211 protein-coding genes and 4 riboswitches (1 of these 215 running past the window's edge) are annotated in these 226,781 nt (G+C 60.9%); of the genes, 108 read left to right on the forward strand and 103 right to left on the reverse strand.

Annotation, left to right across the window (positions count from 1 at the left end; genetic code table 11):
• The 7 genes from ACRWA7_RS07340 to ACRWA7_RS07370 form a co-directional block, all read left to right on the forward strand.
• A protein-coding gene (locus ACRWA7_RS07340) for a dUTP diphosphatase (RefSeq protein WP_438392093.1) crosses the window boundary here: on the forward strand, window positions 1-472 show its 3' portion. Its footprint begins 185 nt before the window's first position; only the last 472 of its 657 coding nucleotides appear in the window; the start codon falls outside the window, past its left edge; its stop codon occupies window positions 470-472.
• Window positions 473-563: 91 nt separating this feature from the next.
• A complete protein-coding gene (locus tag ACRWA7_RS07345) occupies window positions 564-1,388 on the forward strand; it encodes a phosphoribosyltransferase-like protein (RefSeq protein ID WP_438392094.1) in 825 nt (274 codons plus the stop codon).
• Window positions 1,358-3,274 (forward strand): ORC-CDC6 family AAA ATPase, encoded by a 1,917-nt coding sequence (locus tag ACRWA7_RS07350; RefSeq protein ID WP_438392095.1) that lies wholly within the window; start codon window positions 1,358-1,360, stop codon window positions 3,272-3,274. Before ACRWA7_RS07345 ends, ACRWA7_RS07350 begins: the two co-directional genes overlap by 31 nt.
• The gene (locus tag ACRWA7_RS07355) at window positions 3,267-4,229 is read left to right on the forward strand and encodes a hypothetical protein (protein ID WP_438392096.1); all 963 of its coding nucleotides are present in this window, start codon (window positions 3,267-3,269) and stop codon (window positions 4,227-4,229) included. The genes ACRWA7_RS07350 and ACRWA7_RS07355 overlap by 8 nt, the downstream gene beginning before the upstream one ends.
• Window positions 4,229-5,311: a methyltransferase gene (locus tag ACRWA7_RS07360; RefSeq protein WP_438392097.1), complete on the forward strand. Its 1,083-nt coding sequence runs from the start codon at window positions 4,229-4,231 to the stop codon at window positions 5,309-5,311. The genes ACRWA7_RS07355 and ACRWA7_RS07360 overlap by 1 nt, the downstream gene beginning before the upstream one ends.
• Before the next feature lie 577 nt (window positions 5,312-5,888).
• Window positions 5,889-6,488, forward strand: a complete 600-nt coding sequence (locus tag ACRWA7_RS07365) for a hypothetical protein (RefSeq protein ID WP_438392098.1) — start codon at window positions 5,889-5,891, stop codon at window positions 6,486-6,488.
• A 748-nt stretch (window positions 6,489-7,236) separates the two neighbouring features.
• On the forward strand, window positions 7,237-7,842 hold the full coding sequence (locus tag ACRWA7_RS07370) for a response regulator transcription factor (RefSeq protein WP_438392099.1): 606 nt from the start codon (window positions 7,237-7,239) through the stop codon (window positions 7,840-7,842).
• A 75-nt stretch (window positions 7,843-7,917) separates the two neighbouring features.
• Here the strand turns inward: ACRWA7_RS07370 and ACRWA7_RS07375 are convergent, their stop codons facing one another.
• Together ACRWA7_RS07375 and ACRWA7_RS07380 are read right to left on the reverse strand one after the other, a co-directional pair.
• Window positions 7,918-9,741 carry an ATP-binding cassette domain-containing protein gene (locus ACRWA7_RS07375; protein WP_438392100.1) on the reverse strand — a complete coding sequence of 608 codons (1,824 nt, stop codon included), beginning with the start codon at window positions 9,739-9,741 and terminating at the stop codon, window positions 7,918-7,920.
• On the reverse strand, window positions 9,738-10,613 hold the full coding sequence (locus ACRWA7_RS07380) for an extracellular solute-binding protein (protein ID WP_438392101.1): 876 nt from the start codon (window positions 10,611-10,613) through the stop codon (window positions 9,738-9,740). Before ACRWA7_RS07380 ends, ACRWA7_RS07375 begins: the two co-directional genes overlap by 4 nt.
• Before the next feature lie 291 nt (window positions 10,614-10,904).
• On the opposite strand from ACRWA7_RS07380, the gene ACRWA7_RS07385 reads away from it, so the two are divergent.
• Window positions 10,905-11,333: a TOBE domain-containing protein gene (locus ACRWA7_RS07385; RefSeq protein WP_060818231.1), complete on the forward strand. Its 429-nt coding sequence runs from the start codon at window positions 10,905-10,907 to the stop codon at window positions 11,331-11,333.
• Window positions 11,334-11,361: 28 nt separating this feature from the next.
• Here ACRWA7_RS07385 and ACRWA7_RS07390 read toward each other — a convergent pair whose 3' ends face one another.
• The gene (locus ACRWA7_RS07390; protein ID WP_438392102.1) at window positions 11,362-12,303 is read right to left on the reverse strand and encodes a hypothetical protein; all 942 of its coding nucleotides are present in this window, start codon (window positions 12,301-12,303) and stop codon (window positions 11,362-11,364) included.
• Between the two features lie 196 nt (window positions 12,304-12,499).
• Here ACRWA7_RS07390 and ACRWA7_RS07395 point away from each other — a divergent pair, with 196 nt between their 5' ends.
• A complete protein-coding gene (locus ACRWA7_RS07395; protein ID WP_060818233.1) occupies window positions 12,500-12,988 on the forward strand; it encodes a molybdopterin-dependent oxidoreductase in 489 nt (162 codons plus the stop codon).
• A 74-nt stretch (window positions 12,989-13,062) separates the two neighbouring features.
• Here ACRWA7_RS07395 and ACRWA7_RS07400 read toward each other — a convergent pair whose 3' ends face one another.
• Window positions 13,063-14,238 carry a porin gene (locus ACRWA7_RS07400; protein WP_438392103.1) on the reverse strand — a complete coding sequence of 392 codons (1,176 nt, stop codon included), beginning with the start codon at window positions 14,236-14,238 and terminating at the stop codon, window positions 13,063-13,065.
• Window positions 14,239-14,468: 230 nt separating this feature from the next.
• On the opposite strand from ACRWA7_RS07400, the gene ACRWA7_RS07405 reads away from it, so the two are divergent.
• On the forward strand, window positions 14,469-15,023 hold the full coding sequence (locus tag ACRWA7_RS07405) for a nitrogen fixation protein NifQ (protein WP_438392104.1): 555 nt from the start codon (window positions 14,469-14,471) through the stop codon (window positions 15,021-15,023).
• Window positions 15,024-15,150: 127 nt separating this feature from the next.
• Window positions 15,151-15,474, forward strand: coding sequence for a winged helix-turn-helix domain-containing protein (locus ACRWA7_RS07410; protein ID WP_438392105.1), 324 nt, complete (start codon window positions 15,151-15,153; stop codon window positions 15,472-15,474).
• 6 nt (window positions 15,475-15,480) lie between these two features.
• Here ACRWA7_RS07410 and ACRWA7_RS07415 read toward each other — a convergent pair whose 3' ends face one another.
• The 3 genes from ACRWA7_RS07415 to ACRWA7_RS07425 all read right to left on the reverse strand — a co-directional run bounded on the left by ACRWA7_RS07415 (window position 15,481) and on the right by ACRWA7_RS07425 (window position 18,703).
• Complete coding sequence (locus tag ACRWA7_RS07415; protein ID WP_438392106.1) at window positions 15,481-16,860, reverse strand: DUF2325 domain-containing protein; 1,380 nt, start codon at window positions 16,858-16,860, stop codon at window positions 15,481-15,483.
• A gap of 164 nt (window positions 16,861-17,024) precedes the next feature.
• Window positions 17,025-17,528 (reverse strand): hypothetical protein, encoded by a 504-nt coding sequence (locus tag ACRWA7_RS07420; RefSeq protein WP_438392107.1) that lies wholly within the window; start codon window positions 17,526-17,528, stop codon window positions 17,025-17,027.
• Between the two features lie 269 nt (window positions 17,529-17,797).
• Window positions 17,798-18,703 carry a dihydrodipicolinate synthase family protein gene (locus ACRWA7_RS07425; protein ID WP_438392109.1) on the reverse strand — a complete coding sequence of 302 codons (906 nt, stop codon included), beginning with the start codon at window positions 18,701-18,703 and terminating at the stop codon, window positions 17,798-17,800.
• A 242-nt stretch (window positions 18,704-18,945) separates the two neighbouring features.
• On the opposite strand from ACRWA7_RS07425, the gene ACRWA7_RS07430 reads away from it, so the two are divergent.
• From ACRWA7_RS07430 to ACRWA7_RS07440, 3 genes are all read left to right on the forward strand, one after another.
• The gene (locus ACRWA7_RS07430; RefSeq protein WP_438392110.1) at window positions 18,946-19,908 is read left to right on the forward strand and encodes a 4-hydroxyproline epimerase; all 963 of its coding nucleotides are present in this window, start codon (window positions 18,946-18,948) and stop codon (window positions 19,906-19,908) included.
• Window positions 19,909-20,082: 174 nt separating this feature from the next.
• Window positions 20,083-20,904: a helix-turn-helix domain-containing protein gene (locus tag ACRWA7_RS07435; RefSeq protein ID WP_438392834.1), complete on the forward strand. Its 822-nt coding sequence runs from the start codon at window positions 20,083-20,085 to the stop codon at window positions 20,902-20,904.
• A 374-nt stretch (window positions 20,905-21,278) separates the two neighbouring features.
• Window positions 21,279-21,692: a response regulator gene (locus tag ACRWA7_RS07440; protein ID WP_099050499.1), complete on the forward strand. Its 414-nt coding sequence runs from the start codon at window positions 21,279-21,281 to the stop codon at window positions 21,690-21,692.
• A 46-nt stretch (window positions 21,693-21,738) separates the two neighbouring features.
• Here ACRWA7_RS07440 and ACRWA7_RS07445 read toward each other — a convergent pair whose 3' ends face one another.
• Window positions 21,739-21,909, reverse strand: a complete 171-nt coding sequence (locus tag ACRWA7_RS07445) for a hypothetical protein (RefSeq protein WP_167353910.1) — start codon at window positions 21,907-21,909, stop codon at window positions 21,739-21,741.
• A gap of 192 nt (window positions 21,910-22,101) precedes the next feature.
• On the opposite strand from ACRWA7_RS07445, the gene ACRWA7_RS07450 reads away from it, so the two are divergent.
• From ACRWA7_RS07450 to ACRWA7_RS07465, 4 genes are all read left to right on the forward strand, one after another.
• Complete coding sequence (locus ACRWA7_RS07450; protein ID WP_060818241.1) at window positions 22,102-22,773, forward strand: glutathione S-transferase family protein; 672 nt, start codon at window positions 22,102-22,104, stop codon at window positions 22,771-22,773.
• 155 nt (window positions 22,774-22,928) lie between these two features.
• Window positions 22,929-24,566, forward strand: a complete 1,638-nt coding sequence (locus ACRWA7_RS07455) for an ATP-binding domain-containing protein (RefSeq protein WP_438392111.1) — start codon at window positions 22,929-22,931, stop codon at window positions 24,564-24,566.
• Between the two features lie 5 nt (window positions 24,567-24,571).
• Complete coding sequence (locus tag ACRWA7_RS07460; RefSeq protein WP_060818243.1) at window positions 24,572-25,072, forward strand: molybdopterin-dependent oxidoreductase; 501 nt, start codon at window positions 24,572-24,574, stop codon at window positions 25,070-25,072.
• The gene (locus tag ACRWA7_RS07465; RefSeq protein ID WP_060818244.1) at window positions 25,069-26,877 is read left to right on the forward strand and encodes an ATP-binding response regulator; all 1,809 of its coding nucleotides are present in this window, start codon (window positions 25,069-25,071) and stop codon (window positions 26,875-26,877) included. The genes ACRWA7_RS07460 and ACRWA7_RS07465 overlap by 4 nt, the downstream gene beginning before the upstream one ends.
• Before the next feature lie 26 nt (window positions 26,878-26,903).
• Here the strand turns inward: ACRWA7_RS07465 and ACRWA7_RS07470 are convergent, their stop codons facing one another.
• Window positions 26,904-27,758: a helix-turn-helix domain-containing protein gene (locus ACRWA7_RS07470; protein ID WP_438392112.1), complete on the reverse strand. Its 855-nt coding sequence runs from the start codon at window positions 27,756-27,758 to the stop codon at window positions 26,904-26,906.
• Between the two features lie 442 nt (window positions 27,759-28,200).
• Here ACRWA7_RS07470 and ACRWA7_RS07475 point away from each other — a divergent pair, with 442 nt between their 5' ends.
• Entirely contained in the window at window positions 28,201-28,602 is a 402-nt protein-coding gene (locus ACRWA7_RS07475; RefSeq protein ID WP_244163991.1) for a hypothetical protein, read from the forward strand.
• 23 nt (window positions 28,603-28,625) lie between these two features.
• Here ACRWA7_RS07475 and ACRWA7_RS07480 read toward each other — a convergent pair whose 3' ends face one another.
• The 4 genes from ACRWA7_RS07480 to ACRWA7_RS07495 all read right to left on the reverse strand — a co-directional run bounded on the left by ACRWA7_RS07480 (window position 28,626) and on the right by ACRWA7_RS07495 (window position 31,825).
• Window positions 28,626-29,027: a hypothetical protein gene (locus tag ACRWA7_RS07480; RefSeq protein ID WP_438392113.1), complete on the reverse strand. Its 402-nt coding sequence runs from the start codon at window positions 29,025-29,027 to the stop codon at window positions 28,626-28,628.
• Complete coding sequence (locus tag ACRWA7_RS07485) at window positions 29,024-30,610, reverse strand: FAD-binding protein (RefSeq protein ID WP_438392114.1); 1,587 nt, start codon at window positions 30,608-30,610, stop codon at window positions 29,024-29,026. The genes ACRWA7_RS07480 and ACRWA7_RS07485 overlap by 4 nt, the downstream gene beginning before the upstream one ends.
• A gap of 26 nt (window positions 30,611-30,636) precedes the next feature.
• Window positions 30,637-30,771, reverse strand: a complete 135-nt coding sequence (locus ACRWA7_RS07490) for a hypothetical protein (RefSeq protein WP_438392115.1) — start codon at window positions 30,769-30,771, stop codon at window positions 30,637-30,639.
• Window positions 30,772-30,934: 163 nt separating this feature from the next.
• Window positions 30,935-31,825 carry a LysR family transcriptional regulator gene (locus tag ACRWA7_RS07495; RefSeq protein ID WP_438392116.1) on the reverse strand — a complete coding sequence of 297 codons (891 nt, stop codon included), beginning with the start codon at window positions 31,823-31,825 and terminating at the stop codon, window positions 30,935-30,937.
• A gap of 187 nt (window positions 31,826-32,012) precedes the next feature.
• Between ACRWA7_RS07495 and speB the strand changes: the two genes are divergently transcribed.
• Both speB and ACRWA7_RS07505 read left to right on the forward strand, forming a co-directional pair.
• Window positions 32,013-32,963: an agmatinase gene (gene speB, locus ACRWA7_RS07500; RefSeq protein ID WP_438392117.1), complete on the forward strand. Its 951-nt coding sequence runs from the start codon at window positions 32,013-32,015 to the stop codon at window positions 32,961-32,963.
• A gap of 12 nt (window positions 32,964-32,975) precedes the next feature.
• Window positions 32,976-33,788 (forward strand): class II aldolase/adducin family protein, encoded by an 813-nt coding sequence (locus ACRWA7_RS07505; protein WP_438392118.1) that lies wholly within the window; start codon window positions 32,976-32,978, stop codon window positions 33,786-33,788.
• 38 nt (window positions 33,789-33,826) lie between these two features.
• Here the strand turns inward: ACRWA7_RS07505 and arsC are convergent, their stop codons facing one another.
• Window positions 33,827-34,249, reverse strand: a complete 423-nt coding sequence (gene arsC / locus ACRWA7_RS07510; RefSeq protein ID WP_060818251.1) for an arsenate reductase (glutaredoxin) — start codon at window positions 34,247-34,249, stop codon at window positions 33,827-33,829.
• A gap of 201 nt (window positions 34,250-34,450) precedes the next feature.
• Here arsC and ACRWA7_RS07515 point away from each other — a divergent pair, with 201 nt between their 5' ends.
• Complete coding sequence (locus tag ACRWA7_RS07515) at window positions 34,451-36,166, forward strand: methyl-accepting chemotaxis protein (RefSeq protein ID WP_075643258.1); 1,716 nt, start codon at window positions 34,451-34,453, stop codon at window positions 36,164-36,166.
• On the opposite strand, the gene ACRWA7_RS07520 is transcribed toward ACRWA7_RS07515, so the two are convergent.
• From ACRWA7_RS07520 to dinB, 3 genes are all read right to left on the reverse strand, one after another.
• Window positions 36,163-36,942, reverse strand: a complete 780-nt coding sequence (locus ACRWA7_RS07520) for a hypothetical protein (protein ID WP_438392119.1) — start codon at window positions 36,940-36,942, stop codon at window positions 36,163-36,165. The two genes, ACRWA7_RS07515 and ACRWA7_RS07520, sit on opposite strands and share 4 nt — an antisense overlap.
• A 104-nt stretch (window positions 36,943-37,046) precedes the next feature.
• Window positions 37,047-37,625: an alpha-ketoglutarate-dependent dioxygenase AlkB family protein gene (locus ACRWA7_RS07525; protein ID WP_438392120.1), complete on the reverse strand. Its 579-nt coding sequence runs from the start codon at window positions 37,623-37,625 to the stop codon at window positions 37,047-37,049.
• A 9-nt stretch (window positions 37,626-37,634) separates the two neighbouring features.
• The gene (gene dinB, locus ACRWA7_RS07530) at window positions 37,635-38,789 is read right to left on the reverse strand and encodes a DNA polymerase IV (protein WP_438392121.1); all 1,155 of its coding nucleotides are present in this window, start codon (window positions 38,787-38,789) and stop codon (window positions 37,635-37,637) included.
• Window positions 38,790-38,968: 179 nt separating this feature from the next.
• On the opposite strand from dinB, the gene ACRWA7_RS07535 reads away from it, so the two are divergent.
• A complete protein-coding gene (locus ACRWA7_RS07535; RefSeq protein WP_438392122.1) occupies window positions 38,969-39,430 on the forward strand; it encodes a hypothetical protein in 462 nt (153 codons plus the stop codon).
• On the opposite strand, the gene ACRWA7_RS07540 is transcribed toward ACRWA7_RS07535, so the two are convergent.
• The 3 genes from ACRWA7_RS07540 to ACRWA7_RS07550 form a co-directional block, all read right to left on the reverse strand.
• On the reverse strand, window positions 39,378-41,324 hold the full coding sequence (locus ACRWA7_RS07540) for an SMP-30/gluconolactonase/LRE family protein (protein WP_438392123.1): 1,947 nt from the start codon (window positions 41,322-41,324) through the stop codon (window positions 39,378-39,380). The genes ACRWA7_RS07535 and ACRWA7_RS07540 overlap by 53 nt on opposite strands.
• 321 nt (window positions 41,325-41,645) lie before the next feature.
• A complete protein-coding gene (prpF, locus tag ACRWA7_RS07545; RefSeq protein WP_438392836.1) occupies window positions 41,646-42,782 on the reverse strand; it encodes a 2-methylaconitate cis-trans isomerase PrpF in 1,137 nt (378 codons plus the stop codon).
• 103 nt (window positions 42,783-42,885) lie between these two features.
• Window positions 42,886-43,797 (reverse strand): LysR family transcriptional regulator, encoded by a 912-nt coding sequence (locus ACRWA7_RS07550; protein ID WP_060818258.1) that lies wholly within the window; start codon window positions 43,795-43,797, stop codon window positions 42,886-42,888.
• A gap of 257 nt (window positions 43,798-44,054) precedes the next feature.
• Between ACRWA7_RS07550 and ACRWA7_RS07555 the strand changes: the two genes are divergently transcribed.
• The 3 genes from ACRWA7_RS07555 (at window position 44,055) to amaB (ending at window position 47,981) form a co-directional block, all read left to right on the forward strand.
• Window positions 44,055-45,002 (forward strand): DUF1338 domain-containing protein, encoded by a 948-nt coding sequence (locus ACRWA7_RS07555; protein ID WP_438392838.1) that lies wholly within the window; start codon window positions 44,055-44,057, stop codon window positions 45,000-45,002.
• Window positions 44,999-46,243, forward strand: a complete 1,245-nt coding sequence (locus ACRWA7_RS07560) for a PLP-dependent aminotransferase family protein (protein WP_438392124.1) — start codon at window positions 44,999-45,001, stop codon at window positions 46,241-46,243. The genes ACRWA7_RS07555 and ACRWA7_RS07560 overlap by 4 nt, the downstream gene beginning before the upstream one ends.
• Window positions 46,244-46,466: 223 nt before the next feature.
• Complete coding sequence (gene amaB / locus ACRWA7_RS07565) at window positions 46,467-47,981, forward strand: L-piperidine-6-carboxylate dehydrogenase (RefSeq protein ID WP_438392125.1); 1,515 nt, start codon at window positions 46,467-46,469, stop codon at window positions 47,979-47,981.
• Here amaB and ACRWA7_RS07570 read toward each other — a convergent pair whose 3' ends face one another.
• From ACRWA7_RS07570 to argH, 5 genes are all read right to left on the reverse strand, one after another.
• Window positions 47,982-48,620 (reverse strand): FMN-binding negative transcriptional regulator, encoded by a 639-nt coding sequence (locus tag ACRWA7_RS07570; RefSeq protein WP_438392126.1) that lies wholly within the window; start codon window positions 48,618-48,620, stop codon window positions 47,982-47,984.
• Window positions 48,621-48,763: 143 nt separating this feature from the next.
• Window positions 48,764-49,612, reverse strand: coding sequence for an ABC transporter substrate-binding protein (locus tag ACRWA7_RS07575; protein ID WP_438392127.1), 849 nt, complete (start codon window positions 49,610-49,612; stop codon window positions 48,764-48,766).
• A gap of 64 nt (window positions 49,613-49,676) precedes the next feature.
• Window positions 49,677-50,441: an amino acid ABC transporter ATP-binding protein gene (locus tag ACRWA7_RS07580; protein ID WP_060818263.1), complete on the reverse strand. Its 765-nt coding sequence runs from the start codon at window positions 50,439-50,441 to the stop codon at window positions 49,677-49,679.
• 29 nt (window positions 50,442-50,470) lie between these two features.
• Complete coding sequence (locus ACRWA7_RS07585) at window positions 50,471-51,367, reverse strand: amino acid ABC transporter permease (RefSeq protein ID WP_060818264.1); 897 nt, start codon at window positions 51,365-51,367, stop codon at window positions 50,471-50,473.
• Window positions 51,361-52,794 (reverse strand): argininosuccinate lyase, encoded by a 1,434-nt coding sequence (argH, locus tag ACRWA7_RS07590; protein WP_438392128.1) that lies wholly within the window; start codon window positions 52,792-52,794, stop codon window positions 51,361-51,363. The genes ACRWA7_RS07585 and argH overlap by 7 nt, the downstream gene beginning before the upstream one ends.
• Window positions 52,795-52,931: 137 nt before the next feature.
• On the opposite strand from argH, the gene ACRWA7_RS07595 reads away from it, so the two are divergent.
• From ACRWA7_RS07595 to ACRWA7_RS07645, 11 genes are all read left to right on the forward strand, one after another.
• Window positions 52,932-53,810 (forward strand): LysR substrate-binding domain-containing protein, encoded by an 879-nt coding sequence (locus ACRWA7_RS07595; RefSeq protein ID WP_438392129.1) that lies wholly within the window; start codon window positions 52,932-52,934, stop codon window positions 53,808-53,810.
• 308 nt (window positions 53,811-54,118) lie between these two features.
• Window positions 54,119-57,337, forward strand: a complete 3,219-nt coding sequence (locus ACRWA7_RS07600; protein WP_438392130.1) for an efflux RND transporter permease subunit — start codon at window positions 54,119-54,121, stop codon at window positions 57,335-57,337.
• Between the two features lie 21 nt (window positions 57,338-57,358).
• Window positions 57,359-58,582, forward strand: a complete 1,224-nt coding sequence (locus ACRWA7_RS07605; RefSeq protein ID WP_438392131.1) for an efflux RND transporter periplasmic adaptor subunit — start codon at window positions 57,359-57,361, stop codon at window positions 58,580-58,582.
• Window positions 58,582-60,093, forward strand: a complete 1,512-nt coding sequence (locus tag ACRWA7_RS07610) for an efflux transporter outer membrane subunit (RefSeq protein ID WP_438392840.1) — start codon at window positions 58,582-58,584, stop codon at window positions 60,091-60,093. Before ACRWA7_RS07605 ends, ACRWA7_RS07610 begins: the two co-directional genes overlap by 1 nt.
• A 50-nt stretch (window positions 60,094-60,143) precedes the next feature.
• Window positions 60,144-60,830 (forward strand): heavy metal response regulator transcription factor, encoded by a 687-nt coding sequence (locus ACRWA7_RS07615; protein WP_060818270.1) that lies wholly within the window; start codon window positions 60,144-60,146, stop codon window positions 60,828-60,830.
• Window positions 60,827-62,278, forward strand: coding sequence for a heavy metal sensor histidine kinase (locus tag ACRWA7_RS07620; RefSeq protein WP_438392132.1), 1,452 nt, complete (start codon window positions 60,827-60,829; stop codon window positions 62,276-62,278). The genes ACRWA7_RS07615 and ACRWA7_RS07620 overlap by 4 nt, the downstream gene beginning before the upstream one ends.
• A 166-nt stretch (window positions 62,279-62,444) precedes the next feature.
• Window positions 62,445-62,834, forward strand: coding sequence for a hypothetical protein (locus tag ACRWA7_RS07625; protein ID WP_438392133.1), 390 nt, complete (start codon window positions 62,445-62,447; stop codon window positions 62,832-62,834).
• A gap of 174 nt (window positions 62,835-63,008) precedes the next feature.
• Window positions 63,009-63,761, forward strand: a complete 753-nt coding sequence (locus ACRWA7_RS07630; protein WP_060818271.1) for an SDR family NAD(P)-dependent oxidoreductase — start codon at window positions 63,009-63,011, stop codon at window positions 63,759-63,761.
• 62 nt (window positions 63,762-63,823) lie between these two features.
• Complete coding sequence (locus tag ACRWA7_RS07635) at window positions 63,824-65,143, forward strand: MFS transporter (RefSeq protein WP_438392134.1); 1,320 nt, start codon at window positions 63,824-63,826, stop codon at window positions 65,141-65,143.
• A gap of 27 nt (window positions 65,144-65,170) precedes the next feature.
• Window positions 65,171-66,349, forward strand: coding sequence for an L-rhamnonate dehydratase (gene rhmD, locus ACRWA7_RS07640; RefSeq protein WP_438392135.1), 1,179 nt, complete (start codon window positions 65,171-65,173; stop codon window positions 66,347-66,349).
• 32 nt (window positions 66,350-66,381) lie between these two features.
• Window positions 66,382-67,164 carry an SDR family NAD(P)-dependent oxidoreductase gene (locus ACRWA7_RS07645; RefSeq protein ID WP_438392137.1) on the forward strand — a complete coding sequence of 261 codons (783 nt, stop codon included), beginning with the start codon at window positions 66,382-66,384 and terminating at the stop codon, window positions 67,162-67,164.
• Here ACRWA7_RS07645 and ACRWA7_RS07650 read toward each other — a convergent pair.
• Window positions 67,151-68,101, reverse strand: a complete 951-nt coding sequence (locus tag ACRWA7_RS07650; protein WP_438392138.1) for a LysR family transcriptional regulator — start codon at window positions 68,099-68,101, stop codon at window positions 67,151-67,153. The two genes, ACRWA7_RS07645 and ACRWA7_RS07650, sit on opposite strands and share 14 nt — an antisense overlap.
• Before the next feature lie 162 nt (window positions 68,102-68,263).
• On the opposite strand from ACRWA7_RS07650, the gene ACRWA7_RS07655 reads away from it, so the two are divergent.
• From ACRWA7_RS07655 to rhaS, 6 genes are all read left to right on the forward strand, one after another.
• Window positions 68,264-68,578, forward strand: coding sequence for an L-rhamnose mutarotase (locus tag ACRWA7_RS07655; protein WP_438392139.1), 315 nt, complete (start codon window positions 68,264-68,266; stop codon window positions 68,576-68,578).
• Between the two features lie 43 nt (window positions 68,579-68,621).
• Window positions 68,622-69,512, forward strand: a complete 891-nt coding sequence (locus ACRWA7_RS07660; RefSeq protein WP_438392140.1) for an amidohydrolase family protein — start codon at window positions 68,622-68,624, stop codon at window positions 69,510-69,512.
• Between the two features lie 11 nt (window positions 69,513-69,523).
• Window positions 69,524-71,047 (forward strand): sugar ABC transporter ATP-binding protein, encoded by a 1,524-nt coding sequence (locus ACRWA7_RS07665; protein WP_438392141.1) that lies wholly within the window; start codon window positions 69,524-69,526, stop codon window positions 71,045-71,047.
• The gene (locus ACRWA7_RS07670) at window positions 71,047-72,087 is read left to right on the forward strand and encodes an ABC transporter permease (RefSeq protein WP_438392841.1); all 1,041 of its coding nucleotides are present in this window, start codon (window positions 71,047-71,049) and stop codon (window positions 72,085-72,087) included. The genes ACRWA7_RS07665 and ACRWA7_RS07670 overlap by 1 nt, the downstream gene beginning before the upstream one ends.
• Complete coding sequence (locus ACRWA7_RS07675) at window positions 72,080-73,081, forward strand: ABC transporter permease (protein WP_438392142.1); 1,002 nt, start codon at window positions 72,080-72,082, stop codon at window positions 73,079-73,081. The genes ACRWA7_RS07670 and ACRWA7_RS07675 overlap by 8 nt, the downstream gene beginning before the upstream one ends.
• Before the next feature lie 74 nt (window positions 73,082-73,155).
• On the forward strand, window positions 73,156-74,181 hold the full coding sequence (rhaS, locus tag ACRWA7_RS07680) for a rhamnose ABC transporter substrate-binding protein (protein WP_438392143.1): 1,026 nt from the start codon (window positions 73,156-73,158) through the stop codon (window positions 74,179-74,181).
• A gap of 127 nt (window positions 74,182-74,308) precedes the next feature.
• On the opposite strand, the gene ACRWA7_RS07685 is transcribed toward rhaS, so the two are convergent.
• From ACRWA7_RS07685 to ACRWA7_RS07705, 5 genes are all read right to left on the reverse strand, one after another.
• A complete protein-coding gene (locus ACRWA7_RS07685; protein WP_060818281.1) occupies window positions 74,309-74,623 on the reverse strand; it encodes an H-NS family nucleoid-associated regulatory protein in 315 nt (104 codons plus the stop codon).
• A gap of 410 nt (window positions 74,624-75,033) precedes the next feature.
• Window positions 75,034-75,279: a hypothetical protein gene (locus ACRWA7_RS07690; RefSeq protein WP_060818282.1), complete on the reverse strand. Its 246-nt coding sequence runs from the start codon at window positions 75,277-75,279 to the stop codon at window positions 75,034-75,036.
• 272 nt (window positions 75,280-75,551) lie between these two features.
• Window positions 75,552-76,544, reverse strand: coding sequence for an LLM class flavin-dependent oxidoreductase (locus tag ACRWA7_RS07695; protein WP_438392843.1), 993 nt, complete (start codon window positions 76,542-76,544; stop codon window positions 75,552-75,554).
• Between the two features lie 188 nt (window positions 76,545-76,732).
• Entirely contained in the window at window positions 76,733-77,545 is an 813-nt protein-coding gene (locus ACRWA7_RS07700; RefSeq protein ID WP_438392144.1) for a phosphate/phosphite/phosphonate ABC transporter substrate-binding protein, read from the reverse strand.
• Between the two features lie 31 nt (window positions 77,546-77,576).
• Window positions 77,577-78,593, reverse strand: a complete 1,017-nt coding sequence (locus tag ACRWA7_RS07705) for a fatty acid desaturase (protein WP_438392145.1) — start codon at window positions 78,591-78,593, stop codon at window positions 77,577-77,579.
• Window positions 78,594-78,868: 275 nt separating this feature from the next.
• Here ACRWA7_RS07705 and ACRWA7_RS07710 point away from each other — a divergent pair, with 275 nt between their 5' ends.
• Window positions 78,869-79,726 (forward strand): formate/nitrite transporter family protein, encoded by an 858-nt coding sequence (locus ACRWA7_RS07710; RefSeq protein ID WP_060818430.1) that lies wholly within the window; start codon window positions 78,869-78,871, stop codon window positions 79,724-79,726.
• Window positions 79,727-79,824: 98 nt separating this feature from the next.
• Here ACRWA7_RS07710 and ACRWA7_RS07715 read toward each other — a convergent pair whose 3' ends face one another.
• The 5 genes from ACRWA7_RS07715 to ACRWA7_RS07735 form a co-directional block, all read right to left on the reverse strand.
• Window positions 79,825-80,133: a hypothetical protein gene (locus ACRWA7_RS07715; RefSeq protein ID WP_060818431.1), complete on the reverse strand. Its 309-nt coding sequence runs from the start codon at window positions 80,131-80,133 to the stop codon at window positions 79,825-79,827.
• A 298-nt stretch (window positions 80,134-80,431) separates the two neighbouring features.
• Complete coding sequence (locus ACRWA7_RS07720; RefSeq protein WP_438392146.1) at window positions 80,432-80,710, reverse strand: hypothetical protein; 279 nt, start codon at window positions 80,708-80,710, stop codon at window positions 80,432-80,434.
• Window positions 80,711-80,764: 54 nt separating this feature from the next.
• Window positions 80,765-81,118 carry a hypothetical protein gene (locus tag ACRWA7_RS07725; protein WP_060818287.1) on the reverse strand — a complete coding sequence of 118 codons (354 nt, stop codon included), beginning with the start codon at window positions 81,116-81,118 and terminating at the stop codon, window positions 80,765-80,767.
• Between the two features lie 99 nt (window positions 81,119-81,217).
• Window positions 81,218-82,921: a peptidoglycan D,D-transpeptidase FtsI family protein gene (locus ACRWA7_RS07730; RefSeq protein WP_438392147.1), complete on the reverse strand. Its 1,704-nt coding sequence runs from the start codon at window positions 82,919-82,921 to the stop codon at window positions 81,218-81,220.
• Window positions 82,922-82,946: 25 nt separating this feature from the next.
• Window positions 82,947-83,786, reverse strand: a complete 840-nt coding sequence (locus ACRWA7_RS07735) for an arylamine N-acetyltransferase family protein (protein ID WP_438392148.1) — start codon at window positions 83,784-83,786, stop codon at window positions 82,947-82,949.
• Window positions 83,787-83,990: 204 nt separating this feature from the next.
• On the opposite strand from ACRWA7_RS07735, the gene zwf reads away from it, so the two are divergent.
• Genes zwf through ACRWA7_RS07750 form a run of 3 tightly spaced genes read left to right on the forward strand, consistent with a single transcriptional unit; the run spans window position 83,991 to window position 87,233 of the window.
• Window positions 83,991-85,544, forward strand: a complete 1,554-nt coding sequence (zwf, locus tag ACRWA7_RS07740; RefSeq protein WP_438392149.1) for a glucose-6-phosphate dehydrogenase — start codon at window positions 83,991-83,993, stop codon at window positions 85,542-85,544.
• Window positions 85,545-85,554: 10 nt separating this feature from the next.
• Window positions 85,555-86,358, forward strand: a complete 804-nt coding sequence (locus ACRWA7_RS07745) for an ROK family protein (RefSeq protein ID WP_060818291.1) — start codon at window positions 85,555-85,557, stop codon at window positions 86,356-86,358.
• Window positions 86,355-87,233 (forward strand): HAD family hydrolase, encoded by an 879-nt coding sequence (locus ACRWA7_RS07750; protein ID WP_438392150.1) that lies wholly within the window; start codon window positions 86,355-86,357, stop codon window positions 87,231-87,233. The genes ACRWA7_RS07745 and ACRWA7_RS07750 overlap by 4 nt, the downstream gene beginning before the upstream one ends.
• Before the next feature lie 182 nt (window positions 87,234-87,415).
• Here ACRWA7_RS07750 and infA read toward each other — a convergent pair whose 3' ends face one another.
• The 7 genes from infA to ACRWA7_RS07785 form a co-directional block, all read right to left on the reverse strand.
• Window positions 87,416-87,685: a translation initiation factor IF-1 gene (gene infA, locus ACRWA7_RS07755; RefSeq protein WP_050382773.1), complete on the reverse strand. Its 270-nt coding sequence runs from the start codon at window positions 87,683-87,685 to the stop codon at window positions 87,416-87,418.
• Window positions 87,686-87,785: 100 nt separating this feature from the next.
• A complete protein-coding gene (locus ACRWA7_RS07760) occupies window positions 87,786-88,079 on the reverse strand; it encodes a hypothetical protein (protein ID WP_208603258.1) in 294 nt (97 codons plus the stop codon).
• Between the two features lie 578 nt (window positions 88,080-88,657).
• Complete coding sequence (gene corA, locus ACRWA7_RS07765) at window positions 88,658-89,635, reverse strand: magnesium/cobalt transporter CorA (RefSeq protein ID WP_438392151.1); 978 nt, start codon at window positions 89,633-89,635, stop codon at window positions 88,658-88,660.
• A 191-nt stretch (window positions 89,636-89,826) separates the two neighbouring features.
• The gene (locus ACRWA7_RS07770) at window positions 89,827-90,255 is read right to left on the reverse strand and encodes a bactofilin family protein (protein ID WP_438392152.1); all 429 of its coding nucleotides are present in this window, start codon (window positions 90,253-90,255) and stop codon (window positions 89,827-89,829) included.
• A 93-nt stretch (window positions 90,256-90,348) separates the two neighbouring features.
• Window positions 90,349-90,633, reverse strand: coding sequence for a hypothetical protein (locus tag ACRWA7_RS07775; protein WP_244163993.1), 285 nt, complete (start codon window positions 90,631-90,633; stop codon window positions 90,349-90,351).
• 79 nt (window positions 90,634-90,712) lie between these two features.
• Window positions 90,713-91,801 carry a M23 family metallopeptidase gene (locus tag ACRWA7_RS07780; RefSeq protein WP_438392153.1) on the reverse strand — a complete coding sequence of 363 codons (1,089 nt, stop codon included), beginning with the start codon at window positions 91,799-91,801 and terminating at the stop codon, window positions 90,713-90,715.
• A 217-nt stretch (window positions 91,802-92,018) separates the two neighbouring features.
• Entirely contained in the window at window positions 92,019-92,993 is a 975-nt protein-coding gene (locus ACRWA7_RS07785) for a LysR family transcriptional regulator (protein ID WP_438392154.1), read from the reverse strand.
• A gap of 200 nt (window positions 92,994-93,193) precedes the next feature.
• Between ACRWA7_RS07785 and ACRWA7_RS07790 the strand changes: the two genes are divergently transcribed.
• The 3 genes from ACRWA7_RS07790 to ACRWA7_RS07800 all read left to right on the forward strand — a co-directional run bounded on the left by ACRWA7_RS07790 (window position 93,194) and on the right by ACRWA7_RS07800 (window position 96,278).
• On the forward strand, window positions 93,194-94,735 hold the full coding sequence (locus ACRWA7_RS07790) for a CoA-acylating methylmalonate-semialdehyde dehydrogenase (RefSeq protein ID WP_438392155.1): 1,542 nt from the start codon (window positions 93,194-93,196) through the stop codon (window positions 94,733-94,735).
• Between the two features lie 37 nt (window positions 94,736-94,772).
• Window positions 94,773-95,663, forward strand: a complete 891-nt coding sequence (gene mmsB / locus ACRWA7_RS07795; protein ID WP_438392156.1) for a 3-hydroxyisobutyrate dehydrogenase — start codon at window positions 94,773-94,775, stop codon at window positions 95,661-95,663.
• Between the two features lie 267 nt (window positions 95,664-95,930).
• Window positions 95,931-96,278, forward strand: a complete 348-nt coding sequence (locus ACRWA7_RS07800) for a hypothetical protein (protein ID WP_060818301.1) — start codon at window positions 95,931-95,933, stop codon at window positions 96,276-96,278.
• Window positions 96,279-96,385: 107 nt separating this feature from the next.
• Here the strand turns inward: ACRWA7_RS07800 and ACRWA7_RS07805 are convergent, their stop codons facing one another.
• From ACRWA7_RS07805 to pdxY, 4 genes are all read right to left on the reverse strand, one after another.
• Window positions 96,386-97,822 carry a dihydrolipoyl dehydrogenase gene (locus ACRWA7_RS07805; protein ID WP_438392157.1) on the reverse strand — a complete coding sequence of 479 codons (1,437 nt, stop codon included), beginning with the start codon at window positions 97,820-97,822 and terminating at the stop codon, window positions 96,386-96,388.
• A 16-nt stretch (window positions 97,823-97,838) separates the two neighbouring features.
• Window positions 97,839-99,716, reverse strand: coding sequence for a glycoside hydrolase family 15 protein (locus ACRWA7_RS07810; RefSeq protein WP_438392158.1), 1,878 nt, complete (start codon window positions 99,714-99,716; stop codon window positions 97,839-97,841).
• Window positions 99,709-100,509 carry an SDR family oxidoreductase gene (locus ACRWA7_RS07815; RefSeq protein WP_438392159.1) on the reverse strand — a complete coding sequence of 267 codons (801 nt, stop codon included), beginning with the start codon at window positions 100,507-100,509 and terminating at the stop codon, window positions 99,709-99,711. Before ACRWA7_RS07815 ends, ACRWA7_RS07810 begins: the two co-directional genes overlap by 8 nt.
• A 122-nt stretch (window positions 100,510-100,631) precedes the next feature.
• Window positions 100,632-101,495, reverse strand: coding sequence for a pyridoxal kinase PdxY (pdxY, locus tag ACRWA7_RS07820; protein ID WP_438392160.1), 864 nt, complete (start codon window positions 101,493-101,495; stop codon window positions 100,632-100,634).
• Between the two features lie 490 nt (window positions 101,496-101,985).
• On the opposite strand from pdxY, the gene glgC reads away from it, so the two are divergent.
• Window positions 101,986-103,284, forward strand: coding sequence for a glucose-1-phosphate adenylyltransferase (gene glgC / locus ACRWA7_RS07825; protein ID WP_060818304.1), 1,299 nt, complete (start codon window positions 101,986-101,988; stop codon window positions 103,282-103,284).
• Window positions 103,285-103,371: 87 nt separating this feature from the next.
• Window positions 103,372-104,847, forward strand: a complete 1,476-nt coding sequence (gene glgA, locus ACRWA7_RS07830; RefSeq protein ID WP_438392161.1) for a glycogen synthase GlgA — start codon at window positions 103,372-103,374, stop codon at window positions 104,845-104,847.
• Here glgA and ACRWA7_RS07835 read toward each other — a convergent pair.
• From ACRWA7_RS07835 to ACRWA7_RS07880, 10 genes are all read right to left on the reverse strand, one after another.
• Window positions 104,844-105,503 (reverse strand): response regulator, encoded by a 660-nt coding sequence (locus ACRWA7_RS07835; RefSeq protein WP_060818306.1) that lies wholly within the window; start codon window positions 105,501-105,503, stop codon window positions 104,844-104,846. The two genes, glgA and ACRWA7_RS07835, sit on opposite strands and share 4 nt — an antisense overlap.
• Window positions 105,500-107,446 (reverse strand): type IV pili methyl-accepting chemotaxis transducer N-terminal domain-containing protein, encoded by a 1,947-nt coding sequence (locus ACRWA7_RS07840; RefSeq protein WP_438392162.1) that lies wholly within the window; start codon window positions 107,444-107,446, stop codon window positions 105,500-105,502. The genes ACRWA7_RS07835 and ACRWA7_RS07840 overlap by 4 nt, the downstream gene beginning before the upstream one ends.
• 62 nt (window positions 107,447-107,508) lie before the next feature.
• Window positions 107,509-108,039 (reverse strand): molybdopterin-guanine dinucleotide biosynthesis protein B, encoded by a 531-nt coding sequence (mobB, locus tag ACRWA7_RS07845; protein WP_060818308.1) that lies wholly within the window; start codon window positions 108,037-108,039, stop codon window positions 107,509-107,511.
• A complete protein-coding gene (locus ACRWA7_RS07850; RefSeq protein WP_438392163.1) occupies window positions 108,036-108,785 on the reverse strand; it encodes a peptidylprolyl isomerase in 750 nt (249 codons plus the stop codon). The genes mobB and ACRWA7_RS07850 overlap by 4 nt, the downstream gene beginning before the upstream one ends.
• A gap of 20 nt (window positions 108,786-108,805) precedes the next feature.
• The gene (gene narI, locus ACRWA7_RS07855) at window positions 108,806-109,483 is read right to left on the reverse strand and encodes a respiratory nitrate reductase subunit gamma (protein WP_438392165.1); all 678 of its coding nucleotides are present in this window, start codon (window positions 109,481-109,483) and stop codon (window positions 108,806-108,808) included.
• 18 nt (window positions 109,484-109,501) lie between these two features.
• Window positions 109,502-110,179 (reverse strand): nitrate reductase molybdenum cofactor assembly chaperone, encoded by a 678-nt coding sequence (gene narJ / locus ACRWA7_RS07860; protein WP_438392166.1) that lies wholly within the window; start codon window positions 110,177-110,179, stop codon window positions 109,502-109,504.
• Window positions 110,176-111,729 (reverse strand): nitrate reductase subunit beta, encoded by a 1,554-nt coding sequence (gene narH, locus ACRWA7_RS07865; RefSeq protein ID WP_438392167.1) that lies wholly within the window; start codon window positions 111,727-111,729, stop codon window positions 110,176-110,178. The genes narJ and narH overlap by 4 nt, the downstream gene beginning before the upstream one ends.
• Window positions 111,726-115,466: a nitrate reductase subunit alpha gene (locus ACRWA7_RS07870; RefSeq protein ID WP_438392168.1), complete on the reverse strand. Its 3,741-nt coding sequence runs from the start codon at window positions 115,464-115,466 to the stop codon at window positions 111,726-111,728. The genes narH and ACRWA7_RS07870 overlap by 4 nt, the downstream gene beginning before the upstream one ends.
• 28 nt (window positions 115,467-115,494) lie before the next feature.
• The gene (locus ACRWA7_RS07875) at window positions 115,495-116,880 is read right to left on the reverse strand and encodes a NarK family nitrate/nitrite MFS transporter (RefSeq protein WP_438392169.1); all 1,386 of its coding nucleotides are present in this window, start codon (window positions 116,878-116,880) and stop codon (window positions 115,495-115,497) included.
• Between the two features lie 16 nt (window positions 116,881-116,896).
• The gene (locus ACRWA7_RS07880) at window positions 116,897-118,219 is read right to left on the reverse strand and encodes an MFS transporter (RefSeq protein WP_438392170.1); all 1,323 of its coding nucleotides are present in this window, start codon (window positions 118,217-118,219) and stop codon (window positions 116,897-116,899) included.
• 232 nt (window positions 118,220-118,451) lie between these two features.
• Between ACRWA7_RS07880 and ACRWA7_RS07885 the strand changes: the two genes are divergently transcribed.
• A complete protein-coding gene (locus ACRWA7_RS07885) occupies window positions 118,452-121,001 on the forward strand; it encodes an adenosylcobalamin-dependent ribonucleoside-diphosphate reductase (RefSeq protein WP_438392171.1) in 2,550 nt (849 codons plus the stop codon).
• Window positions 121,002-121,079: 78 nt separating this feature from the next.
• Here ACRWA7_RS07885 and ACRWA7_RS07890 read toward each other — a convergent pair whose 3' ends face one another.
• From ACRWA7_RS07890 to ACRWA7_RS07900, 3 genes are all read right to left on the reverse strand, one after another.
• Complete coding sequence (locus ACRWA7_RS07890; RefSeq protein WP_438392172.1) at window positions 121,080-121,208, reverse strand: hypothetical protein; 129 nt, start codon at window positions 121,206-121,208, stop codon at window positions 121,080-121,082.
• A 25-nt stretch (window positions 121,209-121,233) separates the two neighbouring features.
• Window positions 121,234-121,587, reverse strand: a complete 354-nt coding sequence (locus tag ACRWA7_RS07895; RefSeq protein ID WP_438392173.1) for a DUF4148 domain-containing protein — start codon at window positions 121,585-121,587, stop codon at window positions 121,234-121,236.
• 405 nt (window positions 121,588-121,992) lie between these two features.
• A complete protein-coding gene (locus ACRWA7_RS07900; RefSeq protein ID WP_060818316.1) occupies window positions 121,993-123,003 on the reverse strand; it encodes a LysR family transcriptional regulator in 1,011 nt (336 codons plus the stop codon).
• A 206-nt stretch (window positions 123,004-123,209) separates the two neighbouring features.
• Here ACRWA7_RS07900 and ACRWA7_RS07905 point away from each other — a divergent pair, with 206 nt between their 5' ends.
• The 5 genes from ACRWA7_RS07905 (at window position 123,210) to ACRWA7_RS07925 (ending at window position 130,523) form a co-directional block, all read left to right on the forward strand.
• Window positions 123,210-124,100 (forward strand): alpha/beta hydrolase, encoded by an 891-nt coding sequence (locus ACRWA7_RS07905; protein ID WP_438392174.1) that lies wholly within the window; start codon window positions 123,210-123,212, stop codon window positions 124,098-124,100.
• Window positions 124,101-124,112: 12 nt separating this feature from the next.
• Window positions 124,113-125,297, forward strand: a complete 1,185-nt coding sequence (locus ACRWA7_RS07910) for an efflux RND transporter periplasmic adaptor subunit (protein WP_438392175.1) — start codon at window positions 124,113-124,115, stop codon at window positions 125,295-125,297.
• A 131-nt stretch (window positions 125,298-125,428) separates the two neighbouring features.
• On the forward strand, window positions 125,429-128,623 hold the full coding sequence (locus ACRWA7_RS07915) for an efflux RND transporter permease subunit (protein ID WP_438392176.1): 3,195 nt from the start codon (window positions 125,429-125,431) through the stop codon (window positions 128,621-128,623).
• 11 nt (window positions 128,624-128,634) lie between these two features.
• Complete coding sequence (locus ACRWA7_RS07920; protein WP_438392177.1) at window positions 128,635-130,164, forward strand: efflux transporter outer membrane subunit; 1,530 nt, start codon at window positions 128,635-128,637, stop codon at window positions 130,162-130,164.
• A gap of 125 nt (window positions 130,165-130,289) precedes the next feature.
• Window positions 130,290-130,523, forward strand: coding sequence for a hypothetical protein (locus ACRWA7_RS07925; protein WP_438392178.1), 234 nt, complete (start codon window positions 130,290-130,292; stop codon window positions 130,521-130,523).
• Window positions 130,524-130,559: 36 nt separating this feature from the next.
• Here the strand turns inward: ACRWA7_RS07925 and ppk2 are convergent, their stop codons facing one another.
• Complete coding sequence (ppk2, locus tag ACRWA7_RS07930; protein WP_438392179.1) at window positions 130,560-131,456, reverse strand: polyphosphate kinase 2; 897 nt, start codon at window positions 131,454-131,456, stop codon at window positions 130,560-130,562.
• 248 nt (window positions 131,457-131,704) lie between these two features.
• On the opposite strand from ppk2, the gene ACRWA7_RS07935 reads away from it, so the two are divergent.
• Window positions 131,705-132,031: a hypothetical protein gene (locus ACRWA7_RS07935; protein WP_438392180.1), complete on the forward strand. Its 327-nt coding sequence runs from the start codon at window positions 131,705-131,707 to the stop codon at window positions 132,029-132,031.
• 26 nt (window positions 132,032-132,057) lie between these two features.
• Here the strand turns inward: ACRWA7_RS07935 and ACRWA7_RS07940 are convergent, their stop codons facing one another.
• Window positions 132,058-132,618: a histidine phosphatase family protein gene (locus ACRWA7_RS07940; protein ID WP_438392181.1), complete on the reverse strand. Its 561-nt coding sequence runs from the start codon at window positions 132,616-132,618 to the stop codon at window positions 132,058-132,060.
• 53 nt (window positions 132,619-132,671) lie between these two features.
• Window positions 132,672-132,827, forward strand: a riboswitch (cobalamin riboswitch).
• Window positions 132,828-132,859: 32 nt separating this feature from the next.
• Here ACRWA7_RS07940 and ACRWA7_RS07945 point away from each other — a divergent pair.
• Together ACRWA7_RS07945 and ACRWA7_RS07950 are read left to right on the forward strand one after the other, a co-directional pair.
• Window positions 132,860-133,093 (forward strand): CbtB domain-containing protein, encoded by a 234-nt coding sequence (locus ACRWA7_RS07945; protein WP_438392182.1) that lies wholly within the window; start codon window positions 132,860-132,862, stop codon window positions 133,091-133,093.
• Window positions 133,094-133,101: 8 nt separating this feature from the next.
• Window positions 133,102-133,869 carry a CbtA family protein gene (locus tag ACRWA7_RS07950; RefSeq protein WP_438392183.1) on the forward strand — a complete coding sequence of 256 codons (768 nt, stop codon included), beginning with the start codon at window positions 133,102-133,104 and terminating at the stop codon, window positions 133,867-133,869.
• Window positions 133,870-133,910: 41 nt separating this feature from the next.
• Here ACRWA7_RS07950 and ACRWA7_RS07955 read toward each other — a convergent pair whose 3' ends face one another.
• From ACRWA7_RS07955 to ACRWA7_RS07970, 4 genes are read right to left on the reverse strand one after another with little or no spacing between them, the layout of a single operon-like run.
• Window positions 133,911-134,153, reverse strand: a complete 243-nt coding sequence (locus ACRWA7_RS07955) for a DUF1289 domain-containing protein (RefSeq protein ID WP_438392184.1) — start codon at window positions 134,151-134,153, stop codon at window positions 133,911-133,913.
• Complete coding sequence (locus ACRWA7_RS07960) at window positions 134,150-135,448, reverse strand: cobyrinate a,c-diamide synthase (RefSeq protein WP_438392185.1); 1,299 nt, start codon at window positions 135,446-135,448, stop codon at window positions 134,150-134,152. Before ACRWA7_RS07960 ends, ACRWA7_RS07955 begins: the two co-directional genes overlap by 4 nt.
• Window position 135,449: 1 nt before the next feature.
• Complete coding sequence (gene cobO / locus ACRWA7_RS07965) at window positions 135,450-136,052, reverse strand: cob(I)yrinic acid a,c-diamide adenosyltransferase (protein ID WP_438392186.1); 603 nt, start codon at window positions 136,050-136,052, stop codon at window positions 135,450-135,452.
• 19 nt (window positions 136,053-136,071) lie between these two features.
• Window positions 136,072-136,446: a cobalamin biosynthesis protein gene (locus ACRWA7_RS07970; protein WP_438392187.1), complete on the reverse strand. Its 375-nt coding sequence runs from the start codon at window positions 136,444-136,446 to the stop codon at window positions 136,072-136,074.
• Between the two features lie 136 nt (window positions 136,447-136,582).
• Window positions 136,583-136,869: riboswitch (cobalamin riboswitch) on the reverse strand.
• A gap of 90 nt (window positions 136,870-136,959) precedes the next feature.
• Window positions 136,960-137,231, forward strand: a riboswitch (cobalamin riboswitch).
• Between the two features lie 178 nt (window positions 137,232-137,409).
• Between ACRWA7_RS07970 and cobW the strand changes: the two genes are divergently transcribed.
• From cobW to ACRWA7_RS07990, 4 genes are all read left to right on the forward strand, one after another.
• Complete coding sequence (gene cobW, locus ACRWA7_RS07975) at window positions 137,410-138,498, forward strand: cobalamin biosynthesis protein CobW (protein ID WP_438392188.1); 1,089 nt, start codon at window positions 137,410-137,412, stop codon at window positions 138,496-138,498.
• A 3-nt stretch (window positions 138,499-138,501) separates the two neighbouring features.
• Window positions 138,502-142,275 carry a cobaltochelatase subunit CobN gene (cobN, locus tag ACRWA7_RS07980; protein WP_438392189.1) on the forward strand — a complete coding sequence of 1,258 codons (3,774 nt, stop codon included), beginning with the start codon at window positions 138,502-138,504 and terminating at the stop codon, window positions 142,273-142,275.
• The gene (locus tag ACRWA7_RS07985) at window positions 142,272-143,297 is read left to right on the forward strand and encodes an ATP-binding protein (RefSeq protein ID WP_438392190.1); all 1,026 of its coding nucleotides are present in this window, start codon (window positions 142,272-142,274) and stop codon (window positions 143,295-143,297) included. Before cobN ends, ACRWA7_RS07985 begins: the two co-directional genes overlap by 4 nt.
• 125 nt (window positions 143,298-143,422) lie before the next feature.
• Complete coding sequence (locus tag ACRWA7_RS07990) at window positions 143,423-143,974, forward strand: vWA domain-containing protein (RefSeq protein WP_438392191.1); 552 nt, start codon at window positions 143,423-143,425, stop codon at window positions 143,972-143,974.
• 4 nt (window positions 143,975-143,978) lie between these two features.
• On the opposite strand, the gene cobJ is transcribed toward ACRWA7_RS07990, so the two are convergent.
• From cobJ to cobG, 4 genes are read right to left on the reverse strand one after another with little or no spacing between them, the layout of a single operon-like run.
• Complete coding sequence (gene cobJ, locus ACRWA7_RS07995) at window positions 143,979-145,655, reverse strand: precorrin-3B C(17)-methyltransferase (protein WP_438392192.1); 1,677 nt, start codon at window positions 145,653-145,655, stop codon at window positions 143,979-143,981.
• Complete coding sequence (locus ACRWA7_RS08000; protein WP_438392193.1) at window positions 145,643-146,368, reverse strand: precorrin-2 C(20)-methyltransferase; 726 nt, start codon at window positions 146,366-146,368, stop codon at window positions 145,643-145,645. Before ACRWA7_RS08000 ends, cobJ begins: the two co-directional genes overlap by 13 nt.
• The gene (locus tag ACRWA7_RS08005; protein ID WP_438392194.1) at window positions 146,369-146,995 is read right to left on the reverse strand and encodes a precorrin-8X methylmutase; all 627 of its coding nucleotides are present in this window, start codon (window positions 146,993-146,995) and stop codon (window positions 146,369-146,371) included.
• Entirely contained in the window at window positions 146,988-148,301 is a 1,314-nt protein-coding gene (cobG, locus tag ACRWA7_RS08010; RefSeq protein ID WP_438392195.1) for a precorrin-3B synthase, read from the reverse strand. The genes ACRWA7_RS08005 and cobG overlap by 8 nt, the downstream gene beginning before the upstream one ends.
• Before the next feature lie 109 nt (window positions 148,302-148,410).
• Window positions 148,411-148,587, reverse strand: a riboswitch (cobalamin riboswitch).
• Window positions 148,588-148,680: 93 nt separating this feature from the next.
• On the opposite strand from cobG, the gene cbiE reads away from it, so the two are divergent.
• Genes cbiE through cobM form a run of 4 tightly spaced genes read left to right on the forward strand, consistent with a single transcriptional unit; the run spans window position 148,681 to window position 152,466 of the window.
• Complete coding sequence (cbiE, locus tag ACRWA7_RS08015; protein WP_438392196.1) at window positions 148,681-149,886, forward strand: precorrin-6y C5,15-methyltransferase (decarboxylating) subunit CbiE; 1,206 nt, start codon at window positions 148,681-148,683, stop codon at window positions 149,884-149,886.
• Between the two features lie 24 nt (window positions 149,887-149,910).
• Window positions 149,911-151,008: a cobalt-precorrin-5B (C(1))-methyltransferase gene (locus ACRWA7_RS08020; RefSeq protein ID WP_438392197.1), complete on the forward strand. Its 1,098-nt coding sequence runs from the start codon at window positions 149,911-149,913 to the stop codon at window positions 151,006-151,008.
• The gene (locus ACRWA7_RS08025; protein ID WP_438392198.1) at window positions 151,005-151,727 is read left to right on the forward strand and encodes a cobalt-precorrin-6A reductase; all 723 of its coding nucleotides are present in this window, start codon (window positions 151,005-151,007) and stop codon (window positions 151,725-151,727) included. The genes ACRWA7_RS08020 and ACRWA7_RS08025 overlap by 4 nt, the downstream gene beginning before the upstream one ends.
• A gap of 10 nt (window positions 151,728-151,737) precedes the next feature.
• Window positions 151,738-152,466: a precorrin-4 C(11)-methyltransferase gene (gene cobM, locus ACRWA7_RS08030; protein ID WP_438392199.1), complete on the forward strand. Its 729-nt coding sequence runs from the start codon at window positions 151,738-151,740 to the stop codon at window positions 152,464-152,466.
• A gap of 68 nt (window positions 152,467-152,534) precedes the next feature.
• On the opposite strand, the gene ACRWA7_RS08035 is transcribed toward cobM, so the two are convergent.
• Window positions 152,535-153,272 (reverse strand): TerC family protein, encoded by a 738-nt coding sequence (locus ACRWA7_RS08035; RefSeq protein WP_438392200.1) that lies wholly within the window; start codon window positions 153,270-153,272, stop codon window positions 152,535-152,537.
• A 275-nt stretch (window positions 153,273-153,547) separates the two neighbouring features.
• Between ACRWA7_RS08035 and ACRWA7_RS08040 the strand changes: the two genes are divergently transcribed.
• Window positions 153,548-154,657: an OpgC domain-containing protein gene (locus tag ACRWA7_RS08040; protein WP_438392201.1), complete on the forward strand. Its 1,110-nt coding sequence runs from the start codon at window positions 153,548-153,550 to the stop codon at window positions 154,655-154,657.
• Window positions 154,658-154,848: 191 nt separating this feature from the next.
• On the forward strand, window positions 154,849-155,022 hold the full coding sequence (locus ACRWA7_RS08045; protein WP_159833772.1) for a DUF1328 domain-containing protein: 174 nt from the start codon (window positions 154,849-154,851) through the stop codon (window positions 155,020-155,022).
• 91 nt (window positions 155,023-155,113) lie between these two features.
• On the opposite strand, the gene eutC is transcribed toward ACRWA7_RS08045, so the two are convergent.
• Both eutC and ACRWA7_RS08055 read right to left on the reverse strand, forming a co-directional pair.
• Entirely contained in the window at window positions 155,114-155,908 is a 795-nt protein-coding gene (eutC, locus tag ACRWA7_RS08050; protein ID WP_438392202.1) for an ethanolamine ammonia-lyase subunit EutC, read from the reverse strand.
• Window positions 155,909-157,288: an ethanolamine ammonia-lyase subunit EutB gene (locus ACRWA7_RS08055; RefSeq protein ID WP_438392203.1), complete on the reverse strand. Its 1,380-nt coding sequence runs from the start codon at window positions 157,286-157,288 to the stop codon at window positions 155,909-155,911.
• A 246-nt stretch (window positions 157,289-157,534) separates the two neighbouring features.
• Here ACRWA7_RS08055 and mnmH point away from each other — a divergent pair, with 246 nt between their 5' ends.
• Both mnmH and ACRWA7_RS08065 read left to right on the forward strand, forming a co-directional pair.
• Entirely contained in the window at window positions 157,535-158,620 is a 1,086-nt protein-coding gene (mnmH, locus tag ACRWA7_RS08060) for a tRNA 2-selenouridine(34) synthase MnmH (RefSeq protein ID WP_438392204.1), read from the forward strand.
• Window positions 158,621-158,649: 29 nt separating this feature from the next.
• Window positions 158,650-159,705: a permease gene (locus ACRWA7_RS08065; protein WP_438392205.1), complete on the forward strand. Its 1,056-nt coding sequence runs from the start codon at window positions 158,650-158,652 to the stop codon at window positions 159,703-159,705.
• 85 nt (window positions 159,706-159,790) lie between these two features.
• Here the strand turns inward: ACRWA7_RS08065 and ACRWA7_RS08070 are convergent, their stop codons facing one another.
• The 3 genes from ACRWA7_RS08070 to ACRWA7_RS08080 are packed head-to-tail and all read right to left on the reverse strand — an operon-like array spanning window position 159,791 to window position 162,348.
• Complete coding sequence (locus ACRWA7_RS08070) at window positions 159,791-159,955, reverse strand: hypothetical protein (RefSeq protein ID WP_438392206.1); 165 nt, start codon at window positions 159,953-159,955, stop codon at window positions 159,791-159,793.
• A complete protein-coding gene (gene cydB / locus ACRWA7_RS08075) occupies window positions 159,933-160,934 on the reverse strand; it encodes a cytochrome d ubiquinol oxidase subunit II (RefSeq protein WP_438392207.1) in 1,002 nt (333 codons plus the stop codon). The genes ACRWA7_RS08070 and cydB overlap by 23 nt, the downstream gene beginning before the upstream one ends.
• A gap of 1 nt (window position 160,935) precedes the next feature.
• On the reverse strand, window positions 160,936-162,348 hold the full coding sequence (locus ACRWA7_RS08080) for a cytochrome ubiquinol oxidase subunit I (RefSeq protein ID WP_438392208.1): 1,413 nt from the start codon (window positions 162,346-162,348) through the stop codon (window positions 160,936-160,938).
• A 454-nt stretch (window positions 162,349-162,802) separates the two neighbouring features.
• On the opposite strand from ACRWA7_RS08080, the gene ypfJ reads away from it, so the two are divergent.
• The 3 genes from ypfJ to ACRWA7_RS08095 all read left to right on the forward strand — a co-directional run bounded on the left by ypfJ (window position 162,803) and on the right by ACRWA7_RS08095 (window position 166,031).
• Window positions 162,803-163,711, forward strand: coding sequence for a KPN_02809 family neutral zinc metallopeptidase (ypfJ, locus tag ACRWA7_RS08085; RefSeq protein ID WP_438392713.1), 909 nt, complete (start codon window positions 162,803-162,805; stop codon window positions 163,709-163,711).
• A 287-nt stretch (window positions 163,712-163,998) separates the two neighbouring features.
• On the forward strand, window positions 163,999-165,021 hold the full coding sequence (gene waaC, locus ACRWA7_RS08090; RefSeq protein WP_438392209.1) for a lipopolysaccharide heptosyltransferase I: 1,023 nt from the start codon (window positions 163,999-164,001) through the stop codon (window positions 165,019-165,021).
• A 71-nt stretch (window positions 165,022-165,092) separates the two neighbouring features.
• A complete protein-coding gene (locus tag ACRWA7_RS08095) occupies window positions 165,093-166,031 on the forward strand; it encodes a flagellar brake protein (RefSeq protein WP_438392210.1) in 939 nt (312 codons plus the stop codon).
• 16 nt (window positions 166,032-166,047) lie between these two features.
• Here the strand turns inward: ACRWA7_RS08095 and ACRWA7_RS08100 are convergent, their stop codons facing one another.
• A complete protein-coding gene (locus ACRWA7_RS08100; protein ID WP_438392211.1) occupies window positions 166,048-166,719 on the reverse strand; it encodes a DsbA family oxidoreductase in 672 nt (223 codons plus the stop codon).
• A gap of 259 nt (window positions 166,720-166,978) precedes the next feature.
• On the opposite strand from ACRWA7_RS08100, the gene ACRWA7_RS08105 reads away from it, so the two are divergent.
• The 3 genes from ACRWA7_RS08105 to ACRWA7_RS08115 all read left to right on the forward strand — a co-directional run bounded on the left by ACRWA7_RS08105 (window position 166,979) and on the right by ACRWA7_RS08115 (window position 169,214).
• Window positions 166,979-167,410, forward strand: a complete 432-nt coding sequence (locus ACRWA7_RS08105) for an OsmC family protein (protein WP_438392212.1) — start codon at window positions 166,979-166,981, stop codon at window positions 167,408-167,410.
• Window positions 167,411-167,795: 385 nt separating this feature from the next.
• The gene (locus tag ACRWA7_RS08110; protein ID WP_438392213.1) at window positions 167,796-168,881 is read left to right on the forward strand and encodes a calcium:proton antiporter; all 1,086 of its coding nucleotides are present in this window, start codon (window positions 167,796-167,798) and stop codon (window positions 168,879-168,881) included.
• A 183-nt stretch (window positions 168,882-169,064) separates the two neighbouring features.
• Window positions 169,065-169,214: a hypothetical protein gene (locus tag ACRWA7_RS08115; RefSeq protein WP_438392214.1), complete on the forward strand. Its 150-nt coding sequence runs from the start codon at window positions 169,065-169,067 to the stop codon at window positions 169,212-169,214.
• Window positions 169,215-169,369: 155 nt separating this feature from the next.
• On the opposite strand, the gene ACRWA7_RS08120 is transcribed toward ACRWA7_RS08115, so the two are convergent.
• The 3 genes from ACRWA7_RS08120 to ACRWA7_RS08130 form a co-directional block, all read right to left on the reverse strand.
• Window positions 169,370-170,764, reverse strand: a complete 1,395-nt coding sequence (locus ACRWA7_RS08120) for an NCS2 family permease (RefSeq protein WP_438392215.1) — start codon at window positions 170,762-170,764, stop codon at window positions 169,370-169,372.
• A 301-nt stretch (window positions 170,765-171,065) separates the two neighbouring features.
• On the reverse strand, window positions 171,066-172,793 hold the full coding sequence (gene ggt, locus ACRWA7_RS08125) for a gamma-glutamyltransferase (protein ID WP_438392715.1): 1,728 nt from the start codon (window positions 172,791-172,793) through the stop codon (window positions 171,066-171,068).
• Between the two features lie 136 nt (window positions 172,794-172,929).
• Window positions 172,930-173,853 carry a LysR substrate-binding domain-containing protein gene (locus ACRWA7_RS08130; protein WP_438392216.1) on the reverse strand — a complete coding sequence of 308 codons (924 nt, stop codon included), beginning with the start codon at window positions 173,851-173,853 and terminating at the stop codon, window positions 172,930-172,932.
• 630 nt (window positions 173,854-174,483) lie between these two features.
• On the opposite strand from ACRWA7_RS08130, the gene ACRWA7_RS08135 reads away from it, so the two are divergent.
• The 6 genes from ACRWA7_RS08135 to ACRWA7_RS08160 all read left to right on the forward strand — a co-directional run bounded on the left by ACRWA7_RS08135 (window position 174,484) and on the right by ACRWA7_RS08160 (window position 181,597).
• A complete protein-coding gene (locus tag ACRWA7_RS08135; protein WP_438392716.1) occupies window positions 174,484-176,043 on the forward strand; it encodes an ABC transporter substrate-binding protein in 1,560 nt (519 codons plus the stop codon).
• Window positions 176,044-176,137: 94 nt separating this feature from the next.
• Window positions 176,138-177,058, forward strand: a complete 921-nt coding sequence (locus ACRWA7_RS08140) for an ABC transporter permease subunit (RefSeq protein ID WP_438392217.1) — start codon at window positions 176,138-176,140, stop codon at window positions 177,056-177,058.
• Between the two features lie 29 nt (window positions 177,059-177,087).
• On the forward strand, window positions 177,088-177,990 hold the full coding sequence (locus tag ACRWA7_RS08145; protein WP_438392218.1) for an ABC transporter permease subunit: 903 nt from the start codon (window positions 177,088-177,090) through the stop codon (window positions 177,988-177,990).
• A gap of 2 nt (window positions 177,991-177,992) precedes the next feature.
• Window positions 177,993-178,994: an oligopeptide/dipeptide ABC transporter ATP-binding protein gene (locus tag ACRWA7_RS08150; protein ID WP_438392718.1), complete on the forward strand. Its 1,002-nt coding sequence runs from the start codon at window positions 177,993-177,995 to the stop codon at window positions 178,992-178,994.
• Window positions 178,987-179,970 carry a murein tripeptide/oligopeptide ABC transporter ATP binding protein OppF gene (gene oppF, locus ACRWA7_RS08155; protein WP_438392219.1) on the forward strand — a complete coding sequence of 328 codons (984 nt, stop codon included), beginning with the start codon at window positions 178,987-178,989 and terminating at the stop codon, window positions 179,968-179,970. The genes ACRWA7_RS08150 and oppF overlap by 8 nt, the downstream gene beginning before the upstream one ends.
• A 274-nt stretch (window positions 179,971-180,244) precedes the next feature.
• Window positions 180,245-181,597, forward strand: coding sequence for an OprD family outer membrane porin (locus ACRWA7_RS08160; protein ID WP_438392220.1), 1,353 nt, complete (start codon window positions 180,245-180,247; stop codon window positions 181,595-181,597).
• 71 nt (window positions 181,598-181,668) lie between these two features.
• On the opposite strand, the gene ACRWA7_RS08165 is transcribed toward ACRWA7_RS08160, so the two are convergent.
• From ACRWA7_RS08165 to ACRWA7_RS08185, 5 genes are all read right to left on the reverse strand, one after another.
• Complete coding sequence (locus ACRWA7_RS08165; protein ID WP_438392720.1) at window positions 181,669-182,553, reverse strand: ABC transporter permease; 885 nt, start codon at window positions 182,551-182,553, stop codon at window positions 181,669-181,671.
• Between the two features lie 5 nt (window positions 182,554-182,558).
• Window positions 182,559-183,398 carry an ABC transporter ATP-binding protein gene (locus tag ACRWA7_RS08170; protein ID WP_438392721.1) on the reverse strand — a complete coding sequence of 280 codons (840 nt, stop codon included), beginning with the start codon at window positions 183,396-183,398 and terminating at the stop codon, window positions 182,559-182,561.
• 158 nt (window positions 183,399-183,556) lie between these two features.
• Window positions 183,557-184,591: an ABC transporter substrate-binding protein gene (locus ACRWA7_RS08175; protein WP_438392221.1), complete on the reverse strand. Its 1,035-nt coding sequence runs from the start codon at window positions 184,589-184,591 to the stop codon at window positions 183,557-183,559.
• Window positions 184,592-184,660: 69 nt separating this feature from the next.
• Window positions 184,661-185,533, reverse strand: coding sequence for a TauD/TfdA dioxygenase family protein (locus ACRWA7_RS08180; protein WP_438392222.1), 873 nt, complete (start codon window positions 185,531-185,533; stop codon window positions 184,661-184,663).
• Window positions 185,534-185,703: 170 nt separating this feature from the next.
• Window positions 185,704-186,402, reverse strand: a complete 699-nt coding sequence (locus ACRWA7_RS08185) for an HD domain-containing protein (protein WP_438392223.1) — start codon at window positions 186,400-186,402, stop codon at window positions 185,704-185,706.
• A gap of 218 nt (window positions 186,403-186,620) precedes the next feature.
• Between ACRWA7_RS08185 and ACRWA7_RS08190 the strand changes: the two genes are divergently transcribed.
• Together ACRWA7_RS08190 and ACRWA7_RS08195 are read left to right on the forward strand one after the other, a co-directional pair.
• Window positions 186,621-187,586, forward strand: coding sequence for a GlxA family transcriptional regulator (locus tag ACRWA7_RS08190; RefSeq protein WP_438392224.1), 966 nt, complete (start codon window positions 186,621-186,623; stop codon window positions 187,584-187,586).
• An 83-nt stretch (window positions 187,587-187,669) separates the two neighbouring features.
• Window positions 187,670-188,131, forward strand: a complete 462-nt coding sequence (locus ACRWA7_RS08195) for a hypothetical protein (protein WP_438392226.1) — start codon at window positions 187,670-187,672, stop codon at window positions 188,129-188,131.
• A 9-nt stretch (window positions 188,132-188,140) separates the two neighbouring features.
• On the opposite strand, the gene ACRWA7_RS08200 is transcribed toward ACRWA7_RS08195, so the two are convergent.
• Window positions 188,141-188,437, reverse strand: a complete 297-nt coding sequence (locus ACRWA7_RS08200) for a hypothetical protein (protein WP_438392227.1) — start codon at window positions 188,435-188,437, stop codon at window positions 188,141-188,143.
• A 179-nt stretch (window positions 188,438-188,616) separates the two neighbouring features.
• Between ACRWA7_RS08200 and ACRWA7_RS08205 the strand changes: the two genes are divergently transcribed.
• From ACRWA7_RS08205 to ACRWA7_RS08260, 12 genes are all read left to right on the forward strand, one after another.
• Window positions 188,617-189,018 carry a hypothetical protein gene (locus ACRWA7_RS08205; protein ID WP_438392228.1) on the forward strand — a complete coding sequence of 134 codons (402 nt, stop codon included), beginning with the start codon at window positions 188,617-188,619 and terminating at the stop codon, window positions 189,016-189,018.
• A gap of 117 nt (window positions 189,019-189,135) precedes the next feature.
• The gene (locus tag ACRWA7_RS08210) at window positions 189,136-190,032 is read left to right on the forward strand and encodes a LysR family transcriptional regulator (protein ID WP_438392229.1); all 897 of its coding nucleotides are present in this window, start codon (window positions 189,136-189,138) and stop codon (window positions 190,030-190,032) included.
• Window positions 190,033-190,148: 116 nt separating this feature from the next.
• Window positions 190,149-190,571, forward strand: coding sequence for a MarR family winged helix-turn-helix transcriptional regulator (locus ACRWA7_RS08215; RefSeq protein ID WP_438392230.1), 423 nt, complete (start codon window positions 190,149-190,151; stop codon window positions 190,569-190,571).
• 61 nt (window positions 190,572-190,632) lie between these two features.
• On the forward strand, window positions 190,633-191,733 hold the full coding sequence (locus ACRWA7_RS08220) for an HlyD family secretion protein (RefSeq protein ID WP_438392231.1): 1,101 nt from the start codon (window positions 190,633-190,635) through the stop codon (window positions 191,731-191,733).
• A complete protein-coding gene (locus ACRWA7_RS08225) occupies window positions 191,730-193,301 on the forward strand; it encodes a DHA2 family efflux MFS transporter permease subunit (RefSeq protein WP_438392232.1) in 1,572 nt (523 codons plus the stop codon). The genes ACRWA7_RS08220 and ACRWA7_RS08225 overlap by 4 nt, the downstream gene beginning before the upstream one ends.
• Before the next feature lie 8 nt (window positions 193,302-193,309).
• The gene (locus ACRWA7_RS08230; protein ID WP_438392233.1) at window positions 193,310-194,719 is read left to right on the forward strand and encodes an efflux transporter outer membrane subunit; all 1,410 of its coding nucleotides are present in this window, start codon (window positions 193,310-193,312) and stop codon (window positions 194,717-194,719) included.
• Window positions 194,720-195,173: 454 nt separating this feature from the next.
• Entirely contained in the window at window positions 195,174-195,572 is a 399-nt protein-coding gene (locus ACRWA7_RS08235; protein WP_438392234.1) for a hypothetical protein, read from the forward strand.
• A 90-nt stretch (window positions 195,573-195,662) separates the two neighbouring features.
• Window positions 195,663-195,947, forward strand: coding sequence for a hypothetical protein (locus tag ACRWA7_RS08240; protein WP_438392235.1), 285 nt, complete (start codon window positions 195,663-195,665; stop codon window positions 195,945-195,947).
• Entirely contained in the window at window positions 195,944-196,192 is a 249-nt protein-coding gene (locus ACRWA7_RS08245) for a DUF6723 family protein (RefSeq protein WP_438392236.1), read from the forward strand. The genes ACRWA7_RS08240 and ACRWA7_RS08245 overlap by 4 nt, the downstream gene beginning before the upstream one ends.
• Before the next feature lie 247 nt (window positions 196,193-196,439).
• Entirely contained in the window at window positions 196,440-196,643 is a 204-nt protein-coding gene (locus tag ACRWA7_RS08250) for a cold-shock protein (protein ID WP_056365119.1), read from the forward strand.
• Between the two features lie 413 nt (window positions 196,644-197,056).
• Complete coding sequence (locus tag ACRWA7_RS08255; RefSeq protein ID WP_438392723.1) at window positions 197,057-197,281, forward strand: hypothetical protein; 225 nt, start codon at window positions 197,057-197,059, stop codon at window positions 197,279-197,281.
• 295 nt (window positions 197,282-197,576) lie between these two features.
• On the forward strand, window positions 197,577-199,247 hold the full coding sequence (locus ACRWA7_RS08260) for a methyl-accepting chemotaxis protein (RefSeq protein ID WP_438392237.1): 1,671 nt from the start codon (window positions 197,577-197,579) through the stop codon (window positions 199,245-199,247).
• Window positions 199,248-199,328: 81 nt separating this feature from the next.
• Here the strand turns inward: ACRWA7_RS08260 and ACRWA7_RS08265 are convergent, their stop codons facing one another.
• On the reverse strand, window positions 199,329-199,790 hold the full coding sequence (locus ACRWA7_RS08265) for a response regulator (RefSeq protein WP_060859062.1): 462 nt from the start codon (window positions 199,788-199,790) through the stop codon (window positions 199,329-199,331).
• Between the two features lie 269 nt (window positions 199,791-200,059).
• Here ACRWA7_RS08265 and ACRWA7_RS08270 point away from each other — a divergent pair, with 269 nt between their 5' ends.
• Window positions 200,060-200,758: a response regulator transcription factor gene (locus ACRWA7_RS08270; protein WP_060859079.1), complete on the forward strand. Its 699-nt coding sequence runs from the start codon at window positions 200,060-200,062 to the stop codon at window positions 200,756-200,758.
• Window positions 200,759-200,877: 119 nt separating this feature from the next.
• Here the strand turns inward: ACRWA7_RS08270 and ACRWA7_RS08275 are convergent, their stop codons facing one another.
• On the reverse strand, window positions 200,878-202,920 hold the full coding sequence (locus tag ACRWA7_RS08275) for an ATP-binding response regulator (RefSeq protein WP_438392238.1): 2,043 nt from the start codon (window positions 202,918-202,920) through the stop codon (window positions 200,878-200,880).
• A gap of 327 nt (window positions 202,921-203,247) precedes the next feature.
• Window positions 203,248-203,631, reverse strand: coding sequence for a VOC family protein (locus ACRWA7_RS08280; protein WP_438392239.1), 384 nt, complete (start codon window positions 203,629-203,631; stop codon window positions 203,248-203,250).
• Window positions 203,632-203,749: 118 nt separating this feature from the next.
• On the opposite strand from ACRWA7_RS08280, the gene ACRWA7_RS08285 reads away from it, so the two are divergent.
• Window positions 203,750-204,151, forward strand: coding sequence for a PaaI family thioesterase (locus ACRWA7_RS08285; protein WP_438392240.1), 402 nt, complete (start codon window positions 203,750-203,752; stop codon window positions 204,149-204,151).
• A 52-nt stretch (window positions 204,152-204,203) separates the two neighbouring features.
• Here ACRWA7_RS08285 and ACRWA7_RS08290 read toward each other — a convergent pair whose 3' ends face one another.
• A complete protein-coding gene (locus ACRWA7_RS08290) occupies window positions 204,204-205,340 on the reverse strand; it encodes a glutathione-independent formaldehyde dehydrogenase (RefSeq protein WP_438392241.1) in 1,137 nt (378 codons plus the stop codon).
• A gap of 310 nt (window positions 205,341-205,650) precedes the next feature.
• On the opposite strand from ACRWA7_RS08290, the gene ACRWA7_RS08295 reads away from it, so the two are divergent.
• Complete coding sequence (locus ACRWA7_RS08295) at window positions 205,651-207,006, forward strand: MFS transporter (protein ID WP_438392242.1); 1,356 nt, start codon at window positions 205,651-205,653, stop codon at window positions 207,004-207,006.
• An 11-nt stretch (window positions 207,007-207,017) separates the two neighbouring features.
• On the opposite strand, the gene ACRWA7_RS08300 is transcribed toward ACRWA7_RS08295, so the two are convergent.
• The 9 genes from ACRWA7_RS08300 to ACRWA7_RS08340 form a co-directional block, all read right to left on the reverse strand.
• Window positions 207,018-208,085, reverse strand: coding sequence for a zinc-binding metallopeptidase family protein (locus ACRWA7_RS08300; RefSeq protein ID WP_438392243.1), 1,068 nt, complete (start codon window positions 208,083-208,085; stop codon window positions 207,018-207,020).
• A 145-nt stretch (window positions 208,086-208,230) separates the two neighbouring features.
• On the reverse strand, window positions 208,231-208,815 hold the full coding sequence (locus ACRWA7_RS08305; RefSeq protein WP_438392244.1) for a TetR family transcriptional regulator: 585 nt from the start codon (window positions 208,813-208,815) through the stop codon (window positions 208,231-208,233).
• A gap of 72 nt (window positions 208,816-208,887) precedes the next feature.
• Window positions 208,888-210,369: an efflux transporter outer membrane subunit gene (locus tag ACRWA7_RS08310; protein WP_438392245.1), complete on the reverse strand. Its 1,482-nt coding sequence runs from the start codon at window positions 210,367-210,369 to the stop codon at window positions 208,888-208,890.
• Window positions 210,366-211,364 carry an efflux RND transporter periplasmic adaptor subunit gene (locus ACRWA7_RS08315; protein ID WP_438392246.1) on the reverse strand — a complete coding sequence of 333 codons (999 nt, stop codon included), beginning with the start codon at window positions 211,362-211,364 and terminating at the stop codon, window positions 210,366-210,368. Before ACRWA7_RS08315 ends, ACRWA7_RS08310 begins: the two co-directional genes overlap by 4 nt.
• A complete protein-coding gene (locus ACRWA7_RS08320) occupies window positions 211,361-211,570 on the reverse strand; it encodes a DUF1656 domain-containing protein (RefSeq protein WP_060859072.1) in 210 nt (69 codons plus the stop codon). The genes ACRWA7_RS08315 and ACRWA7_RS08320 overlap by 4 nt, the downstream gene beginning before the upstream one ends.
• 37 nt (window positions 211,571-211,607) lie before the next feature.
• On the reverse strand, window positions 211,608-213,722 hold the full coding sequence (locus tag ACRWA7_RS08325) for an FUSC family protein (RefSeq protein ID WP_438392247.1): 2,115 nt from the start codon (window positions 213,720-213,722) through the stop codon (window positions 211,608-211,610).
• Between the two features lie 6 nt (window positions 213,723-213,728).
• The gene (locus ACRWA7_RS08330) at window positions 213,729-214,238 is read right to left on the reverse strand and encodes a MarR family winged helix-turn-helix transcriptional regulator (RefSeq protein WP_438392248.1); all 510 of its coding nucleotides are present in this window, start codon (window positions 214,236-214,238) and stop codon (window positions 213,729-213,731) included.
• 86 nt (window positions 214,239-214,324) lie between these two features.
• Window positions 214,325-216,040, reverse strand: a complete 1,716-nt coding sequence (locus tag ACRWA7_RS08335) for a cobaltochelatase CobT-related protein (RefSeq protein WP_438392249.1) — start codon at window positions 216,038-216,040, stop codon at window positions 214,325-214,327.
• A 9-nt stretch (window positions 216,041-216,049) separates the two neighbouring features.
• Window positions 216,050-217,261, reverse strand: coding sequence for an AAA family ATPase (locus ACRWA7_RS08340; RefSeq protein WP_438392250.1), 1,212 nt, complete (start codon window positions 217,259-217,261; stop codon window positions 216,050-216,052).
• Between the two features lie 446 nt (window positions 217,262-217,707).
• Here ACRWA7_RS08340 and ltaE point away from each other — a divergent pair, with 446 nt between their 5' ends.
• Entirely contained in the window at window positions 217,708-218,739 is a 1,032-nt protein-coding gene (ltaE, locus tag ACRWA7_RS08345; RefSeq protein WP_438392251.1) for a low-specificity L-threonine aldolase, read from the forward strand.
• Between the two features lie 15 nt (window positions 218,740-218,754).
• On the opposite strand, the gene ACRWA7_RS08350 is transcribed toward ltaE, so the two are convergent.
• Window positions 218,755-219,645, reverse strand: coding sequence for a LysR family transcriptional regulator (locus tag ACRWA7_RS08350; protein ID WP_438392252.1), 891 nt, complete (start codon window positions 219,643-219,645; stop codon window positions 218,755-218,757).
• Between the two features lie 125 nt (window positions 219,646-219,770).
• Here ACRWA7_RS08350 and ACRWA7_RS08355 point away from each other — a divergent pair, with 125 nt between their 5' ends.
• From ACRWA7_RS08355 to ACRWA7_RS08375, 5 genes are all read left to right on the forward strand, one after another.
• Window positions 219,771-220,775 carry an aldo/keto reductase gene (locus ACRWA7_RS08355; protein WP_438392253.1) on the forward strand — a complete coding sequence of 335 codons (1,005 nt, stop codon included), beginning with the start codon at window positions 219,771-219,773 and terminating at the stop codon, window positions 220,773-220,775.
• Between the two features lie 122 nt (window positions 220,776-220,897).
• Window positions 220,898-221,770 (forward strand): oxidoreductase, encoded by an 873-nt coding sequence (locus ACRWA7_RS08360; protein WP_438392254.1) that lies wholly within the window; start codon window positions 220,898-220,900, stop codon window positions 221,768-221,770.
• 22 nt (window positions 221,771-221,792) lie between these two features.
• Window positions 221,793-222,821, forward strand: a complete 1,029-nt coding sequence (locus ACRWA7_RS08365; protein ID WP_438392255.1) for an AraC family transcriptional regulator — start codon at window positions 221,793-221,795, stop codon at window positions 222,819-222,821.
• A 479-nt stretch (window positions 222,822-223,300) separates the two neighbouring features.
• The gene (frc, locus tag ACRWA7_RS08370) at window positions 223,301-224,551 is read left to right on the forward strand and encodes a formyl-CoA transferase (protein WP_060818320.1); all 1,251 of its coding nucleotides are present in this window, start codon (window positions 223,301-223,303) and stop codon (window positions 224,549-224,551) included.
• 72 nt (window positions 224,552-224,623) lie between these two features.
• Complete coding sequence (locus ACRWA7_RS08375; protein ID WP_438392256.1) at window positions 224,624-225,070, forward strand: PAS domain S-box protein; 447 nt, start codon at window positions 224,624-224,626, stop codon at window positions 225,068-225,070.
• A gap of 83 nt (window positions 225,071-225,153) precedes the next feature.
• Here the strand turns inward: ACRWA7_RS08375 and ACRWA7_RS08380 are convergent, their stop codons facing one another.
• The 3 genes from ACRWA7_RS08380 to ACRWA7_RS08390 all read right to left on the reverse strand — a co-directional run bounded on the left by ACRWA7_RS08380 (window position 225,154) and on the right by ACRWA7_RS08390 (window position 226,766).
• A complete protein-coding gene (locus tag ACRWA7_RS08380) occupies window positions 225,154-225,504 on the reverse strand; it encodes a hypothetical protein (protein WP_060818322.1) in 351 nt (116 codons plus the stop codon).
• A gap of 109 nt (window positions 225,505-225,613) precedes the next feature.
• Entirely contained in the window at window positions 225,614-226,534 is a 921-nt protein-coding gene (locus tag ACRWA7_RS08385; protein ID WP_060818436.1) for a LysR family transcriptional regulator, read from the reverse strand.
• Between the two features lie 100 nt (window positions 226,535-226,634).
• Complete coding sequence (locus ACRWA7_RS08390) at window positions 226,635-226,766, reverse strand: hypothetical protein (protein WP_438392257.1); 132 nt, start codon at window positions 226,764-226,766, stop codon at window positions 226,635-226,637.
• Window positions 226,767-226,781 lie beyond the last annotated feature (15 nt).

Here is a 226,781-nt window from a genome sequence, read left to right on the forward strand (position 1 = left end):
GGTTCATCTGGAATTGGTGGACATCCTGCATTTTGGATTAAGCGAACTGCTTCAGTTGCAGGGTTCTGCGCTGTCAGCGGCAACCTGCTCGATTGCGGCGTACGAGGCCTACGCCAATAGCCATCCGATCGCGACCGACGTCGCCACCCGCCTGTCGCTTGTCGAAGCCTTTGCATCCGAGACGCTGAGCAGCCGATCATTTGACCTGCGCACTTTCGGTAAGCTGGCTGTCGCCTTCGAACTCGGAGAACTCAGCCTGTTCGAAAAGTATGCTGGGAAAAATGTCCTGAATACTTTCAGACAGGATCACGGATACAGAGACGGTACGTACCAAAAGATCTGGAGTGGTCGCGAAGACAACGAATGGCTGTCGGAGATTGCGTCGGAAATCCCTAAAGACGCGTCGACCTTCTCTGAGGAACTTTACCGCCGGCTCGCCGGTAAGTACCTGGAGGTGTCGGTTGGCAGATAACGGACTACCGCGAAGTCTGACAGAAAACTGGAGGTTTTTTGTCAACGCGCAGCTTTGGCCCCGAAGTACTCGCTTTGATCCACAGGGTTGGTTGCAAAACTTCACCGCCGAGGAGGTGCCATTCGCTGTCCGGTTGCTTGAGGGCTTTACTTTTTTTTCCGCAGAGCTGGTGGAAGCCATGTTTCTGGGGGCGTTTCAGAATCTTTCGCAGTTGGCCGTGCAGAACAAGGAGAATTACTTCTCGGCGAGCGCTCAATGGTCCAGGTTCATTGATTCTTTGGTTGTTGTGAGGGTTGAAGGGCGTCGAAGCAGCGATGCGGACAGTGGTTACATCTTCACCCGTCACGCGCGGGACCTTCTCGGCATCGGCGAAAGTCAGATACTGTCGCCGGCGCAGGCGTTGGAGCGGTTGCGGCAGTCCCCGAAGGGAAACGTCGTTTTCGTAGACGACTTCGTTGGATCAGGCGAGCAGTTCGAGGACACCTGGGTCAAGGTACATGAGCTTTCGGGCTACAGCCACGCATCGTTCAAGTCGACGGTTGCAGCAATCGGATCTAACACGGTCGGCTTTTATTATTGTCCGCTGATCGCCACGGAGAAAGGGCGCAACCACATCCGGGACGTATGTCCCCTAGTGCGGATTTTTCCGGCACACGTGCTCCCGGAGAGCTACAGTGCGCTATCACCACAGTCGGTCATCTGGCGCGAGGATATGAGGGAAAGTGGGCCGCAATTCATTCAGAGGGTCAGCGACCGGGCCGGCATTCCCGACCTGGATGGTAGGGAAGGATGCTGGCGCGGATACGGGAAGCTTGGCCTCGCGCTGGCCTTCTCTCACGGATGGCCGGATGCGATCCTGCCGATCTTTACCCTGGACGATGGCAAATGGAAGCCGCTTTTAAAGGCGGCGACATGATGAACGACACAGATCAAGACCACGTCAACAACCTGAGCAATCTGCTTGGCCTGTACAAGGCGGAATGGCTGAGCGGCAAGCTCTTTGAGCTGTTCACGGAACCTGGATACTTTTCCGAACTGAAGACGTCCCGGCCATGCGTCCTAATTGGCGGGCGCGGCACGGGAAAGACGACCGTTCTGCAAGGGCTCTCGTATCAGGCACAGTTCGCGTTCGCACACGGGAACAAGGACGTGATCGACCAGTGGAAGTTCTTCGGACTGTATCACCGCGTGAATACAAACCGAGTGACGGCGTTTCGAGGACCAGAGCTTTCGGAAGATCGCTGGCGCGCCTACTTTGCGCATTACGTCAATCTCCTCTTCAGCAGTCAACTGATGGAGTTCGCGAGTTGGTACGAACTTCAGACTGGACGTACATTAGCGGTTTCAAGTGCGGCTCTCGACGGATTCCGCGTTACATTGGGCTTGAAAAGCGAGGGCAGCCTGGCTGATCTTGCTCATGAATTAAGGTTGTTAACCCTGCGATTCGAAGCGTCGATCAACAGTATTGTCGATGCGCCGACACAGTCTTTATCCATGCAGGGTGCCCCAGTAGATGCCCTTTCGCAGGCGCTTTTATCTGCGCCCGAGCTGCAGGGCCGCCAGTTCTTCTTTCTGATTGACGAGTTCGAGAATTTCGAAGATTACCAGCAGCGCGTATTGAATACCATAATCAAGCACGCCCCGACGGCCTACACATTCAAGATTGGCGTACGCGAGCTGGGGTGGCGGGAGCGCGCAACGCTGAACGCTAACGAGCAGCTGACCTCACCTGCTGACTATGCGCGAATCTCCATCGCCGAGCGACTTGATGACGCGCGATTCAAGGTTTTTGCTGAGCAGGTTTTAACGGCTCGCTTCGGGAGTGCAGGGGGCGGTTCGACACCCACGGATCTATCTGTCGGTGAGCTGTTGCCAAGACTGAGCGAGTCAGACGAGGCTGAACTGCTGATCGAGAGAGGGGAGGCGGCGAAAATCAAAGCAAAGATTGAGGCAGCCGCTTCCCCCGACACTCGCGAAGCCGCAGCAAGCCTGCCGCTTACCGTTCAATATTTCCTCTGCTACTGGGCAGAGTCGCACGCTGACACCAATCTGCCAGATGATCTCCGGCTCTGGTTGGAAGGAAGTGCCGCCGTTAAAGCCCGGTTCGATAACCACTTCTATGCCTCTTTGTTCGCCATACGACGGGGAAAGAGAGGTATCCGCAAATACTATTGCGGATGGGATGTTTTCCTTTCGTTATGCGAAGGAAATATCCGCTATCTGCTAGAACTCGTGCACTCTGCGTTGCTAATGCATGTCGAAGCGGGGCGAGACGCTTCCGTACCTATCGACCCTGAAACGCAAACACTGGCTGCACAGGCAGTGGGGCGCAAAAACCTCTCGGAGCTTGAGGGGCTCAGCGTTGATGGCGCGCGATTGACCCGGCTGCTCCTTAGCCTGGGGCGAGTATTCGGAGTGCTCGCGGCTTCGCCAGCGGGGCACACCCCGGAGGCGAACCAATTTCATCTACGTGAAGATGTTAGTCATGATGACACTGACCAGAGAGCCAACGAAGTACTGAAAAACGCGGTTATGCATCTGGCGCTAGTGCGATACGCAGGTAGCAAACTGCTCGACGAGCGTGACACGCGAGCGTACGACTACATGATCCATCCGATCTTCGCTCCGTTTTTTGTGTTCAGTCATCGCAAGAAGCGAAAAATCCAGCTTTCGAGTGTCCAGTTGCTCGATCTGGTTGAGCGCCCGAGAGCAGGAATTGATGCGATCCTGAAGAGCAACAACAGAGCTAACGAGGAGTCGCTCCCCGACCAACTTGAGCTGTTTGGCGAATTCTATGCGTGACATCAGACGCGAACCGATCCTGACCGACACATATGAGACGGTTGCGCAGTTTCGCCCGGCCGAAGGGAGTGCCTACATTTATCGAGTGAGTGGCGAGGATCGGAGCAGCCACACGAGCCAGTGGCGCTCGCAATGTGAAAATGTTCAGTTTATCGAAATAGAATCTGAAACGCCCGCCGGCTTTCGGGTCAAGGGAGACAATACAGAATATTTTCTCCGTGGCGCCGCATCACTCTCATCTCTGATGCAGCCGTTGGGTGCAGGCAGGATTGTTTATATCGATATCACCGGCCTTAGTCATCCAACGTGGGCGGCAATCATCAGAAGCGCAGTCGCGTCGCGAGTAGGGCTCAGGGTCGTCTATGTGGAGCCGAACCGTTACACGCGGAGCGGGGCGCCGCTTGAGGGTCAGATTTACGACTTGAGTTCAAGAATAGCTGGTATTGCGCCGATGCCAGGGTTTGCAACCATTACGGATACGGACGATTCATTGTTCGTTCCACTTTTGGGGTTCGAGGGTGCGCGCTTCCGGCACGTGACTGAACATGTACAACCGACGCAAGGCGGCGTTGTACCAATCATCGGGTTGCCAGGTTTCAAGCCGTGGTACGTCTTCGAGACATATATTGGCAATCGGACTGCCCTGACTGAGACAGACGCATGGCAAAGGGTATTGTATGCACCCGCTAATTGCCCATTCAGTTGCTTTTATCTGCTCCAGCGCCTAGCCGAAATGCATCCCATGGCACTGTTAAAGGTAGCGATGATTGGCACGAAGCCACACGCCCTCGGGGCGGTCATGTTTGCGCTGACTTCTTCTGACCGGATCGAACTCATATACGACAACCCAATCAGGAAGGACGGCCGGACCGATGGATCCGACCGTCTGTTGGTCTACCACGTTGGTGCTATTACTTCCGGCTCAGCGACAGCAAATTCGACTACAACGAACTGATGACAGACAGGTTCTATACGTCTCCCGAGCTGGCGGACACGCTGCTATCGTTCGCTCCGCGCAATCAACCAAAGCTGATAGCAGATTTCGCATGTGGCGAAGGCAGTCTTTTGCTGGCCGCCGAACGCCGCAATCCGGACGCCAGGATGTTGGCGAACGACATATCACGCGGCACGATTTCGAAGGCGAGAAGACAGCGGCCAGAGTGGCAATATTCGTGCACGGACTTTCTTAATCCGATGTCAGTTCGACCATCGGGATTGCGGCACCACCATGGAAAAGTTGACCTTGTAGTAATCAATCCACCCTTTTCGCGAAGAGATCGCAAAACATATTCAGTTGAATTGTCGGGTACGCAATTCAGTGCGACGATAGCCACTGCCTTTCTCGTGAATTGCATCCCCTACCTCTCCGCGGTGGGGGCACTGCTCGCTGTCTTGCCAGACGGATGCCTCGTAAGTACACAAGACAGTGCGGTCTGGGAAGAGTTGCGTCGCTCGTTCAGGATCGAGATCATCAGGGATAATTCCCGCTCGGCATTTGCGCAGGTCCGCGCTCGGACGTGTCTGGTCCGCTTGACGAGAGCCGTTGATCAACTTCCCCAAGAGGCAAACGACGCAGTATCCGGTGCTGTTTCAGTCGTTCGCGGATCTTGCCAGATGCACTCGAGACAGCGATCGCGTGCGCTCGCCGCAGCCGCGCTGGTTCATACGACGCACCTCAAAGGGGGCACGGTGCTGGATTCGGCCGAGAGAGTGAAAGGAAAAGCGATAGAAGGACCAGCCCTACTTTTCCCGCGAGTGGGGCTGGTCACTCCTGACAAGGTTTGCATCCTTGAAGATGGTCGGCGTATTGTGCTCTCCGATTGTGTGCTGGCGGTCCGATGTAAATCGGCATTGGAAGCCAGTACCATGCGGACGCGGATTTTGGACGCCTGGCCCTCGTTCGCGGCAAGCTTCCGGGGGACCGGTGCGCCGTATATCACCGTGGAGAGAGCGTCCAATATCCTGTCGAGCATTCTGACAGAGTCAGCGGTGCAAAACCGGTGTGCCATGGCGACGGTTGAAGCGGGAGCGGATTGATGTCGATCCGCTCGCAAGGCGGTTCCCCAGCGTTGTTTTTCTCTGGCCGGACTCCGCGACCTTTTCGTTTTCCGATCGATCGCGTTGTCACGCCTGGAGATGTCTCCAATAGCCGGAGGGAAGACCTGGCGGCAACGCGGGTAGGACGTGCCTGGGCAGCAATCGGTCCATACCGGCAGTTTCCGCGGGGGCGTGGCGGGAGCGGTGGACGCAAGACGCGCATCTGGCTTGGCGTCGAGCCGTAGCATTGGCACTCGGACCGCTGAGAGGCAAGGACGGCCTTGCGGCTGAGCTTCAGCAGCAGTTACGCTCATATTCCTGGCGGAGATGTTCAGCCGCCGCGAACCATGAGGTTGAGATCACCCTGTCGCCGCGAAACCTCGCGCATCGTTCACGCACCGCCCGCGTCCGCATCCAGGCGCCGAAGCGGGTTCGCCAAGGGCGCTTGCACCCGAAATCTTACCCGCGGGTCCGGTTGAGCCCTCGCACCAACGCCACTAGCGCATTGAGCTTGCCGCCGATCCCGCCGTGCTGGCAAACTGAACGACTACAAAACGATACAAGGGGAAGGCAGGACATGGCAGATCAACAGCGGCACGACGCGGACGCGTTGCTCGAACGTATGAACGTTCCCCGGGACCTTCGCGGGCAGATCACGAACGACATTCTGAAAAACCGCTTGATCGTGCCTATCGAAGAACCGCGTCGGCGCGACCCACCGCCGGGCAGCATGGAAATGCTGGTGGGCTACGATCCGACAGCACGACGCGCCCCGCGCCTGAACTTAACGACGTTGCGCGGTGTGAACGCCTTCGGCCTGATGTCATCGGCGATCGCGGCGTTCACCGGTGCGAGCCTTGGGGAACCGCCTCTGGGCGCCGTTGCGGCCGTCCTGACGCTGATTTCGAACCTGGACGTCAAGACCCGCTTGGACAACCTCACGCCGCGCGAAGCAGCGGTGCTCGTCGTGTCCAACGACCTGAACAACGAACCCGTGCAATGGCCGGATTGGCTCGAACGATCGAACACGCTTTTGCAGCAGTGGCAGGTGACGCCTATGACGACGGAAGATCTTCGCAAAACTGTGGCCCTGCTCGAACGACGTGGATGCCGCGTCATCGACGACGAGGACGGTCTGGTCGTGCGGACGCTTTACATCGCCCTACGCCTGGGATAACGGCCCACGACGCATGTTCGAACGTTATAGGATCAACTTAGGCAAAGCCTCGCTGCTGCTCCATGCGCTCAAAGCACATCCGGACCGTCTGGATCTGCATTCGGAACTACAACGCTTTCTGGTCGAACGGATCGGCAGCGTCGAGCGCGCTAACTGGTCCGTCGGTGTCCACCCAACGTCCCTTCGCCGGGACCGACTGCCCAAAGTTCGGCGGACGCGGTCAAACGCAAGATCGCGGCCTGGGAGGGACTCGTGCGCAACCTGCACCATCTGCTTTCATCTGGCACCGCTTCGGCGACGGCATCGCGGGGATCTATAAAGCTTTTTCGCCCTGAAGCACCTTTATTTGTACACCGTGTCTCGGCGTCGTCACTTCACCTCCAAGCCGTCGTCGGTGGCGAAAGCGTTCCTTGACGCATTGCGCCTGGGTCAGACCGAGGAGGGCAGCTACGTGGTGATCATCGCGCCCCTCGGCAAGGACCAAGGCAACCAACTTGGTTTACCTTCCGTTCCGCTGGGAAACGCGGTCACCGACTACTGTCGTTGAGCCTGTTGGTGCTGAACGGCGCCTTTGAGTGGTACGGTCGGACCCTTGAACGGTCGATGTTCGATAACGCCGTGATGAGCCACCGGCTATTCTGAATCCGCTAGGGAGGCGCGCCATATTGTTCCCGTGCACCCGAAGGTTCGGGGGTATTTTTGGGGGCATCAAAATCTTTATATCTTCTAGAACATTATGAAATATGGCTTGACAGACGGTTTCAGGATTCTCGACTGGCATTGCACGGGCTTGTCCGGCCTGGACTTGCTCAAGTCCATGCGTTCCGGCATTGGCGAACGCGTTCCCGTCATGTTTGCGTCCGCCGACGGTGGCGAGAGCAACATCGTGCGGGCGCTGACCGCCGGCGCCGACGACTTTGTCACGCACCCGGTGCGCAGCGCGGAATTCGGCGCGCGCGTGGAGGCATTGCTGAGGCGTGCTTATCCGGCGAACGCGGCGGCCATCACGGAACTCGGTCCGTACCGGTTCGACTCGCGCCAGCAAAGCGTGACGGTGCGCGGACAACCGGTCCAGTTGAGCGGCACGCAGTTCCGGCTCGCGTTATTGTTCTTTTCGAACATCGGCCGCGTGCTGTCGCGCGATCACATCTTCGCCATGGTCTGGGGGCGCGAGTTCCGCGAAAGCACGCGCACCATCGACAGCCATGTGTCGCGGTTGAGGCTTGCGCTGAGCATAGAGCCGATCAATCATTTTAGATTGCAGCCGGTGTACAAGAGCGGCTATCGCTTGCTGCATCTTTATGGCGATGAACAAGCCACACAACATATGCTGGAAGAGGAAGCTACCGCTTAAGCGGTGTTGCTGGAAATGAGAAAGCCGTCAATTTAACTGACGGCTTTTTTATTGCGCGGGCGCAGCGGATATTTTCTAAACGGACCAGACGGTCAATCGGTTTGTGTCGATGGAAAAGCGGTGTGAAGTACCCATTTTCAGTTGTGGATCATCGGTGGGAATGTCGAACCCAACACCCAGGATCTTCAGTCGTGCGTAGCGCTCGCCGCGACGCAATTCGATCCGCTCCACAACGCCCTCGAACGCGCCGTTTTCCGCGCGGCTGATCGCAAGCGCTGGAACACGCCACATGATTTCGCATCCTGTTGGAATGGCGTGCGCAACGCGCAGACGCAGCGACCCGCCAAGTTCAATTACACCAGGTTCCACGAGCGTGCCTTGCCCGATGTTATGCAAGCCCAGAAGCTCCGCCGCGCGCAGCGTTGCTGGACGCTCGAAGACATCGATGACGCTACCTGCCTGCAGCACGCGGCCATGTTCGATCAACAGGACTTCGTCGGCGAGAAGGGCTGCTTCATCAGGGTCATGCGTGACGATGATCGTGACCGCCGATATTTCCCGCTGCAACTCCCGCAGCGATTGCTGCAGGCGTCGGCGGCGCGGCGTGTCGAGCGCGGCAAAGGGTTCATCGAAGAGCAGGAGCTGGCTATGTTGCGTCAGCGCACGGGCAAGCGCCACGCGCTGTCGCTGACCGAACGAAAGCTCGTGCGGCAAGCGTCCAAGCAAGCTTGAAAGTCCTAGATGATCCACCCATTGCCTGGCGCTGGCGGCATCCGCGTTCAACGGAAACGCGAGTTGCTGCGCCACCGTCATGTGCGGAAAAAGGCCATAGTCCTGCGGCATATAACCGATTTTGCGGGCCTCGGGCGGAAGGTCGTCAAGGGAAGTGCCGCCGATCGACACCATTGCCTGCTGTCCCGTCTCAAGCCCGGCGATCAGGCGCAGCGTCATCGACTTGCCCGAGCCCGAGGTTCCGATGATCGCAAGACGCCGCGTTTGCGGCGCCCAATTGATGTCAAGATCGAAACTGCCCAACCGCTTTTTCAACGCGACGCTCAAGCGGCGGTCGTCTGTATCGATCAAGGTGTGCGCCTGGCGGGTTTCGTCGGCGTCGTCCGCATTGACGCGTTGCACGTTCGACGTGGCGCGCCCGTTGCGGCTATAGATGGAAATCGCCGCGCACACAATGGCAATCGCGAGCGTGGGCAGCAGCAGCGGCATCATGGCGGGCAAGCCCTGTCCGCCAAAGACCACGTACGTATAAACCGGCAACGAATACGGGTGGTACGCAACCATCACGGTCGCCCCGAATTCGCCGAACGCGCGCAGCCACGCAAGCGCGAGACCGGCGCTGATCGCAGGCCACGCGACCGGCAGCGTCACGCGAAAGAAGCGGCTTCCTGCACGATGGCCGAGCGTCGCCGCCACGTCCTCGAACATGGGATCGACGGCGGCGAACGCCGAGCGTGCCGCGATGATGAGAAACGGCGCGGCCACAAACGTCTCGGCCAGCACGATGCCCGCGAACGAGTCGGTCAGCGCGCCGCCGGTCAGTTGTCCGACCCAGCTATAGGGCCCGAGAAGAAACAGCAGCAAGACGCCGCTGGTAAGCGGCGGCAAAGCAAGCGGCAATTGCACGATGAAGCCCAGGAACGCCGCCCGGCGCGACGTGGATCGTGCGAGCAGATAACCGAGCGGTACACCGCCTATCAGGATAACAAGCGACGCGACGCTGGCGCTTCCTGCGGATACCGCGACAGCGGATAACGTCGCGTTCCAGTCGACGCCGTGCCAGTCCGCCGCGCCGACCTGCGGAATGCTGGCCAGAAACGGCGCGCACAAATAGACTGCGAGCAGCGCTGCGAGCCATGACAAAGGGCGCGCCACGGTGTGTTTCATCGAGTGGCGTCGATCACGGCCTGGAGCGACGGCGGCATGGCTTGCGCATTGCCGGTTATGGCGGGCTTGACCACATCCACGCCATGTTCCTTGAGCAGTTCACGTCCTTTCGCGCTCAGCAGGAAGTCGGTGAAACGCGTGGCGCCCGTTGCATTCGGCGCGTCGCTCAGGATGGTCAGCGTGTAGCTTGCCTTCGCCTGCAATTCAGGCGCGGGACGAATGGATGGAATCTTCAGGTCCGAGGTTTCGGTGGAATAGAAGAAGCCGGCGTCGAGTTGTCCGGATTGCAGGCGGCCCACAAGCGTTTCCTCAGGCAGGACCTGATCGGGATTCTCAGCGGCGCCAAGCGTCTTTTCGACGAGATCCGGCTGGTGATAGAGATCGGCCGCCTTCGTCACCATCTCGACCGTGAATGCGCCCTTGGGATCCAGCTTGGGGTCGGTGCGGCCAATCTTGATTCCCTGCTCCTGCAACACCTGGTCCCAACGCTTGGTCTTGAATTCGCCGGCAAACTTGCTGCGCGGGTTATAGCCGATCATCAACGGCGACTCGGCGAAGGTCACGTACCACGCGACATGGTCGCCGTTGGCGGCGCCCATCAAGCCCGTGTTGACCTTCGGGCTTGCGCTGATGAAGACATCGCCGCGACGCAGCTTGCCCTTGATCTCATTGGCGATCTTGTTGGAACCGGCGGCGTAGCCCTGGAAATGCAGCCCGGTTTCCTTCTCGAACGCAGGGCCGACGCTGCGCTCCATCAAGTTGACGAGCGACCCCGCATACAGGACATTCACCACATTGTCGTCCGCTGCCGCGGCGTGCGCGAACAGGGCGGCGGTTGACACTGCAACGGACATCATCACCTTACGGATCATCTGATTCTCCACTTTCTTCTAGGTTGATTGAAGGGTGTCAAGCAGGGCGCTACCTTGCTTGATCGCGCGCATGACAGAGTGCGTGATAAAGGGCGATATATTACGCTGAGACATATGAAATTCGCTAACGCCATCGTCACGGCGCAAGCGCGTTTTACGTGCAAATTGACTCGCGCCAGCCACATCGCCCCGTTAAACTTACGGCTTGCCTGCAGAGGCAACCACAGCACAACGTGCGTCCTTGTGTCGCGCCGTTTATGTCGGCGAGGGACGCCGCAACCGGAGATGAATATGCGTACCAGCGCCCGAAATCAGTTTGTTGGCGAAGTAGTGGATGTAAAACATGGCGCGGTGAACGACGAGATCCTGCTGCGCGCCAAAGACGGCCTGGAGATCGTCTCGGTGATCACGCATGGCAGCGCGACATCGCTTGGACTTGTGGCTGGCAAGGCGGCGTTTGCGCTGGTCAAGGCGTCTTCGGTGATCGTGATGGTCGACGTGGCGAATAGCCAGACGTCCGCGAGAAACAGCTTCGCCGGCACTATCTCGGCCGTGACGCCAGGCGCCGTGAACACCGAAGTCGTGATCACGGTCGCGGGCGGCGCGCAGATCGCGGCGATCGTCACGAACGAGAGCGCTCAACGCCTCGCGCTTGCAACCGGCAAGCTGGCTACGGCGATCTTCAAGGCATCGAGCGTGATCATTGGCGTAGATGACTAAGCGGAATTAATCGGCGGCCGCAAGCGCTTTAGTTCAGGGGAATGATCGCAAGGCTGCCGGCTTCGCCAGCGGCTTTTGCGCGGTCCACCACATAAAGCAGGTGGCGCGTGGGGTCGAGCGCCACGCCGCGCGCATCGGCGAAATCGTTTGCGACCTCGGTCACGGTGCTGTCAGGCGCGATCCGGCATACCGCTGTCACGTTGCATTTTGTGTAGAGCGTTCCGGTTGTATCGATAGCCAACAGATCGGGACCGTTGATCTTGATGACCTGGGTGTGGAGACCGCCCGGCTGTGTGTGATTTAGCAAGCCGGAAAGACTGGTCTTGAGAATCATGTTGTTCGTCTGATCCGAAACAAACACCGCGTCACCCTGCACGACAACGCCCACGGGCTTGGCCAGCCCGGATAACAGGTTGCGTTCGGACGCCGCGTGCGTGGATTCATCATATGTGATCAGACTCATGCCACCTGTTCCCGGCGCGTTGGCATTCTTGACGAACCATGTAGAAAGCAGTTTTCCCGGCCCGATAGCGGCCAGTCCAAGCCTTCGCCGCGCGGGATCCAACCCGGTCAGTGCCGACACGGATTTATCCGCGCCGATTTCAAGCACGGCGCCTGACGTCCCAAACCCGAAGCGTCCGGCCAGTAACGTGCCCTCAGACGAAATGGTTACTTGACTCAAGGCATTCGGTTGCCCCGGGTTTTCCGGAATGACCGCGTACGGTGCAAAGTTCTTGCCATCGGTCGATGCAAGCACGCTGTTGGTTTTGTCGTCGGTGATGAAAATACGGCCATTGACCGGGGCAATGGCAACGCTGTTTGGCCGAGCATCGAGCGCTATCCGTTGAGGAGCGCTGGCGACTTGCGCAGATCCGCAGCCCGCAAGGAATAACGCCGCTGCTGCCGACAAGGCGCAAGAAAAGAGACTCGGGAAACTGACAAAGCGCTTGGGTAAATTTGGAGATGCCATTGTGGTTCTCATTCCGACGGGACCCCTAATATAACGCGTGGTCGCGGGTCCGTTCCCGGACACAAGGCGCATATGCGAGAACCTGTATGGTCAATATGGTCCAGGCAAATGTTGGCGCCGCAGTCTGATGGCGTAATATTCGCGTGGATATAATGCATGTCAGTCGCCTGCAACCGGTCCCTGGAGGGTAAAAAAAATGAGTGATGCCAATGCTCAGGCACTCGTGGTCGAAGACGCCAGGATTGTCATTTCGCTGGAGGGTGATTTCCTGCGTCCCTTGAGCGTCGACCTCGGGGAATTCAGGGACCAGCCTACTGTTGTCTCAGACCCCTTCGACCTTCGCTGCTATACGACCAATCGCTTTATTCGAAGCGTCGATACGTATCGTGGGGTGTTATTAAAGGATCTGATCCTGAAAGCCGGCTTGCGGCCCGAGCCGCCGGGCGAATTCAAGCGGACGGTATTCATGGCAGTGGCGCAGGATGGCTACGTGGTGACTTTCTCGTGGCACGAATTGTTCAATACGCCCGTGGGAGAGCGCGTGATCGTGGCTTACGAATGTGGCGGCCGGACAATTACCAGCGAGGAAGGTGCACCCATATTGTTTTCGGGCGCTGACATTCTTCCTGCTCCGCGTCATGTGAAACGGCTTGCGCGAATCGTAGCCCGTGTTTTGACAGTCTAGGCTACGTAATGAACTTGAGAACAAGCGGAAATTAAGGGCAAGCGCCAGTTGTGGCGCTCGCCTTGAACCATTAATCAGAACTTATGGCGCAAGCCAATACGCACCGCGACCTGATTGTTCGCACCGGTTCCCGAGTTACCGAGGAAACTGGAGCTTGAACCAATTTCTGCCTGCACCGGAACGTTACGGCCGTTGACCGTATTGCTGCCCGACGCCTTCTGATAAACCACAATCCCGTATACGTCGGTACGCTTAGAGAACGCGTAGTCGATCGTGCTGTTGATCTGGTGCCACTTGCCTTCGAAGTTGTCGTCGAGCTTCGAGAACGTATAGCCCAGACCTGCGCTCAATGCCGGCGTAAATGCGTACTTTCCGCCCAGTTCATAGTTGTTCAGCTTCGATTGCGCTCCGGTGATCGGCTCGAAACTGGTGTGCGTCCAGAGACCCCAGACCGTACCGGCGCCAATCATGTATCGTGCGCCAACGCCGAAGGTTTCGAGGTCACGCAAGCCGCCGGTGTTCACGTTCGCGATGCTCACGCTGAACGCAGGTGTCGCGCCGTTCGGGAAGCGGATATTCGTGTACGCCGCGCCAATGCCAAACGGACCTTGCGCATAGTTGACGCCCGCGCTGACCGTGCTCGACGAACCTTGCGTGGTCGTGGTGCCGGCGGTGGTGGTCGGCGAACCTGCGAACGATCCTGCCTGGTTCGAGAAGCCGTACAAGGCGCCGAAGGTCAGGCCAGCGAAATTGGCGCTGCTGAACTTGACCGAGTTGTTGATACGGCTAGACGTGAGCTGGTCCAGGTCGTTGATGTGGTAAGCATAGTTGCCGGCTGGCGTCTGGCCGCCCATTGAATAGCTGCCGCCAAGATAGTCGGTCGAGAACGAATACTGCCGGCCGAGCGTGAACGAGCCCACGTCTTTCTTTGCAATACCTACATAAGCCTGGCGGCCGAACAGCGCACCGCCCTGGCCGAGCGTGCCGTCACCGGAGCTGAAGCCGCTTTCCAAGGTGAAGATGGCTTGCAGGCCGCCACCCAGATCTTCCGCACCGCGCAGGCCCCAGCGGCTGCCTTGAGCGACACCATCGCCATAACGGAACAAATGATCATGTCCCGTCGCCGTCGCAGCATTGCTGACGTAGCTCACGCCCGCGTCGATCAAGCCATATAGCGTCACGCTGCTTTGTGCATGTGCGGCTATCCCGAATGTGCTCAGTACCGCGGCCGCAACAATCTTCTTGTTCATTGTCTTTTCCTGGTTTTGTATTAGGTCGATGCTGCTTAGGTGTGCAGCGATCAGGCTTTCTAGTGCAGGTGTATTTCAATTACGAAATATCGACCGGAATATAGCGATGGGTCAGCAATTGGTAAACGTGATTTTTGAGTTTGTAGGGTTCAAGACACAATCGCTTGACGGCGCGCATGGCGTGGCATACTAGTTGCCCGCGCGGCTTAACTCATGCTTGACGCTCATTAATGGCACCTCTGCATTCAATGCGTACGACTTGCGCCGAATTGCTTGCCGCCTCGGCGAATCCGCATTCTCCAGACACGGTTCTATTTGCAACGCTGCTTGGTGCGCACGAAGAACCGCATTTACTGGGCTTATCGAATGAGCAAAGGTCCTGGCTCTATAGCAGGCATTTCGGCGCAATGACAGCGCCTGCCGCGGATATGCCGATCCACTCCGAAGAACATGCAGCATTCGTCAAAGCGCTTAGCGGTTTTTTGCTAAGTCGAATTGCTGATTCCGCTGATTTAACTGAGGCGCGATGCCTCGTCACGGTCATCGCGCATGCGTGCTTGCGGCCCGATCATTTATGGCGCGATCTGGGATTGAGCGGACGTGATGAAATGACCGCCATGCTGCAACGGTATTTTCCAGTGCTCGTAGCCCGCAATACCGACGGGACACGATGGAAGAAATTTCTCGCGCGAGAACTTGCTTTGTCTTTGGGCGTGCCGCCCCGCCCCGCGCCTGGATGCCCGGGCTGCGAGGATTTTTCATACTGTTTTGGTTCTGGCCCGTAGCACGAACGCTCATGTAGCGGGCCGGTCATGCCTCGCCCTGCCTCGCTCGTGTATGCTTTCGCGCATGGCCAATTCCACGAAAGACCCAACCCGATCCGCGTCCGGTCGACCCGAGGTGCGTTTTCGCATGCGCATTCGCCAGGCGGACGCAGTTGCGATAGGACCGGGAAAAATCGATCTGCTCGAGGCTGTGCGTGAGCATGGCTCCATTTCGGCCGCTGCACGCAGTCTCGGCATGTCTTATCGCCGGGCCTGGCTGCTTATCGATGAATTGAACGGCACGCTGAAGACGCCGGCGACGTCCTCGGAAACCGGCGGGTCGTCGGGTGGTGGGTGCGTGTTGACCCCGGTCGGTGAAAAGATCGTGCGGCTTTATCGCGAGATTGAAGAAGAAGCCGCAAGGAGCTGCTCAACGCAGATTTCCTCGCTGATCCGGATGATGAAGCGCTGACGGACCCTAGCCGTGCTTCAGGCAAAAGCGGGAAGCCGGCGGTTGGGAGGCCGTTTGGAAGTCGTTACGGGAGTCGCTTCGGGAATCCTTTCTGGCGGCGGTTCGCCCCAGGCGCGCCATCAATTCCATAAAACTTGCCACGCTTGCGGTCCGCACCGGATGGTAGTCCACCTGATGGCGATCGCAGACGCGCTTGAGCAGGTTCATGGAATCGTGATCGATGCAATCGACCGGAAATACCACGATATCCGCTCGCGGCAGCGCGGCCGCGAACATGCCCTTTCGGTCTTCTATCCCGCCGTCATGCACGACGAAATCGCCACCCGCCGATTCGACCAGTTGCCTTAGCGCGGCATTCGATCCTGGCCGGCCGCCAACATAAACCACACGCTTGCCTGCCAGATTGTCGAGGTCCGCGCCGCGCGATCCTGCGTCGTCTCCCTGGGCGAGCACGGCGCGCTCCAGTGCGCTGCATTCGGCCTGCACGATGTTGAGCGCCGCAATGGTGTCGTCAAGGCGCGCGCTGAGCGTGCGCGCGTAATTTTGCTCGCTGATCGCCCGTTGTTCCGCGGCTTCGCGCCGGCTCGTGTGGATTGCCAGCTTTTCGTCGCGCGCAACCAGTGCTTCGCGAAGCGCCTGTACTTCGGCTTCCAGACTTCCCTCCGATACATCGGGTGCACGCTGCGCCTTTGCCGACAACTCCGCGAGTTGTTCTGTCAGTTCGCGGATGGTGGCATCGCGCTCGCGGCTCTGTTCGTGCAGCTTGTTTTGCTGGCGCTCGATCTTGTCCTTGAGCGCCGCATTTTCTTCCTCCAGTGCAACCAGCCGGCGAATGTCCGCCCGGTTGGCGGCGCCGACCAGATGCGACAGCATGTGCAAGTCGCCGAACGCGACTTGCCGCACACTCATGATGGCTTGGGGATGCGTCATCAACGCCCAGTAAGCGGGCGGAATGTCGCCGCTCTTGAGCGCTTCTTTCCACAGCGCCAATAACGCTTCGGGACTCTTCGCCACTTCGAAGCGCCGCACTGCGCCCGAATAACGCGTATCGAGTGCTTTCTGCAAGGCCTTCGCGCCCGGACCGCCGTCTATGGCAAGTTCGACCGCCGCGTGATGAATTTCCAGATCGCTTGCGTGCTGCTTGTCGAGATCGGTGAATTTGGGAACGAGCTTCCTCAGTTCGTTCGTGCTAAGGCAAGTTCCGATAATGGAGCAATGCAAATGCGAATCCAGATCGACCAGGCGCGCGCGGCGGTTCGCGCTGCGAAGCTGTGCTTCCGAAGGCGCGCAGCATGCGTCAGCCGACAAGCCTTTGTAAGCGCCTGTACTGCTGCCGGATTCGCTGGAAGGCGTACGAGCAAGGCGGAAAGGGGGAACGGATTGCACATTCACCTCGAATCGATCTGGATTTCAGGCGTCTGGACAAAAATTGACATGATGTCTGTCCAAAGCATGGATATCGAAATATACCATCGAATATAACGGTGCGAATCTGAACGGCCGTGCTGGCGTGACCGTACTGGCAAAAATCAAACGACGCTGGATTGCTGCTAGACAGACGCGCCGCTGTTCACGCGGTCGCGGTAATGCTGCTCGAGCACGTGCTCGACACAAAGGCCGACGAAGGTTGCGTCGAGACGTTGAAAGCTGGCGGCCACGCGCTGCAGGCTTTCGGTCCCGCTTCCCGGCATGATCTGGAAGACCAGGTCGCGTTGCTGTTCAGCCGAGCGCGCCGTTTCTATGGCAAAGCGCAAATCGTCGAGGCGCACAAAGCCGAATGCTTGGGCATGCTCGTAGAGCACCGATAAAAGCTCGCCCAGTGACTGCCCGGTTGTCGCTTCGAGCGAGCGGGCGTCGCCGAGCAAGTCTTCGAGCATCAGTACAAAGCGGGCGACGCTTGCATGAAGGTTCCGGAACGCATCGACAACTTCCCTGATCGCCGCTGTGTGCTCCGGATCGCGCGCAGTATTGAGCGGTGTGATTGCGCCCGACAGACCGTGCGGGATTGATATCGACGCTGCGATGCGAGGTGAGCGTGCCTGTTGCCCGGACATCGGGAACTCCTTGTAGTGCTTTGGATAGCATATGTTTCGTCGAGCCGGAAGAACGATATCCGGCTCGCGAGATAGTACCGTGATATATGGAAGAATATAACGAAAGCGATTTTTATGCCTCGCTTGTTTGTTTCTTGCGGCTTGGGGACGGGGATATCGTTGCTTAAGCCGTCTTCATGATGAAGACGTTTCGAGGTGCGGCGGGCGCAGGGGAAAGTGCGGTGTCTTAATCTAGGAAAAGCGCCGGAAGTTGTCCGGCGCTGCGATGTTTAACAAGCGGGCAAGACCGGGCGTGTCTCGATCGAGCGACGGATCAGCGCTTCGACCTCACGCCGTTCGTCGCCCGCAAGCGGCAAGCGCGGAGGACGGACCGGTTCGGTGCCGAGACCTGCGATTGCTTCCGCCAGCTTGATGTTCTGCACGAGCTTCGTGGAGACATCGAGTGCGAGCATTGGCGCAAACCAACGGTAGATAGTGCGTGCTTCGTCCAGGCGGCCGGCCTTGAGAAGCTTGAAGATGGCTACCGTCTCTTCAGGGAAGGCGCACACGAGTCCGGCAACCCAGCCGTGCGCGCCCATCAGGACGGCTTCCATCGCAAGGTTATCGACGCCGCAAAAGAGGGCATAGCGATCGCCGACTGCGTTGATGAGGTCGGTGAAGCGGCGCACGTCGCCAGCCGACTCCTTGATCGCGACGAACTTCTTTTCGTCGGCGAGTTCGGCGAACATGTCAGGCGTCACGTCCACGCCGTAAGCAAGCGGATTGTTGTAGACCATGATCGGCAGGGGACTGGCGCTTGCGATCACACGATAATGATTCAACGTCTCGCGACGATCCGATATGTAGCGCAAGCCCGGCAAGACCATATACCCGGCTGCGCCATGCTTCACGCCGAGCTCAGCTTGGCGGCATCCGTCGAGCGTGCTGTTCTCGGCGATAGTCAGCAGCACGGGTACCCGTCCCCGTGCTGCATCGACGGCGATATCAAGCACGTCCAGCTTTTCGTCGAGCGACAGCGTGGAGGCTTCCCCAAGCGATCCGCACACGATGATCCCATCCACGCCCGCTGCAATTTGCGCTTCAATGTTCTTCCCAGTCCACGCTTGATCTATGCTGAAATCGGCATTGAACTTCGTTGTTACGGCAGGCATGACGCCTTCCCAGATATGTGCCACGGCAGCGCTCCTGACAATAATGAATTGAAACGAGTCTAAGCATTGCATCAAGGCTCGTCTTGCATCGTGCACGCAGGCAAAGTGCCGATTTCGGCATAATAAAATTCGTTGGCGATCCAATAAAACGCATGCTTCGCAAGGCGCTAAAGAATTCAAGCCAGTCTAATAATTATGCTGAAATCGGCATGGAACGCGCCTAGTGCGACCAAGACGCCGCGCACCCCAATTCCTACGATGACAGCATGAAAACCCTCGAATTCATCGATTCCCATACCGGTGGCGAACCTACGCGCCTGGTCGTATCCGGAGGACCGGAGCTTGGCGCCGGCACGCTGGCCGAGCGCTTCCATACCCTGCGGGAACTACACGACGATTGGCGCACAGGCGTTGTCACGGAGCCGCGCGGTTCCGACGTGTTCGTCGGCGCATTGTTGTGCGAGCCGGATGCTCCCGAGTGCGCGGCAGCGGTCATCTTTTTCAATAACGTCGGTTATCTCGGCATGTGCGGCCATGGGACGATAGGCCTGGTTGTATCGCTCGCATATCTTGGGAAAATTCGGGCTGGATCGCATAGAATCCAGACGCCGGCGGGCGTTGTGGAAGCCACGCTCAATCACGACGGCAGCGTAAGCGTGCGCAATGTCCCCGCGTATAGATTTCACCACGCGCTCACTGTAGATGTTCCGGGTCATGGATCCATAACCGGCGATATTGCATGGGGAGGAAACTGGTTTTTCCTTGCAGCGGACCACGGCCAGGAAATCGCTGCAAGCAACATCGGCAGGCTGACCGTATTTACGAATGCCGTACGCAATGCGCTGCAGGCGCAGAACATTACCGGCGCAAATGGCGCGCTGATCGATCACATCGAACTGTTTGCGGACTCGCCGCGTGAAGGCATCGACAGCCGCAACTTCGTGCTGTGTCCGGGCAGCGCCTACGATCGTTCGCCGTGCGGCACGGGCACGAGCGCAAAAGTCGCGTGTCTGGCGGAAGACGGCAAGCTTGCCGAGGGAGAGATATGGCGGCAGGAAAGCATTATCGGCAGCGTATTCGAAGCGAGTTACCGGCGCACGAACGAGACGAACGACATGGACAAAACGGCGGTGATTCCGGTCATCACGGGCCGCGCGCATATCATGGCGCAAGGCCAGCTGTGTTTCGATGATACCGATCCGTTTGTCCGGGGCATTGCGGCCGCCTGAGGCTACCTGAGCCGCTTGCGGTCAATACCAATTTTGACGCGCGCGAGCCGACTCTATAATCGGTCGCAACGCAGTGTGCTGAAGGCGCCACTCGCGGAAATCGACGACGCCAGCGAGACGCGAATGATCACCACGACAGACCGTCCGGCGCCGCGCGCGCAACAGAACGGGCACATGAGCGGGAGCGGGCAGCCGGGCCTGCATGCCGCGCTGCGGTCTCCCGCGGGCGCGCCCACGCTCGATTCCATGCTGGAGCATTTCAGGCTGCTCGAACCGGTCTTCGACGCGATGCCCGACATCGTGTTCTTCGTGAAAGACAGGGAGGCGCGCTACGCCCTTGTGAACCGTGCGCTCGCTTCGCGCTGTGGCCTGAAAGACAAGTTTGGCTTGTTGGGCAAGACCGCCGAAGAGGTGTTTCCGCAGCGCTTCGGGCGCATCTACACGGCGCAGGACAGGGCGGTCCTGGCGCAGGGCAACGCCATGATCGACCAGCTCGAACTGCATCTCTATCCGGCGCGGCAGCCTGGGTGGTGCATGACATCGAAACAGCCGCTGCATGATGCACATGGCAATGTGGTCGGCCTCGCGGGCATCTCGCGCGACCTGCAAGCGGATGAAAGCACGCACCCCGCATATAGCCGGCTTGCCGCGGTAGTCCAGCATATCCAGTGCAACTTTGTGCAGCCGTTGAACATGCCGCATCTGGCGGCCATGGCGAACATGTCCATTGCGCAACTCGAGCGCTATTTTCACAAGGTGTTTCACCTGACGCCGCGACAGGTGCTGCTCAAGACGAGGCTGGATGCAGCCACGGCGCTGCTCGTCACGCGTGACAAGGTAACGGACGTGGCGGCCTTGTGCGGATACACGGATCACAGCGCATTCACGCGTCAGTTCAAGGCGACTGTGGGTCTCACGCCAACGGAGTATCGCGCGCTGCTTCGCGCACATGGGCCGGTCGGCAAAAGTTCTACATCGGCGCAATCGAATCAATAGGTCTGATTTTTCCCGATGCAAATTGGTGCACCAAAAGTTACCTGCTTGCCCTCGCGCCCCGTACTTCTGAATCTTCGCTGGCGAAAATTGCGCTGGTGAAAACGCTTGTGCAGCAAGCTTTTCGCGGCAGTTGCTCAAGCAATTTCTGTGGTCGGTCTGTTTTTTGCTGTATCGATGCTCGAAAGCAATGAGGCATACTGCGCCCGTTGAAAATCTTGAACCGCGCACCGTTCGACACCGGCGTGCGCGGCTTATAACACGGTGTCGCATGGATCTCGCGCCGTTGTGCTGTGGCAGTCCAATGCCAGCAGTGAGTGAGAAACCGCAGTAGCGACATCGGCACCGGAATCCTGTTTGAGCTGTACGAAAAGATAATGATGAACGAAGTAGCGAGACTGGGGCATGCCCGGATTGTGCTGATTGAGGACGATCTGGAAAGCAGGGAGTCACTGCGTATGTTGCTGGAAGAAGAAGGCGCGGATGTAGTTGCCGTCGCCGATGCCGAAGAGGGCGCGGAGACCGCCATTCGCGTGCTGCCCGATGCAGTGATCTGCGATATCGACCTGCCGGCGATGGATGGCTTCTACCTGATCCAACGTTTGCGGGATCATGAAATACGGGGCAACCTGATTCCATCGGTTGCGATCGCGCTGACCGGCCATGACGGCGAAGAGTACCGGTTGCGAAGTATCGGCGAAGGGTTCCAGCATTTCATGACCAAGCCTGCACATCCCGATGCGCTTGTGACGCTGATTCAGCAATCGCTCAGCGCGCGCGTGTTGTCCTAGCAGCGAATTCTGGCGCGCGACGGGCATTGGCTCACGCGATACGAACCTACGACCGGTCCCGGTTGCGCGCGCGCGTCGCGCCTGTAATGACCGCAATGCCGAGCAGGATCACATCGACGATCAGGATGGTGTGCTGCGTCACGTGCATGGCGACGAGCGCCCACGAAACGCCACCGATCAGGATCAGCCAGCCGGCGAGATAAATTACCAGGGTCATTGAATTGTCCTTTGATTTGCGTGTTGGTATGAATGCTGTAAGCCGGAACTGCGCCCACGCATAAACCGGGCCCAGCCCGGCAACGCACCGTGAAACCGAGGACCGCTCGGTTTGCGTGGCGCCCCGCGCGTGCCGCCGTGTTGTATTCTTTGCGCGTCGCGCCCGGACCTCAACCCTTACGGCCAAGCCTACATGCTTACAGTTCATCACCTCAATAATTCCCGCTCGCAACGCGTGCTCTGGATGCTGGAAGAATTGGGCGTCGAGTACGACATCAAGCGTTATCAACGCGATCCAAAGACCATGCTCGCGCCCCCGGAACTGCGGGCCGTGCATCCGCTTGGCAAGTCCCCTGTCATTACCGACGACGGCCGCACGCTCGCGGAATCGGGCGCCATCCTGGCGTATCTGAACGAGCGTTATGGCGAGGGCCGCTTTGCGCCGCCGCACGGCATCTCGCCCGAGCGGCTGCGCTATGACTACTGGATGCACTACGCCGAAGGTTCTGCCATGCCGCCACTGTTGCTCAAGCTGGTTGCATTGCGCATTGGCAGCGCGCCCATGCCGTTCTTCGTGAAGCCAATAGCGCGCCGGATCGCGCAGACCATGCAGGACAGTTTTATCGATCCGCAGTTGAAGCTGCACTTCGGGTATGTGGAAGGCGAGTTATCGAAGTCCGAATGGTTTGCAGGCGACACGTTCAGCGCCGCCGACGTGCAAATGAGCTTCCCGCTCGAAGCCGCCAGCCAGCGCGCCGGGGCCAAATCCCTGCCGCATGTAGCGGCGTTCCTGCAGCGGATTCATGCACGTCCCGCCTATCAGCGCGCGCTCGAACGCGGCGGCAAATACGACTTCGCGGACTGATACGGCGCACGGTGCGGGGTGCCCGCGCGGCTTGCGTACAATGGCCGCTGATATCCCGACTCCGGCTTGAATCAGGCGGCGCGCGTCACGTGGCAAACGTCCGCCGATGGCCTTGATCAAGCACCCGAACCCCGTATTTAGCGCGAAGGCGAAGCATGGCTCGAATCGTCCCCGACGACTGGAAGAATATGGAAGCGACCGGCGCAGCCGTGCGCGAGCTCGACACGCTCGCGCTGCTTGCCCGGCTTCCCGATGACTACACCGTGTATCACGGCGTGCACTGGACGCGTATCAACGAAGGATTTTCGGTATTCGGCGAAGCGGACTTCGTCGTGGTCGCGCCGTCGGGCCGCGTGCTCGTGATCGAACAAAAAGCCGGGTTCCTGCGCGAGACGCCGGCCGGCCTGATGAAGGTCTACATGCAAAAGGAGCGCAACGTCGCCATTCAATTGGCGCGCACGCTTGAAAACCTGCATCGGCGATTCACGGCGGCGTTTGGCGCCGGCACGTATCGCATCGAGGAATTGCTTTATTGCCCGGACTATACGGTCAAGGATGCATCGATTGCAGGCGTTCCGGAATCGCGGATCGTCGATGCAAGCCGCAAGGCAAAATTGCCGTCAGTCGTCCTCGAGATTCTTCCGCCGGATGAGCCGCGCTTTGAAGCGTCCGCGCGGATTCACCATTTCCTCTCTGACGAACTCGCTCTCACGCCCGATACCAACGCGCTGGTCGGTCAGGCCGACATGCTCGTCACCCGGCTGTCGGGCGGCCTCGCGACATGGGCGCGCCGCCTCGAGTTCGAGCCGTTCAGGTTGCGCGTGATCGGCACGGCCGGCTCGGGCAAGACGCAGCTTGCCGTGCAGGTCATGCGCGACGCGGTAGCGAAAGGCCGCAGCGTGCTCTACGTCTGCTTCAACCGGCCGCTCGCGGATCATATCCGGCTGGTGGCGCCTCCCGAAGCGCGAATTGCAAACTATCACCAACTGAGCGCCGCCGTGACGCGCGACGCGGGTGCGCCGCCCGACTTCAGCCAGCCGAACGTGTTCACCACGCTGGAAGAGCGCTTCGCGAATGTGGATATTGCGGAGCACTGGAAGTTCGACGTGCTGATTGTCGATGAAGGCCAGGATTTTCATGCGGTCTGGGTCGACGCGCTTGCGCGTCTTCTCAAGCCGGACGGCGCGTGGTGGTGGCTCGAAGACCCGATGCAGAATCTCTATTTTCGCGACCCCGTGCCGCTGCCGGGATGGACGACGCTACGCGAGACCACGAATTACCGCAGTCCGCGTGACTTGCTTGCGTACATCCGCCGGATAGTCGGGCGCGAGGTGCGGCTTGACGCAGGCAGTCCGTTCGACGGCTCGGAGGTCAGTTTGTCGACGTATGAAAACGGTCATCCCGACGAAGTGATCGAAGCGACCAAGCGCGCCATCACGCAGGCGCTCGCGCTCGGGTATCGCAAGCAGGATATTGCGGTGCTGTCGTTTCGCGGCAGAGAGGGGTCTGTGCTGACTTCGGTCGAACATCTCGGGCCGCATCGCTTGCGCAGTTTTACCGGGACTTACGATTTGTTCGGGAATCCGGAATATCGTGAAGGCGACGTGCTGCTCGAATCCATCTACAGGTTCAAGGGCCAGTCCGCACCGTGCGTGATCTTTACGGAAGTCGACTTCGACGCCTTCGACGAACAGGTTGCGCGGAAGTTTTTTGTCGGCGCGACGCGCGCGACCATGAAGCTGATCGTGGTGGCGTCCGAACGTGCGGCGCGCGCCTTCGAGGAACAACACTGACGGTAATGAAAAAGTTCGACGTGATCCGTTGCATCTTGTTGCTGCTGGCGCTTGCATGCGCGCCGCTCATGGCGCATGCAGCGCCATTGACGCTGGAAGTCGAGGGGAAGATTGGCCGCACGAATGATCCCGACCATACCGTGTACAGGATCAGCGAGGCCGAGTTCATGAAGTTGCCGATCCACACCATCACGACCTCGACAAGATGGACACCCAAGTCCACGTTTTCAGGTCCCAGGCTCGCCGATATCCTGCAACTCGTGGACGCGCATGCCGAGTGGGTGGAGCTTCGCACGCTCGACGACTACGCTTACACCGTGCGTGTTTCGGAAGCCGAACGCTACGGCGCAATCCTCGCGTACAGCATGAACGGCACGCGTTTGAAGGTCAGCAACTTCGGTCCGTTGTTCCTGATCTACCCACGCGATGCGTACCCGCGCGAACTGACGGGTTCAGTGGCTGACGCGAAGTTCGTATGGCAAATCAAGGCGCTTGTCCTTAAATGATCGGTGCGCCGTTTCGCCGCCTGAAGGTTGCGTTGCTGTTCGCGGCAGCCATTGCACCGCCGCTCGCGGGCGTGGGTTATCTGCTTTACACGGGCTTGCTCGCCAACCAGAGTACGGCGCAACTCGCCTTGCCATACGATGGCTTTTACTGGGACGGCGCGCAATTCCAGATAGCCTATGGCCGCTTTGGCAATCAGGTATTGCTGTTCCGAAGCGGGATTGACGCCAATGTCGATGAGATTCAGCTTCGCTTCGAGATCCTGCAATCGAAGCTTGCCATTGTCACGTCCTCCACGTCGATGCTTGCCGATCGCGAAGCGCTTCGCAACAGGCAGCAGGAAATCCTGCGGCAACTCGACGCCGCGCTTGCATCCATCGAACCGGATATGGATGCATTGAGTACCGACCCGTCACGCACGCTCAGGATCATTGGCGTGTTGCGGCAGAACCAGGATGCCGTGAACGAACTGGCGAACGGACGCCGTGTGGTGGATGTGGCGGAGCGCGACTACATCGTGCGTGATTTCGTTTCCAAGCGCCGTTATCTGTTCGCGGGCGGCATGCTGCTCGCGCTGCTTTCCATGGTCGCCACGGCCATGCTGCTGCTCAACGGGTATCGCCGCTCGCGGCTGATTCATCAGCAACGTGCCGCGCTTGAGGCGCAGCATCAGGCGACGCGTGCCGCACGTGAAGCATCGCAGGCGAAGGACGCGTTTCTCGGCATGATCAGTCATGAACTGCGCACGCCGCTGCACGCCATTGTTTCGTCGGTGGAACTGCTGGAACTGAACCTGCATAGCGAAAGCGACCGCAAGATCATCCAGCGGCTCGAAACCGGCGCGCGCCATCTCGAGGCGCAGATGCGTGACCTCACCGACTTCGCGCGGCTTGGCGCGGGCAAACTGGAATTGCGCCTGACCGTGTTCGATCCAATGGAACTGCTCGATTCCATCGTCGATGCGAACACGCCGGCCGCGAGCGCCAAAGGCCTGGTGCTGCGCGGGCAGTTCGCAGGGGAAGCAGGGCTGATCGAATCGGATCAGCACCGGCTGCGGCAGATCGTGACCAACCTGGTGACGAACGCCATCAAGTACACGGATTCCGGTTCCATCGATGTCCGTTTCGAGCGCACGCTAGAGCGCCTCGACATTTCCGTGGTGGATACGGGCCCTGGCATTGCGCGCGAACAGTTGCCGCTCATCTTCAAGGAATTCACGCAACTGGATTCGTCGACGACCCGCCGTTTCGATGGCGCGGGCATGGGCCTCGCCGTCGTTCGCGGCCTGGTCGAATTGCTGGGCGGCGTGGTGAACGTATCGAGCGACATTGGACAGGGGGCGGCGTTTCGCGTGAGCTTGCCGGCAGCGCCCGTCGCGCATGTGCCCGAACGCGAGCGCGCGCCGGCCGACTTGCCACCGCTAAAAAAGGCGCGCGTGCTGGTGATAGACGACCACAATTCGATTCGCGAGTCGCTCTCGGAAATGCTTGCGCATCTGGGTTATGCAAGCGTGGCGATGAGCGACGTGGACAGCGCGCTCGCGTGGCTGGAGACAAATCAGGTCGACGTGATCCTGGCGGATCTGCACATGCCGGGTAAGGACGGATATTCGTTTGTCAACGAGTACCGGGCGCGGCGCGCTTCCGGCGCGAGTCTGCCGGTCATCGCGGTCAGCGCGTATGCGCCCGATCTCGTGGACCCGAGCGCTGCAATCCTGTTCTTCGATTACCTGCTGAAGCCAGTGCGGTATGAAGTGTTGAAGAGCGCGCTGGCGCGGGCGTTATCGGCGACGCGGCGGATTCATTGAGCGCCGTGCCGCGTCCAGATCAAGCATCACGCTCTCAACAATCGCTTCGAAAGGTCCGCAACGAGAATGGCCATGCGCGCCGGTTTCTCGAAACACGTCACGTTGTAGCGCTGAATTATGTCGCTGATTTCAGATTCGCTGGCCTTGCCGGTGGTCAGTTCGCCCGTCAGCACGAACACGGGTGCATCCGGATTGTCCGAATTGCGCACCGCACGAATCGCTTCCGCCGACGTGTGCGAGCCGAACAGCCAGTCGATGACCACGGCGTCGAAGACTTGCGTTTGCAGTGCTTCGGCAAAACCGTCGAGCCCGTAAAGGGCCACCGCCGCAAAACCGCTGCGCTCAAGATAGTCGTGAAGATTGTCAGCAGAAGTCTGGTCGTCGTCCACGACCGCGATCAGCAGCTTGTCCATGTCCGTGCGGCGCGGCTGGATCTCGATCTTGTGCACGTCATGAGCGGCCTGCAGCAACACGCCTTCGTGCGTGGTCACGAGCCATCGCCCGTTCATGTTCTGCGCGATGAAATCCGGCCGGCTGCCGGGTTCGAGCGCGTCGCCTATCCACGCAACGCACGCAATCTCGGCTGCGCCGAGCTTGAGGACGGCGTCCTGCGCCGTGCCCTCGGTGTCGTCGACGTCGGCATTCTTGGCGTCGAAAAGCTGCAGCGCGGGTTCGTCGAAGGCTTCCGCCACGCGGCGAATCTGCGCGAGCGTCCATGGACTGTTGCCGCGCAGTTTGCGGTGGCCCTGGGAAAAACTCAGGTCGAGAATGCGGCAGAGCTCGGCGGTCTGCTGCCGTTTGCCGATGCCGTGGCGATTCATCAGGTCGCGTACGCGCTGGGCGACGGCGAGGGAATCAGAGGATGAGGTTTCAGTGACCATGCTGCTGCTTACCGGTTAAAGCGCTTGAGGTGTCAAGAGGCTGCGAGGGGGCTATTGTAGGCGCAAGCGCGAGCCTGTTTAAAAAACTCTTGAGCGGATAAATGGGGTAGCCCACATGCTGGCGCGTTTTATTTCGGATGGCGGGAAGGACCTTGAGCCGGGCGGGGGAGCACGCTAAAACATGCAAACGTTGGCGAGGTTTTCGGACTTGCACTTTTGCCGTGCGCCTGGAGCGGTTCCGGTCATGCGGCGCGCCTGGTCGCCCGGGCGTGTGAGCGGCAGGGCACGCATCGTCTCGGCAATAAAACCGGCGTGCATGTACATTCGGAAGCAGCGGCCAAAAACCTTGGTGGCTGCCTAATGCAATGTCGAAAAAACGGGGGCAGGGATGCGCATCACCAAGTCTCTCAGAATGGCGACAAAGTCTGCGACTGCGCTATGCGTGCTGTCAGTACTCTTGCCCACGCTCGCGCATGCCGAGGCGATCGAGGAACAGCTCGACTGCAAATCGTCGGGGCATACGTTTATCAGCGCGCTTCTGGCAAGCGGCGAAATCCAGAGCAAGCCGATGCGCGTCGAGGCCAACTCCGTCAACGCGTTCCGGCCGGCTCACGGCGTCAAGCTCACGGCATACGACTTCAAGGTGTTTGTCGTGCTCGGCTATCAGAAGGACGATCCTCTTTTCGCTCAAGGCAAGGGAACGCCTATCGCGGATTCTGCTTATGGCGTGGTCGTGACAGGACCTTCCGACGACGTCAAGGAACGCGTGCGCCAGTCGGGAAGCAGCGCAATCGTCCGCGAAATAACACCCGTGACGACTGCAATAGTCTGCAAGTCGGAGTGAGGACGGCCCGAGTTCAACCGGTCTCAGGCGGCAGGCGGGTCCAGGCGCCACATGATCAGCGGGCCCACCGCGTGTTGCGTTACCTGCATGCCTACGTCCTGCGCGAAGCGGGCAAGCAGGAACGCATCGGCGTGTTGTGTCAGTCCGGCGAACCCCTGCTGCGGCGAGTCCGGGTTGCGCTTTTGAAGCTGGAACCAGAGTTCGCCGATGTCCCGGCTCAGCGGCACGCTGCGCGCACCTGTTACCCGTGCTCTCAAGGCGAACGCGCGGCTGTCGGCGAGATGTTCATCGAATATGACGATGAGCGGTTGTACGACCGGCTCGTACGGTTGCGACAACGTCAGCGCCCTCGCGGACCATGGCGTTTGCACGCCAGCCGCCGCCAGCGAGCTTGCCGCCAGGAAATCACGCCGCGTGTGTTTCATTGTGCGCGGCCTCCGTTCTTGCCGGGCCAGATTCCCTGTTTCCCCGGAGACAGGACCCCGTTCGGATCGAGCGCATGCTTGATAGTCTCGCTCAGGCGCATCAGCGCATGATTGTTGAAGTCGTACTGCGACGCCGCGAGGTCCATGTATTCCAGATGCGTCCTGTATTGACCATAACCCGCCGCGCCGAAGTCGTTTATCAAGGTTTCGAGCAAGTTGCGCGCGCCAGTGGTTTGCCCGGCGTCGTCGCGATTGAAAATAGCCGCGAAGATGTGATGCATGCTGCGTGCTCCGACGGTGAACCCGCCGTAGTAATCGAAGCCGTATTGCGCCGCCCGGTCCCGCACCATTCGCACCTGCTGCACGGTGTCGTGGCCTACCGGCGGGCACACCGGCGAGAAGTCGATATGCGCGCCCGAGCCGCCGCGCCAGTTGAGCAGGTTGAATGCGTCGAGGTTCGGAATGCCGACCTGGCTGCGGTCCCCGCCGCCTTTCGGTTCGACGCTGGAATCGGTATAGGGCAACTCGATCAGCTGCGCGTCCGCGATGCGTGAAAAACGCTCGTGGATCACATCGCGCCGCGCCTTGACCAGACGCTCGGGACCATACAGGCAAAAGCGCAGGTTCCATCGGCCGATACCGAGCGCCCGCGCCATCTTGTCGATCAGCGCATCCGGCATGGCGCCCGGCCCGTCATACCATTGCTTTCGCGTGGAAACGCCCGCGGCCCAGCGCACGGCGCTTTCGATGACCGCGTTGCTCTGGATGGTTTCGTCGAGTTTGAGCGGGCGCAGTGTTTCCACGATATTTTCCAGATCGGCGTCATGACGGAACATATAGCGGCACAACAGATAGCCTGCCGGACGCGGCATCAGCCACACGCCGATCTTCGTGACGATGCCGAAATTCGATTGCATGAACATGGCGTCATAAGACGGCCCGAAACCGGGTTTGAAGACCTGCCATTCGCGGCTGCCGCTCATTGCGCCCATGCCGGTGCGCACCAGGTCGCCGTTTGCCAGCATCACTTCCATGCCGCATTGCGCCGACGCGTGGTCGCCGTAAGGCGTCGTGCCGAAGCCGCGCTCGAGCGTATTGCCCATCACGCTGCCCCAGCCGGCGGCAGGCGGATCGAGCCAGAGCTTGCTGTCTCTTGCCTTCAGCTCGCGATAAAGATCGTAGTAACTTACGCCCGGTTCGACGAGCGCAAAGCCCAGCGTCTCGTTGATTTCGAGCACGCGGTTCATGCGCTGCATGTCCAGCACGACGCAGCCTTTGAGCCGCGGCGCGGCGCCGCCATAGGCGAAATTGCGTCCGGTCGACACGCTCCACAAAGGCACGCCATACCGGTTCGCCACGTTCAGCACGGCGCGAAGCTGTTCAATGTCCGCCACCAGAACGACAGCCGATGCCTCATGGGCGCGAGTGTCGCCGGGCGGAAAGGGATCGAACGGATCGAGATACGGCTGCGCCGCCCCCTCTCCGGAAAGCACGGCAGCGCGGCCCACGACGGCGGCGAATTCTCCAAGTGCGCGCTGGAAATCGGACTCGGACATTCCCGGCGGACGCGCCGGTCCGCTCATGGCTCCATCAACGTGTTCGACCCGGTTCAATAGCCGCCGCTGCTGCTCGAGCTCGATCCCGAGCCGCCGCCCGTGCCGTCGGTCTGGCATCCGGCGAGCGACATGGCGAGGGAGACGGTCAGGACGGCGAGCAGCATCGAGGCGATGCGTCTGATGTTCATGTGAATTCTCCAAGGGTTGATTAAAACGCGCTGCGTTCCGTGCGCGGCGCTTGAAGTCTTAACGGATGGAGAATTCGATTTATTCCGCGCAGGACTGGAAGAATCGAGCGGCTGGCGAATCGGGAAGCATCCGACGCGTGAGCCGAGTTTGCGGGTCTTGGATCTACCGAGGCAGATAACCCTTGAGCGTTTCGCGGAATTTCTGGATCAGCGGTTCCTTCGAACGCCCGCGCCTGAGGATCAATCCGAATGGCGCCTTGTAGCCAAACGCCGCGGGTTCGAGCGCCCGCAAGCGGCCGTTTTCGACCCAGGCCTGCGCATAATGCTCAGGCAAAAAGCCGATGAACGCGCCGGACAGAATCAGGATCAACTGTCCTTCCATGCTGTCGACCGTCGCCTCGCTGCGCTTGAAGCCGTGGCGTGCAAGCTCGGTCTGGCTCCAGTAAGCGCGGCCGACCATCCGCTGCTGGCTGATGGTTTCGTGCGGGATCTGCTGTTCGTTGAAAAGCGGATGTGTGTTGCTGCAATAGAGCCAATGCTGCTCGCGATAAAGCGCATGGTGAATCAGGCCGTTCATGCGCAGGTGGAACGCGCCGATCGCGAGATCGAGCCGGTTGCCAAGCACACTGAGTTGCAATTCGTAAGGGCTTTGCACATGCAGATGTAAATGCAGCGCGGGATGTTCGCGCGTGAATGCGCCGATTGCTTCGGACAGGGGCAACGCCTTGTCGCTGACGGTCGAATCCAGCACGCCCAACTTGATGCTGCCGCGCAACTCGCCGCGCAAGCCGGCGGCGTAACGCTCAAAACCATCGACTTCGCCCAGCAGCCGCAACGCTTCCTGATGAAACTCCTCGCCCTTGGGCGTCAGGCTGAATCCTCCGCGTCCGCGATGGCACAACACCACGCCGACCAGCGATTCCAGCTGGCTCATATAGGTGCTGATTGCCGATGTGGAGAGATTCAGTTCCTGCTGCGCCGCGGCGAATCCCTGATGCCGCACCACGCAGGCAAAGATGCGCAGCAAGCGTGCTTCAGGCAGAACTGTGGCCACGACGAGCGCTCCGCTAAGACAATAAGAGGTGGACGTGCGCAGCAAGAAACCGTTAAGCAAGAAGGGTTGCGCACCGATACTTTAGAAATACCTGAACTAAATATTTCGTGCCAGCACTTTGTTCGCGTGGCGCATGCCTTCAGAATCGGACGCAGACTATTCGATGAACGAATGCGAGGGATATGCCATGGAAAAGATCTTTCATCAGCCGCTGGGCGGTAACGAGATGCCGCGCTTTGGCGGTATTGCGACCATGCTGCGCTTGCCGCATCTGCAATCGGCCGAAGGACTGGACGCCGCCTTCATAGGCGTGCCGCTCGACATTGGCGCGTCGTTGCGCGCCGGCACACGCTTTGGACCGCGCGGCATTCGCGCGGAGTCGGTGATGATCCGGCCTTACAACATGGCGACGGGCGCGGCGCCCTTCGATTCGCTGTCGGTGGCGGATATTGGCGACGTGCCCATCAACACGTTCAATCTGCTCGACGCGGTGCGGATCATCGAAGAGCATTACAACGTCATTCTCAAGCACGATGTCAAACCGCTCACGCTTGGCGGCGATCACACGATCACGCTGCCGATCCTGCGCGCCCTGCACCGCAAGCACGGCAAGATCGGGCTCGTGCATGTGGACGCCCATGCCGACGTCAATGACCATATGTTCGGCGAGAAGATTGCGCATGGCACGACGTTTCGCCGCGCGGTGGAAGAGGGTTTGCTCGATTGCGAACGCGTGGTGCAGATCGGATTGCGGGCGCAGGGCTATACCGCTGACGATTTCAACTGGAGCCGCAGGCAAGGCTTCCGTGTCGTGCAGGCGGAAGAATGCTGGCATAAATCGCTGGACCCGCTGATGGCCGAAGTGCGGCGCAAGGTGGAAGGCGGCCCGGTGTATCTGAGCTTCGATATCGATGGCATCGATCCCGCGTGGGCACCCGGCACGGGCACGCCGGAAATCGGCGGCCTGACCACCATTCAAGGCATGGAAATCATTCGCGGCTGTCACGGGCTGGACCTGATCGGATGCGATCTGGTGGAAGTGTCGCCGCCTTACGATACGACCGGCAATACGTCGTTGCTTGGCGCCAATCTGCTGTACGAAATGCTGTGCGTGCTGCCGGGCGTCATACGGCGTTAAGCTCGCGTTTCGATGCCCCAAAAAAAGGACCTCACGATGCAGCCCGTCCCGACCTCTCTTTCCGCCGCCGAGCAAAAAGTTCGCGAGGACCTTGCCGCGCTGTATCGGCTGGTGGCGCACTTTCGCATGACCGACATGATCGACACGCACATCACCGCGCGCTTGCCCGTCATGCCCGGCAAGTCCGATGAAAAACCTGCGTTCCTGATCAACCGCTACGGCGTGCTGTTCCATGAAATGCGGGCGTCGGATCTGGTGAAGATCGATTATCAGGGCAAGGTTATCGATGACCGAGCGCGCGACATGCCGGAGCTTTTCCGGGTCAACGCGGCGGGATTCACCATTCACTCGGCGGTGCACATGGCGCGTCACGATCTGGCGTTTGTCGTGCACACGCATACGGCGGCGGGCACGGCCGTATCCGCGCAAGAGCACGGGCTCTTGCCCATCAGCCAGCATGCGCTGAAGTTCTACGGCAAGCTCGGTTACCACGACTACGAAGGCATCGCGCTCGATCTTGGCGAACGGGATCGTCTTGTAGCAGACCTGGGTCCGCATAAGGCGATGATCCTGCGCAACCATGGTCTGCTCGCGGGCGGCGCGACGGCCGCACACGCGTTCCATGAAATCTACTTTCTCGAGCGCGCGTGTCAGGCACAAGTGCAGGCCATGGCAGGCGGCGCGCAATTGCGTTTTCCGCCCGAACATGTGCGCGAGCTCACGGCGCGCCAGTTCGAATCCGAAGGGTCGGACGGCATCACGGAACTTGCATGGCAGGCGGCGCTGCGTCTTATCGCCGATACACAACCCGACTACCGTTCCTGACAACCGCCGCGAGATTCGCGTGACCTGGCTCGCGGTTATCAGCGAACCCTGTTGCCCTTTTCATCGATGATCCGTTCGCCGTCTTCCTTGGCGAACGGACCTTGCTGGGCGACCGAAAGAATCTCCAGCAGTTTTTCCGATGGCCGGCATAGCCGCGTGCCTTCCGGCGTCACCACGAACGGACGATTGATCAGAATGGGATGCGCGAGCATGGCGTCGAGCAATTGCTCGTCGGCAAGCGTTGCATCGGCGAGTTCGAGTTGCACGAACACCGCCTCCTTTTCACGAAGCGCGTCGCGAACGCCAAGCCCCGCGTCCTGAATCAACTTGATCAGTGTGCCGCGATCCGGCGGCGTCTTCAGATATTCGATTATGTTCGGCTCAATACCGGCGTTGCGAATCAGCGCGAGCGTATTGCGCGACGTTCCGCATGACGGGTTGTGGTAAATCGTGACGTCCATGGGTGTGTCTCCGGTATTGCCAGTAATAAAAATGAAAGCATGTGCATTGACGCTGCATACCACGATGCTATGACAATTTGCTCAAGTGAGAGGGGCGATTGCCGTTAAAGCATATGGGCCGACAACCTTATCCGGCTCCGGTTTGCGCGTTGCCATCCACATGCGCCGCCGCTTGAATAACGGTGTTGAGACAAGTGAGACATGAACATACTTTCTACGATCAAGGGGCGCCTCGGGATCGCCATGGCCTTTCTGGGCGTGTTGCTGGTGATAATCGGCGGCCTGGGCCTGTGGGGCATGAACCGCGGCAACGAGACCACGCGCGGCCTTTTCACCAACGAAATGCCCAGCGCGGTAGCGGCCGGCAATGCGGAGATGTTCACGGCGCGCGAGCGGCTGAGTTTCGACCGCGCGGCCTTGCTGGTTGGCAAGCCGGCTGCGGCGGAGACGGCGATCGGACGCGGCGCATTGATGCGCGATCGTGCGAACAAGGAATGGGCGCGTTACGCCGCGCTGCCGCAGGGACCCGGCGAGCACGAGATGGCTGAGGCGTTCCAGGCGAAGCGGCTCGAACTTCAAAAAATGCTCGACGATGGTTATGCGAACGTGCGCGCGAACGACGCCGAAAAGATCGTTGCATCGGCGGAAGCCATGCAGGTCAAGTTCAACGAAATGGCGGCCATTGGCGAGTCGCTGCGCAAGTACCAGTTCGATTCTGCGAAGAGCGACTTCGAACTCTCGCAGCAGAAGTTCAGCGAATTCCAGACCATCAGCGTGGTGGCGATCATTATCGGGCTGATTGCGGCAGCGTTTTCGTGGCTGTCGTTGCGCCGCGCCATCGGACGTCCGCTTGACGAAGCGCTCGCTCAATTCGACGCTATCGCTTCCGGCGACCTGCGCCGCGAACTGGTCGTGACATCGCGTGACGAGATGGGCCAGTTGCTCACCGGCCTGGCGAAGATGCAGGCAAGCCTGATCGATACCGTGCGCACGGTGCGCTCGGGCAGCGAGTCGATTGCGTCGGCGACCAAGCAGATCGCGGCGGGCAATATCGATCTGTCGTCGCGCACGGAAGAGCAGGCGTCGGCGCTGCAGCAAACCGCGTCGAGCATGGACGAACTGACGGGGACGGTGAAGCAGAACGCGGAGAATGCGCGTCAGGCAAGTTCGCTCGCCGCGAATGCGTCGGAGATTGCGAACAAGGGCAGCACGGTGGTCTCGCAAGTCGTGGATACCATGGGCGACATCAACCAGAGTTCCACGAAGATCGCGGACATTATCACGATCATCGAAGGCATTGCGTTCCAGACCAACATCCTGGCGTTGAACGCAGCCGTGGAAGCCGCGCGGGCCGGCGAGCAGGGCCGGGGCTTCGCGGTCGTGGCCGCCGAGGTTCGCAGCCTGGCGCAGCGCTCGTCCGGGGCCGCCAAGGAGATCAAGGAACTGATCAACACGTCGGTGGCGCGCGTGCAGACGGGTACAACGCTGGTGGGCGACGCCGGCCGCACGATGTCCGAAATCATCGGCGCCGTGCAGCGTGTGACCGACATCATGGGCGAGATAGCAGCGGCATCGCACGAGCAAAGCAGCGGGATTGAGCAAGTCGCGCTGGCCGTGACGCAGATGGACGAAGTGACGCAGCAAAACGCGGCGCTGGTGGAAGAGGCGGCTGCTGCCGCGCAGTCGCTGGAAGATCAGGCGGGCGCGTTGAAAGCGGCGGTGGCGGTATTTCAGTTGAACGATGGTGGTGCGGAATTTGTGAAGCCCGCGGCGAAACCCGCTCGTGCAGCGGCGCTCGCGCAGACGACCCGCGCGGTTGCAAGCGAACGGCTTGCCCGGTTGAAAACGCCGCTCGTGGGCGTCGAGAAGGCGAAGCCCGTCGCATTGGCAGGCGCCGCCGACTGGGAAGCGTTTTAACGGGCAGGGCGCTGGTTGCGCTGCGCGCCTGAGCGCGCCGCTGCTGCAACAATGTTCAGCGGCGTTTCCCGGCACGCGTTGTCCCACACGTTCAGATATCGGAGCGACGCCATCTCCGGCTGAAGGTGCAGATGCTCGAACCAGCGCTTCACGAGCTTTTCTTTATCGTTGAGAACCGGCGCTAGCGCATCCGCGAAACACGCGGCCGCTTCCCTGAAGCCGAGGCGGTCGAGCACTGTCACCGCTTCGCGCCGCGTCGCGCTGTCCGGCAGAACATGTTCAATGAACGCCCAGTTCACCAGCGCGCCTGGTCGGCAATCGGCTTCGTGCGATGCAGTGACGGCGAGCGTGCCCCAAACCTGTCTTATCGCGCGCTCCCAATGTGCCAGGCGTTCAGGACGCCGACACAATTCTTCAGGCACGATCACGAGATGCTCCATGCAGTTGTCGTGATACGTCACGGCTGAACTCACGCACGGATTCCATCGTACGTACGCTTTGTTGTCGACCAGAAGCGGGATTCCTTCAAGCAGGAAGCGGCGCACGTGAAACAGTTCGTGCAGCACGGAGCCATCCGGAAACCAGTCCGGGTCCGGGATGACAATGCGCGCGCCCGATTGATCCACTTCGCACTCCAGTCCGCCGGGTTCGTCGGCGGCGCGGCGTGGCAAGTGCTGGCTCACCTTCACAATGATCTCGAAGCCAAGCGCGTATTCAAGGTCTTCGGCCAGCGCGCGAACATCGGGGGCGAGACGGTTCAGATACGCTTTCTGCATGAGAATTGGGCCCGGTGCGTCGAGTGTTGTCTGGGCAGGCACCCGGAATGGACGCTGTAGAGACTGTACGCCCACGCGCGCCGTTTGAGCAGCCGTTGCGGCGCTCAGGTGCTCATGCAGCGAAACGCCAGGCTGATGCGCGGACCTGCGACTTCCGCCATCTTCGGGATGCCGTGATTGTGCGTGAATTGCGATGCATGACTCATCGCGACGACGCTGCCTGCGTGCAGATCCACATTGAGCGTGCGCCCTTTGCCCGATTTTGCGCGGACCGTCATGCGGCGCGTTGCGCCCAGCGAAAGAATGGCGATGGGCGCTTTCGGCACAAGTTCCTGGGTGTGATCGTTATGCGGCGCGACGCTGTCATTGCCATCGCGATACAGGTTCAGTCCCACGCTGTTGAACGCCGCGCCGGTCGCCACGCTGACCGCAGCCGCCGCCTCTTGCAGTGGCTCGGGCAAGTCCGCGGCTCCGAGCGAAAAATGCGCCGTCAGGCGTGGTACATCGACTTCGCGCTCGTACATCATGCGGCGCTGGTTGCTCCAGATCACGCCGCCGAGCACTTGCTCGAACCACGCTTGCGCCGTGGCGGCCGGGACCACATCCGGGAGATAGCGGATCCCGCACTCGGCGTCAGTGATGAGATCGAGCGGCGCGGGATCGAACAGATCGCTTTGATACACGATGTTTCCTCAATCGGCGGCGAACGGCAGTTCGCCTTGAACGGGCGCCGGCCCGGCGATATACGACCCCGCCGGCACCAGCGCCGTCACGCGCACGCCCAGGAGCCGCAGGCGCCGGTCGAGCGGCACGCGCCGCAGGCATTCGGTGGCGGCGCGGCGGATTTCGGTGGCGTCGGCCGTGGGCGCGGGCACAGTCAGGTCGCGCGTGACCGTGCTGAAGTCGTTGTAGCGCAGCTTGATCCCGACCGTGCGCCCTTCGTAGCCCTTGCGCCGCAAGTCGTCCGCAACGCGCGTGCACAAATCCGTGAAAGCCGCCGATAACGCGCTGCGATCCTGGCGCGGATGCAGGTCGCGCTCGAACGTGGTTTCGCGGCTCATTGACTTCGGCTCGGAACTGACCACGACGGGCCGCTCGTCGGCACCTTGCGCCACTTCCACGAGCCACGCCGAATAGCTGCGCCCGAACGTTGCCTGAAGCAGTTGCGGATCGGCGCGCGCGAGATCGCCGACGGTTTCTATGCCTATAGCCGCCAGCTTTTCGGTCGCCTTCGGCCCGATGCCGTTGACCTTGCGCACCGCCAGCGGCCAGATCCGCAGCGGGATGTCGGCGGCGGTGAGAATGGTCAGGCCATCCGGCTTGTCCAGTTCGGAGCCGATTTTCGCCAGCAGCTTGTTCGGTGCGACGCTGATCGAACACGACAGGGCGGTCGCGTCGCGCACGGCCTGCTTGATGCGTGTGGCGATCTCCGCCGGATCTCCCGGCAGGGCGGTGAGATCGATATAAATCTCGTCGATACCGCGGTTCTCGATTTGCGTGGTGAACGTGGCGACGGCCGCCTTGAAAAGCCGCGAATAATGCCGATACGAGTCGAAATCGGTGGGCAGCAGGATGGCGTCCGGCGCGAGTTGCGCCGCTTTCATCATGCCCATGGCCGAGAACACGCCGAGCGCGCGCGCTTCGTAGGTCGAGGTCGTCACCACGCCCCGGCCGGCGTAATTGCGCAGCCTGACGAAACGGCGGGAGCCGTCGGGCAGGGTTTCGGGCGTGGCGTTCTTTCCGCCGCCGATTACCACGGGCTGGCCACGCAGTTCGGGATAGCGCAGGAGTTCGACCGACGCATAGAACGCGTCCATGTCGAGATGCGCAATACGGCGCGTGGTCATGGCGGCGCCCCGCGTGCACCGATTTTTCCGCCAGGATCGGACATGGCATCAATAACTGTATGGATGTACAGTATTTTACATCGAAAACTGGATTGCGCTAATCAGGCTGCAATGGCGTACCAATTGGCGCGGGTTTTGCGCCATGATCGTTCAACTCTCACACCTGTAGCGAGGCAAGCATGGTCGACACGTGGCTCTTCCAGATCAGGATCACCGCCTCACCCGAACTGGCCGGAACCGTGCGCGACGATCCGCAGCGCATGCCGCCGGAACTGGACGAGGTGCTGCTGCGGCATGGCGCCACCCTTGTATGCCAGTTCGATGCATTTGCCGGCTATGTGGCCGAGGCGGAAAAATCGGGCGCCGATAAATATCCGCTGTACCAATGGACGCGGGACACGATTGAGAATCCCGAGAAAAAAGCCAGATATCTGCGCTCGTTCACGGCGTACGTCAACGGTGAGGATGTCTATGCCAGGGACATTGCAGACACGCTGCAATCGGAATTGTCGGCGCTCGCGGGCACGGTTGGCATAGAGCGCGTCGTCAAGTTCGACACCAATCCGGCGAACAATCCGCAGCCGCCCGCTACCGTTGAGCCGCATTCGCCGCGGCCCCCGGCGTCCATCGATAAACAATGATGCTCGACTCGTTGTAGTTATCCTTGGTGACGACGTACTCGCCGGTCGAGCGCAGATACGCGCGCAAGCCATACATGGAATCCACGTCGTTGCCCACGTCCACATTCCCGGGATTGCTGTTGGTGAACGTGATGTCGAGGCTGCCCGTCGCGAGATTGAATGCGTCGATGTTCGGCGCCGTGTGCACATATCCGACGAACAGATAATTGCCTGCGGCGGCGATCGATTTCGGATTGGCGCTCGTGAGATTGATCACCGGATTCGGCGCTGTTTGATTGCCCGCGCGCCAGCCGTGATACACCTCGACGCGCGTTCCTATGGACGTCCAGTCCGTGCTGCCGATAATGCCTTGCGCGAGGATCATGGTGTCGCTGCCAGCAAGATAGATGATCCGCGTCAGAGGCAGGATGGACCTCGGCGTGGCGTACGCGAAGCCGGGACCCCACGAGGGTTTGCCGTTGGCGTCGAATCCGGTCAGCGGATAGTAGTAAATGCGGTTTGTCCTGTCCGGACCCGCCCAGATGTTCGCGTTGCTGTCGAGGGAGAATCCGCCCGTGATCAGCGTGCTCGTGTTGAACAGCGCGCCCGGCAGTGATCCGTCCGGAATCGCGATGTAACCGTTGGCCGTATTGAAGTGATAGAAATTGAACACGCCCGGGTTCTGGCCGGCCGCGACCATCACGCGGTTCGCGCCGACCGTGGCGACTTGCGCGAAGTGCTGGCCGCGTTGGGTATCGTTGATGTCGATTCGCGGATCGGACGGAAAGTCGAACGGATTCACCGTGTTCGCAACGAACGTGCCCCCGGCAGTGCCGGTATAGACGTTGAAGCCGCCATAGAAGTACGCGCCGTCCGTGCCCGGGTCTGGCTCGCCGTTGCCTTCGAAGTTGAGCGACTGAAGTCTCCATCGAAGGATGCTTGAAGTGTCGTAGACGTAGATGTCTGTGTTGCCGTTGCGTGCGAGGTCCCAGGTACCGCCCCAGGGATTGCTGAGCACGTAGAGATTGCCGGCCGCGTCCTTGCCGATACCCACCACGCGCGTGAAACGCCGGTCGCCGACCTGCCCCTTGATGCCCGACGTGGTGTCGAGATAACCGCCCTGAATGCCGAACGTGCCGACCTGGGCGGGTGCGCCCGCGGTCTGGTAGAGCTTGATGTTCATGTCGGGCCCTTGATCGCCGACCATGAGCTGCCCGTTGGTGGCATCGAAAAACAATGCGGACGGACGCGATGTAGCGGGCATCTGGATTGTGTTCAACGCAGCGCCGTCCGGACTGAATTCCACGATGGCGCCCGCATCTTTCTGCGCGACCCAGAGGTTGCCGGCGTTATCGAGGGCGAGCGCGCCGGGGCCTGTCACGTTGATGTCGCGTTGCCAGACGCCGTCGGTCGTGAAGACGCGCACACGATTTCCCGGAAAGTCGCTCGCGTAGAGCAGGGAACCGGCGGTGGCGAGTCCGGTGATGACATCGGCGCGCGTTTCGGTCGTGGTCGCGCTGACGGCGATTACAAAATCGCGGGTCTTGGTGGCGCGGTTGTATCGGCCCACGAGTCCGCTGCCCTTGTTCCTGTCGTATTGCATGGCGGCGAAGATCGAGGTTGCATTGCCCGTAATGGCGCTGCCCTGGAACTCGTTGTGAATGCCGATGGAACCCGCGCTCTTGCGGTTCTGGTAGATCGCGATTCCGCCTTCGTTTTCATCCCAGAGCGACGCCGTGTAGATGACGCCTTCGGGCGCTATCCACATCGAGCGGGCGCCGTTGCCCACGTAAGTGGAACTCGTTCCATACGTGTTTGCCAGCCAGTCCGTGGTGTATTGCGCCTGAATGGGACTTGCAATCGCAGCAAACAGCGCACTGGCTGCAAACAGATTGCGGATGCGTTTAATGACCATGAGCGATGTTCTCCGGGACGTGTCGGGTGGCGGGGGCTAAAGGCGCGTAGTGCGCCCGGGTGCCTTGGGCGGCGTCTGGCGAAGGCGTTGTGATCAAGGCGAGTGATGCAGAAACCGCGATCACGCTATGGCTGATCGTACGGGGAAAATATTGGAAAGCGCCGCGGATAAAAATCAAAAATAAATGGCGCGCTTTTATTTGAGGCTATCGGCGCAAGGGAATACAGGAAATCTTTCCATTTGCAGAGCCGATGCAGGTAATTAGGTAACACTTATCAGGTAATACTTAGTCAACCTAATTGCGATCGTATGACTGGATGCTTACGAAGCAAACACCGTTGCCGGTACGAACACAAAGCCTTCCATCAATCGGCGCGCGCTTCGGCTCATGATGGCTTTTGTCACGACCCAGTCATTGTTTATCTGCACGGTTTCAGCGCCGACCGCAAGGCTGCCCGACGGATGCCCAAAGCGAATCGCACCTTTTGAATCTGGCACGAGCCGGTTGACCAGCGTACCGGGGATCGCAGCCGCGACCGCTATGGCGACTGCGCCCGTTCCGGTCATTGCGTGGTGAAGCTTGCCCATCGAAAAAATGCGCGCGTTGATATCGAGCGTTGCGGCTTTGACCTGCTTGCCGCTCGACGCCACGTAATCGCTCGGCTTGGCAACGAACGCGAGCTTGGGCGTATGCGGCCTCGACTGCGTGGCTTCGTCAGGCGTTTTCGCGAGACCCATCCGGACCGCCGCATGCGCGCGAATCGCTTCGGCCTTTTGAAGCAACGCGCTGTTGCCGTTCACGTCCCGCTGCAACTCGGCTCCGTTGAGCTGCAGGCTCGCTGCATCGATGAAAATGGCCGGGTTGCCGGCGTTGATCATCGTCATCTCGACCGGCCCGACGCCCGGCACTTCCAGCACGTCCAGTGCGTTTCCGGTCGGGAACATGCCGCCATTCGAATGCTCGCTGTCGCCCGCCGGGTCCAGAAATTCGATCCGGATTTCCGCCGCTGGAAAAGCGACGCCATCGAGTTCGAAATCGCCTTCTTCCATTACTTCGCCGTCCCGCATGGGGACGTGGGCGATGATCCTCGCGTTGATGTTGGCTTGCCAGATCCGGACGATGGCGAGTCCGTCGCGCGGGGCGTCGACGAGACCCTGCGCGATGGCAAAAGGACCGACCGCCGAGGTCAGGTTGCCGCAATTGCCGGACCAGTCGATCACGGGTTGATCGATGGCGACCTGCCCGAAGCGATAGTCCACGTCGCAATCGCCGCGCGACGACGGCCCGATGATCACGACCTTGCTTGTGCTGGAGGTGGCGCCGCCCATGCCGTCGATATGCTGGGCGTAGGGATCGGGACTGCCGATCACGCGCATGAGGACGCGCTCGCGCAAGGCCGCGTCTTCAGGCAGCCAGTCGTGACGAAAAAATACGCCTTTGCTCGTGCCGCCACGCATGTAGACAGCGGGGATTTTTGTTTGCGCCAAGATGAGTCTCCGGTAAGCGGGATGCGGTGCGTGCCCTTGCGCTTATTTTGAAGCCTTAATTGTTTTCATGTTCTCACGCCGCGACTTCCTGCCCTCGCGGAACAACCGAACTCAGCCACTCCGACAGCGCCACGAATGGCTCGTCATGCGCAATTTCATCGGGCGCAACGAGGTAATAGCCGGATTCGCCAGTCATCGGTTTATCGAGCGGCACGACCAGCCTTCCCGACGACAATTCGTCCGCGAGCAGGATTTCCGGCAACAACGCCACGCCCAAGCCAGCTTGCGCCGCGCTCGTGAGCATGGTGAACAGTTCGTAACGTGCGCCACGCACCGCGCGCACATCGTGTTCAAGCCCGTTCAGGCGAAACCATGTGCGCCACGCGTCCGGTCTCGTCGATAAATGCAGCAGCGGCAATTCAGTCAGTTGATCAAGCGATACCGGTGCGGCGGCCGGCAGCAATGACGGATTGCACACAGGCACGACCTTGCCTTCGCGAAACAGCAGCTTGCCTTGCGTGCCGGGCCATACGGAGTCGCCAAAGTACAGCGCGGCGTCGAACGGGGAATCGCTGAAGAGAAACGGTTCGGTACGGATCGACAGGTTCACCGTGATATCCGGGCGCCGCGCGCGAAATTGCGGCAGACGCGGAATCAGCCATTGGCTCGCGAGCGTCGGAACCACCGCAATTTCAAGAATCCGCCCGACACCGCGCTGCGCCATCAGTTCGAGTGTGTCACGTTCGATCCGGTCGAGATTCTTGCGCACGAGCGCCGCGTACTGCCGCCCGTGCGTGGTCAGCACAATGCGCTTCTTGATCCGCAGGAACAAGGCGACGCCCAACCGGCTCTCCAGCGACGCCACTTGCCTGCACACCGCGCTCTGCGTAAGTGAAAGTTCGTTGGCGGCGCGCGTGAAGCTCTCGTGGCGCGCGGCTGCCTCGAAAATCTGCAACGCGACCAGGTTGGGGATGCCCTTTCTCATGTTTTTTTAGTTGCCTCACTAAGGCGATAAAAAGCCCAGTTAGTGCGTTTTTGGAACCAAGTCATGAGTTTATATCAATTGCATGGCTTTTTGACGCGGCTCAGAATCGACCGCTATTGATCGCGCACCGCGCCCGATCAAGCTTTGAGGCATGTGCATTGCCCGACCAGCAGGAACTCCAGAAAATGAATCCGAACCTCGCCGCATTGCTCGCCACTGTTGTTCCCGAAGCGGAAATTGCCGGGTTAGTGCAATTGATGAACTTGCCCGCTGCAATCAACATTTTCACACCGGGAGCGGTTACGCGGGCTGAACTGGCGCAGGCAATGAACATGGCGCTGTTCGCCGGCTTGCTCGAGCGTGTGCCGAGTGGCCGTGCCTACACGGCCGACTTGCAGCACACCCAAACGCGCGTGCAGTTCGACCACGGCGCGCTGCGCACGGTGCGGTGGAGCGAATCTGGCGCGTTGCCGCCCGGAGAAGCCGCGTTCACGCGAATTCTGCGGCCGCTCGGCTTCGTCCTGAACGGCACGTATCCGCTCGATCGGATCAAGATGACGGGGCGTTCGTACAAGCACCTCGATGCTCCTGATGACATCGCCCAGTATTTCGTCAGCGAACTGCACCCGGAGCGTTTCAGCCCGGAATTCCAGCAGGCGGTGACACGCGTGATCGGCGCAAGCGTGGACCCGCTGACACCGCAAGCGGTGGCGTCGCTGGCGGAACTCGAGCGCGATGGCGCGCTGCCGCTCGCCATGGCGTGTGAGCTGTTGCCGGTCATCGTGCATTGTTTCGAGCGCCAGCACGCGGTTGCGCATCTTGCCGACTATGAGATGCTGCGCGCGGAATCGGCGGAAATGGCGTGGATCGCGACCGAAGGCAACGCGTTCAATCACGCAACGGACCGCGTGGACGACGTCTTCGCGGTTGCCGATGCCCAGCGCGCGCTCGGCCGTCCGATCAAGGATTCGGTGGAAGTCTCGAAGTCGGGCCGCGTGCGCCAGACGGCGTTCCGCGCGGATCCGGTGCGCCGTTCTTTTATCGATGCAACCGGCGCCCGGATCGAGCGCGACGTGCCCGGTTCCTTCTATGAATTCATCAGCCGCGATACGGTTCTGGACGATGCGACCGGCCGCAGCGTGCTCGATCTCGGTTTCGATGCCGGCAACGCGACCGGCATCTTCAAGATGACGGCGGCGGCGTGACGGCGAGCCTGAATCCGGACGCGAACTCCACACCCGATCCTTACGATTTCACGGAGCCGTTCAAGGCGCCGCGAGGTTCGGCGATCCGCGAGCTGTTCAAGTATCTGAGCCGGCCGGGAATGATTTCGTTCGCGGGCGGATATCCGTCGAAGGATCTGTTCGACCGCGCGGGAATCGGGCACGCGATGGACGCGGCGTATCGCTCGGACCCGGTTGCATGTCTGCAATATGGCGACACCGCCGGCGCACCCGCCTTGCGCCGCGCGATCGTGCGTTTGATGAACGAACGCGGCGTGAATCGCGACATCGACGATCTGATTGTGACCACAGGCTCGCAGCAAGGGCTCGATTTGTTGATCAAGATACTCGTTGCACCGGGCGACGCGGTGCTGATCGAAGAGCCGGCGTATCCGGCAGCGATCCAGGCACTGCGTCTCGCCGGCGCGCAATTGATCGCGGTGCGCACGGACGCGCACGGTATCGACGTCGATGCGCTTAGCGAACAACTCGAAGCGCTCGATCCCGCCGCGCGCCCGAAGCTGCTCTACACCGTTCCGACCTTCGCGAACCCGACTGGCGCGACGTTGACCACTGCGCGCCGCGAGGCGCTCGCCCGGCTTGCGATGCGGTTTCGCTTCGTGCTGGTCGAAGACGATCCCTACGGCGAACTGCGGTTTTCCGGCGAGCCGGTCAAGCCGGTCATCGCACTCGCCGATACCATTCCCGGCGCGAGCGACTGGGTCGTGTATTTCGGCAGTCTTTCGAAGATCGTTGCGCCCGGCTTGCGCATTGGCTGGTCGATTGCGCCGCCTGCCATCACGCGCCGCATGCTGGTCGCCAAGCAGACGAGCGATCTCTGCACGTCGCCGCTCGCACAGGAAACAGCGCGGTTTTATCTGGAAAGCGGAAGGCTGGCGGAGCATGTGCCGGTTATCGTGCAGGCTTATAAAAAGCGCTACGAGGCGCTGTCGAGCGCGTTGCGCCAGTTTGTTCCCGATGACATCGAGCACGTCGTGCCGCAAGGCGGCATGTTCGTGTGGGCGCGGCTGAAGGGCGGACGCAACGCCGCCGAGCTTCTCAAGCGCGCAATCGAGCAGAACGTGATCTACGTGCCGGGTCCGGCCTTTTACGTGCATGGCGCCGATGAATCCAGCATGCGCCTGTCGTTTGCCGCCGCAACGGGTGCGGCTGAAGTGTTCGAGGGCGTGCGCCGCCTCAAGCTCGCGCTGGTAAGCCGCTGACCATTTGCGTCTCGCCATATGAACGGAAACGCGTTCTAATTGGGTGAGGCTTAAGCACTGGATCAAACCGGTTTAACCGTATTTAGCAGATTTTTCTGGCCTTGAAACTCTGTGCCATTGTGTATGTATCGACATGCTGGCGCAGGTTTCAAAAGGGCATTGACGCGGTGGCGACACGCCGCGCGCAACGCCCGCCGCAGCAACCCGACTTGGAGAGGAAGTGATGGAACTGAACGATATTTTCGGCGCGCTCGGCGTGGACCTAGGCCGATGGAAGGGCGACGCCCTCGTGGCGCGCTCGCCGCTAGACGGTGCAACGCTCGCCAAGCTCGCTGTCGACAACCCCGGCAGTGCCGCCCGCAAGATCGACGCGGCCCACGCGGCGTTCCTCAAGTGGCGCACCGTACCCGCGCCCCAGCGCGGCGAACTCGTGCGCGTGTTCGGCAACGTGCTGCGTGAGCACAAGGCGGCGTTGGGCAGTCTCGTCACGCTGGAAGCCGGCAAGATCACGTCAGAGGGCCTGGGCGAAGTGCAGGAAATGATCGATATCTGCGACTTCGCCGTGGGCCTGTCGCGGCAGCTTTACGGCCTGACCATCGCGTCCGAGCGCCCGGGCCACCGGATGATGGAAACATGGCATCCGCTTGGCGTGGTCGGCGTGATCTCGGCGTTCAACTTCCCGGTTGCCGTGTGGTCGTGGAACGCGGCGCTGGCGTTTGTCTGCGGCGATTCGGTGGTCTGGAAACCATCGGAGAAAACGCCGCTGACGGCGATCGCATGTCATGCGCTTTTCGAAAAAGCCCTCCGCGAATTCGATAAAACCCACCCTGGCGTTGCACCTGAAGGCCTGAGCCAGTTGTTGCTCGGCGAGCGCGATATCGGCCAGGCGCTGACCGAGTCTGCGAAGGTGCCGCTCGTCAGCGCGACCGGCAGCGTGCGCATGGGCATGGAAGTGGCGCAAGTGCTGGCGAAGCGCCTGGGCCGCAGCATCCTGGAACTTGGCGGCAATAACGCGGTGATCGTGGCGCCCAGCGCCGACCTGGATCTCGTCGTGCGCGGCGTGACGTTCTCGGCGGTCGGCACGGCAGGCCAGCGTTGCACGACGCTGCGTCGTCTGGTGGTTCACAGCAGCGTGGTCGACACGTTGTTGCCGCGTCTGGAGAAAGCGTTTGCGTCGGTGAGGGTGGGCAGTCCGCTGGAAAGCGATACGCTCGTGGGTCCGCTGATCGACCGTGCCGCATTCGATGCAATGCAAAAAGCGCTGCGCGATGCACGTGAGCAAGGCGGCGACGTGAAGGGCGGCGAGCGCGTGGAAGTGGGCGGCCACGCCGATGCGTATTACGTGCGTCCGGCGTTCGTGCGCATGCCGGAGCAGACGGCGGTGGTCGAACGCGAGACGTTTGCGCCGATCCTGTACGTGATGACCTACGACGATTTCGCCGACGCGCTGCAGTTGCAGAACGGCGTGCCGCAGGGTTTGTCGTCGGCGATCTTCACCAACGACATTCGGGAAGCCGAACAATTCATGTCGGCGGCGGGCAGCGATTGCGGCATCGTGAACGTGAACATTGGCACGAGCGGCGCGGAAATTGGCGGCGCGTTCGGCGGTGAAAAGGAAACGGGCGGCGGCCGCGAATCGGGTTCCGATGCGTGGAAAAGCTACATGCGCCGCGCGACCAACACGATCAACTACAGCCGCGAATTGCCGCTGGCGCAAGGCGTCAGGTTCGACGTCTGATCACTCCGGTTTGGCGGCAAGCGCTTCGGACATTGCATCGGCGAGCGGCTGTTCGCCGTTGCTCCGCAATCCGTCTATGGCGCCCTGAAGATCGCGCCGCTCCTTGTTCTGGCCCAGCTTCGATTTGCCGACAAGCCGCGTAATCCCGATTTCGATACCCACGATCGCCTGCAGCATCGCATCGATATAATCGCGCGCCGAATCGCCCATTTTCCAGGGCTTTTCCTCGCCGGCTTCATGCACTTTCGTGAGCCGCCCGACGAGTCCGCGAAGGAACTTCTCGTCGTCGCGGATCGTGATCGTTCCGTGGGCATGCACTACCTGATAATTCCAGGTGGGCACCTGCCGATGCGCTTCGTGTTTGCTCGGATACCAGTTCGGCGAAATATAGTGCTCGGGTCCGCGAAAAATCACCAGCACCTCGGCGCCGTCCGTCACCTCGTTCCATACCGGATTCGCCCGCGCGACATGCGCCCGCAGCACGCCGTGACCGCCCGCCGACGTATCCAGTTCAAAGGGCACATGATTGGCGTCGAGGCCATTCGGCCCATGGGTCACGAGCGCGGCAAGCGGGTACTCATTCATCAACCGATGAAGCGCTTCAACGCGATCTTCGGCAAAGTGGGCGGGTAAATACATTCGGGCTCCTGTTTCCGTAGCGGCTTGAATCGGCATCCAGATGCAATCCAGAAGCCGATCACCCATGATGCGCCAATTATGGAAAGCGGAAAAAGAGCCAATTTCGAAAAATTCACCAAGCCACTTTGTCCGGGTGCGAGCGCTCACTCCTGCGAATTGACCACCACCTTCGTTACCGCATGGTCCTGCAAGCCCCATTTCGTCAGGATCTTCTTGTAGGTGCCATCGGCGAGCAGTTTGCCGAATGCTTGCGTCATGGCGTCGCTCAACGCGGCGTTGTCCTTCGCCATGCCGATGGCCGTGTATTGCAGGAGGAACGGCTGCCCGATGGGCGCGTATGCATCTTTTTCCAGCGTGTTCTGATATGGCAAGGTCTCGCCGCCTTGCACCGCGGCGTCGAGGCGTCCTTGACGCAGTTGCAGGCGGGCATCGGCTGAACCGTCCGTGCCTACTACCACGATCGCCGGCTTGCCGGCTTTCACGCAATGCTCGTCGCTCCAATGTTTCGTGTCGTCGGGAAACGACGTGCGCCGGCTCGATCCCACGCGTTTGCCGCATACCGCGTCCATTTGCGCGTACTCGCCGCCACGCGCCTTCAACGTATAGAACTGCGGCCCGGTCTTGATGTAATCGAGAAAGTTCACCGACTCGCGCCGCGCCGGCAAGTCGGTCATGCCCGACAGGATTGCGTCCACGCGATGCGTGGTGAGCGCGCTCATCATCTGGTCGAAACTGGTTTCTTCCCACTTCAGCTTAACGCCCATTTTGGCGGCGAGCGCCTGGCCGAGGTCGACGTCGAAGCCGGTCAGTTCATCGGTGGCGGGGTCCTTGTATTCGAACGGCGGATAGTTCGGGACGATGGCGGCGGTGAGCGTGCCTTTGCCGCCTACGGGCGTCTGCGCGTGTGCAAACGGCGCAGTCAAAATCACGGCCAGCGTCATGGCCCCGAACATGAAACAGCCAACGGTGCGCCTGAACAAGGAGTCGATCATGAGTAGTCGCCTGAGCTAGGGATTGAGTTTGAGGTTGAACTGCGTTGCTCGGGTGCTCTTCCTGTCAGGAAAGCACGGCCGAAATAAAGTCCTGCGTGCGCTGCTGTTGCGGTTGGGACAGCACCTGTTCCGGCGTGCCCGTTTCCACGATCCTGCCCTGATCCATGAAGACCACGCGGTTCGCCACTTCCCGCGCGAAGCCGAGTTCGTGCGTGACGACGATCATCGTCATGCCGCTCTTGGCGAGGTCCCGCATCACGCTCAGCACTTCTCCCACGAGTTCGGGATCGAGCGCGGAAGTGGGTTCGTCGAAGAGCATGAGTTGTGGATGCATCGCCAACGCCCGCGCAATGGCCACGCGCTGCTGCTGGCCGCCCGACAACTCGACCGGAAACGCGTCGCACTTGTGGCCGAGACCAACGCGCGTCAGCAGCGCGCGCGCTTCTTCAATTGCCTCGGTTTTTTTCTTCTTCAGCACCTGCACAGGCCCTTCTATCACGTTCTCCAGCGCGGTCATGTGCGGAAACAGGTTGAAGCGCTGGAACACCATGCCGGTCGCAAGCCGCTGCCGCGCCATCTGCTTTTCCGACAGCGGATAGAGCTTGTTCTCCACGCGCCGGTATCCGACCAGTTCGCCGTTCACCCACAACGCGCCGCCGCTGATGGTTTCAAGCTGGTTGATGCAGCGCAGGAACGTGCTCTTGCCCGAACCCGACGGCCCGATGATGCAAAGCACTTCACCCTGCTCGACATCGAGATGAACGCCGTGCAGCGCCTGGAATTCGCCATAGGACTTGCGCAGATCGACGGCTTTGACCAAAGGGTTCATGACTGTGTGGGTTCTCGTGTTCGGTTGCGTCATTGCTTGGCGGAAGCACGGCCGGCGCCGCGCGCAAAACGGATTTCCACGCGCGATTGCAGCATGGAAAGCACGGTGACGATCACGAGATACCAGACGCCCGCGACCATCAGCAACTCGATCACCCGTGCGTTTGCGTAGTAGATGTTCTCCGCGTTGTGCAGCATTTCGGCGTACTGGATCACGCTTGCGAGCGACGTTAGTTTAGCCATGCCAATCAATTCGTTTCCAATGGGTGGCACGATCACGCGCATGGCCTGCGGCAGGATGATGCGGCGCAGCGCCTGCAATCTCGGCATGCCAATGGACTTCGCGGCCTCGTACTGGCCGGTATCGACGGAAAGCAGACCCGCGCGCACGACTTCCGACGTGTACGCCCCCTGGTTGATACCAAGCCCGAGCAATGCGGCGAGGAACGGCGTCATGATGTCGACGGTGCGAAATTCGATCAATCCGGGAATGCCCACGACTGGAAACACCAGCGCCAGGTTGAACCACAACAGCAATTGCAGGATCACCGGCGTGCCGCGAAACAGCCACACGTAGGCATGCGCGACACCGCGCAGGACCGGGTTGGTCGAGAGCCGCATGATCGCCACGATCACGCCGAGCACAATGCCAAGCGCCATCGCAAGGACGGTCATGACGATGGTATTGACGAGGCCGGTCAGGATCGACTTGGCCGTGAGGAAGCGCGCCACGACCGCCCATTCGATTTGCCCGCGCGCAAACGCCACGACGATATACCCGACTATCGCGAGGATCACGGCGGACGCCAGGTAGCGCCCGTAATAACGTCGCGGAACGTGCTCGAAATGCGAGATATCGGCGAAGGCGCCAGCGCTGTCCTGCGCGGTGCGGCTACTCGATGAACGGTCGTTTGAGGCACTCAGCATGAAGGTCCCTTGTAGTCGGCCGCCCAGGCCGCCTGTTTGTCGATAGCACCGCGCAGCCGCGCAATCTGCTCCTTTACGCGAATGGGCGCCGTGCCGCCATGACCGCTGCGCGCTGCAACCGCGGCGTCGAGCGTCACGTGATCGAGCACGCTGGCTTCCAGCCGTGCATCGACTTGAGCGAGCGTCGCGACCGATACGTCGCCCAGTTCAATGCCTTGCTGTTCGCACGCGCGCACCAGTGCGCCGGTGATCTCGTGCGCCTCGCTGAATGGCACGCCGCGCAGCGCGAGCCAGTCGGCCACTTCCGTTGCAAGCGTAAACCCGAGCGGCGCCTGCCGCCGCATTTCGTCCACGTTCACGCGCATGGTGCGGATCATACCGGCCATGGCGGGCAGCACGAGTTCAAGTGTATCGATACTGTCGAACGCCGCGATCTTGTCTTCCGCCAGATCGCGGTTGTACGCGAGCGGCAACGACTTGAATGTCGCGAGCAAACCGCTCAGGTTTCCTATCAAACGGCCCGCCTTGCCGCGCGTCAATTCCGCGATATCCGAGTTCTTTTTCTGCGGCATGATCGAACTGCCGGTGGCATAACCGTCGTCGAGTTCGACCCAGCGGAACTGGCGCGATGTCCACAGGATCACCTCTTCCGAGAGCCGTGAAAGATTCACCGACAACATGCTCAGGATAAACGTGAATTCGGCGACGTGATCGCGCGATGCAACGGCGTCGATGGAGTTTTCGCACGGGCCGTCATAGCCGAGTTCGGCGGCCGACAGATCGGCGCGCAAGCAGATTGCGGAGCCCGCCAACGCCGCCGCGCCCAGTGGCGAGCGCGCCGTGCGCCGGTCCCAGTCGACCAGACGGTCCACGTCGCGATAGATCGATTGCGCGTGTGCAAGCAATTGATGCGCGAACACAATCGGCTGGGCCGGCTGCAAATGCGTGAAGCCTGCCGTGACGGTTTCCACGTGCGCTTCGGCCTGGGCAATCAGCGCATCCTGCAATTCGTTCACCGACACCGCGAGTTTCCGCGCCTTGTCCCGAAGATACAGACGCAGGTCGTTCGCGGCCTGGTCGTTGCGCGATCGTCCCGCGCGCAGTTTTCCGCCGACCGCCTTCAGGCGCTGAGTCAACTCGCGTTCAAGGAACGTGTGGACGTCTTCATCGGCGAGGATGGGCGAGAGTTCTCCCGCCAGAAACTCCTTCTCGATCTGATCCATCGTGTTGAGCAACTGCTCAAGCTCGGCGGCGTTCAGGATTCCCGCGCGTTCCAGTTCGTTCGCGTGGGCGCGCGAGCCGGCCAGATCGTAGGGCGCGAGGCGAAAGAAGCTCGGGTCCGAGCGCGAAAGATTTTCCAGCGCCAGCGACGGTCCTGATTTGAAGCGGCCGCCCCAGAGGCGTTCGGTTGCTGCGGTCGTGTTCATGCGTTTTGCCTGAATGTGGTCGAGTCTGAATGGATGCGTCCAAGGATTACGTCCAGCTTAAACATACAAATTTTCTGCTTGTACAGAGAATTTAATTCGCTTTCAATCAAATTTTTCTCAGCATCTCCGGACTTCCCATGCGCCATAGATTGCCGCCGCTCAACCCGTTACGCGCCTTCGAAGCGACGGCCCGCCATGGCACGGTCGCGTCCGCCGCCGACGAACTCAATGTCACCGCGAGCGCCGTCAGTCATCAGGTGCGGGTGCTGGAAAGCACGCTGGGCGTGGCATTGTTCATCCGGTCGAAGGCGCGCGTGAAGTTGACGCCCGCGGGAGAAGCGTTGCTCCAGCCGGTCAAGGCCGCGTTCGACATGATCGCAACCGCCGTGGTCAGGCTCGATTCCCCGGCAATTGCGGGCGATCTGGTGGTATCGGCGCCGCTGCTGTTCACCTCGCGTTGGCTTGCACGGCATATCGGCGACTTCCTGGAGCAGTTTCCAGCGGTCAACCTCAAGGTGATTCCATCGAATGACGACAAGGAAATCTATTCCTCCGATGTCGACCTTTGCATGCGTTACGGCGAAGGCCGCTGGCGGGATCGTGACGTAAAGCTGATCACACATCCGGTCTTGTTCCCGGTCGTGAGTCCTGCCTTGATGAATGGTCCGCGCGCGTTGCGCACGGTGCAGGATCTGGCGAACCGGACCTTGTTCTGCGAGCACGCCAGTTCATGGATGCGCTGGCTCGCCGAGGCCTCCGCGGACAAGCTGGCGGGACTGCGCATTCTGGAGATCGGCATTGCGCACGTGGGAATCGAGGCGGCGGTGCGCGGGCAGGGCGTGGCGCTCGGCGACGGCGTTTCAGTTCGCGACGATCTCGCCGACGGCACCCTGATCCGCCCGTTTCGTATCTCCGTGCCGTCGAAATACGCGTACTACTGGGTGTGTAGAAACGAACTGGTGGAGTCGCCTCTGGTGGCCGCCTTCATGACGTGGGTGAATGAAAAACTCCGTTAGCTGGTGACGCCGTGTGGGGGCATACGCGGGTAAATCCCTATCAGGAACTCGTTTTTAATGTCGATTTGGTCAAGGTCCGAGGCGTACGCTGAATTTATTGTTTTCCTAAAGCTACATCACGCTGCATCAGAAATTTCTGACAATTCTGCCATTTTGGCGCCATGTAGGTGTTGGTACGTTGCCGCTAAGATGCGGGCGTCGGTGGTTTGTTACTTCCGGCGGTTACGCTCGCCGCCAGGCTCGCCACGTGCGCTGGTCTCCGGCACCGGCCGGTGATTTTTCTTTCCCGCTTTTTTGAGCACGTCTTAATGTGGATCGTCAACGTTGCGCTGAAGCGGCCATACACGTTCATCGTGATGGCCATCATGATCCTGTTGGCAACGCCGTTTGCGCTCCTGACAACGCCTGTCGACGTCCTGCCGGAAATCAATATTCCGGTCGTCAGCATCATCTGGACATATACGGGCCTTTCCGCCGAGGACATGGCGAACCGGATAGCCCAGGTCAACGAGCGCAGCCTCACCACGACGGTCAACGACATTGAGCATGTGGAGTCGCAGTCGCTGCCGGGCATCGCCATCCTGAAGGTTTTCCTGCAGCCCAACGCGAACATCCAGACCGCTATTGCGCAGACGGTGGCGGTGGAACAGGCGCAATTGAAGCAGATGCCGCCGGGCGCCACGCCGCCGCTCGTGCTGAGCTACTCGGCGTCGAGCATTCCGGTGATCCAGCTTGGATTGTCGAGCACGACGCTCTCCGAACAGGACCTGAACGATTCGGCGCTGAACTTCTTGCGCCCGCAACTCGTGACCATTCCGGGCGCGTCGGTGCCGTATCCGTATGGGGGCAAGAGCCGCCTGATTTCCGTCGACCTGAATACGCGCGCGTTGCTGGCAAAAGGGCTGACGCCGTCCGACGTGGTCAGCGCCTTCAACGCGCAGAACCTGATCCTGCCAACGGGTACGGCCAAGATCGGCCCGAAGGAATACACGATCAACATGAACGGGTCGCCTGCGACCATCGCCGCGTTGAACGATATTCCCGTGCGCACGGTGAACGGCGCGACGACTTACCTGCGTGAAGTCGCCCACGTGCGCGATGGTTTTTCTCCGCAGACGAATATCGTGCGCCAGAACGGGCAGCGCGGCGTGCTGATATCGGTCATGAAGAACGGCAGCGCGTCAACGCTGTCCATCGTCAATTCATTGCGCGCCATCTTGCCGAACGCCAAGGCCTCGTTGCCGGAAGACCTCACCATCACGGCGCTCTTCGATCAGTCCGTGTTCGTGAAGGCCGCTGTGCAGGGCGTGATCAAGGAGGCGGTGATCGCAGCCGCGCTTACCGCCGCGATGATCCTGCTTTTTCTCGGCAACTGGCGCAGCACCTGCATCATCGCGATCTCGATTCCGCTGTCCATTCTGTCGTCGCTACTGGCGCTGCATGCGCTCGGCCAGACCATCAACATCATGACGCTTGGCGGCCTCGCGCTCGCGGTGGGTATCCTGGTGGATGACGCGACGGTGACCATCGAGAATATCGAGCGGCATTTGCACATGGGCACGGACCTGCACGAGGCGATTCTCGAAGGCGCCGGGGAAATCGCGATCCCTGCGCTGGTATCGACCTTGTGTATCTGCATTGTGTTCGTGCCGATGTTCTTCCTCACCGGCGTTGCGAAGTTCCTGTTCGTGCCGCTCGCGGAAGCCGTGGTGTTCGCCATGCTCGCGTCCTACGTGCTCTCGCGTACGCTCGTGCCGACCCTCGCCATGCTGCTGATGGGCCATGCGCACAAGCCCAAGAATGGCGCGAAGCCGAATCTGTTCATGCGCTTGTATCATCGTTTCGATGCCGGCTTCGAACGGATGCGCGCCACTTACATCGTGATCCTGAGCACGCTGCTGGTACGCCGCCGTGTGTTTGCGGCGGGTTTTCTCGGCTTCTGCGTGCTGTCGGTCGGACTTGTTTTCGTGCTCGGCGAAGACTTCTTTCCGAGCGTCGATTCCGGCAATATCCGGCTTCACATGCGCGCTCCCACAGGTACGCGGATCGAAGAAACGGCGCGGCTCGCGGACGACGTTGAACGCGTGGTGCGCGAGGTCGTGCCCGCCGATCAGCTCGGAACCATCCTCGACAATCTCGGCCTGCCTTATAGCGGTATCAATCTCTCATACAGCAACGCTGGAACGATCGGCACGCTCGACGGCGAAATCCAGGTGGCGCTCAAGCCCGACCACGATCCAACCGCGGGTTATGTAGACAAGCTGCGCGCACTGCTGCCGCAACGATTCCCGGGCGTGGACTTCTTTTTCCAGCCAGCGGACATCGTCACGCAGATCCTGAACTTTGGTTTGCCGGCAGCGGTCGATGTGCAGATTTCCGGCGCCAACCAGCGCGTCAATTTCGATATTGCCGCGGGTTTGATGAAGCAGATCCGCCAGATCCCCGGTACGGTCGACACCCACATCCAGCAGAAGCTCGATCAGCCGGCGCTTAACCTGCAGATGGACCGCACGCGGCTGCAACAGCTCAACCTGACGGCGAGCAACGTCGCGCAGAACGTGCTGGTATCGCTTTCGGGCAGCTCGCAGACGTCGCCGGGTTTCTGGTTCAACAATCAGAACGGCGTGGAGTATCAGGTCGCGGTGCAGACGCCGCAGTACCAGGTTTCGTCCGTCGACGAATTGCTGCGCACGCCGGTTTCCGGCAGCGCTACGGGTCCAACGCAATTGCTCGGCAACCTCGTGCGGATGTCTCCGCAAAGCCAGTTCGCCGTGGTGTCGCGCTATAACATCAAGCCGGTCATCGACGTATTCGTGAGCGTCGAGGGACGTGACCTGGGCGGCGTCGCCAAGCAGGTAGACAAGCTCGTGGACCAGGCGCGCGCGAAACTGCCGCGCGGCAGTCAGATCACCGTGCGCGGACAGGTCGCGACCATGCGCTCTTCGTTCCTGGGACTGGGCGTGGGCGTTGCCATGGCTATCGTGCTGGTGTACTTGCTGATCGTGGTGAATTTCCAGTCGTGGATCGACCCGCTGATCATCATCAGCGCGTTGCCGGCGGCGCTCGCCGGGATCGTATGGATGCTATTCCTCACCGGCACCCATCTGAGCGTGCCGGCGCTGACGGGCGCGATCATGACCATGGGTGTGGCGACCGCGAACAGTATCCTGATGGTGTCGTTCGCACGGCAGCGCCTGCAGGCGGGCGCGCCGCCGCTTACCGCTGCGCTCGAAGCCGGCGCGAGCCGGATCCGGCCGGTGCTGATGACGGCTTTTGCAATGATCATCGGCATGATTCCGATGGCGCTGGGTCTCGGCGAAGGCGCCGAGCAAAATGCGCCGCTCGGCCGCGCGGTGATCGGTGGCCTGCTGTTCGCGACCGTGTCCACACTCTTTTTCGTGCCGCTTATTTTTGCGGGCATTCATAGCCGGCTGGCCCGGCGGCACGCGCGTCCGGACGATGACCATGACGATCGCGGCGGCCACGACGGCGCCGGCCATGGCGCCCCCGAACATGCCCCAAGTTAAACCTGCCTGACCGATATCGATATGACCGAAAAAACTCATGCATCGCTGGCGATTCCCGTCAGGGAAACCGAGGACGGCCACGCGTTGCCGCCCCGCAGCCGCGAATGGAAACGCGCCAAGATCGCGGTGGTGATCGTCCTGATCGTGCTTGCGGCGGGCGCTGTGCGTACAGTCGTGTCGAACATGTCGGAAGGGCGCGCGGCGGTCGCAACCTCGCAGCAGAACGCCAAGGTGTACGTCAATGTGATCTCGCCCAAGCCGGCGGAAAACGGCGGCGAGACGGTACTGCCGGGCACCTTGCGCGGCTATGTGGAGTCGCCCATTTATGCACGCGCGACGGGATATCTGCTGCATTGGTACGCGGATATTGGCGCACGCGTGAAGCAAGGCCAGTTGCTCGCCACGCTCGATACACCCGAGATCGACCAGGAACTTGCGCAGGCCGTTGCGCAGCGGGACCAGACGGCGTCGAGCCTCGTGCTTGCCAAGAGTTCGTTCACGCGCTGGCAGCAATTGCGTCAACGCGATGCCGTGTCCCAGCAGGAACTCGACGAACGCCAGAGCACCTATAACCAGGGCGTCGCGAATCTCGCGGCGGCGAATGCAAACGTACAGCGCCTGAAGCAGCTGGAGTCGTTCAAGCGCATCGTGGCGCCGTTCACGGGCGTGGTGACGCAGCGCAACGTGGACGTGGGCGATCTTATCGATGCCGGCAGCGGCGCAAGCCGCGCGCTTTTCGCCATGGCGCAGTCCGATCCGTTGCGCGTGTATGTGCAATTGCCGCAGGCCTACGCGCAGAACGTGAAGCCCGGGCAGGACGTGATCGTCACGCAGGCGGAACTGCCGGGGCAGCAGTTCCATGGAAGCATCGCGAATATTTCGGGTGCAATCGACGTCGCCACGCGTTCGCTGCAAGTGGAAGTCCGCTTGCCCAATCCGGACAACAAGCTGCGCCCGGGCGCCTATGTTCAGGTGGCGCTGCCCGGCGTCGCGCGCGCGCCGCTGGTCGTGCCCGGCAACGTGCTGCTGTTTCGCGCCGAAGGGCCGCGGGTTGCCGTGGTCGATGGCAAGGGCAAGGTCGTGCTGCGCAAGATCGTGATTGCGCAGGACCTTGGCCGGTCGCTGGAAATCGAAAGCGGCATAGAGCAGAGCGACAAGATCATCATCAATCCCAGCGACTCCATTGCGGACGGCGACCCGGTTCAGATCGCGCCGCCCAAGCCCGCGAAAAAGGGGACGTCGTGATGGCTGCGCGCCGGATCATGCAACTCGGAGCGCTGGCGGCGGGAGCGGTGCTTCTGTCGGCCTGCACGGTCGGGCCCGACTACAAGCGGCCTGTCGCCGAGACGCCGCCCGAGTGGCGCACGGACTCGTACTGGCGCGTGGCAGCGCCATCGCATGCGCCGCTTGGCGCTGACTGGTGGACGAGCTACGGCGACACAACGCTCAACGGTTTCGAAGAGCAGGCGCTGGCGCAAAACCAGACCCTTGCCGCCGCGAGCGCGCACTACGCGCAGGCGCGCGCGACGCTTGCCAACAACACGGCGCAACGCTTGCCCGAAGTGGATCTTGGCGCGACCGGCGAACGGGCGCGCATCTCGCAGAACCGCCCGCGTACCAACTACGGCACGCCCACGCAATCGACGGTGCAAAACGACATCAAGGTCGGTCCCACCATCGACTACGACACGGACCTGTTTGGCCGGATTCGCCGCGAGATAGAGAGCGCGACGGCGTCCGCCGAGCAATCCGCCGACGATCTCGCGAACGCGCGCCTCGTGTTGAGCACGGACCTCGCCAGCGATTATTTTTCGATGCGCGAACTCGACGCCGAGATCGACGTGCTGAACCGCTCCGTGGTGCTGCAGCAAAAGGCGCTCGACTATGTGACCACGCAGCACGATCTGGGCTCGGTGTCGGGCCTTGACGTGCTGCAGCAGAAATCTGAACTCGATACCACCCGCGTGCAAGCGCGCCTGTTGCTCAATCAGCGCGCGCAATTCGAACACGCCATCGCCGCGCTGATCGGGATTCCCGCGCCGCAATTCGCGATTGCGCCGAAGGTGATCGATGCAAGCACGCCCGTCATTCCATTGGGTCTGCCGAGCGATCTGCTGCAACGGCGTCCGGATATTGCGTCCGCGGAACGCGCGATGGCCGCCGCGAACGCACAGATCGGCGTAGCGAAGGCCGCATATTTTCCGAGCCTTGCGCTGACACCGGGTATCGGCTGGGAAAGCACGCAGTTCGCCAGCCTGCTGAGCGCGCCGACATTGATGTGGACGTTGGGCGCGACCGTTGGCCAGGTGATTTTCGATGGCGGCCGGCGCGCCGCCAACGTCGATTTCGCAAGCGCCGGTTATCAGGCGGCTGAGGCGAACTATCGGCAGACGGTGCTCAATGCATTCCAGCAGGTCCAGGACGGCGTGACGGGTCTATCCGTGCTCGATGCGGCCGCGAAAGAGTCGCAGGAAGCGGTGACCGACGCGCGGCGCTTGTTGCAGCTCGCGAACGACCGCTATTCGGGCGGTCTCGTTGCTTTCCTCGATGTGATCACCGCGCAGCAATCGCTGCTCACGAGCGAGCGTCAGGATGTGCAGATTCACGGGCAGCAACTGACGTTGTCGGTATCGCTGGTGAAGGCGCTGGGCGGCGGATGGGATGTGAACACACCTGTGAATCCCATGGCCGGGGCGAAGTCACCCGCGCCCGCGACGGGCGACACAATGGCGGCGAATCCGCCGCCATCGCAGTGACAGAGCCATTACGTTTCCTATAATGGAAGAACGTACATAAGAAGGCGCGCATGAAACTCCTTATCGTGGAAGACGAACACAAGGTGGTTGACTACCTGCGCTCCGGGTTGACGGAGCAGGGCTGGATAGTCGATGTCGCGCTGGACGGCGAGGAGGGCACGCATCTCGCGATCGAGTTCGACTACGACGTGATCGTGCTGGACGTCATGCTGCCCAAGCGCGACGGTTTCAGCGTGCTGAAGTCGCTGCGGGCGCATAAAGCGACGCCTGTCATCATGCTGACCGCGCGCGACCAGATCAACGACCGCGTGCGCGGCCTGCGCGAAGGCGCCGACGACTATCTGACGAAACCGTTTTCATTCCTGGAACTCGTCGAGCGCCTGCATGCGCTCGCGCGGCGCACGCGCGCGCAGGAATCCACGCTGATCTCGCTCGGCGATCTTTATGTGGACCTGATCGGGCGGCGCGCCACGCGCGACGGCATTCGTCTCGATCTGACCGCGAAGGAGTTCCAGTTGCTGAGCGTGCTGGCGCGCCGCCAGGGCGATATTCTTTCGAAGACCGCCATCACGGAACTGGTCTGGGAAGTCAATTTCGACAGCCATACGAACGTGGTGGAAACCGCGATCAAGCGACTGCGCGCGAAGCTCGACGGTCCGTTTCGAACCAAGCTGCTGCACACCGTGCGCGGCATGGGTTACGTTCTCGAGGTCCGCGACGACGCGGCGGCATCATGAACCGCTCGATCTCGCGGCGCCTGGCCTTCATGTTCGCGGCGGTCGCGCTGTTTGTGTTTACGCTCGTCGGCACGGGACTCTTTCTGGTCCTGCGCACGCAGCTTGAACAGCACTTGCGCGAATCGCTCGATGACCGCAGCGAGATTGCAAAGATCATCGTCTATCACGCGATCACGCCCGAGAAATGGAAGATGGCGAGCGAACGGCTCGCCGACATGACCCCGCGCGACGGTTACACCCGTTATTCGGTGACGAGCAGCAATCCGGCGTATCAGATCGGGACACCGATGAGCGGGCCCGTAGTCGATCGCTGGCTGGGCGGCTACGAACGCATCCGGCCGAGCGATGGCAAATGCGACATGCTCGTCAACACAATCGAAATTCCGTCATATGGCGACAGGCCGGCGGTCCAGCTTCAGGTTGGCGCGGGCTATGCGGCGAACACGCGGACCATGCAGGCATTCGGTTTCGCGCTTGCGGCGTTGTCGGCGCTGGGGAGCCTCGGCGTGCTGCTGCTGAGCTATTCCGTCACGCGCATTGGCCTCGCGCCGCTCACGCGTCTCACGCGTGACGCTTCTGCAGTCAGTCCGAACAATCGCTCGCAGCGGCTCAACACGAGTTCGCTGCCGCTTGAATTGAACGATCTTGCCAACTCGTTCAACGGCGCGCTCGAACGCCTGGACGCCGCGTATGGACGCCTCGAATCGTTCAATGCCGACGTTGCGCACGAGTTGCGCACGCCGGTCACCATCCTGATCGGGCAGACCGAAGTGGCGCTGACGCGCAACCGCTCGGTAGACGATCTGCGCCAGACGCTGCAATCGAATCTTGAAGAGTTCGGGCGCATGCGGGCGATCATCAACGACATGCTGTTTCTCGCGCGCGCGGATCAGGGCGAACGCGCGACAGGTCTCGTCGATACATCTCTTGCAGCCGAAGTCGCGCATACGCTTGAGTTTCTCGAGATACCGCTGGAAGAGGCGCAAGTGCGCGCGGTTGCGACCGGCGATGCGCTTGTGCGTGTCAACAAATCCCTGTTCGGCCGCGCGTGCATCAACTTGCTGATGAACGCAATCCAGCATTGCGAGGCGGGATCGATCATCAGCGTCTCGATTGAGCGTGAAGGCAATCAGGTGCGCGTGGCTGTGGCGAATCCGGGGAAGGCCATCGAACCCGACATCCTCGATCATTTGTTCGACCGGTTTTATCGGGCAGAGGTATCGCGCACGAATAGCCGGGAAAATCACGGATTGGGCCTGGCTATCGTGAAAGCGACGGCTGAAATGCACGGCGGGCAGGTGTTCGCAACGAGCGCGGGCGGGATCAATACGTTCGGGTTTTCGGTGGAAGCATCGGAGATCGTGGATCAACCCCCGAGTCCGTCCGATGTCCGCGTGCAGGAATCGCGTGGCGAAAATACGATGCAGACAGTTTCTGCTGGGCAGTGAGCGAACTGCGGAGCGGTATCTCCATTCTCGATTACGCGGGCGGATGCAGGAAGATCTGCGCGGTGAAGCTGGGACTGCGCCCCCTCCTTTAATGGTGGAACCCATCCACTCGTTCGCTTGGGTGAGTAGCTTATGCTTCGGTTTTGCCCTGGTCTTCGTTACGCCCATGCCATCGTCCGTGCGCAATTCCCTCGTCTGGATTTTCGAAGCTTTCGAGCGCGATCCCACCTACCTTACCAAGCGGATGTTCGGCAGCGACGCCGCGTATATCGATGGGCTGCTATGCCTCGTTGCCGCCGATCGCGACGAACCATGGAACGGTTTGCTCGTGTGCACATCGCAAGAGCGTCATGCTGCGCTCGTCGATGAAATGCCTGAGTTGCGGCCGCATCCGGTGCTGAAGAAGTGGCTCTACATACCGCAAGCAGATCCGGCGTTCGAAAGCATTGCCGGCAAGATGACCGCGCTTGTGCTCGCGCGCGATCCGCGCGTGGGCGTTGAGCCGAAACCTCGCAAGCGCGGCATGAAGCCCAGGCTTGCAGCAATCGAAAAATGACAGCATGGTTTTGTGTTCGCCAGCTGAGATCGCGTGATGGCGAATCTCGGCACAAAGCGTGTCACCGCCGCTGCGATCCGTTTTCGCTATCACATCATTAAATACTCGGATTGTCCGGCTATGACTCGGCCCTTATAGTGTTTCCAACAGCCAAAATATCTAAAAGGAGACACGATGAACCAGATCGATCTGGCGGGACGAACCGTGGTGATTACCGGTGGCGCGCGCGGTATCGGTTATGCGGTGGCGCAGCGCGCGTTGGCGTCGGGCGCGGAGGTCGCATTGTGGGACATCGACGGCGAGCGGCTCGAGCGCGCACGCGGTGAACTCTCGAAGGGCGGGAAGGTCAGCACTGCGGTGGTCGAACTGACCGAGGAAGTATCGGTTGAACAGGCGGTTCGGCAGACGTTGGAAACCCATCGCAAGATCGACGTGCTGATCAACTGCGCGGGTATAACAGGTGGCAACGGCACGACATGGGAGCTTGCACCCGATGTATGGCGGCGCGTGATCGACGTGAACCTGATCGGCCCGTATCTGACTTGCCGCGCAATCGTGCCGCACATGCTTAAGGAAGGCTATGGGCGCATCGTCAACATCGCCTCCGTGGCAGGCAAGGAAGGCAACCCGAATGCGTCGCACTATAGTGCTTCGAAGGCGGGTCTTATCGGACTGACGAAGTCGCTGGGCAAGGAACTCGCCACGCGCGGGATCCTGGTGAACGCGGTGACGCCTGCCGCCGCCAAGACCGAGATTTTCGATTCGATGTCGCAGCAGCACATCGACTACATGCTCTCCAAGATCCCGATGAACCGTTTCCTTCTGCCTGAGGAAGCGGCCTCGCTGATCTTGTGGCTCAGTTCCGAGGATTGTGCGTTCAGCACGGCGTCCGTATTCGATCTGTCGGGCGGCCGCGCAACTTATTGAAACGCGCGTGTTGTGGGCGGGCACGCTCACGTGGTAGCAAACAACAAAATCCGGAGACACGCATGAGCGATCACGCCAATGCGGAGGACGCCGTCACCGCTCGCGTGATGCGCCGTCTGCTGCCGTTTCTGCTGCTGATGTACATGCTGGCGTTTCTCGATCGGGCGAACATTGGCTTTGCCCAGAAAGCGCTTCAGCACGATACGGGCTTATCGAACGCTGCCTTCGCATTCGGCGCGGGCGTGTTCTTCGTGGGCTATGCGCTCTTCGAAGTGCCGAGCAACCTGTTGCTGCATCGGGTGGGCGCGAAGCTCTGGATGTGCCGCATCATGGTGACGTGGGGGCTGGTATCGGCTGCCATGGCGTTCGCGCATACGGCCACGGCGTTCTATGTCCTGCGCTTCGCGCTCGGCGTGGCGGAAGCGGGCTTTTTCCCGGGCATTGTCTATTACCTCACGCAATGGTTTCCGCAGTCCGCGCGGGCACGTGCGTTGGGCGTGTTTTATTTCGGTGCGCCACTCGCATTCATCTTTGGCAGTCCGCTGTCTGGCGCGTTGCTCGACTTGCATGGCGCGCTGGGTTTTGCCGGATGGCAGTGGCTCTTTCTGGTTGAAGGCGTACTTGCTTCGCTGGTTGGCGTATGGGCATTCTGGTATCTCGACAACAACCCATCCAGGGCTCGCTGGCTCAATGCATCACAACGTGACTTGTTGATTTCGCGACTCGCTCATGATGCACAGACCGCGTCCGCGCATGGTCCTCGTTCCGTGCTTGCAGCATTGGTCGATCCCCGGGTGCTGATCCTGTCGGCGGTGTATTTCCTGATCCAGATGTCCGTGTATGGCGTGATCTTTTACTTGCCGCAACAAGTGGCTGCGCTGATGGGCGCGCACGTCGGCGCGAAGGTCGGTTTCGTGACGGCAATTCCGTGGCTGTGCGCCGTGCTCGTGACGTGGATTGTGCCGCGTTTTGCCGACCGTCATGCTCAGCACCGGCGTCTGGCCGTTGTTTTGCTCGTGGTGGCGGGCCTGGGCATCGCAATATCTGGACTCGCGGGTCAACCGCTGATTGCCCTGATTGCGCTGTGTTTCGCGGCCAGCGGGCTGATTGCCGCGCAACCGCTCTTCTGGACCTTTCCCACGCACTATCTGACAGGCGCTGCGGCGGCGGGCGCGATTGCACTCATCAACTCGCTCGGCAGCCTTGGCGGATTTGTTGCGCCCATGGTCCGCACGAGCGCCGAGCGCGCCTACGATTCGACCAGCGCCGGGCTTGTGCTGCTCGGCCTCGTTGCCGTGCTCGCGGCGGTTGCGATCATCGTGTTCGTGCGGCCTGCGCGAACGTCTGCTTACACGCCTGGCGAAAGCGCCAAGGTATCCTGAACATCAGCATTCGAACGGAGTCCGATCATGTCCATGCCCACCATTCGCCACGTCCGCGCTTTTACCGTGCGAGGCGGTGGCGCCGATTATCACGACCAGGGCGCCGATCACTGGATCGATGATCACGTCTCCACGCCAATGGCGCGTTACCCTGAATACCGCCAAAGCCGGCAATCGTTCGGGCTCAACGTACTCGGCTCGCTCGTGGTCGAGATCGAGGCGAGCGATGGCACGGTTGGCTTCGCGGTGACCACGGGCGGCGAGATCGGCGCGTTTATCGTGGAGAAACATCTGGCTAGATTTCTTGAGGGCCAGCGTGTGACCGACATTGAAAAGATGTGGGACCAGATGTATTTCGCCACACTCTATTACGGGCGCAAGGGCATTGTGCTCAACGCTATATCGGGCGTGGATCTCGCACTGTGGGACCTGCTCGCGAAGGTGCGCAAGGAGCCGGTGTTTCATCTGCTGGGCGGTCCCGTTCGCGACGAACTGCAATTCTATGCAACCGGCGCGCGCCCGGATCTGGCGAAGGAGATGGGGTTTATTGGCGGGAAAATGCCTTTGCAGCATGGACCGGCAGAGGGCGAAGAAGGGCTCGCGCAGAACATCGCGAAACTCGCCGACATGCGCGCCGAGGTGGGCGACGATTTCTGGCTGATGTTCGATTGCTGGATGAGCCTCGACCTCAACTATGCAACGCGTCTCGCGCACGCGGCAAAAGAATACGGCCTGAAGTGGATTGAAGAAGCGCTGCCGCCCGACGACTATTGGGGTTACGCCGAACTGCGCCGTTCGGTGCCGCGCGGCATGATGGTGACAACAGGCGAGCATGAAGCCACGCGCTGGGGTTTTCGCATGCTGTTTGAAATGGGTTGCGCCGATCTCGTGCAGCCTGACGTTGGATGGTGCGGCGGCATCACCGAACTGATCAAGATATCGGCGCTCGCCGACGCACATAACGTGCTGGTGGTGCCGCATGGATCATCGGTGTATAGCTATCATTTTGTTGTCACACGCCATAACTCGCCGTTCGCCGAGTTCCTGATGATGGCGCCCAAGGCCGATGAAGTCGTGCCCATGTTCAACCCGCTTCTGCTCGATGAACCCGTGCCCGTGAACGGCCGGATGAAAGTGCCGGAGACGCCCGGCTTCGGCGTGCGTCTCAATCCTGAATGCACGTTGACGCGTCCTTATTCACACTGAAACACTGAGACACTGAGCTATTGAGGTCAATCGTGCTGCTCGAGAAAAAAGTGGTGATCGTGACCGGCGGATCGCGAGGTATCGGCCGCGCCATTGCGGTGGCTTGCGCGCAGGAAGGCGCGGACATCGTGCTGAATTACTGGAGCGATAACGACCGCTCGTATGGGCGTTTATCGGCGGTGGAAGAAGTGACGCGCGAAATAGAAGCGCTCGGCCGCCGCGTGATCGCGGTGGAAGGCAACGTGGCGGAGCGCGAGACGGGTATCGAACTCGTGAAACATGCCGTCGATGCATTTGGTCATGTCGATGTCCTCGCAAGCAACGCCGGCATCTGCCCGTTTCACGCGTTTCTCGACATGCCGGCGTCGGTATATGAAGCGACAGTCGGCGTGAACCTGAACGGCGCGTTCTACGTCACGCAAGCGGTCGCGAACCAGATGAAGTTGCAGGGAACGGGCGGTGCGATCGTCGCCACGAGTTCTATCAGCGCGCTTGTTGGCGGCGCGATGCAGACGCATTACACGCCGACCAAAGCAGGCGTGCATTCGTTGATGCAATCATGCGCGATTGCGTTGGGACCGTACGGCATTCGCTGCAACTCGGTCATGCCCGGCACGATTGCCACGGACTTGAACGCGGAAGATCTCGCCGATACCGCCAAGCGCGCATACATGGAAAAGCGTATTCCGCTGGGACGTCTGGGACAGCCTGAGGACGTGGCTCAGTGCGTGACATTTCTAGCGTCCGACCGCGCGCGTTACGTAACGGGCGCTTCGCTACTGGTCGACGGCGGCCTGTTCGTCAACCTTCAGTGAACGAACCGGCCGAGTATTTACGCAGCAATGCAATGCAGTACTCAGCGGGTTCGCTGAGCGTTTCATGTTTGCGTCGCAGCAAGCCGAAACCCGAAAGACTCTTGCCAATTTCGATGGGCAATTCGACCAGCAAATGGGCGCGCAGGTAGTCGCGCACGACGGACTCGGGCAGCATGGAAACGGCGTCGCTGTTTTGCAGGAGTTGCAGCGTGGCAAAGATCGACGCGCATTCAACAACGTTGGAAGGCGATGCAAGTTTTGCGCGAGCCAGTTCTTCTTCGAACAGGCCGCGAGCCGGACTCGTGATGGGTTGCAGAATCCACGGCCACGAAATCAGCGCGTCGAGTGCGAGCGATGTCTCGGCACCAAGCGGATGCCCGGCGCGCACGACAAGCCGCATTGCTTCACGCGAGAGCGGTTCGAAGTCGAAGTCGTTATGTTGCAGTGGCGTGGTGAGGCGGCCGAGCGCGAGATCCACTTCACGCCGGTGCAGCAGTTGCACGACCTGGTCGCTGGTCTCGCCAAGAATGCGAACGTTGAGCAGCGGCCGTTCGCTCTTGAGTTCCGCAATGGCCATGGCGAGCACATCGGGCGCGGCACCCATGATCGCGCCCACGGTAAGTTGCCCGTGTCCGCCACGCCGCTTGTTTTCGAGGTCGGCCGCAAAGCGCGTCAGGTCGGCAAGTGCACGGCGCGCGTAGGCGAGCGTGGTAACGCCAAGCGGTGTGGGCTGCATGCCGCGCGCGTTGCGCTCGAAGAGCAGAAAGCCGAACGCTTCTTCTATGTCGCTCAGCATCCGGCTCGCGCTCGGTTGCGCAACGTTGATGGCAACGGCTGCCTGATGCAGGTTGCGGGCGTCATCGAGCGCGACCAGCAGCGCAAGATGCTTGAACTTGAGTCGATTGACGAGGGCGATCTGGGACACGTTCTGGGTCATTGGGACTCCGCTGCGGAACGCCATCATGCGATCCGGTTTTGCGATCGGCTGATCCTGACTTCGGATTGTCATGTTATCAGCCGGCGAATTATAGTCGTAGCCAAAAGACGCATTCGACCGGTTGCATGCAGCCGGTCCAACACAACTAAAAGGCAGGCCGCAATGGAGACAATTGCGTTCAGGATGACCCTCAAACCGGGCATGCGCGATGAATACGAGCGGCGTCATCGTGAGATCTGGCCTGAATTGGCGCATGCGCTGACGCACGCCGGGGTCCGCGATTACTGGATCTTTCTCGACGAAACCAGTGGACAGCTTTTCGCCACGCTTAAGCGCGCGCCCGGTCATGCCATGGACGACCTTCCGGATTTGCCCGCGATGCGCAAATGGTGGGACAGCATGGCCGAACTCATGGAAACGAATCCCGATCGATCGCCGGTGCAAACCGCGCTCGTCCCGGTTTTCCATTTACCCTGACCGCGCTTTTGCGCCGGTGGCTTACCCGCACGAGGACATATCCATGCAGGTTGTCGATCCGCACATTCATCTTTGGGACTTGAAGACGCATCACTATCCGTGGCTGGCGAATCCGGGAAAGTCGTTCGTGGGCGACGCGCGTGAGTTGAAGCACGACTATCTGATCAACGACTTCCTGAGTGAAACCGGGCCGGTGCAGGTGCTGAAGATCGTGCATGTGGATGCCAATCATGACCCGGATGATCCGGTCGAGGAAACGCGCTGGCTGCAGGAAATCGCCGATAACGAAGGGCGCGGCATGCCGGACGCAATCGTGGCAGGCGCTGACCTGTCGGCGAAAAACGCGGATGAAATACTCGCAGCACATGCGGCGTTCCGGAACACGCGCGGCATTCGTCAGATACTGAATGTGCATTCGAATCCGCTATACAACTACGTGAGGCGGCACTTCATGCGCGACGCGCAATGGCGCAAGAATTTCGGGCTGCTGAAGCACTATTCGATGTCGTTTGATTTGCAGTTGTATCCGTCGCAAATGCACGAAGCGGCTTCTTTGGCGCAGGAGCATCACGAGATTCAGTTCATCGTGAATCATGCGGGCATGTGCGTGGATCGCGATCCCGCTGAAGGTAAAGCGCAATGGCGCGACGGCATGCGCGCGCTCGCGGCATGCCCGAACGTAGCGGTAAAGATCAGCGGCCTGGCGATGTTCGATCACGCGTGGACCGTCGAAAGCTTTCGTCCGTATGTGCTCGAAACCATTGACGTGTTTGGCTGCGACCGGTCGATGTTCGCGTCGAACTTTCCAGTCGACCGGTTGTTTGCGTCGTACGAAGCGCTGTGGAATGCATATGCGTTCCTTGTGAAGGATTTCAGCGATACAGAAAAAGAAGCGCTCTTTACAAGTAACGCAGAGCGAATCTATCGCATCTGAAGGAGACAGGCATGGGCACGAATCAATCGCCGCGGCTCGAATTGAGGCACGCGAGCAAATCGTTCGGGCGCGTGCGCGCGCTCGGCGACGGCAGCCTCGCGTTATGGCCGGGCGAAGTGCATGCGCTGCTTGGCGAAAATGGCGCCGGGAAATCGACGCTCGTCAAACTGCTTGCCGGCGTCTATCAACCGGACTCGGGCGAACTGCGGGTCGATGGTGTTGCGCGTACATTTGCAAATCCCGCCGAAGCGCGCGACGCCGGGCTTGCCGTGATCTATCAGGAACCCACGTTGTTCGCAGACCTCTCGATTGCCGAAAACATCTACATGGGGCGTCAGCCACGGGATCGTATTGGACGCATTCGCTACGACGAAATGAATCGCGAAGTCGATGCGCTGCTGCAATCGCTCGGCGTGAATCTGCGTGCGGAGCGGCTGGTCCGTGGTTTGTCGATTGCCGATCAGCAAGTGGTGGAGATAGCGAAGGCGTTGAGCCTGAATGCGAATGTGCTCATCATGGACGAGCCCACGGCGGCATTGTCGTTGACTGAAGTCGAACGGCTGTTTGCAATCGTGCGCGCATTGCGTGAGCGCGATGCCGCCATCTTGTTCATCACGCATCGGCTGGATGAAGTCTTTGCCTTGACGCAACGCTTGACGATCATGCGCGACGGCATGAAGGTCTTCGACGCAATGACCGCCGACGTGACCATAGACTCCATTGTGAGCAAGATGGTCGGACGCGATCTCGATACGTTCTATCCGAAGGCCGACGTTGCGCCGGGCGAGGTTCGCCTCTCGGTGCGTGGCCTCACGCGAGATGGCGTGTTCAAGAACGTATCCTTCGAGGTACACGCGGGCGAAATCGTGGCGCTGGCGGGACTGGTTGGCGCGGGACGCAGTGAAGTCGCGCGCGCGATCTTCGGCATCGACCTGGTGGACGCAGGCGAAGTAAGGATCGCGGGCAAGCCGCTGCAACTCGGCCGTCCGCAGGCGGCGGTTCGCGCAGGACTCGCACTCGTGCCGGAGGATCGGCGGGCACAAGGTCTTGCGCTGGAATTGAGCATTGCGCGCAATGCGTCTTTGACGGTACTCGGCCGGCTTGTCAGGCACGGGCTGATATCGGCGCGTAGTGAATCCACTCTAGCCTCCGATTGGGGCAAGCGCCTGCGCCTCAAGGCTAGCGATCTCGACGCCCCCGTTGGCACACTGTCCGGCGGCAATCAGCAAAAGGTCGTGCTCGGAAAGTGGCTTGCGACAGGGCCGAAAGTGCTGATCATCGACGAACCCACGCGCGGTATCGACGTCGGCGCCAAGGCGGAGGTTTATCGCACGCTCGCTGAGTTGGTGAAGGAAGGCATGGCAGTCCTGATGATTTCGAGCGAGTTGCCCGAAGTGCTCGGCATGGCCGACCGTATTCTGGTCATGCACGAAGGGCGGATCAGCGCGGAGATTGCGCGTGCCGAAGCCAACGAGGAGCGCGTCATGAGCGCGGCGCTCGGCGCTTCGCCCTCCACGCTGGGGAAAGCCGCATGATGACCCGGCATTCTTCCGCAATGCCAGCCGTGCACGCGCCAAAACGGAGACGCCGCAACGTGTTTGCGGACCTCGTTCGCAGCCGTGAGGCGACGCTGTTTGTCGTGCTGGCCGCGCTGGTCGCGGCCACTGCGGCGGTCAAGCCGGAGTTCCTCAATCTGCAGAACCTGCGTGACGTGCTGCTCAACGTATCGATCATCGGTTTGCTGACCGCCGGCATGACCGTTGTGATGCTGATGCGGCACATCGACTTGTCGGTGGCGTCGGTGGTTGGCGTGAGCGCGTACTCCGTTGGCAGTCTTTATGTAATGTTCCCGCACATGCCGATTGTCGTCGCGATGCTTGCTGGCATTTCGATAGGCTTTGTGATCGGCGCGGTGAACGGGACGCTCGTGACCTTCGGGCGCGTGCCCTCGCTGGTCGCCACCCTGTCCACGCTCTACATTGTGCGCGGCGCCGATTACGCATGGGTTCACGGCGGCCAGATCAACGCAACCAGTCTTCCCGACGCCTTCTCGCGCATCGCAACCGGCTCGTTGCTGGGTGTTCCGAACCTCGTGCTGATTGCCGTGGTGGTGCTGGTCGCGATCGGCATTTATCTCAAGCAGTATCGCGGTGGCCGCGAGCATTACGCGATCGGTTCGAACCCCGAGGCCGCGCGTCTCGCGGGCATTCAGGTCGAGCGCCGCGTGATGATCGGCTTCCTGTTGTCAGGCGCTATCGCGGGCCTCGCGGGCGTCTTGTGGCTCGCCCGTTTCGGTACCGTCGATGCCAGCACGGCGAAGGGCATAGAACTGCAGGTCGTGGCCGCAGCGGTCGTCGGCAGCGTGGCGATCACGGGTGGCGTGGGCACCATCATGGGCGCCACGCTCGGCGCGCTTGTGCTGGGCGTCATCAACATCGCGCTGGTGGTGCTGCGCGTGTCACCTTTCTGGCAACAGGCAATTCAAGGCGCGCTGATCGTTGCGGCGATCGCGCTCGACACAATGCTGGCGCGCTCGGTTGCCCGCCGCATGATGAGGAAACGCGATCATGGCTAAACCCGATTCCGCACTCGCGCTGACCCGGCGCCGGCATCTTTCGTGGGAGACCATGCTCGTGGTGGTGCTCGTGCTTGCACTGGTCCTCGGTCGCATCTTGTCGCCCATGTTCCTGTCGAGCGCGAACCTTTCCAACATGCTCGCCGACTTCACCGAGATCGCGCTGATTGCCTTGCCGATGACGCTGATCATTGTCGCGGCTGAAATCGATTTGTCGGTGGCGTCGGTGCTGGGCGCATCGAGCGCGCTGATGGGCGTGCTCTGGCACATGGGCCTGCCCATGCCGCTCGTGATTGCCATCGTGCTCGCGGCCGGCACGCTTGCGGGGCTCTTCAACGGCCTTGTGATCGTGCGCTTCAATCTGCCTTCGCTTGCGGTCACCATCGGCACGCTGGCGCTGTTTCGCGGGCTTGCCTACGTGCTGCTCGGCGATCAGGCCGTCGCCGATTTCCCCGCGTCCTACACCGCGTTTGGCATCGACACCATCGCGGCTTTCCTGCCAATGCCCTTCGTGCTCGTGATCGTCGGTGCAATCATTTTCACGGTGCTGCTGCAGGCGACGCCCTTTGGGCGCAGCCTCTACGCAATCGGCGCGAATCCGGTTGCCGCGCAGTTTTCCGGAATCGATGTCGCCCGCACCAAGATCAAGCTCTTCATGCTCTCGGGCGCGATGAGCGCGCTTGCGGGCATCGTCTATACATTGCGTTTCACGAGCGCGCGCGGTGACAACGGCGAAGGCTTCGAATTGTCGGTGATCGCGGCCGTGCTGTTCGGCGGCGTGAGTATTTTCGGCGGACGCGGGTCGATGACTGGCGTGCTTCTGTCCTTGCTGATCATTGGCGTGTTGCGCAATGCGCTGACTTTGTCCGATGTCTCCAGCGAGACGCTGACCATTGTGACGGGCGGTTTGTTGTTGTCGTCGGTGCTGATTCCGAATCTTGTTGCACGTTGGCGTGTCATGCGCGAAAAGCGCCTGATGACGCGGACGCTTTGATGAAAGTTGGCTTTTAAAACCAGCGTGAAGACTCCAGCAAAACGGAGCGGCGCGCGACATCAGGAGACACAGGCATGTTCAAACCCTTGAAATCATTTCGCGGCCCGGTGCTATGCGCCGCGCTGATCGCGGTCTCTGCGGCGGCCGCCATTCCGATTGGCGCGAGCGCCGCCGATCTCAAGAAGGACCTGAAGATCGCATTCCTGCCCAAGCAGATCAACAACCCCTATGAAGTCATCGCCGACGACGGCGGCCTCGCGGCCATCAAGGAGATGGGCGGGCAGGGCAAGGTGGTCGGGCCATCGGATGCGGGCGCGTCGTCGCAGGTGCAATACATCAACACGCTGATCACGCAGCGTCAGGACGCTATCGTGGTGGCAGCCAACGATGCAAACGCGGTCGTTCCCTACCTGAAAAAAGCGATGGGGCAAGGCATCAAGGTGGTGACGTTCGACTCCGATACCGCGCCCGATGGCCGCCAGATTTTCGTGAACCAGGCGAATTCGGAATCGATTGGCCGTGGACAGATCCAGCTATTGTCGAAACTGGTGGGCGGCGAGGGCGAGTTCGCGATTCTTTCCGCCACGCCCAACGCGACCAACCAGAACACCTGGATCAAGTACATGCAGGAGGAACTGAAGAAGCCGGAATATTCAAAGCTCAAGCTCGTGAAGATCGCCTACGGCAATGACGACGACCAGAAATCGTTCGTCGAGACGCAAGGCTTGCTGCAGGCCTATCCGAACCTGAAGGGTATCATTTCTCCCACTACGGTCGGGATAGCGGCCGCGGCGCGCTATATCTCGACCTCGCCGGCGAAAGGCAAGGTGATGGTGACAGGCCTCGGCACGCCGAACCAGATGCGCGCGTTCGTGAAGAACGGCACCGTGCATGCGTTCCAGTTGTGGGATCCGGGTCAACTCGGTTATCTCGCGGCGTATGCGGCGGCCAACCTTGCGTCGGGCACGATCACCGGCAAGGAAGGTGACAGCTTCGAGGCGGGCAAGCTTGGCAAGCGCACGGTAGGCAAGAGCGGTGAAGTCGTGCTTGGACCGCCGACGACCTTCGATTCATCGAATATCGATAATTTCAACTTCTAGGAGGCAATGGCCCGAAAGGGGCGATATTGCGCAAGGCAACGTCGCCCCTTCAGACTGACCTGGCAGCCTGACATGCCTGAAGCCGGCGGATGAGATGGTCCTAGCTCAACCAGGCAAACCGGCGGCTTCAAACCCTGTAGAACTCTATATCCTGCCCGGCGTGCACAGCGCGCTTCAACCATTCCGGCATTTCGCCTTCCCCATCCCACGTGTCGCCGCTTGCATTTCTGAATACCGGCGTCGCGCCATTGGCGTTTTCCGGCATTTGAGGCATTGAAGGCAACGCACGCTTTGGAGCGTTCGAACTCTTCGTGAGCGGGGGGGGAGTAACAGAAGCCTGTGCTTCGGCCAACGCTTCGGCCAAGGCTGTTTCGGAAATGCCGAACTCAGCCATTCGGCTGCGCAAATAGGCAATGATGCTGTCTCGCTTTCTTTCGTCCACGGCTGTCCTGATTCAGCTTTTACTTTCTTGAAGGCGAGCCATCTGCCCGCGCGGACCGGGGCGGCTCGAGGAATAAGTGGGTTGACTAAAATCGTGGCGCGCTGAATGGCGCGCGTCAATTAGTGTAATACCGCAAATCACCGCTTTACTCGCAATAACCAGACTCAATCAAAATAGGTCGATGCGAATACGGTTCTACAAACTGGTTGCTGTGGTTCGGATCGGTGCGAAGCGTCAAGTTGCCGATTCAGCGGCTGAAAGCTCACGACCAGATCGGTGCACGACTGGCGGCTGGTCAGGTTTCGTGAACACCTTCAACTCAGCCGCTAATTTAACAATTTGTCCCTACAACCGCGGGCGCCACACGGAAATGATAGCGCCGAATGCCGCTATTGTATGCCTAAATCATTTTAACGATTATGCTGCTCGCCCGGTAATTCCGCGCCGTGGGCGCGAATTGCCGCAATCAGTTCTGCCGGCGTGATTTCATAGCGCACTTCACGATGGATCCCGGCCTTCCTTTCATCGATTTCAATCAGCAGTACCGCCTTGCCATCGGCAGCCGGTTCGAGACGCAACGTGCGTACTTCCTGACCGGTTGCTTCATCACGCTCCGTCAGCAAGGTCATGGATCCTGTGGCGGGACTTCTTGCCATTCTCTCTCTCCCTTCCGATATCCGACATCTTATTGTCGCGACCTTTCGACTGGCTTTGCATGCGCGATGCTGCAACGCCTGCCATGAATGAGCATGGCACTAAAAGCGGGCATGAGGCGGCAAGCCGTGAGATCGCTGACCTCATTATTGCTTGTCAAAACGATACCCGTCCAGTATCGCAACGCGTGTTCGCTGCGCCGCTTTGCGTTCGAGTTATGTGCACGATAGGTGCAAAATCCGCTTCGCAAAACGGCGCGGCTTCACGCGACACTTTACAAAGCAGCGAGCGCGGCGCGCGCCTGCGCCGTGATTTCGAACGAGCGCAGCCGTGCGGCGTGATCGTAGATCTGCGCCGTGACAATCAATTCGTCGGGTTGCGTCTGCTCGATCAGCGAGGCGAGGCCCGCTTCCACCTCCCGCTGATCTCCGATCACCGAGCATGCAAGGGAATGGTCGACGCCCGCGCGTTCGGCATCGTTCCACGGAACCCGTTTCACGGGCGGCGGCAACTGCCCCGGCGTGCCGCGCCGCAGGTTGATGAACTGCTGCTGCAGCGACGTGAAGAGGAATTCGGCCTCGTCCGTGGTGTCGGCGGCGAAGACGTTTACGCCGACCATCGCGTAAGGACGATCAAGCTGTTTCGACGGGCGGAATTGCGTCCGATACACCTGCAATGCGGTCAGCAGATAATCTGGCGCGAAATGCGAGGCGAACGCGAACGGAAGCCCGAGCGCGGCGGCGAGTTGCGCGCTGAAGGTCGACGACCCTAGCAGCCAGATGGGCACTTCCAGCCCCGCGCCCGGCACGGCGCGCACCCGCTGGCCCTCCACCGGCTCGGCGAAAAAGCGCTGCAGTTCCACGACGTCATCGGGGAAATTGTCTGCGCTGCCCTGCAGGTCACGGCGCAGCGCGCGGGCTGTCGTCTGGTCGGTGCCGGGCGCGCGCCCAAGACCCAGGTCGATACGCCCTGGAAAGAGCGACGCGAGTGTGCCGAACTGTTCCGCGATGACGAGCGGCGCGTGGTTCGGCAACATGACGCCGCCGGAGCCGACGCGAATCGTGCTGGTGCCCGCGGCAACGTGTCCGATCACAACGGACGTCGCGGCGCTCGCGATGCCCGTCATGTTGTGATGTTCGGCCAGCCAGAACCGGAGATAGCCGAGCTTTTCCGCGTGTTGCGCAAGTTCGCGCGAATGGCGGAAGGCGTCGGCGGCGGTCGATCCGGCGGGAATCGGGGAGAGGTCGAGAACTGAAAAGGGGATCATTGCGGCTTCCATGACTTCGAGCTGGGGCGGTACGGGCATGCGTGCGAATCGGCATTCGGTTATTTGGCGCGAAAGATGCGCACTGCCCGAACGCAGGCGACTCGGCTTACGACCCGGAAACACGCGCCGTGAACGCGTGGGTAAACGCCGATTGTGCCGAAAGTCCTGAAAGTCTGCCGTGACCGCAGTCAGGCGAGGCGGGGATAGCCGCGCTGCGCGGCGTCGTTTTCGAGGTCGAGAATGACCGAGTAATCGTCGAGCGGACGTTGGGCGAAGCCAGCGAGCTTGAGCCGCCTGGCCAGTGGAGGATCTTCTTCGATGACACTCGCCAGCGCGATTCGCAGTGCGCTGATTCCATCGGGCGGAACGTCTTTCGATGCAATCAGCGGCAAGCCGGGCGACGCCGCCGTCACGCCGATCGTAACCACGCCGCTCGCAAGCGCCGGAAGATATTCCTGCACAAACGCGAAGCTAATGCAGTCGATGGCGGCGATATCGGCGCGATTGTCCAGCAGCGCTTCGAGCGAGGCGAGATGTCCGCCCGTTTCGATCACCGACGCAAAGAACGCACGGCCATTGGCAAACGGCGCAACCGCATGACGCAGCAGGTTCATGCCGCTGTTGGAATCGTCGCTGTTGTATGCGGCGCGCAGGCCGCGACTGCTTTCCAGCGATGTCACGCCCGCCGCCTTGCGTGCGACCAATACACTCCGATAATCCCCATTCGCGCAGTCATCGACGGAAAAAATTGGGGTCGCGACAAGTTGTACGCGATCATTGAGCGCGTGCATCAATGGATAACCGCAGGTTTGCGTGAGGAGGACATCGCCGCGCAGCCAGAATTCGGTCAGCGACATACTAGGATGGATGACTTCGAACGAGTCGCCACGCGCTTCGAGCCACGGCCGCACATGGCGCCGCACATGGTCCAGCAATGTGCGCCAGTCGGCCGCGAGTGCTGGCGTGACGTTGTACATCGGTAAAGCCGCGAGCCAGTTCATGCAGATTCGTTTTCCGGCGGTTTATGCGTGATTACACCGCTTGTGCGACGCCGGACTTCGCGTCCTTGGCGGCGTCGCGTTCTGCGAGAGCGATCCGGTCCGCGCGCGCGTGCAGCGGATGCAACGCCGGCGCGACCGGCTTCACGCCATGCCTGACCACCCATTCCCGATAGCCCCGCACGACAAACCCGCCATTGCGCTGCAGATACGCGTCTCGATCGCCATGATAGATCGCCGATAATGCGAACCACGGCGCGCCCGGCAAATCATGATGAACCGAATGGAAATTGTTGTTCAGGAACAGCAGGCGCCAGAACCACGAGGCTTCGTTGATGACGGTGCGTTCGCTGATCTTATCGGCGGCGCGATGTTCCTGGAACGAGCGGATCGCGCTCAATGCGAGCGCCGGATATCCGACCGCGAACACAAGAACAAGAGGGCTGATGCCGCAATAACGGTCGAGCCACGTCATGAGCGCGCCGAGCAGCGCCAGATGCAGCGCCCACGCGCCAGCCATCCGGACATTCCCGCGCGCAATGTCCACGATCACCGACCCAAGGGTAGACGCGATCGAAAACAGCGGCGCGAGCAAGAGGCGTCCGAAGAAGGTATTGCGCAACGTCAACAGGCCGCGCACCACGATACCCGCTTCGCGCCAACGTCTGGCCGACACGAAGTAGGTTTCCGGATCCAGATCGGGATCGGTGAGATGAACGTCGTCGTGATGGCGCAGATGCGATTCGCGATACACCGCGTAGGGAAACCACACGGCAAGCGGCGCAATGCCGAACAGCGCGTTGATCAGCGGAAAGCGTGTCGGATGACCATGCAGCAACTCGTGCTGCAGTGAAAGATAAAGACAGGACAGCACGGCGAGAATCCCGGCGGCGACCGGAAGGCCAAGGAAGCGCGCGTTGAGCGCCGTGCCGAACCATCCGCAATACAGAGCCACGATCAGCAGCCACGTCGGCCACTCGCTGCGCCAGCGCCACGAAGCGCGAAGCTGATGGATCTTCCGGCGTTGAGCGTCGTCGATATAAAGACTCATGGGAATTCGGTGACGGATCGAGCCACGATCTTAGCGTCGGGCCGTCGCGCGCCAAACCAAGCAATCCCGCTAAGCTTGTTCCGATGTGAAGAATCTTCTTATTCCACTGAGCGCCGGTCGGCTACTCTGGAAGCTGTAAGCGTTTAGTAGGCATCTTTCCTGCTCCTTCGATGCAACCCCGCTTTTTAAAGCGAGCGGCCGCGTCCATCCGGACATGGCAAAACAAGACGGCGCCCCGTTGGCCGATGGCTGACGAACGCCGCACGGAGCATGCGATGCCGCAAGAACACGAAGCACGGGAACAAAACGACAAAGCGGGTTCCGATTCTCCGCACCTCGACGGCGACGAAAAAGCACAAGCCGCCGAGCATTCCTCCCCGCACGCGCTTGTCATCCACGAGATCGTGCGCGAGGAAGGCGAGACCGCCATGGACCGCACTTTTTTCGCGCTTGCATGGTCGGCGCTTGCGGCGGGTTTATCGATAGGCTTTTCGTTTCTCACGCAGGCCACGCTTTTGAGCGCATTGCCCGATGAACCCTGGCGCGACCTGGTGGCATCGTTTGGATACACGATTGGTTTCGTGATCGTGATTCTCGGGCGCCAGCAGCTATTCACAGAAAGCACGCTCAGCGCCGTGTTGCCGGTACTCACACGCCGCGACCTGAAGACGTTGTTGAAGACCTTCCGCCTCTGGGCAATCGTGCTGACTTTCAACCTGATCGGAACGATCATCTTCGCCGCGATCCTGCAGATCCACGGCGTCTTTCCCGACGATGTCGTCGAGTCGCTCGGAAAACTGGCGCAGCTACCGCTTTCCGCGAGTTTCGGCGTAACCGTCGTGCGCGCGATATTCGCCGGATGGTTGATCGCATTGATGGTGTGGCTTTTGCCAAGCGCGCGTTCGGCGCGTTTCCTGACTATCCTGCTGATCACATATACGGTTGCCGTGAGCAAGCTCTCGCACGTGATCGCGGGATCGGTGGAAACGTCCTACGCGGTCATGACCGGTGCCGCGAGCATTCGCGACTACCTGCTGGTCTTTCTGGCGCCGACGTTTATCGGCAATATGATCGGCGGCATTTCGCTCGTGGCGATCGTCAACCACGCGGCCATTGCGCCCGAGATTGAATAAGCGTGGTGCTCGACAGATCCGCGGTCACGTCACTACTCCAACAACACCAACAATAAACAACAAACGCGCGTGCGCGCGCGATGGCGAAAGCGGCGCGGTCACGCCGCTTTCGCCCAAAGCCTGTTGGTCGACCTTTTGCGCCCCGAAGCGGGACCGCCAGGCGGTTGTGAAAATGAATCGAGTACTTTCTTCAGCGCGTCGATGCGCCGCCTTTGCGCCGGAACCAGCACGTGCTCACCGCTGACCGCGGCGAGCCGTTCGCGCCAATAGTCCACGTTAAGCGCGCCCGCGGGTTTCTGGCTCATCGCGCGCAACTGGCCGATTGCGCGTTCAATGTGCTGAAGTTCCGCGTCTGCATGCGACGATGTTTTAAGGCCCCCTGATGCTGCACCGTTTTTGCTTTTCATCTGTGCCACCATTTTTGCCGGTGTACTGCCACGCGCTGTCACTTCTTCGATGACATGGCCCGTTGTGCGTCGTCCGGCTTTTTTCCCCTTCGCCCGCGTGCTTATCTGCGCGTCGGGCGGCCCCGGTTTGATGCGACCGTCAATGCATACTCACCCAACGCGGCGCGTGCGCACTGTCTGGAATCGCACACTGAACAAGCCGCTCGGTGCGCAAGGAAACATGGCGCTTCTATCGATAAAACGCGCAAACGTTTTCGCGGTAAATTGCCATATGGGGCGGGGCGCTGCGGCGTAAAGATTACTCGGTCTTGGGCGCGCGGGCGCGACCGCTGCGTTTGATCTGCTCGTCCATGGCAAGGTCGAGCTTGCTCACGCGCCGGGGTTTTTCGGGCTTGAGCGCATTCACGAAGGTGACGAAATCGTCAAGCGGCAGCGGCGAGGAAAGTTTCTGCTCGCCAGCCAGCGCCCGGTCGACGAGATAGAAGAGACCGCCGCTCAGGCTGACCGCGGCGTATTGAGCGTTACCGGAGCGCGTCTTGAGCCGCTCCACGGCATTGATGGCTTTAGTGGATCGCATGACCGGGCCGCTGCTTGATTTGTCTCTGTCCTGTGAGTCTGAAAGGCGAACCCATCAGGAGCCGGCGCCGTTACTTCCCGGCGCGCATTTCTTGCTCGCGCCCTCGAGCCACAGGTTCGATACGTGCCGTTCGCCCGGATAAAAGCGATACGAGGTTTCGCCGTTATCGAAGCGGACCTTGATCACGTTCGAGTCGCCGAATTCGAGCATGGTGCCTTGCGGAATCGGCGTTTTCTTGAACTTCGCATCGTGTTTCTGGGCTTCGTCCGTCAGACACTGGACGATGCTCGTGACCGACGCATTGGTGGCGGTTTCGACTTCGGGCTGTCCGGCGTCGGCGTTATGGAACTGGCCGCAGGCCTGGAGCAAAAATACGGGAAGCGCGAGAGCGCATGCAATCTTTTTCATGGTGTCCTTCAAGTATTCAGCCACGGCGACGCTGTAGTGCGTGATGCCGATTACATCACAGTGGCCTTACGGTTTGCGTCGGCTTGATGTCCGGGCTCATCACGCATCGGGCGGTACGCCCAGAAGCTGCATGGTCCCGCCGACAACGCCCGAAAATACCGGGCCTGCCACGGTTCCGCCGTAGTAGGAGCCTGCCGACGGTTCGTCGATCATCACGGCGACGATCACTTGCGGGTCGCTCATGGGCGCCATTCCGACAAACGACGCACGATACTTGTTCGCGGCATAGGTACGCCCGATCTGTTTGCGCGCCGTGCCGGTCTTGCCGCCCACGCGATAACCCTCTACCGCTGCCGCACGTCCCGTGCCACGGGGGCCCATCGCGAGTTCGAGCATGTCGCGCACGGCCGCGGCCGTCGTGGCCTTGGTGATCTGCACGGGTTCCGGCGCAGCCCGGCCGCGCACGAGCGTGGACTGGCGGAATTCACCGGTTCCCGCATAAGCGGTGTACACCTGCGCAATCTGCAGCAGCGACAACGACAGGCCGTATCCGTACGCCATGGTCGCCTGCTCGATCGGCCTCCAGCGCTGATAGCTTCGCAAGCGGCCGGTTGCTGCGCCCGGGAAGGTCAGTTCCGGCGCTTGCCCAATGCCATATTGCCGGTACTTGTCCCACACCGTTTTCGCCGGCAGCCTGAGCGAAAGTTTTGTCAATGCAATGTTGCTCGACATCTGCACGGCTTCCGACACCGTGATGACGCCGTGATTCGACGTGTCGTGGATGGTATTGGGCCCGAGCTTGAACGTGCCCGGTGAGGTATCGATACGGGTCTCGGGCCGAACTTGCCCCATGTCGATGGCGAGCGCCGCAACCAGCGGCTTGATGGTGGAGCCGGGCTCGAACGTGTCGGTCAGCGCCCGGTTGCGCAGTTGCTCGCCGGTCAGGCGCGAGCGGTCGTTCGGGTCGAAGGTCGGATAGTTGGCAAGCGCGAGGATTTCGCCGTTCTTTGCATCGAGTACGACCACGCTGCCCGCGCGCGCCTTGTGCTTTGCAATCGCCGCCGCGAGTTGCGTGTGGGCAAGCTGCTGGATGCGCCGGTCGATGGTCAGGTGGATCGTCTCGCCGTTCTCCGGCAATTCGGTTTCGCCGATCTCGGACACAACGCGTCCCAGCCGGTCGCGAATCACTTCGCGCTGGCCGTGTTCGCCCGTCAGCCGGTCGTTGGCCGCAAGCTCCACGCCTTCCTGGCCCTTGTCCTCGTTGTCCGTAAATCCGACGATATGCGCCGCCGACTCGCCTTCGGGATAAAAGCGCTTGGTATCGGCGACGAGCGTGACGCCCGCGAGCCCCGTTTCCGCGATACGCGTTGCCACGTCGGCATCGACCTGACGTTTGAGCAGGACGAACGAACGCTCCGTTCCGAGCCGGCGTGCAAGCTCTTTCTCGGGCATGCCGAGAAGCCGCGCGACCTGCGGACGTGTTTCGGTATCGAAGCGCGACGGCGTGGCCCAGATTGAATACGTCGCAAGGCTCACGGCGAGCATCGCGCCGTTGCGATCGACAATGCGCCCGCGCGTGGCGGACAGTTCGAGCGTGCGCTGATACCGCTTTTGCCCTTCGCCGATATAAAAGTCCTGGTTCACGACCTGCACCCACAGCGCGCGCGCCGCCAGCGTCGCAAACGCGGCGAACATCAGCAGTACGACGAGCGTGGAGCGCCACTGTGGCAGCCGGCTTTCGAGGACGGCGTTCTTCACGGGCGTTTGATACGCTTCGTGAGCACGCCTGGCGGTTTTACGCATGCTTCGGTCGAGTCGGTTGGATGAGTCAGGTCGTGGCGGACGCGGGTTGCGCAACCAGGCGTTCAAGCACGTCCTCGAATCCGGCGTTCTCCGGCAATGCAAGGCCAAAGCCGTCTTTCAGCACGCGGCGCAACTCGGCGGCTGTTGCGATTTCACGATGCTCCTCGGCGGCGCCGCGATGCGTCAGCGTCCGGTCGAACAGCGTTTGCCGTTGTCCTGGAATCACACGCGCGACGATCAGGTGACCCGTGAAGATCGACTCGGGGAGCGTGGACACATAGTGGTTCGCCATGGCGTAGTCGGCGGGCAACTGCGGCTCGAGGTCGAAACGGTAGACCGGCTTCCAGGTGTCGCCGAGTTTCACCTGCAACTTGAAATCGCCGTGCTCGATCAGGTCGAGGCGGAACGTCTCGTGCGGCGTGGCCTGCTCCCGGCCGTTATCGAAAACGAGCGGCGCGGTGAGCGTCATGCTGCCGAATCCCACGTCGGCAAGCCACGTTTCATCCGGCGTTTCCACGAGCAGCATCATGTGCGTGCGCGCCGGCATGGCGTCCGGATCGGCCCATAGCACGCGCGCGGCAAGCCCGGTTGTCTCGAATCCGAGCGTTTCCAGCACAGCCCGGAACAACAGGTTGTGTTCATAGCAATATCCGCCGCGCCGCGCGCTCACCAGCTTGGCGAACACCGACTCGAGATCGAGCCGAGGCGTGGCGCCAAGCAGCGTGTCGATGTTTTCAAACGGAATAGCTTGCGGATGCAGCCGGTGCAGCGCGTGCAGCACCCCGGAGCTCGCTTCATGCGGGCCGGTATAGCCAATACGGTCGAAATAGGCGGCGAGCTGCGCCGTCGAGAGTGTCTGAGTCATGTGTTGAAGCTCCTGCCCTGATAGGGGAACGAGGCCGGGCGTGCCGCCGCGAGGTGCCGTCATTCTACGGTACGGCCCAGCCTTTATTACATATTGCATACGGCGGCGGGCGTAAGCCCGCCGTTTGATCACGATTTTGAACTGTCGGACGTCTAACATGGTCTCTAATGGGCAGTGCGTTCAACTCTTCTTTTAAAGAACCCTATGTCGACCCCACTTGCTACCGCTTCATCCTCCCCGCCATCTCCCGGCAAACATCCCGCTCCGCCCTGCACGCTTGTGATCTTCGGCGCTGCCGGCGACCTGACCAAGCGGCTCTTGATGCCGGCACTTTACAACCTGTCGTCGGACGGTTTGCTCGACGACAACATGAAGATCATTGGCGTCAATCACGGCGAGCTCGAAACCAGCGCCTGGCGTGACCAGTTGACCGAATCCCTCAAAAAGTTCGCCGCCGATAAAGCCGGCGCCTTTCACACCGCCCAGTTGAACGAGCAGGCGTGGAAGTGGGTTGCAGACCGCCTGCAGTACGTGGCGGGCGAATTCGAAACGGACGACGTATTCAACAAGCTAAAGCAGACCTTAGGGGATAGCGGAAATGTCATTTTTTATCTCGCCGTCAGTTCGCGCTTCTTCAAACCTATTGTGGAGCGACTTGGCCGGGCAGGATTGCTGAAGGAAAACGAACATGCGTTCCGGCGCGTGGTGATCGAAAAGCCGTTTGGGCATGACTATGCGTCGGCGAAAGATCTGAACGAGAGCATTCTCAAATTCGCCAGCGAAAACCAGATTTATCGTATCGACCATTTTCTCGGCAAGGACACCGTTCAGAGCATTCTTGCCGTGCGCTTTGCCAACGCGCTGTTCGAGCCGATCTTCCGGCGCGAATATATCGATCATGTTCAGATCACGGCTGCGGAGACCATCGGCGTGGAAGCGCGTGGCGGATTCTACGAGCAAACCGGCGCGTTTCGCGACATGGTTCCGAACCACTTGTTCCAGTTGCTCGGCATGGTCGCCATGGAACCGCCGAACTCTTTCGATGCCGAAGCCGTCCGCGACAAGAAAGCCGAGATCTTCGACGCCATTCAGCCGCTGAAACCCAGCGATGTCGTGCTCGGTCAATACGAGAAATCGGACAGCGTTCCCGGTTATCGCGAAGAAGCGGACGTCGCGCCCGATAGCCAGACCGAGACGTATGCGGCGGCGCGAGTGTTTGTCGAGAACTGGCGCTGGGCGGGCGTGCCGTTTTATTTGCGCACGGGCAAGCGCATGACGGCGCGGCGCACGGAGATATCGGTGCAATTGAAGGCTGTGCCGTTCCTGCTGTTCCGGGACACGCCGGTAGATACGCTGGTGCCGAACGTGCTGACGTTACGCATCGATCCGGAACACGGCACGACCTTCGATTTCAACGTGAAGGTGCCCGGTCCGGTGATGCAGGTCGGGGCCGTGAAATCATCATTCAAATACGGCGATTTCTTCGATGAAAAACCCAACGTAGGCTACGAAACGCTGCTGTACGACTGCATGCTCGGCGATGAAACGCTGTTCCAGCGCGCGGACAGCATCGAGACAAGCTGGGCGGCGGTCGATCCCGTGCTTCATCCCGAAGGCGGTCCGTTGCCGGTTCATGGCTATACGGCGGGAAGCGCCGGACCGAAGGAAGCCGATGCGCTGCTGCAAGCCGACGGCCGCTCATGGCGCCCGCTTGTTGACGAGCACACCAAGAACACCGATCACAACGACAAGAACTAGGAGAACCCTGATGGGGACAGCAGTAAAGAAAGCAGCAAGCAAGCCGGCAAAACGTACCTTGGCCGAACGTATTCTCGCTATCGACGTGGGCGGAACGGGCCTGAAGGCCGCCATTATCGACGCGCACGGCAAGATGCTGACCGAGCGCCTGAAGGTCGCGACGCCGCATCCGTGTCCGCCGGAATTGCTGGTTCATACGCTGGTCAAGCTGGTGGAACCGCTGATGCAGCCGCTGCCGGCCACGCACATCTCGATTGGTTTTCCCGGCGTGGTGCGCGACAACCATGTGCTGACCGCGCCGAACCTGGGCAACGAAAGCTGGCGCAACGTGCCGCTCGCGCAAATGCTTTCGGATCAACTCGGCCACCATTTGCCAGTGCGCATCATCAACGACGCCGAAATGCAGGGACTCGCGGCCATTGAAGGAAAGGGTATCGAGTTTGTCCTGACGCTTGGCACGGGAGCCGGCACCGCGCTTTTCCGCGATGGCGAACTGATGCCTCATCTGGAACTCGCGCATCACCCGGTCAACAAGAACAAGACATATGACGAATACCTGGGCAACGCCGCACGCGACAAAACCGGCAACAAGCGCTGGAATCGCCGTGTGGAGAAGGTCATCGGCATACTAAGTTCGCTCGTGAACTATGACCGTCTCTGGATTGGTGGCGGCAATGCGGCCAATCTCAAGTTCGATCTGCCGGACAACGTGAAAGTCGTGTCGAACGAAGCTGGAATCGAAGGTGGCGCGCGCCTCTGGCATCCGCGCTCGGTGCGCGAAACGCGTCAACTGCCGCCAGGAGCGTTCGAATGACTCCGGCCGGTCTCAAGCTCACCCAACGCTCGCACAACGATCCGGATCGGGCGCTCGATGCGCTGTCAAAAATCGAACTCGTGATCACGGACTGCGACGGCACGCTGCTCTACACCGATAAAACCCTTGGCAGCCCCGCGAAAGAGGCGGTGCGCAAGCTGAGCGCCGCAGGCGTGCGCTTTACGGTGGCGAGCAGCCGGCCGGGAAAGGGCATGCGCTCGATCGTCGAAACGCTCGGAGTCACCACGCCATTCGCCGCCTTCAACGGCGGCAAGCTGGTCGATCCCACGGGCTGGCGGACCATGAACGCGCACTGGCTCGCACGGGAGGCCGCCGAGACCGCGCTGGAAAGCCTCGCGCGGGACGGCATAGATGCGTGGGTGTTCATCGACGACGCGTGGTACATCACGAATCCCGGCGGGGACTATGTGTCGCTCGAGCGCCGGACCGTGGGGTACGACGCGGTGGTGGTGAAAAGTTTCGATGGTATAGACCTGGGATCGGTCGAGAAAATCGTGGCGTCGACCAAGGACGCTGCGTTGCTCGCACGCAAGGAAGCCGAATTGCAAGGCACGCTGAAAGGGCGCGCCATTGCCATGCGCTCGCAGAGCTATTACCTCGACATCACGCATCCGCTCGCGAACAAAGGCGAGGGCATCCGCGAACTGGCGCAACTTGCCGGGGTGGCGCTGGAAAAGGTCGCGGTGCTGGGAGACATGCAGAACGACGTCGCCATGTTCGATGTGGCGGGCGTATCGATTGTGATGGGCCAGGCGTCCGCACAGGTGCAGGAAAGCGCGACGTTTGTATCGTCAACAAACGACGAAGACGGTTTCGCAATGGGCGTGAGCGGATTGCTCGCGGCCCGTGCGTGAACCCGTGGTGGGACCAGCGAGGGAAGTCGATTTATGCGAACGGGAGAGCGCCATCGACGCCACGCGATGCTTACCGACAGCATCCAGCGGCGGCGTCGACGAAGCCTGGGCTCTCGACGTTGCTGCGTTCCTGTCCGAAGTCCCGGGCCCGCATTGTTTGCGTGCCTCGGCAGACGTCCGGTTTAGCGGCGACGCATTTGCGGGCGCGGTCCACCGCCGCCGGTTGCGCGCTCGTCCTTGTGGCGGAAGTTGATCCGGCCTTTCGTCAGGTCATACACAGACAATTCCAGCGTCACGCGATCCCCGGCAAGAATCCGGATGTGGTTCTTGCGCATGCGGCCCGATGCATACGCGCCCACGACCACGCCGTTGTCCAGCGTCACGCGGTAGCGGCTGTCGGGAAGCACTTCGTCAACAATGCCGTCCAGCTCGAGTAACTCTTCTTTCGCCATATAAAGCTCCTTAATTCATCGTCCGATGCGATTGTATGCGAGACACGCACGCAACCGCGATGCCTTTTATTGCCTGACAATCACAAACATTCGCCGATAGTCACAGATCTGCAACAGTCTGGCCGTCGATCTGGCCATCAATCAGTTTTTCGGCGTGCAACAAGCAGGCCCGTCGAGCCTGTCCGCCATTTTCAAAACTTCCATCCTGCTCGATGCGGAACACGCGGCTTTCGCCCGTTACTTCCTCACCGGCGGGCGGTGCGCGGCAGATACGCACCGATGCTTCATAACCGGTATCCGCTGCCCGGACCGCCGCCGCGCCCTGGCGTGCTCCGCGCGGGTAGATCAGCGGATGAATCTCGTAGCCTTTATACGTCTTGAGCGGCTTGACCAGTTCTTTCATGTTCTTGAATTCCTGTTGGCGCCCGCCCGGGCATCGAAATAGTGCATTCGATGCGTGTACCCGCCGATGGCCAGTCCGGGCGCCTCAGCGCTCGCGGTCGATCGGCGGTTACGAGCAAAAAATAGCGCGCGGCGCACTTGGGGCGCAGCCGCTCGCCGGGCTGTAGGTGTCGAAGAACGCCGGGGTGACGCGCGTCATACCGAGTCATACACGATATAACGCCTGGACTGCGCCAACCGTCGACGTCGCTGATATTTAAACTTTGAAACGGCTCTGAAGACGAGTGCCGGGCAGCGTCTGACGCTAAGCCTGCACTGCCGGGGCGATGACATTCAGCCTGATGCGGTGCTGAAATGCCGGGTGGATCGCTGCTGCCATGGCGAACACGTTGCGCGACGCGCACTGTGTATTATTAGACAGCAAATCAGAAAAAAGTTCCGCTGTCGCCGGAGGCCCCGCCTCTCGATGCTGCACTGTTGACGTGATTTTCGGAGATCCGAGCAACTCGTCCGTCCCCGGTTTCACGTCATTCAACCGCCTTCCAGCGGCATCGAATAACTATTATACCGTCATAGCCAGCCAGCCTTGCGGAACCGCCAGTAAAGGAAGACGTCCACCAGCAGCATCACGGCTATACACGCCGGGTAGCCATACGCCCAGTCCAGTTCCGGAATCTTGTGAAAATTCATGCCGTAAATGCCGGCAATCATGGTCGGCACGGCAAAAAGCGCTGCAAACGAGCCCAGACGCTTCGTGACTTCGCTTTCCGCCAGCGAAATCAGGCCCAGGTTGACCTGGATCGCGGTGACGACCATTTCGCGGCGGCCCTCTATAGTCTTCACGATGCGCTGCAAATGGTCGTAGACGTCGCGGAAATAATCCTGCATGCCGCTGCAGACGCCCGGCGCGCGGCCGCCGTAGAGTTTGCTGACCGCTTCCAGCAGCGGCGCGGTGTGATGCTGAAGCAAGATGAGACGGCGTTTCAGCGAATACAGGTCTTCGATGATCACCCTTGAGGCCGCCGAGCCATTGCGCTCGAAAATCCGCTCCTCGAGTTCATCGAGTTCCGCGCCGAGCGCTTCGAGAATGGGGAAATAGCGATCGACCACATTGTCGATTAGCGCGTACATCACGAATGCAGGCCCGTGCTTGAGCAGATGCGGTTCGCGCTCGCAGCGCTTGCGTACTTCCTGGAAACCTTGGCTGGTCCGGTTGCGCACCGACAGCACGTAGTTATCGCCCACGAACACGTTGATCTCGCCTACCACGAGTTCATTCTCGCCATCGAGCTCGACCGTGTGGAGCACGCAGAAAAGCGAGTCCGTGTATTCCTCGATTTTCGGCCGCTGATGGCCGTGTTGCGCATCTTCCACCGCGAGTTCGTGCAGCCCGAACTGGTGCGTCATGTGCGCGAGTTCGCCGGGGCCCGGATCTTTTAGCGCAACCCACACGAAGCACTCAGGGACATCCCTATATGCGGAAATATCGTCGATGGCGACGTCGGCGAGCTTGCGGCCGTCTTGATAGGCCGCGCAATTGACCAGCATGTAGTCTGCCCTTCTTACACGGTAGCGACACCGGCACGCGCCGCACGTGCGCGAATACTCAACGCGCAACGCAGCCGTTTGCCGGAACTTCCGTGAATCTTAGCGGATTTGCGAATGCGTCCTGGGCAGGGACGCACAGCAAGGGGGCGGCACACATATGCCGGCCTCCTGACAGAACCGGTCCTTGCTGCCTAGTTGTTCGTGTAATCCGATGTTATTTCGGAACTCAGCCGGGGCATCTCGACAGGCGCCAGCGTGTTGTCACGCTTCGTAAGTTTGCCTTCCACCGACGCGCCCACATCCATGCGCAGTTGCTGGTAATAAATATTGCCGTTCACGTGCGCATTCGATTGCAACTCCACGAAGTGCTCCACCGTCACATCGCCGGTAATGGTTCCATTGATCACGATATCGTAGGCGGTGACGTTGCCGGTGATCGACCCCTGGTCGCTGACCACCAGCAGTGTCTGCTCGCCTGGACGGCCGGTCACATTGCCTTTTACGTGGCCGTCCATGCGCAGCCCGTCGCTGAATTCGAGATCGCCCGCTATCTGGACATCGTGGGCGATCAGCGTGGCCAGCTTGGCTTGGCTCACGCCGGTAGGTTTTTTCTTGAACATGGATGATCCCTTTCTGGTCTGGATTGCAATTTCGATACTGGCCCCGAGCAAGGCGCGAGGCCGGCGCTGAGATGTCCCGGCTGGCCTGGCCGGTTAGTTGGATTTGTCCCGCTGGCGTTTGACGAACGCGAGATCAGTGCGCATCTGGTGGATCTCGGCCGCACTTTCCGATGCCTGCTGCTGCAAGACGAGCCGCGTCGCCACCTCGTGGTCGAGCGCGATGCGCGCCTTCGCGAGCTGTTCGCGGATCTCGCGCTCTGAAATGGGCGGCGCGCACAGCGCGTCGGCCTTTTTGCTGTTGTCACGCGACGTGACGAGCGCAAAGCCTGCAGCGGCGAGCGCGGCGGCGGCGCAGGCCGCGGCGAGAAGACCCAGCATGATCGCGGGCCAGCTTGGACCGCGGCGCGAGGTCAAGGAATACGTGCGGCGGGTCAGGCGATGTGTCGCCCGGTGTTTGTCAGCTTGCGGCATGGGGATTCGGCTTGAAAAGCGCGAGATAGTGCTTGGGATTGACCTGTGTGCCGTCGATGATCACTTCGAAATGCAGGTGCGGTCCGGTCGAGCGTCCGGTCGAACCAATCTCGCCGATCTTCTGTCCGGGCATGACAAGGTCGCCGACAGCAACGAATATCTTCGACGTATGTCCGTAGCGCGTGACCACGCCGGTGCTGTGCTGGATGTCGATGGCATTGCCATAACCGCCGTGCGGTCCCGCCAGGATCACGCGGCCTCCCGCGCTTGCATAAATGGGTGTGCCGGCCGGTGCGACCAGATCCATCCCCGGATGAAAGCTCAGATGCTGGTTGAACGGGTCAATGCGATTGCCGAACGGCGAGCCGAAACGCGCGCCAGGCGCGGGCTGCCGTCCGGGAAACGCCATGTAGGACGCATAGTGTGCGAGCACCACGTCATCGAGCTTGCCGAGCGTGGCGTCGAGGCAATCGAGCGCGCTTTGGGTGCGGCGCAAGCGTTGGGGCGCCGAGCCGGTTTGCGCGGCGCGCTGGGCGTCGCAGAGCCGTGCGGGCAGCGCGGGTCCGCCCTCGGCCGTGCTCGCCGGCGCCGGTTCCGACGCGGGTTCCGACACGTTCGGATGGCTGCTCGCTGCGCTGTTCCCAGGCGCGAGCCGTGGCGCCAGCGCCGGTCCGCCCGCGCTGTCGAGCGGCAGTTCGTCGTCATTCTCTGGCAGCGGCGGCACGATATGAATGTCGGGACGATCGGCTGCGCGGCGCGAAGCCTTCAGCTGTACTTCGAAGTCCTGAAGTTCGTTGACTTGCGTGACGAGCTGACCCACTCGCGGCTCGAGATGCGTGAGCGTTGCGCTGATCTTGCCGAGTTCGTCGATCTCGTACGAACGGCGCTCGGCCTGCGCTTTTTCTTCGGCGCCGTGCGTGTTGCCCATTGCTGCGCCAATTGCAATGCCGAGCGCGAGCGCGGCCAGGATCATCGCGACCACTGCGACGATCACCATTGTACGAACCGTGCGCGCCTCGACAAACCGCACGCGCTGATGCGACACGGTCCGGCGCGACCAGATGACGAAAGCCATCAGTGCACCCGGCGCGCGACGCGCGAAGACAAGACGACGTTCATCGAAACAAAAATACTGGCGCGTATTCGAGCGTTGAAATTGAGATAAATGAAAGTCACGTCCATGTGAAAACGCCGCAGCGGGGCTACGGCGAGAGGCCTTATGGGCGGACGATTATGCGCCAGTTATTCGAATGCGTATCTCATATATAAGGGTTGCTGAACAAATGCGAAATTCAGGGCCGCGCTGTTTCGCTCCACAGCATCTCGCGGGCCTCGCCCATCAGGAGCGGCCGGTTCAATTCGGCCACCGTGCGCAGGAAATTCCACACTGCCGTGATGCGTTTCAATTTGCGCAAATCCTCGCGGCAGGAGAGATAAAACGCGCGGGTGACGACGATGTCATCGGCGAGCACGGCTTCGAGACGCGGGTCTTGCGCCGCCATGAAACACGGCAGGATTGCGAGCGCGCGACCCTGCAGCGCGGCGTGATATTGCGCGATCACGCTCGTGCTGCGCCAGTTGGAAACGGCGCCCGGAACTGCGCGATCGAGGTAGAGCAACTCGTAGCTGAACGCGAGGTCGTCGATGTAGCTTGCGAAGCGATGCGTCGTCCTGAGATCTTCAACGCAGCGCACGGGCTCGTGCTGTTCGAGATACTCGCGCGTGGCGTAGAGGCGCAGCCGGTAGTCGCAGAGTTTCGTGTAGACGGTCTGACCGTGTTCGGGGCGTTCGAGCGTTACCGCTATATCGGCTTCGCGCTTGGACAAGCTCACGAAGTGCGGCACCGGCAGCAAGTCGATGGAAATCTGCCTGTGCGTGTCCTGGAAACGTGCGAGTTGCGGCGCGAGGAAAAAGCAGCCGAAGCCCTCGGTCGATCCCACGCGCACGTGGCCGGACAATGCGTGCCCGGAATTGGCGATGTGTTCCGTCGCGGACTGGACCGTGGTTTCCATGGCATCGACGTAGGCAACAAGGCGCTGGCCTTCGGCGGTCAGGACGAAGCCGCCGCTGCGGGATTTATCGAAGAGTAGGGTGCCTAGCGCGTCTTCCAATGCCCGCACGCGACGCGCGACAGTTGTGTAGTCCACGCCCAGGCGCTTGGCCGCGCCGCTCGCACGCTGGGTCCGGGCGACTTCAAGGAAATATCTCAGGTCGTCCCAGTTCAGGTTATTGAGGTTTTGCACGCCTGCGCCCGCGTTTTTTTGCATGATGGATGGGTATTTCTATCGATACTTCGTAGAGATTTGCATAACTATACTGAACGATATCGGCTCGGTGGATTCACCGCGCGAGCCGACGACAAACAAAACGGAGACGGCATCCACCTTTAGCGATCTGCCCGGATACGCATTTGTCCGCTCAGGTCCGCGTCTCGCGTTTTCATGCCCGTTCCCAAGGAGACTCCCTCATGAATACTGCTGCTGAGCGCCCGGCGCTCGCCGAACAATCCATCGCTGTACGCACCGCCAAATTGTTGGTCGATGGCAAGTTCGTGGAATCGAATACGAAGGAGTGGCGCGACATCGTGAATCCGGCGACGCAAGAACTCGTCGGGCGCGTGCCGTTCGCGACGAAAGACGAAGTGGATGCCGCCGTGGCGTCAGCAGTCAATGCATTCAAGACGTGGCGTCTGACCTCGCTCGGCGTGCGCATGCGCGTGATGCTGAAATTCCAGGACCTCGTGCGCCAGAACATGAAGCGCATTGCGCAGACGCTGACGGCCGAGCAAGGCAAGACGCTTGCCGACGCCGAGGGCGATATCTTTCGCGGGCTCGAAGTTGTTGAGCATGCATGTTCCATCGGTACGTTGCAGCAAGGAGAATTCTCGGAGAACGTCGCGGGCGGCGTGGACACGTACACGTTGCGCCAGCCTGTCGGCGTATGCGCCGGCATCACGCCGTTCAACTTCCCCGCCATGATTCCGCTCTGGATGTTCCCCATGGCGATCGTGTGCGGCAATACATTCGTGCTGAAGCCATCGGAGCAGGATCCTTTGTCGACCATGGAACTCGTCGAGCTTGCGCTCGAAGCGGGCGTGCCCGCGGGCGTGCTGAACGTGGTGCACGGCGGCAGGGACGTGGTCGACGCCATCTGCACGCATCCCGACATCAAGGCGATCTCGTTCGTTGGATCGACACATGTGGGCACACACGTGTACAACCTTGGCAGCCAGCACGGCAAGCGCGTGCAGGCCATGATGGGCGCGAAGAATCACGCCGTCGTGTTGCCCGATGCAAACAAAGAGCAGACGCTGAACGCGCTCGCCGGCGCAGGCTTTGGCGCGGCCGGGCAGCGCTGCATGGCGACGTCGGTGGTGGTGTTCGTCGGGGCGTCGAAGGACTGGTTGCCGGAACTGGTGGAGCGTGCGCGCGGCCTCTCGGTGAATGGCGGCACTGAAGCGAACACGGATGTTGGACCGGTCGTTTCGCGCGCTGCGAAGGAGCGCATTCTCGGTCTTATAGAAACAGGCGTGGGCGAGGGCGCGACGTTGTCCCTCGATGGCCGCGGCGTGGAAGTGAAGGGTTATGAGCAAGGCAACTTCATCGGCCCGACGATTTTCTCCGATGTCACGACCGACATGACCATCTACAGGCAGGAGATCTTCGGCCCGGTGATCTGCGTGCTGGAAACGGCCACGCTCGATGACGCCATCGCGCTGGTCAACCGCAATCCGATGGGCAACGGCGTGGGTCTCTTCACGCAAAGCGGGGCGGCTGCGCGCAAGTTCCAGAGTGAGATCGACGTGGGCCAAGTGGGCATCAACATTCCGATTCCGGTTCCCGTGCCGTATTTCAGCTTCACGGGCTCGCGCGGATCCAAGCTCGGCGATCTCGGTCCTTACGGCAAGCAGGTCGTGCAGTTCTACACGCAAACGAAAACGGTCACGTCGCGCTGGTTTGACGACGCCACGGTCAACGACGGCGTGAACACGACTATTTCGCTACGCTAGGCCTTTTCCGCACAAAACTATAAACAGGAGATACGTCATGGAAATCGGCTTTATCGGGCTGGGCAACATGGGCGGTCCCATGGCCGCCAACTTGCTGAAGGCGGGACACTCGCTGACGGTGTTCGATGTATCGAAGCCGGCGCTGCAGGCGGCGGTCGAAGCAGGCGCGCGGACCGCTGTATCGCCCCGTGAAGCGGCCCGCGAGAGCGAGGTGGTGATTACCATGCTGCCCGCCGCCGCGCACGTCAGGGCGGTCTATCTGAACGACGACGGCGTGCTTGCGGGCGTGCGGCCCGGCGTGCCGCTCGTTGACAGCAGCACGATCGACCCGGCCACCGCGCGCCTGATCGGAGAAAGCGCGGCGAAACAAGGCAACCCGTTCGCCGATGCGCCCGTATCAGGCGGCACGGGCGGCGCCCAGGCGGGCACGCTGACGTTCATGGTCGGCGCCGAGACCGTTTTGTTCGAGACGCTCAGACCGGTGCTCGCGGGCATGGGCAAGAACATGGTGCAGTGCGGCGAAACGGGCACGGGCCAGATAGCGAAAATCTGCAATAACCTGCTGCTCGGCATTTCGATGATCGGCGTAGCGGAAGCCATGAAGCTGGGTGCGTCACTTGGCATTGATCCGAACAAGCTTGCTGGAATCATCAACACGTCGACCGGACGCTGCTGGAGCGCGGATACGTGTAATCCCTATCCCAATGTGCTGCCTAACGCGCCGTCGTCGCGTGGCTATACCGGCGGTTTTGGGGCGGATCTGATGCTCAAGGATCTCGGGCTGGCGGTTGATGCAGCGCGTCAGGTAAAACAGCCGATCCTGCTGGGTGCGCTTGCTCAGCAACTCTATCAATCCATGAGCATGCAAGGTTTGGGCGGCCTCGACTTTTCAGCGATCATCAAGTTGTACAGTAACGAGGATGCCTGAATAAAACGTATCAACGAAAATACGTCTATAGGTGCTTTATTAAGCTGCGTTGCAGCATGGCGCATGTTTGAGCCATATACACCAAGGACATGGGGAATACGATGATTCGCTTCTTCTGATTTTGGCCTATTCTCAAAGCACGACGTTCGTATCCTCGTCCTAATTAGTAAGCAGATGACGAAGTCAGCGAAGCCGCTTTGGAATACTGATAGGTTTAACCCAGGCCAGCAGTCATGCTGTTGGCAAGCTGGGATCAAGGAGAGCCAGATGCAAACAACTCGTCATTTTCATATGGAATTGCGGCACGCCACGGTGCCGACGTACGTGTTCAGTTATCTGTTCCCGTTGGTATTGCTGGTGTATGAGTTATGGCGTGTCGGTTCATGGGTTGCAGTTCGTGGATTCAACTTCACGGACTTTAGCGCAATGAGTTATGAGTTCGCGCTCATGCTGGCCGTTTTCCTGATGCAGGTCGTGGTGGAAATTGCTTTCATGGCTGCCGCCATGCTCACGAAACATCATGACGTGGCGCATCGCGCAGCGAATCTGCTGCTCGGCATTTTCTGTTCGATGGTCGTGCTTGGCTTCGATCTTGCGCTGCAATACGGAATGTAAATGCTTTACCGGGCATTAAGCGCCTCCAGTTCTCGCAGCAATGAAAAGCCCGTTTGAACGTCAAGTTCAAGCGGGCTTTCTCTTGTCATGCCATAACCTTTAAAGACTTAACAGCCTACTGCGCTTGCCAGTTCCGGCGCCTGCTCCGCGCGTTCTTCAAAGCACTTCTTGTTCGCTTCTTTCAGCGCTGTGCGCAAACCTTCTTCAATGACCGGGTGGTAGTACGGCAACTTCAGCATGTCTTCCACGCTGAGTTCCAGTTGCAGCGCCCACGCCAGCAAATGACCGAGATGTTCGACTGCGGGCCCGCAACCTTGCGCGCCGAGCAGCTTGCCGGTTTTCGCGTGCGCATAGACGTGAAGCAAGCCGCGGTTTTGCCTCAGCACCCGGCTGCGCCCCTGCGTTTCAAATGAAACGCTGCCAGTCACCGTCATCTGTTTTTCGAGGTCGTCATAAGACGCGCCGACAATCGCCACTTGCGGTTCGCAGAACACGAGCGAGAACGGTACTTTGCGCTTGATTGCCTGCACATTGGGGAAGTTGGCGGCGTTGTCGCCCGCGAGCTTGCCTTCGTCGGCGGCATCGGAGAGAAAAGGACGCGTACCGTCACAATCGCCCGCAATAAAAATACTGCTGTCGCCACATTGCATCGATTGCTCGTTGAAGACCGGAACGCCCTTTTTATCAAGCTCGATGCCTGTGTTTTCAAGCCGCAAACCGCTGAGCGTGGGCTTCCTGCCGGTGGCGACAAGCACGAGATCGAAATGCTCGGTGCGGTCGCTGCCATCAAGCGATTTGAAGCGTATGACAGGCTCGCCGTCCTGCATCGATTTTTCGTGGATGGTCGCGTCGGGGTCGAGATAGAACTCGTCCTGCAACGCTGCAACCAGCGCTTCACGCACGGGGGTATCGGTGAGCGCGCCAACCTGGTATTTCTGGCTGAACATGAATACGTCCACGCCAAGCCGCGCGAACGCCTGACCCATTTCAAGCGCAATAGGGCCAGCGCCGAACACCGCGCAACGCTTGGGCAAGGTCTTCAGATTGAAGACGTCGTCGCTTGTGATCAGCCGGTCGCCGAAGACCTCGAAATCATCGGGGATGACGGATGCCGAGCCGGTCGCAATCACCACGCTCGCAGCTTCGATGCGCAATGAATCATCCACGATCAGCACGTTGCGCGACTCGAAACGTGCGTACCCGCGAATCACTGTCTCCGGGGCGAACGAAGCGATTTCCTCCAGCACGCCTTTGACGAAATGATCGCGTTCGCTGCGTACATAAGCGAGCACGTGCTCGTTGTTGGCCTCGAGATCATGCGTGCCTTCAATGCCGCGAGCGGCCTGTGCCTTTGCGTCGTGCAACCCGTTCGCCGCTGCCAGCAGCAGCTTCGACGGCATGCAGCCCACGCGCGCGCAGGTCGTGCCGAACTCGGCGCCTTCGATGAGCACAGTTTCCTTGCCCGCGCTGCGCGCCGCGCGATAGGCCGCCATGCCCGCCGTTCCCGCGCCAATGACGGCGACGTCCACCTTGATCTGCTTCATCACTACCCTTTGAGTTTTACGACCATTGTGGATGCACGCCATCAAGGCTGCGATCGAGCTGGAACGCAGCGCTGATCAAAGCCAGATGCGTGAGCGCCTGCGGGAAGTTGCCAAGCGCTTCTCCGCTGATGGCCACTTCTTCCGAATAAAGCCCCACATGGTTCGCGTAGGCCAGCATTTTCTCGAACACGAGGCGGCCTTCGTCCACGCGCCCGGCCCGCGCGAGCGCTTCCGCGTACCAGAACGAGCACGCGCTGAAACCGCCTTCCTCGCCAGGAAGCCCGTCGAGCGAATCGCCGCGCGTGTAGCGAAAGATCAGCGGATCGACACCCAGTCCTTCGCCGATGGCATCGAGCGTGGAAAGCCAGCGCGGATCCTTCGGGCCGATAAACCGCACGAGCGGCATCATCAGCGTGGATGCATCGAGTGTTCTGGAATCAGGCGTCTGCACGAAACTCTTGATCTCGTCGTTCCAGAAACGCGTGTAGATGTCCGCGTGAATGGCGTCGCGCACCGCATTCCATTCCGGGAAGGGCGCTGGCAACGAGCGCTTCTGCGCAAGACGGATCGCGCGGTCTAGCGCGACCCAGCACATCAGTCTGGAATGCAGCAGCGGACGGCTGCCATTGCGGAATTCCCAGATGCCCTGGTCCGCCCTGTCCCAGTTCTTCGAGACGAAATCGACGGTGCGCGTGACGTGCTGCCAGCCATCGTAGGAAATGGCCTCGCCATATTTGTTGTAGAGATAGACGGCGTCGAGCAGCGCGCCATACACGTCGAGCTGAGTCTGGTCGCGCGCGCCGTTGCCGATCAACGGCGGCTCCGTACCGCTGCCGTAGAGCGTATCGAGCGGCTCTTCGTCGGGCGGCTCGTTGCCATCTACGGCGTACATGACGTTGAAGGAGCCGTCCGAATCGCATTGCTTGTTGCGCTCGGCAATCCAGTTCTTGAAGTCGCGCGCCTCGCCAATGTAGCCCAAGCGCAGCAGCGCATAGACGGAAAACGCGGCGTCACGAATCCACGTGTACCTGTAATCCCAGCGACGGCCGCCGTCCGGAGTCTCGGGCATGCCGAACGTGGGCGCGGCGGCGATTGCGCCCGTCTCGCGCGAACTGAGCAACTTGAGCAGCAACGCGGAGCGCATCACGACTTCACGATAACGCCCGCGATAAGTCGACTTCGCCGACCACGCGCGCCAGAAATCGATGGTATCTGCAAGCGCGCCCTTGCATGGAATGTCGCTGCGGGCGGGTTCCGATTCCGCGCCGAAAATGAAGCAGGCGGTCTCGCCTTCTTTCAGGTCGAAGTGCGCGACAGCGTCGTTGTTGTCGAGGCTAAGCGGTATCGTGGAGTCGAGTGTCAGTGCTTCGTCCTGGCCCGAGGGTGCGAAACGGATGGTCTTCTCGTCGAGTTGCGTGGTTTCGTGGCTGCCGCGCGCATAGTCGAAGCGCGGCGCGCATTCAAGGCGCACCGACATGTCGCCGTATTTGGCGCGGACCACGCGAACAATGCAGTTTGACCCGCTTTTCTCGTCCTCACCCTCTTTCGATACAGGCATGAAGTCGACGATCTCGCACACCGCATCTCCCGACATGAACCGCGTCAGCAGCACGTTGGTCTCGGGCAAATACATCTGCTTGGTGCGCGCAATGTTGAAGGTTGGCGCAATGCTGAATGCGCCACCGCGTTTGGCGTCGAGGAGCGCGCCAAAGACGGTCGGTGAATCGATACGCGGAAAACACATGAAGTCGATCGCGCCCTCGGTCGACACCAGCGCGGTTGTGCGCATGTTGCCGATCAGGCCGTGCGCATCGATTGGAATGCCGTGCGGCGTTGCCGGGCCGGTTTTCGCGGGGGTGTCGTCGTGAGGATCCTGCGCGCGCTGATCAGCCATTGTCGGCGAACCCCGGATACAAGGTCATGCCGCCGTCCACGAAAAGCGTGGTGCCAGTCACGTAGTCGCTGTCGTCGGAGGCGAGCCAGACAGCCGCGTGGCCGATGTCCTCGGCTTCGCCAATGCGGCCGTAGGGCACGAGTTTCAGCAGCTTTTCGAGCGCCTCGGGATTGTCCCAGGCCGCCTTGTTGATCGGCGTCTTGATCGCGCCCGGCGCGATGGAATTCACGCGGATCCTGTGCGGCGCGACTTCCTGCGCGAGCGATTTCATCATCATCTGGATGCCGCCCTTTGACGCCGCGTAGTTCACGTGTCCGGCCCAGGGAATGATCTCGTGCACTGAACTCATGCAGATGATCTTGCCCAATGCCTTCGATACCGGCCGCGGACCGCGGCGCAGGAATTCGCGCACGGCGCGCTGCGCGGTCATGAACTGACCGGTCAGGTTGACGTTCATGACGGCGTTCCAGTCCGCGAGCGTCATGTCGGTGAACTTCGCGTCCTTCTGCAAACCGGAGTTGGCGACGACGATATCCACCGTGCCAAAGTGCTGGATGAGCGAGTCGAACATTGCGTCGATGTCGGCTTCGTCGGAGACGTCGGCCTTGATCGCGATGGCTTGGCCGCCAGCCCGTTCTATCCTGCCGGCGAGGTCTTCGGCCTCTTCACCGTGGGAGTGATAGTTGATGGCGACGCTCGCGCCAGCTTCGGCGAGCGCGAGCGCCACGCCGTAGCCAATACCGGAACTGCCGCCCGTAACGAGCGCGACCTGACCGTGGAGTACTTGATTCATGGCGTTCCCTGATTCGATGCAAAGCGGGTTGGTCCGCGATGCACGTCTGTGGGGCCGGCCGAAGCCGGCGACGTCATGGCACCAAGCAAGCGCCGGTCCCGCCCGTCAAACCGCGCGGAGCTTCACTCCACGTGCATGGCCAGCGCCGGGAACGATTCTGTCGGGTGCGCGATTTCGTCTTGCGCCGCGACGATTTCCAGTTCGTAGCGGCCGGCTTCGTAGGTTGTTTTCACGACGGCATTCACCGCGGCAAGCGTATGCTCCAGCGCTTCGCGAACCGAGTCGCCCAGCAGCGTGCGCGCGAGGAACACCGCGCTGGTGAGATCGCCCACGCCGACCGGCTGGCGCGCGAATGGATAGAGCGGGCGCTGTGCAAACCATGCCTGGTTTTCCGTTACAGCGAGCATGTTGAACGCATCGGCGCGACTGTTCCTGTCGATCAAATGCTTGACCAGGATGATCTTTGGACCGCGCGCAATGACCTCGCGGCACGCTTCGATTGCTTCTTCCACCGTTTCTATCGTGCGCCCGGTGAGCTTCTGCAACTCGATGTGATTCGGCGTCATGGCGTCCGAGACTTCAGGCATGGTGGTGACGAGAAATTCCTGAATCCCCGGCTCCACGATACAACCGCTTGCCGCGCCCATGACCGGATCGCAGAAATAGAGCGCTTTCGGATTCACGGCCTTGACCATCCTGACGATCTCGACCACTGCCGCGGCCTGCTCGGGCGCGCCCAGATAACCGGACAGCACGGCGTTGCATCGCGACAGCACGCCGATAGCGCCGACGCCTTCGATCACGCGTATGAGCTCGCTGGCGTCGACGGCGCTGCCGGTCCAGCGCCCATATTGCGTGTGATTGGAAAACTGCACGGTATTGAGCGGCCAGACGTTGACGCCCATGCGGCGCATGGGAAAGACCGCTGCGCTGTTTCCGGCGTGGCCGAAGACGACGTGCGACTGGATACTGAGGACGTTGTTCATGATGGTTTTTTTCGTCAGGGGCCGCAATGGCAAGTCGGGCGCGGCACGTTGAGTTGAGAACCCGGCGCCACGCCAGACATTATTGTGCCGTGGCCCGCGGCTTACGACGCAGGGACGAAGAAGTTTTTGCATTTCCGAGACACGTGCCAGGCGACCGCGCGTGCGGTGCGATGGTTTTTTACATCGATTGGCACAATGATTGCGTCCTCCGGAAAATTCATTTGGATTATCGAACGGTTTGTAGCGTCTTGCCGGCTTTATCCGCCGTCAAATAGATCTTCTTCTACCCAACGCTGAAAAGCAGGTGCGAACTGTTCACCTTTGCAGCAGAATCGTTCTCACATGCCATGTTTCAGGTTTATTTAAATCCTCTGGAGAAAATCGAACTCGTCGCTTGAAACCGCCCGATGCGTTCGCCATCCATACGCGGGGCCGGTAGCCGGATCAGATCAGAAACAGGCCGTGACAGGCCGTAAAAGAGGAGGTCAAGATGGAGACGCTGAACAGAGAGACGTTGTCGCAAAGTCACACGGATCTGCAGAAGAACACGCTGGCCATTGTCCTTGCGGGCGGCCGCGGTACGCGCCTCGGCGCACTCACGAACAAACGCGTCAAACCTGCCGTGCACTTTGGCGGCAAATACAGGATCATCGACTTTGCGTTGTCGAACTGCCTGAATTCAGGGATCCGGCGCATCGCCGTCGTCACGCAATACAAGGCGCATTCGCTCTTGCGCCATCTGCAGCGCGGCTGGGGATTCCTGCGCGGGGAATTCAACGAGTTCATCGATATCTGGCCGGCGCAGCAGCGCATAGATGCAAGCTGGTATCGCGGCACGGCGGACGCCGTGTTTCAGAACCTCGACATCATCCGTTCCATCGGCCCGGAATATATCGTCGTGCTGGCGGGCGATCACATCTACAAGCAGGACTACACGCGCATGGTGCTCGACCATGTGGAGAGCGGCGCGGATTGCACGGTGGGCTGCATCGAGGTGCCCCGCATGGAGGCCACCGCGTTTGGGGTGATGCACGTCGATGCGCAGCGCCGCGTCACCGCCTTCCTGGAAAAGCCGGAAGATCCGCCGCCGATGCCCGGCAAGCCCGACATTGCACTCGCAAGCATGGGCATCTACGTGTTCAGCGCGAAATATCTGTATCAGTTGCTTGAGGAAAACATCCAGACATCCGAGACGGATCACGACTTCGGCAAGGATATTCTCCCGCGCGTGGTGACGAGCGGCCGGGCGATCGCACATCCGTTCGGCATGTCGTGCGTGACATCCGAAACGGATCCCAACGCACCGCCGTACTGGCGCGATGTCGGTACCGTCGATGCGTACTGGGCGGCGAACCTGGATCTGGCATCGACAATTCCAGCGCTCGATCTCTACGACCGCCGCTGGCCGATCTGGACCAACCAGGAACAGTTGCCGCCAGGCAAGTTCGTGCGCGACCTGCACGGGCAGCAGGGCGCAATCAATAATTTGCTGGTGTGCGGCGGCTGCGTGATCGCGGGTTCGCAGGTGTCGCGGTCGGTGTTTTCATCGGCGGTGCGGGTGAATTCGTTCTGTCATATCAACGAGGCAGTGCTGTTGCCGCAGGTCACGGTCGGTCCGAGTTGCCGGCTCAAGAAGGTGGTGATCGACCGGGGTTGCACGCTGCCGGAAGGACTGGTGATCGGCGAAGATCCGCAATATGACGCGGAGCGGTTCTACAGGACGGAAAGCGGAGTGGTGCTGGTGACGCAAGAGGCGTTGACACGTCTCGGACAAGCAAAGCAGTCATAATCCATAAGACTGCGTGCTCAATGCGCGCCCGCCGCTTGCAAAAAACGCGGTGAGTCCAAACCAGCGCAACCAGCCAATGGGGAACCGATGACCGTATGCGTGCTGCACGTTGCAGCGGAAATGTATCCGCTTTTGAAAACCGGCGGCCTCGCCGATGTCGTGGGCGCGTTGCCGCCGGCCCAGATGCAGCTGGGCACGGACGCCCGTGTGATCCTGCCGGCGTTTCCGTCTGTTGTGGCCGGGCTGACGCAGATCGAGCATGTGGCGGATCTCGGACCGGCGTTCGGCCTGGGGAATGTCAGGCTCGAGCGCGGCGTGCTGGCGGCGCATTCGGTCGTGGTTTATATCATTCGGGCCGATGCCTTTTACGACCGGCCGGGCAATCCTTATCTGGACGCTTCACACACTCAATACGCGGACAGCGACCGGCGCTTTGCACTGCTCGGCTGGGCGGCGGCGCGCGTTGCGAATGGCGCCGATCCAGCATGGAAGCCGCACGTACTGCACGCGCACGACTGGCATGCGGGCCTTGCACCGGCCTATCTGCGAGCCTGGGAGCGCCAGACGGGCGTGCCGCGCATACCGTGTGTCATAACGGTTCATAACCTGGCGTATCAGGGTGTTTTCCCGGCGGCGGGATTTGGCGTGCTGCAGTTGCCGGCGGATTTTTTCTCGATCAATGGCGCTGAGTTCTACGGCCATATTTCGTTTCTGAAGGCGGGGCTTTTCTACTCCGATCGCATCACGACAGTCAGCCCGACCTACGCCCGCGAGATCCAGACGCATGCGCAGGGCGCGGGTCTCGATGGTCTCTTGCGCACGCGCACGCACGACATCAGCGGCATTCTCAATGGCGTCGACAAGACGGTGTGGAATCCCGCCACCGATACGGCCATCAATGCGCAATATTCCATCGGCAAATTCGCGGGCAAGGACAAATGCAAGGCCGCGCTGCAGGAACGCATGGGTCTTGCGCGCGAACCGGGCGGGCTGGTATTCGGCGTGGTGAGCCGTTTGACAGAGCAGAAGGGCATTGATCTGCTGCTTTCGGCCATTCCCGATATTGTCCAGCGCGGCGGACAACTGGTCGTGCTCGGCACCGGCGATCCGGCGCTCGAAAACGGCCTCAAGAATGCCGCCGCGGCGAATCCCCGGGCGGTCGCCGTGGAACTCGGTTTCGACGAAACGTTGTCTCATTCGATCATCGCGGGCAGCGACGTCGTGATGGTGCCGTCGCGCTTCGAACCTTGCGGCCTCACGCAGCTTTACGCGCTCGCGTATGGATCGTTGCCGCTCGTTCATTGCGTGGGCGGCCTGGCCGATACGGTCGTGGACGCGTCGCTCGAAAATCTCGCCGATGAACTCGCGACCGGCTTCGTGTTCGAGAAGTTCGACCGGGCGGCGATTGTTGCCGCCATTCGCCGGGCGTTCGCGTTGAAAGCGCGGCGGCTGGAATGGAAAGCGGTTGTTCATCGCGCAATGGAGCAGGACTTCGGCTGGGAAGCGTCGGCATTGCGCTATGCGAACGTGTATCAGGAGTTGACCGGCCTGCAGTCCGCCTAGTCGTTCGGCTCGCGTGCGAGCGCGTGGATTGCGATCTGTACCCGGCTCGTGAGATTGAGCTTGCGCAGCACGTTGCGTACGTGAATTTTGACGGTGCTCTCCGCCAGATCGAGTTCGCGTGCGATGTCTTTATTGCTCGCTCCTCGGGCCACGATTCGCACGATATCGCGTTCGCGCGGCGTCAGAACGGATGAACTGCGGACATCGGGCGCAGGATTTTCGTCGGCTTTCGCCGGCGTCCTCATTTGTGCGATCAACCGTTGCGTCATACTCTCGGCGATCACGGACTCGCCGTCGGCCGCACGACGGATCATTGTGGCGAGCGCATCGGCGTCCATGTTCTTGAGCAGATATCCGCACGCGCCTTCGCGCAGCGCGCACGTCAGTTCGTCCACGTCTTCCGACACGGTGAGCATGATAACGGCCGTATCGGGCAAGTCCTGCTGCAGCAACTGCAGCGTCTCGATGCCTGACAGCCCAGGCATGTTCAGATCGAGCAACACGACATCCGGCCGATGCTGCTTCGCGCGCTTGATCCCTTCAATACCATCGGCGGCGTCGCCCACAACCTCGAAATCGGGCTGGCGCTGCAGCAAGGCGTGCACGCCCGAGCGAAACAGCGTGTGGTCATCGATTAAAAGAATGCGGATGGTCATGCTGCCTGCCTTTTGCCCGCGGGCAGCAACAGATGCACGCGCGCGCCGTTGCCGGGTTCGCTTTCGAGCCGCAATTGCGCGCCAAGACGCGCCGCGCGTTCGCGCATGATGTGAAAGCCGACGTGCGCTTCGCCGCGGCTCGCGATGTCGGCGGGATCGTAACCGTCTCCGTCGTCCTGCACGGCAAGATGAAAATCCTGTGCGTTCCGGATCGTGACGCGTACGTGTGAAGCCGATGCATGCTTGCGGATATTCGATAACGCTTCTTGCAGGATAAACAGCACCTGCAACTGCTGATCGGATGGCAATGGCATTCCGCCCGCCTCTTCAAAGTCGAGCGCAAGCGGTGTGTCCGTTTGCCGTTCGAAGCGCGCGGCGGTTTCCTCTATGGCGTCGCGAAGACTTCCGCTTCCGAACTTCGTGCGGAAATTGACAAGCAGCTCTCGCACATCCTCGTAACTTTCCTCCAGACCGCCACGCAACAGCGGCACGATCTCGCGGATCTCCTTCATGTCGTCGCGCTCGGCCGCGCCGTCTAGCAGATACAACTGCATCTTCAGGAAATTAAGGCTCTGCGCAATGCTGTCATGCAAACCTTGCGCCACCAGATGTCGCTCTTGCGCGACCGCGAGCTGACGCGCCGCAGCGGCCAGCCGATGATTCTGCAGCGCATTGCCAAGATGCCGCCCGAGGGTTTCGAGCAAGCGCGTTTCCGATGGCAACATGACACGCGCCTCCCGGAAGTGCAGCGAGAAGGAGCCAAGCGCAATCTGATGCGAAACGATTCCAAAGGCGGTCACGGCCGAAAACCCGGCGTTGCCGCAATCGGCCGCGTTCGTACCGGGCGAGGCACGGCCGGCGCGCAGGTCCTTGATCACGGCAACGCCGCTCGTGGCCACTGCGCCGCACACGCAATCGCGGGCGGGCATGCAGCGTTCGTCATTCAGCATGTGCTCAGGCAGTCCCACGGAGACGACCATGTGGAGATTATCGTCGTCCTGCGCGAGAGTGCGCACCGTCCCCGCGTCGGCATTGAATTGACGCATCACGCGTTCGATAAAACCGCGGCATAACACCTCCACGTCGTGCGCGCCATGCAGGAATGCAGTCATCTCATACAGCGCCAGCAGTTCGCCGTTGCGCGCGGAAAGCTGCGCTGTCTTGTGAGCGACGCGCCCCGCCAGATCGCGGTACAGGCTTTGAAGTTCGCCCGCCATGCGGTTAAAGCCCTGTGCGAGATGGCCGAATTCATCGCGTGACTCGACCTGCAGCCGAGCGGTGAATTCGCGTTGTTCGATACGCGACAATCCGCGCTCGAGTCGCCGCACGGGCAGCACGAACCACGCATAAAGCAGATACACGATGGCGACGGTTCCAAGGCACGCAAGCGCTGCGAGCGCAAGCTGCGAACGCCTGAGCCACGCGGTCTTGCGTGCGTTCTCGTGCTCGACCAGACGCACGAGCGCATCGGCTTGCGTGACGAACGCCGGCAAACGGGCGAGGTACGACGAAGGCTCGGAAGCGTCCTGTGTGATCGCGGGTTTCAGCGCCTCGTGCCAGGTTGCCGAGACCACGTCGAATTGCGCGCGGATGGCCGGCGTTTCCGGCAGAAAAAGGGGACGCACGGGGTCGCCGTGTTTCAATCGGGCCAATGTGGAGTCGAGAAGGGCGCTTTGTGAACCCACGTTCGCGGGGCGGCCGGCGCGCGCTTCGGCAAGCTGAATGGCGACGTTGCCGGCGCGCATGCGCAGGCTGCCGGCGTCGTTGATTGCGGCGCCCGCTCCTTCGAGTTGCCACGAAAGCCAGAGCGTTCCCACGATCATCGATAAAAACAGCGCAAGCGCAACGCCGGACAGCATCACAATGCGGGTGGATAGCCGGTAGCGCAGCGGCGTAGCGGGTAAAGGGGAGTGAAGCGCGGAATGAAGCGAAAGGTCGGACATGGAACTGCGTGCGCATGCGCTCGGGAAAAGCCAAGGGAACGATTATGCGGCGCGCGAGCGTTTTAAAGCGAGAGTCCGACTGTTTTGCATATGAACTCCCCAATTCCCGCGATGTCCGCCAGAGGCAGAAGCGGGACGTTGGGTGCGTCATGAAGACGCGGGGCGTCGTCCGTGGCGATGGCGAGGATCGCGGTATCGGTTCTATACAGCGGGTCGCGCCCTTCGCCAGGCCGGACGACTTCCAGCCGAGGTAAAGTCTCGCGCGTGAAGCCTTCCACGAGCGTCAGGTCGGCCGGACCCAGACGCGCAATAAGGTCGGCGAGCGGCGGTTCGGGCGCGTCGTGCAGTTCCCGGACGATTGCATACCGATAGGGCGAAGCAATCAGCACTTCGCCCGCGCCGGCGGCGCGAAACCGGGCGCTGTCCTTGCCCGGCGGCTCCAGGTCGATTGAATGATGGCTGTGCTTCACCACGTTCACCACCTGGCCGCGAGCCTGGAACCAGGGCAGCAACGCTTCAATCAGCGTGGTCTTGCCTTGTCCCGAGCGCCCGCAAATTCCGAAGATGCGCAGCTTCGCCGCGGCTTGCGTCATATCGCTTTCCCGTCTTTCCATCCCACGATGTCCGCGCGCGCTACCGCTTCCGTCACGTAGCGCCGCTCGGCAAGATCGCGCAGTGCGTGCGACATGGCGTCGCGGATACGCAGCTCGACCTGCTCGAATGGCAACACATGGCCCGGCGATTTGTCGTGGACACGGACAATATGAAACCCGAATTCCGTTTCCACGAGCGCCGGGCAAAGCGTGCCCGCGGGCGCGGCAAATACCGCGCGCTCGAATTCTGCCACGGTATCGCCGCGGCCGATTTCCCCGAGCGCGCCGCCATCCACGCCCGACGGACAATTCGACAGCGTCCGTGCGGCATCGGTGAAGCGCTGTTCGATGTCATCGCCCGCGAGCAACAGGTCATCAAGTGTTTGCTGAGCGCGCGTTTTCAACGCCGCCAGATCCACGCGCTCGGTGACCTGGAACAGGATATGGCTCACCCGCGCCCGCTCGTTCACACGCCAGCGTTCCTGATCGGCAAGATAGTGGCGCTCGCATTCTTCTTGCGTGGGCCCGACCGACCCGGCGAGTTGATGATCGAGCAGCGCTTCGATCAACTGCTCGTCGTTCGATGCGGATGCCAGGTTCAGATGCGCGGCTTCGTCGAGCAGCACACGGCGCAACACGGCAGCGGTGAGCGCCGCCTGCTGCGCGTCGGGCATGTCTGCATGGGCGGCCAGCTCACGCTCGATGTCCTTGTCGGTCAGCTCCGTGCCGTTGACGATCACAGCCATGATGTTCTCCTTTCAATGGATCAGCGCGGACGCACGAGCTGCCATGCGCGGCCCAGGTAGGTGACCGACGCGAAGCCGCTCCACACGTGCACGAGCCGCGTGAACGGAAAGATCACGAAGAGCGTCATGCCCATGAAGAGATGCAGGCGGAACAACAGCGGGGCGTTTGCAACGAAGCTCGCGGCGTCGCCACGGAACGTGACTATGTGCTGCGCCCATGTCATGAGCTGGACCATCATGTGACCGTCCATATGAGCCGACGATTCGCCGATGGTCGCGAGGCCAAGCAGCAACGTGCAGAGAATCCAGAGCAGCAGAACCTTGTCGCCGGTGCGCGTTACAGCCGAAATACGCGCGCTGGAGATGCGCCGGTGAATCAGGATGAGCAGGCCCGACAGACACAGCCAGCCCATGATGCCGCCCGCGATCATGGCGACCGCCTGCTTCGTGCCGTGGTCGACGCCGAGGTAATCCCATACGGCGACCGGCGTGAGCAATCCGCCGAGATGCCCGAAGAACAACCCGAGAATGCCGATGTGAAACAGGATGTTCCCGAGCCGCAGGTTGCCGCGATGAAGCAGTTGCGAACTGTCGGTCTTCCACGTGTACTGCTCTCGTTCGAAACGCGCGAGGCTGCCGAACAGAAAAATGGCCGCCGCGATGTACGGATAAATGCCAAACAGAAATTGATTGAGCATGAGCGTGGTCCCTGTAACTCAGTTGGCCGTGGCCGGCGGCCGCGGATGAAATTGCATCGGCTTGGCCATGGGCGCGGACGTGGATGGAGCAAGCAGCGGTTCGACTCCGTCAGCGCCCGGGCCAAAGCGTTCGAGCGCCTCGTCCATGTCGCGGATAGGCGGAACCTCGGCCGGTTGCGGCACGACATCGGTCATTGAACGCAGGACGGTGAATACGCCTGCGTATGGGCTTACATCGCGCGCGAGGCGATCGCCAAGCGCGGCAAGGACGTGGATGGCTTCGTCGAGGAGCGTCCGCGCTTCGGAAGGCTCGATGTTGCCGAGCACTTCAAGAAACAGCGGTACGTGATCAGGCAACTCGTTGGTCGCCATCTCAAGGCCATGCCGCTTATATTCCTCGAGCAGGTCGACCATCGCTTGCCCGCGATCACGGCTTTCGCCGTGAACATGCTCGAACAGATGCAGCGAATGTGCAGGATTGCGATCGAACGTGGCGACATAGTTTTCCTGCAACTCGATCAACGTGCTTTCGCTGAGCAAGGCGAGCAGCGGTTGCAGCGCCGCGCGTGCGGTCTCCGGGAAAGCCCCGAGTTCCTGGCGGATCTCGTTCAATGCATCGAGCAATTCCTGCTCGGGATAATCGAGCAAGCTTGCCAGCAATGTGTAGATGGAAAGCGGTCTGCGCGCAGCGGTCATGACGCCACCTCTGTTTTCTTGCGCGACTTTGGCATGTCGGCAAATACCACGCTGCCTTGCGGTTTCTTCCCGAACAACGATCCCTCCGATATCCCGCCCGAGCAGCCATTGCCGAACGTAAAGCCGCAACTGCCCTTGTCGTTGAAGCTGTCTTCCACGATTTCCTTGTGCGATGACGGCACGACGAACCGGTCTTCATAGTTCGCGATCGCCATGGTCTGGTACATGTCTTCCACTTGGGCAGTCGTGATGTCCAGGCCCTTGAGCAATTCCGGCTCGGCGCGGCCATGCACGACTTCCGCGCGTTTGAACGCGCGCATGGCGAGCATGCGTTCGAGGGCGGACGTGACGGGCGCTTCGTCGCCAGCGGTCAGCAGGTTCGCCAGGTACTTCACGGGAATGCGCAGGCTCTTCACGTCCGGAATGATGCCGTCCATGCCGATATGACCGGCGTCGGCCGCCGATTGAATCGGCGAAAGCGGCGGGATATACCAGACCATCGGCAACGTGCGGTACTCGGGATGCAGCGGGAATGCGACCTTCCATTGCACGGCCATCTTGTAGACCGGCGACTTGCGCGCGGAATCCAGCCAGCTTTGCGGAATTCCTTGCGCGAGCGCTTCGGCCTGCACGGCGGGATCATGTGGATCGAGGAATACGTCGAGTTGCGACTGGTACAGATCCTTCTCGCGTTCAACCGATGCCGCCTCGCCAATCTTGTCGGCGTCATAAAGCAGCACGCCGAGATAGCGAATCCGCCCGACGCAGGTCTCGGAGCAAACGGTCGGCTGACCCGCTTCAAGCCGCGGATAACAGAAGATGCACTTCTCGGCCTTGCCGCTTTTCCAGTTGAAGTAGATCTTCTTGTACGGGCAGCCGGATATGCACATGCGCCACCCGCGGCACTTGTCCTGGTCCACGAGGACAATGCCGTCGTCTTCGCGCTTGTACACGGAACCGGACGGGCACGACGCCACGCATGCCGGATTCAGGCAGTGCTCGCACAGGCGCGGCAAGTACATCATGAACGTGTTCTCGAACGTGGAGTACATCTCCTTTTGCACGTCCTCGAACAACGCGTCACGTCCGCGCGATGAAAACTCGCCGCCAAGATCGTCTTCCCAGTTCGGACCCCATTCGATCTTCTCCATCTTCCTGCCGGTGATGACGGAAACGGGGCGCGCGGTCGGCGGGGTCTCGCTCAAACGCGCCTTCTGCAAATGCTCGTAATCGAACGTGAATGGCTCGTAGTAGTCGTCGATAGCCGGCAAGTTTGGATTTGCAAACAGGTTCGCGAGCACCTTGAGCTTGCCGCCCTGGCGCGGACGCAGCCGGCCGGCCGCGTCGCGTATCCATCCACCTTGCCACTTCTTCTGGTTCTCCCATTCCTTCGGATAGCCGATACCCGGCTTCGTTTCCACGTTGTTGAACCACGCGTACTCCACGCCATCGCGCGACGTCCACACGTTCTTGCAGGTGACGGAGCAGGTATGGCAGCCAATACACTTGTCCAAGTTCAACACCATTGCGACTTGCGCACGAATTTTCATGATGCTGCTCCTTCACTTTCCTTGAGCGGGCCTTCGAGCCACGCCACTTTTTTCATCTTGCGCACGATCACATATTCGTCGCGATTCGATCCCACCGTGCCGTAGTAGTTGAAACCGTAGGCTTGTTGCGCGTATCCGCCAATCATGTGCGTGGGCTTGAGCACCGTGCGCGTGACCGAGTTATGGATACCGCCGCGCATGCCGCTCGTCTCGGCGCCGGGCACATTGACGATTTTTTCCTGCGCGTGATACATCAGGCACATGCCGCGCGGCACGCGCTGGCTCACCACGACCCGCGCCGTCAGCGTGCCGTTCACGTTGAACACTTCGACCCAGTCGTTATCCACCAGACCCGATTCCCGGGCTTCGGCTTCGGAGACCCACACATGAGGTCCGCCGCGCGAGAGCGTCAACATGCGCAGGTTGTCCGAGTAAGTCGAATGGATGCCCCATTTCTGGTGCGGCGTGATCCAGTTGAGCACGAGTTCGTGTTCGCCATTTGGCTTCGCGCCGAGCATCTGGGTGATTGTCTTCGTGTCGATAGCCGGGCGATACACGCACGACCCTTCGCCAAAATCCAGCATCCATCTGTGGTCCTGATAAAACTGCTGGCGACCCGTCAGCGTGCGCCATGGGATCAGTTCATGCACGTTCGTATAACCGGCGTTGTAGCTCACTTCCTCGGATTCGAGTCCGGACCAGGTTGGCGCGGAAATGATCTTGCGCGGCTGGGCCTGGACATCGCGGAAACGGATCTTGTCGTGCTCGCGGCCGAGCGCCAGATGCGCGTGTTCGCGTCCCGTGATCTTCGACAGCGCTTGCCATGCCTTCACCGCCACGTGCCCGTTCGTTTCCGGCGCGAAGGTGAGAATCATCTCGGCGGCGTCGATAGCCGTGTTCAACCGTGGCCGCCCCTGGCTCACGCCTGGTTCGGTGACGGTATGGGTAATGTTCGCGAGTTCGCCGACTTCGTGCGCGCTGTTCCAGTTGATGCCCTTGCCGCCATTGCCCTGTGTGTCGAGCAACGGACCGACCGACGTAAACTTGCGATACACGTCCTTGTAGTTACGCTCGACGACCGTCATGGACGGCGCGGTCTTGCCTGGAATCAGGTCGCATTCGCCGGCACGCCAGTCCTTCGGCTCGAATGGCTGGCCAAGTTCGCCCGGCGTGTCGTGCATGAGCGGCGTGCAGACCAGATCGGTCCGCGTGCCCAGATGCGCGCCGCCGATCTCGGCAAATTTCTCGGCAATGCCCTTGTAGATTTCCCAGTCGCTCTTGCTTTCCCACAACGGTTGAACCGCTTCAGACAACGGATGAATAAACGGATGCATGTCCGATGTATTCAGGTCGTCCTTCTCGTACCAAGTAGCCGTAGGCAGCACGATGTCGCCGTAAAGGCAGGTCGTGCTCATGCGGAAATCGAGCACCGTCAGCAAGTCGAGCTTGCCTTCAGCGGCGGGGCGCACGTTCACCTGACCCGGCATGATGGCGTCGTTTTCGTCGGAGAAGAGGGCGTTCTGTGTGCCGAGCAGATACTTCAGGAAGTACTCATGGCCCTTGCCTGAACTGCCCAGAATGTTCGAACGCCAGACGAACATGTTGCGCGGGAAGTTGACCGGGTTATCGGGGTCATCGCAGGCGAACTGCAGTGCGCCCGACTTCAAGCGGTCGACCACATAGTCCACGGGTTTCATGCCGGCGCGCGCGGCTTCGTCGGTGAGATCGAGCGGATTTGCTCCGAGTTGAGGCGCGCTCGGCAGCCAGCCCATGCGCTCGGACTTCGCGTTCAGATCGAGCATCGAGAGGTTCGAATACTTTCCCTTGTTCGCGGTTGGCGAGAGGATTTCGCCCAGGCCCACTTTCTCGTGACGCCACTGGCTCGTGTGGTTGTAGAAGAACGACGTGCCGTTCATCTGGCGCGGCGGCTTCGACCAGTCGAGCGCGAACGCAAGCGGCGCCCAGCCGAATTGCGGACGCAGTTTTTCCTGGCCCACGTAGTGCGCCCAGCCGCCGCCGCTCTTGCCCACGCAGCCGCACATCATCAGGAGGTTGATGATGCCGCGATAGATCATGTCGTTGTGATACCAGTGATTGAGCGCCGCGCCCACGATCACCATGCTTTTGCCCTCGGTCTGATGGGCATTCGTCGCGAATTCGCGCGCGACCTGGATTACCAAATTGCGCGGGACCGTGGTGTGCTTTTCCTGCCATGCGGGCGTGTAGGGAACATCGTCGTCATAGCTCGTTGCGACATTTGCGCCGCCCAGGCCCTGGTCCACGCCGTAGTTCGCCATCTGCAGGTCGAACACGGTTGCTACCAGCGCGCTGGTTCCATCGGCGAGGGTGACGCGCTTTGCCGGCACGCGGCGTTCCAGCAGTGCGTCGTGCTCGCTGCCGAAATAAGGGAAACCGACAGTGGCGACTTCATCGTGCGTATCGATCATGGAAAGGCGTGGATCGATCGCGCGGCCGCTTCCGCCGTCCTTCAGCTCGAGGTTCCAGCGGCCGACTTTCTCGCCGTCATTGTGCGCAGCTTCGTTCCAGCGGAAGCCGACAGTGCCGTTGGGCGCGACGATCTGGCCGCTGGCGGCGTCGAGCACGAGCGTCTTCCATTGCGCGTTGTTGGCTTCGTCGAGATTGCTGGCGAGGTGCGATGCGCGCAGGAAGTGATCGGGAACGAGGGTCTCGCCGTTGTCGCGCAGGAGCACGAGCATGGGCATGTCGGTGTATTGCTTGACGTAGTCACGGAAATACGCGGACTTGTTCGACGCATTGGCCGCGTGAAATTCCTTCAGCACGACATGGCCCATTGCCATGGCGAGAGCCGCGTCGGTGCCTTGCTTCGGCGCGAGCCAGATGTCCCCGAACTTGACCATTTCGCCGAAGTCCGACGATACAGCCACGGTCTTCGTGCCCTTGTAGCGGACTTCGGAATAGAAATGCGCGTCGGGCGTGCGGGTCTGGGGAATGTTCGATCCCCATACCATGAGATACGTCGAGTTGTACCAGTCGGCGGATTCCGGCACATCGGTCTGTTCGCCCCAGACTTGCGGGGAAGCCGGCGGCAGATCGCAATACCAGTCGTAAAACGAAAGGCACACGCCCCCGATCAGGCTGAGATAACGCGAGCCCGCCGCATAGGAGACCATCGACATGGCGGGGATCGGCGAGAAACCGATTACGCGGTCCGGTCCGAACTTGCCGACGGTGAACGCGTTCGCCGCCGCGATCATTTCATTGGCGGTGTTCCAGTCGGCGCGCACGAAGCCGCCAAGTCCGCGCACGCTCTTGTAGCGTTTTGACTTTGCGGGATCCTGACTAATCGACGCCCATGCCGAGACCGGGTCCATGCTTGCCCGCGCTTCGCGCCACATTTCCATCAGGCGGCCGCGGATCATCGGGTATTTCACGCGCTGCGCGGAATACACATACCAGCTATACGACGCACCACGCGGACAGCCGCGCGGTTCGTGATTGGGCAGGTCGGCGCGCGTGCGCGGATAGTCGGTCTGCTGCGTCTCCCAGACAATCAGGCCGTTCTTGACATACACCTTCCACGAGCATGAGCCTGTGCAGTTCACGCCATGCGTGGAGCGCACGATCTTGTCATGCTGCCAACGGTTTCTATAACCGTCTTCCCACTTGCGGTCTTCGTTGACAACCGCGCCATGGCCGTTTGAGAACGTCGATTGCGTGCGCTTGACGAACTTCAGGCGATCCAGAAAATGACTCATTGTTTTGTCCTGTGTCGAATTGAGCGTGTCAGCACGGCATGCCGGCGTTGCGGCGTGCGTAGAAGAACCATGTGATGGCGACGCAGGTCACATAGAACGCGATGAACACATACAGCGCGGGAACGGCCGAGCCGGTCATGTCGAGCGCGGTGCCGAAGGTCTTGGGAATGAAGAAGCCGCCATACGCGCCGATTGCCGCGGAAAAGCCCAGCACGGCCGCCGATTCCTTCGCGGCGTTGTGAAGCGCCAGGCGCTGCGCCGTGGCATCGAGCCCCTTGGCGAGCCGCTGGTGCTGGGTCATGAAGATCACCGGGATCATGCGGAAGGTCGAGCCGTTGCCAATGCCCGTGAGCATGAACAGCACGATGAACATGGCGAGGAAGCCGCCGAAGTTGCCCGCCGACCCTGCGCCCGGCATGAACGAAATGACGCCAAACACGGCTGCGATCATTGCGATGAAGGTCCACAGCGTCACGCGAGCGCCGCCCAGATGGTCGGAGATCCAGCCGCCCACGGGCCGCGCCAACGCGCCCGCGAGTGGTCCGAGGAACGCATAGGCGGTCGGGTTGATCGATGGAAACTGCGCTTTAGTCAGCAGCGCGAAGCCCGCCGAAAAACCGATAAACGAGCCGAACGTGCCGATATACAACCAGCACATGAGCCAGTTGTGCATGCGCTTGAAGATAACGGCCTGATCGGAGAACGAAGCCTTGGCGTCGGCAATATCGTTCATGCCGAACCAGGCCGCGATCGACGATGCAACGATGAACGGCACCCAGATGAAGCCCGCGTTCTGCAGCCAGATGCCGTGCTCGACGCCGTCCTTGACGGACGTCTGCCCGCTACCTGAAAGCGACACGAATGCTGCCGTGGCAATCACGAGCGGCGTGACGAACTGGACCACGGACACACCAAGATTGCCGATGCCCGCGTTCAATCCAGTAGCCAGTCCTTTCTGCGCCTTGGGAAAGAAGAAGCTGATGTTCGCCATCGATGAACTGAAGTTCGCGCCGCCGAATCCGCACAGCAGAGCAAGCACGAGCATGGTGGAGTAGCCGGTCGCCGGGTCGCGCAACGCGAAGCCCATGCCGAGCGCAGGAATCAGCAGCGTGGCGGTGGAGAACGCCGTGAAGCGCCGGCCGCCGAAAATGGGCACGAGAAACGAATAAAAGATTCTCAGCGTGGCGCCTGAGAGCGCGGGCAATGCAGTCAGCCAGAACAACTCGTTCTTGGTGAAATGGAAGCCGGCTTTGTCGAGATTGACGACAACGACACTCCACAAGGACCACACCGAGAACGCGAGCATCAACGCCGGAATCGAGATCCACAGGTTGCGATTGGCGATGGATGAACCGCGTGTTTTCCAGAAAGCCGGATCTTCCGGCTCCCAATTTTTCAGGACATAGTTGGACATGTTTTTGCCGGTGGCGTTAGACGGAGGCGCGGGGCAGGACGGCTGGCCCATGCGCGCGGAAAGAGAAGTGCATCCAGATCAGACTCACGGCCGTTGCGCCGAAAAGCAGCATGAAACACGAACTGCTGACGCCGGTCAGGTCGGCGAGCAAGCCAAAGAGAATGGGCAGCGCGAAGCCGGCAATGCCGCCGGCAAGACCGACCACGCCGGACACCGCGCCGATGTTGCCGGTGTATTCGTCGGAGACAAACTTGAAGACCGACGCCTTGCCAATCGCCATTGCAATGCCGACCGTGAACATCAACACCGTAAAGACCGTGGGCGACACGGCAATATTGAAAGCGAGCGGACCGAAGCTTGATTGCACGGTCAAGGCGGTGTCGGGATAGCTCAGGAAAAAGAAGCACGCGAGCACGGTCCACATCACGGCCCACGTGGTTTTCTGCGCGCCGAAGCGGTCGGACAGCCATCCGCCGATGGCGCGCAGCACGCCGCCTGGAAGCGAGAAACACGCGGCCAGCAACGCGGCCTGCTCAATGTGAAAGCCGTAGTGATTGACGTAGTAGTGCGGCAGCCACAGGGCAAGGCCAACGTAACCGCCGAACACGACCGAGTAATACTGCGAGTAGCGCCACGCGCGACGATCCTTCATCACGCTCAACTGGCTCGCGAAAGTAGGCGGATTCTCTACGCGATGCGCGGGATTGGTCGCCGACGTGATCCAGAACAGCGCGGCTGTAACGAGCATGGCGATGGAATACACCTTTGGCACGATCGTCCATGTTCCTGCGGTCACGATCATCACCGGCGCGACGAACTTGGTCAGTGCCGTCCCGCTGTTGCCGGCCCCGAAGATGCCCATCGCAAACCCCTGCTGTTCCTTTGGAAACCATCGCACCACGTAGGGCGTGCCAACCGAAAAGCACGCACCGGAGAGGCCCACGAGCAGCCCCAGCACGATGAATTGCCAGAACTGCGTGGCATACGCCAGCAACCACAGCGGAATGACGGTCGCGAGCATCGTCAGGAGAAAGACGATGCGCCCGCCGAAGCGATCCGTGTAGATGCCAAGGGGCACGCGCGCGAGCGAGCCCGATAAAACCGGCGTGGCGGCGATCAGGCCGAATTCGGTATCGGTGAGGCCGAGTTGTGTCTTCAGCGGAATGCCGAGAATCGCGAACATCATCCAGATTGCAAAGCAGATGGTGAACGCGAAGGTGCTGGACCACAGCACGCGCCAGGCGCGCGGATCGGCCGTGGACGCGGTGGTCGTAGCGGGCGGCTTGGGGGCGCGGGGCTTGTTCGGCGTTTTGCCGGGTTTCCTGCTTGAGGCAGTCATGGTGCGTGCCTGTCGATTAAGTTTGCGTTGTAGTGGGAATCGACTGCAAGATTAGGAACTGCGCGGCGTGCCGGCCATTCGCCGATGGGAGGACGCGACTCCATGTCGCTCCTCCGGCGGAAGTACTCCGAAAGGAGTAAAACTGCAACGTGTGCCCGCTGACCCACGGGCGCGCCGCCATCCGATACAACGCGGCGATGCAACGCAGCATCGCTGGACATGAGGAAAGAACATGGCTGAAGACGATCTGAAACTTACCTTTTTGCCGCAGCAGTTTTCCACAGATGTGATGCTGGAAAAGTATGCGAAGGGCGACGAAACGCGCATTGAAGATATTTATAGAAGGGTCGCGCGAGGCGTGGCGCTCGCGGAACCGGAGGCGCTTCGAAAGCAGGTGGAGACAGAGTTCTTCGAGAATTTCCAGCGCGGTGCGTTGGGCGCGGGGCGCATCATGAGCGCGGCCGGCACGGGTATCGAGGCGACGCTCATCAACTGTTTCGTGCAGCCTGTGGGCGACGCGATCCAGGGCACGGACGAGAACGGCTTGCCGGGCATTTATGTCGCATTGTTGCAGGCGGCTGAAACCATGCGGCGCGGCGGCGGCGTGGGCTACAACTTTTCCGCTATCCGGCCAAAGGGTGCACGGGTGCATTCAACGGGTTCGTCGGCGTCGGGTCCGTGCAGCTACATGGATGTCTTCGATGCTTCGTGCAGGACCGTGGAAAGCGCGGGCTCGCGGCGCGGCGCGCAGATGGGCATTCTCGATTGCACGCATCCTGACTTGCTCGAGTTCATCGCGGCGAAGCACGTTAAAGGGCGCTGGAACAACTTCAACGTATCGGTCGCGGTGACCGACGAGTTCATGCAGGCCGTATCCGACGACGCGCAGTGGCAGCTCGTGCATCGGGCGGAACCTTCGCCTTCGTTCAAGGCGTCGGTGGACGCGCATCAGCGTGACGATGGTTTGTGGGTGTATCGCGAGGTCCGTGCACGTGAAGTGTGGGACACGATCATGCGTTCGACCTACGACGTGGCCGAGCCGGGTGTGGTCTTCATGTCGCGCATGAACGACGACAACAACCTGCGCGCCGTGGAATCGATCCGTGCAACGAATCCGTGTGGCGAGCAGCCTTTGCCCGCGTATGGCTGCTGCAATCTCGGGCCGTTGAACCTGACGTGCTTCGTGCGCGATCCGTTCGCGCAGCGGCACGGCGGCACGCCCGTGTTCGATTGGGACGCGCTTGGCAAGAGCACCCGCACGCAGGTTCGTTTTCTCGACGACGTGCTCGACGTCACACTTTGGCCATTGCCCGAGCAGGACAAGGAAGCGCGCGAGAAGCGGCGCATTGGCGTTGGCTTTACGGGTCTGGGCGACACGCTCGTGATGCTTGGCGTGCGCTACAACTCGCAGGAGGGACGCGGCTTTGCCACGCGCGTGGCGCGCACCATGCGCGACGAAGCGTATCGCGCGTCGGTGCAACTTGCCCGCGAGCGCGGCGCGTTTGCGCTCTTCGATGCAGAAAAGTACCTTGAAACAGGCACTTTTGCGTCACGTTTGCCTGATGACCTCAAGGCCGAGATCCGGCGCGACGGCATTCGCAATAGCCATCTTCTGTCCATTGCGCCAACCGGAACCGTGAGTCTCGCGTTTGCCGATAATGCGTCGAACGGAATCGAGCCTGCGTTCTCATGGACATATAACCGCACGAAGCGCATGGCGGACGGCAGCAGGCAAACCTTCGCGGTCGAAGATCATGCGTACCGGCTGTATCGGGAGCTTGGGGGCGATGTGAAGTCACTGCCGGATTATTTCGTCAGCGCGCTAGAAATGTCGGCGCACGATCATCTGGAGATGATGGCTGCCGTTCAGCCGTATGTGGACACATCGATTTCGAAGACGGTGAACGTACCCGCCGATTATCCGTTCGAAGCCTTCAAGGATCTTTATTTCGATGCATGGCGCCGCGGCCTCAAAGGGCTCGCTACCTACAGGCCAAACGACACGCTGGGCGCGGTGCTGTCTGTCGCGCCCGAGGCGCCCGTGGCCGTGGCTTCCGATCCATCGGATGCCGCGGACTCCGAAGTGCAGCTTGATCCGCTGCGCATTGCGATCGATCATCGGCCGCGCGGCGAGTTGCCGGCGATCATCGAGAAGGTGGAATACCTCACGCAAGCGGGCAAGAAGTCGCTGTACGTGGCGGTGTCGTTCATGGAAATTACCGGACGGCTTGGCGGCGAAGATGTCACTATCGAGCGGCCTATCGAGTTCTTCATTCCAACCGGTCAGCGCGATGAATCGCAGCAATGGATCACCGCAACCATGCGCTCCTTGTCGCTTGCCGCGCGCGGCGGGTTTGTAGCACGCAACCTGCAGGACATGCGCAAGGTGTCATGGGATCGCGGCCAGGTGCGCCTGGGCGACGTTGAACGTCTTGACGGACACAAGGCTCCACGCTGGCACGATTCCGAAGTCGCCGCGCTGGCTTACGCGATCCAGCAGATTCTGCATCGACGTGGTTTCCTCGATGTCGAAGGTGGACAGGTGCCGTCTCGGCTGCTTGCTCAACGTCGCAAGGACGCCGAACAAACGAAGGCGCAAGCCGATGAATCCATCGATGACGACATTACCGCCGTCGTGGAAGAAAATGCCGATGCAGCCAATCCTCATGCATTGCTGCCCATCCCCGGCCGCAAATGTCCTACGTGCGGCGCGAATGCAATGATTCGCAAGGACGGCTGCGACTTCTGTACCGCATGCGGTGAAGTCGGAGCTTGCGGCTGACACCCGCGCACGACTCGCATTCAAGCAGCGACAAACCGCGACAGACCGCGAAGCTTTTGCGGTCTGTCATCGCCAACTTCAGTTTTCCAGTTCAACAACACTTTCTTCGCGTGTGGCTGCGGGTCTGAACGGAAGCCACAACGGTTCTGCTTCGGGCAACCAGTCATCGAGTGCCGAGAAGTCTTCCAGCGGTGCGAGATCATCCATGATGGCTCCTTGTCATTCAAAGCGGTTATTGAACTTGCGGCTTGCCGCTTTGCGTAGCGGAACCGTTGGCGAACTCGACAATCGAACGATTGCGTTGCTCTGCCAGCGCTGCATCGCGAGCGCGCTGTTCGTGCTGTTCGGCGATCGCAATGCCGGCCATGCTGCGGTCCGGATACGTGTTGCGGTTCAAAGCAGGCAACGTCCCGTTTGCATAAGCGGCCGCGAGTTCGGCGCGAACCTGGGCGCGTGTCATCGTGCTCTCGGATGTGGTCGTGGTTTGATATGTCCCGGCGCGCCCAATGCCGCCATCGGCAAAAGCAGTGGTCGAAACGAGTGCGGATACTGCCGAAAGCGATAGCGCTGCGATTACGGTTTTCACGGTGTTGCTCCTGTCGGTTCGAATCGAACGCATTGAGTTGATCGATGCCATTCGAATACATGCACGGGGCAGCGGGCGGCGGATCAAATGTGCCGTGCTGCGACAGGACGAAATGTAGTCAAGCGGAACTGCGGGATAAATGATGCTTAGGCGAATTGATTAATCACGAGATCCGAATAATCGCAAGGAGCCTTATTCCGATAGGCTTCAAACAAAAACTATCGGCGCGATAGGATGTCAAGCCCTTACAGCGAAGAGGGTTGAAAGCGCTTTTAGAGTCAATGAAAACAAAAAACCTGGCTAGCGGACATTCTGTTGAAGAAGGGACACGCCGCTGTTGCAGCGCGGGTTTGATCGCCATGAAAGTCAACGGCCAAACCCGGCGCAACAAATCACCCGACGATCTTAAACAACCACTTCAGCGGTTCCTGCAACATCCGGCGTTCCGTGCTTGACGATCATCGAACGGGGCGTTGCAGTCGGCAAGCAACGCTCTTCCGCATCTTCCTGACCGGAGAGCAGCGGGCAGCGTTCGAACAATTCGGCGGCCCAATCCACGAACACGCGCACCTTGGGCGACAGGTGCCGGTTATGCGGATAGACAACCGAAATAGGCATGGGCAATGGCTTCCATTGAGGAAGCACCTCGACCAGTTCACCGGAACGCAAATGCGGAAGCGCCATGAAGCGCGGCACCTGCACGAGCCCGACGCCCTTCACGCCGCAGGCCAGATAAGCCTCTGCGTCGTTCACGGCAATCGCGCCGCGCATTTTCACATCGACGGTTTTTCCATCGATGACGAAATCCATGTCCATCACGCGGCCCGTGCGGCTCGAAAAATAATTCACCGCAGTATGCTGCTGCAATTCCTCGATGGTATGAGGCACGCCATGCAACTCCAGATAATCCGGACTTGCCGCGGTCAGCCCTTGAAAGACCCCGATCCGCCGCGCGACGAGACTGGAATCCTGCAGCGTTCCCACGCGAATCACGCAGTCCACGCCTTCCTGAATCAGGTCCACCGGTTTGTCGCCGAATCCGATCATCAACTCGATATCCGGATATCGCGAATGAAATTCACACAATTGGGGCATGACGATCATTCGTCCAATCGACCCCGGCATATCGATCCGCAATTTGCCGCGCGGACCCTTACCCGTATTCGCGAATGAACTCTCGGTTTCTTCGATGTCGGCGAGAATTCGCACGCAGCGCTCGTAGTACGCGGCACCGTCAGGCGTGAGGTTCAAGCGCCGGGTCGTACGCTGCAAAAGACGCACGTTGAGAAACGCTTCAAGGTTCTGAATAATCGTCGTTACCGAGGCGCGAGGCATATCCAGCGTGTCTGCGGCGCGCGAAAAACTATTGGTATCGACGACTCTTGTAAATACCTGCATAGCTTGTAGCCGGTCCATTTTTCTCTCACCGTCAAATCCTCGCCGCGCATGGAATAAGCGCGCTGCTCGGATGTTGTAGGAATGGGCAGTGTCAATTGATCACGATTGTTCAGCGCGACCGAATTGTGTTGCCGGATTATAGGCATTTATTTCGAAACACGTAGACCTCAGAATTCGTCCCATCGCAACTAAGGTGGGATGGCGCGGGCGCGCTGAAAATAACCATGGCATCGACGCTGGATCTGGGCCTCTGCATAGAGGATGTTCGAATCGCGGGACATGCGCAACCCATAACCTTGCGCAGTTATCGCCCCGCATCGGACGGCACCGTTCTGCCGGTCGTGCTTTATTTTCATGGCGGCGGTTTTGTTCGCGGCTCGCTGGACGACGCGGATATAGCGGCCACGACCATTGCCCGCGACACATCCGCGTGGGTCGTTTCGGTCGGTTATTCGCTGGCGCCGGCTTTTCCTTTTCCGGCGGCGCTGGAAGACGGATACCGGGCGGCGCAATGGGCGACGGCGAACGCTCGTGCGCAAGGAGCGGATGCAAGCCGCATGGGCGTGGCGGGACACGATGCAGGCGGCAACCTGGCGACGTGCCTTGCGGCGATCGCGCGGGATCGCGGCGACATTGCGATCCACGCGCAGGCGTTGCTCGCGCCGCTGCTGGATCCGAGCATGACGCGCATGGCCGACGAGAACAAGGTGCTCTCACCGGATATTTGCGCGTCCGAATGCGCGCAGTGTTACCGCGCGTATTTGCCCAATGCTTCGCAAAGGCTTCATCCGTATGCGGCGCCGCTTGAATCGCGGCGGCTTGCAGGCCTGCCGCCGGCGCTGATTGCGAGCGCCCAGCTCGACCTGCTGCATATAGAGGCCGAGAAATACGCGGGCGAATTGATCGCGGCAGGCGTGCCGACTGAAGTGACGCGGCACGTCAACGCATCGCATTATGGGCTGGTGGCGGATCCGTCCGCGCTTGCCGACGTGGTCGCGTTCTTCAAGAAGCGGCTTCAGGACCGCACGGCGCACACAGTGCGTGCAACGCAAACGCGCGCCAAGCCCAGGACGCATGCAGCACCCCAAAAATTCAAAACAATCTCAACGACTTAATTGGAGCATCGCATGTCCATCACTCGCAAACGTCTTACTGTCGCGCTAGGGGCGGCGCTGGTCGTCGCAGGCGTCGGTACATATACGGCCATGCACGGTTTCGGCTTGCCGGTCACCACGGCCGAAGCCGCTGTTCAGGCCGCGCCGCCCGCAACCGAAGTGGATGTCGCCACGGTGGTCTCGAAGACCATCACCGACTACCAGAACTATTCGGGACGCCTCGAAGCAGTCGATAAAGTCGAGGTCCGGCCACTCGTGCCGGGTACGATCGTCGCCGTGCATTTCGCCGATGGCGCGCTTGTGAAGAAGGGCGATCCGCTCTTCACGATCGACCCGCGTCCGTATGTGGCGGCGGTCGATCAGGCCGCCGCGCAACTTGCGGCGGCCCAGGCGCGCAACGGTTATACATCGACCGACGCCGCGCGCGCCGAGCGTTTGCTGACGGACAACGCGATCGCCAAGCGCGATTACGACGAGAAGCAGAACGCGGCGCATGAGGCCGCGGCCAACCTGAAGGCGGCGCAAGCGGCGCTCGAGACGGCGAAGATCAACCTGACGTACACGCATATCGTGGCGCCGGTGTCCGGCCGTGTGTCGCGCGCGGAGATGACGGTGGGCAACATTGTCTCCACGGGTTCGAGCGCGCCGTTGCTGACCACGCTGGTTTCGGTGTCGCCCATTTACGCATCGTTCGATGTCGACGAACAAACGTATCTCCGGTACCTGAGCCGTGACTCGCGTGCAAGCGTGCCGGTCTCGCTCGGCCTCGCAAATGAAGATGGTTTCTCGCGCGAGGGCAAGGTGGCGTCCGTCGACAATCAACTGGACACAGGCTCGGGCACCATCCGCGTGCGGGCCCGCTTCGACAACAACGATGGTTCGTTGTTGCCGGGCCTCTATGCACGCATCAAGGTCGGGGGCGGCACGCCGCATCCGGCCGTGCTGATTGAAGACGCGGCTATTGGAACCGATCAGGACAAGAAGTTTGTCATGGTCGTCGATAAAGACAGCCGCGTTCAATACCGCGAAGTCACGCTCGGTACGCAGAGCGAGGGCTTGCGCGTGATCGTGAAGGGCTTGCAGCCGGGCGAGCGGATCGTGGTGAACGGTCTGCAGCGCGTGCGTCCAAACGATGTCGTCAAGCCCAACTCGGTAGCAATGGCGAGTGCGTCGCCGGCAACAAAAGAAGCTTCGTAAGACGCGCTTTATAGCCTGGTTCATAGCCGCCTAACGGGGGCTCCTGGAGTGCGTGGACAGCAGCGGGTCTCGATTCAAGACCCGCTGCGGGAAACGCGCGCGCGGCCTCTCATGCATATAAAGAAACCGTCATGAACATTTCCAAGTTTTTCATCGACCGCCCGATCTTCGCGGGTGTGCTATCGGTGCTCATCCTGCTGGCGGGTGTCATCGCCATGTTCAAGCTGCCGATCTCCGAATATCCGGAGGTCGTGCCGCCGTCCGTGGTCGTGCATGCGCAATACCCGGGTGCGAACCCGAAGGTGATCGCAGAAACGGTGGCGTCGCCGCTGGAAGAGCAGATCAACGGCGTGGAAGACATGCTGTACATGCAGTCGCAGGCGAATAGCGACGGCAACCTGACCATCACGGTGACGTTCAAGCTTGGCACCGACCCGGACAAGGCGCAGCAACTGGTGCAGAACCGTGTGTCGCAAGCGTTGCCGCGTTTGCCGGAAGACGTGACGCGCCTGGGCGTGACGACCATCAAGTCGTCGCCGACCCTCACCATGGTGGTTCACCTGAACTCGCCGAACAACCGCTACGACATGACGTATCTGCGCAACTATGCGCTGATCAACGTGAAGGACCGGCTCGAGCGTATCCAGGGCGTGGGCGAGGTGCAGCTGTGGGGTTCGGGCGATTACTCCATGCGCGTCTGGCTCGACCCGCAGAAAGTCGCGCAACGCGGCATGACCGCGACCGACATCGTGAATGCGATCCGTGAACAGAACGTGCAGGTTGCGGCCGGCGTGATCGGTTCGTCGCCGACGTTGCCCAACGTGCCGCTGCAATTGAACGTCAACGCGCAAGGCCGTTTGCAGACCGAACAGGACTTTCGCGACATCGTGCTCAAGACATCGCCTGATGGCGCTGTCACGCATTTGCGCGATGTGGCGCGCGTTGAGCTGGCTGCGTCGGAATACGGGCTGCGTTCCTTGCTCGACAACAAGACCGCGGTCGCCATGGCGATCAACCAGCAGCCAGGCGCGAACTCGCTGCAGATTTCCGATACGGTCCGCCAGACAATGAAGGAACTGCAGGCGGACATGCCGGCGGGCGTCGAATACCAGATCGTGTACGACCCGACGCAGTTCGTGCGCTCAAGTATCGATGCGGTGATTCACACGCTTGCCGAAGCCATCGCGCTAGTGGTGCTCGTCGTGATCGTGTTCCTGCAGACGTGGCGTGCGTCCATCATTCCGCTGCTCGCGGTGCCGGTGTCGATCATCGGTACGTTCTCGTTGCTGCTTGCGTTTGGATTCTCGATCAACGCGCTGTCGCTCTTCGGGATGGTGCTTGCCATCGGGATCGTGGTGGACGACGCGATCGTGGTGGTGGAGAACGTCGAGCGCAACATTGAAGCGGGGCTGTCCGCGCGGGAGGCGACCTATCAGGCGATGCGGGAAGTGAGCGGGCCGATCATCGCGATCGCGCTGACGCTGACCGCCGTGTTCGTGCCGCTCGCGTTCATGTCGGGCCTGACGGGTCAGTTCTACAAGCAGTTCGCGATGACCATCGCCATCTCGACGGTGATCTCCGCGTTCAACTCGCTGACGTTGTCGCCGGCGCTCGCAGCGTTGCTGCTGAAGGGTCACGACGAACCGAAGGACTGGCTCACGCGTGGCATGGACCGGGTGTTCGGCGGATTTTTCCGTCAGTTCAACAAGGTCTTCAAACGCGGTTCGGAGAACTACGGCAAGGGCGTGTCCGGCGTCATCAACCGCAAGGCGCTGATGATGGGCGTGTATGTCGTGCTGCTCGCCGGCGCGGTGCTGATGGGCAAGATCGTGCCGGGCGGCTTCGTGCCCGCGCAGGACAAGGAGTATCTGATCAGTTTCGCGCAGTTGCCCAACGGTGCATCGCTTGATCGCACCGAAGCGGTGATCCGCCAGATGACGGACATCGCGCGCAAGACGCCGGGCGTGCAGAGCGCGGTGGAGTTTCCGGGTTTGTCGGTGAACGGTTTTACCAACTCGTCGAGCGCCGGCATTGTGTTCGTGACGCTCAAGCCTTTCGATCAACGCAAGGGCAAGGCGTTATCGGCCGGTGCTATCGCGGGCTCGCTGAACCAGCAATATGCGGCGATCAAGGGCTCGTTCATTGCCGTGTTCCCGCCGCCGCCGGTTCTTGGCCTCGGCACGCTGGGCGGTTTCAAGCTGCAACTGGAGGACCGTGGCGCGCTGGGTTACTCGGCACTCGCCGACGCTACGCAGGCGTTCATCAAACGTGCATCGCAATCTCCTGAACTCGGCCCGACGTTCTCGAGCTATCAGATCAACGTGCCGCAACTGAACGTGGATCTGGACCGCGTGAAGGCGAAGCAACTGGGCGTGTCCGTCACCGATGTATTCAGCACCATGCAGGTCTATCTCGGTTCTCTGTATGTGAACGACTTCAACCGCTTTGGCCGCGTGTATCAGGTGCGGGTGCAGGCCGATGCGCCGTTCCGTGCAAGTTCGGATGACATCGGCTTGCTCAAGACGCGTAACGCGAACGGAGAGATGGTGCCGTTGTCGTCGCTCGTCAAGGTGACGCCGACGTTCGGTCCGGAAATGGTGGTGCGCTACAACGGTTACACGGCGGCCGATATCAACGGTGGTCCGGCTCCGGGTTATTCGTCGGGTCAGGCGCAGGCTGCGGTCGAGCGTATTGCGGCTGAAACGCTGCCGCGCGGCATCAAGTTCGAATGGACCGACCTCACGTATCAGCAGATTCTCGCGGGCAATGCGGCGTTGTGGGTGTTCCCGATCAGCGTGCTGCTCGTGTTCCTGGTGCTGGCTGCGCTGTATGAAAGCCTGACGCTGCCGCTCGCCGTGATCCTGATCGTGCCCATGAGCATCTTCTCTGCGCTGGTGGGTGTGTGGCTGACCAAGGGCGACAACAACATCTTCACGCAGATCGGCTTGATGGTGCTGGTGGGTTTGTCGGCGAAGAACGCCATCCTGATCGTGGAATTCGCGCGTGAACTGGAAATGCAGGGACGCTCGATCGTGGAGGCCGCCATTGAAGCAAGCCGCTTGCGCTTGCGGCCGATCCTGATGACGTCGATTGCTTTCATCATGGGCGTGGTGCCGCTGGTGGTTTCGTCGGGCGCGGGTTCGGAAATGCGTCATGCAATGGGCGTGGCGGTGTTCTTCGGCATGCTTGGCGTGACGCTGTTCGGGCTGATGCTTACGCCGGTGTTTTATGTGCTGTTGAGAAAGCTGGCTGGCGGCGAACATCTCGTCGACAAGCACGGCCACAATCCGCACATGCGCGGTGTCAATGCTTCGCTTGAAGCATGAGAGAGATTGAAATGAAAACGCTGAATATAAAACGATGGCTGGGGTTGTCGGCATTGCTCGGGTCGCTGCTGGTCGTCGCGGGCTGCTCGCTCGCACCAACATACGCCAAGCCCGACGTGAAGGAGCCGGCCGCGTTCAAGGAAACGTCGCAGACGGTGCTCGCGGCTTCCGAGCAGGGCACGTGGAAGACGGCGCAACCTTCGGAACAGGTCATGCGCGGCGAATGGTGGACGGTCTTCAACGACGACACCTTGAACGACCTCGAACGTCAGGCCGCCGATGCCAATCAGAACCTGAAGGCGGCAGCCGCACGCGTGAAGGAATCGCGCGCGATCAACCAGACGGCGCGCGCCGGTCTGTTCCCGACGCTCGACGCGGGCTTCGGCCCGACGCGCGAGAAGTTGTCGCCGGCTTCGCAGCTCCAGCCGCAGAACGTGAATATCCCGTCGCAGACCTTGTGGCGTGCGCAGGCGAGTGCATCGTATGAAGTCGATCTGTTTGGCCGCGTATCGGATTCGGTGAAGGCCGCGAACGCCGACACCGCGCAAAGCGAAGCGTTGTTCCGTTCTGTGCAGTTGGCATTGCAGGCAGATGTTGCGCAGAACTACTTCAACCTGCGTGAACTCGATGCCGAGAACGATGTGTTTACGCGTACCGTAGCGTTGCGCGAGCAGAGCCTGAAGCTCGTGCAGCGCCGCTTTGCCGAAGGCGATATCAGCGAGCTCGACGTTGCTCGCTCGCGTTCAGAACTCGCCAGCGCCCGGTCGGACGCCATGACCGTGCAGCGCCAGCGGGCGGCGGCGGAACATAGCCTTGCCGTGCTGCTTGGCAAGTCGGCTTCGCAGTTCACAATGGCCGCGAACCCCTTGACGCCCGTCGATATCAAGATCCCGCCGGGCTTGCCTTCTTCATTGCTCGAACGCCGGCCGGACATCGCGGCGGCGGAACGCGCGATGGCGGCGGCGAATTCGCGCATTGGCGTAGCCAAGTCGGCGTTCTTCCCCTCGCTCAACATTACGGGTTCGGGCGGTTTCGAATCGGCGACGCTCGGCGATCTGTTCAACTGGTCGAGCCGCACGTTCCTGCTTGGGCCGTTCGCGGGCACGGCGCTCAACCTGCCGATCTTCGATGGCGGGCGCCGCCGTGGCAATCTCGCGAATGCGCGCGCCATCTACGAAGAGGATGTGGCGAACTATCGGCAGCAAGTGCTGGTGGCGTTCCAGGAAGTCGAGGACAACCTCTCCGACCTGCGCATTCTCGAAACGCAGACCCAGACGCAATCTGAAGCCGTGAACGCGTCCAACCGCGCTTCGCAACTCTCGCGCACGCAATACACCGAGGGCGCGATCAATTACCTCGATGTGATCGACGCCGAGCGTACCGTGCTGCAGTCGCAACTCACGGCCGTGCAACTGGCGGGCGTGCAGGCGACGTCCACGGTGAACCTGATTCGTGCGTTGGGCGGTGGCTGGGGCGATATGCCGGTGGCATCGGCGGAGCCCGTAGCAGCGGCTTCGGACGCGAGCATTGCGTCGCGGTAATAAGCGAAAAGAGCCTGCAATTCCAGCGCGATTGTTCAAATCGCGCGACAAGTGTCTTCGATTGCAGCGGGTTTATCCGGAGGCTCCCGATCCGTAGAATTCCATTCATGGATACGGGAGCCGTCATGAAAGCCTTAATCGAAAGACAACTCTACCGGCCTGCCGTCGTACTGCCTCTGTTGGTCCTGATGCGCCTCATGGTGACGCTCGATTTCAACCTGATGCAAGTGACGTTCGTCGTGGTCATGAAGAGTTCGCACTACATGTTTCAAGCAGTATTCAAGCATCGCGGTAATCGTGACTACGATCAGAAGCCGCAGCAGGTTCATGCCCTGCATGAGAAGACCTGCCACTGCTGAACCGCGTCTCACTCAGCCTGCTCGACTTCATCAGCCTCAATATACTTCCGGCACGATCATGCTTTGCGGCACGGGTTGCCGCAGGTAATCCTCGTTATAGACACGGTCTGGAAGCTCAATCGCGGGATGCTCGATCTCGTGATACGGCACCTGGCTCAACAAGTGACTGATGCAATTGAGCCGTGCGCGTTTTTTATCGACTGCCTGCACGACCCACCACGGCGCCTCGGGAATATGCGAGCGCGCCAGCATGACTTCCTTCGCGTGCGTGTAGGCTTCCCAGCGGCGGCGGCTTTCCAGGTCCATGGGGCTGAGTTTCCATTGCTTCAACGGATCCTGAATGCGCGCCTGGAAGCGCACTTCCTGTTCGTCATCGGTGATTGAAAACCAGTACTTCAGGATCTGCACGCCGCTTCTCGCCAGCATTTTTTCGAATTCGGGCACTGAGCGAAAAAACTCTTCGTACTCGTCGTCGGTGCAGAAATTCATCACGCGTTCCACGCCAGCGCGGTTGTACCAACTGCGGTCGAACAGCACGATCTCGCCGCCCGCCGGCAAATGCGATACATAACGCTGGAAATACCATTGCGTGCGTTCGCGATTGTTCGGCGCGGGCAATGCGGCCACGCGGCAGACGCGCGGATTCAGCCGCTGCGTGATGCGCTTGATTGCGCCGCCCTTGCCGGCGGCGTCGCGGCCTTCGAAGATCACGACCAGCCTGTGCCCGCTCGCGACCACCCAGTCCTGCAGTTTCACGAGTTCTCCCTGCAGACGGAACAACTCGCGGAAATAAACCTTGCGCTGCTCGCGCGCCTCGGTGGAAAACGCGCCTTGACCGTCGAGGATGCGGTCATCGACCTCCATTTCCAGTTCTTCGTCGTAGCTGTCGATCAGATCTTCTTCGAAGCGGCGCTGTTTATCCTGCGAATTCATGAGTAGCTCCGTTGGGTTTGGCGGGTTGGCGTTTTGTCGTCTGTCTGAGTGTTTATGGCGTCCGTGGATTCGGGACGCAATTCTGCACAATGACGATTATCGGGCCGGTTGATTTCACGAATGTTACGGCAGCGGTTGAAAACCGGGGGCGAAGAATTGATCGGACAATAGCGTCATCGTCTTCGAGCCTGGAATAGTCCTTGCTAAATCTAGGTCATGTAACTCGCGAACTCCAAAGGCTTGAGTCAATGACACGTCAAACCGAATTTCAACTGAACGAAACGAGCTGGAGCGCCGAAGTCGCGACGCTCGCACGACAGGCATGCACGGACGCCATTCCTTCTTCGTCCTCTGGTGCGCGCGGCGCAACACCGCCCGCGACTTATTTCATCTCGGTGCTTGAACTCGCGACCGGCGAAAAGCTCGGCAACAACGAGCGGCTACGCGCTATCGCGATGCTCGAAGCGCATTTCGCGGCTGGCCGGCCTCGCACGCTGAACGAGGCAATCAGGATTTGCGCGGGCGCGATCGATTCCTCGACGCTCCAGCGCATGGCGCGGGGCGCGAGAGCCTGAAAAAGCGCTGCGGGACCTCGCCGTTTTCAGACGGATGATCTGTATCGAAGACGCCATGTGCCGTCGGAACGGGTTAGCGTGAGAGCCGAAAGCGGCTCCAGATCCATCCGGTACACCGCCGTCAGCGGCGCGTCCAGTACGACAGCCAGCGCCACCTTGACCACGATTGCGTGCGTCACGATCAGCGTGACGCCACCACGACGCTGAGCGTCTAGCGCGGCGCGCACCCTCGCCTGGAGGGCTTCCAGACTTTCGCCGCCATGCGCGGCGCTGCCCGGCTCCGATAACCACGCGCTTAAGGCCTCGGCATCTTCATCGTGGATATTCTTTAGCGCCCGGCCTTGCCACCGGCCGTGATTCAGGTCGCTCCAATCCGTATCCGTGGACATATCCAGACCAAACGCTCGTCCTGTTTCCACGGCCGCGTGCGCCGGGCTCGTGATGACGCGATCGGGGGCATAAATGGTAGCGAGCGCGGAGAGGCGCGGACGTTCGAGATGCTCGATTGGATCATCGGGCGTAGGAAACATGCCGGTTTTCATGGCGTGCGTGGCGGCATGGCAGAGCAGGATCAGTTCGGTTTTCATGGCTATGCGCTTCGTTTCAGTGGATGCATTGCTTTACTTTCGGTAAACAGATCTTAGAATGGCAAGCTTGCAGCGCGAGGAAGCCGGTGAGAACCCGGCACGGTCGCGCCACTGTGAGCGCGCCGGGCTTGCTTTCAACCCTTGAATCAAGGTAGAAAAATGCGCCCGATGCACGCAAGTCAGACCCTCGCTGCAGCCTTTCTTTTTTCTTACGGGACGCGCTTATCCCTTGGAGCCGGTCATGAATCAATCCGCTGCATCAGCCAGTCTCTCTGGCATCAATCCCGCATTTGATGCACCCGTACCTATTCCGGTGCGCGAAGTGCTGCCCTGGGCCGTGTTTATCGGCTTGCTGATGTTGATTGCGATTTATTTCGTGGGCGCCGAGCAGGGCGCGACGTCGATCTTCCAGGGCATGTATATCCACGAGTTCGTGCACGACGGCCGCCATTTGCTCGGCTTTCCCTGCCACTGAGACCTTCCATGATCAGAAATCTCCTTGTACGCGGCATGGTCGCGGGACTGGTCGCGGGCCTGCTCGGCTTCGGATTTGCGAAGACCTTCGGCGAGCCTTCGGTGGATCGCGCCATTGCGTTCGAATCGCAGCAGGAACAGGCGCGTGAGCAGGCGGAAGCCGCCGCCGGACATGGGCACGATCATGCCGACGACGTAGAACTCGTCAGCCGCGGCACGCAGGCGGGCCTGGGCTTGCTGACCGGCGTGGCGGTGTTCGGTACGGCGCTGGGCGGCCTGTTTTCGCTGGTATTCGCGTTTTCCTATGCTCGGCTTGGCGCACTGCGCGCACGCGGGACGTCGGCATTGCTTGGCTTGTTCGGCTTCGTGACCGTTGCCGTCGTGCCTTTCCTCAAGTATCCGCCCAACCCGCCGTCCGTGGGCAATCCCGAGACCATAGGCATAAGGACGGCGCTGTTTTTTGGCATGGTCGCGATCTCGCTCGTGGTAGCCATTTTCGCGGTCCGGCTGCAGCGGCGCTTGCAGCCGGCGCATGGTGGCTGGAACGCGTCGTTGATTGCTGTGGCGGTTTATATAGTTTTGATGGGGCTCGCATATCTTGCGTTGCCGCGTATCGATGAAGTTCCGGTGCAGTTCTCGGCGACCCTGCTGTGGAGCTTCCGCGTGGCTGCAATCGGCATTCAGGCGGTGATCTGGACCACGCTCGGCCTCTTGTTCGGTGTGCTCGCGCAGCGTGAAGTGGAGCGTGTGCCGGCGCGGCGGACCGTGCCAGCGTAGACCCGGGCTACCAGAAAGGGCGGCCTGAGAGCCGCCTTTTTTTATGCCGCTGCCTTACGGGCCAGCAAGGTCGGGAACAGCCCGAGTTTGTCGGCATCAGGCAAAGTCTTCCATGCCTTGATCTCTTCACGGCTTCTGAAACAGCCTTCGCAATAACCAGTGGTTTTATCGAGGCGGCAGACGTCGGTGCAGGGCGAACCTACGGGCTGAAGACGACTCGCGCGCTCGATGGTGTATGTGAGTTCGAGCGGTGTTTTCAAGGGTGTTTCCAGCGGCGTTGTCATAGCGGTTCGCCACGAAAGAGGGCGGCGGCCGCCGCCGGATTCGTGGGCCAGTAAGTGTGCATGTAAGTTGCGGTGATCGGGCCGTGCTGGTAGATGGCCTCGCCTTCCTTGCCGGTCGTTGCGTGCGTGGCCATGAGAACGGGCGGCATGCCGGTCACGACCGACGAGTAATGGAACGTGTGCCCGGTGCTCATGCCATGACGGCTTTCAATGCGTTGCATCGCAAGGCGGGAAAGACGTTTTTGCATCTTCGCATCTCCCGGTAAAAGTCCGAGCATGGCGTGTTGCGTGCCTTCGATATCGGTCAGCGAGTCGAGAAGGTACAGCATGCCGCCGCATTCCGCGACGACCGCTTTTTTCGCATCGACGTGCGCGCGGATCGAGGCTGCGGTCGTTACGTTCGCGGCGAGGCGCGCGGCGTGCAGTTCGGGATAGCCGCCCGGTAAATAGAGCGCATCAGCGTGAGCAGGGAGGGGTTCGTCGGCCAATGGCGAGAAGGTCGAAATCGTGGCGCCCAGCGCCTTCAGCAGATCCAGATTGGCCGGGTACACGAATGAAAACGCCGCGTCGCGCGCGATTGCAATGTGCAGACCTTCGAGCAAACGTGGCGGCGGCTCTAGCGCCTCGTCGGAGAAATCGATTGCCGGCGGCAACTCGCGCAAGGCCGTCTCGGCGATAGCATCAGCGGCGCGATCCAGCCTTGCGTCTAGGTCTGCAATTTCAGCCGCCTGCGTCAAGCCGAGATGGCGGCCGGGTAACGCAACATCGTCCATGCCTGGCAAGTAGCCGCAATAGCGCACGCCTTTGGGAATCGCTTCGGACAGCATTTGCGCGTGCCGTTGCGACGCCACGCGATTGGCCAGCACACCATGGAACGGCAAATCCGCACGATACCGCGCGAGCCCGAACGCGAGCGCGCCGAACGTTTGCGCCATGCCGTGGGCGCCAATGACGGCCAGCACCGGCACGCCAAACGTGGTGGCGAGATCGGCGCTGCTGGGCGTGCCGTCGAAAAGACCCATCACGCCTTCTATCAGGATCAGGTCGGCCGTTTGCGCCGCTTCGGCGAGCAGTGCGCGGCAGCCGCGCTCCCCTACCATCCACAAATGCAATGCGTAAACAGGCGCGCCGGATGCACGTTCAAGAATCATCGGATCAAGAAAATCCGGGCCGGTCTTGAAGACGCGCACGCGCAAGCCACGGCGCGTGTGATGGCGCGCGAGTGCTGCTGTGACCGTGGTTTTACCCTGGTTCGACGCAGGCGCGCTGATGAACAATGCGGGGCAGGCGCGCACGTCAGAACTCGACGCCGCGTTGCGCCTTTACCCCTTGCTCGCGATACGGATGCTTGACCGCGCGCATCTCCGTCACGAGGTCCGCGGCCTCCACCAACGCTTCCGGCGCGTGACGTCCCGTGACGACGACATGCAGCATCGGGGGCCGTGCGTTGAGCACACCGAGCACTTCATCGAGTGGCAGGTACTCGTACTTCAGCACCGTGCAGAGTTCGTCGAACACGACCATCTGATATTCGCCGCTTTCGATCATCTGGCGCGCCGCGTCCCAGCCTTTTCGAGCCGTGGCGATATCGGCATCGCGATTCTGCGTGTCCCAGGTATAGCCGTCGCCCATCGTGATGAAATCGCAGTTGGCGATTGCGCCGAGGAAATCGCGTTCGGACGTGTGCAACGCGCCTTTGATGAACTGCACCACGCCAAGCCGCATGCCGTGGCCAAGCACGCGCACGGCCATGCCAAAGGCCGCCGTGGTCTTGCCTTTTCCCGTGCCCGTATTCACGATCAGCAGGCCCTTTTCAACCGACGCCTGCGCCTGCTTTTTCTCGTGGCCTTCCTTGCGCCGCTGCGTCATGCGCAGGTGCGATTCTTCATCCGTTTTCATCACGTTTTCCCGGTTACTGTCAGTTATTTGGCTTGTCTTCGGCAATAGCCACGGTCACGCCATCCAGCGCGATTTTGGCCCGCACGATCCGGCCATGACGCGACGCAAGCAGCGCGCAAGGCTCGCATACTCCATCTACACCGATAAGCGTCCGGACCTGTTCCGACGCACACGTAGGCACTTGCGCGACGCGTTCCTTCGAAAAAAACGCTATGGGCAAGTGGTGAAGTGCGGCGAATTCGAGCAGCGCGGTTTCATCCTGCTTGTCATCAATCGATGCCAACGCGCGGACCTTCGAGATCGACGCAGCTTCGAGGGCCGTGAAGACCGCCGCTTGAATCTGCGCCACGCTCACGCCGCGCCTGCACCCTATGCCGATGACCCAAGTGCTCACGATCGTGCTCCATCCGCGAGTCTGAAACGCACGCGACAAAGCCGGCAAGAACACTGCGAATATGAATTCATGTAAGACGATAAATGCGTTACGTCCTTCATCCGTCCCTCGCGGATGCGGCGTCCGGCGCGTCTGTGACGCGCCACTTGCGCTGGCCGGTATCCGGGCTTGGCGACCGCATTCGCTTGAGCCTTCCCGCTCCTGGGAGCAGTGGCAGTGAAGCAAATGTACGCTGAGGTCCGACAGGTCGCCAGGAAGCAACCGAACAATCCGAACCAGCGTGGGTCGCGTACCGTTGCGGGGACAGCACAGGTTTTTCATATGCGGCAAGACGCCAGGAATAAGCGCTCCTGCATCCTGTTTCCCGTTTAACTACGCGCGCAGGAAAAGCGCGCGTGAGCACCAGACGCGCGCCAAAGATAGCACAGGGATGCGTGCTAGCGCTCGGCTTTCCCGTTCCCTTATTCTTGGCCGTGAATCGCCGCAATCTTGACCGCGACGCCTCGCGAGCCTAGACTTGGCGCAGTTTCTGGTGCTCGCGCGCGGTCTCTGCCGCGCGCAGTTAAACGGGAAGCAGGGAGCGCCGCCGGATCCTCGTGCGCGCCAACCTGCGCTGCCCCCGCAACGGTAAGCGAAAGTTGCGCGACGTTTCAGGCATTGCCTCACGCCATATCACGCTTCGCGCAGCAAAGCCGGCTTCGAACACCACTGCATGCGTATTGCATGCGGGAAGGTGAAGCGGCATTTTCGCCAGCCCGGATACCGGCCGGAACGAATCAGCACTTGGAGCGACCAGTGCCGCGGGGATGCGGCACATGCTCGACACTTTCATCATGCTTTTCCGGATTGCAGCTTTGTATGCGTGTCAGGTGGCGGCGCGAGCGGCACTTATTGCTTGCGTGACACAACGGCGCTTCAGGTTGTTTCCGGCGACAGCGGACAATCGATACAACGGAGCAACGGATGCAAATGCGCAAAATCCCGGTCACTGTCGTCACGGGTTTCCTCGGCAGCGGCAAGACCACGTTGATGCGGCACATCCTTGAAAACGCCAAAGGTTTGCGGATCGCGGTGATCGTGAACGAATTCGGCGAACTGGGTATCGACGGCGAGATTCTCAAGGGCTGCAACATCGGTTGCGAGGACGAAAGCGCGACAGATCAACCGAACCTTTATGAGCTTTCGAACGGATGTCTCTGCTGCACCGTGCAGGAAGAGTTTTATCCGGTCATGGAGCAACTCGTCGAGCGCCGTGAGCAGATCGATCATGTGTTGATCGAGACGTCGGGCCTTGCATTGCCCAAGCCGCTGGTCCAGGCGTTCAACTGGCCGTCGATCAAGAATGCGTTCACTGTTGACGCCGTTGTAACCGTGGTCGATGGTCCCGCTGCGGCAAGCGGCCAGTTTGCTGCCAACCCGCAAGCCGTGGACGAACAACGCCGCGCCGATCCGAATCTCGATCATGAATCGCCATTGCATGAGTTGTTCGAAGACCAGTTGGCGTCGGCGGATCTCGTGATTCTCAACAAGACCGATCTCATCGATGAAGCGCAGCAACGCGCCGTCGAAACACTGATTCTTGGCGAGATTCCGGCGGGCGTGAAGATCGTTCCGGCGCAGATGGGGCAACTCGATCTGCATACCTTGCTCGGACTCGAAGCGGCGTCGGAGGCAACGATTCACCTGCGCGCGGATCATCACGGTTCGGCGGACGACGAGGGCCACGCGGATCATCATCACGACGATTTCGATTCTGTCGTGGTGCAGGCGCGCGTCGAGTCGCGCGAGGCGGCGGTCGCGGCGTTGCGCACGCTGGTTAATGCCAACACGATCTATCGCGTGAAGGGTTTCGCCGCGTTGCCGGGCACGCCTATGCGCCTTGTCGTTCAAGGCGTGGGACAGCGGTTCGATACATACTTCGATCGCCGATGGACAGCCGCCGAGTCGGCCGACGCAACCAGCCGCTTCGTGTTGATCGGAGAAGATCTCGATCAGGAGCGCCTTCAACACGCGCTGCTCGACGCGCTCGCCAACGCACCGGTCCAGGCCTAAGCCGTGCATCTGTTACGCACGACGCCCGGTGGTTTTGTCGATGACGCCGCGGGCGTCATGCGCATCGACCAGACGCCGGCGCCTATTGTCGTGCTGAGTTCGGCCGACACCACGCTGTCGCTTCTTGCGAGCGTGGTGCCGAATCTCGAAGCCCAATTTCCAGCCGTGCGCCTCGCCAACCAGGCGTTCTTGCGTCAACCGGCGTCGGTTGATTTTTACGTCGACGATGTGCTCAAGCATGCACGCGTGATCGTGATCGATCATCTGGGCGGCGAGGCTTACTGGCCTTACGGCATCGAGAGCATTACCACGCTGGCACGCAAGAACGGTCAGATGCTCGTGATGTTCTCCGGCGACTTGCAGGAAGATCCGAACCTTGTTGCCAAGAGCACGGCGGAGCCCGCGTTGTGCGATCAGCTCTGGCGTTATCTGCGTGAGGGCGGCGCGCAAAATGCGGAAGCGTTTCTACGTTGTATTGCGTTCAGTGCGCTGGGATATGGGCGCGAAGCCGACCCGCCGGTTCCGTTGCCTGCGGTCGCGATCTATCATCCGGCGCGGCAGATCGCGACTGTGGATGACTGGCGGAAAAGATGGACGCAGAACGCGCCCGTGGTCGCCGTGTTGTTCTATCGCGCCCATTTGCAGTCCGGAAATACCGATGTATTCGACGCGTTGATCGACGCACTCGAAGCGCAAGGGCTGAATCCGTTGCCGATTGCAATGGCGTCGCTCAAGGACCCGTTGAGCCGCGAAGTCGTGCAGCAACTGTGCGCGGATAACCATGCATCGCTGGTATTGAACACGACCTCGTTCGCGGCCGGCGTCATTGACGACCCCGCGCCGTTCGAACTCGCGGGCGACGCACCCGTGCTGCAGGTCATTCTGAGCGGCGGTAATCGCGACGACTGGGTGAAGGACAATCACGGGCTGACATCGCGCGATATAGCCATGCACGTCGCGCTGCCTGAAGTGGACGGCCGCATCATCACGCGCGCGATCAGCTTCAAAGGCCTTGCATACAGATGCAAGGCAACGCAGGTCGATGTCGTGCGGTATCAGCCCGATCCAGAGCGCGTGCGATTCGTCGCTGAATTGAGCCGGCGCTGGTGTCGCCTGCGGCACGCGCCAAACGCCGAGAAGCGTATCGCGCTCGTGCTCGCAAACTATCCGCTGAGCGAAGGGCGCATTGGTAATGGCGTGGGGCTCGATACGCCGGCATCCGTCGTGAACATTCTGTCCATGCTCGCGCGCGCAGGATATGGAACGCAGGAAATTCCCGTCGACGGCGACGCATTGATGCAGGCGCTGACCTCCGGCGTGACCAATGATCCGGTCGTGCGCGACATGCGTCCCGCGTTGCAGAGCCTTGCGCTCGATGACTATCTCGACGCATTCCACAAGCTCCCTGTCGACGTACAGCAAGAAGTGAGCGCTCGCTGGGGTCCGCCCGAAAGTGATCCCACCGTGCGGCGCGGCCGCTTCATGATCGCGGGCTGGCGCTGCGGGCAGGTGTTCGTCGGCATTCAACCGGCGCGCTCTCGCGAACGCGGCGACTATGCGAGCTATCACGATGCCGAACTCGTGCCGCCGCATTCGTATCTCGCGTTCTACTTCTGGCTGCGCTTGCGCTTTAACGTCGATGCAGTCGTGCACGTGGGCAAGCACGGCAATCTGGAATGGCTGCCGGGCAAGAGCGTCGCGTTGAGCGCGTCGTGCTGGCCCGACCTGACCCTTGGCGCAATGCCGCATCTGTATCCATTCATTGTCAACGACCCCGGCGAGGGCAGCCAGGCGAAGCGGCGTGCACAAGCGGTGATCATCGACCACCTGATGCCGCCGCTCACGCGCGCTGAAAACTATGGGCCTTTGCAAGACCTCGAACGTCAGGTCGATGAGTATTACGAAGCGCTGATGGTCGATCCGCGCCGCGCGAAGCTGTTGCGAAAGACGATTCTGGCAAGCATCGTGGAGCATAAGCTGCATGAAGAACTGGGACTCGAAAAGCCGCGCGACGCCGACACGGAAAACGCATTGCTCAATCGTGCGGACGCATATCTGTGTGAGCTTAAAGAGGCGCAGATCCGCGATGGCCTGCATGTGTTTGGCGTGTCGCCACAGGGCGTTCAACGCCGCGACACGTTGCTTGCGTTAGGCCGTTATCCAACTGGCGACGGGCAGGGCGAAAACGCGAGCGTGCTGACCGCGCTGGCTCGCGATCTGCAATTGGGCGAAGCATTCGATCCTCTGGATGCCGACTGGACCGCGGCATGGACCGGACCGCGCCCGGCCGAACTCGCGCGCATGGTCAATGCACCCTGGCGCCATCACGGCGATACGCGCGAGCGTCTTGAACTGCTTGCAACATCGCTGCTGGAAGGCAATGCGGATGCCATTGGACCGCACACATCGCAAGTGCTCGAGCGGCTAAACGGCGATCTGGTGAGCCGGCTCGATGCGTGTGGTCCGCAAGAACTGCTGCAGCTTCAGCGCGGTCTCGACGGACGTTTTGTGCCGCCGGGTCCGAGCGGCTCGCCATCGCGCGGCAGACCGGACGTTCTTCCCACCGGGCGCAACTTCTACTCCGTCGATACCCGCGCCGTACCCACACGCGCCGCGTGGACGCTTGGCTTGAAGTCCGCAAACATGCTCATTGAAAGGCATCTTCAGGAGCATGGCGATTACCCGCGCGCGATCGGTCTGTCGGTGTGGGGCACTGCGACCATGCGTACGGGCGGCGACGATATCGCGCAGGCAATGGCGTTGATCGGCGTGCGTCCGAAATGGGCGGCGGGCAGCAATCGCGTGACGGACTTCGAGATCTTGCCGATCACGATTTTCAACCGGCCGCGTATTGACGTGACGCTGCGTGTATCGGGCTTCTTTCGCGATGCATTCGCGAACCTGATGCATCTCTTCGATGCCGCTGTTCAGGCGGTCGCCGAACTCGACGATGAAGGCGAAGACATCAATCCAATCCGCGCGCGCATCATGCGGGAACGCGACGAACACATTGCCCGTGGACTCGACGCGAGGCAAGCGCGTTTGCGTGCAGGCTGGCGCGTGTTCAGCACGAAACCCGGTGCGTATGGCGCGGGCTTGCAGGAGATGATCGACGCGAGGCAATGGCAGAACGACGCGGATCTCGCACGCGGATTTCAGAGTGCCGGCGGCTACGCATACTCGCAAACGGGCGATGGCGTGGACGCGCGGGAATCGTTTGGCGCGCGTTTGTCGACGCTCGACGTGGTGGTTCAGAACCAGGACAACCGCGAGCATGACCTGCTCGATTCAAACGACTATCACCAGTTCCAGGGCGGCATGGTGGCGGCCGTGCGCCATCTTTCGGGCGCGCAGCCGCAAGCGTACAACGCCGATCACAGCAATCCCGCATCGCCACGCATACGCACCTTGCAGGAAGAGATTTCGCGCGTGATCCGCTCGCGCGTGGTCAACCCGAAATGGATCGACGGCGTGAAGCGTCATGGTTACAAAGGCGCGTCCGAACTCGCGGCGACCGTGGATTATCTCTTTGGATATGACGCTACCGCGCGAGTCGTATCGGATCATCAATACGCGCTTGTCGCCGATGCCTATGTGAACGACGCCGATACACGCGGATTCATGCAGCAGCACAATCCGCATGCACTGCATTCCATCTGCGAACGTTTGACCGAAGCCATTCAGCGTGGCTTGTGGCAAAGTCCGGGCGGCTATCAGGCGCAAATCGAACACCATCTGCTGAATGCCGAACAGCAACTCGAAGGGCTACGAACGTGAACGACATCCTCTTTCCTTTTGCCGCGTTGGTCGCGCAAAGGCCCTTGCAGCAAGCACTATTGCTCGCCGCCGTCGATCCGGCGCTTGGCGGCGTGCTGGTCAGCGGTCCGCGTGGCACGGCAAAGTCAACCACGGCCCGCGCGCTTGCCGAACTGCTTCCTGAAGGCCGATTCGTTACCTTGCCGTTGGGCGCCAGTGAAGAGCAACTGATTGGATCGCTGGATATTGAAGCCGCGTTACGCGATGGCGGAGTGCGATTTTCGCCGGGTTTGCTGGCCCGGGCGCATGAAGGCGTGCTGTACGTGGATGAAGTGAATCTTCTGCCGAATCAGCTTGTGGATCAATTGCTGGACGTGGCTGCGAGCGGCATGAACTTGATCGAGCGCGATGGCATTTCGCATCGGCATGAAGCGCGCTTCGTGTTGATTGGAACAATGAATCCGGAGGAAGGCGAACTCAGGCCGCAACTGCTCGATCGTTTCGGGCTGGCAGTGGAACTGCACAATTGCTTCGATGCAAACATACGGCGCGAGATCGTCAAGGCGCGGCTTGCATTCGATACCGACCCGGAATCGTTCCGTGCGCGTTTTGCAGCGCGGCAAGACGCCTTGGTGCAAAGGCTTCATGGCGCGCGCGTTGCGCTTTCAAGTCTCGAGTTCGATGACACCGTTCATTCCCGCGTCAGCGCGCTTTGCATTGAGGCGCATGTGGACGGCTTGCGCGCCGATCTCGTGATGTTGCGTGCGGCGCGTGCACTGGCTGCATGGGAAGAGGCGGGCGCGGTTCGCGTGGACCATGTTGAACGGGTGGCGGAAGCGGTTCTTTTGCATCGGCGGAAGGTGGATCATGGATCGGCAAGCGTGCAAAGTAATGAACGTAACCGGCAGCGCGAGCACGACGCGCAACAGCCGCAGCAGTCGCAGCAAAACCCCGGCGATTCCGATTTCGGCTACATGCCGCCCGAGCCTGTAGATATCACCGCCGTGAAAAACGTGAGGCCGCTCACGTCAAAAAAATCCTGAGCCATCGAAGGCAGGAAACACACACCGACTCAGGTCGCCTTCGATGGCTTTCAAAACCGTGCGCTGCAGGAAATACTCGTTCGCGCGAGGGCGACATCAGCGCGCGTATCGACTGGATTCAGACGTTGTTGGCAAAGCGCAATCGAGTATTCGACGCTGCGCACCTGCGCTTTCATCGCGAAGAGGACGAGGCGAGTGCGTTGCATTGTTTCGTGCTCGATTGCTCGGGCTCCATGCTTAACGGTAAGCGGCTCGCGTTGGCGAAGGGACTTGTTGCTGCGTTGTTCGACCGTGCGTATCGGGAACGCTCCGAGGTGGCGCTTGTGTGTTTTGGCGGTGCAACGGCGGAGGTTCGTCGCGAGCCTGGCGCCGCGCACTGGTGGAACGATGGATGGCTCGCACCCATTGGCGGCGGAGGCGGCACACCGCTCGCGCTGGGTGTGCATACAGGGGCCAACGTGTTGCTGAAAGCGGCGCGTCACAAGCCTTCACAACGCCGCGTCCTGTGGTTGCTGACAGACGGCCGCAGCGCCGAGATGCCCGCGCGTCCCGACTCGGCGGATCAGATTGTCATTGTCGATTTTGAAAGCGAGGCGGTCGGTCTCGGCCGTTGCATGAAGCTTGCCGAGTCATGGCGCGCGGACTATCGCACGGCCGCCGACATGACGCCGGCTTAGCCGCTCATTCGTACCAGCGCGGCGTGTATGCCCAATCGCCAGCGCCATCGCCGCGCGGAAAACTTCGCGTGGTCGATGACCCGATTATCACCATCGTACGCATGTCGACCTGATCGGATCGCAGGTTCTCGAGCGTGCTCGTGACCAGGGTTTCTCCCGGTCTGCCGATGTTGCGTCCCAGCACAACCGTAGTCGTCCCCGCGCGATACGCCCGCACAATCTCGAGCGCCCGATCCAGTTGCCAGGGCCGGGCGCGCGACACGGGGTTGTAGAAGGCCATCACCAGATCGGCCTGCGCGGCGTGCATCAAGCGCGTTTCGATAACAGCCCACGGCTTGAGGTTATCGGATAGCGAGAGCATGCAGAAGTCATGGCCGAGCGGCGCGCCCGCACGCGCCGCCGTCGCGAGCGCAGCGGATACGCCCGGCACGATATTCAGGTCTACCGCGGCCCACGCGTCGTTCGATCGTCCCTCGTCAAGTGCTTCGAGTACCGCAGCGGCCATTGCGAACACGCCCGGATCGCCCGACGATACAACCACGACCTTGCGTCCCGCACTCGCCAGTTCGAACGCATGGCGGGCGCGTTGCATCTCTTCGCGGTTATCGGTGCAATGCAGGGTTTGATGCGCTTTGAACGGCCCGGCCATGCGCACGTAGGTTTCATAGCCGAGGATATCGTCGGCCTGGGACAACGCGTGTTTCGCGGCCGGCACCATCAGATCCGCGCTGCCAGGGCCAAGGCCGATCACGGTCAGCGTGCCGCGCGCTTGTCCTAGCATCGAAACATCCACCACGTCAGGCGCGATGGCAATTTCGATGCCTTCATTACGCGGTGTCAGCGTTTCAAACCCTTCGGATAACGTACCAAACCGCAATGGAACATCAAGCGTATGTGCGGCTTCGATCAGGCGCGCGGACGTCATCAAGGTCATTGGCGCAAGTACGGCCGCGACCGCCATTGGAGATACCTTCACTTCACGCAATGCAAGCCGGATGCGCTCGACTATCGACTCATCCAGATGCGTTGCGTTCACGCACACGACCACCGAGCGCGGATGAATCACGAGGTCGTTTGAATCAGTGCCTGTATGCGGCGAGATTCGGATCGCGCGGCTTGCATCGGCTGCACGCGGCAGCGCAACCTGATCCAGCCACGGCGCATCGCCTTCAATACGCGTCGTCTCGCCCGCGAGAAGGTCGGACACGAAGCGCTTGCCGTGTTCGATATCCGCGAGCACGTATCCCGCCGGCGGATTCAGCAGGCATGTGCCGAAACGCAACTCGCCGCTCGTCGTGATGGCGGGCGCGACCTGCAGCACCGCCGCGATTTCGCGCGCCATGACGTTGGCGCCGCTCAGTCCACCAAGCAGCGGCACGACCGCACTGCCATCTTCGGCAACGGCGAGAACGGGCGGCTCGGCGGTCTTGTCGGCGAGAAGGGGGGCGAGGCAGCGGATCACGATACCCGCGGCGCATAGCGCGACAACAGGCGTATTGCTTGCGTAGAGTTCGCGCAGATGAGCGCTCAGTTCAGCGAATGCAACATCGGTCTGCACGCGGCTCGCGAGACCATGAATCATCGCGTCGGGATAGCGCGTCTGAATCCGGCGCGCGGTCTGCAATGCGCCCGCACCCAGCACCACGATTGCCAGGGGCTTTGCGTCAGTCATCCGCGCCATTTTTCCCCCGGCACGACCAGCAGCGAGAAATAGGGCGACGCCATTGGGTCTACATCGTCCAGCGGCACGATGCGCTGGTTCGCCATGGTCGCGCGTTCAACGTAGAGCGCGCGATTGTCGAGTCCCAGATCCTTCAGGACACGCCTTACCTTGTCGAAGTTGCGGCCCAGTTTCATGATGACGGCGGCGTCCGTGGCTGCAAGCCGTTCGCGCAAATCGGCTTCCGGCAGCACGCCCGATAACACCGACAAACTCTGGTTCCGGTACACCAGCGGCACGCCGAGCACGGCGACGCCGCCGAGCATGGAGCACACGCCGGGCACGACTTCGGCTTCGAAGCGTTCAGCGAGCCGGTCGTGCAGGTACATATACGAGCCGTAGAAGAACGGATCGCCTTCGCAGATCACGGCGACGTCGCGGCCCGCTTCCAGATGATCGGCGATGCGGATGGCGGATTCATCGTAGAAGTCGCCGATGATCGTCTCATAGCACAGTGGCGGCTCGAGCGCTTCGGTGGTCACGGGATAAACCAGCGGCATGCGCGTTTGCGCGTCCTTCAAATGCCCTTCGATAATCCCGAACGCGTTGCCTTTTTTACCCTTCGCGACGAAGTAAGCCACCACCGGCGCCGATGTCAGCAGGCGCAACGCTTTAACCGTGATCAGTTCGGGGTCGCCGGGACCCACGCCCAGGCCGTAAAGACGTCCGCTCATCTATTCGGTCTCCGAAGCGAGCGCATTCACCGCGGCGGCGGCCATGCCGCTGCCGCCGCGCCTGCCTTGCAATGCAACGAACGGTACGCCGCGGCTGTCGGCGGCGAGAAGCGCCTTCGATTCCGCCGCGCCGATGAAACCCACCGGAAAGCCCAGGATCAAGGCGGGTTTTGGTGCGCCTGCGTCGAGCATGTCGAGCAAATGAAATAGCGCGGTAGGCGCATTGCCGATCACCACCACGCTGCCGCCAAGATCCGGCCGCCACAATTCGAGCGCGGCAGCCGAGCGTGTGTTGCCGAGTTCGCGGGCACGTTCGGGCACGGATGCGTCGTTGAGCGTGCAGATCACGCGGTTATTGGCGGGCAGACGCGAGCGCGTGATGCCTTCGGCGACCATGCGCGCGTCGCAGAGAATGGGCGCGCCGCGCTTGAGCGCTTCGCGGCCCGCTGTGCCCGCGCCATCCGAAAACACGAGATCATCGATCACGTCCGTCATGCCGCATGCGTGGATCACGCGCACGGCGAGTTTTTCGAGGTCGGGGGGAAAAGTGGCGAGGTTCGTTTCGGCGCGGATGGTCGCGAACGACGCACGATAAATCGCCTGGCCGTCGCGGATGTAATCAAGCATCTGTGGTGCTCCGGGCAAGCCATAGGGCTGCCTCTTCAATGGTGATGTGTCGGGCGACGGGTTCGGGCGCCTGCAAGTACAGGTCGTAGCGGCCCGGGGCGACGGCGAGCAAGGTTGTATCCACGCGGTGCGCCGCTGCACACGAACGCGCGCAACCGCTCAGGTGGACGTCGCCTTTCGTATGCAGCAAGGGCGCGAGCCGCCGGGCGTCGGCTTTGGTATCGGAGAAGCTTTTGGCGCAGCCTTGAGAACCCGTGCAGGCGATCAGCCGCGCGAAGGGTTCGTTCGCCGCCGTTGCAAGGCCGAGCGCCTTGAGCCGTGCGATGGTGGGCTGGGCTTTTTCGATTGGCACGTCCAGCAGCATCACGCTTTGCCACGGTGTCATACGCATGCGCGGCGCGAGTTCGGCGAGCGCTTGCAGCGTGTTTGCATCGAGACGGCCAAGCGGGACTTGCGCGCCGATGCTCACAGTGCCCTCCGTTCTTTGCCGATGCACGCCGAAACGCCGCCGCGCATCGGATGGCGTACGCCTCCAGGCGCTCGCATTCCGTTCAATCGCGAAGTCGAGCTTGCGCTGCGCATGATCGATAATCGCCTCGATGCCGATTGTGTTCAGCAAGTCACGCATTCTCGTTTGCTCGGGCGACGCAAGATCGAGGAACGTATGCAGCAATGCACTCGCAACTGCGGGCACGCGCGCTTGCTCGACTGACGCCAGCGGTGGCATATGTTCGTCGAATACTGGAGGACATCCGCCGAGCCCAAACACAAATCGATCCGCCGATACCGCCGAGAACCATACATCGTGCGGATGATCGAGCATGGCGAGGCGCTCGCCGCCATCGAGCATGATCGCGAATTTCGGCGATAACGCCTGCAGCCGCGCATCGCGCTGCAACTGATCGAGCAATCTGCGCGCAAGCGGCGTGACGTCCAGCGTGGCGTCTGGATCGAGACCGGCGAGCGGATTGATCATGAGATTACGGACATCGTCGGAACCGGGTGTGGCCGGGCCGAGTCCGATCCTGACCAGCCGCGAAATCAGCTCATCTTCCGCGCCCGGGCGCACGCCACGGATCTGCAGATTCGAACGATTGGTTGCATCGATACAACTTGAGCCTACCGCCCGCGCCACTTCCGCGACCTCGCGAGCCTGCGCTGCGCTCAACTCGCCGCCGTAGAGGCGAATGCGGCACAGGCCGCCATCGCGAGCAGGGACGATCCGCATCAGGCCGGGACATGCCGATGGCCTCGATGCCGGTATTAACCCGCGTTCAGCAGTGAGCGATTCGAGTGATGCGTTCAAAGCGTGACCCGTTCGGTCTCGCGCGGCGCCTCGACTCTGACCCGCGGTTTCGTATGCGAAAGCGCGGGCAGGATCGCGGCATCGGTACACCCCGCCCGATGCTGGCTTGCACGAAGAATTCCGGCCGGCAGGTCTCTTGGCTGGCAGGTCGCCGTCCGCACCGGCCTTCCCAGTCGAAACCAGTGGCAGTGGAGCGCGGACTCGCTGCGTACAATTGCGGGGGCAGCCACAGTTTTGCTGTGTTCCCTCTTAGGCCCCTCGGGGCACCGGCTAAATCGCGATATTATGCCCGTTTTCGCAGCCTATAAAGCCAGCGGCCGTGTGGCCGCGCCGGTCAGGCAAGCACGCAAGCGACGAATGAACCAGACGAGGTTGACGGATGGCACCGTGGTTGACCGTGGTGGGGATCGGAGAAGATGGCTGGCATGGACTCGGCCGGGACGCGCGCGAGGCGTTGCTGGCCGCCGATACCATTTTCGGCGGCCAGCGCCATTTCGACCTTTTACCTGGGCGCATTGGCGCGGAGCGCTGCCCCTGGCCAATGCCGTTTTCGATTGCGCCGGTGCTTGAATACCGTGGGAAGCGAGTATGTGCGCTCGCAAGCGGCGACCCCATGATGTTCGGCGTTGGCGCGACTTTTACGCGCGAACTGGAGGCGCACGAATTCCGCGTACTTCCCGCGTTGTCTTCCGTGTCGCTTGCTGCAGCGCGGTTGCACTGGCCGTTGCAGGACGTGGTTGTCGTCTCCTTCGTTGGGCGTCCGGTCGCGGCGCTTGGCGTGAACGTTCACCACGGCGCGCGCATGGTCGTTCTCAGCAGCAATGAATCGAGCGCTTTCGACATCGCGCGGCTGTTGCAGCAGCGCGGTTTCGGGGCCAGCCGGATGAGCGTGTTCGAACACCTGGGCGGCGAGCGCGAGCGTCGCATCGACGGCGTTGCCAACGCCTGGACTCAGGAAGCCGGCATGGCCGCGCTGAACCTCGTGGCGATCGAATGTATCGCGGATGACAACGCATTGCGCCTGCCGCTCACCTCCGGTCTGCCCGACGATGCCTATCAACATGACGGCCAGCTCACCAAGCGCGATGTCCGCGCGATCACGCTCGCGCGGCTCGCACCCGAGCCCGGCGAATTGCTTTGGGATGTGGGCGCGGGGTGCGGGTCGATCGGTATTGAATGGATGCGCTCACATTCAAGTTGCCGCGCCATTGCCGTTGAAGCGGATAGCGGTCGGCAACGTTTTATTCAACGCAATCGCGACGCGCTCGGCGTGCCCGGGCTTCGACTCGTGGAAGGCGAAGCACCCGGTGCGTTGTCCGGATTGCCGTCGCCGGATGCGATTTTTGTCGGCGGTGGCGTGACGGTTCCCGGCATGCTGGATACATGTTGGGATCGTCTGAGGAAGGGCGGCCGGATGATCGTCAACGCGGTCACGATTCAAAGCGAGGCGACGCTCGTTGCGTGGCGCGCGGCGAACGGCGGCGAGTTGACACGCATTGCTGTTGCGCACGCGCAGCCGCTCGGCGCCTTCGATACATGGCGTCAGGCGCTTCCCATTACGCTGCTGCACGCAGTGAAGTCATGACGCGCATTTCGAGCCGTTGCCGCCATGCGTGACGAGACGCCCGAACAGCCTGCGCCGTTGCGCACGGGCCTCACCACCGGCAGTTGCTCCACGGCGACGTCGCTTGCAGCAGCGCGTCTGCTGCTTGGCGGCGTTGTTACCGAGCATGCCGACATCACGTTGCCGAAGGGCCAGCAGGTCGTGTTGCCGCTCGTGTTCTGCCGCCTGGTGGACGGCGACGCTCGTCATGCCGAAGCCGGCACGATCAAGGATGCGGGCGACGATCCCGACGTCACGCACGGCGCAATCGTCTTCGCGCGCGTGCGCCTGGTGGAGCAGCCGGGCGTGCAGTTTTTCGCGGGACCCGGCGTGGGCACCGTGACGCGCGCCGGGCTCGCGCTCGCTATCGGCGAACCCGCGATCAATCCTGTGCCGCGGAAAATGATGTTCGAGCACCTCGCCGCACTCGCCAGTGAATATGCCTACGCCGGTGGATTCGAAGTGAGCATTGGCGTGGAGAACGGCGCGGAACTGGCGGCGAAGACCATGAATCCGCGTCTGGGTATCGTTGGCGGCTTGTCGATACTCGGCACGAGTGGCATTGTGCGGCCGTTTTCGTGCGCGGCTTATATTGCTTCGATCCATCAGGGTATCGACGTTGCGCGCGCGAATGGCTACGTTCATATTGCGGCGTGCACGGGCAATCAAAGCGAAGACGCCATGCGCGTTCGATACAACTTGCCCGACATCGCCCTGATCGAAATGGGCGATTTCGTGGGCGCCGTTCTCAAGCATTTGCGACGTGCGCCTGTGAGCAAACTCAGCCTGTGCGGCGGCTTCGGCAAGATCAGCAAGCTCGCCGCGGGACATATGGATTTACATAGCCGGAACTCCAGCATCGACCTGCCGCAACTTGCTCATTGGGCTGCGGGCGCTGGCGCGAACGAACCGTTGCAGGAAGCCATGCGCGGCGCCAATACCAGCCAGGAAGCATTGCTGCTCGCGCGCAATCAAGGCGTGCCGCTTGGCGATATTGTCTGCGAACACGCACGGCAATTCGCGTTGAGCGTGGTGCCTGAAGGTATCGATGTCGAGTGTTTCGCCATCGACCGGCAAGGGCGTGTTGTGGGAGCGGCGCAATGAAGCGCGTCCTGCTCCTCGGCGGAACGGGCGATGCATTGACGATTGCACGCCACCTCGGTCCGCAGCACGTTTATAGCCTTGCCGGATTGGGGCGCACGCCCGCGGATCTGACCTGCCGCGTGCGCGTGGGCGGGTTCGGCGGAGTGCAGGGACTCGCGGCTTTTATAGAGGCAGAATCCATTGGACTGGTCGTCGATGCAACGCATCCCTACGCCGCGCAAATGAGCCGTCATGCAAGCGCGGCCGCGGTGCTCACGAAAATCCCATGCTGGGCGCTGCGCCGCGCGCCGTGGGAACCGCAGGCAGGCGACGATTGGCGCGACGCTCCCGGCTTCGCGTCGATCATGCAGACTATCGCTGTATTTAAACATCCACTTTGGACACTGGGCCGCGAGCCGCTCGATCATCTCGACGCAATACCATCGTGGCAGCACTGGACCATTCGCTGCCTTGATCCGCATGACGGCAACGCGCGCGCCACGATTATCGCGGCGCGTGGACCGTTTTCACTCGATGGCGAACGCGCCTTGTTCGATCAACACCGTACCGATGTCCTCATCAGCAAGAACAGCGGCGGTGCGGCGACCGAAGCGAAACTTGCTGTAGCGCGCGAGCGCGGCGTGCCTGTCGTGATGCTGCAACGACCGCCACTTCCTCCAGTCGAACGTGAGTTCACCAGCACGGTTACGCTCCTGAACGCGCTCGACGCTTTTATATGACACCCCCTAAATGACGGTCTATTTCATTGGCGCGGGACCCGGCGATCCCGAACTCATCACCGTAAAAGGGCAACGGCTCGTGCGCTCGTGCCCGGTCATTCTGTACGCCGGATCGCTGGTGCCGGAAGCGGTGCTGAGCGGGCATCGTGCGGAAACATGCGTGAACACCGCCGAGCTTCATCTCGATGAAATCATCGCGTTGCTCGAAACGGCACACGCGAAAGGACAGGACGTGGCGCGGGTTCATTCCGGCGATCCGTCACTGTATGGCGCGATCGGCGAACAGATTCGTCGCCTGAAAGTGCTTGGTATTCCATATGAAATCGTGCCGGGCGTGACGGCTGCGGCGGCGTCGGCGGCGGCGCTCGGATGCGAATTCACGCTCCCCGGCATTTCGCAGACGGTGATTCTCACGCGCTTCGCCACGAAGACGTCGATGCCCGAAGGCGAGCAGCTCGCCGATCTCGCGCGCCATCGCGCGACCATGGCGATTCATCTTGGCGTGCGCCATATCGAGCGCATCGTCGCGGATCTGATCCCGCATTACGGCGAGGATTGCCCCGTCGCCGTGATCTTCCGCGCGAGCTGGCCCGACGAAGAGAAGGTCCTGGGCACGCTCGCGGACATTGCCGGGAAAGTGATTGAAACAGGCATTGAAAGGACGGCTTTGATCGTGGTGGGATACGTGCTGAACGCCGAGGGATTCACGGATTCCTCGTTGTACCAGAAGCTATCCTGAAGAACAAAAAAACGCCGCGCAGCTTGAGGCTGCGCGGCGCTCCGCGATCCGGACTCAACGTCAACGCGTCACGCGCGTTTGCTTTTCGCTCTGCGCGACAGCATGTTCAAGCCTTCGACCAGCGCCGAGAACGCCATCGCCGCGTAGATATAGCCCTTCGGAACGTGCGTTCCGAACCCTTCCGCGACCAGCGTCATCCCGATCACCAGCAGGAAGCCGAGCGCGAGCATCACGACAGTCGGATTCCTTTCGATAAACCGCGACAACGGACCTGCCGCGAACATCATCACGGCCACCGCCGCAATCACCGCCACGAACATGATGGGGATGTGCTCGGTCATGCCGACGGCGGTCACGATGCTATCGATGGAAAACACCAGATCCAGCACGAGAATCTGTCCGATCGCCGACCACGGCGTAAGCGACGAGGTCTTCACGGGAGCGCCGGATTCGTCTGAGTCATGCGAGACGTGATGGTGGATTTCCGTGGTGGCCTTCCACACCAGGAACACCCCGCCGGCAATCAGGATCAGGTCGCGCCACGAAAAGTCGTGTCCGAACAGCGTGAAAATGGGCGCGGTCAGCCGCACGATGAGCGCAACCGTGCCGAGCAGGCCGAGCCGCATGATCAGCGCGAGCCCGATGCCCAGACGTTGCGTGCGCGCCCGATGGGCTTCGGGCAATTTGTTCGTGAGGATCGAGATGAAGATCAGGTTGTCGATGCCAAGGACGACTTCCATGACCACCAGCGTGGCCAAAGCTGCCCAGGCGGTGGGATCACTTGCAAGTGCAACGATGTAATCCATGAGATGTGAGGATTGTCCGGGTTGAGTATGAATAGCGCCGATGTCGCGAGCTCTGGAATCATACGCGACGTCAGGCACGATAATGTAAGCTTAATGAAATATTTGAGAGTGCTTTCCCGGCGATAAAGTTCGCGCGCCGATGTCCGGTACACGGCAAATCGCCAAAAACCCCCGAACGCAAATACGGGTAAACTCGCGGTGCCGTACGCCATTCCTCAGCGGGAATAGCGCCTCTCACGTTCGCTGCCCGATTCGGCAGTCTTTCGGGTTACGCAATGCAGGGAAAATCGCAACGACTGGTTGAGCTGGACTTTTTTCGCGGCCTCGTCCTGCTCGTGATTCTCGTCGATCATATTGGCGGGAGCATGTTGTCGCGCGTGACGCTGCACGCATTCGCGCTCAACGACGCCGCCGAAGTCTTCGTTTTCCTCGGCGGTTTCGCGACTGCGACTGCGTATTTATCGATGTCGGCCAGACGCTCCGAATCCGCCGCACGTGCCCGGTTTTTCCGTCGCGCGTTCCAGATTTATCGTGCGTTCCTGATTACCGCCGCGCTGATGTTGTTGACGAGCTTCGTGCTGCGGCCGCTTTTTGGCAGCGCGCCGAATCTGGCCACGACCGACCTCGATGCCTTCCTTGCCACGCCGTTCACCGCAATAGTCGATGTCCTGCTGCTGCGCCGCCAGCCGTATCTTGCTTCCGTGCTGCCCATGTACGCTTTTTTCGCGCTCGCCGTGCCGCTCGTGGTACCGCTCGCGCGCAGCAAGCCATGGCTCCTGCTCGCCGCGAGCATTGCGCTGTGGGCGCTCGCGCCGCCCGTTGCCGAGTATCTGCCGTCGGCGGAAGATTTGTTGTGGGACTTCAATCCGGCCGCATGGCAACTGCTGTTCGTGATCGGCGTGATCGCTTGTTGCCAGCCGGTTTATCAGCGCGTGAGCGCGCATCGGTTCGGCTGGGCGGTGAGCATAGCCGCGCTTGTGATTGTCGCGGGCATGGCGTACTACAAGCTGCTCGTGCTCCCGACTCCCTTCGACGGCGATTTCAAGCGCAATCTGGCGGGCGCGCGCATTGTCAATTTCGTGGCTATTGCGTGGCTTGCCAGCGACCTGACGCGTCGCGGCGTGACCAGGCAGATCGCGCAGGGCCTGCCGTGCGTCGGCGCCGTGGGCCGCGACGGCCTCGTGTGTTTTGTCGCGGGCGCGGTCATCTCGCTTAGCGTGGATTCGGTGTTGTATACGCTGACGGGCGGACTTCTCGACGTGCCGTTCGGTCTTGCCGCCGATGCCGTGGCTGTAGGCCTGTTGCTCGCGATTCCACATCGCCAGCGCCTGTTCGATGCAATGGGGCTTGGGTCCATCACGTCCGCGGCGAAGGCGAAAGGGTAGGCCGGTCTTGTCCAAAATGGATCTTGGTCAGCGACATTAAAATGCGACTAACGGTCTGAAATTTCTCTGTCCGCATGCTGCCCGGAGTAGATGACTCTCTATCAAAACCGTCCGCAGTCAATCGCCTATAAATCAGGCAGGCATAAGCTTTGCTTATACGTTGCGACTTTAACTAAAACAACGGATTTGCCATGCTCAAGCTTGCCATTCTTTTTGCGGTCATCTCGGTTATTGCCGGATTCTTTGGCTTTGGCCGCGTATCGTCGGGCGCGGCGGGGATCGCGAAGATCTGCTTCTTCATCTTCCTCGTTCTGTTCGTGATCTTTTTGGTCGTGGCTATCTCGGCAGGCTCGCTGGTGCTTTAACGGGCCAAGTCACCGCATTGCGGATATTCACGTATTAACGAATCGGGGCGCCTCACGAGGCGCCCCGATTGTTTTTCAGCACTGTTCAACATCAGTCTGGCGGCAAAGCAGCGCGGTCAGATGCTGTCAACAGCGCATCGCTATCGTCCTTTAGCTTGACGCCGGTCAGCTTCAGGCGCACCGCTTCGGTCAACAGGTAATGCAGCTTGAAAGCGGCGGTATCGTAGGGAAGGCCTTCTGGGCGCACGTTCGAAATGCAGTTGCGTTCGGCATCGCTTCGGCCGGCTCGCGGTTCGTACGTCAGGTAGATGCCGAGGCTATCGGGCGAACTCAAGCCTGGCCGCTCGCCGATCAGCATCACGACAATCCGCGCCCGTAAAAGCTCACCAATACCATCGCCGAGTGCAACCCGGGCCTGGCGCGCAACGACCACGGGACCCACGCGCATGCCTTGCAGCTTCGAGCGCATACGCTCGAGCAGCGGCACAGCATGACGCGCCGCTGCGTAGGCCGACAGGCCATCGGCGACAACAAACACGATGTCAAAATCCCTGCCTGCGTATTCACGAAGGCGCGTTGTACTGTCTTTGCTCAGCATACGGCCCAGATCCGGCCGACGCAGATAGTGATCGCGATCGGTCGCCGCGCTTTCGGCATCGAGCGTATCGAAACCGGCGGCGCGCAGCGAGGCATGCAGCGCGCCGGCATCGAGCGGTTGATGCACGGCGTCGCGCGCCTGCGCGTGCGACAGGTTGAAGGCAAGCAAGGGCGCAGTCGGCAGGCTGCTGCCGGCGCGGCCCAGCGCAATGCGCGCATTCGTGAAACGGCGCAACGCGTCCCACGGGTCGGCGTTGAGCGAAGCGGGTTTATCGCTGGAATCGGTCATTTACGCGCTCATCCATTCAAGCAATGGCTGGGGTGCGGACGGACTCAGCAACGCGCCCTGCGAGTCGATGATCTGCATCGACTCAAGCCACGCCTCGAACTCCGGCGCGCGGCGCAGACCGAGCACGTTGCGCGCATATAACGCGTCGTGAAACGAGGTGCTCTGGTAGTTCAGCATGACGTCGTCCGCGCCGGGCACGCCCATGATGAAATTCACGTTCGCCACGCCCAGCAGCGTGAGCAGGGTGTCCATGTCGTCCGAATCGGCTTCAGCGTGATTGGTGTAGCAGATATCGCAGCCCATTGGCACGCCGAGCAGCTTGCCGCAGAAGTGGTCCTCCAGTCCGGCGCGAATGATCTGGCGGCCATCGTAGAGATATTCCGGGCCGATGAAACCCACCACCGTATTCACCAGCAGCGGCTTGAACTTGCGCGCGACCGCATAGGCGCGCACCTCACAGGTCTGCTGATCGACGCCGTGATGTGCGTCGGCGGAAAGCGCGCTGCCTTGACCTGTCTCGAAGTACATCAGGTTGTCGCCAACAGTACCGCGCCCAAGCGATAACCCCGCCTCATACGCTTCCTGCAACAGCGCCAGCGAGACGCCGAAACTCGCGTTCGCTTTTTCAGTGCCCGCAATCGACTGGAACACGAGATCCACGGGCGCGCCTTTCTCGATTGCCGCGATGGTATTGGTCACATGCGTGAGCACGCATGACTGCGTCGGGACCTCGTAGCGTTGCCGGAAGTCATCGATCATTGCGAGCAGCGTTGTGATTGCGCCGGGCGAATCCGATGCCGGGTTGATGCCGATCACCGCGTCGCCGCAGCCGTACATGAGGCCGTCGAGCATGGACGCGGCGATGCCCTTGACGTCGTCGGTCGGATGGTTCGGTTGCAGGCGCACGGACATGTGTCCCGGCAAGCCGATGGTATTGCGAAAGCGCGTGACCACGGGCCGTTTCTTCGCCGCCAGAATCAGGTCCTGGTTGCGCATGAGCTTGGACACGGCGGCGGCCATTTCCGGCGTGAGCCCGGGCGCGATGCGCACAAGCGCGGCGGTATCGGTGGTGTTCGCCAGCAGCCAGTTGCGGAAATCGCCCACGGTGAGATGCGAAATCTCGGCGAAGGCCTGCGCGCAATGCCCGTCGACGATCAGCCGTGTGACTTCGTCGCTTTCGTACGGGATGACGGTTTCGTTGAGGAACGTGCGCAACGGCACTTGCGCGAGCGCCATTTTGGCCGCCACCCGTTCCTCTTCGGTGGCTGCCGCGACGCCCGCGAGCTGATCGCCGGAGCGCTGCGGCGTGGCCTTGGCAAGCAGGGTTTTCAGGTCATCGAAACGGTAGGTCCGGTGACCGATGGTCTCGCTGTAGCTCATCGCATGATCCTTGGTTTTCCAGGGCTTGAGAGACGCGCAGGATCTGATCGCGCGCCTCGTGTTTCACACTGGAGTATGCGACTTATCCATGCAAGGCCAAAATTGCACGGCGTCGAATCGCCCGCGCCCGCCGCTGTTTCCGATAATTTTCGCTTATCTTGAAGGCATTGGCGCCATCAGCCCATGATTTGCGCACATGCGATAATCCCGGACTTCCGGTTTGACCCACTTTCCCCGCGCCGCACCTTGAAAAACCTGCTTGTTCCGCTCGACCGGCTAGCTGATTTCGACGAGATCATCGACGTCCGCACGCCGCTCGAATTCGCCGATGACCACATTCCCGGCGCGCTCAACGCGCCGGTGCTGAGCAACGAGGAACGTGTGGTCATCGGCACAATGTACAAGCAGGTTTCGCCTTTCGAAGCCGCACGCGCCGGCGCGGCCATGGTTGCGCGCAATATCGCCCAGCATCTCGATACGATCTTCGCCGGCCGGCCACGCAACTGGCGGCCGCTGATCTATTGCTGGCGCGGCGGTACGCGCTCCGGCTCCATGACGACCATGTTCAACATGATCGGCTGGCAGGCGCGCCAGCTCGAAGGCGGCTACAAGACATACCGGCGAGCGACGCTCGAAACGCTCGGGCATTTGCCGACGAGCTTCCGGTATATCGTGTTGACCGGCCCGACTGGCAGCGGCAAGACGCGCCTGCTGCACGGGTTAAGCGTTGCCGGCGCCCAGACGCTCGACCTGGAACAACTCGCGGCGCATCGTGGATCGCTGCTCGGCGCGTTGCCGGGCGAGCCGCAACCTTCGCAAAAATGGTTCGATACGCAACTCGTCCGCGCGCTGCGCGCCTTCGATCCGGCGCGGCCTGTTTTTGTCGAGGCGGAAAGCCGGCGGATCGGCGCGGTTGCGCTGCCGCTTGCTCTGGTGGACACGTTTCATCGCGGTGATTGTGTTCAGGTCGAAGCCAGCCGGGACGACCGCGCAGCGTTCCTGCTTCACGACTACGCGCATCTGTTCCACGATCCCGGGTTGTTCAAGCAGCAGTTATCGAAGCTGATCGGGTTGCATAGCCGGGAGCGCGTGAACCGGTGGCATGCATTGATCGATGAAAATCGCGGTCCCGAACTCGCCCGCGAACTGATCGACCTGCATTACGATCCGGCCTACGCGCGCAGCAGCGGCGCGCATTTCACCGAATTGCCGCAGGCTACACGCCTGCAGTTTCGCCCGAACGACGCGGACGTCGTCGAGCAGGCGAGGGCGCTTCTGGCCCGGCTGGATCCGCCTTTTCATGCAGAAAAACCGCCGCTGACCTCGGCGTGACTTTTTTATTTCCTTTAATACGAACAACCATGCAATCAACTCTCCGACAACCCCGCGTAGCGCTCGGCTGGATCGTGTTCCTGCTGATCGCCGTCATTGGCCTCTTCTACGTCAAGTGGTTTCCGTATTACAACCGCGCGTTCGTGGCGGCGAGCCAGCATTCCATCGGCAAATCGATTCTGATGGGCACCGCCGCGAGCGCGCCCGAACCGTCGTGGCAAGCGGCTATTGACTATGCGTTGGCGTACGGCAAGGCAATCTGGCAAGCCATGGTGCTCGGCCTGTTGCTCGGCTCAGCGGTTCAGGCGCTGATCCCGCCGCAATGGGTCGCGCGCGCGCTCGGGAAAAGCGGCTTCGGCAGCGTGGTGAACGGCGGCTTGATGTCGTTGCCGGGCATGATGTGCACGTGCTGCGCGGCGCCCGTTGTCGCGGGCTTGCGCGCGCGGCAGGCCGCGCCGGGCGCTGCGATTGCGTTCTGGCTGGGGAATACCGTGCTGAATCCGGCCACGCTGATTTTCATGGGCTTCGTGCTCGGCTGGCAGTGGATGGGATTGCGCCTCGTGCTGGGTGTCCTGATGGTGTTTGGGCTCGGATACGTCGTGAACCGCATGGTGACGCCGAAAGAAGCCGAAGCATCGCGCGGCGAAATGGCGAAGCTGGTGGCCGCCGAGGACCCGGGCACCGCGTTCACGCGCTGGATTCGCATTCTGGGGCGCATGACCATCCGGCTCGTGCCGGAGTACATCGTTCTCGTGCTGGTGCTTGGCGCGGCGCGTGCGTGGCTGTTTCCGCATATTGGCCCGAATATCGATAACAGCGTGCTCTGGATCGTCGGTCTCGCCATTGCCGGGACCTTGTTCGTGATCCCGACCGCCGGCGAAGTGCCGATCATCCAGGCCATGCTTTCGCTCGGCATGTCGGTGGGACCGGCAGGCGCGTTGTTGATGACATTGCCGCCGATCAGCTTGCCGTCGGTGGCCATGCTCGGCCGCTCGTTTGCGCCGCGCGTGTTGACGGTCGTGGCGGTGGCCGTGGTCGGGTTCGGCATCCTGGCCGGGCTGCTGGCGGTTGCGCTGGGGTTCTAAGACGCACTCTCGTCTGCAGGTGCAAGACGCATAGCGCACTATAAAAAAGGCTGTTCAATGCGAGTTGAACGGCCTTTTTGCTGGCCTAATGCGCCGCCTGAATCAGCAACTTGAACGGGAGCGCAAGCAGCATCGCCCCGCCCACGCCCACGCACCACAGCGCAATAAACCACAGCGTGCTTTTCAGCGCCGAACGCTTGCGCGGTTTGTCCGGCGAAACGCGTGTCTCAGTGATAGTGATGTTCGCCATGGCGCACCTTGCCTCTGAAGACCCAGTAACCGAGCGTCGTGTAAGCGATGATCACGGGCAGGATCACCGCTGCTCCAATCAGCGTGAACTTCTGGCTGGAATGCGGCGCGGCGAGTTCCCAAAGCGACACGCCGGGAAAAATCGCCTGCGGCGAAATGCTCAGGACGAGACCGCTATAACCCAGCAGCACGAACGCCAGCGCCATCACGAACGGCCGCGTTTCGTGACGTGAGAGGATCGAGCGCCGCATCAGCCATGCGCAGGCGAGCACGAGCACCGGCACCGGCAAAAATCGATAGAACCACGCGGTATCGAACCAGCGCGACGCAATGCCCGCGTCCTGCAGCGGCGTCCAGATACTCACGACGGCGATCGTCCCCAGTTGCAGGAGCGTCAGCGGCCACACGATCCTGTAGAACCTGCGCTGCAGGTCGCCCTCGGTTTTCGCGATCAGCCAGCAGCAGCCAAGCAACGCATAAGTGACCACGAGCGCAAGCCCCGTGAACATGCTGAACGGCGTGAACCACGTGAAGGCATCGCCGGAATAACGGCCATCCGCGACCGGAATGCCATTGAGAAACGCGCCGAGCGCCACGCCCTGGAAGAACGTTGCACCCGCCGATCCGCCAATAAACGCAAGGTCCCACATGTGCTTCGTGCGCGTTGCCTTCGAGCGGATCTCAAACGAAACGCCGCGAAAAATCAGGCAGACCAGCATGAAGATCAGCGGCAGATAAAGGCCTGAGAGCACGGTCGAATAGATCATCGGGAACGCAGCGAAAAGACCCGCGCCGCCGAGCACCAGCCATGTTTCGTTGCCGTCCCAGACTGGCGCGACGGTGTTCATCATCACGTCGCGGTCATGTTCGTGCGGGAAAAACGGAAACAGAATGCCAATGCCCAGATCGAAACCATCCAGGACCACATACATCAGCACGCCAAGCGCGATGATCGCGGCCCACGTAAGCGACAAATCCATCTCAGGCTCCTTCGATTGAATGCGTGGCCACCGACAGCGGCCGGCGCGCGGTGTGGTTGTCATCGTCCATGCCGGGCGCATGCGTCACCGTGCCCGGCAAAGCCGGTCCCGCTCTCAGCAGCTTGAGCAGGTAATAGATGCCCGTGCCGAACACGAGCGTATAGACGCACACGAAGATCAGCAGCGTCACGCCGACTTGCTGGGCTGTCACCGGGGACACCGCTTCGGACGTACGCATGACGCCGTACACCACCCACGGCTGGCGGCCGGCTTCGGTCGTGACCCAGCCCGCCAGCAGCGAGATGAAACCGGTCGGTCCCATGACGAGCGCGAAACGCTGGAACGCCTTCGACTCGAAAAGCCTGTCCTTGCGCCGCAGCACCCAGCCCGCAATGCTCATCAGGATCATCAGCACACCCAGCCCCGCCATGATCCGGAAGCTCCAGAACACCACGGTGGAATTCGGCCGGTCCTCTTTCGGGAATGACTTGAGCCCGCGGATTTCTCCGTCCCAGCTATGCGTGAGGATCAGGCTGCCCAGATGCGGAACGGAAAGCGCGTATTTCGTGGTTTCCGCTTCCATGTCCGGGATGCCGAACAGATTCAGCGCCGTGCCGCCTTTCTCGGTGTCCCACAAGCCTTCAATGGCAGCGATCTTCGCCGGCTGGTATTCACGCGTGTTGAGGCCGTGCTGATCGCCGACCAGCGCCTGGACTGGCGTGAGCACGAGGAGCAGCCAGAGCGACATGGAGAACATTTTCTTGATCGCCGGGTCGCGGCGGCCTTTCAGCAGGTGATACGCGCCCGACGCCGCCACCACCAGCCCCGCGACAATAAACGCCGCGATAGCCATGTGCGCAAGCCGGTAGGGAAACGACGGGTTGAAGATGATCTGGAACCAGCTAACCGGCACGACATGATCGCCTTCAATGCGAAAGCCTTGCGGCGTCTGCATCCAGCTATTCGATGCAAGAATCCAGAACGTCGAGATCAGCGTGCCGATGGCGACCATCAGCGTGGCGCCGAAGTGCGCCTTCGGTCCCACCTTGTTCCAGCCGAACAGCATGATGCCGAGAAACCCGGCTTCGAGGAAAAACGCGGTCATCACTTCGTAGGCGAGCAGGGGACCCGTGATCGAACCGGCGAAACTGGAAAAGCCGCCCCAGTTGGTGCCGAACTCGTAGCTCATCACCACGCCGGAAACCACGCCCATGCCGAAAGCGACGGCAAATACCTTCGACCAGAACAGGCACAGCTCCTTGTAGACCGGCTTATGGGTCTTGAGCCACGCGCCTTCGAGTACGGCAATGAAGCTCGCAAGCCCGATGCTCAACGCCGGGAAGACAATGTGAAATGAAACGGTAAAGGCGAACTGGATTCGCGCCAGGTCGAGTGCTTGTTGAGTGGCATGCATGGCAGGTTGTGCAGCCTTCGCGGGCGCACTCGAACAAGCGAGGTCGCGGGCGGGCGCTGGTTGGTTGGATTGAGTACGACAGGGCCGAATGTAAGCCAGTTTTTGAGATGATTGCTGCGACGCGGAAGAGGCAAACGAATGCGCGCAAATGTCGCAATTTCAGGCTAAATTTATTGATAATTTGCGTTTTATCAATTACTTGCCACTGAGGCTGGCGTATGCGTTTCAAACGCTTTTGACGCAATTTGCGCGACAATCGACCGCACTGCGTCAATCCGGCGCGTTGCCTTGAAAGACGTGCGTCGATGGCCGGCTTTCGGTCAAGACGTCAGGCCGGGCACGCACGATGTTTTACACCTTCGCCCCCGATTGCCGCGGCGTGCCGGTTACCATGGCGACATCGTGGCGAGGCCGCGCGGGACAACGAATTGAACAGGGCGAAGGGAGAAAGATCATGCGTCTGGACGACGAAAGAGAAAGCCAGAATGTCGAAGACCGGCGCGGTTCGGGCGGCGGCGGTTTCCGCTTGGGTGGCGGCTCGCTTGGAATCGGCTCGATTGTGATCGCGCTCGCGGCGTCGTATTTTTTCGGCATCAATCCGCTGGTGGTCCTGAACCTGCTTTCGGGCGGCTCGGGCGGTACATCGAGCAGTTCCTATACACCGCAGCAACAGCGCCAGGTGGACCCGAGCGGTCAGCCGCAGCCTGCCGCCAGCGACGCGGGAGCCGTATTCGTGCGGCGCATCCTTGGCAACACCGAGCGCACCTGGCAGCAGATTTTCCGCACGCAGTTCAACCAGGACTATCCGGCGCCCAAGCTCGTGCTGTTTAGCGGCGGCACGGCGACCGCGTGCGGCACGGGCCAGTCGGCCATGGGGCCGTTCTATTGCCCGAACGACCGCAGCGTGTATATCGACCTGTCGTTTTACAAGGAACTGCGGGACCGCTTTGGCGCTTCCGGCGACTTTGCGCAGGCGTACGTGATTGCGCACGAGGTCGGCCATCATGTACAGAACGTGCTCGGCATCATGACCAAAGTCGATAACGCCCGCCGCCGCATGTCGCCCGAACAGGCCAATCAGCTGTCCGTACGTGTCGAGTTGCAGGCCGACTGCTTTGCCGGCGTGTGGGCAAACGTGGCGCAGAAGAACAACGCGAAGCTGATCGAGCCCGGCGATTTCCAGGACGGATTGAACGCGGCGGGTGCGATTGGAGACGACCGCTTGCAGAAGGAAACACAGGGACGCGTGGTTCCGGAGGCGTTCACGCACGGCACGAGCGCGCAGCGTCAGCGCTGGCTCAATCGCGGGCTGGCGACCGGCGATCTCGGGCAATGCGATACCTTTGGCGCAAGAACGCTTTGAGATTCAACGCCCTGGCGGTGAAAAGCGGCTAGAGAAATCCGCCATTTCGACGGATAATTCTGTCGGAAGATGTTGCAGCCGGCTTACATGCGCTGCCAGCGCGTCCGCGCGCCAGTTTGTACAATCTTGCCGTTCACAACAGATCGCCGCCGGGCCGACTTTCAATTACCCGAAAGCGAACCGGTCAGGCGAGTCAGCCTCCGGCAATCCGGCTCGCGCATCCATGCATTCATGCCTTCATGCGCGAGGCCGCCATCCGGATGAATTAAAGGTCCCCCTGCATTCCCATGAAGCGAATCCTGATTGTCAAAGTGACGTCATTGGGCGATATCGTAGAGACGCAGCCCGTCGTCTCCGATCTTCGCCGTGCATTTCCGTCGGCCAAGATCGACTGGGCCGCGGACGCAGCGTTCGCCGATATCATCCGCTGGAATCCAGCCGTCGACCGCGTACTCTGCGCGCCGCTGCGCAAGTTCAAGAAGGCGCGCAGTTGGGCTGACCTCAAGGAAATCGCGGCGTCCATCGGCGAATTGCGGGCCGAGAAATACGACGCCGTGCTGGATATCCACGGCGTGTACAAGAGCGCGATCATCGCGTTCCTCGCTCGCGGGCGCCGCCGCTACGGATACAAGAACAAGGACCTGGGCGAACTCGGCGCCGCATTTGCCTATAGCGCGCGCTTCGGGCCGCGGCCGCGCACCGACGCCTGGCGCGGGATGCGCGTGAGCGTGGCGGACGCGCTGGGCTATACATTCGACGAAACCCCTGACTTCAACCTGCATCTGCCGCCGCTTGAAACTCCGCTCGAGACGCCGCTGTCGTTGGCCTCGGGCGCGCCGGTCGCGATGCTGTTCCACGCCACTTCCGCCGACGAAAAGAAATGGCCGATCGAGCGCTGGGCCGAAACCGGACGATGGCTGAGCGCGCGCGGCTACACAATCGCGCTGCCGTGGGGCACGCAGGGCGAGCGCAAGGAGGGCGAGCAGATCGCCGCGCTCGTGCCGGGCGCCGTGGTACTGCCCAAACTGAGCGTGACCGAGTGCGCGCATTGCATCGATGCATCGGCGCTGGTCGTTGGCATGGATACCGGTCTGGTTCATCTGGCGCACGCCCTTGGACGGCCCACGGTCATGATCTTCACCGCGACTTCGCGCGAGCACTTCGGTATCCATGCGCCGGGACGGTCGGTATCGGTGGGCGATCATCATGCGCCGCCGGATGTGCCCGCGGTATTGGCCGCTGTCGAAAGCGTGATGCCGGGATTCGACAAACCGGCAGCACGCCACGCCGCCGATCAAGCCGCCTCCTAGGCCCGGCGGCACTTGACGCCGTCGCGCACTCGTTAGACGATTCCCGCTTTCCCGATGGTTCCGGAGCGGCCATGCCCGAAGAAGATGCCATTACCCTGGCTCAAGCGTCGTCGATTCGTTTGTCGGTAGCGGACGTCCCCGTTGGCGAACCGCTCGCATGGCCAATCATTTCCGCCGATGGCGCACGGTTGCTGGAAGCCGGCGCGGTGATCGCCGGAACTGCCGACCGCACTTTCCTTTTTGCGCAATTCGACCCGCACAGACTCGATGCATCGGCAGATTCTCCCGCAGTGGCGGCGCCCGCGCCGGACGTGTCGTCACCGCCCGCGCCCGAAGTGCTCACGCTCGATACCATCGGCTTGAAAATCGGTGCACGCCTCGGCTTGCGCGGATCAACGAGTTCCGCGATGTATTCCAGCCGCGTGATCGGATTTTCGTCGCCGGGCGTGTATCGCACGCGCGCTGTGTCCCGCGCTGTGTTCATTACGCAGCCGGTGATGTCGGGTCATGAACCGCTGGCGTTGACGCCAAGCGAGCGGGTCGAACTGGTCGCGCTCGGCACGCGCGCGGTGTTCCAGTTTGCATGCACCGTCGAGGCCGTTTGCCGCGAGCCGTTCAGCTATCTGGTCCTGTCCGAGCCCGGCGCGATTCGCCGTTTGCGGGCGCGCAAGTTCGTGCGCACCTCGACGCGTTTGCCGGCGCATTTTTCATTGATCAATGGCGCACCGGGCGATGAATCCGCAACCCGCCTCGGCTTGATCCGCGATATCAGTCCGTTCGGCATGTCGCTCGCAGTTGCCGAGGCGCAGGCGAAGCCGGGCGACCGGCTGCGTGTGTCGTTCCGTTTCAACACGGACGATATGGATGTCGAAATCGACTCCCAGGCGATCGTGCGGCACGTGCACAAGGCTCACGCGCGAGGTGCGAACGCCACGTATGGCCTGGAGTTCGACGCGCTTGAGCCGTCGCAGCGTATTGCGTTGAAGTCGTTCATGGCGGAGCCGGCCTAGAAGCTGACTGTGCGGGTTACGGCGTATTCGCGCCGCTTGCACCCGGAGGAAAGCCATCGGGGAACAGGCGCTCGACCGCTGCCTGGAAATGCTCGATCGGCGCCGCGCCGCGCAGTGCGATGGGCGGTGGCGGTTCCTGATCGCCCACGCCATCGCGCGAGAGCACCACGAACGGTACGCTTGTCACACCAAGTTTCTTCGCGAACTCCTCGTCTTCGATCACGGCGTCCGTGAGTTCATCGCCGAGCAGCGCTTCTTCCAGCGATTCCGGATCGATCCCGCACGTGGCCGCAATATCCAGCAGCGCGTCGGTATCGCCAATGTCGATGCCATCCTCGAAAAACGCCTTGAAGATCGCCCGATGGACCACGTCGAAGCGACCCGACTCGCGGGCGAAAAACGCGGTCTCGAACGCCTTGCGGCTACGTGGCTGAACAGGCGGAAGGCGCAGCAGCATGCCCCGGTCGGTGGCCATTGGATAGACGGAACGTTCCCACGTCTCATGCAGATAGTCGCTGTCGGGTTCGAGCGTTGGCGTGGGATCGGGGCGCAGCTCGAACGCGTGCCAGCGGACTTCGACTGCGTCGCCATAAGCGTTCTGGAACTGATCGATGACCGGCACTTCCAGATAGCAGAAGGGACACACAAAGTCGGACCAGACGTCTAGGTACAGCGTGGGGCTTGTCATAGGAGACTCGATGGAATTCGACAAAATTTCGTGCGAAATTTTACCCCGCATTCGGTTTTGCCTCCGGCATGCTCGCCGCACGCGATCGTAGCCGTACGAAAAAATCCGTAAGCCCACCGCGGCGCTTTCGGGCATTCTGTGTGCTTGGTCCATTGCGATGGCACGCCAAGCTCGCCAGGACCAAACGCGGCTTTGCGGTCGAATCCTTGCTGCGGCGGCGTTGCGCGGCAATCCACCCTTGAATCACTGGAGAACACTCGTGCAAAAGACAGCATCGGCAAAATGGAGTGGCGGCATTAAGGACGGTAAAGGTTACATTTCGACGCAAACGGGCGTATTGAAAGACGCGCCCTATGGCTTTGCTGCACGCTTCGAAGGCGGCCCGGGGACGAACCCGGAAGAACTGATCGGCGCAGCGCATTCGGGCTGCTTCACGATGGCGTTGTCCCTGCAACTCACGCAGGCCGGGCTCACGGCGGAAAGCATTGAAACGAAGTCCACCGTGACGCTGGACAAGGACGGCGAGGGTTTTTCCATTACGGCATGCCATCTGGACGTCAAGGCCAAGGTTCCCGGCGCCGATAAAGCCACCTTCGAAAAGCTCGCCAACGCGGCCAAGGAAGGTTGCCCGGTATCGAAACTTTTCGCCGGCAACGCGAAGATCACGTTGAACACGGAATTCGTGGAATAACCTGGTTTAAACTGGGCCTGATCAAGAAGCGCGACCGACATACGGGTCGCGCTTTTTTATCGTGATCGATAAAGGTGGGGTTCTCGTTCGTATCTCTTGCACGTTAAGTTGAAAACCAAGCTGATGGTTGTCCACAAAATGTGTGGACAGCCGTGTGGACAACGTGAGCAAGCAGTCGTCAACACGTTGACGCGTAAAGGTTTTAGGCTTGCCGTCATTTCGTGGGCAGCGGAGCCTTTCGTCCGGGAATACGGTCTCGGCCGTCATTCTCCCGAGCTTTGAAATCCAGTTTTCCGATTGGAGGAACCTGTAACCTGACGGCTCTTCCGGCATCGAAGCCCCGCTTCTGCCACTCATCCACCCGCATTACCGCCCTGGAGCATCGATGAAATTCAAGCTGGACTGGACGGGCATCGCGCCATTTGCTGCACTTGTGATCTTGGGACTCACGATCGCCATGCCCAACGGCTGGGTATTCGGCCTCGCCGCCATTGCGCTTGCCGGGGCCGTGTTTGCCGCCGTGCATCACGCGGAGGTTGTGGCGCATCGCGTCGGCGAGCCGTTTGGAACGCTGGTATTGGCGATCGCGGTGACGGTTATCGAGGTGGCGCTGATTGTCTCCGTGATGCTCTCCGGCGGTCCGGAAAAAGCAGCGCTCCCGCGCGATACCGTGTTTGCCGTGATCATGATCGTGTGCAACGGCATAGTCGGACTGTGCCTGCTCGTGGGCGGCCTACGTCATCACGAACAGAACTTCCAGCTTAGCGGCGCGAGCGCGACGCTCGCCATTCTCTGCGCGCTGTCGGTGTTGACCATGGTGCTGCCGAATTTCACCAGCACGGTAATTGGGCCGGGCTTGTCGACGTCGCAACTCATATTTGTCGGGATCACGTCGCTCGTGCTGTACGTGGTTTTTGTCTTTGTGCAGACAATGCGGCATCGGGATTACTTTCTGCCGCCGGTGCCCGCGCTCGATCCCAACCGTCCCGACGATGTCCACGCACCGCTGCCATCGAACGCCGAAGCGCTGACTTCGGGCGGCTTGTTGCTGGTCTCGCTGGTTTCCGTGGTCGGGCTGGCCAAATTGCTGTCACCGACGGTCGAGGCGGGCGTCGCCAGCGCCGGTGCGCCGGAAGCCGTAGTTGGTGTGGTGATTGCAGCGCTCGTGCTGTTGCCCGAGGGCGTGGCCGCACTGCGCGCCGCGCGGCTGAACCGGTTGCAGACCAGCTTGAATCTTGCGCTTGGATCGGCTTTGGCGAGTATCGGGCTGACGATTCCAGCGGTTGCCATTGTTGCGATCGCGATCAGCCAGCCAATTTCTCTCGGGTTGGGGCCGAAAGAGATCGTGCTGCTTGCGCTGACCTTGCTGGTGAGCGTTCTGACGCTCGGTACAGGCCGGTCGACGGTGCTGCAGGGCGTTGTCCATCTGGTAATTTTCGCGACGTTCCTGTTTTTGTCGATCGTGCCGTAGCATGTTCCGTCACTGCTCGTGGGCGGCGTGCGAAATAGGTGGCGGATCATTCTCAAAGGGCCGGGCGTTGTTTCGATGCGACCCAAACGTTCTCATTGTGAATTTTTTTTGCACTGCACTATCAGATGCGTATAATTTAGGGTATTCCCTAACGGGAAAACCCTAATCACGCTGAGGTGCTTTATGAAAACCGCCGCTCAAGGTTCTATTCTCGTTTCGTTCGGTTCATGGTTCCGCAAGACGAAGGCCGTTGTTCGTCGCGAGGCTGCCCGTGCATTGCAACTGCATCTGGAAAACTGCGCTGTCATGGCTGAAGCGTATCGCCGCAAGTAAATCGGCATGCGTTGAGTCGGCGCGTTGATCGAACTGTTCAATGGTTCTCGCACGCCGATTTTGATGCGGTGATCTTGCAGGCAGGGCGAAATCCAACCGGAGGGTTGGCTGCCTCGATTACCGTGAACGAGGGCGTTTTTTTCCTGCCGCCCGAATCAGATCGCCCAGCCGCCGAGATAAAACGCGGCGAGCACGGCTGCAATCACGACCGTCCCCACGTTGAGCTTCCGGTATTCGCCGGCAATGACGCGTCCGATCACGAGCGTGCAAAAGCCGAGCATGATGCCGGTGACAATGTTGGCCGACAGCACAATAAACACCGCGCAGACCAGTCCCGACATGGCGTCGACCAGATCGTCCATGTGCAGCTTGCTGACGCTGGACAGCATCAGCAGGCCGACATACATCAGCGCCGGCGCCGTCGCGTAAGACGGCACGAGTCCGGCGATGGGTGAAAAGAACATCACCGCCAGAAAAAGCATGCCCACGGTCGCCGCCGCCAAGCCCGACTTGGCGCCCGCCGCCACGCCCACCGTCGATTCAATGTAGGCCGCAGCCGGCGCGCCGCCCAGGCACGCGGCCACAATCGAGCTGACCGAATCCGCCGTCAGCGCGCGGCCACCATTCACAATGCGGCCGTTTTCATCGATCTGACCTGCCTGGCCCGCAACGGCGCGAATCGTGCCGGTCGCATCGAATACGGCAGTCATCACAAGTGCAAGCACGCTAGGCAGAACGGCCAGCGACAACGCGCCGCGAATGTCCATTGCGCCTATCAGCGAAGCGTGTCCCGGCGCGCTCAGCGAAGGCAGCGCGAAGACGCCCGTATAGCGCACGGCAGGGTCGAAAGCAAGACCAATTGCCGATAAGCCGATCACGACCAGCAGGATTCCACCCGGCACGCGACGGCGCTCCAGCCCGATGATTGCCGCGAGTCCGAAAACGGACATCAGTACGGGAAACGCAGTGATATGGCCGAGTGAAACGGGCATGCCCGCGCCCGGATTTTTCACGATCAGCCCCACATCGTTCGATGCAATCAACAGCAAAAACAAGCCAATCCCGATCCCCGTTCCGTGGGCGACGCCTGCGGGCAAATTGCGCAAGATCCAGGAGCGCACGCCGGTCACGGAAATCGCCGTGAAAGTGACGCCCATCAGGAACACGGCGCCCAACGCCACGGACGGCGAAAGCCCTTTTCCCAGCACGAGCCCGAATGCAGTGAAGGCGGTCAGCGAAATGGCGCAGCCAATCGCGATGGGCAAACGCGCCCAGACGCCCATCAACAGCGAGCCGAACGCAGTCGTCAGGCAGACAGCGACAAAGACGGCGCGGGTATCGAACCCGGCTTTTCCAAGCATGGCGGGCACGACGAATACGGAATAGACCATCGCGAGAAAAGTGGTGACGCCGGCTATCACCTCGCGGCGCTGGGTGCTGCCGCGTGCGCTGATCTGGAAGTAGCGGTCGATCGCGCCGCCTTGAACGGACGGGGATTCGTCCTTTTGAATATCGATACCGCGAAGCGGCTGGGCGTGGGGTTCCATCATGAGCTGTTCTCCTTTATCAGCATGCTGAAACGGGCTGGAGCAAACCGGCGCACCGTCTTCAGGGTCGTCTCGAAAAGTAATATTTTTTAGTGGCGGCCAGACGCAACGCGCTGGACCGGGCCAGCACAGAGACTAGGCGAACATAACGCCGCGTCCTATCTCAAAAATGGGATTCCAGTCATGCCGCGATCCTTATAAGCTTGATTCCAGAGGCTTTTCGACTGGTTTTATCGTGGGCTGAAACGCAAAAGGCCAGGTCCGAAGACCTGGCCTTTTGCATGGGTCAAGCGTCTTGCGATGCTTATTGAATCACGCGCGTGACGCCGCGACCGCGAGGGTCTGCCACGGGTTCGGGCGTTTTATCGTTGATCTTGATTGCCTGGATATCGCCGTTGAAACCCTGCTTCTGAAGCGTATACCCCTTCGCTTCGAGCTCCTTCGCCAGATCGCCGTCAATAGGCTTGTACGGCTCCCAGAAGATCGTGTTCGGCGGCAGCAACTGGTGATGCCAGCGCATTGCGGCCACGGCTTCGGGCAGCGGCATCGAGAAGTCGTAGACGTTGTTGATCACCTGGAAGATCGACGTGAAAATGCGCGAGCCGCCCGGCGTGCCTATCACCATCGCGACCTGGTCGTCCTTGGTCAGAATGGTCGGCGACATGGAGGAGAGCGGGCGCTTGCGCGGTTCGATCGCGTTGGCGTCGCTGCCGACCACGCCGAACATGTTCGCCACACCCGGCTTCGAAGAGAAGTCGTCCATCTCGTCGTTCAGCACCACGCCCGTACCGTCCGCAACCACGCCCGATCCAAAATACCCGTTGATGGTGTACGTATTCGATACCGCGTTACCCCATTTGTCCACGACAGAAAAGTGCGTTGTCTCGGCCTTCTCGGGCATGGTCGTGCCAAGACCCGGAACGACGCTCTTCGTGTCGGAGGGCGTATCGGGATTCACTTCGGACGCGCGCTTCAGGATGTAGTCGTCGTTGATGAGCTGCGCTATAGGCACCTTGTAGAAATCAGGATCGCCCAGGTACTGCGCGCGATCCGCGAACACGCGCTTTTCGATCTCGGCCGTCAAGTGAATGTATTGCGCCGAATTGAGCGGGACATTCGCGTACTTGTCCTTGAGATCGGCTTTCATCTTCAACAACTGGACGAGACCGATACCACCCGAGCTCGGCGGCGGCGCGGTGATGATCCGGTAGCCATTCCAGCTTGCGAGCACTGGCGTGCGCCAGACCGCCTTGTACTCCTTCAGGTCCTGTTCGGTGATGAGGCCGTGGCCGCGCATGGAATCCGCGATCAAGTCGGCGGTCTTGCCTTCATAGAAGCCTTTAGCGCCCTTGTCCGCAATGCGCTGCAACGTGGCGGCCAGTTCCGGCTGCTTGAAGTTGATGCCTTTGTTCAGGGTTCCGAAGTAACTGTCGAAGTTGGTCTTGCCTGCAAATTCCTTGGACGCCGCATCCTTGCGTTCCTGCAACTGGTCGCTGACTTCAAAGCCGTCCTGCGCGTACTTGATCGCGGGCGCGACCACTTGCTTCCACTTCAGCTTGCCAAAGCGCTTCTGCGCTTCCCACATGCCCGAGACTGTGCCCGGCACGCCGACCGCGCGATGTCCATAAAGGCTCATGCCCTTGATGACTTCACCCTTGTCGTCCAGATACATGTTCTTCGTGGCCGCGATCGGCGCGCGTTCGCGGTAGTCAAGGAAGTACGGGCGATGATCCACGTAGAGCGTCATGAAACCGCCGCCGCCCAGGTTGCCCGCTTCGGGGTACGTCACGGCCAGCGTGAAGGCGATGGCCACGGCTGCATCGACTGCGTTACCGCCTTGCTTGAAGATCTGCTCGGCGGTATCGGCGGCGAATTTATCCGCTACGGCCACCGCCGACGCCGTCAATACAGCCGGTTGCGGCGCAACCTTGGCATAGGCCGGCGTGCTTTCGACAAATCCCACCGATACCGCAAACACCGCCGCCACAACGCTTCCAAGCGCGAGCGAACGCGCGCGATGCAGTGAATTCATGGACATCTTCATTGCCATCTTTCTCCTCCTCTTGAATGGGGTATTCGTCGTTTTCCGGGATTGCTTCGCGGAAAAGCGCATCCCGGCTTATACCACGAGGCGGATTTGTTTCGAAAGGCGGGCGAATCCGGTGCGTTTATGCGTCGACAGGCATTGGCGCTTCATCGAATGAATACGTGGCCACTACGCGCAATACCGATTCGCGGAATGAGGCGACCAGATCCGAACGGATTCCGCTGCTGGGATACGACAGCACATACTCATATTCAATTGCCGCTTCGAACGGCCGCACGATCACGCCGTGCATGCGCCATACCTTCGCGGCGAACGGTTCCACGATGGAAACACCAAGACCGCCCGCGACCATGGCGTATCGCGTGTGCGCGGTGTCGGTCATTACCGTGTAGTTCGCGCGATCTTCGCCGGCCGCGAATAACGACTGCTCGGCGGCATACGGCTGGCGTGAATTCGGCAGCCATCCAATGATGCGTTCGCCACGCAAGTCCTGCGTACGCACGACTTTTTTCTTGGCCAGCCGATGCGACGCTGGCATCGCGCACTGCCCACGCGCGCTCAGCAATTTCTCCACTTCAATACCCGCGACGGGGGCGAAGGCCTGGCTGATCGCAACGTCGGCCTTGTGATTCTGCAGGATGGTCAGCACTTCGGGCACCTTTACCGAGTCCACGCGGATCGGCACGCCCGGATGGCGCTCGACAAAGTCGGCGAGGATGGGGGGCAGCAAGGTGCTGGCCAGGACCGGCAGGCACGCGACGGTCAATCCTTCGGACGCTTCGTCGCGGATCAGTTCCGCTACCTGCTTGAGGCGTTCCAGCCCCAGGAAATTCTCTTCGACCGATTTAAAAAAGCGCAATCCTGCATTAGTCGGATTAAGTCGGCCGCCGACGCGGCTAAACAGGCTGAAACCGAGGTCTGCCTCTAAATCCGCGATAAGCCGGCTGATGGCGGGCTGCGTCACGTGCAAGGCACGCGCCGCGCCCACGCTCGTGCCGGTCATGATCAACGAGCGGAATGCTTCTATCTGGCGAAAACGAATCATCGTAATGAACCTGCTGGAGCAACGTGAGGACGCGATGTTAGCGCGATCGGGGCGTGCTTGCCGACCGGAGAAAAAGGTCTGCGCATAAACACAAAAGTTATGCACGGCAGGCCGCGAACGCATACATAAAAAACATGGCCTATAAGTACATGTGAGTGGATTCCACTTTATTGCTCTGAAATACTCCCGGCGAATTGGAATTTGCAGTGAATTAATATCCATCGATAACGCCGTTTAAATCATTGCCGGCGCTGCAGCATGGAGATAGACGCAGCAGCCAATGCGCGAGGCGTGCATCGAAAGCGGGATGTCAGGTCCGCCGTCGTCAGCATCCTTTACGCGGTCCGCAAAGCCGAGCCGCGCTGACACACAACTGCACAAAATGCCTCGCCAAATAAGGTAAAAGGCTGATTTCGTCCGGTGCGTGTTTGGCCTGTTGCGCCCGTTGTAGACATAAACAAAAGGATCTCCATGATGTTGTTCGCAGGACCCGTTGCCCGCAGCGCAGGCGTTGACGCTTTTTTTCGTCCGGGCGATGCTGTCGATCGCCGCATGACCCGCGAGGGTGGCAAAGGCGCCGGATGGTTTTCGATTTTGGCCGCGAGCGTCTGCGTAATCGCCGCCAGCACCATGCCGGCAGCGCACGCGGCTAACGTCCCGGCTGGCGTGCAGCTCGCCGCGAAACAGGAACTGGTTCGCAACAACGCGTCCGAGGTCGAGACGCTCGACCCGAACATGGCCGAAAGCGTGCCGTCGAACAACGTGACGCGCGATCTTTTTGAAGGGCTCACCGCGACCAATGTTGACGGCGAAGTCGTTCCGGGCGTGGCGGAGAAATGGGAACAGAAAGATGCGACCACATGGATTTTCCATCTGCGAAAGAACGCCAGGTGGTCGAACGGCGAGCCTGTGGTAGCCAATGACTTTGTCTATGGATGCCAGCGTCTTGTCGACCCGAAGATCGCGTCGCCTTATGCCAATACGTTTGGCGTCTTCCTGCTCAACGGCGCTGACATTGTGGCGGGCAAGAAGCCGCTCGATACGCTGGGTGTTCGCGCTATCGATGCTTATACCGTTGAAGTCAGGACGCCGTATCCCGTGTCGTTCATTCCCGAAGTGATGTCGAACACGAACCTGGGGCCGGTGAACAAGACCGCCGTGGATAAATTCGGCAAGGACTGGACGAAGCCCGGCAAGCTGGTCAGCAACGGCGCATTCATGCTGAAGGACTGGCAGGTGAACAGCAAGCTCGTGCTCGTGCGCAACCCCAACTACTGGGACGCAGCCAACGTGCAGTTGTCGCAAGTGACGTATCTGCCGGTGGAAAGCGAAACCACGGACATCAAGTTGTTCCAGTCAGGCGATAACGATTGGGTCAATCAGTTGCCGTCCGGAACCTACGCGAAATACAAACAGGAGTTCGCAAGCGACATCAGGCTCGCGCCGATGCTCGGGCTGCGTTATTACTCGTTCAACAACAAGGACCCGCTGTTAAAGGATGTGCGCGTGCGTCAGGCGCTGTCCATGGTGCTCGACCGCGACATCCTCGCCCAGCGCGTCACGGCCGACGGACAGATCCCGGCGTATGGCGTGATTGTGAAGGGCGTGAAGGGCGCCGATGTCACGGCGTACGAATGGTCCACATGGCCCATGGCCAAACGTGTTGAAGAAGCGAAGAAACTGCTCGCGCAAGCGGGCGTGAAGCCCGGCACGACGATCCATTTTGCGATGAATTCAAGCGATTACCACAAGAAAATGGCTATTTTCGCGGCCTCTGAGTGGAAAACGAAGCTTGGCCTGGACACGCAGATCGACACCATGGAGTTCAAGGTGCTGCTGAAAAAACGCCACGCGGGCGACTATCAGATCGCGCGCAACGGCTGGGTCGCGGACTATAACGACGCAACCACGTTCCTGACGCTTGTCGCATGCGGTTCGGACCAGAACGACAATTTCAATTGCAACCCGAAGGCCGACGCGCTCGTGAAGGAAGCGAACTCGACGACGGACCAGCTCAGGCGCACCCAGTTGCAGACGCAAGCGGCGAAGCTCGTGATGGACGACTATCCCATGCTGCCGCTCTTGCAATACACGACAGTCCGGCTCGTGAAGAGCTACGTGGGCGGGTATTCGTTGAAGAACCCGATGGACCGATACCGCAGCAAGGACATGTATATCGTGAAGCACTGAGCGAGGCGCTCAAGCTTCGCACCCGATCCCGTAACAGCCAAGCGGCGGCGTGCGTGACGCACTTTGATCACGACGCCGCCAGGAGAGAAGTTCCATGTGGTCCTATACGTTGAGGCGTGTATTGCTGACTGTGCCGACGTTGCTGATTGTCGTCACGGTCTGCTATTTGTTGCTGCACGCAACGCCGGGCGGTCCGTTCGACGGCGAGCGTAAGGTTTCGGCCGAAGTGCTCGCGAACCTGCAGGCGAAATACCACCTCGGCGAGCCGCTGTGGAAACAGTATCTGCTGTATCTCAACAGTCTCCTGCATGGAGACCTGGGTGCATCGTTCAGATACGCCGACTGGAGCGTGAACGATCTCGTGTTGCGCGCGTTGCCGGTGTCGCTGACCATTGGCGGCGTGTCCATGCTGCTCGCCATTGTGCTCGGCGTGATACTCGGCCTGTTCGCGGCGCTGTACAGGAATAGTCCAGCGGATTATTTGCTGATGCTTATTGGCAATGCGGGTAGTGCGTTTCCGTCGTTCGTGATCGGGCCTGTGCTCATTCTCGTCTTCGCGATCCTGCTCAAGTGGCTGCCCGCGGGTGGCTGGAACGGCTTTCACGTGCGCTACATGGTGCTGCCTGTTGCACTCCTGACCATCATCAACGTGGCGACGGTCGGACGTGTGACGCGCGGCAGTCTGATTGAAGTGATGAACACCAACTACATTCGCACGGCCTATGCGAAAGGCCTGTCGCGCTGGACGGTCGTGCTGAGGCATGCGTTGCGTCCGACGCTGATTCCGGTGGTGTCCGTGATCGGGCCGCTCGCGATTGGATCGATCACCGCGGCGGTCGTCACGGAGTCGGTATTCTCGCTGCCGGGTATCGGCAAGCTGATCGTGAACGGCGCGGCCAATCGCGATTACACGCTGGTGCTTGGACTGGTCGTGCTGGTGACCGTGGTCGCGGTCCTGCTCAATCTGCTGGTCGATCTCGCGTATGCGTGGCTCGATCCGAAAATCCGCTACTGATCGGTTAGCCAATGCGCATGAAGTCTGCAATGAAAGAAGGTTCGCTCGTCCCCGCACTCGAAAGCGTGCTGGCCGTGCCAGTCGAAGGCCGAAGCCCATGGCAGGATGCGCGCCTGCGCTTCAAGCGCAACAAGGCGGCGGTCGCGAGTCTCGTGATCCTGGTTCTGGTGACGCTTGCCTGCATCATCGGCCCGATGCTGCTGCCCAACGCCTTCGATTCCACCGACTGGAACATGATGAGTTCCACGCCAACGTTTGCCAACTGGCACTTGTTCGGCACCGATGAAACCGGCCGCGACCTGCTCGTGCGCTGTCTGGTGGGCGGCCGGGTATCGCTGATGATCGGCGCGCTCGCGACCTTGACGTCGGTAACGCTCGGCATTGTATGGGGCGCGATAGCGGGCTTTGTCGGCGGCCGCGTGGACAACGCGATGATGCGCATTGTCGACATGATGTATGCGATTCCCTATCTGCTGATTGCGATCCTGATGGTGACGTTGCTTGGACGCGAGTTTTATCTCGTGGTGCTGACCATTACCGTGTTCTCGTGGATGGACATGGCGCGCGTGGTGCGTGGCCAGACGCTTGCGATCCGGTCGAAGGAATACGTCGAGGCGGCGCGTGCAATCGGCGTATCGACGAGCGGCATCATACTGCGCCATATCGTGCCGAATCTGCTTGGCATCGTGGCCATCTACACAACCGTTACCGTGCCCGGCGTGATTCTCACGGAGTCCGTACTGTCGTTCCTCGGACTAGGCGTGCAGGAGCCCATGACAAGCTGGGGCGTGCTCATTCAGGACGGCGTGGGCGTGATGGAAACGTCGCCGTGGATTCTCCTGTTCCCGGCGGCGCTGTTGTCTGTGACGCTGTATTGCATCAACTTTGTTGGCGACGGTTTGCGCGACGCGCTCGACCCGAAGGATCGGTAAGCATCATGTCATTGCTCAAGGTAGATAATCTCGAAGTCGCTTTCGATACACCCGACGCCGTGGTTCGCGCGGTGAACGGCGTGAGCTTCGATCTGGAAGAGGGCAGCACGCTTGGCATTGTGGGCGAATCGGGCTCGGGCAAGAGCCAGAGCGTGCTCGCCATGCTCGGGTTGCTCGCACGCAATGGCCGCGTGAGAGGCAGCGCGATCTATCAGGGCGAAGACCTGCTCGCCATGCCGTCGAAGAAGCTTAACCGCATTCGCGGCAACCGCTTGTCGATGATCTTCCAGGACCCGATGACTTCGCTGAATCCGTATCTGAGCATCGAGCGCCAGATGACGGAAGTGCTCGAACTGCACAAGAACATGACGCGCCGCGCCGCGAAAAAACGCGCAATCGACATGCTCGAAGCCGTGCGGATTCCCGAAGCGGCGCATCGTATCGATCAATATCCGCACGAGCTGTCCGGCGGCATGCGCCAGCGCGTGATGATTGCCATGGCGCTCTTGTGCGAGCCGCAAGTGCTCTTTGCCGACGAACCCACGACGGCGCTCGACGTCACCGTGCAGGCGCAGATCCTGCAGCTTCTGCGCAATCTGCAGCACGACTTCGGCACGGCAATCGTGCTGATCACGCATGACCTTGGCGTGGTCGCCGGTTTGTGCGAGAAGGTCATGGTCATATACGGTGGCCGCGTGATGGAACATTGCAACGCGGACGACCTGTTCGCGCGTCCGTCGCATCCCTATACCATCGGCTTGCTGCGCGCATTGCCGCGTCTCGATCAAAGCGATGCGCCACTCGTCGGCATCCCCGGCAATCCGCCGAACATGGCGCATCCGCCTTCGGGTTGCCCGTTCCAGGAACGCTGTATTGACGCCAGCCAGCGCTGCGCCGAGTCAACGCCGCCGCTCGAAGCATTCGCCGGCAATCCAGCGTGGCTGCGCGCGTGTTATCGGCCGGTCGAGCAAATGAAGTCGCTGCACGAGGTCGTCCATGCCTGAGCAAACCATTCTGTCTGTACGCGACGTGCAGGTCCATTTCAGCGTCAAGGCAAAAAGCAAGCTGCCATGGGCGCCGAAGCGCACTTTAAAGGCCGTCGATGGCGTTAGCTTCGACCTGAAGGCGGGGGAGACGCTTGGCGTTGTCGGCGAATCGGGCTGCGGGAAATCCACGTTGTCGCGCGCGATCCTGAACCTGATTCCGGCCACGCACGGCAAGATTGTCTGGATGGGACAGGACCTGAGCGGCGCGACGGCGAAACAATGGCACGGCGTGCGCCGCGATATCCAGATGATTTTCCAGGACCCGCTCGCGTCGCTCGATCCGCGCATGACGGTTGGGCAGATCATTGCCGAGCCGTTGCGGGAACACAGGCGGGAGATGTCGAAGGACGAAACGAACCAGCGCGTGCGCGCAATGATGGCGAAGGTCGGCCTGCGCGAGCAGATGATCAACCGCTACGCGCATGAGTTTTCGGGCGGACAGTGCCAGCGGATCGGCATTGCGCGGGCGTTGATCGTGGAGCCGAAGCTGATTGTCTGTGACGAACCCGTGTCCGCGCTCGACGTGTCCATCCAGGCGCAGATTGTCAACCTGCTCAAGTCGCTGCAGCAGGAAATGAAGCTCGCGCTGATTTTCATTGCGCACGATCTGGCCGTGGTCAAGCACATCTCGGATCGCGTGATGGTGATGTATCTCGGCCACGTCATGGAACTCGCCGACAAACATTCGCTTTACGCGCGCCCGCGTCATCCGTACACCCGCGCGTTGCTGTCCGCGGTGCCGGTGCCCAATCCGGCCATTGAACGGACCAAGGTCGTGCAGATTTTATCGAGCGATATTCCGAGCCCGATCAACCCGCCGACCGGTTGTGTATTCCATACTCGATGCCCGATAGCGGAGCCACGCTGCTCGCAGGAAGTGCCCGCGTTGCGAACCCTTGAACATGGAGTTGCCGCCGCCTGTTTGCTCGCCTGATTCAAGGCTGATCCCGGTCAATCCCTTCGACGTCGTTCATTTCACTGTTTCCATGACGGTGGCTTGATCGGCGTTTTATCGACTTTAGCGTTCCTGTAGTCCCGCAGTACCCCTCCGATGCCTCGCTCCTTAATCCGGCGCGGCTATTCACTCGCGTCGGATTTATCGAGATGGTTATCGGCCTTTAACCACAATTTATAACAAGTCAGAGACACCTATAATGAAAAAACAGAAACAATCGCTTGCACTGTCTTTAATTGTCCTAAGTGGCTTGATGAGTCCAGCCGTTTCCGCTTTTGCGGACGACGACGATATTTCAACACGCCATACCGAAGCGCCGCCAAGTTCGCCGCCTGGTTCGGAGGCCGATGCGCCTATCAGTAACCAATCGAAATCGCAGGGGTTTATCGCGGATTCGCATTTAAAACTATTGTTTCGAAGTTATACCGAACGTCTCGAATCTGAAGGGACCAAGAGAAAGGACGCCTGGGTTCTCGGAAATCAGGCGGTGTTTGAATCGGGTTATACGCGGGGATTATTCGGCGTGGGTTTCGATGCGTCTTTGTTCAGTGATTTGAAGCTGAATGGCGGTCAGGGCGCCGGTAACCGCGTACACCTGAATCACGACGGCCAGAGCGGCCAGAACCAGTTGGCGTGGACTTATCCGGGCGTGTGGGATGTGAAGGCGCGCGTATCGAATACGGTGCTCAAATACGGGCAGCAACTGTTCGACGACCCTTTCCTGGTTCCCCATGACAACCGCGCCTTGCCGCCGACATATCGCGGCGTTTCTCTCGCCAGCGAGGAAATCAAGAATGTGACGCTCAAGGCCGGCAGCGTGGATGGCGTGCTGGCACGCGGCCAGACCAGCGTGACCTCATTGAAGACAGAATATGGCGGCACGAAATTCAGCCGCTTTACATTTGCCGGCGGCGATTATGCGCCAAACGACGATACGGCTGCATCCTTATATGCGAGCCGCGCTGAAAACGTCTGGGATCAGTATTATCTGACACTGTCCCATAGCATTGGCGATCCGGCGCAGATTCGCTGGACGGGCAATCTGACTTATTACTATACGCACGATGTCGGACAAAGTAGGAACGGTCCGATTAATAATCACGCGTATAGTTTGTTGCTGTCGGGAACGCATCAGGCGCACACGATTTCCGTGGGTTTCCAGCAGATCGCGAGCAATCAGTTCTTCGATTATGTCGGGCAGTCAGCGGGCGATTATCTGGCGAACTCGCTGGACGTGGATTACAACGCGCCGCATGAAAAATCCCTGCAGCTTGGTTATACGTTGAATCTCGGCGCATACGGTCTGCCCGGTGCCAAGGTGACAACGTGGGGTGCTTACGGCTGGGGCGCGGACGCATCGACCATGGCTGACCGCTATGCTGACCCCGCCAGTTCGCTGCATGACCTGTACTGGAAAAACGGCCAGCCGGTTCACGGGACGCATTACGAATTTGGCGTGATTCCGTCCTATACCGTCGGCTCCGGGAAGCTGAAGGGTGCAACCGCCAAGTTCTATTACATGCATCATCACGGCGGCAAATATTATTCGGATTCCACCAGCGATGTGTATCGCTTGATGGTGAACGTCCCGGTCAACGTGTTCTGAAACCGTACGAAGCAAAAAGCCCGCAAGACGACGATTCCTTGCGGGCTTTTTAACAGGCGCGGATACCGTGCCTACCGCTGTACGCCCCAGCGGCGAACGGTCAGGCGTTCGAAGGTATCGAAGACAAGATGCTCGACAACCAGACCGATCACGATCACCGCCGCGAGTCCCGCGAACACGCGGTCCGTGTAAAGCTCGTTGCGGTTCTGGAAGATGTACCACCCCAGGCCGCCGTTCCCGGAACTCGCGCCGAACACGAGTTCTGCGGCGATCAGCGTGCGCCACGCAAATGCCCAGCCCACGCGAAGACCGGCAAGAATGGAAGGCAGCGCGGCTGGCACGAGGATCAGCAGCACATGGCGAAGGCCTTTCAGCCCGTAATTGCGTCCCGTCATGCGCAGCGTTTCCGGCACGGACTGAAATCCCGAGTACGTGTTCAACGCAAGCGGCCACAGCACCGAATGCACGAGCACGAACAGCAGGCTTCCGGTTCCGAGGCCGAACCACAGCAACGCAAGCGGCAGTAACGCGATGGACGGCAACGGATTGAACATCGCCGTCAGCATGGAGAGCAAGTCGCGGCCAAACCGCGTGGATACGGCCAGCGACGTCAGTACGAACGCAAGCACGACGCCAAGCAGATAGCCGCGCAGCAGCACGGACAGGGAAATCGCGGTCTTCGCAATCAGCTCGCCGGACCAGATGCCTTGCACGAAGGCCTTGAGGGTATCGACGAAAGTGGGCAGCAGGAGGTCGTTGCCCACCGCGTGCGCCGCCGCTTCCCAGATGCCGATCAGCACCAGTGCAATCAGCGTCTTGCGCAGCCAGGTCTGGTTCGCGAGGCGTTTGCCAAGCGGCAGCGGCGCTTCAACGGCGACATCGAGCAGCGGTTCGGGAATGCGTTCATATTCTTCGCGCACGGGAGGCGCCAGCGGCACGGCCGCAACGTGGTCCATCGTGCTCATTGAACCGCCTCCGCTTCTTCGAACAGCAACCGGTGAATCCGCGCGACGCTTTGCTGGAAGTCGTTGCGGCCCGAGCTGTCCTTCGTGAATTGATGACTGTTGAGTTCAGCGCGCACGCGGCCGGGATGCGGCGTCAGCAACAGGATCCGGTTGCCGACTATCAACGCTTCCTCGATCGAATGCGTGACGAACAGGAGCGTGAAACTCGCTTCTTCCCAGAGGCGCAGGAGTTCCTCCTGCATCTTGCGGCGCGTGAGGGCGTCAAGCGCCGCGAACGGTTCGTCCATCAGCAGCACGCGAGGTTGCATGGCAAGTGCGCGGGCAATCGCCACGCGCTGCTTCATGCCGCCCGAGAGCGTATGCGGATAGGCGTCGGCGAAAGCGGCGAGGCCGACCTTGTCGAGGAAATGCAGCGCGCGATCGCGCGCTTCCGCGCGGCTGAGTTTCTTCGCTACGCGCAAAGGGAACGCCACGTTTTGCAGCACCGTTTTCCACGGCGGCAACTGATCGAATTCCTGGAATACGACAATACGATCCGCGCCCGGGCCGCGCACGGGTTGGTCGTCGATCCGGATCGTGCCGGAAGCCGGCTCGATAAACCCAGCCACCGCCTTGAGCAACGTCGATTTGCCGCAACCGGACGGGCCGAGCAGCACGAAGCGATCGCCGCCGTAGACATCGAAACTCACCTGATGCGTCGCACGAACGATGCGCTCGCGCGTGCGGTATTCGAGGCTGACGTTATCGACGGTGAGCAGCTTGCAGCTCGATGCCGTCGCCGCACCGGGCGTATCGGATTCTTGCGGCGGATACAAGGCAGAAGGATTGGCGGCCATGGCTGTGCGTTCAGACATAAAACACGACCTTAGCGGCGCGCTGGTAGCGCGTGAACCAATCATTGCGCATATTCAAAACACGCCGACGCATAAGCAGCGTTTTGGCGGTTTCAATGGATGAAGAGAACCGGGTGCGCGGGTTTTCGCCTCGAACGAAATCAGCTTCCCGCGCCCAGCGCCGGATCGGAGAAGAAATAATCCTGCCATGACTTCGGCTCATTCTTGATCGCCCCCACGCGATACATGAACTGCGCGAGCCCCAGCGTGTTCTGCGGCGTGATCTTGAACTGCGTTTGCGGACTCTTGATGATCCCAAGCAGCAGATTCCGATCGATCTTCGCGTTGTTCACACGAATATAGATATCGGCGGCGGCTTCGGGGTTGGCTGACACAAACCGCGCGGCGTCGGAAAGCGCTGCAATAAACGCGCGATAGGTCTTCGGGTTGGCATCGCGGAATTTTTCGGTGGCGTATAGCACCGTGGACGAAGCCGGGCCGCCCAAAACATCGTAAGAATTCAGCACGATATGCGCCTTCGGATTGCCCGCCAGTTCCTGTTCCTGGAACGGCGGATTGCCGAAGTGCCCGCTGATTTCAGTCCCGCCCGCGATGATCGCCGCCGCCGCGTCGGGATGCGGAACCGCTTGCGTGAGTTTGTCGAGCCGGTCGTATTCCTTGTCGCCCCAGCGTTTCGCGGCGGCATACTGCAGCACGCGCGACTGCACGGACACCGACACCGCCGGCACCGCGATGCGGTCTTTCTCGGTGAAGTCGGCAATCGTCTTCACGTTCGGATTATTCGATACGAGGTAATACGGAAAGTTGCCCAGAGAAGCCACGCCCTTGACGTTCTGCCTGCCGTGCGTACGGTCCCAGATCGTCATCAACGGCCCGACGCCTGCCCCGGCTATGTCGATGGAACCCGACAACAGCGCATCATTCACGGCCGCGCCGCCCGAGAGCTTGAGCCAGTCCACCTTGATATCGACGCCGGCTTTCTTGCCTTCCTGCTCGATCAGCTTTTGATCGCGCGCCACGTTGAGCAGCAGATACACCACGCCAAACTGTTCGGCGATGCGGATCGTGCCTTCAGCTTGTGCCGGGGCGGCGGCCCCGAGCGTGGTGATGGCGACAGACAGTGAGAGAAGCGCCGCGCCGAGGCGGCGCGACGGCGTGCGGGAGAAAAGCGGCATCGGAAGTCCGAGAGAAATTTTGGAATCGGGGTCGAACTTGAACGCGCCGTGAGCACGCGTTTCAGCGCGTCAGAACGGCTTGTCGCCTTCAATCGTCGTCCGGTACATCTTGCGGCGCAGGTGATCGGGCGTGCCGGCTGCAAGGTGCATCAGCGAGCGGTTGTCCCAGAACACGAGATCGTGTTCGCGCCATACGTGCCGGTAGAGGTGTTCTTCCCGCACGCTGTGCGCGAAGAGGGCTTGCAGCAGATCACGGCTTTCGTCTTCGGGCATGTCGATCACGCGTGTCGTGAAATGCTCGCTGACGAACAACGCCTTGCGCCCGGTTTCCGGATGCGTGCGCACGATCGGCTGCACGACGGGTTTGACCTGCGCGATCTGTTCGGCGGACAGGTTTGGGCGCCACGGGCTGCGCTTTTGCAGTTCGGCGTATTTCGCGAGATACGTGTGTTCGGCAAAGCGGCCCTTCACGGCGTCGCGCAGCGCCTGGGGCAGGGTGTCCCACGCCAGGTGCATGTTCGCGAAGAGCGTATCGCCGCCTTCGGCCGGCAACTCCTGCGCGTGCAGCAGCGATCCGAGGCTCGGCGTTTCCTTGTACGAAAGATCCGAGTGCCAGAAATGACCCGCATCGCCGAGACCGATTGGCTTGCCGTCTTCGATCACGTTCGAAACGATCAGGATTTCCGGATGGCCGCTCAACTGGAACTGGTGCAGCACATGGATTTGCAGCGGACCAAAGCGGCGGCTGAACGTGATGTGCTGTTCCGGCGTGATGCGCTGATCGCGGAACACGAGCACGTGATGGTCGAGATGCGCGCGGTGAATGCGTTTGAAATCGTCGTCGGCGAGCGGCTGGCTCAGGTCGAGCCCGGTTATTTCGGCGCCTAATGCGCCTTCGAACGGCGTGATTTCAATGGTCTGGTTGAGAGTGTGGGTCGTCACGCGGGACTCGTTGTTCGATTCGGGAAATGTGCGAGGCGTTAGCCTTTACAAGACATCGAATCTAAATTTCCGTGCGGACGAGGTCAACGAACCAAATCCCATACGCTTATCTGTTTTAGCGATAAACAAGCCGTTCCAGTAGAGGAACGGCTGTTCAAACCAGCGCGCGCTTAGTGGCCGTGCGAATGGCCATGCGCCGGATCGCTGCAATGCGCGCACGCGCCCGGGCTGTCGTTCCACGCCGAACCCAGGATCAGGCTGCAGAAATTCAGGCGCTTGTAAGCCGGGTCCTTGAGCGCGAGCACATCGGCTTTCACATTGCCGAAGGTCGTCTCCGGCTTCTTGATCGTCCCGTGGGCGAATGCGTCGATGATTCCTTCCTTGAAGTTCACTTCGCGCGGATGCACGGCAATGACCTGCTTGCGTTGTGTATCGGTGAATTCGTCGTAGGCCAGGCCGAGCACGTCCATTTCCACGCCTGCCGTGACCAGCGCGACGACCGGCTTCTTGTGCTGGGGAATGCCCGGCGTGGTGTGCAGCGCGATGGAATCCCACACTTGCTCGATATCGTGTTCGCCAATGCCGTAGCCCTTCAGGAAATCGCGCGCGGCGTTCGCGCCGTCGACTTCGAAGCGATCATGCTTGCTGCTGTAGGCATCGACCAGACCCATGTCGTGGAACATCGCGCCGATATAAAGCAGCTCGGCGTCATAGTCCAGCTTGCGGCGCTCGCCGGTCAGCGCGCCGAAGAGGAACACGCGGCGCGAGTGGTTGTAGAGCAGGTCCGGCTCGGTGTCGCGCACGAGTTCCGTTGCGGCGCGCGCCATGGCGCTGTCGGGGATGTGAATGCCTGCAATGGTAGTTGTCATGTTCTGCGTTCCTTGATGTGACGCTTGCCTGGACGACGCGGACGTGTTGTTAAAATGCGCGGGGTCATCGGTGCAAGCTGGGGAGGTGGACGACCGAATCAGTGTCGCCGCGCCGGGCGCGAGCGGCAATCGATGTCATCCGTCGAACCCTGCCAACTGCACGGCGTCTGCTGCCAGGCACGTAAAATCCCCGCAATTTTCGTCAGGAGCACGACCTCATGCGCCGCGTCGCCATCGCGATATTTCCGCAAGTGCAGGCGCTCGATGTAGCCGGTCCACTCGATGTTTTCGCCGAGGCGAACGGCTTCATCGCACCGGACGACGGTTATGCGATCACGCTGGTGGGCGTTGATGACTCGCCGGTACGCGCATCGAACGGCACGCGCATGCTCGCGGATCTCACGTGTGATCAGGCGCAGGAGGGCTTCGATATCGCGCTGGTAGCGGGCGGTCCCGCGCTGCCCACGGACATTCCCGACCCTCGTCTCACCGCGTGGTTGCGCGATGTCGCGTCGCGCTGTGAAAGGTATGGGTCCATTTGCACGGGCGCATTCGCGCTGGGACACGCAGGGTTGATCGATGGCAGGCACGTGACGACCCACTGGCAGAATGCGCCGCAGCTTGCGCGCCAGTTTCCAAAGGCGCGCGTGGAACTCGACCGCATTCATATTCGCGATGGAAACCTTGTCACCTCGGCGGGCGTGACCGCGGGTATCGATGTCGCGCTTGCGCTGGTGGCCGAAGATCACGGCCCGACCGTTGCGCTCGCGGTGGCGAAGCGCCTTGTGGTGTTCGCGCAGCGGCGCGGCGGCCAGTCGCAATTCAGCCCCTATCTAAGCGCTCCCGCCGACGAAACCTCGCCCGCCGCCAAGGTCCAGGCCTACGTGATGGAGCACATCGGCGAGCGGCTCACGGTCGAAAAGCTCGCGCAGATAGCCGGCATGAGCGGGCGCAACTTCGCGCGTGCATTCGTTGAGGCGACAGACTTGACCCCGCATGATTTCGTGGAGCGCGCGCGTATCGATGCAGCGCGCCACGCGCTTGAAAGCACGGTCACGCCGCTGAAAACCATCGCGTATGAATGCGGGTTTGGGACGGCGGACAGGATGCGCATTGTGTTCCGCCAGCGGCTTGGGGTTTCTCCGAACGACTATCGGACAAGTTTCCAGAAGCAGGAAAGCTGATAGGTCAACTTGAAGACCGCTGGACCGCTTTATGCTCGCAACGAACCCATGCGCGCTTTTACACATGCATTCCGGAGAACCCGATGAAAGATGCCTATGAACGACGTGCGTTGCTATTGCACCTTGGCGACGTGCTGGAAGCCATGTTCTGCCTTTCGCGCAGCGGCGCGCGTTACGCGACGCTCGGCCACGCATTGGCAGCGGAAGATTCGCTCGCGGGTTTCACATGGCTTGGTTTCATCAATACCGACACCTCTCCGCAAGAATTCGCCGAGCGCGCCGCTGCCGCGTTTTTCCTTTGGCCCAAGTCGCTGCTCGACGAAGAGTTGAACCGGCCTTTGTTTGCATCGACAGTGCGGCATGATCTGTTCGCCGGCAACCCCCAGGGATGGGCTGCTTACTTGGCGGAGCGCAGGAAGGACGTCGCGTGGTTCGGCGAAGGCGTGGAAGAAGCTCCCGCTACAACAGAAGCCGATCCGGAAATCCCAAATATCCAAACGTCATCGCCGGGTCTCAGCCGCTGGCCGTGGCCCGAAAAAACGTAATCAGGGCGTTCAAGGTTTCTTGCTCATGCTGCTTGCGCCCGCATCGAAACCCATGCCGTTCTTGCGGCCGCTCGGCGGCTCCTTTCCCGCCGATACCTTGCCCGGCGCCGGCTTGAGCGCATTGTCGCGCGCAACGGAAGAACTCGTGGCGCTCGCGGGCGACGTGGTGTTGTGTTCGTCGTAGGCTGGCGTGCTGTCGGGTTCGAGCTTGCTGGATTTCTGCTGCTGGCCGTCGGCGTAGAGGGGCGCGGCCGACGCCACGAGCAGGCTGCCGATCATCAGAAGAACGCGTGGGGAAAATTTCATTGTTATTTCGGCTGGACTCGCCGCCCGGTTTTATCGATGAAATCAGACAAGCAAGGAACGCTCCCGGCGGAGACGGTGAGTTTCTTGGAACATTGCTTGCTGCTGGTCCGGAGATCGTTTGCACACTCAACCAGACGGCCGTTTCCAGCGCCGGCAATGAACCTCGCGAGGACTGAATCATGGCAACCAAACGCACGGCGTCCAAACCGAAAGAGACCGACGAAGCAGCACCGGCGAGCCTCGACTACACATTCAAATTGTTTGCGACAGATCACCGCGTGCTCGCGCAAAACGGCGACGGCAAGCTGATCGATATCGGCGCGATAGAGCATCGCGGAAAAGCGGGGTTTGTCATCGGACTGGATGTGGACGAGTTGGAATCAGAACTCGAATCAAGCGCCACGAAGGCGCTGCAAAGCATTGCCTCGCAGATCACGTTCGATTACCTCGACGGCTTGTTTACCAGCGAGGATGTCACCGAATTCCACGGCAAACTGAGCGACCTTCCGCACATTGAATTGACGCTCGACGAAACCCTGCCGCGCGGCCTGACCGATCGCACGCCACCGCATCTTTTCTGACAGACGCTCTCAGTCCCCTGTCACTTCAGTCCAAAACGCCGAATTACCGCACAATCCCGACGACGCCCGCGCCCAGTACGAACACCAGAAGCGCGCGGCATTCCCAGGGATCGAGCGATGGACTATCTGACAAGCCTGAAAGTATTCCGGGCGGTGGTGGAGGCGAAAAGCTTCACGCGCGCCGCTGATCTTCTTGGCGTCTCGCCGCCGGTTGTGTCGCGCGCCATTTCCACGCTTGAGCAGCGTCTTGGCAACCGGCTCTTTCATCGGACAACGCGGCATATCTCGCTGACCGAAACCGCCGAGCAATTCTTTGCTGGCTGTTCGCGCGTCCTTGACGAACTCGAGGCGCTGGAATCGCAGGCGTCGAACCGCGCCAGCGATCCAAGCGGCATGTTGCGCGTGGTGTCCCACACCACGGCCACGCTCAGCCGCCTCGTGCCGCTGCTCGCGGGTTTTCGTCGACGATATCCGCTTGTGGGCGTGGATGTGACGCTGACCGAGCGTCCTGTCGATCTGGTCGCCGATGGTTATGACCTCGGCATCGTCCTGCCTTTCATGCTGACGAGCGACACCACCGTCACGCGGCTGCTCGAGCGTATTCCATTGGTGATCGTGGCGACGCCCGAATACCTGGAGGCTCACGCCCGGCCTGTTCATCCGGCCGATCTTGCGGATCATGAATTTGTCGCCATGCATCCGTCCATACGCAAGCACATGCTGACTTTCCGGCTCGCCGATGACGACGAACTGACGGTGCAGATCAAAGCCGACATGACATCGAACAATGCGCTGCTCAACCGCGGGCTCGTGCTGCAAGGGCTTGGCGTGGGTGTGCTGCCGTTGGCGCTGGTGCGCGACGAACTCGCGGCTGGGACGCTGGTTTCGATCCTCGACGAATTCGAAATTGTCGATGGCGCCATCGAAATCCGTCTCGCCTATAGCAGCCGGACCTTGCTGCCGGCCAAAGTGCGGGCGTTTATCGAACACGCATCGGAGTTCTTCGAGTCCTGACGCGCGGCTTTCATCCTCCGCTCGCAACTATCTTCCTGATTGTTAACCGATCCGGCATGAATGTGTTGTGTGTTATGACGGTTGACCACGTGCATATACACACATAGTCTGTGCACATGCACACCAAGCCTCCCCGCCACGATGACTGTTTTGCCCTCCGGCAAGCTGCGCGTCACATCTCGCAGTTGTACGAGCGGCATCTCTCGGCGGCCGGGATCACGCCGACGCAATTCAGCATTGCGTCGGCGCTGGAGCGCGCGCCCGGCATGACGATGGCCGAACTCGCCCAAGCCATGGTGATGGAGCGCACGACGCTCGTGCGCGTGCTGCAGCCGTTGCTGCGCAACGGTCTGGTCTCGGCGGAACTGGGTGGGCCGTGCCAGCGGCGGCTGCAATTGACGCTCACGCAAGGCGGCCAGACGAAACTCGCCGACGCGCTGCGCCATTGGCAGGCGGCGCAACACGAGTTCGAGACGAAGTTCGGCCGCAGACAGGCTGCGCGTCTGCGTCGCGAACTTTTCCGCCTGACGAGTGCGTAGCCGTCGCCCGGACAAACGTCTGAAGCCTGAAAACTATTCGATGCAATCAACAGGAAACAACATGACCACGCCTTCCACGCCGCTTGCGTCCACGACTGCACCCGCCGCCGAGCGCGGCGCGCAGCGGCGATTTCGTATCGGCTGGATGCCAGCGGCGATCATTGTCGTGATCGTGGTGCTGGCGGCCGCCGCGACTTACTGGTACACGGTGCTGCGCTTCGTTCAAAGCACCGACGACGCGTACGTGGGCGGCGACGTGACCGTGATGGCGCCAAAAGTGAATGGTTTCGTGGCCGAGTTGCTGGTCGCCGACAACCAGCGCGTGAAGGCCGGCCAGGTGCTGATCCGCCTCGATTCCCGCGACTACGACGCAAGGCTCGCCCAGGCCGACGCCGACCTTGAAAGCGCGCGCGCGGCGGTCGCCGAACTCGTGGCGAGGCAGCAACTGCAGGCCGCTGTGATCAACCAGAGCCAGGCGCAAGTGCGGGCGTCGTCGGCGGAACTCACGCGCAGCGCCTCGGACCAGGTGCGTTACCGGCAACTGGTGAGGGACGAGGCGGTATCGAATCAGGTGGTGGAACGTGCCGACGCCGACTATCTCAAGGCGCGCGCCACGCTCGACAACAGCAACGCGGCGTCCCTTGCCGCCACGCGCCAGCTTGCGGTGCTGGCCGCGCAGGTCGACGACGCGCGGGCGAAGGTGGCGACCGCGCAAGCTTTGCGGCGCGTGGCCGAGCTGAATGTCGAGTACACGACCATCCGTGCGCCGGTGGACGGCTACGTGGGCAACCGGACGGCGCGTGTCGGCATGCTGGCGAACACGGGCGCGGCGCTCCTGACCATCGTTCCCGCGCAGGGCCTTTGGGTCGATGCGAATTTCAAGGAGGACCAGCTCAAGAAGATGCGCGTGGGCGATCTGGCGGATGTTTCCCTCGATGCCGCAAGCGACGTGATCCAGGGCCATATAGAGAGTCTCGCGCCCGCGACTGGCGCGACGTTCAGCGTGCTTCCGCCCGAAAACGCCACAGGCAACTTCACGAAGATCGTGCAGCGCGTGCCGGTCCGGATTCGCCTGGACGTACCGGCCGACAAGGAAAACGTGCTGCGCCCCGGACTGTCGGCGACGGTCAAGGTGCACTTGCGCCATGTGAGCCGTTCATGAACCCCGTTGCCCTCGCGCCCGCCGACCAGCCGGTCAAGCAGCGTATTTTCGCGTTCGCACTGATGTGCCTCGGCTTCTTCATGGCGACGCTCGATATCCAGATCGTCGCGTCGTCGTTGAAGGACATTGGCGGCGGCCTGTCCGCCAGCCAGGACGAACTTTCATGGGTGCAGACGTCCTACCTGATCGCGGAAATCCTCGTGATCCCGATGTCCGGCTGGCTCTCGAAAGTCTTCTCCACGCGATGGTTGTTCGTGGCGTCGGCGGTCGGTTTCACCATCACGAGCATGCTGTGCGGCCTCGCCTGGGACATCAACTCGATGATCCTCTTTCGCGGTCTGCAAGGCGCGCTCGGCGCTGCGATGATTCCCACCGTATTCACGACCGCGTTCGTCCTGTTTCCGGGCAAGCAGCGCGTGATCGCATCCACGACGATTGGCGCGCTTGCATCGCTCGCGCCGGCTATCGGGCCGGTGATCGGCGGCTGGATCACCTCGCAATGGTCGTGGCACTGGCTGTTCTATCTCAACCTCGCGCCCGGGCTCGTGGTTGCAATCCTGGTGCCGAAGTTCGTGCATATAGACGAGCCGGATCTGTCCTTGCTCAAGAAAGGCGATTACCTTGGCATTGCATTGATGTCGGGCTTTCTCGGCTGCCTCGAATACGTGCTCGAAGAAGGGCCACGCAAGAACTGGTTCGGCGACGACGTGATCGTCACCTGTACGTGGATTTCCGCCATCTGCGCTTTCCTGTTCCTCGTCCGCGCGTTCACCGCGAAAGATCCCGTCGTCGATCTGCGCGCGCTCGCGGTCAGGAATTTCGCCATCGGCTGTTTGCTGTCGTTTGTTACGGGCATCGGCATTTTTGTTTCGGTGTTTCTCACGCCGCTTTTCCTGAGCCGCGTGCGCGAGTTCGATTCGCTGCAGATCGGCGTTGCGTTGCTCTCGGTCGGCGTGTTCCAGTTGATGTCGCTGTGCGCATATGCATACATTTCCCGTCTCGTCGATATGCGCTGGTGCCTGCTTTTCGGCATCGTGTGTTTTGGCCTCGGGTGTTATTTCTATGTGCCGCTGACCAACGACTGGGGCTGGCAACAATTGTTGCTGCCGCAGGCGCTGCGTGGAATCGGACAGCAGTTTCTCGTGCCGCCCGTGGTCACCATGGCGCTCGGGTCGTTGCCGCAATCGCGGTTGAAGTCGGCAAGCGGACTGTTCAACCTGATGCGCAACTTAGGCGGCGCGATTGGCATTGCGGTGAGCGCGACCATGCTCAACGACCGCTTGAATTTCCACTATGAACGCCTGAGCGAAAGCGTGAGCACGGGCAATCCGCAAACCGAGGCGTTTCTCGCGCGACAGTTCGCTCATTGGGGATCGGTGGCGGGCGACGCCCTGAGCGCGACCAACGCCAGCCTTGCAAACCTGCATGCGCTCGTGATGCGCGAGGCGCTCGTGCTGACGTTCTCCGACACGTTCTTCGTGCTTGCACTGTGCTTTGGCATCGGCGCGATCAGCGTGATTTTCGCGCGGCCGATTGGCGCTGCTCCGCCTTCTCCTGATGCTCATTAAGGTCGACCATGCATAAAAAATTGCTGGCGCTGGCAGCGAGCCTGATGCTCGCGGCGTGCGCCGTTCAACCCGTGAAACATGCGGACCTGCCATCGACCGTGAAGGCGGTCGCGCCTGAAAACTGGAGCGTGGACGCCCCCGAACATATCGCCGATACCGATACCGCCGCATGGTGGCTGCAATTCGGCGATCCGGTGCTGCACGAACTGGTGGCGTCGGTGTTGAGCCAGAACCTCGATGTCCAGGCCGCGACCGAACGTGTGAAGCAGGCGCAGGCCGTCACCACGCAGCGCCGCGCGGCGCTGCTACCCGAACTGGACGCCACGGCCGCCGCAGCGAATACCCGCCAGAACACGCCGCCGCCGCTGGGTTATGTGCGTGAAGCTGGCGTGGGTCTCGCGCTTGGCTGGACGCCGGACGTATTCGGCGGAGAACGCCTTGAGCTATTGGCGGCGCAGGCGCAACTGACGGGCCGCCAGCATGCCGTCGATGAACTTCGTCTTGCGCTCGCGGCGAACACGGCATCGGCGTACGTGGATCTCCGATGGGCGCAAAGCGAGCAAACAATCTTGCAGGAGAACGTCGCCATTCGCGAACGCGCGCTGAAACTCACGCAAGAACGCCTGCAATATGGCTTGTCCACGCGGCTCGACGTGGCCCGTGCGCAGAATCAGTTGAGCGAACTGCAATCGCGCTTGCCGCGCGCGGCATCGACCATCCAGCACCAGTTGAGCCTGATCGCGGTGTACTCGGGCCGCACGCCTGAATCGGTCGATGACCTTGTGCTCGCCACGGCCGCCGCCATTCCGACGCCGGCCAGCGCGGTGCCGCAGGTCTTGCCATCTGAAGCGCTGTTGCGTCGCCCGGACGTCCGCAGCGCCTACGCCGAACTCACGCAGCGCGCGGCCGAAGTGGGCGTGGCGAACGCGAATCGCTATCCGAAGTTTTCGCTGCAACTGACCGATGGTTTGCTGGCGTCGTCGTATCTCGGCTTGCCGACCTTGACCGATAACCTCTTCAGCGCCGCCCTCAATGCGACCAGTCCCATCTTCAACGCCGGCCGCATCACGGCGGGTATCGAGCAGAGCGAAAGCCGCATGCGTGAATCCGACCTGCGTTTGCGGCAGACCATGCTGCAGGCGTTAAAAGACGTCGAAGATACGCGCAGCGATCTTGTCAGTACGTCGGAACAGGCTGATCGCCTGAAGGACGCGCTGCAATCGTCCGGCCAGTCGCTGCGTTTGTCGACGCAACTCTATAAAGGCGGCGCGAGTGGTTTCCTCGATGTACTCGCGGCGCAAGACGCGTATTTGAAGGATTCGGACGCGTTGAACCAGGCGAAGCGTGAACACGCGCTCGCGGCGGTCGCGTTATTCCGGTCGCTTGGTGGAGGGTGGAGCGGGACGCGGCAGGAATAACGGAAATTGGGGGACTTTGGGCGTTGGGCATACGCTCAGAAACCCCGGGGAAAACCGGTCCGAAGAGACGCAGTTCCGCCCCAGAATATCTAGAGGCCCCAGGCTAAATCGCCGTTTGAACAGCATTTAAAAGGTGTTTTAATCTCATATTAAGACAGGGCGATTTTGTGAGTTTGCAAAAACCGGCCGAATATACCGCTTATAAGAGAATGGCATCCAACGCGGAAAAATAACCCGATTCACTTCATCCATTCCTTTAAATATCCCCGCGACACTTCGGCGCTGCAAGCCGTTTCCGGTTCCGGACAAGCATCGGTACATGCCGAATTGCCTTGCCCAAATCACCGATTCGGCGCATTCTTAATCGTTCCGATGCCAGCGACCGCCTGTTTTTTCCTGTTGATTCATCAGGTTTTTCCATGACGGTCAGCACGGTGTGTTCAGCGAGTGCGCCATGACCATCCATAACATCGAATATCGCGGCTTTGCGTTGCGCGCTTATTCACAGCAGATTTTCCCGCCCCACGGCGATCCGTTTGCAAAAGGCCCGAAGCGATTTTCGGCGATTGTGCAAATTGATTCCATACCGGCCGACAACGCGACTTCAAAGCGTTATTCGCCGGCTTTGAAGGCCACGGAGCCGGCAAGCGCGGAGGCTGCGATCGAACTCGCCATGCAGTATGGCCGGGACATCATCGACGGGAAGGTGCAAGCGGGTGTGCTGTACAACGCGAGAAGCGGACGATTTTCGCACTCTGCAAGAAGGTTCCGACCCACGGTTCCGGTGGCGTCTGCGCCGCTGCCGGCACCGCTGCGCGTGGGCAGCGATGGCGTGAAGAACGACGGCACGTGAGGCGGGACTGAGAGCCTGCCGCACTTGGCGTGAAGAAATCAGCGTTGACGAAATCCCGGGACGTCGCGCAATAACCGAAAGAGCAAGATCATGAACGACACAGTAAGAAGCTATCGCGGCCTTGAAATCTATCCGCTGATCTATCCGCACAAGCCGCGCGGCGCGGACGGATCGCGCCATTACGACTCGGGGTTCGACGCCGCCGTTAAGATCTCCCGGCGCGGTATCGACGACAGCACCACAACCAGCCGCGTCTATCGCGTGCCGGGAGAAAGCCCGTTCAGCGGATCAGGCGAAGCACGCCTCGCTTCCATGCGCTACGCCGAGCAACTGATCGACGGGAATGTGGCGGGCGAATCCATTGTTGATCTATGAGCTACCCGTCTTCCCTCGATAAGCCCGCTGTACATACCAACTACAACGTGGCGGTATCGTCCAGACGCGCAACAGGCGGCACCATGCCTACGTTGCGCGTGACGCGCCTGAGCGACAAGCGCGTGATCTATCCGTTCGTGGGTTGCGCGGACATGCCGCTTTTCCCCGACGCACAGAGCGCGCGCGACTATGCCGAGCAATATGGCGCGCGCCTGGTCGAAGGCGACATCGCCGTGCCCGAATAAAGCATGAGTGCGTGTCCAGCCAGGGCAGGCGGCCGTGTGGTTACATTATGTGACTAGGCTCAGTCCGAAATAGCTTGACACCGCTTCTCACGGGACGTAACCTGAAGGTCGAAGTATTCAAGAAGTTCGATTGCTGTTCATCATTCTCCGTTGTCATCTCCGCGGTATTTGTTGTCCTCTCACTTCCTTGAAGCTTCTCTTGCCTCATTCAGAGGCTGCATCATCTTTATATTTTCAAGGATTTAATATGGATACCGGTATCGTCAAGTGGTTCAACGACAGCAAGGGCTTCGGCTTCATTACGCCTGACGCAGGCGGCGACGACCTCTTCGCCCACTTTTCGGAAATTCGCAGCGAAGGTTTCAAGACCCTCGCCGAAAACCAAAAGGTTAGCTTCGAAACCAAGCAAGGCCCGAAGGGTCTGCAAGCTTCGAACATTACCCCGCTGTAATTGACGGTGTAATAGATTTAACGTGTGAACCGGCTTGCGTTGGTTCACACGCGTATTAAACGTTTCGCGGAGCCTTGGCTCCTGGTTGCGGCGATTTTTAGCTCGTTTTTAGTTTAGTAACGCCGCCACCCTCAGCATTGCATCTGTCTGCCTCTGCTTGCATTTGTTTGCACCACCACTTTAGTCCGCTGTCGCAATAGTCCTCTGCCGCTTTAGTCCCCCTGCAATCTCCTGCAACACTCCGCTGCACTGCGCGATTTAACCTTGAGCATTTTGGCTCGTTCTCGCGTTTGTACTCCGGGCTGCTTTCTGCTGTATTTCTGCTGCGCCTCTGCGAATTCATGGCCTTGAGCCAGTTATCACGTAGTCCTGCAAACGCTTTGTGGGACGGCGTCTATTCGTATGTTTCACCCATGCATAACTCTAAAATTTATCAATATAACGGCTACAAAGTCGTAGCTTTCGCGCATCGCCTCCCAGACGGGTTGTTCGCTTCGAATTTGCTGCTTGAACGCAACAGCGGCCACGAAAAGGGCAGCCGCTACCAGTTTCACGTCCTCGACTATTTCAAGGACGAAGCCCAGGCAATCGGCCATTCCCGCGAATGGGCCCGTGACTGGGTCGACAGCCGCGGTTAGTTGCGGCGGCCTCACTGACACGCGCATTCTCGCGCGGTTAGCTTCCACACGGCGCATCTCATGGTGCGCCGTTGCCGTTTACCCGTTGCAAAAAACCAATTTGCGCAACATGCCGGTCAAAAAATCCACTTATGGAAATACCGGTAAAAAGCTCGCATCTTTTGCTCAAGCAATCGTCTTCGCGGTCGATAAACACTCTGCCTGTATCGACACCCGTGGGAGATCAGGCGACAAAAAATTAACGCGTTCGAGGGTTGAGAGCCTCGCCACTAATAAACGCTTCGGGAGTCGCCACATGAATCTTAGAAATATCTCCATCAGGAACAAGCTTATTGCGGGATTCGGTGTGCTTGCAGTCATTGTGCTGGGCGTTTCGGTTTTTTCGCTGCGCGCCTTGAGCAATTCAACGGATGGCTTTTCGAACTACGTGCATGGCCCGAGCGCACGCGCCGACGTCGCCGCGCAAGTGCGCACGGCGGTGGATCGCCGGGCTATCGCCGCGCGCAATCTCGTGCTTGTCACCAAGCCGTCCGACCTTGAACTCGAGAAAGCCGAAGTGATCCGGGCCTCGGAAGATGTGCAGGCGAAGCTCAAGCTGTTGAAAACCATGGTGGCAAACGGACCTGGCAGCAGCGATAAGGCGCGCAGCCTTGTTGGCGAGATCGATCGCGTGGAGTCGCTTTATGGACCGGTCGCGAATGGCATTGTGGCGCTGGCGCTCGCCGGCAAGCACGAGGAGGCGATCGTGAAGATGGACGATGAATGCCGCCCCTTGCTCGCCGCGCTCGTCAACGCTTCGAACGCCTATGCCGAATACACGCGAGGCCGTCAGGAGCAGATGGTGCGCGCGTCCGACGAACAGTACCAGACGCAACGCAACTGGCTGATCGCGATGTGCGTGGCCGCACTCGCTTTAGCGGTGGCGGCGGGCATGTTCATCACACGTTCGATCACCGGCCCTATCCGGCGTGCGGTCGATGTCGCGAGCACGGTTGCACGCGGCGATCTGCGCAGCCGTATCGCGGTGACGCAGAAGGATGAAACGGGCCAACTGCTTGGCGCGCTTGCCGACATGAACGCGCGGCTGATCGAAACGGTGAGCCGCGTGCGCGAAAGCAGCGGCAGCGTCGCCAATGCGTCTACCGAGATTGCCACGGGCAATACCGACCTTAGCCAGCGCACGGAGGAACAGGCGGCATCGCTCGAGCAAACGGCGGCGAGCATGGAGGAACTGACGTCGACGGTCAAGCAGAACACTGAGAGTGCGCAGCAGGCAAGCGTGCTGGCGTCGAATGCGTCGGACGTCGCACGGCGCGGCAGCGAGGTCGTGAGCCAGGTGGTCGACACAATGCACGGCATCAGCACGAGTTCGACGAAGATCGCGGAAATCACGGGGATGATTGAAGGCATCGCGTTCCAGACCAATATCCTGGCGCTGAATGCGGCCGTGGAAGCGGCGCGGGCAGGCGAACAGGGACGCGGTTTTGCTGTGGTGGCGAGTGAGGTGCGCAGCCTGGCGCAACGGTCATCGAACGCGGCCAAGGAGATCAAGGAATTGATCGCCAACTCGGTGCAGCAGGTTCGGAGCGGCTCGGTGCTTGCGGGACGGGCTGGCGAGACAATGGCGGAAGTCACGCAGGCGGTTGCGCGCGTGACGGACATGATGGAGGAAATCGCGGCGGCGTCGATTGAGCAGCGGCGCGGTATCGAGCAGGTGAATCAGGCGATCACGCAGATGGACGAGGTCACGCAGCAGAACGCGGCGCTGGTGGAGGAAGCTGCTGCGGCGTCGCAATCGTTGCAGGATCAGGGCCGCAGGTTGATGGATGCGGTCGCGTTTTTCCAGATGGAAGACGCGCCCGCGGCTGCCGCGCCGAACGTTCGCGCGCTTGCGAAAGCAGCGCCAAAAAGGGTTCAGGCTGCTCGGTTGCAGGCCGCGGGCAATGAGGGCTGGAGCACGTTTTAACCGGCTTTGAACAGGCCGGAAAAACCGCGCGGGCATCTTTGGACGTCGTGCTGTTTCCTTGCTGACGCGTTCGCCCGTGCGCTAGTAAGTGCCGCGATGCGGTATCGAAAAGTAGGTGGTCAGCATTTCCGCGAGACGCCAGGTGGCGCATGGGCGGCGGCAATGAGCATCGAATCCGGCGTGTTTGAGTGTTTCGATGGGATCGGCCGGCCAGACATTGCTGATCGCGACCAGCAGGCGGCCGCTGATGTCGGCGTCGGGCCGCAGTGCGCTGATAAACGCGTAACCGGACTCGCTGTCGAGCCGCGTGTCCAGTATCAGCGCCTGGGGTTTCCAGTTTTGCATCAGCGAACGCGCCGACTTGAGGTTCTGCGTCTGCATCACCTGTAATCCGGTGAGCCGCAGCAACGCGGCGAGCGATTCGCCAATCAGCTTGTCCTGGTGGGCAATCAGCACCCGGGGCGAGCCAACGGGCATGCGTGCCTGCTTGCGGCTCCAGAGTGCGAAGTGTCTTTCGTCATCGGTGCCTGAACGACTGCTCATGATGTCCTCCTCGTGGTTTTTATGTGAGTGGGCGCAACGCCTGACCGTTGCTGCTCTCGCTGGCTGCAGCGTCAAGTTCGGTAAAGGCGGTGTTACAGAGTCGATGACGCAGTGTCGCGTTTAAGCGTCTGCCGCAAAACCCGGTCGAGGAGGGGCATGGCGCGCGTTTTTCGGGGGGATTGAGGTCCCTCCCACCGATCCCTGCGAAAGGAGGGGTGGCGGGAGGTGCCCTTCCCGGTACCATCGAAGCGTGATTTATGGGAATGGCAATGGAAAACGGTAACTTCAAGACGGTGCTGCTGGTCGAGGACGAGGGGCTCACGCGAAGCGCCATGAAGAGCCTGATCCTTGCCAATGAACCGTTGCTCGATATCGATGAGGCCGACGGCATCGAACAGGCCAAGGAGAAGCTTTCCGGCGGCTCGTACGATCTCGTCTTTCTCGACTATCAATTACGGGGGAACTCCACGGGCCTCGATTTGCTGAACTGGATCGGGGAGCAGGAGCGCGAGGTACAGACCATCATGCTGTCCGCGCAAGACGACCGCGATACGGTGCTGGAATGCATCAGGAGCGGCGCATGCGGATTTATATCGAAGGCGAGCGAGCAGGGCGCGGGCGTGTTTCGCGAGGCCCTCAAGACCATTTTGAGCGGCCGGGTGTACTTGCCTAACAGCGTGCTTGGAAAAGGCGGCCACAGCCCCAAGCCGGTATCGACACATTCGGGCGTGACGGTCGAGTCGTTGAATTTACCGCCGCGCCTGACGGAAACGCTGCGTTACTTGCTGCAGGGTTTGTCGAACAAGGCGATCGCCAGAAAGATGAACATCAGCGAAAACACCGCGAAGGAGTATTCCAGCGATCTCCTCGCGCGGTTTCACGTGACGCGGCGAACGTTTCTGATCGTTGAAATGGCGCGCCGGGGTATTGAGATGCCGATGGGAGCCGCGGCGGCAACGGCGCGGTAGCAGTCAGCCGGGTTAGGCCTGAGAGACCAACACAAAAATGAAGGGCAGGGCATATCGCCCGCCCTTTAGTCAAAACAAATCAAACTGAAGCGACGCTCGCGCGACGCTGCCCTTGCCGTTCAACACCGCAGCGCCGTTTCAGCAAACGACCGCCCCGATATCAGCGACGCAATCTGCCTGCGCAGTTCGGCGGGACTGACCGGTTTGCTGAGCACGTCGTGATCGCATGCAAGCGGCACGATCGTCGCCGCGGGTTCGCCCGTCACCACCAGGAACGGACAACGCCGGCCAAGCGTCACCGCGCCGAGCTTCGCGACTTCGCGGGCGGTTTTTTCATCGCGCAAACGGAAGTCCGTGATGATCAGGTCCGGGTATCGTTCAATCGATCCCAATATCTGCTCGAATTCCTCGAAGCTGCTGGCGGAGTCGAACAGCACGCCCCACTGCACGAGCAGCGCTTCGGTCGATGCTCGCACGAGGCTGTCATCCTCGACCAGCACCACATACAGGCCTTCGAGCGGCACTTCGAGATAATCCGCGGTGTCGCCGCGCGCGCGCGGAGCAGTGTCGCCAAGTGGCGACCCACAGATCGGCATTTCCAGCGAGAACCGCGAGCCGCGGCCTTCCGTCGATTTCAGCTCGATCCGGTGCTCCTCCAGCATGGAGACCACCGCGTTCACAATCGACAGTCCGAGCCCCAGGCCGCGATCATTGTCCTGTTCCGCGTTGCCGACCTGGAAGAACGGCTGGAAGATCGCGTCCCAATGTTCGGAGGCAATGCCAATGCCGTTATCGACCACGTCGATGCGCGTGCGCGTCGCCGAACGCACCACGCCCACAATGACCACGGGCAAGATGTTCTTGCTGGCATCGGCGTAACGAATCCCGTTCGATACCAGATTCGCGATCGCGCGGCCTAGCCAGTGCGCGTCGCTGCGAACGTAGACAGGCGTGCGGGGCATGCGCAGGCGCAGCTCCACGCCGTGCATGGCGGCAAGCGGGCGCAACTGCTCGGCGACTTCGGACACGGCGAGCGTCAGGTCGAATACGTGATAGCGCGGGACCACGCGGCCCGATTCGAGCCTCGACAGGTCCAGCACGGCGTTCAAAAAGCGCGCGAGGATCACGGACGAGCGACCCGATTCATCGATAAGCCGCGCGGCTTCGGTCACGTCGTCATGACGCAGCGCTTCGGCGGCGGCCTGCAGGAACAGGTTGAGTGCGTGCATGGGCTGCCGCAGGTCGTGCGTGGCGGCGGCGAGGAAATTGGACTTTTCCCGGCTGGCCGTTTCCGCCGCCAACGTTTGCTGCTCCTTGAGGGAGATCAGCGCGCGGGTTTTCGTGTCCTGATCTTTCTTCGACGCCAGCAAATCCAGGTTCTTGCGCTCAAGCTGAACGTTGGCGGTGAGGAGCTCGTTGTTGAGCACGCCGAGTGCGCGTTCGGCCGCGAACCGTTCCCGCGATACGCGCTCCGCATGAACACACACGCCATGCCCGATCACGACCACGTTAAACAGATAGAACATGCCCATGTAGAAGTCTTCGGGCGAGAGAATGCGAATGGTGAGCTGAAGCAGGACGATGCTTGAAAACGTGACCACGGCGGCGCTCAGGGCCACCATCGACTTCAGATAAAAGAAACCGAACTGGAAGAAAAAGACCAGATAAAGGCCGACGAAATACCATGTGTAGTTGAAGGGCCGGGGCGATATGGCGACCAGCAGGAGCAGCAGCAGATTGCAACCGTAAACGCCCATGAGAATCACCCGCTGGGATGCGGCATGGGTTGCAAACGAGCCCCTGAGGGCGAGGCTCATCACGAATACAAGCCACACAATGCCCGCTACCCGCAATGCCATGATCTCCATGAATACGGGCTCGAGCGCGGTGCTCACGCGGCCGAAATTGAAGTCGTACCAAAGAAAGCAGATCCATACGGTCAACGCAAGCAGCGCCGACGCACGCCGGAATGCGCAAAAGCGGCGGCTGTGGTCCTCGAGGAACTGTGCTTCCAGTGATGCGTCGGGGAATGCCTTGGGAACCGACAGATTGCGGATGAGGCTCAGGCCTGCGTCGCGTGCGGATGCCGAAACGAGTTGTGACGGCGTTGGCGTGGCGATTTCGGCGGTGCGCTCCGGTACGTCCATGATTCGCTCACTCATTAAAAACGTGACCGGCTACTTTAGCGGAGCACGCGTCCTATGAAAACCTCGTAATGCAGGGACTTTTTAGCGTTCGGCCGATGACGGCTTCGTGTCATTGATTCAATGACGCAAAGGCTATCGTCATTCAAACTCCTTCGCATGAAGATTTATTCCCTGCGATTGCCGCTTTTATCGTGTTTATCGCGCGCGGCACGTAGTGGTCAGGTCCAGGCTGATCCATATAGGACGAAAAACATGGCGCATGTTTTCATTACCGCCCCTAGGGGGCCGCTGGCAGCTTGCAAGCGGGTTGTCGGAATTTGTCTGCTGAATTGAAAATTCAGGCTAGATCGGTTCGGAAATCTCGATCAAATTCAAATCGGGATCGCGAATATAAACCGAGCGAATTTTCTGCGTCGCGCCAGTCCGCTCGACCGGGCCTTCAATAATCGGCCAGTTGCATTGCTTCAAATGCGCAATCACATTGTCCAGAGGAATAGCCGCGATAAAACACAAATCGAGCGCGCCAGAAACCGGCAAATGCGCCTTGGGCTCGAACTCCTTGCCGCGCACATGCAAGTTGATTTTCTGATTGCCGAATTGAAATGCGCTGCGCCCTTCGCCGAAGGTTTCGAATTTCATTCCGAGGACGCTGGTGTAGAAGTGACGGGTCGCCGCTTCGTCAATGCAGGTAAGAACCAGATGATCCATGTGATCGATGATTGCCATAACAAACTCCCTTGCATGCAAATGTCTGTGGTCGGGCGGGCGGCTGAACGGGGTTCATGGCAAAGTCTGGGCATAACGCTTCACATACTCATTGCTGCCCGATACAGGAGTCTTGCCGATGTCCGATTTCGTCCTCGATAATCCGTTTCTCGAATACCTCGATGCTCGCCACGTTGCCTGGGAAGACGGCTATGCCGAGTTTCGCATGCCGATCCAGGCCAAGCATCTGAACCGGCGCGGCGTGCTGCAAGGCGGAGCCGTGGCAACGCTGCTCGATGCCGCCTGCGGTTATGCCGGCGTGTATGCACCCGAAGGCGAGCCGGCGATTCACGGCTTTACATTATCGCTGACGGTCAATTATCTGGACACGGGGCTCGGCGAAAGCGTGACGGCGAAGGGTTTCATAGAAAGACGGGGCCGCAGCATTTACTTCGCGCGCGGCGAAGCGTGGGTGGACGACAAGATCCTGATCGCGAGCGCGCAGGGAACGTTCAAGTATTCTGGACTCAAGAAAGGCTGACGAAGCGCCGGTCTTTCGACGCTCCGTTCCCTGTCAGCAGATTGTCAACGCCTCATGCAGCCGGCTTCAGCACGACCTTGGTCCAGCCGTCGTCGCGGGCATCGAAATGCTTGTAGCCTTCGGGCGCTTTGTCGAGCGGCAATTCGTGCGAGATGATCAGCGACGGTTTTGCCTTATCGGCGGCGATCAGGTCGCGCAGCTTGCGGTTGTACGCCTTGACGTTGGCCTGCCCCGTTGCTATGTGCTGGCCTTTCATCCACATCGAACCGAAGTCGAACGCGAGTTGCCCCTTTTTCATGAGTTCGTCGGGCGATTGCGGATCCTCCGCTATGAATACGCCCACTACGCCGATGCCACCCGTCGCGCGTACCGATTTCACCAGATTGTTCATCGTCAGGTTCGGGACTTCGTGGCCCTTGCAACTGCATTGGTAGCCCACGCATTCGCAGCCGCGGTCGGCGCCTTCGCCACCGGTCATTTCCAGGATCTGGTCGACGGCGGAACCGTCGCTGTCATCGATGGGAATCGCGCCGATTTTTTCCGCCAGCTTCAGCCGGTCGGGATGCGAGTCGACGACCATCACCTTGCTCGCGCCCTTGATGTTGGCTGACATTGCGGCCATCAGGCCTACCGGACCCGCGCCGTAGATCACCACGCTGTCGCCGGCTTCCACGCCGGCGAGCACGGTTGCGTGATAACCCGTGGGAAAAATGTCCGACAGCATCACGTAATCGTTTTCCTTCTCTTCGGCATCTGGCGGCAACAACAGGCAATTGAAATCGCCGAACGGTACGCGCAGGTATTCGGCCTGTCCGCCTTCATACGGTCCCATGCCCGCGAAACCATATGCCGCGCCCGCCATGCCGGGGTTCGCCGTGAGGCAGAAACCCGTCAAGCCCTTCTCGCAGTTCTTGCAGAATCCACAGCCGATATTGAACGGCAAACACACGCGATCGCCTTTCTTGATGCGCTCCACGCCCGAGCCGACTTCCACGACCACGCCCAGGTTCTCGTGGCCAAAGATGCGGTTCGTTTCCATGTTGGTACGGCCTTCGTACATATGCAGGTCGGAGCCGCAAATGTTGGTCGTCGTGATCTTGACGAGCACGTCTGTTGGGCGTTCGATCTTTGCGTCCGGCATTTCCTTCACTGTCACCTTGCGGGGACCTTCGTACACGAGTGCTTTCATGAGTGCTCCTTGATATGAGGGGTCCGCCGACTGGCGGCGCAATGCTTCTTCAGCAGTAGGCATACCTGCCATGAACGCGAAAGCTGTCCGGTAACGATGACTGGCGCACGCTCAAGCCGCGCAGATTTTGCGAAGTTTGCGGGCGGATGACAGCGTTGCGCGCATGGCGGCATTCGCACTTGTGTCGCCTGGGTCCTAGCACCATGACGCGATTGTTCTAGGAGCCGGGTTTATGGTCGCATCTACTCGATAAAACCGATCCAGCTCGCATAGCCTGCCGGTTCGCCAATCCTTTTCCGGGAGTCATCGAATGTCGAGAACGTTGGAAGCGCCGCCTCCTGAAGTCGATCTGAAAACGTTGCGCCGGGTGATCCTCGCGGCGTCGATTGGCAACTTTGTCGAGTGGTTCGACTTCGCCGCGTATGGCTTTCTCGCGACCATCCTCACGCGCGAGTTTTTCCCGAGCGGAGATCCGGCGGTCGGGCTGCTCAAGACCTTCGCCGTGTTTGCCGTGGCGTTTGCATTCAGGCCGCTGGGCGGGATCGTGTTCGGCGTGATCGGCGACCGGATCGGACGCAAGCGCACGCTCGCGTTGACCATCTTGATGATGGCCGGCGCGACCACATTGATCGGTTTATTGCCGACGTATGCCGCGATCGGCGCCTTTGCACCGCTGCTCCTGACGATCATCCGCTGCGTGCAGGGCTTTTCCGCTGGCGGCGAATATGCGGGCGCGTGCGCCTACGTGATGGAACACGCGCCGCAACACAAGCGCGCGCGTTATGGCAGTTTCGTGCCGGTATCGACGTTTTCGTCATTTGCGGTCGCCGCGGTCGTGGCCTATGCGCTCGATGCCTCGCTTTCCGCCGACGCCATGAGCGCCTGGGGCTGGCGCGTGCCATTCCTCGCGGCCGCGCCGATCGGCCTGATCGGGCTGTATCTGCGGATGAATCTCAACGAAACGCCGGCGTTTCGCGCGCTCGAAGGCGAACACGCCGTCGCGCATGCGCCGCTACGCGATACGCTGCGCACGCAGGCCGCGGGCATCCTGAAGCTGGGCGCATTTATCTCCGTGACGGCGCTGTCGTTCTACATGTTCACCACGTACTTTGCGACGTATCTGCAAGTCGCCGGCCATCTGAATCGCGCGACCTCGCTGCTGATTACCGTGATCGCATTGTTTTTTGCCGCGGCGCTGTGCCCGCTCGCGGGCTTGTATTCGGACTTCGCAGGACGCCGGAAAACGGTGCTGACAACGTGCGTTATCCTGATCGCGACTGTGTATCCGTCGTTTTCGCTTGGCAGTTCGGGGCAGTTTTTGCCGTCGGTGCTGGGCGTGGGCATGCTGGCAGTCGGCGCAGTGTTGTCAGGCGTGGTGACCGCACCTTTGTTGTCCGAAATATTTCCAACACGCACGCGCTACACCGCTTCTGCCATTACCTACAACCTCGCTTACACCATTTTCGGCGGCACCGCGCCGCTCGTGGCGACCTGGCTCATCACGACGACTGGCAACAACATGTCGCCGGCGCTGTATCTGATCGTGATCTCGGTGATGGGCCTGATTGGCGGAATGATGCTGCCGGAGACATCGAAGGTATCGTTGCACGGCGCGCAACCCGCCGCATCCGATGCAAGTCCTGCAACCCTCAAAGCCGTTGCATAGAAAGCGGGCGGCTATTGCTGGACATGCCCGGCCGCCGCGATCACGCGATGCACGAAGCGCAGTTTTTCCACCACGGGCGGAGCAAGCGCGAACGGGTAGGCGTCGGGCATGCCCAGGCTGCGGTTCAGACTGTTCAACGCGTAGGTGAGTGGAAACCACTGGTGCATCAGGTTATCGAACGTGGCTTCGCCGTTGGCCGGCTGTGCAACGAGCGTGGGATCGAGCGCGTTCAGCGGCGCGAGCGCCACGCCGCAGGCGCGGGCGGTATCGATGGTATCGAAGATGTGCAGGTAGTGCGCCCACGTCTCCGCCCAGTCCTCCCAGGCATGCGTGGTCGCGTAGCCGCTCACGAACGACTTGTTCCAGTCCGATGGCGGACCTTCCTTGTAGTGCCGCGCGAGCGCTTCGCTGTAGCTCGCGCGTTCGTCGCCGAAAAGATCACGGAAGCTTGAAATCCACGGCGTATCCGCGATCAACTGATCGAAATAATAATGGCCGATCTCGTGCCGGAAATGCCCGAGCAAGGTCCTGTAGGGTTCGCCCATGGCGAGGCGCGCGCGTTCGCGCTGGGCATCGTCGGCTTCGGCTATGTTCATCGTGATCAGGCCATTGTCGTGGCCCGTCAGCACGCGCTTGCCGCGGCCGTCCTCCATGAATTCGAACTGCAGCCCGGTCTTTGGATTGTCCTGCCGCGAATCCACGCGAAGCCCGAGCGCGCCAAGCGTGTAGAGCAGGCGCCGCTTTGCCGCTTCAAGGCGAAACCAGTAATAGCGCCGGTTCGGCACGCCAAGGTTCGGAATGGTGTGCGTGAGACGGCACGCGTGGCAAAGAGGATCGCCGGAATCGGCCGGCACCATCCAGTTGCACACTTTCTCTACCGCATAGTTGTGGCACGGCTTGTAGAGGCCCGCATTGTCCCGCTCGGGATGGCGGCTGCGCCAAAGGCCGTTGCCGGCGTCTTCGAACGCGCTGATCTCGGCGAGTTCGGGAATGAAGCCGAGCAAGGACTCGCAGCGTTCGCAGCGGAAGTTCTCGAAGAACACCAACTGATTGCAGTGGTTGCAATGGAAAGTTTTCATGAGCCCGGAGTTAGAAGCGCGCGCGAGAAACGGGTGATACGGGTTCCAGTACAGCCGGAAAGCGCGCTGACTAAAGGTGGCTGTTCAGCGTTTCAGCGATTTGCAACGCGAGCATACGCCTGATTGCGCAGCAACCTGCATGCCGCTAGTTCAGGCGCGCGGTGAGATACGCGGTCACGGCGATCTTGTATTCATCGACGAGAAGACGGCGCTCCCGTGGCTTCGCGGCCACGTAGAGCCCAGGCAGCCCTTTCACGATTTGCAGCAGCACGTGCGCGATGCGCAGCGCGTCGGCGGCCGTCAGGCTTTCCCGGCGATCCACGAACAATTCAGCGAAGCGTTGCCGCAGGCGGCTGCGATCGTCTTCGCTGCGTTTGGTGGGCGTGGACGCAGCCGATAACGCCAGGTACGCCGGATGATCGCCAATAAACCCCGCGATCAGGTCGACCAGCCGTTCCGAAAGTTCGGCTGTGCTGGCGGTGCGCGCGTGTTCGGCGAGCGCGCTCCAGCGTTCGTCCATGAGCGCGCCGTATTCGGTGCGCAGCGCAATGGCGAGCGCGTCCTTGTTCGGGAAATATTGGTAGACCGCGCCAATCGATGCACCCGCGCGCGCCGCGATTTCTGTCATGGTGGCGGCTTCGAGGCCGCGTTCGGCAATGACCGCGCCCGCGGCCGCGAGCACGTCTTGCATGCGCTTTTCGGCGCGTTCTTGCTGGGGAATGCGTCGCATGGTCGAACGTCTGTGTCAGGGAACGCTCAGGTTACACGCAAGTTACTCGCGAGTTACACGCAAGTGCGCGGCTCAGTCGGCCGGCGCCTTGACGCTGCTTGCCTGTGCCGGGGGCATGGAGCCTGAGGCCGGCGTCACTTCCCATCCTCCGCCGAGCGCGAGGAACAAATTGACCTGATCGATGGCAACTTGTCCCTCGGCCGCCGATAACTGCGCATTGGTCGATGTCAGCACGCGCGTTGCATCCAGATCCGCAATAAACGATTCGCGGCCGGCCAGGAAGAACCGGTGCGTCTGGTCGGCGGATTCGGCGGCGGATTTCTGCGCGGCGCGCAAGGCGTCGGCGCGGGCGTAGTCGGCGGAATAAGCCGCCAGACTCGACTGCGTCTCGCGCAGCGCCTTGAGCACGACGCCATCGAATTGGGCGAGCGCTGCGTCGGCGCCATATTGCGCCTCGTGAATCCGGCCGCGTGCACCATTCACCGGGAAGGTCCAGCTGATGAGCGGCCCGAAGCCCCATCGCGCGGTGGGCTGCGTGCCGAGGTCTTCCAGCACGCCGGTCAGTCCGGCCGACGCGCCAATGCTCACCGTGGGATACAGCGCGCCCGTCGCCACGCCAATGCGCGCCGTCGACGCCGCCAGCCTGCGCTCGGCCTGCCGCACGTCGGGACGGCGGCGCAGCAGCGCAGCGCCGTCGCCAACGGGCAGCGGCTGGGCGATCGTTGGCGTCTTGTTGCACGCGAACACGGCTTTGGGTAAATCTTCGGGCGAGCGTGCGAGCAGCGCCGCGAGTTGATACTGCGCGATCTTGCGGCGCGCGGTGTACACGGGGATATTCGCGCTGAGCGTGGCGACCTGCGTCTGGCCAGCGGTCACATCCGGCGCGTTGCCGCGTCCCGCCTGCTGCAACCTGCGCGAAACCGATACCCGCTGCCGCTGCAACGCCAGCGATCGCTGCGCGATCACGAGTTCTTCCGCGGCCGAGCAGTTCTGCACATAGGCGCGCACCACGTCGGCCACGACTGTGATCCGCGCGAGATCGGCGGCGGCCTGGGTTGCGTCGCTATCGGCTGCTGCTGCTTCCACCCCTCGGCGCAGCGTGCCGAAAAGATCGAGTTCGTACGAAATGTTGATGCCGATATCGCCTTCGTTCGCGACCGGAACCTTTTCGAAGAGCAGGTACTGTTCGGCGGATTCCTGCGCGCGCTTGAACGCCGCCGACGTGCCGCCGGAAAAGCCGCCCTGCGCTTGCGCAACGCTCAGCGCCGCGCGCGAGCGCCCGAGGTTCGCTGCCGCCACGCGCAAATCCGTATTCGACGCCATGGCTTGCTGCACGAGGTCATCGAGGACGGGGTCATCGTAGAGACGCCACCAGTGCGCGGGCACGTCTGCCGTTGTTACCGTCGGCTGGCCTTGCGCTCCGTCGAGCGGCGCGTTCGCATACGGCGCGTTGACGGCGGCGGTTTTGGGCACTGAATAATCGGGGCCGACCGTAAAACACGCCGCGAGCGCGAGCACGAACGGCGTCAGGGCGAGGGCGCGCGTCATCTTCATTTGCTTGCCGTCGGGACAGAAGCTGCTGCGCCCGTGGTAACGGGAACCACGCCGCTGGCGGTCGAAGGCGCGGACGCAGCCGAAGCCGATGAAGCGCCACGAGCCGCCACAGGCGCACCACGCCCCGGCGACAGGTCGCGCACCGATACCGTCGCCGTACGTCCCGCGATCATGCGGAAATCCGCCGGCACGTCATCCAGCGCGATGCGCACGGGAATGCGTTGCGCAAGCCGCACCCAACTGAACGCCGGATTCACGTTCGGAAGCAGGTTCGACCCCTGCACGCGATCGCGATCCTCGATCCCCGCCACGATGCTCTGCACATGCCCGCGCAAAATGGCGGGCTCGCCCATCACCTTGATATCCACCGGCTGGCCAATGTCGATACCGCGCAGCTTCGTCTCCTCGAAGTATCCATCCACGCGGAACGAATGCAGATCCACCACCGAGAGCACCGAGCGTCCCGCCGTCACGAATTCGCCGGTACGCGGCGCGCGGTCGTTGAGATAACCGTCGACGGGACTCACGATCGTGGTGCGCTGCAGATTGAGGCGGGCAGTATCGATAGCGACTTCCGCGTCCGCCAGCGCCGCTTCGGCTTGCTGTACGCGCGAACGGCTTTCCTCCGTGATTTCGCGCGCGACGAGGTCGCCGAGCGTGCGGTTGCGCGCGTCTTCGCGGCGCGCCTGATCGAGCGTCGCGCGGCGCTGCAATGCGGTCGCCTGCGCCTGGCGCAAGGTCAGCGCGTAACGCGCCTGATCGATGACAAACAGCACCTGGCCCGCTTTCACCGGCTGGTTATCGACCACTTTCACGTCCACGATCAGGCCGCCCACGTCCGGCGCCACCTGCACGACGTCGGCGCGCACGTGGCCGTCGCGCGTCCACGGCGCGAACATGTAATACGCCACGAGCCGCCACAGCACGAACGCGGCGATTGCCACGACGACGAGCGTAAAGAGGATCTGTCCAATGGAGAACCAGGTTTTTTTCACGGTAATAGCCGATGCGAAACAATGACGACGACGCCGAGCACGATCACATAGATCGCGAGGTCGAAGATGGAACGATGCCAGACGAAACGGTACAGGCCCACGCGCGCGAATACGCGTGTGAGCACGAGGCACAGCAGGTACGAGACCAGCATCAGGATCAGCACGGCCGGCAGGAAAACGCCGTAGATATCGATTTCGCCGATCATCGCGGGATGCTTCGTGAGGAGATAGATAAACGGCGCGTCATGCGGGCTCCGGTTCGGGCGGCAACGCGGACGCGACCGTGTCCGGAAACAGCGAAAGACGCATCCCGACGAGCGCATGCAACGCGTCGCGGACCTGACGCCCCGGCGGCGAAACCTGGCCCGGCTGACCTTGCGCGGCGTCGGCTTCCGCCTGCACCGCGCCGCCACGGCGCGTGATGCGGGTCAGCGCGGTATCGATTGCCACTTCCAGGCTTGCCGGCACGGGCTGCCGCGATCCTCGCTCGACGTTCTGCTGGAAATAAGCGCGCACGCCTTCGAGCACGCCGTCCACCGACGCCAGTTCCGCCTCGCTCAGCCTGCGCCGCAAGCGCCGCAGATCGAGCGCGTTGAACGCAATGCGCAGATCGCGAAAACTTTCGATGGACGGATGGCGGCGGTCATCGGTGGCGGCGAGGCGCGGGACGATCTGCATCATGCGGTCGATCATGCGGGCGGTCAGGTTCTTCTGGTCATCGACGGGACGCGTCGACGCGCTCAGCACCACGTCGCGCCAGCTCGAGCGGATCAGGCGCGACGCCGCCAGTTCCGCGCCGAACGGCCGCGTCACGCGCGTCCAGACGAACGCGAACAGCAGCCCGGCCGGACCCGCGAGGTTGCTGTTCATGAAGGTCAGGAAATTGGCGTCGTAGGTGCCCTGAATGCTGATGAATGTGGCCGTGTTCACAGCCGTCAGCATGGTCGCGAGGTTGAACTGCGGCCGCGGGATCAACGTCCCGATCAGGATGAACGGCACCGCGAACATGATCACGAGCATGGGGAAGTCGTGCACGGTCGGCAGGATCACGAAGAGATACAGCGCCGCGAGCACGACGGCAAGACACGTGTAGATGAAGAACGCGAACACTTGCGGCGCGGGTTCGTCGAGCGCGGCGAAAAAGCAGCACGCAACGGCGGCGAGCGTCACCGCGCCCGCGCCGTCGTTCCAGCCCGACGCAATCCAGATGCTCATTGAAACGAAAATGGCAAGCATGGCGGAGCCGGCCGAGAACAGCAACATGCCGCGATCGAAGTATTGCTGCGTGCCGCCGAGCCGCCAGTGACGGTAACGCGGCCGCCACGATCCTTGCTCATTGGCGATGATCACGCGCAGCGAGCGGCAGTCCTGCCACACATCGACAAGCTGTTTCAGCCGCCACAGCGTGTTCGACAGCAGCGCGCCATCCCACGTGCGCAGGCTGTCCGCATTGGGTTGCATGCCGGCAATGCGGGCGCGCAGGGCGTCCGCGTGCGCGTCGGCGAGGGCCGAGTCCGCGCCGGTTTCGACCGGTTCATCGAACCACTTGACGATATCGTCAAGCAGCGGCTTCAGGCCTTCCGGCGGCGTTTTCTGGCCGCCGAACAACGCCGCGAGCGGGTCGCCGATTGCCGACATGATCGGCAGCAGCAACTGCATCCGGCCGCGCAGCGCCTGCGCGCGGGCCAGCACGTCGGGCCGCGTGTGGTCGTAAGCAAGCTGGCTCAGCAAGAATTCGAGCTGGTTGACCGTGGATGCAAGCCGCTGCCGGCATGCCGAAATGGCTTGACCCGAAAGCCTGCCCGAGAGCGTTTCCTTCGCGTAGAACGCGGCGTCGCGGAACCAGGCGTCAGTGCGTTCGATCAACGCGGGTGCGAGGCGACTCGGGAACAATGCGCTGCCGACCACGCTCGCGCACACAATGCCAAGCACGATTTCCTCGGTCCGCGACACGGCAAGATCGAAGATACCGGCCGGATTCATCACGGACGGCAGCGCGATCAGCGGCATGGTGTAGCCCGCCAGCATGAAAACGTAGCTGCGCGCGGTGCGGTCGGAGATGGCGAGAAACAGCAGCGTGCCGGTCCAGATTGCAACAACGGCGCTGAATATGTAGGGCGACTCCACGAACGGCGGCACGAACAGCACGGCGGCGGACGCGCCGATCATGGTGCCGAGCGCCCGATACAGTGCCTTTGAACGCGTTGCGCCCACGAACGGATTCGACACAATATAGACCGTCGCCATTGCCCAGTAAGGACGCGGCAATTCCAGCTTGAGGCCTATATACAGCGCCAGCATGGAGGCAATAAAGGTCTTGACCGAAAACAGCCAGTCACGCGAAGTGGGGTACGTCATGATGCGCTAGACGCCTTCTTCCTTATCGGTGCTGGCCGGATCGGGTGCCGACGGTGCCCGGACTGCCGCCTGCGACGCGGACACCGCCGCGCCCAGTTTAAACGCAGCGAATACCCGCAGGGTGGCTTCCAGATCTTCCCGGCTGACGTTTTCCAGCACGCCGGCGCGCAGGCCGATCAGTTCCTTTTCGATCGTTGCCGTGACGCTGCGGCCTTCGTCGGTCAGGGAAATGATCTTGGCGCGCCGGTCGTCGGGGTCTTCGTCTCGGCGTACGAGGTTCGCCGCGCATAGTTGATCGAGCAGACGCACGAGCGATGGTCCTTCTATGCCCGTCATTTCCGCCAGCACGACCTGCCGCACCGGCGCGTCGAGCCGCGCTGCAATGAGCAGCGGCGTTGCGCAGGCTTCGGAGACGTTATAGGCGGCGATCACGCTGTGGCTGGTTCGCCGCCACTGACGCGAAGCGATCACGAGCGCGCTGCTCACGGATTGTCGGAGGACGTCGATTGTCGGCATGGCGCGCATTGTATTTCGACGACAATTCGTTAGCAAGCTATTGAATCATGATTTTTGAGACTTGTGAGCACAGCGGTGGTCTGGAATTAAACGCTCGAGCGTTTTCGAAGCAGAAGGTCGCTCAGAACGGTGAATGCCATTGTTGGAAGTTCATCGAGTTTTCGCACGACAATGTTATGCGCATAAAACTTTTCTACGGCGTCATCCAGCAAGCCGATGCCCATGAGTTCGACGCCCGACGCCGCAATTTCTTCGATACGCGCCCGCAAGTCAGTCCGCAAGATGACTGGATGGCCATCACCAGTGGCGGGATAACCGTCGGATAGAACCATCAGAATGCGGCGATTGGCGCGTTGCGCGAGGAGCCGGCTGGCCGCCCAGACCAGCGCTTCGCCGTCGGGATTCTCGTGACCGCACTCGATCTCGCTCAAACCCACGGCATTGTTGGACCCAAAGCGCTTGTAGACCTGCAGGTGGAGTCGTTCCAGCTTGCGGTTGTATCGGCGCAAGTCAGCGCCATCGGCGAGCATTTGCTCATAAAGCGCGCGCATCTCCGGCGATTCAACCGAGCTATATCCGAGCACTTCGCATTTGAAGGACAACTGTATCAGCGCATCGCACAGCGCCGCCGCGCACAGGCGAGCCAGGTCCATTTTCTTACCGGCCATCGAACCGCTGCGATCGATCAGCACGGTCACGGCAGCGTCACGGCCCTCGGTTGTGCGTTTGACGCGAAACGGCGTTCGATACCCCGGCGACACTACGAGCTTCACCAGCGCCGGCCGGTCGATCTCGCCGCGCTCCTGATCCCGTTTCCAGTGCGTTTGTTCGTCGGCCTTGAGCGCGCGCTCCAGACGCGCGGTCAGCGGCGCTGTTTCCGCGCGCGCGAGCGCGCAAAGGTTTCGCCACGCGGCGGGATCGCCTCGGCCCGTCAGGTCCGTGACGATATCGAATGCGGTCGTCAGTGGGATCGAGAGGCGCGGGCGGCCGTCGACCATGTCGAACGAAATAGCCGCGGCGGGTGATCGGGCTTCGGACGGCTGGGCGGTGGCATCGGAGGGTGTTTGGGACGCAAGGGCTGCATCGGCCGTCGCTGCGTCCTGCGTTTCCTGTGCGTTTTCCAATACAGCGTCCTGATCGCCGTGCACGCGTTCAGCGTCGAGGGTCTCGTCGGCGTCGGCGGTGAACATCATGGTATTGACGCCGCCCGCGCCGAGGGACCTTATTCGCTTGACCAGCGCCTGCGCATTTTCGATGCTTTCGCGCGTCGACCGGCTGGCGCGCGCACGGTTCAATGCGTCGCTCACGGCGCCAAGCGTGGCGTCGAGCACGGGCGAGCGCTCCGTGGCAGCGGGCGTTTCGCCCCACAGCGCGCCTTCGATCAACCAGATCAGCTTGTCGCGCCAAGGCAACGTGGGCCATCGAGCGTGCGTGGCGCGCGCTTTTTGCTTTCGCAGCGTGTCTATGTATCCGCGCGCGCCGGGATAGTCGTTGAACAAACGCTCGCATACACGCCGGTCCTCAATGACTTGCGCGAGTTGCCGGGCCGGACCCGGCGGCAGGGCGTCGAGCTGATCGATAGCGGAAAACTTCCAGCGCGCCGCCAGCAGGTCGAGTTGGCCGGTCAGGGCGTCCGCGTTTAAGGAATCAGGAACCGCTGATTCGGGCAGCACGATCCGGTCACGTTCAACGCGCGGACCGCTGGCATCGAACGAGACGGTCACGCCGTAGCGCCCCGTCAGGACGCGCGCAAGCCGGCTTAGTGTGTCAGGTGCGAGTTGGGAGAGTGGGGAGGCGCTCACGAGAGCCGCTCATTCATCGAACGCGATGTGATGCCGGATGATGCTGCGAATCAGCGCGGCGTCCTCCGCGCTCACTTTCGCGTAGATGGCCGGCCCGGCGGCGCGTTCCGGATCGCCGGAACGCAACATCAATTCAGCCCAGTCGAGCAGGCGCCGCGTGGAAAACGCGCTCGCCAGATCGTCGCGCGCGAACGCCGCGCGGCAGTCAGCGGCGATCGCCGCAAGCGTATTTGCCATTGGCTGCGTGATCCGCGCGCCGAACGTGCGCATCAGCACCTCGGCTTCCTCCTGCGGCGACAAATAATCCATCAGATACACGCGCCAGCGGTCGAGGAAGGCTTCGTTCATCAGGTTCGCGCCCTGATACAGATGCCGGTAGACGCTCATCGCGCCTACCGCATTCGCGGTGGCGAACAGCCGGAACGACGGATGCGGCGCGACCCGTTCGTTGCCTTTTTCCTTGAGCAGCAAGTGTCCGTGTGGTTCGAGGACCGCGGTCAGCACGGCGAGAATCGATGGTTCGGCGAAATCGATTTCATCGACTACGAGCCACAGGCCTTCTCGCATGGCCGCGGGCAGCACGCCGTCCACCCAGAGCGTTTCTCCGCCTTTTACGGTCCAGAACCCGACGAAATCGCCGATGGTCGTCTGCCCGTTCATGTTCGCCCGCAGCACGCCATGCTGCGAGCGTGCTGCAACTTGTTCGATCAAGCTGGTTTTTCCCGCACCCGTATGACCGATCAGCATTACGCGCCGGTTTTCCACGATGTCCTGAAGGATGTCGGCAAAACGCTCGGGGAACAAGTAGGCGGGGTTTATTCGCGGCACAAGCGCGCCGGCGTGGCCGAGCGGTATCTCGACCGCGCCGATCACCACGTGGGCGTCGTCTGATTGCGAGGGCGAAACGGGCGGCGTTGCAGCCGATGCAGCGCGCCTGAGATCTTTCAGAAAGCCGTTTCGGCCTTCAACCGCTACGGGTGCTTCCTCGTCGCCGGGACGGAGAAATCCCTCGCGATGCCATTTTTGCAGCTTCGATTTCAAGTTTTCCAGATCGACGACCGTATCGATATTCGCCGGCGCGTCGCCGCGACCATGCTCGATCCGATACATCTGCGGCCTGTCGGAGAGCGTTACGCGCCACCATTCGATGCTCTGCCCAGTCGAACGCTCATAGCGGCCGACATGAGGATCGTCTTGCAGTTGGTGGACGGACGCATTCATGAGGGTGGCGGATGGTTGCGGTGGATGAGGTCGACGCGAGCGCATCTTTGGAACTGTACACGTGCAGGGCTGATCGCGAGGTTTGCTCATCGAGAAATTACTATAGATATCATAGCTATCTCCCTAAAATTTAAGGAATAGATTATTTGCACCTTAGTTGTTAGGAGTTCTCCATAAGCTTATGAAAGCTATACGAAAATTAAGGTTTGAAAGGCGCGACCATTCAAGTAATGGATGAGACTGCAAATAAATTTGACGTGAATTATCAGATAAACATTGTAACTTATTGATTTATAATTGTTTTATATGAAAATGTGAATTAAATTAGAAGTATATGCTCTAACCTATTGAATACAAACAAATATCAATCTTTCGGTCTTTATGACGCGCGACACGACTGCGCGTCCGGGATGGCAAAATAGCGGGTCCACGACCCAGGAGCCGCAATGAGCACCCCGATCCAGCACGATTTTCGCAGCGACACCGTCACACGACCCGGACCGGAGATGCGCGCCGCGATGGCGTCGGCGGAAGTCGGCGACGACGTTTTTCGCGACGATCCCACGGTAACCCGCCTCGAGGAAACGCTCGCCGAGCGCTTCGGCAAGGACGCCGGGGTATTCCTGACGTCGGGTACGCAATCGAATCTGACCGCGCTGATGGCGCATTGCGAACGGGGCGATGAGTTCATTGTGGGCCAGCAGGCGCATGCATATAGATGGGAAGGCGGCGGCGCGGCCGTGCTTGGCAGCATCCATCCGCAACCGCTGAACAACCAGTCCGATGGTTCGCTGGCATTGTCGGAGATCGAGGAAACGATCAAGCCCGACGATTCTCACTTCGCGCGCACGCGCTTGCTGGCGCTGGAAAACACGATTGGCGGCAAGGTTCTGTCGCACGAGTATATGGAGGCGGCGACCGCGCTCGCACGCCGGCACGGGCTCGCAACGCATCTCGATGGCGCGCGCGTTTTCAACGCGGCCACGGCGCTGAAGATGCCGGTCGCGACGCTTGCGCGCCCGTTCGATACGGTGTCGGTGTGTTTATCGAAGGGATTGGGCGCGCCGGTCGGCTCGGTGCTGGTCGGTAGCGCGCCGCTGATCGCGAAGGCGCGGCGTACGCGCAAGATGCTGGGCGGCGGTTTGCGGCAGGTCGGGATCCTCGCCGCAGCCGGTCTTTACGCACTCGAACACAACGTGCAACGGCTCGCCGATGACCACGCGAACGCCAGAACGCTGGCCGAAGGGCTGGCGTCGTTCGGTCAGCTCAAGGTCGCCATGCCGGATACGAACATCGTTTTCGTTGAAGTGGACGGTGCGATTGCCGAGGCGTTTTCAGCGCACCTGGCGGCGCACGGAATCGGCATCACGTCGGCGTATGGGGCGACGAAACAGCGCTGGGTGACCCATCTGGAAGTCGACCGGACGGCGGTCGAAAACGCGTTGAACGCAGCGCGCTCGTTCTTTGCCGGCAGATAGACCGGCTGCGCGCCGCTAAGACGCCTTGATGAAATCGATGAACGCACGCAGCGGCGCGGGCATGTGCGTGCGGCTCTGGTAATACAGAAACGGCCCTGAAAAGTGCTCCCACCAGTCCTCAAGCACAGGCACGAGCGCGCCGCTGTCCAGTTGCGGACGCAAAAATTCATCGAAGGTATGGATCACGCCCAGTCCGGCGGTCGCGGCCGCCACTTCAAGCTCAATCATCGATGCCACCAGCGGACCTTGCGGTGTAAAGCGAACCTGTTCGTCGCCGCGCACGAAATTCCACGCCGCCAGCACGCCGCTCGCGAACCGGTGTCCAATGCACGCATGTTCCAGCAAATCGCGCGGATGCTCGGGGCGCCCGTGCGTATCGAAATAAGCGGGTGAAGCCGCCGCCACGAAATGCTGCGTGCGCGGGCCGATGGGCACGGCGATCATGTCGCGCTCCAGGCGTTCGTCGTAGCGGATACCTGCGTCGAAACCGGCCGCCAGCACGTCGATAAACGTATCGTTCGATACCACTTCCAGCGTGATGCCCGGATGCGCGGCCAGAAAACGCGTGACGATAGGCGGCAGCACATGCATGGCGACAATCGTCGGCACGTTCAGGCGCAATGTCCCGGTCGGGCTGTCCCGGAAGCTGTTCACCGCGTCCAGCGCGCCCGCAATTTCGCCCAGCGCCGGCCCGAGCCGTTCCATCAGCCGCTGGCCTGCTTCGGTCACCGTGACGCTGCGTGTGGTCCGGTTCAGGAGGCGCACGCCCAGGCGCGCTTCCAGCCGGCGGATTGCCTCGCTCAATGCCGACGCGGAAACGCCGCGCAATCGCGCCGCCGCCCGGAAGCTGCGGACTTCGGTGACCGCCATGAAAGCGCTGAGATCGGAGAGATCGGGATCGTTCATTGTGCGTTTTATCGTACAGCCCGTTCTATAAAGGCCGGATTGTCGCACGCCGGATCGGCTTGCATACTCCTCTCACTGCATGACATTCCCTCGCAATCACGCGAGACGCGAACAGGAGAATCGATATGGAACAAAGGCAACTTGGCAAAACAGGTCCACGGGTATCCGCGCTCGGACTTGGCTGCATGGGCATGTCGGGCATGTACGGACCGTCGGAGCGCGGCGAGAGCATTGCCACGATCCACGCCGCGCTCGACGCGGGCATCAATCTCATCGATACGGGCGATTTTTACGGCAGCGGCCATAACGAAGCGCTGATCGGCGAAGCGTTGAAAGGCACGAAACGCGACGCCGCCGTCATCAGCGTCAAGTTCGGCGCGTTGCGCGATCCGGCTGGAGGCTGGGGCGGCTACGATGCCCGGCCCGCCGCCATCAAGAATTTTCTCGCGTATTCGCTGCAGCGCCTGGGAGTGGATTACGTCGATATCTATCGTCCCGCGCGGCTCGATCCGAACGTGCCAATCGAGGAAACCATCGGCGGGATTGCGGATCTGGTGAAGGCCGGTTACGTGCGGCACATCGGCTTGTCGGAAGTCGGCTCGGAGACCATCCGGCGCGCGGCGGCCGTGCATCCGATCGCCGACCTGCAAATCGAATACTCGCTGATTTCGCGGGGTATCGAAGACATCATTCTCGATACATGCCGCGCGCTCGGCATTGGCGTAACGGCGTATGGCGTGTTGTCGCGCGGGCTGATCAGCGGGCATTGGCAAGCGTCGCAGAATCTGGCGGGCAGCGATTTTCGCGCCCATAGCCCGCGGTTCCAGGGCGAAAACGCAGAGCGCAACCTGAAACTTGTCGAAGCCTTGCGGCGAATCGCCGAAGCAAGGAACGTTTCCGTGGCGCAGATTGCGATTGCGTGGGTCGCGGCGCAAGGCCAGGACATCGTGCCGCTGATCGGCGCGCGCCGCCGCGAGCGCTTGACTGAAGCGCTGGGTTCGCTCGGCGTCGCGCTTTCCGCCAATGACCTCGCCGCAATCGAACAGGCCGTGCCGAAAGGCGCAGCGGCCGGCGACCGATACGCGGCCGCGCAAATGGCGCATCTGGACAGCGAGAAGAGCCACGGCTAAGCGGTCCTCATTTGGCGCGTTCCGATTGCAGGTTGGCGCGATCGGATTAGTGCCGCATGCCGCGCGCTCCTAGAATCGGTGAACACTTCAACTCGTTGTTCATCGTCAAAAGGAAGCGCGTCATGTCGTCAGTCTGGCTTATCACCGGCAGTTCCCGTGGCATCGGCCACGCGTTGGCAAACGCGGTACTCGCAGCAGGCCATCGCCTTGTCGCGACCGCGCGCCGCCCCGGCGACCTGCGCGCGCTCGTCGAGCAATACGGCGAGCGCGTGCGCACCGTCGCGCTGGACGTGACCGATCCGGCCTCGGCGCGTGCCGCCGTGCAGGAAGCCGTCAGCGCTTTCGGCCGGCTCGATGTCGTCGTGAACAACGCGGGCTACGGCAACATTGCGTCGATCGAGGAAGGCGACGACGCAGATTTCCGCGCGCAAATGGAAACCAACTTCTACGGCGTCGCCAACGTCACGCGCGCCGCGCTGCCCGTTTTGCGCGGCCAGCGCAGCGGCCACATCATCCAGATTTCATCGATAGGCGGACGCGTCGGCTCTCCTGGGCTCGCCGCGTATCAATCGGCGAAATGGGCGGTGGAAGGCTATTCCGAAGTGCTGGCGAAGGAGGTCGAGCCGCTTGGCATCAAGGTCAGCATTGTAGAGCCGGGTGGTTTTCGCACGGACTGGGCGGGTTCGTCGATGACCATTCACACACCCGGTCCCGATTACGCCCAAAGCATTTCGCCGCTGCTCGAATACCGGAACTCGCACAAGCCGGTCGGCGATCCGGCGAAGGCGGCGCAGGCGATCCTGAGCATTGCTGGAGTGGACGAGCCGCCGCTGCGCTTGCTGCTGGGCAGCGACGCCGTGCATATCGCGGAACAACTGCATGAAGCGCGCGGCGCGATGGACGCAAAGTGGCGTCATCTGAGCCTCTCGACCGACGCCGACGATACCGCCGGCTGGCGCGGCCATATCGATAAGCTCTCGATCGTTAAGCAATAAGCGGCACATCCGCACGAGGCCCATGAAGACGGACGGCGTTCCCATCAGTCCTGCGCTGATCGCCCGGCTCGACACGTTGGGCGTGGATCTGACGCGCACATTCCGCGCGGCCGGCATTGCGTGGCCGCCGCTCGGGAACGCCGAGCCGTCGCGTCTGCGCGTCACCACGCAGAAGTATTTCGCGCTGTGGGAAGCCATTGCCGAAGTGAGCGGCGATCCGGCTATCGGTTTGCGCATCGGGGCGCAAACCGCCCATGGCCAACTCGACATCATGTCGCTCGCCGCGCTGCATTCCGCCAATTTTCGCGATGCGCTCGCCAAGCTTGGCCGCTACAAGCGGCTGAGCTGCCCGGAAGAAGTCGTGGTCGATGTCCAGGGCGCCGAAGTCGCGGTTGCCTTCCGCTGGCTGCTTGCCGATGGCTTTATCCCCGACCTCCTCGCCGATGCCATGTTTGCGTCGGCGCTTGCATTGGCCCGGCGCGGTTCGGGCGTTCAGGTCAAACCGAGGCGCGTCGCGCTGACGCGCCGCGCGGCGAACCGCGCAATGCTTGCGCGGCATTATGGCTGCGAGATCGTTTTCGATGCACCGCAGGACGTGATCGTCTTCGACGCGTCCGCGCTCAGCCTGCCGTTCATCACGCACAACGCGGACTTGCTGGCGGCTGTATTGCCTCGACTCGATGCAGGCCTGGCGGAGCTCAGGAGCACTCAATCGTTCACCGATCAAGTCGATGCCGTGATCGCGCGAAGCATGGGCGGCGAGCGGCTCAGCGTCAACATGCTGGCCCGCGAGCTTGGCATCAGCCAGCGGACCTTGCAGCGAAAGCTCGCCCTCGATGGCACGAGTTACCAGCAGTTGCTGGATCGCGTGCGCAACCGGGTTGCGCGCCGGTTGCTGGAAAGCACGGATCTTGGCGCGGGTGAGATTGCGTGGTTTCTCGGGTTCGAAGAGGTCAACTCGTTTTCCCGCGCTTTCAACCAGTGGGAAGGGGTGACGCCGCAACGATGGCGCGCGCAGGCAGGGTCGGACGTCCGGGTTCCTGCTCGTTGACGAACGCATAAGTAATCACCGAGCCCGCTGCATTGAAGGCTGCTTGCCAAACGCGGATAAGCGCGAATCGTTGCCGTCGGCGCGGCTTTCTTCACCTTCCATTTTGCTCGTCCACGATCGCGCTCGGGACAAGTCCCTGCCACAACCATATCCAAATTTTTCCTTTTTGCGTTGCACCAGCAAAACAGCTCGGCGCCTGTGTCGGCGCCATCTTTACGCCTGTTGCGCCGCGTCAAGTCGAAGCAAATGAATAAATATCCTTGACTAATACTGTGTTCGGAATATTGTATATCACAACAAACGACGGTTAGCCTCCGAAAGCAGCCGTTCAAATAGATTTGCCTCGAAGAGGAGACAACCATGCTGATCCGTGCCTGCGGACATTCGCTGAAACCGGCGTATGGCGGGCGCGCTTCGTCTGTCCCCTCGCATTTCCTCCACCACACCCGTTTATCCAGTCAGTCAGGAGACAAAAAGCCATGACCAGGCCTCTCGAAGGAATCAAGATCATCGACTTCACGCATGTACAGGCCGGCCCGGCCTGTACGCAGTTGCTCGCGTGGTTCGGTGCGGACGTGATCAAGGTCGAACGTCCCGGTTCCGGCGATGTGACCCGCACGCAATTGCGCGACATCCCGAACGTGGATGCGCTCTACTTCACCATGTTGAACAGCAACAAGAAGTCGCTGACGCTCGACACGAAAAAGCCCGAAGGCAAGGAAGTGCTGGAAAAGCTGATCCGCGAATCCGACGTCATGGTCGAAAACTTCGGTCCGGGCGCGCTCGACCGGATGGGCTTTCCGTGGGAGCACATCAAGGAACTGAATCCAAAGATGATCCTGGCGTCGGTGAAAGGCTTTAGCGACGGCCATCATTACGACGACCTGAAAGTCTACGAGAACGTCGCGCAATGCGCGGGCGGTTCGGCATCGACAACCGGCTTCTGGGACGGTCCTCCGACCATCAGCGCGGCCGCGCTCGGCGACAGCAACACCGGCATGCATCTGGCCATCGGCATTCTGACGGCGCTGATTGGCCGCGATAAAACCGGCAAGGGCCAGAAGGTCGCGGTATCGATGCAGGACAGCGTGTTGAACCTCTGCCGCGTGAAGCTGCGCGACCAGCAGCGCCTCGACCGCCTGGGCTACCTGGAAGAATATCCGCAGTATCCGCACGGCGAATTCAGCGACGTGGTTCCGCGCGGCGGCAATGCAGGCGGCGGCGGTCAGCCGGGCTGGGTGCTCAAGTGCAAGGGCTGGGAAACGGACCCGAACGCGTACATCTACTTCACGATCCAGGGTCACGCCTGGGCGCCGATCTGCAAGGCGATCGGCAAGCCGGAATGGATCGACGACCCGAAGTACAACACGGCACAAGCGCGCCAGCCGCACATCTTCGATATCTTCGCGACCATCGAAACCTGGCTCGCCGATAAAACCAAGTTCGAAGCCGTCGATATTTTGCGCAAGTTCGATATTCCATGCGCGCCGGTGCTGACCATGAAGGAACTGGCGAACGATCCGTCGCTGCGCGAAAGTGGCACCATCACGGAGGTTCAGCATAAGGAACGCGGTCCGTACCTGACCGTCGGCAGCCCGATCAAGTTCTCTGACATGAAGCCGGAAATCACGGCGTCGCCCTTGCTTGGCGAACATACGGACGAAGTGCTCGCAAGCCTCGGTTACAGCAGCGAGCAGATCAGCAAGCTGCACGACGCGCAGGCGGTTTAGCCGTAAGAGCGCGATGCCGTGGGCGATGTACAAGCCCGCGGCGTCGCGTGATGCAACGAGGGTGCTTCCACCATGACTACAAAAACTTCCCCCATCGATTTCGAGCAACTGATCGATGTTATCGGCGACGCGGTGGTGATTTCGGACGCAAGCGGCGCCATCACGTTATGGAACCCCGCGGCCGAGCGCATGTTCGGATTCACGCCCGCCGAGGCGCTCGGCAATTCGCTCGACATCATCATTCCGGAGCGTTTGCGAGGCCGTCACTGGGCAGGTTACGAAAAGACCATGGCGACCGGCGAAACGCGCTATGGACACGACGTGCTGCGCGTTCCCGCCGTGCACAAGGACGGGCGGGCGTTATCGATTGCATTCACGGTTGCGCTGCTGCATTCGGCGCAACCAGACGCGGTGGTGACGGGCATTGTTGCCGTTATCCGCGATGAAACCAGTCGCTTCACCGAAGAACGGAACCTGAAAAAACGTCTCGCCGAACTGGAGGCCAGGTCGGGCGGTTGAGGCGGGTTGTAAAGCTATACAAGACCATGAGCGAGCGGCCCACGATCAAGCAGCGGGCCGCTCGGACACAGCAGGACATTGAATCAGGCCGCTGCCCGCACGGTATCGCATTCCGGACGCCACATCCGGGCGCCGCGTGTGTCGTCGGCGCGAGCGATGGTCGTGGCACGGCAGGCGTCGTAGTAAGCATTTTTTCTGTCGACGATCGCCTGGCAGAGGAATTCCGCGCTGTACGCCTTGAGCAGATGCGGGCAGTGGACTTCGATGTATCGCGCAATGCGCGCCTGGTCGTTTGGCGCACCGGAAAGCGCCTTGAGCGTGTCGGCGTCCCAGCGAAACATCAGGTCGAGTTCCTCGAAGGCGCTGTTGTACGCGCAGAGTTGCGTTTGCAGTTCCCGCTCGTCGGCGGCGATGGTGGCTTGTGAACGGATCATGGTCGTCTCCCTGGTTGGCCGTGGTGCTTAAGTGCAGGATAGAAACAATGATCCATATACGATAGTCACAGTTTTTTACCGTGACTATTCAGAATAGCTAATAAATGGTTTACCCGATATGTGTGATCGCCGAAATTTGCGCCGCGCCTTCATCGATGAGGAATTGCTTGAACGCCGCCGCCACCGCCGGAAGCCGCTTGTTGTGCCGGTGCACGAGATACCAGTTGAGCATGACGGGAAAGCCCAGAATGTCGAGCACGGCAAGGCGTCCGACCTGCAGTTCCATCGCAATCGTGTGGGCGGACAGGAAGCTGATGCCCATGCCCGCGATCACTGCCTGCTTGATGGTCTCGGTGCTGGTGATCTCCATGGCGACGTTGAGCGATCTGAGCCGTCCCGCAAAACCTTCTTCCATGGAATTCCAGGTGTCCGAGCCTCGTTCTCTCACAATGAACGGTTCTTCGGAAAGCGATTCGAGCGGGATGTTCTTCACCCCGACCAGCCGATGATCCGGCGGCGCGACGATCACATACGGATGCGGCGCGAAGGACACGTTGTCGGTATCCATGTCTTTCGGCGGCCGGACCATGATGGCGAGGTCGGTGAGGTTGTCGGTGAGTTGATGCAGCAGTTCCTCGCGATTGTGGACGGCGAGGTTGAGCTTGACGTCGGGATTGCGCTTGGTGAATTCCGCGAGCAGGCGGGGGAAAAAATAATCCCCCGCGCTGATGACGGCGACGTTGAGCGTGCCTCCGGAAATACCCTTGAGACGGGCCATGGCGTCGTCGGCTTCGCGGAACTGCTCGAGGATCGCGCGGCTGTGATGCAGCATTTCCACCCCCGCGCTCGTCAGGTAGATCTTCTTGCCCAACTGCTCGAAAAGCGGCAAGCCGGCGTGCTCTTCAAGCTGCTTGACCTGCGTGGAAACGGCCGGCTGGGTGAGGTAGAGCTCTTCGGCCGCGCGGGAAAAGCTGAGCCTTCGCGCCACGGTTTCGAAGATTTTGAGTTGCCTCAAAGTCGCATTGCGCATCATGACGGTGTCTCCATCCATAAACGATCATGAATTTATACAATAAATTTTTCTAACTTTCCCTAATCGTTTTTCTCCCGCAGCATGCTTTCAACGTGCGCTACTCCCGTAAGGTGGCGACCGGCAGACAAGCAGCAACGGAAGGAAAACAGGGCGGCGGCAATGACCCTGCCAGAACGGTGAAGTTGCCGTCCTGGTCTCCGGCAAAAGAACTCTGGATGTGCTCGAACATGATTTTCTCCGCAGT

It is taken from the genome of Caballeronia sp. DA-9, assembly GCF_051615025.1.
Lineage (GTDB): Bacteria > Pseudomonadota > Gammaproteobacteria > Burkholderiales > Burkholderiaceae > Caballeronia > Caballeronia sordidicola.

Excerpts from the sequence above, each read along its gene's own strand:
- ACRWA7_RS07670 (WP_438392841.1), top strand. The coding sequence starts at position 71,047 with ATGACCCGGCATTCTTCCGCAATGCCAGCCGTGCACGCGCCAAAACGG.
- ACRWA7_RS07915 (WP_438392176.1), top strand. The coding sequence starts at position 125,429 with ATGAACATTTCCAAGTTTTTCATCGACCGCCCGATCTTCGCGGGTGTG.
- ACRWA7_RS08115 (WP_438392214.1), top strand. The coding sequence starts at position 169,065 with ATGAAAACCGCCGCTCAAGGTTCTATTCTCGTTTCGTTCGGTTCATGG.
- ACRWA7_RS07695 (WP_438392843.1), bottom strand. The coding sequence starts at position 76,544 with ATGATCCCCTTTTCAGTTCTCGACCTCTCCCCGATTCCCGCCGGATCG.
- ACRWA7_RS07635 (WP_438392134.1), top strand. The coding sequence starts at position 63,824 with ATGAGCGATCACGCCAATGCGGAGGACGCCGTCACCGCTCGCGTGATG.
- ACRWA7_RS07925 (WP_438392178.1), top strand. The coding sequence starts at position 130,290 with ATGAAAGCCTTAATCGAAAGACAACTCTACCGGCCTGCCGTCGTACTG.
- ACRWA7_RS07750 (WP_438392150.1), top strand. The coding sequence starts at position 86,355 with ATGACTCCGGCCGGTCTCAAGCTCACCCAACGCTCGCACAACGATCCG.
- ACRWA7_RS07460 (WP_060818243.1), top strand. The coding sequence starts at position 24,572 with ATGAAAAAGTTCGACGTGATCCGTTGCATCTTGTTGCTGCTGGCGCTT.
- ACRWA7_RS07805 (WP_438392157.1), bottom strand. The coding sequence starts at position 97,822 with ATGAAGCAGATCAAGGTGGACGTCGCCGTCATTGGCGCGGGAACGGCG.
- ACRWA7_RS07630 (WP_060818271.1), top strand. The coding sequence starts at position 63,009 with ATGAACCAGATCGATCTGGCGGGACGAACCGTGGTGATTACCGGTGGC.
- ACRWA7_RS08220 (WP_438392231.1), top strand. The coding sequence starts at position 190,633 with ATGACCACGCCTTCCACGCCGCTTGCGTCCACGACTGCACCCGCCGCC.
- ACRWA7_RS07730 (WP_438392147.1), bottom strand. The coding sequence starts at position 82,921 with ATGCGTAAAACCGCCAGGCGTGCTCACGAAGCGTATCAAACGCCCGTG.
- ACRWA7_RS08275 (WP_438392238.1), bottom strand. The coding sequence starts at position 202,920 with ATGAGTGAGCGAATCATGGACGTACCGGAGCGCACCGCCGAAATCGCC.
- ACRWA7_RS08300 (WP_438392243.1), bottom strand. The coding sequence starts at position 208,085 with ATGAAAACTTTCCATTGCAACCACTGCAATCAGTTGGTGTTCTTCGAG.
- ACRWA7_RS08310 (WP_438392245.1), bottom strand. The coding sequence starts at position 210,369 with ATGAAGATGACGCGCGCCCTCGCCCTGACGCCGTTCGTGCTCGCGCTC.
- cobW (WP_438392188.1), top strand. The coding sequence starts at position 137,410 with ATGCAAATGCGCAAAATCCCGGTCACTGTCGTCACGGGTTTCCTCGGC.
- ACRWA7_RS08355 (WP_438392253.1), top strand. The coding sequence starts at position 219,771 with ATGGAACAAAGGCAACTTGGCAAAACAGGTCCACGGGTATCCGCGCTC.
- ACRWA7_RS07810 (WP_438392158.1), bottom strand. The coding sequence starts at position 99,716 with ATGGCTGATCAGCGCGCGCAGGATCCTCACGACGACACCCCCGCGAAA.
- ACRWA7_RS07360 (WP_438392097.1), top strand. The coding sequence starts at position 4,229 with ATGACAGACAGGTTCTATACGTCTCCCGAGCTGGCGGACACGCTGCTA.
- rhaS (WP_438392143.1), top strand. The coding sequence starts at position 73,156 with ATGTTCAAACCCTTGAAATCATTTCGCGGCCCGGTGCTATGCGCCGCG.
- mmsB (WP_438392156.1), top strand. The coding sequence starts at position 94,773 with ATGGAAATCGGCTTTATCGGGCTGGGCAACATGGGCGGTCCCATGGCC.
- ACRWA7_RS08170 (WP_438392721.1), bottom strand. The coding sequence starts at position 183,398 with ATGGCCGCCAATCCTTCTGCCTTGTATCCGCCGCAAGAATCCGATACG.
- ACRWA7_RS07700 (WP_438392144.1), bottom strand. The coding sequence starts at position 77,545 with ATGAACTGGCTCGCGGCTTTACCGATGTACAACGTCACGCCAGCACTC.
- narJ (WP_438392166.1), bottom strand. The coding sequence starts at position 110,179 with ATGACCGCTGCGCGCAGACCGCTTTCCATCTACACATTGCTGGCAAGC.
- glgC (WP_060818304.1), top strand. The coding sequence starts at position 101,986 with ATGGAGACGCTGAACAGAGAGACGTTGTCGCAAAGTCACACGGATCTG.
- ACRWA7_RS07555 (WP_438392838.1), top strand. The coding sequence starts at position 44,055 with ATGAACTTGCCCGCTGCAATCAACATTTTCACACCGGGAGCGGTTACG.
- ACRWA7_RS07905 (WP_438392174.1), top strand. The coding sequence starts at position 123,210 with ATGGCATCGACGCTGGATCTGGGCCTCTGCATAGAGGATGTTCGAATC.
- ACRWA7_RS08305 (WP_438392244.1), bottom strand. The coding sequence starts at position 208,815 with ATGCGACGCATTCCCCAGCAAGAACGCGCCGAAAAGCGCATGCAAGAC.
- amaB (WP_438392125.1), top strand. The coding sequence starts at position 46,467 with ATGGAACTGAACGATATTTTCGGCGCGCTCGGCGTGGACCTAGGCCGA.
- eutC (WP_438392202.1), bottom strand. The coding sequence starts at position 155,908 with ATGACCGATTCCAGCGATAAACCCGCTTCGCTCAACGCCGACCCGTGG.
- ACRWA7_RS07375 (WP_438392100.1), bottom strand. The coding sequence starts at position 9,741 with ATGAAACACACCGTGGCGCGCCCTTTGTCATGGCTCGCAGCGCTGCTC.
- ACRWA7_RS07365 (WP_438392098.1), top strand. The coding sequence starts at position 5,889 with ATGGCAGATCAACAGCGGCACGACGCGGACGCGTTGCTCGAACGTATG.
- ACRWA7_RS08285 (WP_438392240.1), top strand. The coding sequence starts at position 203,750 with ATGTCCGATTTCGTCCTCGATAATCCGTTTCTCGAATACCTCGATGCT.
- ACRWA7_RS08320 (WP_060859072.1), bottom strand. The coding sequence starts at position 211,570 with ATGATCGGCGAAATCGATATCTACGGCGTTTTCCTGCCGGCCGTGCTG.
- ltaE (WP_438392251.1), top strand. The coding sequence starts at position 217,708 with ATGAGCACCCCGATCCAGCACGATTTTCGCAGCGACACCGTCACACGA.
- ACRWA7_RS07910 (WP_438392175.1), top strand. The coding sequence starts at position 124,113 with ATGTCCATCACTCGCAAACGTCTTACTGTCGCGCTAGGGGCGGCGCTG.
- ACRWA7_RS07665 (WP_438392141.1), top strand. The coding sequence starts at position 69,524 with ATGGGCACGAATCAATCGCCGCGGCTCGAATTGAGGCACGCGAGCAAA.
- ACRWA7_RS08250 (WP_056365119.1), top strand. The coding sequence starts at position 196,440 with ATGGATACCGGTATCGTCAAGTGGTTCAACGACAGCAAGGGCTTCGGC.
- ACRWA7_RS08340 (WP_438392250.1), bottom strand. The coding sequence starts at position 217,261 with ATGAATGCGTCCGTCCACCAACTGCAAGACGATCCTCATGTCGGCCGC.
- ACRWA7_RS08380 (WP_060818322.1), bottom strand. The coding sequence starts at position 225,504 with ATGATCCGTTCACAAGCCACCATCGCCGCCGACGAGCGGGAACTGCAA.
- argH (WP_438392128.1), bottom strand. The coding sequence starts at position 52,794 with ATGAACACGACCGCAGCAACCGAACGCCTCTGGGGCGGCCGCTTCAAA.
- infA (WP_050382773.1), bottom strand. The coding sequence starts at position 87,685 with ATGGCGAAAGAAGAGTTACTCGAGCTGGACGGCATTGTTGACGAAGTG.
- ACRWA7_RS08175 (WP_438392221.1), bottom strand. The coding sequence starts at position 184,591 with ATGCCGCTTTTCTCCCGCACGCCGTCGCGCCGCCTCGGCGCGGCGCTT.
- ACRWA7_RS07515 (WP_075643258.1), top strand. The coding sequence starts at position 34,451 with ATGAACATACTTTCTACGATCAAGGGGCGCCTCGGGATCGCCATGGCC.
- ACRWA7_RS08205 (WP_438392228.1), top strand. The coding sequence starts at position 188,617 with ATGGCAACCAAACGCACGGCGTCCAAACCGAAAGAGACCGACGAAGCA.
- ACRWA7_RS07575 (WP_438392127.1), bottom strand. The coding sequence starts at position 49,612 with ATGATCGACTCCTTGTTCAGGCGCACCGTTGGCTGTTTCATGTTCGGG.
- ACRWA7_RS07505 (WP_438392118.1), top strand. The coding sequence starts at position 32,976 with ATGCCCCAAAAAAAGGACCTCACGATGCAGCCCGTCCCGACCTCTCTT.
- ACRWA7_RS07920 (WP_438392177.1), top strand. The coding sequence starts at position 128,635 with ATGAAAACGCTGAATATAAAACGATGGCTGGGGTTGTCGGCATTGCTC.
- ACRWA7_RS07620 (WP_438392132.1), top strand. The coding sequence starts at position 60,827 with ATGAACCGCTCGATCTCGCGGCGCCTGGCCTTCATGTTCGCGGCGGTC.
- ACRWA7_RS08025 (WP_438392198.1), top strand. The coding sequence starts at position 151,005 with ATGAAGCGCGTCCTGCTCCTCGGCGGAACGGGCGATGCATTGACGATT.
- ACRWA7_RS08360 (WP_438392254.1), top strand. The coding sequence starts at position 220,898 with ATGTCGTCAGTCTGGCTTATCACCGGCAGTTCCCGTGGCATCGGCCAC.
- ACRWA7_RS07900 (WP_060818316.1), bottom strand. The coding sequence starts at position 123,003 with ATGGACCGGCTACAAGCTATGCAGGTATTTACAAGAGTCGTCGATACC.
- ACRWA7_RS08065 (WP_438392205.1), top strand. The coding sequence starts at position 158,650 with ATGCAATCAACTCTCCGACAACCCCGCGTAGCGCTCGGCTGGATCGTG.
- ACRWA7_RS07955 (WP_438392184.1), bottom strand. The coding sequence starts at position 134,153 with ATGACAACGCCGCTGGAAACACCCTTGAAAACACCGCTCGAACTCACA.
- ACRWA7_RS07445 (WP_167353910.1), bottom strand. The coding sequence starts at position 21,909 with ATGACCCTGGTAATTTATCTCGCCGGCTGGCTGATCCTGATCGGTGGC.
- ACRWA7_RS07875 (WP_438392169.1), bottom strand. The coding sequence starts at position 116,880 with ATGTCCAACTATGTCCTGAAAAATTGGGAGCCGGAAGATCCGGCTTTC.
- ACRWA7_RS08290 (WP_438392241.1), bottom strand. The coding sequence starts at position 205,340 with ATGAAAGCACTCGTGTACGAAGGTCCCCGCAAGGTGACAGTGAAGGAA.
- ACRWA7_RS08165 (WP_438392720.1), bottom strand. The coding sequence starts at position 182,553 with ATGGACCACGTTGCGGCCGTGCCGCTGGCGCCTCCCGTGCGCGAAGAA.
- ACRWA7_RS07380 (WP_438392101.1), bottom strand. The coding sequence starts at position 10,613 with ATGATCCGTAAGGTGATGATGTCCGTTGCAGTGTCAACCGCCGCCCTG.
- ACRWA7_RS07550 (WP_060818258.1), bottom strand. The coding sequence starts at position 43,797 with ATGAGAAAGGGCATCCCCAACCTGGTCGCGTTGCAGATTTTCGAGGCA.
- ACRWA7_RS07435 (WP_438392834.1), top strand. The coding sequence starts at position 20,083 with ATGAGCGGGAGCGGGCAGCCGGGCCTGCATGCCGCGCTGCGGTCTCCC.
- ACRWA7_RS08080 (WP_438392208.1), bottom strand. The coding sequence starts at position 162,348 with ATGCATGCCACTCAACAAGCACTCGACCTGGCGCGAATCCAGTTCGCC.
- ACRWA7_RS07840 (WP_438392162.1), bottom strand. The coding sequence starts at position 107,446 with ATGTCCGACCTTTCGCTTCATTCCGCGCTTCACTCCCCTTTACCCGCT.
- ACRWA7_RS07595 (WP_438392129.1), top strand. The coding sequence starts at position 52,932 with ATGCGCCATAGATTGCCGCCGCTCAACCCGTTACGCGCCTTCGAAGCG.
- ACRWA7_RS07945 (WP_438392182.1), top strand. The coding sequence starts at position 132,860 with ATGAATCAATCCGCTGCATCAGCCAGTCTCTCTGGCATCAATCCCGCA.
- rhmD (WP_438392135.1), top strand. The coding sequence starts at position 65,171 with ATGTCCATGCCCACCATTCGCCACGTCCGCGCTTTTACCGTGCGAGGC.
- narH (WP_438392167.1), bottom strand. The coding sequence starts at position 111,729 with ATGAAAATTCGTGCGCAAGTCGCAATGGTGTTGAACTTGGACAAGTGT.
- ACRWA7_RS07710 (WP_060818430.1), top strand. The coding sequence starts at position 78,869 with ATGCCGCAAGAACACGAAGCACGGGAACAAAACGACAAAGCGGGTTCC.
- cbiE (WP_438392196.1), top strand. The coding sequence starts at position 148,681 with ATGGCACCGTGGTTGACCGTGGTGGGGATCGGAGAAGATGGCTGGCAT.
- ACRWA7_RS07580 (WP_060818263.1), bottom strand. The coding sequence starts at position 50,441 with ATGAACCCTTTGGTCAAAGCCGTCGATCTGCGCAAGTCCTATGGCGAA.
- glgA (WP_438392161.1), top strand. The coding sequence starts at position 103,372 with ATGACCGTATGCGTGCTGCACGTTGCAGCGGAAATGTATCCGCTTTTG.
- ACRWA7_RS08005 (WP_438392194.1), bottom strand. The coding sequence starts at position 146,995 with ATGCTTGATTACATCCGCGACGGCCAGGCGATTTATCGTGCGTCGTTC.
- ACRWA7_RS07690 (WP_060818282.1), bottom strand. The coding sequence starts at position 75,279 with ATGGCAAGAAGTCCCGCCACAGGATCCATGACCTTGCTGACGGAGCGT.
- ACRWA7_RS07405 (WP_438392104.1), top strand. The coding sequence starts at position 14,469 with ATGGCACCTCTGCATTCAATGCGTACGACTTGCGCCGAATTGCTTGCC.
- ACRWA7_RS08135 (WP_438392716.1), top strand. The coding sequence starts at position 174,484 with ATGCCGGCAGCGCACGCGGCTAACGTCCCGGCTGGCGTGCAGCTCGCC.
- ACRWA7_RS08350 (WP_438392252.1), bottom strand. The coding sequence starts at position 219,645 with ATGAACGATCCCGATCTCTCCGATCTCAGCGCTTTCATGGCGGTCACC.
- ACRWA7_RS07935 (WP_438392180.1), top strand. The coding sequence starts at position 131,705 with ATGACACGTCAAACCGAATTTCAACTGAACGAAACGAGCTGGAGCGCC.
- ACRWA7_RS07485 (WP_438392114.1), bottom strand. The coding sequence starts at position 30,610 with ATGAGCGGACCGGCGCGTCCGCCGGGAATGTCCGAGTCCGATTTCCAG.
- ACRWA7_RS08260 (WP_438392237.1), top strand. The coding sequence starts at position 197,577 with ATGAATCTTAGAAATATCTCCATCAGGAACAAGCTTATTGCGGGATTC.
- cydB (WP_438392207.1), bottom strand. The coding sequence starts at position 160,934 with ATGGATTTGTCGCTTACGTGGGCCGCGATCATCGCGCTTGGCGTGCTG.
- ACRWA7_RS07625 (WP_438392133.1), top strand. The coding sequence starts at position 62,445 with ATGCCATCGTCCGTGCGCAATTCCCTCGTCTGGATTTTCGAAGCTTTC.
- ACRWA7_RS08390 (WP_438392257.1), bottom strand. The coding sequence starts at position 226,766 with ATGTTCGAGCACATCCAGAGTTCTTTTGCCGGAGACCAGGACGGCAAC.
- cobO (WP_438392186.1), bottom strand. The coding sequence starts at position 136,052 with ATGAAAACGGATGAAGAATCGCACCTGCGCATGACGCAGCGGCGCAAG.
- ACRWA7_RS07880 (WP_438392170.1), bottom strand. The coding sequence starts at position 118,219 with ATGACTGCCTCAAGCAGGAAACCCGGCAAAACGCCGAACAAGCCCCGC.
- ACRWA7_RS08130 (WP_438392216.1), bottom strand. The coding sequence starts at position 173,853 with ATGATTCGTTTTCGCCAGATAGAAGCATTCCGCTCGTTGATCATGACC.
- ACRWA7_RS07890 (WP_438392172.1), bottom strand. The coding sequence starts at position 121,208 with ATGGATGATCTCGCACCGCTGGAAGACTTCTCGGCACTCGATGACTGG.
- ACRWA7_RS07430 (WP_438392110.1), top strand. The coding sequence starts at position 18,946 with ATGAAAACCCTCGAATTCATCGATTCCCATACCGGTGGCGAACCTACG.
- ACRWA7_RS08195 (WP_438392226.1), top strand. The coding sequence starts at position 187,670 with ATGAAAGATGCCTATGAACGACGTGCGTTGCTATTGCACCTTGGCGAC.
- ACRWA7_RS08095 (WP_438392210.1), top strand. The coding sequence starts at position 165,093 with ATGCCCGAAGAAGATGCCATTACCCTGGCTCAAGCGTCGTCGATTCGT.
- ACRWA7_RS07780 (WP_438392153.1), bottom strand. The coding sequence starts at position 91,801 with ATGGCTTTCGTCATCTGGTCGCGCCGGACCGTGTCGCATCAGCGCGTG.
- ACRWA7_RS07800 (WP_060818301.1), top strand. The coding sequence starts at position 95,931 with ATGCAAACAACTCGTCATTTTCATATGGAATTGCGGCACGCCACGGTG.
- ACRWA7_RS08365 (WP_438392255.1), top strand. The coding sequence starts at position 221,793 with ATGAAGACGGACGGCGTTCCCATCAGTCCTGCGCTGATCGCCCGGCTC.
- ACRWA7_RS08100 (WP_438392211.1), bottom strand. The coding sequence starts at position 166,719 with ATGACAAGCCCCACGCTGTACCTAGACGTCTGGTCCGACTTTGTGTGT.
- ACRWA7_RS07480 (WP_438392113.1), bottom strand. The coding sequence starts at position 29,027 with ATGAAACACACGCGGCGTGATTTCCTGGCGGCAAGCTCGCTGGCGGCG.
- cobM (WP_438392199.1), top strand. The coding sequence starts at position 151,738 with ATGACGGTCTATTTCATTGGCGCGGGACCCGGCGATCCCGAACTCATC.
- ACRWA7_RS07705 (WP_438392145.1), bottom strand. The coding sequence starts at position 78,593 with ATGAGTCTTTATATCGACGACGCTCAACGCCGGAAGATCCATCAGCTT.
- ACRWA7_RS08375 (WP_438392256.1), top strand. The coding sequence starts at position 224,624 with ATGACTACAAAAACTTCCCCCATCGATTTCGAGCAACTGATCGATGTT.
- ggt (WP_438392715.1), bottom strand. The coding sequence starts at position 172,793 with ATGAATTCACTGCATCGCGCGCGTTCGCTCGCGCTTGGAAGCGTTGTG.
- pdxY (WP_438392160.1), bottom strand. The coding sequence starts at position 101,495 with ATGAACAACGTCCTCAGTATCCAGTCGCACGTCGTCTTCGGCCACGCC.
- ACRWA7_RS07950 (WP_438392183.1), top strand. The coding sequence starts at position 133,102 with ATGATCAGAAATCTCCTTGTACGCGGCATGGTCGCGGGACTGGTCGCG.
- ppk2 (WP_438392179.1), bottom strand. The coding sequence starts at position 131,456 with ATGAATTCGCAGGATAAACAGCGCCGCTTCGAAGAAGATCTGATCGAC.
- speB (WP_438392117.1), top strand. The coding sequence starts at position 32,013 with ATGGAAAAGATCTTTCATCAGCCGCTGGGCGGTAACGAGATGCCGCGC.
- ACRWA7_RS07540 (WP_438392123.1), bottom strand. The coding sequence starts at position 41,324 with ATGGTCATTAAACGCATCCGCAATCTGTTTGCAGCCAGTGCGCTGTTT.
- ACRWA7_RS08270 (WP_060859079.1), top strand. The coding sequence starts at position 200,060 with ATGGAAAACGGTAACTTCAAGACGGTGCTGCTGGTCGAGGACGAGGGG.
- narI (WP_438392165.1), bottom strand. The coding sequence starts at position 109,483 with ATGCTCAATCAATTTCTGTTTGGCATTTATCCGTACATCGCGGCGGCC.
- ACRWA7_RS07420 (WP_438392107.1), bottom strand. The coding sequence starts at position 17,528 with ATGTCCGGGCAACAGGCACGCTCACCTCGCATCGCAGCGTCGATATCA.
- ACRWA7_RS08385 (WP_060818436.1), bottom strand. The coding sequence starts at position 226,534 with ATGCGCAATGCGACTTTGAGGCAACTCAAAATCTTCGAAACCGTGGCG.
- arsC (WP_060818251.1), bottom strand. The coding sequence starts at position 34,249 with ATGGACGTCACGATTTACCACAACCCGTCATGCGGAACGTCGCGCAAT.
- ACRWA7_RS08295 (WP_438392242.1), top strand. The coding sequence starts at position 205,651 with ATGTCGAGAACGTTGGAAGCGCCGCCTCCTGAAGTCGATCTGAAAACG.
- ACRWA7_RS07660 (WP_438392140.1), top strand. The coding sequence starts at position 68,622 with ATGCAGGTTGTCGATCCGCACATTCATCTTTGGGACTTGAAGACGCAT.
- ACRWA7_RS07770 (WP_438392152.1), bottom strand. The coding sequence starts at position 90,255 with ATGTTCAAGAAAAAACCTACCGGCGTGAGCCAAGCCAAGCTGGCCACG.
- ACRWA7_RS07585 (WP_060818264.1), bottom strand. The coding sequence starts at position 51,367 with ATGCTGAGTGCCTCAAACGACCGTTCATCGAGTAGCCGCACCGCGCAG.
- ACRWA7_RS08185 (WP_438392223.1), bottom strand. The coding sequence starts at position 186,402 with ATGACAACTACCATTGCAGGCATTCACATCCCCGACAGCGCCATGGCG.
- ACRWA7_RS08070 (WP_438392206.1), bottom strand. The coding sequence starts at position 159,955 with ATGGCGAACATCACTATCACTGAGACACGCGTTTCGCCGGACAAACCG.
- ACRWA7_RS07655 (WP_438392139.1), top strand. The coding sequence starts at position 68,264 with ATGGAGACAATTGCGTTCAGGATGACCCTCAAACCGGGCATGCGCGAT.
- ACRWA7_RS07720 (WP_438392146.1), bottom strand. The coding sequence starts at position 80,710 with ATGCGATCCACTAAAGCCATCAATGCCGTGGAGCGGCTCAAGACGCGC.
- ACRWA7_RS08215 (WP_438392230.1), top strand. The coding sequence starts at position 190,149 with ATGCACACCAAGCCTCCCCGCCACGATGACTGTTTTGCCCTCCGGCAA.
- ACRWA7_RS07490 (WP_438392115.1), bottom strand. The coding sequence starts at position 30,771 with ATGAACATCAGACGCATCGCCTCGATGCTGCTCGCCGTCCTGACCGTC.
- ACRWA7_RS08325 (WP_438392247.1), bottom strand. The coding sequence starts at position 213,722 with ATGACGTACCCCACTTCGCGTGACTGGCTGTTTTCGGTCAAGACCTTT.
- ACRWA7_RS08230 (WP_438392233.1), top strand. The coding sequence starts at position 193,310 with ATGCATAAAAAATTGCTGGCGCTGGCAGCGAGCCTGATGCTCGCGGCG.
- ACRWA7_RS07725 (WP_060818287.1), bottom strand. The coding sequence starts at position 81,118 with ATGAAAAAGATTGCATGCGCTCTCGCGCTTCCCGTATTTTTGCTCCAG.
- ACRWA7_RS07650 (WP_438392138.1), bottom strand. The coding sequence starts at position 68,101 with ATGACCCAGAACGTGTCCCAGATCGCCCTCGTCAATCGACTCAAGTTC.
- ACRWA7_RS08225 (WP_438392232.1), top strand. The coding sequence starts at position 191,730 with ATGAACCCCGTTGCCCTCGCGCCCGCCGACCAGCCGGTCAAGCAGCGT.
- ACRWA7_RS07610 (WP_438392840.1), top strand. The coding sequence starts at position 58,582 with ATGGCTGCGCGCCGGATCATGCAACTCGGAGCGCTGGCGGCGGGAGCG.
- ACRWA7_RS07535 (WP_438392122.1), top strand. The coding sequence starts at position 38,969 with ATGGTCGACACGTGGCTCTTCCAGATCAGGATCACCGCCTCACCCGAA.
- ACRWA7_RS08265 (WP_060859062.1), bottom strand. The coding sequence starts at position 199,790 with ATGAGCAGTCGTTCAGGCACCGATGACGAAAGACACTTCGCACTCTGG.
- ACRWA7_RS08160 (WP_438392220.1), top strand. The coding sequence starts at position 180,245 with ATGAGTCCAGCCGTTTCCGCTTTTGCGGACGACGACGATATTTCAACA.
- ACRWA7_RS07355 (WP_438392096.1), top strand. The coding sequence starts at position 3,267 with ATGCGTGACATCAGACGCGAACCGATCCTGACCGACACATATGAGACG.
- ACRWA7_RS07465 (WP_060818244.1), top strand. The coding sequence starts at position 25,069 with ATGATCGGTGCGCCGTTTCGCCGCCTGAAGGTTGCGTTGCTGTTCGCG.
- ACRWA7_RS08255 (WP_438392723.1), top strand. The coding sequence starts at position 197,057 with ATGCATAACTCTAAAATTTATCAATATAACGGCTACAAAGTCGTAGCT.
- ACRWA7_RS07455 (WP_438392111.1), top strand. The coding sequence starts at position 22,929 with ATGGCTCGAATCGTCCCCGACGACTGGAAGAATATGGAAGCGACCGGC.
- ACRWA7_RS08120 (WP_438392215.1), bottom strand. The coding sequence starts at position 170,764 with ATGATGGAACCCCACGCCCAGCCGCTTCGCGGTATCGATATTCAAAAG.
- ACRWA7_RS08110 (WP_438392213.1), top strand. The coding sequence starts at position 167,796 with ATGAAATTCAAGCTGGACTGGACGGGCATCGCGCCATTTGCTGCACTT.
- ACRWA7_RS07885 (WP_438392171.1), top strand. The coding sequence starts at position 118,452 with ATGGCTGAAGACGATCTGAAACTTACCTTTTTGCCGCAGCAGTTTTCC.
- ACRWA7_RS07395 (WP_060818233.1), top strand. The coding sequence starts at position 12,500 with ATGAGTGATGCCAATGCTCAGGCACTCGTGGTCGAAGACGCCAGGATT.
- ACRWA7_RS08145 (WP_438392218.1), top strand. The coding sequence starts at position 177,088 with ATGAAAGAAGGTTCGCTCGTCCCCGCACTCGAAAGCGTGCTGGCCGTG.
- ACRWA7_RS07715 (WP_060818431.1), bottom strand. The coding sequence starts at position 80,133 with ATGAAAAGCAAAAACGGTGCAGCATCAGGGGGCCTTAAAACATCGTCG.
- ACRWA7_RS07385 (WP_060818231.1), top strand. The coding sequence starts at position 10,905 with ATGCGTACCAGCGCCCGAAATCAGTTTGTTGGCGAAGTAGTGGATGTA.
- ACRWA7_RS07745 (WP_060818291.1), top strand. The coding sequence starts at position 85,555 with ATGGGGACAGCAGTAAAGAAAGCAGCAAGCAAGCCGGCAAAACGTACC.
- ACRWA7_RS08035 (WP_438392200.1), bottom strand. The coding sequence starts at position 153,272 with ATGGATTACATCGTTGCACTTGCAAGTGATCCCACCGCCTGGGCAGCT.
- ACRWA7_RS07615 (WP_060818270.1), top strand. The coding sequence starts at position 60,144 with ATGAAACTCCTTATCGTGGAAGACGAACACAAGGTGGTTGACTACCTG.
- ACRWA7_RS07815 (WP_438392159.1), bottom strand. The coding sequence starts at position 100,509 with ATGAATCAAGTACTCCACGGTCAGGTCGCGCTCGTTACGGGCGGCAGT.
- ACRWA7_RS07400 (WP_438392103.1), bottom strand. The coding sequence starts at position 14,238 with ATGAACAAGAAGATTGTTGCGGCCGCGGTACTGAGCACATTCGGGATA.
- corA (WP_438392151.1), bottom strand. The coding sequence starts at position 89,635 with ATGCTGGTCAATTGCGCGGCCTATCAAGACGGCCGCAAGCTCGCCGAC.
- zwf (WP_438392149.1), top strand. The coding sequence starts at position 83,991 with ATGTCGACCCCACTTGCTACCGCTTCATCCTCCCCGCCATCTCCCGGC.
- ACRWA7_RS07470 (WP_438392112.1), bottom strand. The coding sequence starts at position 27,758 with ATGGTCACTGAAACCTCATCCTCTGATTCCCTCGCCGTCGCCCAGCGC.
- ACRWA7_RS07410 (WP_438392105.1), top strand. The coding sequence starts at position 15,151 with ATGCGCATTCGCCAGGCGGACGCAGTTGCGATAGGACCGGGAAAAATC.
- ACRWA7_RS07785 (WP_438392154.1), bottom strand. The coding sequence starts at position 92,993 with ATGCAAAAAAACGCGGGCGCAGGCGTGCAAAACCTCAATAACCTGAAC.
- ACRWA7_RS08055 (WP_438392203.1), bottom strand. The coding sequence starts at position 157,288 with ATGAGCTACAGCGAGACCATCGGTCACCGGACCTACCGTTTCGATGAC.
- ACRWA7_RS08245 (WP_438392236.1), top strand. The coding sequence starts at position 195,944 with ATGAGCTACCCGTCTTCCCTCGATAAGCCCGCTGTACATACCAACTAC.
- ACRWA7_RS08000 (WP_438392193.1), bottom strand. The coding sequence starts at position 146,368 with ATGAGCGGACGTCTTTACGGCCTGGGCGTGGGTCCCGGCGACCCCGAA.
- ACRWA7_RS07775 (WP_244163993.1), bottom strand. The coding sequence starts at position 90,633 with ATGCTGGGTCTTCTCGCCGCGGCCTGCGCCGCCGCCGCGCTCGCCGCT.
- ypfJ (WP_438392713.1), top strand. The coding sequence starts at position 162,803 with ATGCGTCTGGACGACGAAAGAGAAAGCCAGAATGTCGAAGACCGGCGC.
- mobB (WP_060818308.1), bottom strand. The coding sequence starts at position 108,039 with ATGACGCAAGCCGCGGCGAAGCTGCGCATCTTCGGAATTTGCGGGCGC.
- ACRWA7_RS08200 (WP_438392227.1), bottom strand. The coding sequence starts at position 188,437 with ATGAAATTTTCCCCACGCGTTCTTCTGATGATCGGCAGCCTGCTCGTG.
- ACRWA7_RS07940 (WP_438392181.1), bottom strand. The coding sequence starts at position 132,618 with ATGAAAACCGAACTGATCCTGCTCTGCCATGCCGCCACGCACGCCATG.
- ACRWA7_RS07450 (WP_060818241.1), top strand. The coding sequence starts at position 22,102 with ATGCTTACAGTTCATCACCTCAATAATTCCCGCTCGCAACGCGTGCTC.
- ACRWA7_RS08240 (WP_438392235.1), top strand. The coding sequence starts at position 195,663 with ATGAACGACACAGTAAGAAGCTATCGCGGCCTTGAAATCTATCCGCTG.
- ACRWA7_RS07870 (WP_438392168.1), bottom strand. The coding sequence starts at position 115,466 with ATGAGTCATTTTCTGGATCGCCTGAAGTTCGTCAAGCGCACGCAATCG.
- ACRWA7_RS07735 (WP_438392148.1), bottom strand. The coding sequence starts at position 83,786 with ATGACTCAGACACTCTCGACGGCGCAGCTCGCCGCCTATTTCGACCGT.
- cobJ (WP_438392192.1), bottom strand. The coding sequence starts at position 145,655 with ATGGCGCGGATGACTGACGCAAAGCCCCTGGCAATCGTGGTGCTGGGT.
- ACRWA7_RS08020 (WP_438392197.1), top strand. The coding sequence starts at position 149,911 with ATGCGTGACGAGACGCCCGAACAGCCTGCGCCGTTGCGCACGGGCCTC.
- ACRWA7_RS07605 (WP_438392131.1), top strand. The coding sequence starts at position 57,359 with ATGACCGAAAAAACTCATGCATCGCTGGCGATTCCCGTCAGGGAAACC.
- ACRWA7_RS07390 (WP_438392102.1), bottom strand. The coding sequence starts at position 12,303 with ATGGCATCTCCAAATTTACCCAAGCGCTTTGTCAGTTTCCCGAGTCTC.
- oppF (WP_438392219.1), top strand. The coding sequence starts at position 178,987 with ATGCCTGAGCAAACCATTCTGTCTGTACGCGACGTGCAGGTCCATTTC.
- ACRWA7_RS07835 (WP_060818306.1), bottom strand. The coding sequence starts at position 105,503 with ATGACCATCCGCATTCTTTTAATCGATGACCACACGCTGTTTCGCTCG.
- ACRWA7_RS08045 (WP_159833772.1), top strand. The coding sequence starts at position 154,849 with ATGCTCAAGCTTGCCATTCTTTTTGCGGTCATCTCGGTTATTGCCGGA.
- ACRWA7_RS08190 (WP_438392224.1), top strand. The coding sequence starts at position 186,621 with ATGCGCCGCGTCGCCATCGCGATATTTCCGCAAGTGCAGGCGCTCGAT.
- dinB (WP_438392121.1), bottom strand. The coding sequence starts at position 38,789 with ATGACCACGCGCCGTATTGCGCATCTCGACATGGACGCGTTCTATGCG.
- ACRWA7_RS07850 (WP_438392163.1), bottom strand. The coding sequence starts at position 108,785 with ATGGCTGTGATCGTCAACGGCACGGAGCTGACCGACAAGGACATCGAG.
- waaC (WP_438392209.1), top strand. The coding sequence starts at position 163,999 with ATGAAGCGAATCCTGATTGTCAAAGTGACGTCATTGGGCGATATCGTA.
- ACRWA7_RS07600 (WP_438392130.1), top strand. The coding sequence starts at position 54,119 with ATGTGGATCGTCAACGTTGCGCTGAAGCGGCCATACACGTTCATCGTG.
- ACRWA7_RS07570 (WP_438392126.1), bottom strand. The coding sequence starts at position 48,620 with ATGTATTTACCCGCCCACTTTGCCGAAGATCGCGTTGAAGCGCTTCAT.
- ACRWA7_RS07440 (WP_099050499.1), top strand. The coding sequence starts at position 21,279 with ATGATGAACGAAGTAGCGAGACTGGGGCATGCCCGGATTGTGCTGATT.
- ACRWA7_RS08040 (WP_438392201.1), top strand. The coding sequence starts at position 153,548 with ATGCAGGGAAAATCGCAACGACTGGTTGAGCTGGACTTTTTTCGCGGC.
- ACRWA7_RS08235 (WP_438392234.1), top strand. The coding sequence starts at position 195,174 with ATGACCATCCATAACATCGAATATCGCGGCTTTGCGTTGCGCGCTTAT.
- ACRWA7_RS08280 (WP_438392239.1), bottom strand. The coding sequence starts at position 203,631 with ATGGCAATCATCGATCACATGGATCATCTGGTTCTTACCTGCATTGAC.
- ACRWA7_RS08330 (WP_438392248.1), bottom strand. The coding sequence starts at position 214,238 with ATGCCGACAATCGACGTCCTCCGACAATCCGTGAGCAGCGCGCTCGTG.
- prpF (WP_438392836.1), bottom strand. The coding sequence starts at position 42,782 with ATGCGTGGCGGCACGAGCAAAGGCGTATTTTTTCGTCACGACTGGCTG.
- ACRWA7_RS07350 (WP_438392095.1), top strand. The coding sequence starts at position 1,358 with ATGGAAGCCGCTTTTAAAGGCGGCGACATGATGAACGACACAGATCAA.
- ACRWA7_RS07520 (WP_438392119.1), bottom strand. The coding sequence starts at position 36,942 with ATGCAGAAAGCGTATCTGAACCGTCTCGCCCCCGATGTTCGCGCGCTG.
- ACRWA7_RS07675 (WP_438392142.1), top strand. The coding sequence starts at position 72,080 with ATGGCTAAACCCGATTCCGCACTCGCGCTGACCCGGCGCCGGCATCTT.
- ACRWA7_RS07790 (WP_438392155.1), top strand. The coding sequence starts at position 93,194 with ATGAATACTGCTGCTGAGCGCCCGGCGCTCGCCGAACAATCCATCGCT.
- frc (WP_060818320.1), top strand. The coding sequence starts at position 223,301 with ATGACCAGGCCTCTCGAAGGAATCAAGATCATCGACTTCACGCATGTA.
- ACRWA7_RS08140 (WP_438392217.1), top strand. The coding sequence starts at position 176,138 with ATGTGGTCCTATACGTTGAGGCGTGTATTGCTGACTGTGCCGACGTTG.
- ACRWA7_RS08210 (WP_438392229.1), top strand. The coding sequence starts at position 189,136 with ATGGACTATCTGACAAGCCTGAAAGTATTCCGGGCGGTGGTGGAGGCG.